This window comes from Draconibacterium halophilum, from assembly GCF_010448835.1.
Taxonomy (GTDB): Bacteria; Bacteroidota; Bacteroidia; order Bacteroidales; family Prolixibacteraceae; genus Draconibacterium; species Draconibacterium halophilum.
In genome coordinates, this window is record NZ_CP048409.1 from 3,097,819 (window position 1) to 3,328,504 (window position 230,686).

At 39.4% G+C, this 230,686-nt stretch carries 189 protein-coding genes and 4 pseudogenes (2 of these 193 running past the window's edge); 122 read left to right on the plus strand and 71 right to left on the minus strand.

Annotation, left to right across the window (positions count from 1 at the left end; translation table 11 throughout):
* The 14 genes from G0Q07_RS12435 to G0Q07_RS12495 form a co-directional block, all read right to left on the minus strand.
* Window positions 1–2,852, minus strand: the 5' portion of a protein-coding gene (locus tag G0Q07_RS12435) for a PKD domain-containing protein (protein ID WP_163346394.1). Its footprint begins 1,408 nt before the window's first position; the window shows 2,852 of its 4,260 coding nt (coding positions 1–2,852); it begins with the start codon at window positions 2,850–2,852; its stop codon lies beyond the left edge, outside the window.
* An 11-nt stretch (window positions 2,853–2,863) separates the two neighbouring features.
* Window positions 2,864–5,623 (minus strand): hypothetical protein, encoded by a 2,760-nt coding sequence (locus G0Q07_RS12440; protein WP_163346395.1) that lies wholly within the window; start codon window positions 5,621–5,623, stop codon window positions 2,864–2,866.
* Window positions 5,611–8,883 carry a baseplate J/gp47 family protein gene (locus G0Q07_RS12445; RefSeq protein ID WP_163346396.1) on the minus strand — a complete coding sequence of 1,091 codons (3,273 nt, stop codon included), beginning with the start codon at window positions 8,881–8,883 and terminating at the stop codon, window positions 5,611–5,613. The genes G0Q07_RS12440 and G0Q07_RS12445 overlap by 13 nt, the downstream gene beginning before the upstream one ends.
* A gap of 11 nt (window positions 8,884–8,894) precedes the next feature.
* Window positions 8,895–9,305: a GPW/gp25 family protein gene (locus G0Q07_RS12450; protein ID WP_163346397.1), complete on the minus strand. Its 411-nt coding sequence runs from the start codon at window positions 9,303–9,305 to the stop codon at window positions 8,895–8,897.
* A gap of 1 nt (window position 9,306) precedes the next feature.
* Window positions 9,307–9,600 (minus strand): PAAR domain-containing protein, encoded by a 294-nt coding sequence (locus G0Q07_RS12455; RefSeq protein ID WP_163346398.1) that lies wholly within the window; start codon window positions 9,598–9,600, stop codon window positions 9,307–9,309.
* Between the two features lies 1 nt (window position 9,601).
* Complete coding sequence (vgrG, locus tag G0Q07_RS12460) at window positions 9,602–11,347, minus strand: type VI secretion system tip protein VgrG (protein WP_163346399.1); 1,746 nt, start codon at window positions 11,345–11,347, stop codon at window positions 9,602–9,604.
* Window positions 11,348–11,352: 5 nt separating this feature from the next.
* Entirely contained in the window at window positions 11,353–12,069 is a 717-nt protein-coding gene (locus G0Q07_RS12465) for a CIS tube protein (protein WP_163346400.1), read from the minus strand.
* Window position 12,070: 1 nt separating this feature from the next.
* Window positions 12,071–12,235: a DUF5908 family protein gene (locus tag G0Q07_RS20340; protein ID WP_203532536.1), complete on the minus strand. Its 165-nt coding sequence runs from the start codon at window positions 12,233–12,235 to the stop codon at window positions 12,071–12,073.
* Between the two features lie 7 nt (window positions 12,236–12,242).
* Window positions 12,243–12,689, minus strand: a complete 447-nt coding sequence (locus tag G0Q07_RS12470) for a phage tail protein (RefSeq protein WP_163346401.1) — start codon at window positions 12,687–12,689, stop codon at window positions 12,243–12,245.
* Between the two features lie 4 nt (window positions 12,690–12,693).
* The gene (locus tag G0Q07_RS12475; protein ID WP_163346402.1) at window positions 12,694–13,140 is read right to left on the minus strand and encodes a phage tail protein; all 447 of its coding nucleotides are present in this window, start codon (window positions 13,138–13,140) and stop codon (window positions 12,694–12,696) included.
* A gap of 27 nt (window positions 13,141–13,167) precedes the next feature.
* Window positions 13,168–15,255: a phage tail sheath family protein gene (locus tag G0Q07_RS12480; protein ID WP_163346403.1), complete on the minus strand. Its 2,088-nt coding sequence runs from the start codon at window positions 15,253–15,255 to the stop codon at window positions 13,168–13,170.
* An 18-nt stretch (window positions 15,256–15,273) separates the two neighbouring features.
* Complete coding sequence (locus G0Q07_RS12485; RefSeq protein ID WP_163346404.1) at window positions 15,274–16,089, minus strand: hypothetical protein; 816 nt, start codon at window positions 16,087–16,089, stop codon at window positions 15,274–15,276.
* 56 nt (window positions 16,090–16,145) lie between these two features.
* Window positions 16,146–16,742: a DUF4255 domain-containing protein gene (locus G0Q07_RS12490; RefSeq protein ID WP_163346405.1), complete on the minus strand. Its 597-nt coding sequence runs from the start codon at window positions 16,740–16,742 to the stop codon at window positions 16,146–16,148.
* A gap of 376 nt (window positions 16,743–17,118) precedes the next feature.
* Window positions 17,119–17,595, minus strand: coding sequence for a GNAT family N-acetyltransferase (locus tag G0Q07_RS12495; RefSeq protein ID WP_163346406.1), 477 nt, complete (start codon window positions 17,593–17,595; stop codon window positions 17,119–17,121).
* 130 nt (window positions 17,596–17,725) lie between these two features.
* Between G0Q07_RS12495 and G0Q07_RS12500 the strand changes: the two genes are divergently transcribed.
* From G0Q07_RS12500 to G0Q07_RS12520, 6 genes and pseudogenes are all read left to right on the plus strand, one after another.
* Window positions 17,726–18,247, plus strand: a complete 522-nt coding sequence (locus G0Q07_RS12500; protein ID WP_163346407.1) for a phage tail protein — start codon at window positions 17,726–17,728, stop codon at window positions 18,245–18,247.
* An 18-nt stretch (window positions 18,248–18,265) separates the two neighbouring features.
* Window positions 18,266–18,787: a phage tail protein gene (locus tag G0Q07_RS12505; protein ID WP_163346408.1), complete on the plus strand. Its 522-nt coding sequence runs from the start codon at window positions 18,266–18,268 to the stop codon at window positions 18,785–18,787.
* 75 nt (window positions 18,788–18,862) lie between these two features.
* A pseudogene (locus G0Q07_RS21315) lies at window positions 18,863–18,976 on the plus strand (phage tail protein); the annotation flags it as partial.
* Between the two features lie 12 nt (window positions 18,977–18,988).
* Window positions 18,989–19,321 (plus strand): phage tail protein, encoded by a 333-nt coding sequence (locus G0Q07_RS12510; protein WP_394366539.1) that lies wholly within the window; start codon window positions 18,989–18,991, stop codon window positions 19,319–19,321.
* A 120-nt stretch (window positions 19,322–19,441) separates the two neighbouring features.
* Entirely contained in the window at window positions 19,442–20,581 is a 1,140-nt protein-coding gene (locus tag G0Q07_RS12515) for an ABC transporter substrate-binding protein (RefSeq protein ID WP_394366540.1), read from the plus strand.
* 10 nt (window positions 20,582–20,591) lie between these two features.
* The gene (locus tag G0Q07_RS12520; RefSeq protein ID WP_163346410.1) at window positions 20,592–25,082 is read left to right on the plus strand and encodes a T9SS type A sorting domain-containing protein; all 4,491 of its coding nucleotides are present in this window, start codon (window positions 20,592–20,594) and stop codon (window positions 25,080–25,082) included.
* A gap of 285 nt (window positions 25,083–25,367) precedes the next feature.
* On the opposite strand, the gene dacB is transcribed toward G0Q07_RS12520, so the two are convergent.
* On the minus strand, window positions 25,368–26,795 hold the full coding sequence (dacB, locus tag G0Q07_RS12525; RefSeq protein ID WP_163346413.1) for a D-alanyl-D-alanine carboxypeptidase/D-alanyl-D-alanine endopeptidase: 1,428 nt from the start codon (window positions 26,793–26,795) through the stop codon (window positions 25,368–25,370).
* A gap of 107 nt (window positions 26,796–26,902) precedes the next feature.
* On the opposite strand from dacB, the gene crcB reads away from it, so the two are divergent.
* Complete coding sequence (crcB, locus tag G0Q07_RS12530) at window positions 26,903–27,286, plus strand: fluoride efflux transporter CrcB (protein ID WP_163346420.1); 384 nt, start codon at window positions 26,903–26,905, stop codon at window positions 27,284–27,286.
* Window positions 27,287–27,349: 63 nt separating this feature from the next.
* Here crcB and G0Q07_RS12535 read toward each other — a convergent pair whose 3' ends face one another.
* Window positions 27,350–28,222 (minus strand): SDR family oxidoreductase, encoded by an 873-nt coding sequence (locus tag G0Q07_RS12535; protein ID WP_163346422.1) that lies wholly within the window; start codon window positions 28,220–28,222, stop codon window positions 27,350–27,352.
* 215 nt (window positions 28,223–28,437) lie between these two features.
* Between G0Q07_RS12535 and G0Q07_RS12540 the strand changes: the two genes are divergently transcribed.
* The 6 genes from G0Q07_RS12540 (at window position 28,438) to G0Q07_RS12565 (ending at window position 33,363) form a co-directional block, all read left to right on the plus strand.
* Complete coding sequence (locus tag G0Q07_RS12540; protein WP_163346424.1) at window positions 28,438–28,806, plus strand: DUF190 domain-containing protein; 369 nt, start codon at window positions 28,438–28,440, stop codon at window positions 28,804–28,806.
* Window positions 28,807–29,108: 302 nt separating this feature from the next.
* Entirely contained in the window at window positions 29,109–29,801 is a 693-nt protein-coding gene (locus tag G0Q07_RS12545) for an iron-sulfur cluster assembly scaffold protein (protein ID WP_163346426.1), read from the plus strand.
* A gap of 12 nt (window positions 29,802–29,813) precedes the next feature.
* Window positions 29,814–30,806: a GGGtGRT protein gene (locus G0Q07_RS12550; RefSeq protein WP_163346428.1), complete on the plus strand. Its 993-nt coding sequence runs from the start codon at window positions 29,814–29,816 to the stop codon at window positions 30,804–30,806.
* A 98-nt stretch (window positions 30,807–30,904) separates the two neighbouring features.
* Window positions 30,905–31,372 carry a C-GCAxxG-C-C family protein gene (locus G0Q07_RS12555; RefSeq protein WP_163346430.1) on the plus strand — a complete coding sequence of 156 codons (468 nt, stop codon included), beginning with the start codon at window positions 30,905–30,907 and terminating at the stop codon, window positions 31,370–31,372.
* Between the two features lie 338 nt (window positions 31,373–31,710).
* Entirely contained in the window at window positions 31,711–33,009 is a 1,299-nt protein-coding gene (eno, locus tag G0Q07_RS12560; RefSeq protein WP_163346432.1) for a phosphopyruvate hydratase, read from the plus strand.
* A gap of 159 nt (window positions 33,010–33,168) precedes the next feature.
* Window positions 33,169–33,363 (plus strand): adenylosuccinate synthetase, encoded by a 195-nt coding sequence (locus G0Q07_RS12565; protein WP_163346434.1) that lies wholly within the window; start codon window positions 33,169–33,171, stop codon window positions 33,361–33,363.
* A 560-nt stretch (window positions 33,364–33,923) separates the two neighbouring features.
* Here the strand turns inward: G0Q07_RS12565 and pckA are convergent.
* Together pckA and xerD are read right to left on the minus strand one after the other, a co-directional pair.
* A complete protein-coding gene (gene pckA / locus G0Q07_RS12570; protein WP_163346441.1) occupies window positions 33,924–35,528 on the minus strand; it encodes a phosphoenolpyruvate carboxykinase (ATP) in 1,605 nt (534 codons plus the stop codon).
* 242 nt (window positions 35,529–35,770) lie between these two features.
* On the minus strand, window positions 35,771–36,670 hold the full coding sequence (gene xerD / locus G0Q07_RS12575) for a site-specific tyrosine recombinase XerD (protein ID WP_163346443.1): 900 nt from the start codon (window positions 36,668–36,670) through the stop codon (window positions 35,771–35,773).
* A gap of 138 nt (window positions 36,671–36,808) precedes the next feature.
* Between xerD and aroQ the strand changes: the two genes are divergently transcribed.
* Window positions 36,809–37,225: a type II 3-dehydroquinate dehydratase gene (aroQ, locus tag G0Q07_RS12580; RefSeq protein ID WP_163346445.1), complete on the plus strand. Its 417-nt coding sequence runs from the start codon at window positions 36,809–36,811 to the stop codon at window positions 37,223–37,225.
* A 103-nt stretch (window positions 37,226–37,328) separates the two neighbouring features.
* Window positions 37,329–38,747: a pyruvate kinase gene (gene pyk / locus G0Q07_RS12585; RefSeq protein ID WP_163346448.1), complete on the plus strand. Its 1,419-nt coding sequence runs from the start codon at window positions 37,329–37,331 to the stop codon at window positions 38,745–38,747.
* A 70-nt stretch (window positions 38,748–38,817) separates the two neighbouring features.
* Here pyk and G0Q07_RS12590 read toward each other — a convergent pair whose 3' ends face one another.
* Together G0Q07_RS12590 and G0Q07_RS12595 are read right to left on the minus strand one after the other, a co-directional pair.
* Window positions 38,818–39,465 (minus strand): LolA family protein, encoded by a 648-nt coding sequence (locus G0Q07_RS12590; protein ID WP_163346450.1) that lies wholly within the window; start codon window positions 39,463–39,465, stop codon window positions 38,818–38,820.
* 103 nt (window positions 39,466–39,568) lie between these two features.
* On the minus strand, window positions 39,569–42,016 hold the full coding sequence (locus G0Q07_RS12595) for an FtsK/SpoIIIE family DNA translocase (protein ID WP_163346452.1): 2,448 nt from the start codon (window positions 42,014–42,016) through the stop codon (window positions 39,569–39,571).
* 622 nt (window positions 42,017–42,638) lie between these two features.
* On the opposite strand from G0Q07_RS12595, the gene G0Q07_RS12600 reads away from it, so the two are divergent.
* The 23 genes and pseudogenes from G0Q07_RS12600 (at window position 42,639) to G0Q07_RS12710 (ending at window position 70,531) form a co-directional block, all read left to right on the plus strand.
* Complete coding sequence (locus tag G0Q07_RS12600) at window positions 42,639–43,589, plus strand: carbamate kinase (protein WP_163346454.1); 951 nt, start codon at window positions 42,639–42,641, stop codon at window positions 43,587–43,589.
* Between the two features lie 186 nt (window positions 43,590–43,775).
* Complete coding sequence (gene argF / locus G0Q07_RS12605) at window positions 43,776–44,774, plus strand: ornithine carbamoyltransferase (RefSeq protein WP_163346457.1); 999 nt, start codon at window positions 43,776–43,778, stop codon at window positions 44,772–44,774.
* Window positions 44,775–45,866: 1,092 nt separating this feature from the next.
* Window positions 45,867–46,676, plus strand: coding sequence for a phosphatase PAP2 family protein (locus G0Q07_RS12610; protein WP_163346458.1), 810 nt, complete (start codon window positions 45,867–45,869; stop codon window positions 46,674–46,676).
* A 504-nt stretch (window positions 46,677–47,180) separates the two neighbouring features.
* Window positions 47,181–47,708 (plus strand): UpxY family transcription antiterminator, encoded by a 528-nt coding sequence (locus G0Q07_RS12615; RefSeq protein WP_163346460.1) that lies wholly within the window; start codon window positions 47,181–47,183, stop codon window positions 47,706–47,708.
* Window positions 47,709–48,512: 804 nt separating this feature from the next.
* Entirely contained in the window at window positions 48,513–49,040 is a 528-nt protein-coding gene (locus G0Q07_RS12620) for an ArsR family transcriptional regulator (RefSeq protein ID WP_163346463.1), read from the plus strand.
* A gap of 345 nt (window positions 49,041–49,385) precedes the next feature.
* Entirely contained in the window at window positions 49,386–51,722 is a 2,337-nt protein-coding gene (locus G0Q07_RS12625) for an SLBB domain-containing protein (RefSeq protein WP_163346465.1), read from the plus strand.
* Between the two features lie 1,103 nt (window positions 51,723–52,825).
* Window positions 52,826–53,092 (plus strand): Wzz/FepE/Etk N-terminal domain-containing protein, encoded by a 267-nt coding sequence (locus G0Q07_RS12630; RefSeq protein ID WP_163346467.1) that lies wholly within the window; start codon window positions 52,826–52,828, stop codon window positions 53,090–53,092.
* A gap of 25 nt (window positions 53,093–53,117) precedes the next feature.
* Window positions 53,118–53,948, plus strand: a complete 831-nt coding sequence (locus G0Q07_RS12635; RefSeq protein ID WP_163346469.1) for an exopolysaccharide biosynthesis protein — start codon at window positions 53,118–53,120, stop codon at window positions 53,946–53,948.
* A gap of 223 nt (window positions 53,949–54,171) precedes the next feature.
* Window positions 54,172–54,963, plus strand: coding sequence for a 3'(2'),5'-bisphosphate nucleotidase CysQ (gene cysQ, locus G0Q07_RS12640; protein WP_163346478.1), 792 nt, complete (start codon window positions 54,172–54,174; stop codon window positions 54,961–54,963).
* Between the two features lie 182 nt (window positions 54,964–55,145).
* On the plus strand, window positions 55,146–55,454 hold the full coding sequence (locus G0Q07_RS12645) for a DUF2061 domain-containing protein (RefSeq protein WP_163346480.1): 309 nt from the start codon (window positions 55,146–55,148) through the stop codon (window positions 55,452–55,454).
* A 176-nt stretch (window positions 55,455–55,630) separates the two neighbouring features.
* Window positions 55,631–56,245 (plus strand): adenylyl-sulfate kinase, encoded by a 615-nt coding sequence (cysC, locus tag G0Q07_RS12650; protein WP_163346483.1) that lies wholly within the window; start codon window positions 55,631–55,633, stop codon window positions 56,243–56,245.
* A 327-nt stretch (window positions 56,246–56,572) separates the two neighbouring features.
* A pseudogene (locus G0Q07_RS12655) lies at window positions 56,573–57,699 on the plus strand (DegT/DnrJ/EryC1/StrS family aminotransferase).
* 1 nt (window position 57,700) lies between these two features.
* Complete coding sequence (locus G0Q07_RS12660; RefSeq protein WP_163346485.1) at window positions 57,701–59,140, plus strand: lipopolysaccharide biosynthesis protein; 1,440 nt, start codon at window positions 57,701–57,703, stop codon at window positions 59,138–59,140.
* Window positions 59,137–59,616, plus strand: coding sequence for a sulfotransferase (locus tag G0Q07_RS12665; RefSeq protein WP_163346487.1), 480 nt, complete (start codon window positions 59,137–59,139; stop codon window positions 59,614–59,616). The genes G0Q07_RS12660 and G0Q07_RS12665 overlap by 4 nt, the downstream gene beginning before the upstream one ends.
* A gap of 441 nt (window positions 59,617–60,057) precedes the next feature.
* Complete coding sequence (locus G0Q07_RS12670) at window positions 60,058–61,257, plus strand: ATP-grasp domain-containing protein (protein ID WP_163346490.1); 1,200 nt, start codon at window positions 60,058–60,060, stop codon at window positions 61,255–61,257.
* A 64-nt stretch (window positions 61,258–61,321) separates the two neighbouring features.
* Window positions 61,322–62,323, plus strand: a complete 1,002-nt coding sequence (locus tag G0Q07_RS12675; RefSeq protein ID WP_163346492.1) for an NAD-dependent epimerase/dehydratase family protein — start codon at window positions 61,322–61,324, stop codon at window positions 62,321–62,323.
* A gap of 22 nt (window positions 62,324–62,345) precedes the next feature.
* Window positions 62,346–63,272, plus strand: a complete 927-nt coding sequence (locus tag G0Q07_RS12680; protein WP_163346495.1) for a sulfotransferase family protein — start codon at window positions 62,346–62,348, stop codon at window positions 63,270–63,272.
* A gap of 19 nt (window positions 63,273–63,291) precedes the next feature.
* Complete coding sequence (locus G0Q07_RS12685; RefSeq protein WP_163346498.1) at window positions 63,292–64,239, plus strand: glycosyltransferase family 2 protein; 948 nt, start codon at window positions 63,292–63,294, stop codon at window positions 64,237–64,239.
* A 38-nt stretch (window positions 64,240–64,277) separates the two neighbouring features.
* On the plus strand, window positions 64,278–65,525 hold the full coding sequence (locus G0Q07_RS12690; protein WP_163346500.1) for a glycosyltransferase family 4 protein: 1,248 nt from the start codon (window positions 64,278–64,280) through the stop codon (window positions 65,523–65,525).
* Between the two features lie 1,093 nt (window positions 65,526–66,618).
* Window positions 66,619–67,380 (plus strand): glycosyltransferase family 2 protein, encoded by a 762-nt coding sequence (locus G0Q07_RS12695; protein WP_163346502.1) that lies wholly within the window; start codon window positions 66,619–66,621, stop codon window positions 67,378–67,380.
* A complete protein-coding gene (locus G0Q07_RS12700) occupies window positions 67,377–68,468 on the plus strand; it encodes a glycosyltransferase family 4 protein (RefSeq protein WP_163346504.1) in 1,092 nt (363 codons plus the stop codon). The genes G0Q07_RS12695 and G0Q07_RS12700 overlap by 4 nt, the downstream gene beginning before the upstream one ends.
* Window positions 68,449–69,543 (plus strand): glycosyltransferase, encoded by a 1,095-nt coding sequence (locus G0Q07_RS12705; protein WP_163346506.1) that lies wholly within the window; start codon window positions 68,449–68,451, stop codon window positions 69,541–69,543. The genes G0Q07_RS12700 and G0Q07_RS12705 overlap by 20 nt, the downstream gene beginning before the upstream one ends.
* Window positions 69,530–70,531, plus strand: a complete 1,002-nt coding sequence (locus G0Q07_RS12710; protein ID WP_163346509.1) for an NAD-dependent epimerase/dehydratase family protein — start codon at window positions 69,530–69,532, stop codon at window positions 70,529–70,531. Before G0Q07_RS12705 ends, G0Q07_RS12710 begins: the two co-directional genes overlap by 14 nt.
* 873 nt (window positions 70,532–71,404) lie before the next feature.
* Here G0Q07_RS12710 and G0Q07_RS12715 read toward each other — a convergent pair.
* A complete protein-coding gene (locus tag G0Q07_RS12715) occupies window positions 71,405–72,091 on the minus strand; it encodes a hypothetical protein (RefSeq protein ID WP_163346511.1) in 687 nt (228 codons plus the stop codon).
* Between the two features lie 807 nt (window positions 72,092–72,898).
* Between G0Q07_RS12715 and G0Q07_RS12720 the strand changes: the two genes are divergently transcribed.
* The 33 genes from G0Q07_RS12720 to G0Q07_RS12875 all read left to right on the plus strand — a co-directional run bounded on the left by G0Q07_RS12720 (window position 72,899) and on the right by G0Q07_RS12875 (window position 111,522).
* Window positions 72,899–73,456 carry an REP-associated tyrosine transposase gene (locus G0Q07_RS12720; RefSeq protein ID WP_163346513.1) on the plus strand — a complete coding sequence of 186 codons (558 nt, stop codon included), beginning with the start codon at window positions 72,899–72,901 and terminating at the stop codon, window positions 73,454–73,456.
* 128 nt (window positions 73,457–73,584) lie between these two features.
* Window positions 73,585–73,872 (plus strand): nucleotidyltransferase domain-containing protein, encoded by a 288-nt coding sequence (locus G0Q07_RS12725; protein ID WP_163346515.1) that lies wholly within the window; start codon window positions 73,585–73,587, stop codon window positions 73,870–73,872.
* A gap of 2 nt (window positions 73,873–73,874) precedes the next feature.
* Entirely contained in the window at window positions 73,875–74,333 is a 459-nt protein-coding gene (locus G0Q07_RS12730; protein WP_163346517.1) for a hypothetical protein, read from the plus strand.
* Window positions 74,334–75,060: 727 nt separating this feature from the next.
* Entirely contained in the window at window positions 75,061–75,354 is a 294-nt protein-coding gene (locus tag G0Q07_RS12735) for a type II toxin-antitoxin system HigB family toxin (RefSeq protein WP_163346519.1), read from the plus strand.
* A gap of 5 nt (window positions 75,355–75,359) precedes the next feature.
* Window positions 75,360–75,716, plus strand: coding sequence for a helix-turn-helix domain-containing protein (locus G0Q07_RS12740; RefSeq protein ID WP_163346522.1), 357 nt, complete (start codon window positions 75,360–75,362; stop codon window positions 75,714–75,716).
* A 494-nt stretch (window positions 75,717–76,210) separates the two neighbouring features.
* Window positions 76,211–76,441: a hypothetical protein gene (locus G0Q07_RS12745; RefSeq protein ID WP_163346524.1), complete on the plus strand. Its 231-nt coding sequence runs from the start codon at window positions 76,211–76,213 to the stop codon at window positions 76,439–76,441.
* Window positions 76,431–76,697, plus strand: coding sequence for a type II toxin-antitoxin system RelE family toxin (locus G0Q07_RS12750; RefSeq protein WP_163346526.1), 267 nt, complete (start codon window positions 76,431–76,433; stop codon window positions 76,695–76,697). The genes G0Q07_RS12745 and G0Q07_RS12750 overlap by 11 nt, the downstream gene beginning before the upstream one ends.
* Window positions 76,698–77,499: 802 nt before the next feature.
* A complete protein-coding gene (locus tag G0Q07_RS12755) occupies window positions 77,500–77,721 on the plus strand; it encodes a hypothetical protein (RefSeq protein WP_163346528.1) in 222 nt (73 codons plus the stop codon).
* A 72-nt stretch (window positions 77,722–77,793) separates the two neighbouring features.
* Window positions 77,794–77,976 (plus strand): type II toxin-antitoxin system RelE family toxin, encoded by a 183-nt coding sequence (locus tag G0Q07_RS21320; RefSeq protein ID WP_394366541.1) that lies wholly within the window; start codon window positions 77,794–77,796, stop codon window positions 77,974–77,976.
* 489 nt (window positions 77,977–78,465) lie between these two features.
* Window positions 78,466–79,683: a GDP-mannose 4,6-dehydratase gene (gene gmd / locus G0Q07_RS12765; protein WP_163346535.1), complete on the plus strand. Its 1,218-nt coding sequence runs from the start codon at window positions 78,466–78,468 to the stop codon at window positions 79,681–79,683.
* Between the two features lie 116 nt (window positions 79,684–79,799).
* Window positions 79,800–80,189 carry a GxxExxY protein gene (locus G0Q07_RS12770; RefSeq protein WP_163346537.1) on the plus strand — a complete coding sequence of 130 codons (390 nt, stop codon included), beginning with the start codon at window positions 79,800–79,802 and terminating at the stop codon, window positions 80,187–80,189.
* A gap of 344 nt (window positions 80,190–80,533) precedes the next feature.
* Window positions 80,534–81,694: an adenylyltransferase/cytidyltransferase family protein gene (locus G0Q07_RS12775; protein ID WP_163346539.1), complete on the plus strand. Its 1,161-nt coding sequence runs from the start codon at window positions 80,534–80,536 to the stop codon at window positions 81,692–81,694.
* Between the two features lie 229 nt (window positions 81,695–81,923).
* Complete coding sequence (locus G0Q07_RS21220; protein WP_317165132.1) at window positions 81,924–82,895, plus strand: NAD-dependent epimerase/dehydratase family protein; 972 nt, start codon at window positions 81,924–81,926, stop codon at window positions 82,893–82,895.
* A complete protein-coding gene (locus G0Q07_RS12785; protein WP_246222898.1) occupies window positions 82,793–83,128 on the plus strand; it encodes a Rossmann-fold NAD(P)-binding domain-containing protein in 336 nt (111 codons plus the stop codon). The genes G0Q07_RS21220 and G0Q07_RS12785 overlap by 103 nt, the downstream gene beginning before the upstream one ends.
* Window positions 83,129–84,023: 895 nt before the next feature.
* Window positions 84,024–84,914: a glycosyltransferase family 2 protein gene (locus G0Q07_RS12790; protein WP_163346542.1), complete on the plus strand. Its 891-nt coding sequence runs from the start codon at window positions 84,024–84,026 to the stop codon at window positions 84,912–84,914.
* Between the two features lie 349 nt (window positions 84,915–85,263).
* The gene (locus G0Q07_RS12795) at window positions 85,264–85,533 is read left to right on the plus strand and encodes a hypothetical protein (protein ID WP_163346544.1); all 270 of its coding nucleotides are present in this window, start codon (window positions 85,264–85,266) and stop codon (window positions 85,531–85,533) included.
* Between the two features lie 304 nt (window positions 85,534–85,837).
* Window positions 85,838–87,313, plus strand: a complete 1,476-nt coding sequence (locus tag G0Q07_RS12800) for a flippase (RefSeq protein ID WP_163346546.1) — start codon at window positions 85,838–85,840, stop codon at window positions 87,311–87,313.
* 1,283 nt (window positions 87,314–88,596) lie between these two features.
* A complete protein-coding gene (locus tag G0Q07_RS12805; protein ID WP_163346548.1) occupies window positions 88,597–90,381 on the plus strand; it encodes a capsule assembly Wzi family protein in 1,785 nt (594 codons plus the stop codon).
* A gap of 986 nt (window positions 90,382–91,367) precedes the next feature.
* Complete coding sequence (locus G0Q07_RS12810; protein ID WP_163346550.1) at window positions 91,368–93,041, plus strand: capsule assembly Wzi family protein; 1,674 nt, start codon at window positions 91,368–91,370, stop codon at window positions 93,039–93,041.
* 646 nt (window positions 93,042–93,687) lie between these two features.
* Window positions 93,688–94,827: a glycosyltransferase gene (locus G0Q07_RS12815; protein WP_163346552.1), complete on the plus strand. Its 1,140-nt coding sequence runs from the start codon at window positions 93,688–93,690 to the stop codon at window positions 94,825–94,827.
* 232 nt (window positions 94,828–95,059) lie between these two features.
* Complete coding sequence (locus G0Q07_RS12820; RefSeq protein WP_163346554.1) at window positions 95,060–96,082, plus strand: hypothetical protein; 1,023 nt, start codon at window positions 95,060–95,062, stop codon at window positions 96,080–96,082.
* Complete coding sequence (locus G0Q07_RS12825) at window positions 96,079–96,906, plus strand: glycosyltransferase family 2 protein (RefSeq protein WP_163346556.1); 828 nt, start codon at window positions 96,079–96,081, stop codon at window positions 96,904–96,906. The genes G0Q07_RS12820 and G0Q07_RS12825 overlap by 4 nt, the downstream gene beginning before the upstream one ends.
* 7 nt (window positions 96,907–96,913) lie before the next feature.
* Entirely contained in the window at window positions 96,914–97,651 is a 738-nt protein-coding gene (locus G0Q07_RS12830) for a glycosyltransferase family 2 protein (protein WP_163346559.1), read from the plus strand.
* 2 nt (window positions 97,652–97,653) lie between these two features.
* Entirely contained in the window at window positions 97,654–98,550 is an 897-nt protein-coding gene (locus G0Q07_RS12835) for a glycosyltransferase (protein ID WP_163346561.1), read from the plus strand.
* An 87-nt stretch (window positions 98,551–98,637) separates the two neighbouring features.
* A complete protein-coding gene (locus G0Q07_RS12840) occupies window positions 98,638–101,070 on the plus strand; it encodes an SLBB domain-containing protein (RefSeq protein ID WP_163346564.1) in 2,433 nt (810 codons plus the stop codon).
* A 76-nt stretch (window positions 101,071–101,146) separates the two neighbouring features.
* Complete coding sequence (locus G0Q07_RS12845; protein ID WP_163346566.1) at window positions 101,147–102,274, plus strand: GNVR domain-containing protein; 1,128 nt, start codon at window positions 101,147–101,149, stop codon at window positions 102,272–102,274.
* A 107-nt stretch (window positions 102,275–102,381) separates the two neighbouring features.
* Entirely contained in the window at window positions 102,382–103,806 is a 1,425-nt protein-coding gene (locus G0Q07_RS12850; RefSeq protein ID WP_163346568.1) for a capsule assembly Wzi family protein, read from the plus strand.
* Window positions 103,807–104,048: 242 nt separating this feature from the next.
* Window positions 104,049–105,134 (plus strand): MraY family glycosyltransferase, encoded by a 1,086-nt coding sequence (locus tag G0Q07_RS12855; RefSeq protein ID WP_163346570.1) that lies wholly within the window; start codon window positions 104,049–104,051, stop codon window positions 105,132–105,134.
* Between the two features lie 371 nt (window positions 105,135–105,505).
* Entirely contained in the window at window positions 105,506–106,501 is a 996-nt protein-coding gene (locus G0Q07_RS20795) for a malic enzyme-like NAD(P)-binding protein (protein ID WP_246222899.1), read from the plus strand.
* 23 nt (window positions 106,502–106,524) lie between these two features.
* On the plus strand, window positions 106,525–107,787 hold the full coding sequence (locus G0Q07_RS20800; RefSeq protein ID WP_246222900.1) for a phosphate acyltransferase: 1,263 nt from the start codon (window positions 106,525–106,527) through the stop codon (window positions 107,785–107,787).
* Window positions 107,788–108,246: 459 nt separating this feature from the next.
* Window positions 108,247–108,873: a recombination mediator RecR gene (recR, locus tag G0Q07_RS12865; RefSeq protein ID WP_163346573.1), complete on the plus strand. Its 627-nt coding sequence runs from the start codon at window positions 108,247–108,249 to the stop codon at window positions 108,871–108,873.
* Between the two features lie 146 nt (window positions 108,874–109,019).
* Complete coding sequence (locus tag G0Q07_RS12870; RefSeq protein WP_163346575.1) at window positions 109,020–110,975, plus strand: glycosyltransferase family 2 protein; 1,956 nt, start codon at window positions 109,020–109,022, stop codon at window positions 110,973–110,975.
* 19 nt (window positions 110,976–110,994) lie between these two features.
* A complete protein-coding gene (locus tag G0Q07_RS12875; RefSeq protein ID WP_163346577.1) occupies window positions 110,995–111,522 on the plus strand; it encodes a GNAT family N-acetyltransferase in 528 nt (175 codons plus the stop codon).
* Window positions 111,523–111,672: 150 nt separating this feature from the next.
* Here the strand turns inward: G0Q07_RS12875 and G0Q07_RS12880 are convergent, their stop codons facing one another.
* The gene (locus G0Q07_RS12880) at window positions 111,673–112,113 is read right to left on the minus strand and encodes a type I restriction enzyme HsdR N-terminal domain-containing protein (protein WP_163346579.1); all 441 of its coding nucleotides are present in this window, start codon (window positions 112,111–112,113) and stop codon (window positions 111,673–111,675) included.
* 300 nt (window positions 112,114–112,413) lie between these two features.
* Here G0Q07_RS12880 and G0Q07_RS12885 point away from each other — a divergent pair, with 300 nt between their 5' ends.
* The 5 genes and pseudogenes from G0Q07_RS12885 (at window position 112,414) to G0Q07_RS12900 (ending at window position 115,637) form a co-directional block, all read left to right on the plus strand.
* On the plus strand, window positions 112,414–113,184 hold the full coding sequence (locus G0Q07_RS12885; protein WP_163346581.1) for an AMP nucleosidase: 771 nt from the start codon (window positions 112,414–112,416) through the stop codon (window positions 113,182–113,184).
* Window position 113,185: 1 nt separating this feature from the next.
* Window positions 113,186–114,187, plus strand: a complete 1,002-nt coding sequence (gene holA, locus G0Q07_RS12890; protein WP_163346583.1) for a DNA polymerase III subunit delta — start codon at window positions 113,186–113,188, stop codon at window positions 114,185–114,187.
* Window positions 114,187–114,357 (plus strand): annotated as a pseudogene (locus tag G0Q07_RS21080) (hypothetical protein); the annotation flags it as partial. The gene holA and the pseudogene G0Q07_RS21080, both read left to right, overlap by 1 nt.
* An 86-nt stretch (window positions 114,358–114,443) precedes the next feature.
* A complete protein-coding gene (locus G0Q07_RS21085) occupies window positions 114,444–114,797 on the plus strand; it encodes a rhomboid family intramembrane serine protease (protein WP_262887967.1) in 354 nt (117 codons plus the stop codon).
* 3 nt (window positions 114,798–114,800) lie between these two features.
* Complete coding sequence (locus G0Q07_RS12900; RefSeq protein WP_163346585.1) at window positions 114,801–115,637, plus strand: aminotransferase class IV; 837 nt, start codon at window positions 114,801–114,803, stop codon at window positions 115,635–115,637.
* A 6-nt stretch (window positions 115,638–115,643) separates the two neighbouring features.
* On the opposite strand, the gene G0Q07_RS12905 is transcribed toward G0Q07_RS12900, so the two are convergent.
* The 3 genes from G0Q07_RS12905 to pruA form a co-directional block, all read right to left on the minus strand.
* Complete coding sequence (locus G0Q07_RS12905; RefSeq protein WP_163346587.1) at window positions 115,644–116,234, minus strand: YqgE/AlgH family protein; 591 nt, start codon at window positions 116,232–116,234, stop codon at window positions 115,644–115,646.
* A 124-nt stretch (window positions 116,235–116,358) separates the two neighbouring features.
* Window positions 116,359–116,667 (minus strand): FtsB family cell division protein, encoded by a 309-nt coding sequence (locus tag G0Q07_RS12910; protein WP_163346589.1) that lies wholly within the window; start codon window positions 116,665–116,667, stop codon window positions 116,359–116,361.
* Between the two features lie 100 nt (window positions 116,668–116,767).
* Window positions 116,768–118,405: an L-glutamate gamma-semialdehyde dehydrogenase gene (gene pruA, locus G0Q07_RS12915; RefSeq protein WP_163346592.1), complete on the minus strand. Its 1,638-nt coding sequence runs from the start codon at window positions 118,403–118,405 to the stop codon at window positions 116,768–116,770.
* 257 nt (window positions 118,406–118,662) lie between these two features.
* Here pruA and G0Q07_RS12920 point away from each other — a divergent pair, with 257 nt between their 5' ends.
* Entirely contained in the window at window positions 118,663–120,744 is a 2,082-nt protein-coding gene (locus tag G0Q07_RS12920) for a sensor histidine kinase (protein ID WP_163346594.1), read from the plus strand.
* A 27-nt stretch (window positions 120,745–120,771) separates the two neighbouring features.
* Here the strand turns inward: G0Q07_RS12920 and G0Q07_RS12925 are convergent, their stop codons facing one another.
* Complete coding sequence (locus tag G0Q07_RS12925) at window positions 120,772–122,058, minus strand: type IX secretion system plug protein (protein ID WP_163346596.1); 1,287 nt, start codon at window positions 122,056–122,058, stop codon at window positions 120,772–120,774.
* 421 nt (window positions 122,059–122,479) lie between these two features.
* On the opposite strand from G0Q07_RS12925, the gene G0Q07_RS12930 reads away from it, so the two are divergent.
* The 6 genes from G0Q07_RS12930 to nqrF all read left to right on the plus strand — a co-directional run bounded on the left by G0Q07_RS12930 (window position 122,480) and on the right by nqrF (window position 128,440).
* Complete coding sequence (locus G0Q07_RS12930; protein WP_163346598.1) at window positions 122,480–123,826, plus strand: Na(+)-translocating NADH-quinone reductase subunit A; 1,347 nt, start codon at window positions 122,480–122,482, stop codon at window positions 123,824–123,826.
* Between the two features lie 132 nt (window positions 123,827–123,958).
* Complete coding sequence (locus G0Q07_RS12935) at window positions 123,959–125,140, plus strand: NADH:ubiquinone reductase (Na(+)-transporting) subunit B (RefSeq protein ID WP_163346600.1); 1,182 nt, start codon at window positions 123,959–123,961, stop codon at window positions 125,138–125,140.
* Between the two features lie 17 nt (window positions 125,141–125,157).
* Window positions 125,158–125,856 (plus strand): NADH:ubiquinone reductase (Na(+)-transporting) subunit C, encoded by a 699-nt coding sequence (gene nqrC, locus G0Q07_RS12940; RefSeq protein WP_163346603.1) that lies wholly within the window; start codon window positions 125,158–125,160, stop codon window positions 125,854–125,856.
* Between the two features lie 5 nt (window positions 125,857–125,861).
* On the plus strand, window positions 125,862–126,506 hold the full coding sequence (locus tag G0Q07_RS12945) for an NADH:ubiquinone reductase (Na(+)-transporting) subunit D (RefSeq protein ID WP_163346605.1): 645 nt from the start codon (window positions 125,862–125,864) through the stop codon (window positions 126,504–126,506).
* A gap of 24 nt (window positions 126,507–126,530) precedes the next feature.
* A complete protein-coding gene (nqrE, locus tag G0Q07_RS12950; RefSeq protein ID WP_163346607.1) occupies window positions 126,531–127,148 on the plus strand; it encodes an NADH:ubiquinone reductase (Na(+)-transporting) subunit E in 618 nt (205 codons plus the stop codon).
* Between the two features lie 20 nt (window positions 127,149–127,168).
* Window positions 127,169–128,440, plus strand: a complete 1,272-nt coding sequence (gene nqrF, locus G0Q07_RS12955; RefSeq protein WP_163346609.1) for an NADH:ubiquinone reductase (Na(+)-transporting) subunit F — start codon at window positions 127,169–127,171, stop codon at window positions 128,438–128,440.
* A gap of 316 nt (window positions 128,441–128,756) precedes the next feature.
* Here nqrF and G0Q07_RS12960 read toward each other — a convergent pair whose 3' ends face one another.
* Window positions 128,757–129,488 carry a toxin-antitoxin system YwqK family antitoxin gene (locus G0Q07_RS12960; RefSeq protein ID WP_163346611.1) on the minus strand — a complete coding sequence of 244 codons (732 nt, stop codon included), beginning with the start codon at window positions 129,486–129,488 and terminating at the stop codon, window positions 128,757–128,759.
* Window positions 129,489–129,680: 192 nt separating this feature from the next.
* Between G0Q07_RS12960 and G0Q07_RS12965 the strand changes: the two genes are divergently transcribed.
* The 3 genes from G0Q07_RS12965 to G0Q07_RS12975 all read left to right on the plus strand — a co-directional run bounded on the left by G0Q07_RS12965 (window position 129,681) and on the right by G0Q07_RS12975 (window position 132,723).
* Complete coding sequence (locus G0Q07_RS12965) at window positions 129,681–129,872, plus strand: cold-shock protein (RefSeq protein ID WP_163346613.1); 192 nt, start codon at window positions 129,681–129,683, stop codon at window positions 129,870–129,872.
* A gap of 233 nt (window positions 129,873–130,105) precedes the next feature.
* Window positions 130,106–131,281 carry a helix-turn-helix domain-containing protein gene (locus tag G0Q07_RS12970; protein WP_163346615.1) on the plus strand — a complete coding sequence of 392 codons (1,176 nt, stop codon included), beginning with the start codon at window positions 130,106–130,108 and terminating at the stop codon, window positions 131,279–131,281.
* A 380-nt stretch (window positions 131,282–131,661) separates the two neighbouring features.
* On the plus strand, window positions 131,662–132,723 hold the full coding sequence (locus G0Q07_RS12975) for a CNNM domain-containing protein (RefSeq protein ID WP_163346617.1): 1,062 nt from the start codon (window positions 131,662–131,664) through the stop codon (window positions 132,721–132,723).
* Window positions 132,724–132,734: 11 nt separating this feature from the next.
* On the opposite strand, the gene G0Q07_RS12980 is transcribed toward G0Q07_RS12975, so the two are convergent.
* The 6 genes from G0Q07_RS12980 to G0Q07_RS13005 all read right to left on the minus strand — a co-directional run bounded on the left by G0Q07_RS12980 (window position 132,735) and on the right by G0Q07_RS13005 (window position 139,407).
* Window positions 132,735–135,191 carry a DUF5686 and carboxypeptidase-like regulatory domain-containing protein gene (locus G0Q07_RS12980; protein ID WP_163346619.1) on the minus strand — a complete coding sequence of 819 codons (2,457 nt, stop codon included), beginning with the start codon at window positions 135,189–135,191 and terminating at the stop codon, window positions 132,735–132,737.
* 329 nt (window positions 135,192–135,520) lie between these two features.
* On the minus strand, window positions 135,521–137,173 hold the full coding sequence (locus G0Q07_RS12985) for a diphosphate--fructose-6-phosphate 1-phosphotransferase (protein ID WP_163346621.1): 1,653 nt from the start codon (window positions 137,171–137,173) through the stop codon (window positions 135,521–135,523).
* A gap of 295 nt (window positions 137,174–137,468) precedes the next feature.
* A complete protein-coding gene (locus tag G0Q07_RS12990; RefSeq protein ID WP_163346623.1) occupies window positions 137,469–137,681 on the minus strand; it encodes a zinc ribbon domain-containing protein in 213 nt (70 codons plus the stop codon).
* Window positions 137,682–137,860: 179 nt separating this feature from the next.
* Window positions 137,861–138,028: an Arc family DNA-binding protein gene (locus tag G0Q07_RS12995; protein ID WP_163346625.1), complete on the minus strand. Its 168-nt coding sequence runs from the start codon at window positions 138,026–138,028 to the stop codon at window positions 137,861–137,863.
* A gap of 1 nt (window position 138,029) precedes the next feature.
* Window positions 138,030–138,554 carry a hypothetical protein gene (locus G0Q07_RS13000; RefSeq protein ID WP_163346627.1) on the minus strand — a complete coding sequence of 175 codons (525 nt, stop codon included), beginning with the start codon at window positions 138,552–138,554 and terminating at the stop codon, window positions 138,030–138,032.
* 4 nt (window positions 138,555–138,558) lie between these two features.
* The gene (locus G0Q07_RS13005; protein ID WP_163346629.1) at window positions 138,559–139,407 is read right to left on the minus strand and encodes an SPFH domain-containing protein; all 849 of its coding nucleotides are present in this window, start codon (window positions 139,405–139,407) and stop codon (window positions 138,559–138,561) included.
* Window positions 139,408–139,843: 436 nt separating this feature from the next.
* Here G0Q07_RS13005 and nhaA point away from each other — a divergent pair, with 436 nt between their 5' ends.
* Window positions 139,844–141,157, plus strand: a complete 1,314-nt coding sequence (gene nhaA / locus G0Q07_RS13010; RefSeq protein ID WP_163346632.1) for a Na+/H+ antiporter NhaA — start codon at window positions 139,844–139,846, stop codon at window positions 141,155–141,157.
* A gap of 281 nt (window positions 141,158–141,438) precedes the next feature.
* Here the strand turns inward: nhaA and G0Q07_RS13015 are convergent, their stop codons facing one another.
* Window positions 141,439–142,032, minus strand: a complete 594-nt coding sequence (locus G0Q07_RS13015; protein WP_163346634.1) for an RNA polymerase sigma factor — start codon at window positions 142,030–142,032, stop codon at window positions 141,439–141,441.
* Between the two features lie 161 nt (window positions 142,033–142,193).
* Between G0Q07_RS13015 and uvrA the strand changes: the two genes are divergently transcribed.
* The gene (gene uvrA, locus G0Q07_RS13020) at window positions 142,194–144,992 is read left to right on the plus strand and encodes an excinuclease ABC subunit UvrA (RefSeq protein WP_163346636.1); all 2,799 of its coding nucleotides are present in this window, start codon (window positions 142,194–142,196) and stop codon (window positions 144,990–144,992) included.
* Window positions 144,993–145,148: 156 nt separating this feature from the next.
* Here the strand turns inward: uvrA and G0Q07_RS13025 are convergent, their stop codons facing one another.
* Together G0Q07_RS13025 and G0Q07_RS13030 are read right to left on the minus strand one after the other, a co-directional pair.
* Window positions 145,149–145,559 (minus strand): hypothetical protein, encoded by a 411-nt coding sequence (locus G0Q07_RS13025; RefSeq protein ID WP_163346638.1) that lies wholly within the window; start codon window positions 145,557–145,559, stop codon window positions 145,149–145,151.
* The gene (locus tag G0Q07_RS13030; RefSeq protein WP_163346640.1) at window positions 145,543–146,913 is read right to left on the minus strand and encodes an MATE family efflux transporter; all 1,371 of its coding nucleotides are present in this window, start codon (window positions 146,911–146,913) and stop codon (window positions 145,543–145,545) included. Before G0Q07_RS13030 ends, G0Q07_RS13025 begins: the two co-directional genes overlap by 17 nt.
* 98 nt (window positions 146,914–147,011) lie before the next feature.
* Here G0Q07_RS13030 and G0Q07_RS13035 point away from each other — a divergent pair, with 98 nt between their 5' ends.
* The 3 genes from G0Q07_RS13035 to G0Q07_RS13045 are packed head-to-tail and all read left to right on the plus strand — an operon-like array spanning window position 147,012 to window position 149,531.
* Window positions 147,012–147,518 carry a hypothetical protein gene (locus tag G0Q07_RS13035; RefSeq protein WP_163346643.1) on the plus strand — a complete coding sequence of 169 codons (507 nt, stop codon included), beginning with the start codon at window positions 147,012–147,014 and terminating at the stop codon, window positions 147,516–147,518.
* Window positions 147,519–147,530: 12 nt separating this feature from the next.
* Window positions 147,531–148,511: a type IX secretion system membrane protein PorP/SprF gene (locus G0Q07_RS13040; protein WP_163346651.1), complete on the plus strand. Its 981-nt coding sequence runs from the start codon at window positions 147,531–147,533 to the stop codon at window positions 148,509–148,511.
* A 45-nt stretch (window positions 148,512–148,556) separates the two neighbouring features.
* Entirely contained in the window at window positions 148,557–149,531 is a 975-nt protein-coding gene (locus tag G0Q07_RS13045; protein ID WP_163346653.1) for a PorP/SprF family type IX secretion system membrane protein, read from the plus strand.
* Here the strand turns inward: G0Q07_RS13045 and G0Q07_RS13050 are convergent.
* From G0Q07_RS13050 to G0Q07_RS13065, 4 genes are all read right to left on the minus strand, one after another.
* Complete coding sequence (locus G0Q07_RS13050) at window positions 149,520–149,696, minus strand: hypothetical protein (RefSeq protein WP_163346655.1); 177 nt, start codon at window positions 149,694–149,696, stop codon at window positions 149,520–149,522. The two genes, G0Q07_RS13045 and G0Q07_RS13050, sit on opposite strands and share 12 nt — an antisense overlap.
* Window positions 149,697–149,860: 164 nt before the next feature.
* Window positions 149,861–152,110 (minus strand): PKD domain-containing protein, encoded by a 2,250-nt coding sequence (locus tag G0Q07_RS13055; protein ID WP_163346664.1) that lies wholly within the window; start codon window positions 152,108–152,110, stop codon window positions 149,861–149,863.
* An 11-nt stretch (window positions 152,111–152,121) separates the two neighbouring features.
* The gene (locus G0Q07_RS13060; RefSeq protein ID WP_163346666.1) at window positions 152,122–153,111 is read right to left on the minus strand and encodes a dihydroorotate dehydrogenase-like protein; all 990 of its coding nucleotides are present in this window, start codon (window positions 153,109–153,111) and stop codon (window positions 152,122–152,124) included.
* 95 nt (window positions 153,112–153,206) lie between these two features.
* Window positions 153,207–153,875: a YggS family pyridoxal phosphate-dependent enzyme gene (locus tag G0Q07_RS13065; protein WP_163346674.1), complete on the minus strand. Its 669-nt coding sequence runs from the start codon at window positions 153,873–153,875 to the stop codon at window positions 153,207–153,209.
* A gap of 214 nt (window positions 153,876–154,089) precedes the next feature.
* Between G0Q07_RS13065 and G0Q07_RS13070 the strand changes: the two genes are divergently transcribed.
* The 3 genes from G0Q07_RS13070 (at window position 154,090) to G0Q07_RS13080 (ending at window position 156,221) form a co-directional block, all read left to right on the plus strand.
* Window positions 154,090–154,368, plus strand: a complete 279-nt coding sequence (locus G0Q07_RS13070; protein WP_163346676.1) for a hypothetical protein — start codon at window positions 154,090–154,092, stop codon at window positions 154,366–154,368.
* Window positions 154,369–154,525: 157 nt separating this feature from the next.
* Window positions 154,526–155,500, plus strand: a complete 975-nt coding sequence (locus G0Q07_RS13075) for an aminodeoxychorismate synthase component I (RefSeq protein ID WP_163346678.1) — start codon at window positions 154,526–154,528, stop codon at window positions 155,498–155,500.
* Window positions 155,501–155,621: 121 nt separating this feature from the next.
* Window positions 155,622–156,221: an aminotransferase class IV gene (locus G0Q07_RS13080; protein ID WP_163346681.1), complete on the plus strand. Its 600-nt coding sequence runs from the start codon at window positions 155,622–155,624 to the stop codon at window positions 156,219–156,221.
* 42 nt (window positions 156,222–156,263) lie between these two features.
* Here the strand turns inward: G0Q07_RS13080 and G0Q07_RS13085 are convergent, their stop codons facing one another.
* The 8 genes from G0Q07_RS13085 to G0Q07_RS13120 all read right to left on the minus strand — a co-directional run bounded on the left by G0Q07_RS13085 (window position 156,264) and on the right by G0Q07_RS13120 (window position 171,152).
* Entirely contained in the window at window positions 156,264–158,696 is a 2,433-nt protein-coding gene (locus G0Q07_RS13085) for a glycoside hydrolase family 95 protein (protein WP_163346683.1), read from the minus strand.
* Window positions 158,697–158,941: 245 nt separating this feature from the next.
* Window positions 158,942–161,122 (minus strand): GH92 family glycosyl hydrolase, encoded by a 2,181-nt coding sequence (locus tag G0Q07_RS13090; protein ID WP_163346685.1) that lies wholly within the window; start codon window positions 161,120–161,122, stop codon window positions 158,942–158,944.
* Window positions 161,123–161,338: 216 nt separating this feature from the next.
* Window positions 161,339–162,895, minus strand: a complete 1,557-nt coding sequence (locus tag G0Q07_RS13095; RefSeq protein WP_163346693.1) for a RagB/SusD family nutrient uptake outer membrane protein — start codon at window positions 162,893–162,895, stop codon at window positions 161,339–161,341.
* Window positions 162,896–162,916: 21 nt separating this feature from the next.
* Window positions 162,917–166,252 carry a TonB-dependent receptor gene (locus tag G0Q07_RS13100; RefSeq protein ID WP_203532537.1) on the minus strand — a complete coding sequence of 1,112 codons (3,336 nt, stop codon included), beginning with the start codon at window positions 166,250–166,252 and terminating at the stop codon, window positions 162,917–162,919.
* A 150-nt stretch (window positions 166,253–166,402) separates the two neighbouring features.
* Window positions 166,403–167,407 (minus strand): FecR family protein, encoded by a 1,005-nt coding sequence (locus tag G0Q07_RS13105; RefSeq protein WP_163346695.1) that lies wholly within the window; start codon window positions 167,405–167,407, stop codon window positions 166,403–166,405.
* Window positions 167,408–167,537: 130 nt separating this feature from the next.
* Complete coding sequence (locus G0Q07_RS13110; protein ID WP_163346698.1) at window positions 167,538–168,131, minus strand: RNA polymerase sigma factor; 594 nt, start codon at window positions 168,129–168,131, stop codon at window positions 167,538–167,540.
* A gap of 129 nt (window positions 168,132–168,260) precedes the next feature.
* Window positions 168,261–169,307 (minus strand): 2-oxoacid:ferredoxin oxidoreductase subunit beta, encoded by a 1,047-nt coding sequence (locus tag G0Q07_RS13115; RefSeq protein WP_163346700.1) that lies wholly within the window; start codon window positions 169,305–169,307, stop codon window positions 168,261–168,263.
* Window positions 169,308–169,310: 3 nt separating this feature from the next.
* Window positions 169,311–171,152 carry a 2-oxoacid:acceptor oxidoreductase subunit alpha gene (locus G0Q07_RS13120; RefSeq protein ID WP_163346702.1) on the minus strand — a complete coding sequence of 614 codons (1,842 nt, stop codon included), beginning with the start codon at window positions 171,150–171,152 and terminating at the stop codon, window positions 169,311–169,313.
* A 363-nt stretch (window positions 171,153–171,515) separates the two neighbouring features.
* Between G0Q07_RS13120 and G0Q07_RS13125 the strand changes: the two genes are divergently transcribed.
* The 3 genes from G0Q07_RS13125 (at window position 171,516) to G0Q07_RS13135 (ending at window position 174,177) form a co-directional block, all read left to right on the plus strand.
* Window positions 171,516–172,028 (plus strand): gamma carbonic anhydrase family protein, encoded by a 513-nt coding sequence (locus G0Q07_RS13125; protein WP_163346704.1) that lies wholly within the window; start codon window positions 171,516–171,518, stop codon window positions 172,026–172,028.
* A 62-nt stretch (window positions 172,029–172,090) separates the two neighbouring features.
* Window positions 172,091–172,993, plus strand: a complete 903-nt coding sequence (locus G0Q07_RS13130) for a nucleotidyltransferase family protein (RefSeq protein ID WP_163346706.1) — start codon at window positions 172,091–172,093, stop codon at window positions 172,991–172,993.
* 86 nt (window positions 172,994–173,079) lie between these two features.
* On the plus strand, window positions 173,080–174,177 hold the full coding sequence (locus tag G0Q07_RS13135; RefSeq protein ID WP_163346708.1) for a phosphotransferase enzyme family protein: 1,098 nt from the start codon (window positions 173,080–173,082) through the stop codon (window positions 174,175–174,177).
* A 12-nt stretch (window positions 174,178–174,189) separates the two neighbouring features.
* Here G0Q07_RS13135 and murI read toward each other — a convergent pair whose 3' ends face one another.
* From murI to G0Q07_RS13185, 10 genes and pseudogenes are all read right to left on the minus strand, one after another.
* A complete protein-coding gene (gene murI, locus G0Q07_RS13140; RefSeq protein ID WP_163348959.1) occupies window positions 174,190–175,017 on the minus strand; it encodes a glutamate racemase in 828 nt (275 codons plus the stop codon).
* A 20-nt stretch (window positions 175,018–175,037) separates the two neighbouring features.
* Window positions 175,038–176,875 (minus strand): annotated as a pseudogene (locus G0Q07_RS21325) (glycosyltransferase).
* A 523-nt stretch (window positions 176,876–177,398) separates the two neighbouring features.
* A complete protein-coding gene (locus G0Q07_RS13150; protein ID WP_163346710.1) occupies window positions 177,399–177,923 on the minus strand; it encodes an OmpH family outer membrane protein in 525 nt (174 codons plus the stop codon).
* Between the two features lie 113 nt (window positions 177,924–178,036).
* A complete protein-coding gene (locus G0Q07_RS13155) occupies window positions 178,037–178,549 on the minus strand; it encodes an OmpH family outer membrane protein (protein WP_163346712.1) in 513 nt (170 codons plus the stop codon).
* A gap of 65 nt (window positions 178,550–178,614) precedes the next feature.
* Window positions 178,615–181,329 (minus strand): outer membrane protein assembly factor BamA, encoded by a 2,715-nt coding sequence (gene bamA / locus G0Q07_RS13160; RefSeq protein ID WP_163346715.1) that lies wholly within the window; start codon window positions 181,327–181,329, stop codon window positions 178,615–178,617.
* A gap of 4 nt (window positions 181,330–181,333) precedes the next feature.
* A complete protein-coding gene (locus G0Q07_RS13165) occupies window positions 181,334–182,077 on the minus strand; it encodes an isoprenyl transferase (RefSeq protein ID WP_163346717.1) in 744 nt (247 codons plus the stop codon).
* Window positions 182,077–182,844, minus strand: coding sequence for a DUF6089 family protein (locus tag G0Q07_RS13170; protein ID WP_163346719.1), 768 nt, complete (start codon window positions 182,842–182,844; stop codon window positions 182,077–182,079). Before G0Q07_RS13170 ends, G0Q07_RS13165 begins: the two co-directional genes overlap by 1 nt.
* A gap of 314 nt (window positions 182,845–183,158) precedes the next feature.
* Complete coding sequence (locus tag G0Q07_RS13175; protein ID WP_246222901.1) at window positions 183,159–184,040, minus strand: NAD kinase; 882 nt, start codon at window positions 184,038–184,040, stop codon at window positions 183,159–183,161.
* A 13-nt stretch (window positions 184,041–184,053) separates the two neighbouring features.
* Window positions 184,054–184,209: a hypothetical protein gene (locus G0Q07_RS13180; RefSeq protein ID WP_163346721.1), complete on the minus strand. Its 156-nt coding sequence runs from the start codon at window positions 184,207–184,209 to the stop codon at window positions 184,054–184,056.
* Window positions 184,206–184,715, minus strand: coding sequence for a CBS domain-containing protein (locus tag G0Q07_RS13185; protein WP_163346723.1), 510 nt, complete (start codon window positions 184,713–184,715; stop codon window positions 184,206–184,208). The genes G0Q07_RS13180 and G0Q07_RS13185 overlap by 4 nt, the downstream gene beginning before the upstream one ends.
* Window positions 184,716–184,784: 69 nt before the next feature.
* Here G0Q07_RS13185 and G0Q07_RS13190 point away from each other — a divergent pair, with 69 nt between their 5' ends.
* Both G0Q07_RS13190 and G0Q07_RS13195 read left to right on the plus strand, forming a co-directional pair.
* On the plus strand, window positions 184,785–185,498 hold the full coding sequence (locus G0Q07_RS13190) for a pyridoxine 5'-phosphate synthase (RefSeq protein WP_163346725.1): 714 nt from the start codon (window positions 184,785–184,787) through the stop codon (window positions 185,496–185,498).
* Between the two features lie 26 nt (window positions 185,499–185,524).
* Window positions 185,525–186,328 (plus strand): alpha/beta fold hydrolase, encoded by an 804-nt coding sequence (locus G0Q07_RS13195; protein WP_163346727.1) that lies wholly within the window; start codon window positions 185,525–185,527, stop codon window positions 186,326–186,328.
* 739 nt (window positions 186,329–187,067) lie between these two features.
* Here G0Q07_RS13195 and malQ read toward each other — a convergent pair.
* The 5 genes from malQ to G0Q07_RS13220 all read right to left on the minus strand — a co-directional run bounded on the left by malQ (window position 187,068) and on the right by G0Q07_RS13220 (window position 193,634).
* On the minus strand, window positions 187,068–188,546 hold the full coding sequence (gene malQ / locus G0Q07_RS13200; protein ID WP_163346729.1) for a 4-alpha-glucanotransferase: 1,479 nt from the start codon (window positions 188,544–188,546) through the stop codon (window positions 187,068–187,070).
* Window positions 188,536–189,636: a Gfo/Idh/MocA family protein gene (locus tag G0Q07_RS13205; RefSeq protein WP_163346731.1), complete on the minus strand. Its 1,101-nt coding sequence runs from the start codon at window positions 189,634–189,636 to the stop codon at window positions 188,536–188,538. The genes malQ and G0Q07_RS13205 overlap by 11 nt, the downstream gene beginning before the upstream one ends.
* 157 nt (window positions 189,637–189,793) lie before the next feature.
* Window positions 189,794–191,878: a S9 family peptidase gene (locus G0Q07_RS13210; RefSeq protein ID WP_163346734.1), complete on the minus strand. Its 2,085-nt coding sequence runs from the start codon at window positions 191,876–191,878 to the stop codon at window positions 189,794–189,796.
* 235 nt (window positions 191,879–192,113) lie between these two features.
* A complete protein-coding gene (locus tag G0Q07_RS13215; RefSeq protein WP_163346736.1) occupies window positions 192,114–192,806 on the minus strand; it encodes a head GIN domain-containing protein in 693 nt (230 codons plus the stop codon).
* Window positions 192,807–193,052: 246 nt separating this feature from the next.
* On the minus strand, window positions 193,053–193,634 hold the full coding sequence (locus G0Q07_RS13220) for a hypothetical protein (RefSeq protein WP_163346738.1): 582 nt from the start codon (window positions 193,632–193,634) through the stop codon (window positions 193,053–193,055).
* A 71-nt stretch (window positions 193,635–193,705) separates the two neighbouring features.
* Between G0Q07_RS13220 and G0Q07_RS13225 the strand changes: the two genes are divergently transcribed.
* Entirely contained in the window at window positions 193,706–194,860 is a 1,155-nt protein-coding gene (locus G0Q07_RS13225) for an iron-containing alcohol dehydrogenase (protein ID WP_163346740.1), read from the plus strand.
* A gap of 40 nt (window positions 194,861–194,900) precedes the next feature.
* On the opposite strand, the gene G0Q07_RS13230 is transcribed toward G0Q07_RS13225, so the two are convergent.
* Window positions 194,901–195,728 (minus strand): aminotransferase class IV, encoded by an 828-nt coding sequence (locus G0Q07_RS13230; protein WP_163346743.1) that lies wholly within the window; start codon window positions 195,726–195,728, stop codon window positions 194,901–194,903.
* A 108-nt stretch (window positions 195,729–195,836) separates the two neighbouring features.
* Here G0Q07_RS13230 and G0Q07_RS13235 point away from each other — a divergent pair, with 108 nt between their 5' ends.
* Window positions 195,837–196,418: a hypothetical protein gene (locus G0Q07_RS13235; RefSeq protein WP_163346745.1), complete on the plus strand. Its 582-nt coding sequence runs from the start codon at window positions 195,837–195,839 to the stop codon at window positions 196,416–196,418.
* Here the strand turns inward: G0Q07_RS13235 and G0Q07_RS13240 are convergent.
* From G0Q07_RS13240 to G0Q07_RS13255, 4 genes are all read right to left on the minus strand, one after another.
* Window positions 196,409–197,131 carry a LytR/AlgR family response regulator transcription factor gene (locus G0Q07_RS13240; protein ID WP_163346747.1) on the minus strand — a complete coding sequence of 241 codons (723 nt, stop codon included), beginning with the start codon at window positions 197,129–197,131 and terminating at the stop codon, window positions 196,409–196,411. The two genes, G0Q07_RS13235 and G0Q07_RS13240, sit on opposite strands and share 10 nt — an antisense overlap.
* 106 nt (window positions 197,132–197,237) lie before the next feature.
* Window positions 197,238–198,275 carry a histidine kinase gene (locus G0Q07_RS13245; protein ID WP_163346749.1) on the minus strand — a complete coding sequence of 346 codons (1,038 nt, stop codon included), beginning with the start codon at window positions 198,273–198,275 and terminating at the stop codon, window positions 197,238–197,240.
* Window positions 198,247–199,386 (minus strand): sensor histidine kinase, encoded by a 1,140-nt coding sequence (locus G0Q07_RS13250; protein WP_163346751.1) that lies wholly within the window; start codon window positions 199,384–199,386, stop codon window positions 198,247–198,249. The genes G0Q07_RS13245 and G0Q07_RS13250 overlap by 29 nt, the downstream gene beginning before the upstream one ends.
* Before the next feature lie 243 nt (window positions 199,387–199,629).
* Window positions 199,630–200,127: a hypothetical protein gene (locus G0Q07_RS13255; protein WP_163346753.1), complete on the minus strand. Its 498-nt coding sequence runs from the start codon at window positions 200,125–200,127 to the stop codon at window positions 199,630–199,632.
* Window positions 200,128–200,487: 360 nt separating this feature from the next.
* On the opposite strand from G0Q07_RS13255, the gene G0Q07_RS13260 reads away from it, so the two are divergent.
* The 7 genes from G0Q07_RS13260 (at window position 200,488) to G0Q07_RS13290 (ending at window position 208,810) form a co-directional block, all read left to right on the plus strand.
* Window positions 200,488–200,958: a hypothetical protein gene (locus tag G0Q07_RS13260; RefSeq protein WP_163346756.1), complete on the plus strand. Its 471-nt coding sequence runs from the start codon at window positions 200,488–200,490 to the stop codon at window positions 200,956–200,958.
* Between the two features lie 107 nt (window positions 200,959–201,065).
* Window positions 201,066–202,484, plus strand: a complete 1,419-nt coding sequence (locus tag G0Q07_RS13265; protein ID WP_163346758.1) for an SDR family oxidoreductase — start codon at window positions 201,066–201,068, stop codon at window positions 202,482–202,484.
* A gap of 22 nt (window positions 202,485–202,506) precedes the next feature.
* Window positions 202,507–203,793, plus strand: a complete 1,287-nt coding sequence (locus G0Q07_RS13270; protein ID WP_163346760.1) for a cryptochrome/photolyase family protein — start codon at window positions 202,507–202,509, stop codon at window positions 203,791–203,793.
* 75 nt (window positions 203,794–203,868) lie between these two features.
* Window positions 203,869–204,795 (plus strand): TolB family protein, encoded by a 927-nt coding sequence (locus G0Q07_RS13275; protein WP_163346762.1) that lies wholly within the window; start codon window positions 203,869–203,871, stop codon window positions 204,793–204,795.
* A 113-nt stretch (window positions 204,796–204,908) separates the two neighbouring features.
* Window positions 204,909–205,424, plus strand: a complete 516-nt coding sequence (locus G0Q07_RS13280) for a hypothetical protein (protein WP_163346764.1) — start codon at window positions 204,909–204,911, stop codon at window positions 205,422–205,424.
* A 288-nt stretch (window positions 205,425–205,712) separates the two neighbouring features.
* Window positions 205,713–207,398, plus strand: a complete 1,686-nt coding sequence (gene ettA, locus G0Q07_RS13285) for an energy-dependent translational throttle protein EttA (RefSeq protein WP_163346773.1) — start codon at window positions 205,713–205,715, stop codon at window positions 207,396–207,398.
* Window positions 207,399–207,808: 410 nt separating this feature from the next.
* The gene (locus tag G0Q07_RS13290) at window positions 207,809–208,810 is read left to right on the plus strand and encodes an alpha/beta fold hydrolase (protein WP_163346786.1); all 1,002 of its coding nucleotides are present in this window, start codon (window positions 207,809–207,811) and stop codon (window positions 208,808–208,810) included.
* Between the two features lie 96 nt (window positions 208,811–208,906).
* Here G0Q07_RS13290 and G0Q07_RS13295 read toward each other — a convergent pair whose 3' ends face one another.
* Window positions 208,907–210,043: a cellulase family glycosylhydrolase gene (locus G0Q07_RS13295; RefSeq protein WP_163346788.1), complete on the minus strand. Its 1,137-nt coding sequence runs from the start codon at window positions 210,041–210,043 to the stop codon at window positions 208,907–208,909.
* A gap of 278 nt (window positions 210,044–210,321) precedes the next feature.
* On the opposite strand from G0Q07_RS13295, the gene G0Q07_RS13300 reads away from it, so the two are divergent.
* The 4 genes from G0Q07_RS13300 to G0Q07_RS13315 all read left to right on the plus strand — a co-directional run bounded on the left by G0Q07_RS13300 (window position 210,322) and on the right by G0Q07_RS13315 (window position 214,741).
* Window positions 210,322–211,725, plus strand: coding sequence for a glycoside hydrolase family 140 protein (locus G0Q07_RS13300; RefSeq protein ID WP_163346790.1), 1,404 nt, complete (start codon window positions 210,322–210,324; stop codon window positions 211,723–211,725).
* 91 nt (window positions 211,726–211,816) lie between these two features.
* Window positions 211,817–212,689: a PIG-L deacetylase family protein gene (locus tag G0Q07_RS13305; RefSeq protein ID WP_163346793.1), complete on the plus strand. Its 873-nt coding sequence runs from the start codon at window positions 211,817–211,819 to the stop codon at window positions 212,687–212,689.
* A gap of 129 nt (window positions 212,690–212,818) precedes the next feature.
* Window positions 212,819–213,196, plus strand: coding sequence for an iron chaperone (locus tag G0Q07_RS13310; RefSeq protein ID WP_163346795.1), 378 nt, complete (start codon window positions 212,819–212,821; stop codon window positions 213,194–213,196).
* 303 nt (window positions 213,197–213,499) lie between these two features.
* Window positions 213,500–214,741 carry a PQQ-binding-like beta-propeller repeat protein gene (locus tag G0Q07_RS13315; RefSeq protein WP_163346802.1) on the plus strand — a complete coding sequence of 414 codons (1,242 nt, stop codon included), beginning with the start codon at window positions 213,500–213,502 and terminating at the stop codon, window positions 214,739–214,741.
* Window positions 214,742–214,847: 106 nt separating this feature from the next.
* Here the strand turns inward: G0Q07_RS13315 and G0Q07_RS13320 are convergent, their stop codons facing one another.
* Window positions 214,848–215,039: a cold-shock protein gene (locus tag G0Q07_RS13320; RefSeq protein ID WP_163346804.1), complete on the minus strand. Its 192-nt coding sequence runs from the start codon at window positions 215,037–215,039 to the stop codon at window positions 214,848–214,850.
* Between the two features lie 48 nt (window positions 215,040–215,087).
* Window positions 215,088–216,251 carry a DEAD/DEAH box helicase gene (locus tag G0Q07_RS13325; protein ID WP_163346806.1) on the minus strand — a complete coding sequence of 388 codons (1,164 nt, stop codon included), beginning with the start codon at window positions 216,249–216,251 and terminating at the stop codon, window positions 215,088–215,090.
* Window positions 216,252–217,482: 1,231 nt separating this feature from the next.
* Between G0Q07_RS13325 and G0Q07_RS13330 the strand changes: the two genes are divergently transcribed.
* From G0Q07_RS13330 to G0Q07_RS13375, 10 genes are all read left to right on the plus strand, one after another.
* Window positions 217,483–218,442 carry an IS110 family RNA-guided transposase gene (locus G0Q07_RS13330; RefSeq protein ID WP_163346808.1) on the plus strand — a complete coding sequence of 320 codons (960 nt, stop codon included), beginning with the start codon at window positions 217,483–217,485 and terminating at the stop codon, window positions 218,440–218,442.
* Window positions 218,439–218,744, plus strand: a complete 306-nt coding sequence (locus G0Q07_RS13335) for a hypothetical protein (RefSeq protein WP_163346811.1) — start codon at window positions 218,439–218,441, stop codon at window positions 218,742–218,744. Before G0Q07_RS13330 ends, G0Q07_RS13335 begins: the two co-directional genes overlap by 4 nt.
* A 290-nt stretch (window positions 218,745–219,034) precedes the next feature.
* Complete coding sequence (locus G0Q07_RS13340; protein WP_163346813.1) at window positions 219,035–219,718, plus strand: hypothetical protein; 684 nt, start codon at window positions 219,035–219,037, stop codon at window positions 219,716–219,718.
* Window positions 219,719–219,943: 225 nt separating this feature from the next.
* Window positions 219,944–221,152, plus strand: coding sequence for a M23 family metallopeptidase (locus tag G0Q07_RS13345; RefSeq protein WP_163346815.1), 1,209 nt, complete (start codon window positions 219,944–219,946; stop codon window positions 221,150–221,152).
* A gap of 365 nt (window positions 221,153–221,517) precedes the next feature.
* Window positions 221,518–221,886, plus strand: a complete 369-nt coding sequence (locus tag G0Q07_RS13350) for a response regulator transcription factor (RefSeq protein WP_163346817.1) — start codon at window positions 221,518–221,520, stop codon at window positions 221,884–221,886.
* 32 nt (window positions 221,887–221,918) lie between these two features.
* A complete protein-coding gene (locus tag G0Q07_RS13355) occupies window positions 221,919–223,376 on the plus strand; it encodes a hypothetical protein (protein WP_163346819.1) in 1,458 nt (485 codons plus the stop codon).
* 3 nt (window positions 223,377–223,379) lie between these two features.
* Window positions 223,380–224,804, plus strand: a complete 1,425-nt coding sequence (locus tag G0Q07_RS13360; protein ID WP_163346822.1) for a glycosyltransferase family 2 protein — start codon at window positions 223,380–223,382, stop codon at window positions 224,802–224,804.
* Window positions 224,805–224,810: 6 nt separating this feature from the next.
* Window positions 224,811–226,049 carry a YaiO family outer membrane beta-barrel protein gene (locus G0Q07_RS13365; protein ID WP_163346824.1) on the plus strand — a complete coding sequence of 413 codons (1,239 nt, stop codon included), beginning with the start codon at window positions 224,811–224,813 and terminating at the stop codon, window positions 226,047–226,049.
* A 10-nt stretch (window positions 226,050–226,059) separates the two neighbouring features.
* Complete coding sequence (locus G0Q07_RS13370) at window positions 226,060–228,084, plus strand: LTA synthase family protein (protein ID WP_163346827.1); 2,025 nt, start codon at window positions 226,060–226,062, stop codon at window positions 228,082–228,084.
* 383 nt (window positions 228,085–228,467) lie between these two features.
* Window positions 228,468–230,686: the 5' portion of a glycosyl hydrolase family 28-related protein gene (locus tag G0Q07_RS13375; RefSeq protein WP_163346829.1), read on the plus strand. The gene runs 736 nt beyond the window's last position; only the first 2,219 of its 2,955 coding nucleotides appear in the window; it begins with the start codon at window positions 228,468–228,470; the stop codon falls past the right edge of the window.

Sequence of the window (230,686 nt, forward strand, 5' to 3'; positions counted from 1 at the left end):
ACTCCCGAAACTTCGGGATTCATTCCGATTTCACCGTCGGCAGGCGTAACTTCATAAAGTATGGGATCGGTATCGGTCAGCAGGCAATAGCTGTTACGCGATAATCGCAATGTTGCCGGCGGTTTTGAAATGATATAATTGATTGGTGCACAATCGGAGCAACACATGTAGGGCAGCGCAAAATCGGCCAACACTGTATTGTCCACAATTTGGGAGCTTGGTTTCAGCCGGTCGAGCACACTAATTTCTTTTAAACGCGAAGAATAATCTTCGTATTTAATCAGTTCTTTTGCACTTTTAAGTACTGTTGATCGTTCCGTAAACGAGAGTTTGTCCAGATTCATGATCTTATCCGACAGCATGGTCTTGGAAGCAGTAAGATAATCAGCAGAAATTGCGGATCTGGAAAGTACAGCATCAGATGGCACATTTGTAACATCGCGTTTTGTTTCACTGTTTTTGTAGACCAGCACAAATGTACCGCCCGGCTCTACACCGGCCTTGTGTTCCAATCCCGGATGTTGTTCAATAAATTTAGATAATTGTAAACGCAGTAAAATTTCTTCTTTTCGTGCATTTACTTCATCCAGTAATACTTCGAGTTTTTTACCCGAACAACAAACCGTTGATAGCTGGTTGATCAACAATCCTGTAAACGACTGTAAACCAACCGATAGTTTTGTTGACTGGTACTTTGCTTTAAGTTTTTTAACGAGACTACACAACTGCGTTAACGACAATTTATAGGCATTCACCCTACTTACATCTACCAGGTTAACAGCTACCGGCATGCGCTGCGTGAGCACATAAGTATGCGCCATCAGTTCCACCGATTTATCCACCACAAATTCTTTCAATTCGGGTTCGGCATTCCATTCTTGGGTATCAACCTTAGCTTCAAGTTTTTTGCTGGCGTTGGCAATAATGTCGTTTACCGATCCCCCTTTGGTTTCTTTAATTGCCTTAATCATTTCCACGCCAATAGTATCTTCCGCGATAGTAATATTTTCTTCCACGGCCTTGCCTTTGTCTATTTCCTCGTACAAGGCTTTTGAAGCAGTACCAATCGTAGATTTATAATAAACGGGTTGATAAGCCCTGACAGCGTTATAATCTACATCGAAATTGGTGTTGATCGAAGCAGCCTTTGTTAGATCCAGTTCGGCTTCCCGAATATTGGCACCGGGTATTTTAGTACTAAAAGCCGAAAAGAAACTGGCCACTTCAGCCAAAATACAATCCTGCTCTTTGGTCCAGGCTTTTAACATCACTTTCAAATCCTCGAATTCGCATTCATAATCGTCGATGTCGAGATCGTTCGAGTTGATGTTTACAGAAAGTGCTTTTACATCGAACGAAAGACCATATTTCTTTTTCTGGTCGTCAAGATCTTCCAGCACATCGCGGTAATCTTTTCCCTGGTGACCTTCAACCCTGTAAAATTCGGAAGTATCGGTATTGTAGCTTAGCGGATCCTGAACCTGTGGTGCCGAAGCCAGGTTTTCAATCCGATAACCAAGATTATAATTGTGGCGAAACAGTTTTGTTTTTGAATAATCCCAGAACTTCAAAAAGTTGGTATCGAGCTTGTAATAAAACGGAATGCTCCGTTGGCTCAGTTCCGGCAATTTATTCGACGGAGTGATTCTGATCTCACCCGATTTTATTTTGTAATTGTCAATCAATACAAACAATTTCAATAAGAGACTTTTTGCTTTTTCAATTTCTTTGCAATCGCAGCCCGAAGCCGGCGAAGGGTAGAAATCGTGACGAAGATCTTTGGGTTCGCTGTTGATTTCCGACAACATTCCCAACATCAGATGTTTTGGGAAAGCAGTGATATCGGGTAGGCAAAGCTGTTTTAGTTGAAGTATCAAATCTTTCAATTCGTTATAAGTATCCACCAAATCTTTCAGCAGATCGTAACGGTATTGAATATCGAAAGGCACGCCATACGGACTAAACGAATAATAACTGTTGAGTTTTGAGAGCGATGAATTCAGCGAAGTTTTGGACATATTGATCTGCAGCAACTTACCAAAGTTTTTTACGATTGAGCCAATTCCTTCCCCGAGTTGAGCTATCGTATTATTTTTATTTAGCGTACTACCTTTTATGGCATCGTAATAGGCCCGTTTCAACTCTTCGTATTTCGAGGTATTCATTTGATTTAGTACCACACGTTTTACCGCAAGTTCGGGCAGGTTGAAATACTGCTCGAATCGGTCGTGACCGGTATAAATTACATCGTTGGAAGCAATAAATTCAGCATCGGCTTTTGAAACCAGCAACACCCTCAATCGATTGATCTGTGCAATTCCTTGGTTGTCGCAATCGATGGCAGTACACAGGTCGCCTTCATCGGCAAACGATTCGAGGTAAAGCAAAACAACCATATTATTCAAATCCGGCAATTCGCTCAGTGCTTTGGCATCCTCCACTTCTTCGGTGTGTAGTTCATACAAATCGAGAACTTCAAGCGAAAGCTCATCGTTGCCGGCTAGTTTGCGGAAACGTGAATAGACAGCGGCATCGTCTTTAAATTTCTTGTACCAGGAATAGGTCAACGAACCGGTAACTAACTTTTTTAATGGCGACTTTTCAATGGCATTCTGCAATTGCACCAAATCTCCGTCGGTGGTTACACCAACTCCCTGTGAAATGGTAATTTTATTCCCGCTTTTGCTGACCTTGAATCCGCAAACCAGTCCAACTCCGTTCAGGAAAACACGTGTTAAACGGTCCTGATCGTCGAAGTAGTTTACAAACTCATTTAACTGGTCTTTGGTCAATACCTGGTTATCGACAAAAGTATGATACTTGGTTGTGATTTCTGTTAATTTCGATGCCATCACTTCTGTTATTAAAGGTTTCCAATATTCGTTCGGCCCAGAATAATCCGGCCTTCCAATGAGTCTTCTTCATCATCGCAATCGATTAACCTGCCTTCGGGATAAATCGAATTCAGTTGTTCGAGCGATTTTATTAGCTTTTTCAATTTTGTTTTCACTTGTTTCTGCCCCGATTTTGTTTTCGATAGCAGAAAATCCTTGTATTCTTTTTCAAACTGAACCATGTCGTTTTTGTCGTCATCCACCCAGCCTCTGGGTTCGCCAATCCAGCAAATACGCGCCAATACATGTGCCGGTAATTCCCTGCGGATTAAATCTTCCATAAAGTTCCTGAAATCCATGTTTCCAAAGCGATAAGTCCAGCCGGGCAGAACCACAGTAACACGATAAGAATACGGATCGATGGGTTGGCAGCTTTCGCAATTATCGGTACAAACCGACATGAACTGATCCTTCAAACCCTCTTCACTGGTCACATCGGGGCGAAGCAGGATGTGTTCAACAATGTACATCCCCTCTTCTTCGATCTCATTACGCAAAAACTGAATAAGTTCAAGAATTACCTGTTCCAATTCTTCCTGTGTATCGTAGTAAAGAAATTGCCGTGCAATAATGCGGTCGGTGCTGTCGGGATCAGCATTTAGGTTGATCACATCAAACGAATATTTGCCACTTTCTGCTTTTTGAATTTCAAAATTTCCAACCTCAGCCTCATCACTAATGGTAAGCTGAAAACCTTCTTCAATAACTTCAGGATCGGTTTCCACCACTTTTACAATCGACTGGTACATTTCTTCTCTGGCAAAACGTGGCGCATTGTAATTTACTGTTGCGGAAAGTACGGCCTCGCCTTCTTCGTTTCGGATCCGCCAGCGGTAAACCGTTTTTTCATCGGCATCTTCCAGTTCATAAATCTCGGCAAACGAACCGGAAAGATCACGCCGTCTAAAATCCTGAACGCCACACAAGCGAGCGATTCGTTTTTGTGCACCGGCAACGTTTTTGGTATCCCAAATATCAGCGGGGTTTTGTTCGAAATAATTAAATGCGCTGCCCCGCCAGTTGCTTATTCCTTTATTCTCTATTTCTTTAACTCCATTTTTAACCTTAACAATTTCGCCATATTCCGAAAGAAATGTTTGCTTCGCATCAACCACTGCTTGTCCGGCATAATTTCCATACAACTGTTTCATTAAAAATGAATATTGGCTGAATTTTTCGGCAAAGCGCGCCAGCAAATGATCGAGGAGTTGATTTTTTCGTTGAATATTATCGTCGAGATCAGCCAACAGCTTTTTGGTCAGGAGTTCGTCATTTGTTTTCGGATAGTCCTCTACCAAATCGGCAAATCCCTTAATATCTTTTACAGCCTGCGTAAAATAACTACTGGTCAGGCTGTTGTCGACCGAAAGCAAATCTTTTACATTATCGAGATGTGCAAAGTAAGTAGCAAAAATCTGATCAAAAAATAAGAGGTAAGCTTTTAACTGTTTTGCCTGCGCCTTACGTGCCACAGAAGCTCTTGAATTCAGTCCTACCGCCCCAATACCATAAGTTTCCGGAAAATCGTTTTGAATGGTTGTGTTTTCACCGGTTCCCAGATACTCGCCATCCGGAACGGGAATTTCCTTGTCGAGTGCTGAAAGTTCCTGCCGATCTTCTTCTTCAGCTTCCAATTGAGCAATGTTTTCTTTTACTTTTTTACTATTCACATTAATCGGCAACACATCTTTAAAGTAGCTGAAAGCACTCAGATCGCAGCGAACAGGTTTCTTTCCTTCCTCCACACAAACCAGCCAAACATCCTTTTCTTCCTCCAAATTACTGCAATCATTGATCGATATGTCTTTGATGAGTTTCACCCCATCAATTTTCATAATGATCTGAACAATATCAGACAGGCGAATTTCTTTTCGCAAACGGGCATTTTCCAATTCTTCGGGATCGATAAAACCATGTTCAAGTACCGGCCCTTCGAAAATTTGGTCGCTCGAATACCCTTTTTCAAACATCTGCTGTAACGAATAAAACCAGAGTTTAGGAGAGAAATAAGCATCGATGGTACGCAAAACCTGCGCATGTACTTTTTCTTCATCTACCTCGGGATTAAGTTCAATACTGGCGCACACCTGAATCGGGTGCGTTTTCACCTCCTCAACCTCAACCAGATCTTCGCAAAGATTACGGTTAGAATGGTAAGTCTTTATTATGGATTCATCTATCGCTACTTTTTTCTCGTCTTCATCTTCTGCTTTTTTAAGAACGCGTTCATCGTAATCCACAATTATTTTATGCAGTCCGTTAATTATGAACTGTTTCTTTTCCTGTTTATCCAGTTCATCAAATTCTATCGGATCGTAACTCAGCAAGTCATTCTTGCAATCTACATGAACTATTTTTTCATATTTCGCCAGCCAGCAATTTTTAACGCCTTCAATATCGATGAACAACTTCCTGTAGTCGGCTTCGGTTACCGGTTTTGAAGGCAAAATCTGTTTGGCATCAAAAAACTGGTCGTTAAGCGATCCCGACCCGGAAGGCGTTAAAATGTTTTCAAGCGGCATTGCAATCCGTGCTCCCAGATCGGTAATGGCATAGCTCAGCATTTCGAGGATGGTGATACCCGGATCGTGCTCGTTGTAATCGGTCCAGATATTTCTAGCCAGCTTTTCAATGTATTCCTGTCCTTTTTGGCGCAGGAAAGCATAATCCAGATCGTTGCCGCTTGCAACGTTTTTAGGAATGGTAATATGTTCGTTTAACTCTGACATGATTCTGCTGGTTCAATTGTGGTATTTGAGCAATTATTTTCAATATCGTTAACTCTGTGCAATTTCGATGATACCAGAATGGCCTCTGGACTGTTTGGACTGGCGATTTTTACTTCCACCTCTTTACCGGTTGCAGCATTGGTTTGAAATAGTTTTAAATCACTTACAAAGTCCACGTATTTTAATTTTTCAACATAGTCGATAACAATACTTTTGTGCAGCGAAAGGCCGAATTGAATAAGGGCTTTGCTGTCAAAAGCCCAGGGCGAAAGCAGGCGTATCAGATCCTCTTTTAGTACAGTTTTGTAATAAACCTCGTCGTATCCCTCATAAAATTGAACCTTTAAATCGACACGTACTTCTTCATATTCCGGATTGATCACTTTTGTACTGATCAAGGGAGCGTTCAGTTTCCGGATAAAATTCTCAATACGATTCAGGGTTGCCTTGCTTACCCTGGGTTTATAAATATCGAATACATTCCGGTTAACAATATCGGGAATCACCACCAGCACCACATTTCCGGGTGCCAAATAGCTTGTAATTCGTTTTTCTTTTTCAACTTTTGTTGAAGTGTGATTAAGGCATTTTACCTTATGAATTTCAGGGAATTCCTGAAGCACTAAATGCTCATAATCCCACAAGGTAATTGCCCTGTTCTTATGCCGAAGTCGTTCGCTTACACGGCGATAAAAAGCTGAATCACTTTCCGTTGGTTGACCTCCAAAAGAACTGTAAGGTTGCGAAAGCGACTTAATTCTTGGCGGCCTTACTACCATTTTTGAAATGGTATTGGAGCTCAATCCGTCGTTCAGATGATCAAGCTTATTATTGTTATTTTCAAATTTGGCTTCTACTGCCTGTGCATGAATTCCAATAACCTTTGAAACGGCGTTGTATTTTTTGTGAATCCGGGCTTTCAGCCACATCAAGCCACCCGGTAGTAATGTATTATTATCGGTAGCTTCTTTGGGAATTTTAAACTTTAAAATGCCCGATTTCAACAGATTATCGGTTTGATTGAAAATAATTGAAGAACGTTCGAGTCGTTTCCATTCGTTGCTGCACAACATCCACCACTCTACTTTTTGTTTGCCCACAAACGATTCCGTTTCCGGGTTTTCGCTTCCCTCCAGCACCTGTATCAAAAGTGACACATTTTGCTGCGCCTTTGCATTTTCAAGGCCAATATAAAGTTCTCCGCCGTTACAATAAGTTGGCACCGCATGTTGGATTTTTGCTTCGTCTTCCTGCAAAATCTTATTGGCGATTTTTTGCTCAATATCTTCCAAAGCCTGTCCAAACGGATGCTCGTGATACAGCGCAAAATCTTTAAACTCATACTCGTCATCCTTTAGTTTAATTTGAGCTGAAGCGGTATAGTCCAAAGTTAATTTCTCAATAAACGGTGTGTATGGTTCGTTTGGGATCAGAACATTTTCATCTTCACTGCTCATGGCCAAAGCGTATAAACGCGGATACATTTCGTGTAAAAACGTTTTGTTTAGCGATAAACGCAAAGGACCGGCTTTGTCTTTTTGTATTAGCGGATTACTGACATCGAGTGAAAGTGAAAATATGCCGTCATCGGGTCCCTCAAACAAAACCTTATTATTGAGCTCACTTTGTACAGTCCATTCTTCTTTTTCGTTAAGCTCCACTGCAGCGGTAAAATACGAATCGCCAGACACGATAAGATCGTTAAACTGAAGTATCTCAAAGTCAGGGGTAGTCCTTTTTATATTGCCAATATCGGTGACTGCCCTAAATTGCATCGACTGAGTGATGGAATCCAGATAATCAACGCTCAGAATTCCCTTTAAATAATCGCTTGCACTAATTTTGTTTTTAAACGCTCCGCGATATGCTGCATACCATGTTCTAAAATTTTCCGGTGTATTTTTCCACTCAACATTAATATTTAGTTTGTTCCATTTCTTTTTGTACAGCTCGGCATAATCCACGTAAAACTTCGATTTTTTGACGGGCTGCGTACCAAACGGGTAAAAAGGTTTTGCAGCATTTATGGTGCCAATATCGTTGTAAAGATTGTGGTTTTCAACACCAATTGCTGCAACATCAATTGCAAGTTCGTTGAGTTTCTTATCCACCAGATCGCGATAGAGTTCATGCCCCGTTTCACTCCCGGTATTTATAAGAACCCGGCAAACGGGGAACTGAGTATCGAAATTTTCGGCATGTATTTTTTTATCATACGCAACAATTGCTTTTTCGTCCTTTGGAATTTGAAAAAGGATGTGAAGCAAACTCAAATCGGAAGCATTGGAACCGGATGTAAAATTCACGCCAATAGCACTGTTTGCAAACGATTCAACGATTTCTCCGGATTCGAGCCAGCCCTTTTCCCCTGTTATTAAAATTTTTAGGTTGGCTTTTAAATCATCAAACGAATACGATTTTGAAAGCACCGTATCGAAATCGAGCGTAAGTTGCACATAGCGCTCACCTTCCTGCAATTCGAGGATTTCACCTGCAACCGCAAAACCTACTTTGGCATTGGGCAATTCAGGATATTCGCGCAGATCAGGTTCATCGCCTTCCGGTGGCAATTCGTAATAGGCAAAGGGCCACCATTTTACGTTTTTATCAGGGAAATCGGCACCTGCTCCATCGAATGAATTGGCTACTTCTGCCGATTTTATCTTCTGGTATTCGTGATCGTTGTAAATGCTTTTTAGTGCGGCTACTTTTGCACGGTTGGCAACCAGTTCTTCCGAAGTTTTATAAATAAGTTTTTTGCCGCCGCTGTCTTTCCCTGCATCCAAAGCTGTTGATTCAGCAATAAGTTCCGATTCGGCATTTTTTGCCAATTCAAACAAAACATGAACGGTATCGGGTGTTGCCGGTTGCTTTTCAAGTTGAAGTACTCGTTTGTAATAAAAGTCGAGGTGACGTTTTGATAAGTGGTTAAAATGCTTTTTAGTGGTGTCGAGTAGTTTGATGAAACTGACAAACAATGCCAGGTGAGGTGTTATTTCTGAACCCTTTTCAATATCTGCTAAAAAACTTGTTAGTTCATCTTTTGCGATAAAAAAATCCTGCCAGTTATCGGCCGGGACCTGTTCATTTTTTGTGTCGAAATAGTTAACGTGCTTTGCAAAATCCCAGGCAAACTTCATCCACTCTCCAAGGCCAAAATCGTTCAATTTTACCCATGCCGGATCGAGCGCTTCGATAAACCGCAGCTGTTGTTCGGTTCCCTCCCGGGATAGTAATATGTCTTTTCCGCAATTTGCCATTTAATAGTCGTTTAAGTTTCGCTGCCTTCGGTTTTGTAAAATGGGAATACCATATTTTTTCGCGAGTTAGTAGATCGGATGGTATAATCGATGTTGATCAGCAATTCGCCTTCCAGTTCATTAATCGGATCGATGGCAATTTTATTCACGTCAATTCGTGGTTCATGATACAGAATGGCTTTTTTAATCAGGTCGATAACATAGGTTTTCAGCGTCAGATTCAAGGGTTTAAAAAGCATTTCATCCAGGTTACACCCGTAATCCGGAACCATGATACGTTCCCCTAATCGGGTCGATAACAAAATTTCGAGACTACTTTTAATGTCCTCTTCACCCTCCAGAAGTTTTACACTTTTTGTTCCCTTTTTGAATTCCGGGGGGAAACTCCATCCGCGTCCTAAAAATGAATTGTATTCCTGCATATTAACCTCCAATTATTACTGTTCCACTCCCCATGACTATTGTTCCGCCATGCGCTGTAAGATCGCCAATGCGAGCGGCTGGCATTCCTCCGATAAACACCGTTCCCGAGCCCATTGCAATTGTGTCGGGCGGACCGGTACAAGTGGCCATATCTCCTACCCGGGCGGCCGGCAACCCTTCAATCATAACCGTTGGTTCGCCGGGTGGTAAAATCGGTCCTCCAACATGAGGGACAGGCCCCGGATTAACCATCGGACAGGTGTGCATATCATTTATTCTTGCTGCTGGTGGCATATCAATTTATTTGTACTAATGATCCTGTAACTTTTGTTATGGCCGACGATGCCAGTTCGGAACCGGCACTGCTTTCGGCTTTAAACTCTGCATTCGCTTTAACACTCACATTCATTCCTTCGATATTTACATCGCCCATAGCTTTTATCGAAATATCGCCCTGACTTTCCAACGAAATACCACTGGAATCGAAAGTGCTCACATTTCCTGATTCATCTTCGATTTTAATGATTCCGGCATCGTCATCAACAGTGATTATTTTGCCTCCGGGCGTTTCCAGAACAATCGATTTTTTCTCATCGTTAAAAAGGAATTTCAGCTCGCTTCGAGTTACAAATCCCTTTTCATTGTTGGGCTCTTCTGGCTCAAGCGGCGATGGCAATGCGCTACTGTGCAACATGCCCAAAATCACCGGATCGTTTGGATCGTCGTTCAGAAAACCAACAATTACTTCATCGTCCAGCTCGGGGCGGAAAAACGATCCCCGACTGTCGCCTGCATCAAGTGTAGCTACACGTGCCCAAACACCTTGTTCGTCGTTGTTAATTATGGGCATGCGCACCATTACACGGTACTCGCCGTTGGGATCGTCATGAATTTGCGTGACTTTTGCCACGTGTAATCCACTCACGGCTCCAAGCAGTCCGGCGGCCGGCATTTCATTTATATCAACCGTTTCGGAAAACCACTTTGGATTGATTCCGAATTGTGCATCAATTGTCCAGTTGCCTTCTGTAATTTGATGACGAACGGCGGAAACATAAACTTTCCCGTTAAATCGATCGCCCACTCCTGCCAATACAACAGTCGTGTTTGGCTTTACATCGGGAACACCCTGAAAACGGACACGGCCGCGTGTTTTAGACAGTTGATTAAACAACTTTTTAGCATTGGCCCAATCCTGTAATCCAATATCAGTACTGGCACTTCCGTCGCGTAATTCAAGCTTATCCAACTCGATTACCGAAGCCAGTTCATCAGGCGAAATATTTCCGTTAAGCTCAACATCGGCATTATTAGCTTCTTTTTCCACTATTTCCTGGTTAGCCACATCCCAGCCAAAACTGGTAACATTGGCAAACTGATTGCGGGCATCCATTTCGGCATCAAAATCAAGAATAGTTGCCCCGTAAACGAGGGTCATTTTTTCTTCCTGTAAATAGTCCGGAGCTTGCACCGAAAATTTACCATCATCAACCACGCACACTTTGCCGTTAGCCTGCGCACGTGTCACGCAAAAATCCCAGTCGCTTACCCGATATTGAACCATTTCAGGATAAGTTGCATCCGTAGCTTCAACATCGGTTTGCAAATCATGCGCACTAATAATTTCTTCGAGAATATCGCTGTCGTTACTGTCGTAGAAATATTTGCTTTTTCGTCCGATGCTCATTTTTACGGCCTTGTCTTTGCATTCAATTTCCAGCTGTGCTTTGTCGGACCGGATCTTCAGATTATGCCTGATTACAATCCCTTTAAAAATGGTTTCTTCCTCGGAATGGTAACCGGTCTTTATCTCGATCTCCTTTCCCGGAACAAAAAAACTTTCGTTGCTCAGCATAAAATCCTGCGCTGCAGGATCGCCGTCGAGCAACACAATTTTTGCCCAGGGAATCCGGTTGATCTCCTTTTGCACCGTGATGCTCAAAATCTGATTAGTAGAAGATAATTCTTCCCCTTCAACAAGAATTTTGTATGTAACCAGGTCGGCCGACCGTGCAGTTGGTATGACTCGCGTTTCAGGCATATTTACTATACTTTTTGAATAGGAGGAAAGAATATCTTCTGTCCTACCTTCAATTTTCTAAAATTGGTGATTCGGTTTGCTTTCGCCACTTCTAGGTAATATTTCGGGTCGCCATATATCCGGTGCGTCATCAAAGGCAAAGTATCACCTTCTTTCACTTCCCGAATGTGCGTAAGATCGGGCGAAGAGTTGTTCTCGGTTGCCACCCGCAAATTATCCTCAACAAAACCTTTAAATTTTGCGTTGGCTGTTGCACGTAGTGGCGTACCGTCGGATTTAAACAGCTTGAATGTGATATCAACCTCAGTTAAAACACCTTTAAACAGAAGTGTTCCCCACAAAATAACCAGATAATTGGGGCGGTGTTCGTCGCCGTTGTAATCGAAAACCACACGTTTAAACTGATCAATATCTTCCTTTATCCCATTTCCTTCATCGGCCGAAAGTTTATTGTCATCAGTTTTTGAAGGCTTGCCATAATTCATTAACACCCCAGTGCGGTCAAAAATAAACTCCAACTCCAGATCTTCGGGTGGCGTACGATTATAGCGCGGCGAAGATGAACTTGTTCCCGACGCCTGCTGGTTGTTCTGTTCAACTTTGTACTTAAAAACATACTTCTCCGGGTTCAATAAAGCCTGAAATTCGCCATTGGCAACTTCGTTATTGAACTGTTCATCGCTGTATGCTTTTATCTGCAGTTTTGTAAGTTCTCCCGACATATTAGCGTTCCTCCTTTTTCGATAAGATTTCCATCACCTGCTCCACACAGGCTTCAACGATCTTTTCTTTTGAACTTTCTTCGCCACCACCACTACCGCTTCGGGGCCGTTCCGAATCACCAGAAACATTGATCTTAATGTGTAATTCCTTAATTTCTATTGGCATAAGTATATTACGTTTTTATTACATTGAAATAGTTATAAGTAAGTTCCAGCGTTTCGATGGCCAGTTTGCTTTCTTCGGCATTAAAATCGCTCATGCTCCATTTTACCGGATAGGCATGAACAACATTCCAGCTCATCAGCGGATCATGTTCCTCATTCAGCAGTTTCACAATAAGGTTGGTGGGCTTGAAGTTGAAATTCTCAACCGCATCGCGGCACCACTTTATCACATCGGAATCCACCAGTAATCCGCGTTTCAACACCAGGTTGGGATACTTGGTACGAACAGGCACTTTGTGTTTAAACCGATTCTCTCCTCCTTCGGCAATTTCCTCGGTATCCACGTCAACCGTTAGTCCTGCAACCGACTGAAAACGCTGATCCTTGCTGTTGGAGGAAATATCCGGAAACTCAACGCTGAAATGAAATCCTATGGGTGGATGAAATTCACTCATTCGCTTATTCAATCATGGTCAGTTTTTCATGAACAAATTCTGCAGTCTCAATTGCTATTTCATTGCCATCGGCTTTAAAATCGGTGGCCTGAATTTTTGTGATGTAAGCATTAATTGCTTTCCAGCTTACAACGGGCTCGTGACTTTCGTTTAATAAGCTGATCACCAGGTCTCCACGATATTTTTCGCCTTCCTCCTGAAAATAAACCGTTTTCACCCATTTTTCGTAAATCTCCAGTCCTTTGTCGGCGAAGGTTCCGCGTTTCAATGTAATATTGCTGTATTTCGCCAAACCGGGTTGTTTGCCTTTGTGGTATTCGGCATCGGCACCGGCGCGGTACTCAATTACTTCGCGTTCGAAATCGAGTCCCGAAACTTCGGTGCAGTTAAATTCTGTGTCGCCAAAGCTCACTTTAAAATGAAACTTTGGTAATGGATATGTAGTTGCCATAATTTATTCTTTTAAAGTGTTGTTGATTTAAATCTCCTGCATTTTATGTGAAAATTTCAGCACAATGAATTCAGCCGGACGAACCGCTGCCATTCCAATTTCGATGATCATTTGGCCTTCAAGAATATCCTGCGCGGTCATTGTTTCTCCCAATCCAACTTTTACATAAAAAGCCTGTTCGGGAGTTGTACCTGCCAATGCACCGGCTTTCCACTGGTTCACCAAATAGTTGTCGATCATTGCTTTAACTTTCACCCAGGTATTGGCATCGTTGGGTTCGAAAACAAATACGCCGGTTGCTTTTTTTACCGACTCTTCAACCATATTAAAGAAACGACGAACAGAAATGTAGCGCCATTCGTTATCGTTTCCGGCCAGTGTTCGTGCACCCCAAACCAGAATACCCTTGCCGGTAAAAGCACGAATTGCATTGATTGATTTTCCGCCCTGAGTATGAACATTCAGGTCGTCCTGAATATCGTTAGTCACTTTTACTGTCAGTTCCGAAACATAATTCAAACTCACATTTGCAGGTGCTTTCCATACACCACGTTCGCTATCAACGCGCGCATAAACACCGGCCATAGCAGAACTCGGCGGTAACTCAAGCGGCAGATTTCCGATGGCAGTAAGAATTTTATTGTAGGTAGCATTATCTTCCTGCTCAACAGCAATTAGGCTGCGACCATTTAAGGCCCCGTTATTTTTGTCCTTGCCTTCAACTTTTCTTATTTCAATGATCAGCGCGGTCATGTTTGCAAGCACATTAGCAAATGCATCGGTGTTTGACGTGATGCCTGTTTGCGTATTCAGCGGTGTATAATCTTCCAGTTTTTTTAGCTCAGCATCAAAGTTTACAGCGTTTACATCCAAGAGGTTTTTGATTTTTGTAGAGGTATCAGCATTTTGCATTTTTACAAATAACTCCTGCAGGTTACTGTATACCTCATCGATTTTTCCTGCACCTTCAAAATCGGCATTAAACGTAACCAAAGCCGCATCAATTCCGTCGGCAATTGTCTGATCCTCATCAGAGATGGTATCTGAAGCCGCCTTGGCTTCGGTGTTCAGTTTTGTTTTAAAATCATTGAGTTCGCCGAGTGATCCGAGCAATGCTTCCACTGCATCGAGGAATGCCGTCTTTTTGGTACTGTCGCTCGAAAAAGTTCCTCCCAAATCGAAGCCGCTGGCACTGTACATTTGCAAAAGTACATCGCTAATTGCTCCCGATATATCTCCCGGTGTTGTTGTCAGATCGACCAGATCGGCCACTACAGCAGGAAGACCTGAAGACGGACTTTCAATAGCCGTTATATTTTCTTCGATGGTTTCGTAGGCACTGGCATCGTAGGAATAATGAGAAACAATAATCTTCTTTTCATCAAACTGATAGTTCAGAATGGTTTTCAGAAATGGATAATAAGCAGCTCCGTATTTTGCCCAAGCTTTGTCGGAACTGATGAACTTTCGCAGGTCTGCAATATTTGAATCGCCCGGACTGGCAGCATCGTAACTGTGCGTATCGATGATCGTGAAACGATCCTGCAGTTTGTCACATTGAGCCAGTGCATCGTTGTACAAGCTAAAGAATTCGGAAGGAGTTGAAAGCGCTGTAGCATCGGGAAAAACCAACAGCGTTACTTCATCCACTTTTGCCACTTCGGCTAATCCGTCGTTAAAATCGTCGGAATTATTTATGGAAGTGACCTGTGAATCGTCCTCATCCAAATCGGTTCCGTAGCGGCCAACCGATACAATGTAACATGGCCCGCCGCCATTGGCAAAATACAGTTGCAGCGAATAATACATCAGGAAAGGTTCCCGCGATGCCGGCTGTTTTACAACCAAATCGCGTTTTGTGACGCCATTCAGCAGTGTATCGTTAATGGTAATTTCAATGGTAGTTTCGGGCTTTGCAGTTCCGAAATAGGTTACATATTCCAGCATCGAAGTAATTCTTGTCGGAACACCTTTCAGGTCGCCCTTTATTTTATTGGTAGCTTTTTCAGTATAACCAATAAAAGCAGGGATAGCGGTTTCTACTTGCGCTACCGACGGAGGTAATTTCGATATTTCCTCCACGTAAACGCCGGGTGTTTTGTACGTTGTTGCCATAACTGTTTTGATTTAATGTTACATGTATATTTCTGAGTATATTTTATTGTCAGCCTCGCCGGGCTTTATAAGTTTTGCATCGGGATTAGGCAATTCCGTCCCATCGAGCTCGATTGTTACAAATCCTTTTTCGGTTAGCGGGTGCATATCTTTGGTAACCAATTGCCGTTTATTGTTATTTTCCTTCTCAACATCGTCGTTTGGTTTTATCTTTTGGTCGGAGTTAAAGAAATACCGCCAGTATGTTTTTCGGTTTTCAAAAACAATATTGAATTCGCGGTGCTGGTTACGCAACGAACCATTCTGTTTTGTAATATGATACGAGCCGTTTTCGCCTTTAATCCCAATGGAAATTATAGCGAACAGATTATGTTGTTCTTCACGACTCAGCTGCTGGATTTCATTTTTAATACTTTCATCGTTTAACCTATAAGCATCGTCAGTTGCAACGTTGCTGTTGGCCTTTTTTATTAGCGGGAAACCAGGATCTTCAGTGGATAAACGATTATTGGAAAAGAAAAAGAATTGACCGGCATTTAACAATCCGACTTGTGTAAAGTGATTGAATGTGCTGTTAGTTGTTTTCAGCAAAAAAGTGAGGTTAAGAGAGTTGTTTAATGGAACAAACGGGATGTTTGTGTCGCTCTCTGATACTTTTGTCCAAACCGTAAAACCACGGTCGGTGTTTTTACAAACTAATTTATGACCATTAAGTCTTTGGTTGGTTATTGCTGAAGGAACGATAGAAAAGAGTTCGGAAAGTGAATAGCCGGCCAATTGTTTTTCTTTTTCAACATCAGTCATGCTGAAATAATCGTCACTTCCTTTATTCAAGAAATATTTGTGTAAAATATTTACAGCGAATAAAGGCTTATATTTTGAGATAAAACTCATGAATTAATGTCCTTTAGGGTTCCTTTTATTGTTGTTATCAGTTCTGTGCTTGCTTGTTTTTTGCGTTGGCCTACTTGCAACAGTTGTACTTTGTAAATTACCGAGGGGAGCTGCCTTCCACCATGGGTTCCCCAAATGTGATTCCACACTTCGAATCCCGGCGTATAAAGATCAACTATGAATTTAAAATCCTCGAGTTCCTGCATCGATACATTTGAACGGTTGTAAACAGTGTTTTGCGCCGTAAAAACCTTCTTCCCCTGGAAATACTCAACTGTCTTGGAAATACTGATTAATGAGTTAGAGTAGAGATCGCAATTGGCACTAACCATAAAAAAGAGGTTCACATTTACTGCCGGGTTATAATATTCAGCTTTGTTGTTAACCACATGACTTGTTGGCATATTTTTTAACGTCGCTTCTTCCTGGATATTCAACAAGGAGATTACAACCTTATCATCAAGATTTGTGGCTTTGTCGTTTCCTGAATCCAGTAAGGCCAGATTTTCCAAAACGACAATTTTTCCCAATCCGGCATCATCCAGATATGTTTCCAATTGTTCTTTGAGAATTTGAAGAGCTTCGTAAATCATAATAACCTTTTCAGTTTCTACCAATACTAGTAAAACATAGTTTATTGCGTCCTTAAATAAGGAATCCTATACTAAAAAGGGCAATGGTTATTATCTTCTGTATTTGATGAAGTTTTTAGGAACTTCAATCGTTTAATGGTGAATACAAGTTACAACAATTGAAAACCAAAGTCAATGCCGAATCCAAATCTAAATAAGAACAAATCACGTAACAACTGATTATCAAACAATTAAAAGAGTGAGAATATTTAAACAACTGCTTATTCAGAATATATAAAAACTAATAAGTCTGTTTTAAAATCACAAACAGTTGCTCAATTTCCTTGATTAACGTACTGTGCGAACCGGTAAAATGATCAAACATAAATGAAGTAGTTTAAGGCTTTATCTGAGCGCTTCGTTCCATAAAATAATACACTCCGGTATCATCCGTTTTTCTAAATCCTAAGCGTTCGTATAAACGCATGGCCGGATTATAATACTCGACATGAATATTGAGTTTTTTAAGGGACTTCTCCGATTCTTCGATCAGCTGATTTAAAATAATTGTCCCAACTCCCTTACCTCTGTATTCAGGTAAAATTGCAATGTCCATTATTCGAATCTGGTGTTCCGTTCTCCAAAGGTAAAGGCGCCCAATATCAAGTTTGTTTTTCTGAATGATCAAAAATTCAGCGCCAACATATGCATTCTTGTAATGTGAATCCTGGGCATTAAATTGGAAATCAATGAATTTGTTTTTTTGTTCCTCATCCCATCCAGTGGTATCCAGTTCAGTCTCACGTGTGCTTCGATAAACCCTTTTTAGGAAAGAAATATCTGATTCTTTTATTTTGCGGAACTTCAGATTCATGAATTACATTTTTACAAAAACATTAAGGATAAATATATCTTTTTATAGAATTAATTAGTACCTTGTAAGATATTGATATAAAAAAACAAACTAAAATAATTTTTTCAATAAATCATTTAAATCCAAAATTATGTCTGAACCTTTCATTGCAGAAATAAGAATTTTTGCAGGAAATTTTGCACCTCGTGGCTGGTCATTTTGCAATGGACAGTTGTTGCCCATTTCGCAAAACACTGCGCTTTTTTCGCTTATTGGAACCACCTTTGGTGGCGATGGCAGAACAACCACGGCGTTACCCAACCTTCAAGGACGCGCTCCCATGCATCCGGGAAGAGGGCCCGGACTAACAGATAGAAGACTTGGGCAAATAGGTGGAACTGAAACCGTAACACTTAGTAGTGCACAAATTCCTTCACACAATCACTTAGCGAAAGTGAACAGTAACGGCACTGGAAACTCAAATTTGCCCGAAGGAAATGTATTTTCGAATTCCAATGTCCCCGATGCCAGTGTATTTAGTGGAAATACAGCAAACACAGCCGTGGCTGACCTTACAACTACAGGAGGAGGGCAAGCGCATAATAACATGCAACCCTTTATCGCTGTAAATTATATTATTGCACTAACAGGACTCTATCCTTCAAGAAGTTAAATCCTAAAGAAAAAAAATATGTCAGAACCATATATTGGCGAGATAAGAATGTTTGCAGGCAATTTTGCTCCACGAGGATGGTCATTTTGTGTTGGACAACTTTTAGCCATTTCTCAAAATGATGCACTGTTTTCGTTGCTGGGAACCATTTATGGAGGCGATGGAAGCACAACCTTTGGTCTGCCGGACCTTAGGGGAAGGGTTCCTGTACATGCAGGATCGGGGCCCGGTCTTTCACCAAGACAGCTCGGTTCGAAATTTGGAGCAGAACAAGTTACACTAAACGCAAATCAACTGCCTTCTCATAAGCACCAGGTTAGCGCTAACAATAGCGTCGGTAATAAAAAGAATGCCGGATCTCATGTTGCAGCAGGCAGTGTTGCACGTGTTTATTCAAACGAGTACGCTTCACCAACCGATTATTTAAGCAATACCACAATAAGCAACAGCGGAGGTGGTCAGTCGCATACCAATATGATGCCCTTCCAGTGTGTCAATTACATTATTGCATTAGTAGGGATTTACCCATCACGACACTAAATACCATAATATTATGTCAGAACCATTTTTAGCCGAAATAAAAATTGTAGGATTTAACTTCGCCCTAGAGGATGGGCATTTTGCGACGGTCAAATCTTACCGATCAACCAGAATCAATCGCTGTACTCGCTTTTGGGAACAACCTATGGCGGAGACGGCAGAACCTCGTTCGCGCTACCCGATTTCAGGGGAAGGACACCAATTCACGCAGGGCAGTCAACCGGGAGTGATTATCAGTTAGGACAAAAAAGCGGTGAAGAAACGCATACTTTAACTGCTGTCGAGATTCCTTCTCACAGTCATAATCTCCAAATCAATAATTCGGATGGAGTAAACACAAAAAGCATAAGTGACAATACTTTATCAAAATCGAAATATGAAACCCGTTTTTCCAATGCAGGACCGGCCAATAAAAGCATGAAAAGTGACAGCATTGAAAATTCAGGAGGCGGTCAGGCACACAATAACGAGCAACCCTCTTTAACGCTTAACTACTGTATTGCATTGCAAGGCTTATTCCCTTCACGTAATTAAAAAAATATGAATAGCAGACGTAATTTTTTAAAAATAGCCGGAGTTAGCATTACCGGTTCGCTTCTAAATTCGGTGAGTACAAAGGCTGCAAAGCTCAGTACAAACGGAAAAACACTTAAGGTGGGAATACTGTTGCCCCAATCCGTTGAACATCCGCAGTACCCTGGTTCATTTCTTAATGGATTTAGGTTGGGGGTAGATGAAAACAATGCTCTCAGAAAGAAAAAAATAGAACTTATTACCGAATCCGTAAATTTTGGCACTCCCGAAATTGTTAAGGAGAAAGTCCAAAAATTATTGGCCGAAAACGATGTAGACTTAATTACCGGAATTTTGAATCCTGAAGTGGTATCGCACGCTGGAAAAGTGTTTAAGAATGCCGAGGTGCCAACCATAATTGCCAGTTCGGGTGAAAGTTATTTGGTGAATGAATTAAAAGAAAATCCATTTGTTTTCTTTAATAGCTTGAACCTCTTTCAGGCAGCCTACGAATCGGGAAAATATGCCGTAAATAAATTTGGAAAGAGGATAGCTGTACTAACCTCGTTTTATGACAGCGGATATGATTCCCTGTTTACTTTCCGTCAGGGTGTTGAAGCTGCAGGTGGTGAAATTGTAGAAACATTCAACAGGGGGCAGAACGACACAAATTTTACTGAAAACACATTAAAAAGACTTGAAGAATTAAAGCCGGACGGATTGTATGTATTTATGCACGGTACAAATGCCGACGATTTGATCAGAACTATTCGTTTTAAGGGTATTTATACTCCACTAATAACAACCGCATTTTCGGCCGATGAAAACCGCCTGGTACATCTTGCCGATGCAGCTGATAATATATTTAGCATTAGCAGTTGGGACCGAAATTCGAAAAAAGAAGCAAACAAAACTTTTGCAGAAAAATACCGGAAATCGTATAACAAAACTACCGATATTTTTAGTGTTCTGGGATTCGAAACCGGACAGATAGTTTACGATTCGTTCGCACGTTGCAAAGGCGATTTTTCCGGAAATGAAATTGCGAAAGCACTTCTTTCATGTAACTTACAATCTCCACGCGGAGAAATTAAAATAAACCCTGATTCGGGATTGGTGAATAATAAATTGCATATACAACAGTGCAAGGTAAGTTCAACCGGTGTTCCTAAAAATCATGTTCTGGAAACCATGCAGCCCGTTAGCGAATTTGAAAAAGCGTTTGCTGTGTTGGATAATGATTACCGTTCGGGATGGTTAAACCCTTACTTATTCGTTTAAAATAAATTATATGAAAAATATTTACCTAACGGGTTTTACCTTCTTATTAAGCATTCTAATTTCATTTTCCGGATTTACTTCCGAAATTGGAACCAATGAAAAAGTAGGCCAAAGCTCAAATTCAGCTATTGATCAGCAAATAATTTATTGCAGCAATGAAGATACTTTTCTTGTTGTCTGGACAAATAACACGGCGGGAGTTGATCAGATTTACTACAATTTTATTGGAGATAGCGATCTGGATCCGACAGGAACTTTACTTTCGTCGACATCGACCGGCCCTTATCCCTACGCCGAAAAACCACAAGTTGCCTACGATGCTTCAACAAGTACCGCCGGAGTAGTTTACACCGAAAGTAATTCTCTTGGAAATGATTCAATTATGCTATCGTTTATTCAGGCTTCATCGGGCACAATACTAGGAACTCATAGCGTAGGAACGGTAGATTCATGGAACATGTCGGCCACTGTATCATCCGACAATGCAGGTAATTTTTTGGTTGCCTATTTCGATACAACCAGCCAGAATATCTCTGCCAAATTTTTCGACAATACCGGCACACAACAAGGAGCAACCTTAACGCTGGGTTCTGTTCCATCCGCTTACCTTTTGCCCTATTCAATCGACATTGCCTATAATTCAACAGAAGATAAGTTTCTTGTGGTTTGGACGGATGGGAGCGACAATCTGTACTCAAGAACCGTGGAGACAAACGGCACTTTATCTTTAAGCCTTAATTATGGCCTCATTAGCTCCGTTGCAAATCCTGCACTTGCGTATGGAGCCTCTACCAATGAATTTTTTATTGTTTACGATAACTTCAACGAAGCTGTAAACGGATTTGTAACCGATAGTATTGGAAATAAAAGCGGAACATCCTTTACCTTTGGGAACGTGGGTGAAGAAGCTTTTCCCGATGTTATTTATAACAGTATAGCAGAATCATTTGCAATTACATGGCAAGAATATGTAGGAAATGCCGGTATTTGGCTACAGGAATACATAAGCGGTAATTGCGCCGCCTTGGGCGATTCGATTAAATTGGATGCTATTTCGGCAACGTCTAATACTCCTGTCATCGCTTTTGATGAACAAACGGAAAATTACTGGGTAAGCTGGTCGGGCAGCGTATTGGGTGTAGATGAGATTTATCTGCAACGTTATAGCTCCGAACTGAGCACAACAAATGCAATTTGTAAAGACATTACTGTTTACCTGAATGATCAGGGGGAATATATTTTGCAGCCATCAGAAATTGATAATGGCTCGAATGGATTGTGCAATGAACCAGTACTTTCCACATCAATGGATACATTAACCTGCGCAAATATGCCTTTTGTCGATGTTGACTTAATTGCATCAGATATTGATGGCAACTCGGATACATGCTCTGCCAGAGTTACCGTGCTTGACACCATTCCGCCAACTGCTCTTTGTACTGATTTGGATGTTTATCTCGATGATTTGGGGCAAGCAACAATTGCAGTCGCGGAAATTGAAGCAGGATCATCGGATAACTGCGGCATTACAAGTCTGGCAATCGATACATCAAGTTTTACTTGCGACGATATTGGAGTCAATATCGTAACGCTGACTATAAGTGATGCGCACGGAAACAGCACACAATGTACCTCAACAGTAAGTGTGCATGACACCATTCCGCCAACTGTAGTTTGTACTGCTTTGGATGTGTACCTTGATGACTCGGGTCTGGCAAGCATTACTGCGGCTGATGTGGACGCCGGCTCAACAGATAATTGCAGTATTGCAAGTTTATCAATTGACAATTCCGGTTTTACGTGCAGCGATGTGGGTACAAATACAGTAACGTTAACCGTAACAGATGTAACCGGGAACACGGCAAAATGCACATCTACTGTCACCGTAAAAGACACAATATTACCTACAGCCCTTTGTTCTGATTTAGATGTGTACCTTAATAATTCAGGCGTGGCAACAATAACAGCGTTTGATGTGAATGCCGGATCAACAGATGATTGTGGTATTGCAAGTTTATCAATAGACAGTTCAACTTTTACCTGCAACTATATAGGGGCAAACAGCGTAATACTTACTGTAACCGACGTGAACGGAAACAATGCACAATGCACATCGGCCGTTAACATTCATGATACAATTTCGCCTACTGCCATCTGCCAGGACATCGAAATTTATCTGCTAGATGCCAGTGGTGTTGTAACAATCGATTCTTCGATGATTGACAACGGATCATCAGATAATTGCTCAGTGGTAAGTATGACACTGGACAAAACAAGTTTTAGCTGTGCCGATCAAGGGACAAATACAGTGACATTGACCGTTAGTGATGCAAGTGGAAATACCTCAGAGTGCATGGCTACGGTAACCGTTGTCGACAAAAAAACACAAACACCGATTTGTATTATTGGCTTTACGGCAGACTTGGATGCAACAGGAAATTTCACATTATATCCGTCAGATCTATTGGCATCGCCAGTTACCGATAATTGTAGTGCAGTAACATTAAGTTTGTCGAAGACAGATTTTAACTGTTCCGACGTTGGAATAAATATTATACAGCTGCATGCAACAGACACTAGTGGGAATGACGATTATTGTGAAACTTACATTATTATAAACGACGCAACACCACCAATAGCGGTGTGTAAAGATATTGACATTTATCTGGATGAAACCGGCCTGGCAAGCATCGATTCTTCACATGTCGACAATGGCTCATCAGATAACTGCCCTATCAATTCGCAATGGCTTAGCCAATATGATTTCACCTGTGCTAATCTTGGTGACAACGATGTCGTTCTTTATGCCAGCGATTTAGCCGGCAACCTTGATTCCTGCCTGACCACAGTTTCTGTGAAGGACACAATTACCCCCCAAGTGGTTTGTAAAAACATATCCGTTGATCTCAATCAGAATGGCAATGCGACCATAACAGCGAGTCAACTCGATGGTGGGTCTACTGACAATTGCAGTATCGACAGTATATACCTCGACCGGTATAATTTTAACACTGCGGATATTGGTACCAAACCGGTTACGCTCTATGTAAAAGATGCAAGTGGAAATGTTTCCAGTTGTGTAGCAATGGTCAATATTGGGGACAACATTGCGCCTAATGTAAAATGTAACCCGATTACAATTTACATGGATGAAAACGGCGAATATCCACTTTCTGATGAAGATGTTTCAGCACTGTCCAGCGGAACTACTGACAATATTACCGCAACCGAAGACCTGAATATTTATGCCATTGCAGGACCAAATGTGTTTAACTGTAACAGCAATGGTCACCAAGTTGTGGTGCAGGTATTTGCTATTGATGAAGCGGGAAATAGAGGTAGCTGTAACAGACTTATTAATGTTATTGATACATTCCCGCTCACTGTAAATCCAATCGAGGACATTGATGTTATGGTGGGTGCCACCAGCTGCGATACTACAGTCACAATCTCCTACCCTGAACTAACTACAAATAACAAATGCGCAGAATTCACCCAAATCTCGGGTCTTGGACCAAACGGAGATTACCCGTTAGGTACAACCGAAGAAAAATGGCTGCTAACAAATACACAGGGAGATTCACTGGAGTTCTCTTTCTTTGTTATGGTTACAGCAGATAATCTGCCTCCTACTCTTGATCCAATTGCCGATGTCGATACCACACGTTCTGTTTCTGAATTGATTATTCCGTTATCAGGAATTTCTTCAGGAGGCGACTGCTATAATTCGGATATCACAATAACTGCAACAGGAGTAAATACTCAGGTTGTAAACAGTATCTATGTAAACTATGCATCGCCAGATTCGGGAGGAGAATTAATGCTAACTCTTTCGTCGGGTGCCAGCGGTAGCGACACGATTACTGTTACCGTTGAAGAGAGCGAAGGCGGAATTGTAACACAAACTTTTGTAGTTACGATTGATTATAGCAACCAAACTCCGATTATAGTTACTCTTCTGGAGGATCAGGAAGTGATCGCAGACCAAATTCTTGAAATGTATCTCGGTGACAACTTTAATGACTTGGATAGCGACACGCTGAAATTTGATATTTCGATTGAAGACGGAAGTACTTTGCCCGATTGGATCAGCCTGGTAAATGACACGCTTTTTGCCATTCCAGGCATAGTTGACACAGGGTGCGTCTCGATCATAGTTACTGCCACCGATCCATTAATGGCAACGGCAAGCGATACCTTTACAGTTTGCGTGAAAGGAATTACGGTTGGTGTTGGCGATATCAGCACCAGCGAACTTGGTCTGACAATGTACCCGAACCCCTCGAAAGGTAAGGTTACGGTGGATTTTGATGCTGCTGTTAGCGAAGATATTGAATTGGTGGTGAGCAATATTTCCGGAAAGCAGGTTTTCCAAAAGACTTTCCTGGCTGGCCAACAAATCAACTTCGATCTATCGGATCAGGTTTCAGGAATGTATTTAGTGAATGTTTTGGTGGATGATAGAATGTATACACGAAAGCTAATTTTGAATAAAAACTAAACCACTATGCATTTGAAATACATAGGTTTAAGACTCGAATGAAATTCGATGAATATATATTGGACGGAAGACAGAAGTCCGAAGACGGAAGAAAAAGATTCAATTATTTAAGAACTTCGGTCTCCTGACTTCGGTCTTCGGTCAAAAACAAAAGTTTATAGAAACTAAAGTAGCTGCAATAAATTGCAGGGTTTTAACCATTAACTTGAAAATAAATTATTTCAACCTATCATTAAAACAGGAATCCGGTTCGGGTTCCTGTTTTTTTATGCCTCATTCATTTCACTAATATTCAGTTTTTAACAGTACAAACAACTGTTCAACTTCCTTAATCAAAGTGCTGTGCGAACCGGCAAAGTGGTTAAACATAAACGAGAATACCAGTTTGTTTCCTTTGTTGGTGGTGAGGTAACCGGAATAACAACGAACACGTGTCATCGAGCCACTTTTTGCTTGTAATGTTTTTCCCGGAAGTCGATCGGTATCGAAACGTTTAAAAGTCCCCTCACCGGCTACTGGCAACGATTGAACAAAAGCATTATTCGTCGCCATTATTGTAAGAAAGCGGGTGAAAAATGCTGGCGGAACAGCGTTGAAATGCGAGAGACCACTGCCGTCTTCCATAAAAATATTTTCCATGTCCAGCCCCCTGTTTTCCCAATATTCTTTTACCAGATCGATGGCATCGTTTCTATTCCCCAATCCATTTTTTTCTACAGCAATCTGCTTCAGAAAATGTTCGGCAAACAGGTTTACACTTTCATGGTTCAACACTTCTGCAATCTCGGCCAATGTAGGCGATTCCTGCATATAAATCAATTTTGTTTTTTTGTTTATATTTTTCTCAAGACGTATTTCGCCATCAACAAAAATACCTTCTCCCAAAAGGTTTTGCAGGAATGCTTGCGCCAAAATCTTCTCCGGTTCAGGAATAGAAGCTTTTATGGTAAAAGCACTGCGGTTTCGCGGAATGGTACCTCGAATTACTCGATGTTTATCAAACGGGCCACCAAAAACATAGGCGTTGTCGCTATTATTATCAGCCGAAAGTACTTCGTTAACGAGTTGCAAACCATCAATTTTAGGATAGGTTTGAATTACTTGAGTTAGCCGCCCAACTTTTTTAGGTGACGAAAAAGTTATTCGATACATGTTATCGTAAACGGTAAACGCATTGGGGCCGGCACCATAATAATTTCCAATATCGCCCCACACCCAGCTGTCAGGAATTCGTTCGGTGTCGTATATTCCGGCATCGAGAACCAAATCGCCTTTTACCTTATTTATTCCTGATGCTTTTACTTGTTTAGCCCAGTTTTTCAAAAACTCAAAATAATGATCCTGAAAATACTCCGATCCCAAAGCCGGATCTGCTCCGGCAATCAACACTAAATCGCCATCTAACACACCATATTTATCAATTTTACCGGTGTAGGATATTTGCGTTTTAAACCGGTAATCACCCCCCAATATTTCCAGTGTGGTTCCTGAAGTGATCATTTTCATCGTTGAAGCCGGCACTAACAATTTATCAGGATTCAAGCTAAAAATATTTTCTCCTGAATTCAGATCAATCACATTTATTCCCACCGAAGCATTTCTGTATTCTTCTTGTTGAAGGAGCTCTTCAACCGACGATTTAAAACTGGTTTGAGCAATGATTTGCCCACTAAAAACCAAAAGAAAAAGTAAAGAAAAATATCGTGCCTGCATTTTTATTATTTTTGAAAGGTTAAAAATAACAGATTGTTTGAGTAGACTCAGTAAATTGCAATTAATCTGTATGACAAATTCAATCAATTAATATCAAAATCATAAAAATGCTACGAACAATATTAATAGTTGGCGCCGGAGGTTTTTTAGGAAGTGTACTGCGTTACCTGGTTCAGCTATTTGTGGAGAAAGGAATGAGCACCACTTTTCCGTGGGGAACTTTTGTGGCCAACATGGCCGGAAGTTTTATTATTGGCATTGTCTTCGCCCTGGCTCAAAAAGGCAACCTGCTAAACGCCGAATGGCGCATGTTTATAGCCGTAGGCTTTTGTGGTGGATTTACAACTTTTTCGTCGTTTGCCTACAATAACCTCACGATGTTAAAAGAACAAACCTATGGACAATTTATACTAAACGTTGGAGGAAGTTTATTCTTTGGACTGCTGGCGGTGTACCTGGGAATGATTTTGGTGCGGGCAGTCATTCATTAAAAAATCAGATCCGAATCACTTTCATGCAATCCGGATCTTTTCTTTCTTTATTTATTTTCAAAACTATTGCTTTTTTACCCCATCCAAATCAGCAATTTCCATTGCTTCAAGTATCTCTTTTCTGATTGGTTCCACAACATCATTCAGTTTCTGTAATCCAAAATCCAACCCGCCAATGGTTCGCAAAGGCCTTGTTCCGGGTTCTGAATTAATCAGATCTTCAAAAATGCGTACAATAATCATCGGATCTGTTGGCGCATTTTCATCCGCAAATAAATTCATTACATTCTCTGCAAAACCATCGGCAAACTCTTTTACATGTTGATAGGCTTTGGCCACTTCTTCATTTTCTGCCTGAACAAGATTTCCAAAAAATTTCGTTTCAAAAGGTCCGGGTTCAACAATTGCTACATCAATTCCAAAGGGAGCCAACTCATAGCGCATGGCTTCGCTCAACCCTTCTACCCCCCATTTACTGGCATTATAAACGCCAAATGCTGGGAATGCACCGCGACCAGCTACCGAACTCAACTGAATAATAAGTCCCGATTTCTGTTTGCGCATGCCTGGTAAAACGGCCTGAGCCACCCGGATGTTTCCTACAATATTTAAATCAAGTTGCGCCAGTACTGCATCAGGAGAAAAGGCTTCCATAGCCCCACTATATCCGAACCCGGCATTGTTAATCAACACATCGATTGTGGGAAGTTGATCTGCTGCCTTCTTTACACTTTCATCCGAGGTAACATCCATTTCGAACACCTCCATTTTATAGTTGTTGGATTTGGCAAAATCAGTCAGTTCCGCAGCCGGTTTTGAGTTTTTAGTAGTAACATTTCGCATAGTGGCAAAAACATGATGCCCTTTTTCTGCCAAATATTTTGCAGATAAATAACCAAACCCCGAACTGCAACCAGTAATTAATACCTTTTTCATTTTGTTGTTTTTGGTAAATAAATAGAAATTATAAAAGTACCTGTAAGTATGATTTTAGAACATCCGCTGATAACCAATTGTTCAACAATCCAATTAATCGTAACAGAAAGTAATCACCACTAAATTAATATGAGTCATTAGTAGCCTCCATTTGAAACCAAATCTCTCTTTTTTCTGTAAAACCGTGTACTGTAAAACCTTAAAATCAAAGCATTATGAAAACAACAGAAAAAACAGGAATACTGAAGATCTATATCGGAGAATCGGATAAAATAAATGGCAGAGTGTTGTTCGAAGAAATTGTATTTGAAGCACGAAATTCCGGGTTGGCAGGTGCTACTGTTTATAAAGGAGTTATGTCGTTTGGCGCCAGCCACAGCATACATACCATGAAAATCTTTGCGCTGTCGAGCGATTTACCGGTTTCTATTGAGCTAATCGATAACATTGATAAGCTTGATAAATTTGTTGAAAAGTTGAACAAACTATTGGATAAAAGTCAACGGGGAGGATTAGTAACCTTTCAGGAATTAGATGTTGTCCGTTACGAAAAAGGATTAAAATACCGCGAAGAATATCATTAATCAACTACTCTTGCCCCCTACCCATTTTACCCATTCGTGGCGGCGAATTAAATCAATCATATCTCAGTTGTTCACCACAAAAGACTCAAACCACAAATAGCAATACAAGACCTTTTAATCCTTTACATTCAACACTTTAACTAAACGTTAATAAACAAAACATTGTATGCTCTAAACATTTTCAGCAGGTACTGTAGAACAATTATTTGATATTTTCACGCCGCAGTAAAACAGACCTAAAAGCTCTAAATAAAGAGTCTTTCTAACTGTTTCAGCAAAAAAACCAGAAAATAAATATTAATATGAGTTTTACACACGAAGTTGAAGGTATGATTTGCGTTGCCAAAGGAGCAAATCATGGCCCGGCTCCAATTCCTCAGGAAGGAAGTTGGACTAAAGCCAAAGAAGTTACAGACATTTCGGGTTTAACCCACGGTGTTGGTTGGTGTGCGCCACAGCAAGGAGCATGTAAATTAACATTGAATGTTAAAGAAGGTATTATTGAAGAAGCGTTGATTGAAACTATCGGTTGTACCGGTATGACTCATTCGGCTGCAATGGCTTCAGAAATCCTTCCCGGAAAAACAATCCTTGAGGCATTGAATACCGACCTTGTTTGTGATGCTATTAACACTGCAATGCGCGAGTTGTTCCTTCAGATCGTTTACGGTCGTTCGCAAACTGCTTTCTCTGAAGGTGGTCTGCCAATTGGTGCCGGTCTTGAAGACTTAGGTAAAGGGTTACGTGGTGTAACAGGTACACTATACGGAACTTCAGCAAAAGGTCCTCGTTACCTTGAAGTAGCTGAAGGTTATGTTTCTAAAATCGGTTTAGATGCCGACGAAGAAATTATCGGTTACGAGTTTGTTCAGCTTGGAAGAATGATGGACATGATTAAATCGGGTAAAGATGCAAACGAAGCTTTGAAAGAAGCGACCGGTACTTACGGACGTTTCGCTGATGCAGTTAAAACCATTGACCCACGTAAAGAATAGGAGGAAAGAATTATGCCATTATTTGAAAGTTACGATAGAAGAATTAAACAGATTGATGCTGTTTTAAATTCATACGGAATTGCTTCGGTAGAAGAAGCAAAACAAATTTGCGACGACAAAGGTGTTGACGTTTATAACGTTGTAAAAGATACTCAGCCTATCGCATTCGAGAACGCAATGTGGGCTTATATTGTAGGTGCTGCAATTGCTATTAAAAAAGGCCAGACTGAAGCTTCTGAAATTGCTGCAACTTTAGGCGAAGGTTTACAGGCTTTCTGTATTCCGGGATCGGTTGCCGACGACAGAAAAGTAGGTATCGGTCATGGTAACCTGGCTGCAATGTTGTTGCGCGAAGAAACTAAATGTTTCGCTCTTTTGGCCGGTCACGAATCATTCGCTGCTGCCGAAGGTGCAATTAAAATTGCCAACTTCGCCAACCGCGTTCGTAAAGAGCCTTTACGTGTAATCCTTAACGGATTAGGAAAAGATGCTGCAAAAATTATCTCGCGTATCAACGGTTTCACTTACGTTCAAACTAAATTCGACTACAAAACTGGTGAAGTAGCCGAAGTTAGCCGTAAGAAATACTCAGAAGGAACTCGTGGCGATGTAAATTGCTATGGTGCCGACGATGTACGTGAAGGTGTTGCTATTCTTCATAAAGAAGGTGTTGATGTATCTATTACAGGTAACTCAACTAATCCAACTCGTTTCCAGCACCCGGTTGCAGGTACGTACAAAAAAGAGTGTTTAGAGCAAGGTAAAAAATACTTCTCAGTTGCTTCTGGTGGTGGTACAGGTCGTACGTTACACCCGGACAACATGGCTGCCGGTCCTGCTTCATATGGTATGACAGACACGATGGGACGTATGCACTCTGATGCACAGTTCGCCGGTTCTTCTTCAGTTCCTGCTCACGTTGAGATGATGGGATTGATCGGAATGGGTAACAACCCGATGGTTGGTGCTTCTGTTGCTGTTGCTGTTGCCGTTTCGCAAGCTTAATTCAGATTCTATTCGCAACAATTTGTTGTGAAAAAATATATTAGAAGGCATAAAGTTTAGGAGAAATCCATAGCTTTGTGCCTTTCTTTTTTTAGCATATGTGCACGACAACAAATACCACAAAAGAATTTATCATTGAAGAGGCACTAAATCGTTTCGACGAAGGTTATGCCTGCTCGCAATCGGTATTGCTTGCTTTTGCCGATCATTTTAAACTGGATAAAACCATGGCCAAACGTATTTCTTCCACTTTTGGAGGCGGAATGGGACGTTTGCGCGAAACCTGTGGAGCAGTAACCGGCGGATTTATGGTGATGGGACTGGCATTTGGTAACGAGGACCCCAAAGACATGGACACCAAACTAAACAGCTACAAAAAAGTTCGCGAATTAAATAAACTGGTTGAGGATATTCACGGAACAACAAATTGCCGACAGCTATTAATCAAACACGCTACCGAAGCCCAGGTAAAAGACCGGAAACACCACAAAATTATTTGCCGCAAAGTAGTTGGAGATGCCACTACTCTTGTTTATGATATTCTGAAAGAAAATAACGAAATTTAATTAAGCCCCTCCCCTCATTTGCACGTCATGCTAAACTTGTATCAGCATCTTACTGCTGTTATGCGATAATATACTCAAAAAAACCTGAACTAAATTCAGGGTAACGTTCCGGCACATTCCCAAAAGGACATTCAAATTGATTTTAACACTTATAAAATAATAGTGCGCTAAACAAATTATATTGTAATCCAAATTGATGATCTTAATTTCACATAAAAAAGGAGTAAACTATTCGTTAATCTTCGTAATTTCGTGAAACAATTTAAGCGCCTCAGCGTTTACAAAGCAGTAATTGCACTAGCAATCTGGAAAAGTTAAATAAATAAAAACTACTTACAATGTTAATTAGCGACGTAAAAGCAAGAGAGATTATCGATTCTCGTGGTAACCCAACTGTTGAAGTTGATGTAACACTCGAAAGTGGTGCTTTTGGCCGTGCAGCTGTTCCTTCAGGAGCATCAACCGGCGAAAATGAAGCACTTGAATTACGTGATGGCGACAAAGGCCGTTACTTAGGAAAAGGCTGTTTAAAAGCAGTGGCAAACGTTAACGACGTTATTGCAAAAGAAATTATTGGTATGGATGCTACCGACCAGGTGGCTGTTGATAGCAAATTATTGGAACTCGACGGTACAAAAACAAAATCTAACTTAGGTGCAAACGCTATGTTGGGTGTTTCGCTGGCTGTGGCAAAAGCAGCTGCCGAGTACGCTGAGCTTCCTTTATACAAATACATTGGTGGAACAAACGCAAAAACATTGCCTGTTCCGATGATGAATATCATTAACGGTGGTTCACACTCCGATGCAACTATCGCTTTTCAGGAATTTATGATCCGCCCTATTGGTGCGCCTACTTTCCGCGAAGGTTTGCGTATGGGAGCTGAAGTTTTCCACGCTTTGAAAAAAGTATTGGGGGCAAAAAACCTATCAACCGCAGTTGGCGATGAAGGTGGTTTTGCTCCAGCCCTGGGAGGAACTGAAGAAGCTATCGAATCAATCCTTACAGCTATTAAAGACGCCGGTTACAAAGCAGGTCGTGCTGAAGATGGTGGCGATGTTTCTATTGCTATGGACTGTGCTTCATCAGAATTCTACAAAGATGGTGTTTACGATTACAGCATTTTCGAGCCAAACGGCGTAAAACGTAACTCGGAAGAACAAGCTGCTTATTTGGCTGAATTAATTGCAAAATACCCTATCGATTCAATCGAAGACGGTATGGACGAAGGAGACTGGGACGGATGGGTAAAACTGAACGCTGCCATTGGCGACAAATGCCAGTTGGTTGGCGACGACCTTTTTGTAACCAACGTTGAGTACCTGAAGAAAGGTATCGAGCTGGGAGCTGCGAACTCCATCCTTATTAAAGTAAACCAAATTGGTACCTTAACTGAAACGTTAGACGCCATTGAAATGGCACACCGTGCCGGTTACACTTCAGTAACTTCTCACCGCTCGGGTGAAACTGAAGACTCAACCATTGCCGACATTGCAGTGGCTACCAACTCGGGGCAGATTAAAACAGGTTCTATGAGCCGCTCCGACCGTATGGCAAAATACAACCAGCTGCTTCGTATTGAAGAAGAACTGGGTGCAAGCGCCATTTACGGGTACAAAAAGATCTACAAGATGTAAGCATATTCTTTAGGAAATATCACAAAACCGTCTTTCGTTTGAAGGACGGTTTTTTTGTGCCTAAAATATTGGTCTGAAATTTCAGAATTATTTGAATATTCTTGAACAAAGCACTGCCCCTACTTGCTTTAGTAGAAAGAATAATAAACTTTATAGCGCATGATAAAAAAAGCAAGCATATTCACATTTTTACTTTTTGTTGTAACGCTGGCAATAGCTCAGGCACCAAGTGGCATCCCGACAGGGAAAGCTGAGCCTTTGGAAATGAATTTACCAAACATCATTTTTTTCATTGTTTTACCTATTTTACTGTTGATTTTTTACATTATATGGAGACGAAAGAGACGAAAATAAATTTCGGTCTCATTGGTAATAAACACATACTCATCATAAAGGCGGATGAAACGAATAGCATGAAGTTAAGTCTTAAAGCTTTTATCAGTTTAACCCAAAGGCACCCCTTTGAATGTGTATATTCGATTATAAAATTGCGCCCTTGAAAGGGCGGCTAAATTGCGAATTCAGGGCGAATAATTGTTTTCTATTAATTTTTAGAGAGTTGCCCCAGACTGAAAAAATATAGGTTTCAGCCCATTCGCTCTTAGCGTACTGAAATTGGGTTTTAACACAACCTATTGCTAGTAGTAAATTGTTTTGCACCGTTCTTTAAGGTGGGAATACACTTATTATTGTACAAGATGCCATTAACCTTTAACTGCATGTTTAATGGCTAAAGCCAAAATGTATTTACAAACAAAAATATCCCAAACTAAAGCCTGATGAAAAAAACAAGCCTACCTGTTCGTTATTATTGGCAAGAAGCGAGTTACAGTAGCGTTGGTTTTCGGAAAATTAACCACAAAAAAACCTTCCACCCAAAGGCAGAAGGTTTTCTGTATATCAATTGATTTGTATTAGTCAATTTGAGGTCCGGCAGCAACCAATGCTTTACCTTCTTCGTTATCTGTATATTTAACAAAGTTTTTGATAAAACGACCACCAAGATCCTGAGCTTTGTCTTCCCATTCTTTAACATCAGCGTAAGTATCGCGTGGATCAAGAATGTTAGAATCAACTCCCGGTAATGCAGTTGGAACTTCAAGATTAAATACAGGAACATTTTTAGTTTCTGCTTTTTCGATAGAACCATCAAGAATTGCGTTGATGATACCACGAGTGTCTTTAATAGAGATACGTTTTCCTGAACCGTTCCATCCAGTGTTTACCAGGTAAGCCTCAGCTCCATGCTCTTCCATTTTTTTCACTAATTCTGCACCATACTGAGTTGGGTGAAGTGTTAAGAAAGCAGCACCAAAACAAGCAGAGAAAGTAGGCTGAGGAGCCGTTACTCCACGCTCAGTTCCGGCAAGTTTTGCAGTAAATCCTGACAAGAAGTGATATTTTGTTTGTTCCGGAGTTAATTTAGAAACCGGAGGCAATACACCAAATGCATCAGCTGAAAGGAAAATAACTTTTTTAGCGTGACCTGCTTTTGAAGGTACTGCAATATTTTCGATATGGTTGATTGGGTATGATACACGAGTGTTCTGAGTTACAGAACCATCAGTAAAATCAACTTTACCATTTTCGTCAACAGTTACGTTTTCTAACAATGCATTGCGTTTGATTGCTCCAAAAATTTCAGGCTCTGCTTCTTTATCTAAATTAATAGTTTTTGCATAACATCCACCTTCAAAGTTGAATACACCATCATTATCCCAACCGTGTTCATCGTCACCAATTAACTGACGAGAAGAATCAGTTGACAGAGTTGTTTTTCCGGTACCTGAAAGACCAAAGAAGATAGCAACATCACCTGCTTCTCCAACGTTTGCAGAACAGTGCATTGAAGCCATACCACGTAATGGCAAGTAGTAGTTCATCATCGCGAACATACCTTTTTTCATCTCACCACCATACCAGCTACCGCCGATAACCTGCATTTTCTCAGTCATGTTGAATACAGTGTAAACTTCAGAGTTCAGACCGTGTTCTTTATATTTTTCATTTGATGTTTTTGATCCGTTCATTACAACGAAATCAGGCTCACCATAAGTTTCCAATTCTTCAGCAGTTGGGCGCAAGAACATGTTTGTTACAAAGTGTGCCTGCCATGCAACTTCCATAATAAAACGAACTTTCAAACGAGAATCTTCGTTAGCACCACAGAAAGTATCAACTACGAACAATCTCTTTCCTGAAAGTTGATCAGTAGTCGTTTTTTTTAGGTCAGCCCAAACTTCAGGAGTAATTGGTTTATTATCATTTGGAGATTCAGGACTATTCCACCACATGGTATCTTTAGTTACATCATCCATTACGATGTACTTATCCTTTGGAGATCTGCCTGTAAATTCTCCGGTCATTACATTAACAGCGTCAAGTTCTGTTAACTGTCCTTTTTCGAATCCTTCCAATGCAGGATTCATTTCTTCTTCAAAAAGTTGTTCGTATGAAGGGTTGTGAACAATTTCCTGTACGTCTACAATTCCGTACTTACTTAAATCTAATTTTGCCATAACTACCTAATAATTAACTTAATAATACAATTTTTCGTCTACTTAAATCGGGACACAAAAATATCATTTTTTTCTAATCAGGAAGATGAAGGGGCAGCTTTTAGCGTTTTTTTGATACCGATTAAACATTAGCTTAACAATAGAAATCTTGAGTTTACTTAGGGACTTTTTGTTTTTTCGGACAATAAAAAAGAGCGTTACAAATAATAGGTAACGCTCCTGCTTATCTTATATAAAAAGAACTACGACCTTGGATGAAACTGATGTATAGTCGACTTCAAATAGTCTTTGTCAAGATGGGTATAAATTTCTGTCGTCAGTATCGATTCATGTCCTAACATTTCTTGTACGGCTCGTAAATCAGCTCCTCCGTTTATTAAATGTGTGGCAAATGAATGACGGAAGGTATGCGGACTAATTTTCTTATCAAATTTTACTTTAGCGGCCAGGTTTTTTATAATCGTGAAAATCATTACCCGACTTAGTTTTCGTCCCCGACGATTTAGGAACAATATATTTTCACTGTCCTTATTCACCCTTAAATTCTTCCTGTAATTGCCCAGGTACTTATTAATTTCTTCAATAGCTCTTCCGCTAACCGGCACCAGCCTTTCTTTATCCGCTTTCCCCTCAACTTTTATAAATCCTTGCTCAAAGAACAGGTTTGTCATTTTTAGATTTACAAGCTCCGAAACACGCAAGCCACAGCTATATAAAGTTTCAAGCATCGCTTTATTTCTTTGACCTTCTGATTTTTTCAGATCTATAGCATTTATCAGCGTATCAATTTCTTCCATCGATAAAATATCCGGAAGTTTTCGGCCAATTTTTGGCGACTCGAGTAAGGCTGTTGGATCACTGGTAATCTTTTCTTCAATCAAAAGGTATTTATAGAAAGATTTTATGCCCGAAATAGTTCGTGCCTGAGTTCTTGGACTCACTCCTTTATTATTTAACCATTCGACAAAACTTTTTAACTGGCTCAGGACTACCTTCTCCGGAGTAACCCCTTTATAGCTTTTTTCAAAAAAATCTTCGAGCTTATTAATATCGTTAATATAGGCCGCTATTGAATTCTGCGACAAAGATTTCTCTAACGTTAAGTAATTCTCATATCCCTTTTTACATTCCTCCCATTTCATAATCTTGCAAATTAAGGTTACTTTTATGTCTGTTTATTTGTGCAACGCATGCTCACCAAAAGTGTGAACTATTGATACAAAAAAATATTACGTTGCATTTTGAATAAAGTTACTATAAAATATATTAAAATTGAAATAATGAAGCTCTTGATTATCAATGGACCTAATTTAAACCTACTAGGAGTAAGGGAAAAATCGATTTATGGAACAAAAAGTTTTAAAAGTTATTATGAACAATTAAAACTGGATTTCCCGGATCTGGACCTTACTTATTTTCAATCGAACGTTGAGGGCGAATTAATAAATACATTGCACGAACATGGTTTTAGCTACGATGGCATAATTATAAATGCCGGAGCCTACACTCATACCTCGGTTGCCATTCGCGATGCCATTGCAGGAATAAAAACTCCGGTTGTTGAAGTGCATATTTCAAATACACTCACGCGCGAAGATTTCAGACATAAATCAATAATTGGTCCGGTATGTAAAGGATGTATTATGGGTTTTGGGCTTGAATCATATCGATTAGCTCTTCAAAGTTTCGTAAATTGAAACTGATTCTATACTCTCTATTAAATTTAATCCCAGATTAAATTTAATTTAACCGTTAAATCGGGTTTTATTGTACTTTTGCGGCCTTAAAAATTTAGAAGTAATGAGAAAGACCAAAATTGTTGCGACAATTTCAGATCAAAGATGTGATGTAGATTTCATTCAGTCGCTTTATGATGCGGGCTTGAACGTAGCCCGTATAAACACCGCCCATATTACACCCGAAAGTGGGAAAGTAATGGTTGACAATATTAAGGCGGTTTCAGATAAAATTGCCATTCTTGTTGACACGAAAGGACCAGAAATAAGAACATGCCAAACGCTTTCAGACACGGTAGTTGAAGAAGGAGAATTTGTTACACTTTCATACTCAGGCGGGGTATTGGATGATGTTAAAAACATTTGCGTTAACTATAAAGGTTTTGTAAACGACTTAACTGTTGGCAACAAAATTCTTGTAGACGATGGCGATATTGCTTTTGAAGTAGTTGAAAAACATATTAAGTATTTATTGTGTAAAGTAGGCAACTCGGGTGTTGTTAAAAAGCGTAAAAGTATTAACGTTCCGGGAGTAGAAATTAAATTACCATCGTTAACCGAACGCGATATCGAATTTATTCGCTTTGCCGTTGAAAACGATCTTGACTTTATCGCTCACTCTTTTGTCCGCCATAAAGAAGATGTTAGCGAAGTTCAAAAGATTTTGGATGAGTATAACAGCCCTATTAAAATAATTGCCAAGATTGAGAACGTGGAAGGCGTTGAGAATATTGACCAGATATTAGAAGACGCTTATGGTATTATGGTGGCTCGTGGCGACCTTGGAATTGAGCTTCCTGAGGAACGGATTCCTGCCGTACAACGAAACCTTGTTCGTCGCGCGATCCTTTTCCAAAAACCTGTTATTATTGCCACACAAATGTTGCATACCATGATTGAGCATCCAAGGCCAACACGCGCCGAGGTGAGCGACGTGGCCAGTGCCATTTACATGGGAACCGATGCAATTATGCTGAGTGGCGAAACAGCTTATGGGAAATACCCTGTTGAAGCCATAAAAGCAATGAATAGAATTGCACAAGAAGTAGAACCCGACCGCGACCGACGCGAGTTAACAGTACCCCTGAAGGCAGATATTCCGGCCTACCTGGCTCAATCGGCTATACGCGCAGCACGCGAGTTAAAACCCGATGCCATTATTACATCCACTACTACAGGAAAAACGGGTCGCTATTTAGCTTCGCATCGTTCATTCTTTCCGGTTTTTGTAAAATGCCATTCATCCCGCGTTGTGCGCGAACTAGCGCTTTCATTCGGAATTCATCCATCTTTCCTTGAAACAAAAAAGAATAAGATGAAGATTCAAAAAGCAGCTGTTCAGGAATTGGTTAACCAGGGAACGATAAAAATGGATGATCTGGTAATTTATGTTGGTGGACGATTTGGTGAGGATGCTGGTGCATCATTCATCGAAATCTCAACTGCTGACAGGTTATTCCTGAAACCAAAAGAAATACGTTAACAACAATTTACTCCATAAAAAAAGCCTTGCTTCTTCATTGAAACAAGGCTTTTTTATGCTAATAGTTAGCCTATCGGAAATCGATTACCTCTACATCATCGTGTTGTGATACATCGAAAACAAACTCCGAGTCGTCAAAACCGACATTCGTATCCATTTCTTTTACCAGTATTCCGTACAAATTTCCATCGGTACTGTGCAATGTTGCGGAATGGATCATCATCTCGGCCTTATCAATCACCACTTCTATTTTAGTTACATCATAGGTATCCGAATCGGGATAAAGATTGATGTAATACAGGGTTTTTCCATCTTCTGTTTTTTCGTCAACAAATTCAGACTTAAAACCACGTTCGTAAATACTAAACAAGGATGAAGGATCCATCAAGTCGCTGCCATCATCTATATTTGATACGGTCACCTGGTTTCCATCTTCCATATAATTCCAAATGGTCTCTCCATCCGAAAAAACTTCTGCTCCCAGGTTGGGCAGTTGCACACAATACTTCTGACCTTTAACTTTTATGGTACCCGAATTGGTTTCGTTGATATCCATTTCATCGTTCACCATGGAAAAAACAAAATTAGCCGACATTGAAGCAATATCTTTTGTTTTGGCGCTAAGTTCATCCAGAATTTTTTTTGCTTTCGCATCGTCTTGCGACCATCCTAATGTTGCCACCATAGCCAGTGCAACCATCAATACTATTCTCTTCATTCTTTTACTATTGTACTATTTCTTCTATCAGAAAATGAAAACGTAACGATTTTTCTCCCCAATGTATAAATCTCAGTCCCGTATCACCCTCAAAAAATTATCTCTACAAGCTATTCAATAACTGTTCCAAACTATATTCATCCTGCAATAACACCTGTCGTGCTTTGCTTCCCTCGCTTGGTCCTACAATTCCGGCAGCTTCCAGCTGATCCATTAAACGACCTGCACGGTTATAACCGATCGAGAATTTCCGTTGAATCATTGAAGTCGATCCCATTTGGTTCATTACCACTATGCGCGCAGCGTCATCAAACAATTCATCGCGGTTACGCAAGTCCACCTCTCCCGGCCCGGGCTCCTCGTCACCTGCATATTCGGGCAACAAAAATGCCGTTGGATATCCTCTTTGCTCACTAATAAATTCAACGATCTTTTCCACCTCTGGCGTGTCGACAAAAGCACATTGCACACGGGTCATTTCACTACCCTGAGAAATCAACATATCTCCGCGCCCGATTAGCTGGTTTGCTCCCGGCGAATCGAGAATAGTTCGCGAGTCGATCATTGAAGCAACTTTAAACGCAATTCGCGCCGGGAAGTTAGCCTTGATCACCCCCGTAATAATATTGGTTGAGGGGCGCTGTGTGGCAATAATCATATGAATTCCCACCGCCCTTGCCAGCTGTGCAATTCGTGCAATTGGCAATTCAATCTCTTTACCGGCAGTCATAATCAGGTCGGCAAACTCATCAATAATCACCACAATATAAGGCATAAAACGGTGTCCTTTTTCCGGATTCAGTCGGCGCGAGATGAATTTTTTATTGTACTCTTTAATGTTACGTGCCTGAGCAGCTTTCAACAGATCATAGCGGGCATCCATTTCCACATTAATCGAATTCAGCGTATTTTTTACTTTCTGAATATCGGTAATCACCGGTTCTTCGGCATCGGGCAGTTTTGCCAGGTAATGTTTTTCCAGCACCGAATAAATATTCAGCTCAACTTTTTTGGGATCGATAAAAACAAATTTCAGCTGCGACGGGTGTTTTTTATACAGCAACGAGGTAATGATCACATTTATACCTACCGATTTACCCTGTCCGGTAGCACCGGCAACAAGGATGTGCGGCATTTTTACCAGATCGAATATAAAAGTCTCGTTCGAAATGGTTTTTCCCAAGGCAACAGGCAATTCAGCTTTAGTCTCCTGAAACTTTTTCGAACGGATTATCGAGTGCATCGACACGGTTTCAGGATTCTGGTTCGGCACTTCAATACCGATGGTTCCGCGCCCCGGAATTGGTGCTATAATACGAATTCCCAAAGCTGCCAGACTTAATGCAATATCATCTTCCAGGTTTTTAATTTTTGAAATGCGTACTCCCGGTGCCGGTACAATTTCGTAAAGTGTAATTGTTGGGCCGATTGTTGCCCTGATCTTTGTGATCTCAATCTTATAATGACGCAGCGTTTCAACAATTTTATTTTTATTGGCTACCAGTTCTTCATTTCTCACTTCGGCATTGCCAAACTTATGATCTTCCAGTTGATCGAGTGTCGGGAACTTGTAACTGGCCAAATCCAGCGTTGGATCATAATCTTCCAGTTCCTCCGTCTTTTTGCCGTCCGACTCTTCTTCCTCATGCTTTGGTGCCACCGTTAAATCCAGGTCATCTTCTTTTTTTACCGGAATCACTTCAATATCGTCATCACTTTCCTCTTCCGGTTTAGCCACTTCAATATCGTCCGATTCTACCTCTGGTTTTTCCAGTGGCAGATCATCCTCATCGTCCGATTCAAAAATGGCTTTCACCACATCATCGTCATCGTCAATTACTTTTGTTATCGCCTCTTCGCCCTCTACGTTTTCGTTACTTGTGTCGTCCGCATCAATATCCGCATCATCCTGCCCCGACTCTTTAGGTTTTCTTTTCAACAGCGCTTTCAACATGGCAAAAACACCATCGAAACGCACAACCACAATCGCCAGTCCGGAGATAAACAACAGAAAAACAAGTCCGACAATACCAATTAACGATCGCAGCCAGTTGCTAAGAATAAATCCATAATGGCCGCCCCAGTAAATGGCCGATCCGGCATCGGTTTTATTAAAGAATAAACCCAGTGCTACTGAAAACCAAACGATGCAGATAATACTATATAAAACACTTTTTAGATAATTTCCGGTTTTTCTGCCCAATATTCGCAGACCGGTTATGGCCATCAAATAAACAAAGATGAACGAAGCGAGTCCAAATCCGCGATTCATAATAACTTCCGACAAATAAGCTCCCAGTTTCATGCCCTTATTTTGGGCTTTCACCTCGGTATTAAAAAGGAATTCCCGCCAGCCCGAATCCATAATACTTTGATCGGCTGCACCATAAAACAAAAACGATACAAAGGAAATAAGCAGATAGGCTGCCACCAAAAGCACGAACAACCCGAACAGGAAAAATACTTTCTCGCTCTTAAACGGGGATGTACGCTTTTTTTGGGTACGTTTATTTTTCGATTTTGCTGGCTTTTTCTTCGCTCTAAATGCCATGGAGATATTTTTAATCTGAATTTTTATTCACAACAAGTTTCCAATATAACGATTAAGTTTCATTTCAATTTTTGAGATCCTAAAAATCATTCAACAAAATCGACTTTAACGCAAAACAGGAACATTATCCTCTTAAAACAGAATAATGCCGGTTAAATTGCCCGCAAATTTAATTAAAAAAACTTAGCCTGATTAATTCATAAAAATGAATTAATTACCCGCAGGGCTGACGAAATAATTGAGATACAATTATTTGTCAGGGCTAACCTTGACATTGAAAATCATAAATATATTTTTTGAAAGCATGTATCGTGCAGATTTTCAATCGTCAACACTTCGTGTGAAAAATTTCTCGAATTTTTCAGGTTAGGTAGAAGTTATGCCTGCTTGCTAATTCCTGCAATCACTTCAAGAAAAAACTATTAGCAAATTAATGCCGTTTTCTTGCAGTTAGCAAGTAAACACTCCACCTGTTTTCTGAATTAATAAATCAATGCAAAAAAGCTGTTTTTAAATAGCATAATTAACACAAAACCAAGTCCTAACACATTTTTTTTATGCCTCGTTTTTCTATGTTTGTTACGCACTTGATCCTTTGTCAAGTCATTAACTAACTCTACTAATGAAGAAACGAGCTGTTGTTGCTTTGGGCGGAAACGCCATTCTGCGGGGTAACGAAGACGGAACCATCGTTCAGCAGGAAAAAAATGTAACCGACACACTTGAAAACCTGGTGCCTTTACTTCGCGATTGTTACGAACTGGTGCTGACACATGGCAACGGACCACAGGTTGGCAACATATTAATGCGTAACGACGCCGGCGAACAACTTTACGGAATTTCCCCCATGCCCTTGAATATTTGCGTGGCCGATTCGCAGGGCGGCATTGGTTTTATGATAGAGCGGATGATGCGCAACGTGCTTAACAAGCACGGCATCGATAAAAATGTCATTTCAATGGTCACACTTGTTGAGATCGATGCCAATGATCCCGCTTTTCAAAATCCATCGAAACGAATCGGGAAAGTTTACAGCAAAACAGAAGCTGATAAATTGGCGGAAAAAAAAGACTGGGTTTTTAAAACGACATCAAAAAGCAAAGATGGCTACCGCAGGGTTGTGCCCTCGCCCTCTCCCATTGATATTGTCAATAAAGAAATCATCAGCCAACTGCTTGAAAGCGGCAATATTGTAATTGCAGCAGGAGGCGGAGGCATTCCGGTTTATTTTGACGAGAACAACGACATGCGCACACTAGATGCCGTAATCGATAAAGACATGGCTTCGGGCATGTTGGCAACCAACATTCATGCAGATGAATTGTATATCCTTACCGATGTGCCTTTTATTTACAAAGACTTTGGCGAGGAAACGCAGGAGAAACTCGAATTTCTAAATTATTCCGACACCAAAAAACATCTTGAAAATGGTACATTTGCTGAAGGAAGTATGGAGCCCAAAATTAAAGCCTGCCTCAACTTTATAAAAAATGGCGGGAGCACAAGTATAATTACCGAAGCCACAAAACTGGCGGACAAAAGTTACGGATCGAAGATAACGATGGAGTATTGAGACGGAGAGAAATGAGCACCGAAACGAGGAGACGGTGAGCACTGAGATGGTGAGACTGTGAGACGAAGAGACGGTGAGAGGACGAGATTTGGAAAGTAAGAGACTTGGAGACTGTGAGAAAAAGATTGAGTGAAAGATTGATTTGAAATTGACTAATAACCAGTGACTAATTAAATACAAAATACGATGACCAACAATTTAAAAAATAAAAACTTCCTGAAACTTCTTGATTTTACTCCTGAAGAAATAAATCATCTGCTTGACCTTGCGGCGAGTTTAAAAAGAGCCAAAAATGAAGGCACAGAACAACCTTCACTTTCCGGAAAGAACATTGCATTGATTTTTGAAAAAGCTTCCACCCGCACCCGATGCGCTTTTGAAGTAGCAGCTTACGATCAGGGGGCAACAGTTACTTACCTGGGGCCATCCGGTTCGCAAATCGGACAGAAAGAAACCATGAAAGATACAGCCCGCGTACTGGGAAGAATGTATGATGGAATTGAATACCGCGGTTTCGCGCAGGACATTGTTGAAGAACTGGGAGAATTTGCCGGCGTTCCCGTTTGGAACGGATTAACCAATGAGTTTCATCCTACGCAAATTCTGGCCGACTTCTTAACCATGCAGGAACACAGCAACAAACCGCTATCGGAAATAAAATTCTGTTATCTGGGCGATGCCCGTAACAACATGGGAAATTCCTTAATGGTAGGTGCCGCCAAACTGGGAATGGATTTCAGGGCAGCTGCACCAAAGGCTTGTCAGCCGGCAGAGGAATTACAAGCAGAATGCCGTGAAATAGCTGCTCAAACCGGCGGCAAGATTACGGTTACCGAAGACGTAGCCACCGCAGTAATAGACTGCGATTTTCTGTATACCGACGTATGGGTATCGATGGGTGAGCCCGACGAAGTATGGCAGGAACGAATAAAACTCTTGCTTCCTTACCAGGTAAATAAGCAAGCGATGGAACTTACCGCAAACCCCGATGTTAAATTCCTGCATTGTTTGCCGGCCTTCCATAACCGCAACACCAAAATTGGTGAGCAGATCTATCAAAAATTTGGATTGGAAGCCATGGAAGTCACCGAAGAGGTATTCGAAAGCGAGGCATCACTGGTATTCGACGAAGCCGAGAACCGGATGCACACCATTAAAGCTGTAATGGTTGCCACACTGGCTTAAGCAAAATTACCATAGATTTTAAAAGCATTATCTTCAGTTTTTGGAGGTAGTGCTTTTTTTGTTTTCAAGCACTGTTGTCCGTTTAGAAATAATTACCGACAAACAGATTGCTTCACTGCGTTCGCAATGACTATATTTTCAATGAGTTAGCTTTGTGGGAAGGGGTTGGTTGGCGGCGATGCCGCCAACCAACCCCTTCCCTTCTAAAAACCGTGAATAGTGCATCATTGCGAGCATCGCGAAACAATCTTAAAGTTTTACCAGACACTAATGATTCTCAAGTAGCTACTAGCCGCGAGCCACTAGCATTAAGTCACCGGTGTAATACCAATTTAACTTTGGGATGCCGTATTGGATAGAAGATTATTTTTTGTTTATGCGAGGCGGAAAATTTTTGCATAGCCATAGCTACGGAACAATTTTTCAACGAAGCAGAAGCGAAAAAGAATCGATTTATATGCGGCATATCATGGTTAATTTGGTATAACTTCGTTACGTCATGCTGAATTTATTTCAGCATCTTTAAACCAATAGGCATTCCTAACAATTTGCCAATACCAGAAATTAGCCCCCACCGCTGCAAACGCGTTCCTCCCCTCCTTGCCCTACCCTTTATACACAAATATTAACTAAAAACACCTGTTGGAATTCGGCGCATAGTAGTTTTCTATATTAATTTACTGCAGCAGTTGCGCCGTTTTCTAATGGTCATAAACCCCGGGTGCCACTCTCCGCCAGCTGGCGGTTCGTTCTGCCCGGGGCTAAATTATTTCGGACTTTCAGCCCTACAATCCCCCTAAAAGATGCTTGAAAGTTTTCTTTATAAACAAAAATTAGCGCTGAAAGTGCTTCATATTTCAGCCCAGGGCAGGGTAATTCAGAGAATTACGTCGCCCTGGGTTTTATTAGTCTTTTTAATCTTGCATCAATGTCTGACAATCTCCTAGTCTCACCATCTCAGTGCTCAAGTCCCATCTTCTAACCATCTCTCTGCTCTCTTCTCATCTCAAAGTCTCACCGTCTCACCATCTCAGTGCTCAAAGTCTCACAGTCTCATTACCCATCACTCAATCTTTTTTCTATTTTTGCCCCGTGAAAAATCATTCAATATTCATTACAACTATTCTGGTGGCAGCAATGCTATTACTCTCAATACATGGGATGGCCTCCAACAAAAATTACCCGAAAGGGATTTCTCTGCTGACTACCGAGACAACTCCAAACTTCGCTTTCCACAACGATTCCATTCACCGCATCGATTTTAAATATGTCGACAAAAAACGAGGCATTAAACCCTTTGTCGCCCCGTCGCTTCTGATTGCCGGGGGAACGGTTCTCCACTTTTCCGACTGGAAATACGATATCAACGAGTGGCGCTGGAATCATTTTAATTATACAGGCGATGTGGATGATTATTTACGTTTTGCCCCCATTGTTGCGGTTTACTCCTTAAATGTATTGGGGATAAAAGGAAAAAATAATGTAGGTAACCAAACTGCCCTCCTGGGAAAAAGTATGCTATTAACCACCCTAATTACCAAAGGGCTAAAAAGCACCCTGGATGTAGAGCGTCCAACGGGCGATTCGGGCTCCATGCCATCGGGACATACCTCCATCGTGTTTGCTGCTGCACAATGGATGCACCGCGAATATGGAGAGCAAAGCCTCTGGTACAGCGTAGGCGCTTATGCATGTGCAACAACGACAGCAGTCATGCGTGTATCCAAAGGCGGGCACTGGGCTTCCGATGTGCTGGTTGGTGCGGGAATTGGAATGATCTCCACCGAACTTATCTACCTTACCCATCAATACAAATGGGATCGTGAACACCTGAAAAACCTCGATATCTTTCCCTTTAAAACAGGTCGACAGAAAGGACTTGCGCTGGTTTATACCTTTTGATAAGCAGAAAGCCACTGGTAACGAGCTTCGGGTTTTAAGACACACAACAGAACACAGAAAATCTCATCTCCTTCAATCCTTCAATCTAACAATCTCAGTGCTCACAATCTCAGTGCTCAAAGTCTCATCGTCTAACAATCTCAGTGCTCAAAGTCTCAACATCCCAACGCTCAATCCCAAATCTCTCGCAAAGACGCCACGACGCAAAGCCTTTCCCGCTTCTCAAATTCTCACATTCTCACCGTCTCAAAGTCCCACTGTCTCACAGTCTCAAGCTCCAGGTTCCGATCTTAATCAATCCCGTCTCACCATCTCACAATCTCAGTGCTCATCTTCTCAATCTCATTTCTCACCATCTCATCGTCTCAACTTCCCAGTGCTCACCGTCTCACCATCTCTTTCCCACTCACTCACACACTTTCAACTTTTCACCCCATCCTCTTCATTTTATCGAAGTAATTCCTATTTTTGTCCCCTACAAATCCAAATTACAGAAACAGACTAATGATTAGTTTACAAACTCAAAAACACTGGCACGTAGTATACACCAGGTCCCGCGCTGAAAAAAAAGTCGTTCAGGAACTTAACGCGAATGGCATTGAGTGTTTTCTTCCCCTGCAAAAAAAGTTGCGCCAATGGAAAGACCGCAAAAAATGGGTAGAAACACCGCTCATTTCCGGTTATTGTTTTGTAAACATCACGCGTAAGGAATACGACAAGGTTTTACAACTCGATAATGTGGTGTGTTACATCACTTTCGAACGCAAAGCCGCTATTGTCAGCCAGGCAGAAATCGATGCCTTACGCACCCTGCTTCTACAATTTGATTTTGATGTTCATGTTACGCGTGAAAACTTCGAACCCGGCAAGTTGGTGGAAATTATTGAAGGACCGATGGTCGGACTAAAAGGCGAACTGATCGAATCACGCGGAAAAAATAAAATTGCCCTGCGTATCGAACAAATTGAGACCTCGTTTTTGGTAGAAATTCCTGCCAGCTACCTGAGTGTCGTACCCGAAACAGTGATCTGAGCCAACAACATCCACAATCTCTCTCCGTATACAATGTCAACTAAACCACTATGCATTTGAAATACATAGGTTTAAGACTCGAATGAAATTCGATGAATATATATTGGACGGAAGACAGAAGTCCGAAGACGGTAGAAAAAAATTCAATTCTTTAAGAACTTCGGTCTTCGGTCAAAAACAAAAGTTTATAGAAACTAAAGTAGCTGCAATAAATTGCAGGGTTTTAACCATTAACTTGAAAATAAAACTCACATTACCTTAGAGCCTCTCTGAGCAGATATCAGTAGCACAGAGGACAAAGTCACAAGCCTTAAGCCCCAAATTTCAAGCTATCTGCCCCCCGCAAGTACACTTCCTTCAACTTCGGACTCCCATCTTCCAACCCTCATCAATCATCTCAGCGTCTTAGTGCTCACAGTCTCACAGTCTCAATCTCACCATCCCACCATCTCATCGTCTCACCATCTCACAGTCTCACCATCTCAGCGCTCACAGTCCCAATCTCACCATCTCACAGTCTCATCGCTCATCCTCTCAAAGCGCAGTGCTCACTACCCACAGTCCTTCACTCTTTCAATTCAACACATTCCAATAAATTTTACTTAACAAATGGTCATTTTCTCAAATTTGTGGTAAAAACTATTTGACATTTCTACAAAACGAGTACATTTGTTACTCAATTCTAATTTTAGCTACCTACTCATTCATTCTAAATGTAACTGAGGAGGCGAAGCAGTATCCAACTCCGAATAACAACCCAATCTTTTAGCACACACGACAACATTTAACTTATTAATAACCCGCATGTTAGAATCTTTAATTACTAACAAAACCAGGCTAAAACTTTTACTCAAGTTTTTTCTGAATAAGGAAACAACCAGTTACCTCAGAAACCTTGAGCATGAGTTTGGTGAATCATCAAATGCAATTCGTGTTGAGTTAAACCGGCTGGAAAAAGCAGATTTACTGGTATCCAATTTCAACGGGAACAGAAAATATTTCCGCGCCAACGGCAATCACCCGCTTTACACTGAGATCAACAGCATCTTGCAAAAAACGGTGGGGCTGGATACGGTTATCGATAAGATCCTGAAAAATGTCGGTGATTTGAACGAAGCCTATCTTGTCGGCGATCTGGCCATTGGCAAAGAATCAAGTATTATCGACCTGCTACTGGTGGGCGATGACATCGATACCCGCTTCGTTGTTGCACTGGTGTCGAAAGCTGAAAAACTGGTCAATAAAAAAATACGCTACCTTGTTCTTTCGGAAAAGGAAAAAACCGATTACCTCGAAAAACAAAATGCCTTACACATCTGGTCGAGGGAATAAGAAAAGAGGACAGAAGACCGGAGACAGAAGACCGAAGTAGAGATACAATCCTATGAATGTATTTCTTCCGACTCCCGACTCCCGACTTCGGACTTAGGGAACAATATATCACCCCCAACAGGAAAATATTCTAGATTCGTTCATATTAAACAGAACGATATTCGAATTGTACCATTTTAATGATAAATCAGAACGATAGGTATTAAACTCACCCTCACTCCCTCTCTTTTCAAAGAGAGGCCTGCCTGTCGTCAGGCAGGGACGATTTTAACAAAGTTTCAATCAGGGTGAGTAATTATAAACCAACAGCAAAGTATTCAGTATAAAATCTTTACTATTAAAAATATGAAGCACTTATTACAAACAATGTTAACGGTATTCTTTTGCCTGGCAATGCTGCTGGCTGCACAGGCACAGACGCAGGATGTAAAGAATGTTGACGTTAAATCATTGTCACAATCCGAAATCGACAAAGCCCAAAAAGCCATGAGTGATGCGGGTTTATCAGAAGAAGAAGCCATACAACTCGCCCGCCAGCGTGGTGCCACTGAGCAACAAATCAGTGATATGCGCAAACGACTACAGGAGCAAGACACGTCAAAACAAAACATGTACAACCTGTATGAAGAGCCGGAAACGCTGCCCGAAGAACAAGAAGACACTTACCTTTCTCAAAGAAAAGCTGAATTAAGGACGGATCTGGAAGTATTTGGAGCTTACCTGTTTAACAACGAAAACCTGACTTTTGAACCACAGGTAAACATACAAACACCAAAAAATTACGAGATTGGCTTTGGCGATCAGCTGCTTATTCAAATCTGGGGAAACTCGCAAAACACCTATCAGCTAAGGGTAAATAACAATGGGCAGATCGTAATCCCCGACCTGGGACCGGTTTATGTGGCCGGACTATCATTCGACGAGGCTGAAAAGAAAATTGTAAAAAACCTTACCGCAATCTATGCTGATATGGGAGCCGACAATCCCGGTACCTTTGCCCAGTTAGACATGGGACAGCTGCGTTCCATCCGTGTAAATATGCTGGGAGAAGTCGTTACTCCCGGAACCTATACCCTGCCTGTTACAGCCACCGTTTTTAATGGTCTGTACCTTTCCGGAGGGCCTAATGAAATTGGCTCGTTCCGAAACATAAAGGTCATCCGCAACAACAAAATCGAAAAGGTAATCGACATTTATAACTTACTGATAAATGCCGATCCGTCTGACAATATCACCTTAAAAGACGGCGATATCGTAATTGTCCCTCCGGCAGAAAAACAGGTAGTGGTAAACGGCGAATTTAAACGCAATGGCATTTTCGAAATAAAAGAAGGCGAAATGCTAAACGACCTGGTGCGCTTTGCCGGAGGATTTAACGCCGGAGCCTTTTTAGGAAATACACAGATTGTACGCAAAACACAACAGGGACAACAGATCATCGATGTTCCTTACGAACAACTTGGCACCACCCCCTTGGTAAAGGGCGATACCATTCAAAACACGCTGATAACCGACCGCTTCGAAAACAGGGTAAGCATAGAAGGCGCTGTTTATCATCCGGGAGAATACGAATGGACCGAAGGACTATCACTGGCTCAGCTAATTGAAAAAGCCGACAAACTGCTGCCCGAAGCATTTAAAGGCCGGGGATTGATAACCCGGTACAACAGCGACCGTACAACCTCTGCCATCGCTTTTGATGTGGAAGATATAAACAGCGGAAAACAAAACATCCTGCTGCAACCCGATGATGAAGTACTCATCAAAACACATTTCGATTTAAAAGAACAACCTTATATAACCGTTAACGGAGAAGTGCTTGAACCCGGGCCATTCAACTGGTCGAAAGGCATGACACTTGGCGACGCCATCTTTCTGGCAGGAGGATTGACCGAAGGCGCCGACAGTACTTTTATTGAAATTGCCCGCCGTTTGAGCTACAACGATGCTACTGTTCTTTCCGATACCATCGGACATGTGATTATTGCCAATATCTCACGCGGATTACAATTCGGGAAAAACGATGCTGAAATGAAATTACAGCCCTGGGATCAGGTATCAGTGCGTACTGCCCCCAACTTTAAGCAAAACGAAACCGTCTTTATCTCGGGCGAAGTGACCTACGCCGGAGCTTATGCCATTACCAACAAACAAATGCGCATTTCCGACCTGGTACAAATGGCCGGAGGAACAACCCCGAAAGCCTACCTCCAGGGGGCCACACTCGAACGGTTCTCGGAAGAACTGGGTGCCGAACAGGTAGCCATTAACCTGCAAAATATTCTTAACACTCCACGCAGCGACAAAGACCTGTTATTAAAAAACAGCGACCGGCTCAATATCCCGGAATTTATGCAAACCGTTAAAATTATTGGAAGCGTACAAAATCCCTTCTCCATTACTTTCGAATCCGGACGTAATGCCAGATATTACGTTGAACGCACCGGAGGATTCCAGGCACAGGCCAATAAGAAAAAAACCTACGTACAATACCCCAATGGCGAAACAGCCGTTACCAAAGGATTTATTTTCAGACGTTACCCAAAAGTAACACCGGGCAGTGTGGTAGTGGTACCCGAAAAACCGGAGAAAGAACGTCCGCAAGGCTTATGGCTGGCCATAGCCTCCACAATGTCGTCAATGGCTGTAGCCATTGCTACCGTTATAAATGTTTCGAAATAATGTAGGTGCAAGTGGGCAAAAGACCGCCACGGTCGTCCCTCCCTCGCGGAATCTTACACCATAGAATATTAAGTGCCCGGATATCGCTATTCCAAAACAAACTTTTTAATACGACTCTGCGATTCAGTGACTCTCGCCTTTTGGGAAACGAAGTGAACCAAAAGGCGAAAGAGGAACTAATCCCGAATCAAACTTCGGGAGGTACGAGCGACGAAGCAGCCTCATCACTTTTTTACAAAAAATACTTTACCATGTGGAATAAAATCAAAGATTTTAATGCAAAGCATTATTCCACATACTTTATCGCACGAGTCTGCGAGCCGCAGGCGTGGCAGCCTCACTCCTTGATTACGAAACAAGAAAATACCTAAAATAATGACCGAAGAAATATAAAATTCAATGACACTAAACTTTCAGGAGTTTACGAACTGAATGTTTTTAGTGGAATTAATCCCGATCCGTCAGCTGACGGACATCGGGACCCTATTAACTCAGAATAATAAATTATGACAGACGATACAAAAAACAACCAGGCTCCTATGCAAGACGATGAAATCGACCTCATAGCCAGCGCCACCCTTTAATTCCCTAAAGGGGTCACCGCACAGGAACTATCGATAAATGATTAATAATGGAATATAAAATATACATCATCTAAAAGACTCTTTCAGTTCAGCGACACTAAACTTTCAGAAGCGTAGCGCACTGAAAGGTTCAAGTGGAGCTAATCCCGATCTTGAAAAGCATCGGAAGACCGGCCTCTTTTGGTCGAGTGCTGAATCAAAACAAAACCTTAGAGAGATCGGGAAGCTGAGAACTTGTTCGAAGATCACCCGACCGAACTTAGGTTTTGTAAAGATGAAGTGCAAAGAGCAAAAGGAGCCTTGAACTTTCTGTTTCGTCTTTGTTTCAAGACAAAGATGAAAGCCCGTCCGGCAGGACATACAGATTTGATATACTAAACAAAATACAATGACCGAAGAAATATAAAATTCAATGACACTAAACATTCAGGAGTTTACGAACTGAATGTTTTTAGTGGAATTAATCCCGATCCGTCAGCTGACGGACATCGGGACCCTATTAACTCAGAATAATAAATTATGACAAACGATACAAAAAACAACCAGGCTCCTATGCAAGACGATGAAATCGATCTGATCGCCTTAGCCAAAACCCTCTGGGAAAGCCGGAAATTCATACTAATAACGGTAGTCGTATTTATGGCACTGGGAGTAGCCGTAGCCCTTCTAACCCCAAAAGAATACACCGCCTCCACCACCCTGGTACCCCAGGTTTCCGATGGCTCATCAAAAATGGGGGACTCTCCTCGCTGGCGGCAATGGCAGGTTTTAACCTCGGCGACATGACAAACAACAGCGGGCAACTCTCCCCATGGTTTACCCGCAAATCGTAAAAAGTGTGCCTTTTCAGCTCGAATTGATGAACACCCCGTTTCAATTCCCGGAGCAAGACCAGCCACTTACTTTTTACACCTATTTTAACGAGGTAAAAAAGCCCGGAGCGCTTGGACTACTAAAAAAATACACCATCGGACTACCCGGTGTGATAGCTGAATCCGGAAACGACGATAATCAACAATTAGCCAGTGACCAGTCAAGCAACGACTATATCTCCCTCACCAAAGAGCAGGAAAAAATCCGTAAACAACTCGATAACACCGTAAACCTCGAAGTGAACGATAAAGACGGCTACCTCACCCTTTCGGCTACTACACTCGACCCAGAACTGGCAGCACAGCTCACCAAAAAAGCACAGGCTTTGCTGCAAAATACCATCACCGAGTTTAAAATAGAAAAAGCAAAAAACCAACTCGAATTTATTGAGGAGCGTTATAACGAAAAAAAGAAAGCTTTTGAAGAAGCACAGGCCACACTCGCCCGCTTCCGCGACCGCAATAAAAACGTTACCTCCGCCCTGGCACGTACCCAGGAAGAACAGCTGCAAAACGAATACCAGCTGGCTTTTGAAGTCTACTCGCAACTGGCACAACAACTCGAGCAGGCACAAATACAGGTAAAAGAAGATACGCCTGTGTTTTCAGTGCTGAAGCCGGTTACCGTGCCGCTGGAGGATGATACAAGTGGGGCAATGACGTTAATTATCTTTACTTTTCTTGGAGTGGTAACGGCCATCGGTTGGATATTTGGTAAGGAGTTTTTGGGAACTGTTAAAAAACAATGGAACGAACATCATCCAGAATAGTCAACCTAAGCGAACCTGTCCCGACAACAACGACGGGAGTCGAAGAGCGAACAAATACCTAAACAACTACTAAAAAAGCGAATACAATAAACAACAAGTTACAAGGCACTAGCTAACAGCTACGCGTTCCAAATTACGAGTCATTGTTCTCAGTGCTCAAAGTCTCACAGTCTCAGCGCACGTAGCTTACTATTTTTCAATTTTACAAATTATCAATTTTTGAATGACAATCATAGATACAGCAATACAAGCCGCAATAAAAGCCGGCGAAGAAATACTAAAGATTTACAACAATCCGAATACTGATCTTTCAGTGGAGAAAAAAGTCGACAATTCACCTTTGACCATTGCCGATAAAGCCAGTCATAATGTAATTGAAGCCACTTTAAAAGATACCGGTATGCCAATTCTTTCAGAAGAAGGAAAAACCATAGCTTACAGCGAGCGAAAACAATGGGACACCTTCTGGCTAATCGATCCGCTGGATGGCACCAAAGAGTTTATTAAAAAGAATGGCGAATTCACTGTAAACATTGCGTTAGTAAAAAACAATAAACCGGTTATGGGAGTCATCTTTGTTCCGGTTAGCGGCACCCTTTATTTTGGTTCATTGGAAGAAGGTGTTTGGAAACTGGAGGATGCAAAAGAACATTCAGATTTGGTACAGCTAAAATCTGAAGGACAACAACTCCCCGCACCACTAATCACCGAAGTATTAAAAGTGGTAGGCAGCCGCTCACACATGAGCACTGAGACAGAAGATTATATCAATAAACTTAAAAAAGAACATTCGCAGATTGAGATCATATCCAAAGGAAGCTCACTAAAGATCTGTCTGGTAGCCGAAGGCTCTGCTCATCAATACCCGCGCTTTGGCCCGACGATGGAATGGGACACTGCAGCAGGGCATGCCATTGCTAATGCAGCCGGGAAGAAACTCTGGTTGACAGACCTAAGTGGAGAACTGAAGTATAATAAGAAGAATCTGTTGAATCCTTATTTTATTGTGAAGTAAGCAGGGCAGTCATAAGATCGCCACGTCACTAAATACCACGAATCCGTGTACTTATTAATGAATTGGGAAAAAAACCTTCTCCACCATTAGGAGGAGTACTCTGGCGGAGAGACTCAGACTAAGGGGTAACATCTCCCCGGCAGAAAATTGATTTCCAACTTTTAACTTATACTTTATAAACCATGTCTGTACTACCTAGAAGACACCTGGCCAAAGCCATAACCTGGCGGATTATGGCCTCTATCACAACATTCATAATTGGATGGATCGTAACCGGAAGCCTTGATTTTGGAATGGCTATTGGAGCTGCCGACGTACTGATCAAGATAGTCCTGTACTACTTACATGAAAGAGCATGGTATCACTCCAACTTTGGTGTTATTAAGGATGGTAAACACATTTACAAACCTATATTTAGCTTTAGAAAAAAGAAAAAGGATTTACAGGAAGCTCCTTTCCCAGTAGAAACTGACGACAATTGTAATCAATAAATTCTTTTTATGAATGATGATTAGTGATTGTAGAAAGCGGCACAAATCCAAAATGTAGCAGTTTACTGGGCATTACCTCTAAACTTTGAGTCACGAGTTGCAAGTATCTTGCATCCTGCACCATACATCTGGCACCAAAACAAAAAGCGAACATACATAAACGAAAAAACACAACAATGACAAACCATATCTACACAACATTTGAACAGATAAAAGGAAGAGACGCCAAAGAGGTCTACCTAAAACAAAAAGGCAAGGTGATTTGGATGACAGGGCTCTCTGGCTCTGGAAAAACCACCTTGGCCAGTGCCCTTGAAAAACGACTCTTTGAACTTAACTACTTCTGCCAAATCCTTGATGGCGACAACGTGCGCTCCGGTATTAATCGTAACCTGCGTTTTACCGAGGAAGACCGTATCGAGAACATCAGGCGAATTGCTGAAGTAAGCAAACTTTTTATGAACTGCGGCATTATCCTTATTTGCGCCTTTATCTCCCCCACCAACGAAATGCGTGCTTTGGCCCGCGAGATCATCGGCGAAGACGACTTCTTGGAAGTATTTATCGACACCCCGTTGGAAGTCTGTGAGCAACGCGATCCCAAAGGATTATACAAAAAAGCCCGCACCGGCGAAATCAAGAACTTTACCGGTATTTCCGCTCCTTTCGAGATACCGAATCAGCCCTTTATGGTAGTAGACAACACCAATGCTGATATTAAAGCAACAGTTCGGGAAATGTTGAAGAAAATAATACCTCAGGTGAGGTGGGATCCATCTGAGATATTATAATATCAACCTTCATGAAATGCAAATACTCAATAAGCTTTACACCTCGGAATATTGGAAAAATTCTTTGATCAATTTTATTGGGTGTCTGTCCAGTAGAGTTTTTAAAAATATAATTTAGGATTTGTCAAAGATTTACCATAAGGATTTGAGGTACTTCAAAAATAACTACAGTAATTAAATTCGTTCAGGCCATCCAAAAACTGAATCAGCTTTTAAATTGCTTATTTGGAAGAAATAGCTGATAACGTTGAATGGATAAAAAATATTATTCAGATACAAAAGGCTTAAAGGAAGATACTTTGAATGCGTGCAAAGAATTATTAAGATATGAAAAAGAAAGTAAACCCTATCTACGTTACGCAACCTGCATTGCCATCCTTAGATGATTTCATCCCATATTTAGAAGAAATATGGGAAAATAAGATACTCACCAACAATGGCCCGTTTCACAAGCAACTAGAAAACGAAATGGCAAAATATTTGGGTGTGAAGCATGTTGCACTTTTTGCTAACGGAACTTTAGCTTTGGTTACCGCATTGCAAGTCTTGCGAATTACGGGCGAAGTAATAACCACTCCTTACAGCTTTGTGGCTACAACACACAGCCTCTGGTGGAATGGTATTAAACCCGTTTTTGTGGATATAGAACCAGAATATGGCAATATTGACCCGGAAAGTATAGAAGAAGCCATTACTCCACAAACTACCGCCATAATGCCTGTGCATGTGTATGGCAACCCTTGCAATGTGGAGCGTATACAGGAAATTGCTGATATTTACGGACTAAAAGTAATTTACGATGCTGCGCATGCTTTTGGGAATAGATATAAAGGTCAGAGCATTCTAAACTGGGGAGATTTATCCACCCTGAGTTTTCATGCAACTAAACCTTTCAATACCATGGAAGGGGAGCTATTATTTGCCATGATGATAAGACTAAACAACGTATCGATTACTTGAAAAACTTTGGCTTTGCAGGCGAAACAAAGGTCATGGCACCTGGCATTAACTCAAAAATGAATGAGATGCAGGCTGCTTTAGGACTATTACAACTCAAAAAACATCAGTTCAACATCGAACAACGGCAATTAATAGCCCATACGTACCGAAAAAACCTAGAAGATGTGAACGGTATAGATTTAATTAAAGAACCTAATGAAATAAAATATAACAGTATATCCTATTTCCCAATTTTTGTTGATGCAGAAAAATATGGCAAAACCAGAGATGACCTTTACAACCATTTAAAAGAAAATTACATTTTTGGACGGCGCTATTTCTATCCGCTCATTAGTCAATTTCCTACCTACCGAGGATTAGAATCTGCCAAGCCCGAAAACCTTCCGGTTGCAGAAGAAATGACCAAAAAAGTGATATGCCTGCCCGTTTATCCAGGTTTGGATAATGATCTGGTAAAAAAAATAACTACCATAATCCGGGATTTTAAAAATTAACATGAATTCAGGACTTAAACAAAAAGCCTTAACGGGTATCTTCTGGTCATTAGTTGAGAAATTTGGCAATCAAATTTCCCAAGTAATTATCGGAATTATACTCGCGAGACTATTAACCCCTGATGATTTTGGATTGATTGGAATGATAACCGTTTTTTTTGCAGTTGGCGAAATATTTATTGAAGGTGGTTTCAGACAAGCATACGTCCAAAAGAAGGAGGCAACAGACATAGATGCAAGTACTATGTTTTATTTTAACTTTTTTTCATCCTTAATTTTTTATTTGTTATTGTACACAACCGCTCCTCTGATTGCTTCATTCTATAATGAACCCCAATTAATTTTGATAATTAAGGTAATGGGGCTTTTTATTATCATACGTTCATTAAGCATAGTTCAGGAAGCCAAACTTGCCAAAAATGTTGACTTTAAGAAAAGAACAAAAATATTTACATCCGCATTTATTGTTTCAGGTATTAGTGCCGTAATTGCTGCGTATTCAAATATGGGTGTTTGGAGCTTGGTTATTCAAAGAATTATTAACGCCTCTTTTGTGGCAATAGCTCTATGGATTTTTACTGATAAAATAAAATTAAACAGTTTTAGTCTTACTTCCTTGAAATCCATGTTTTCATTTGGTTCTTGGATTTTGTTTCAGACAGTATTAGGTAGGTTTTTTGACAATTTATACCAAATAATAATTGGCAAATTTTATCCTGCGGCTCAAGTAGGGTTTTACACTAATGCAAAAAGATTTGAAAATGCCTCATCAGAAAATATAACATCTGCAATTGGTTCTGTGGCTTTTCCGGTATTTAGTAGATTCCAGAATGATACTAAAAAGTTAAAAAAAGCTACAAAGCAATATATGGAAAATTTGCTTTTTATAATTCTTCCAGTTATGATTATTTTAATGATAGTTTCAAAGCCTTTTATTATTATTTTTTTAACGGAGAAATGGCTACCAATGTTGCCTTATTTGAGATTGCTTTGTATCGTTGGAATACTTTATCCTATTAATGCCGTTTCTTCCAATGCGCTCTGGGGACTAGGTAAGTCAAAACTAAACTTCTACTATTCGTTAGTCACATTTACTCTTCGAATAATAAATGTCTTTTTAATGTATCCCTTAGGCGTTTCATATATAATTATTGGAGAGATTGTGCTTCGAATTGTAATATTTATTCTTAAAGGAATTGCAATGGGAAATTTGATATCTTTTGGCATAAAAGAACAGTTCCTTCTTATATTAAAATATATAGTTTTTGGTTTAGTTCTTATTATAGTAGGTGGATTATTAGCTATACAAATTGAGACACAAGAAATTGAATTTGTGGTTAATATTTTTCTTCTATCGGGAATATATTTATTATTAAATTATTTTTTAAATAAAGAACATCTAATGAGTTTTCTTTTGAATTTTAAATCTCTATACAAATGAATAATTTTATTAAAACAATAGGGGGAAAAATATTTATGAAATTTCCTTTTTCATTAAATATTTACAAATATCTCTCAAAATCGTATTATCGTATTAAAGTTAAGAATAAACAGAAAATATTTTGCATTGGTTTAAATAAAACAGGTACGACTTCAGTAAAAGAGGCCCTTGAAGAATTAGGTTACATAGTTGGTAATGAAACAGAAGCTAAAAAACTATTGAATGATTGGTTAAAACGAGACTTTAGACCTATTATCAAATATTGTAAATTTGCGCAGGCTTTTCAAGATTCCCCATTTTCATTTCCGTATACTTATATTATTTTAAATCATGTTTTTCCCAATAGTAAATTCATTTTAACAATTCGGGATGATGCGGAAGAATGGTACCGATCAATAACAAGATTCCATTCTAAACTTTGGGGAAGAGACGGGAAAATTCCAACAAAAGAAGATTTAAAAAGCGCTATAAATTAGACAAAAGGCCGACAATGGGTTGTGAACCAACAGCTTTTTAATATACCAGAAGATAATCCCTATGATAAAAAGCTATTGATGGAATTTTATAGTAAAAATCACACCTTCGAAGAAGGTGGCTTTGAAAAACCCCCAAAGGGGGTAGTGAAGAATATTATCTTTTCAAAATTATAAGCAAAATAGAACATTAATAATGCATAGATTATTAAAACAGAATTCAGGCATAGCCAACAGTACATTACCACCAGCAAAGCAGGTGGTTTTTTAAGTTGAAATAAATATAATAATGATGTAAAAGAATATTTTAAAAATAAACCTCAAAAGCTATTAATAATAAACCTTAAAAAGCATAATAGTTATATGGAATTCTGTAAATTCTTGGAAAAGCAACCTATTAGAAAAGAATTTCCATGGGAAAACAAAACATGATCAAATAAATATATGAAGAAATTACTCTTACTCGGGGGCTTAAGATATTTGATACCAGTTATTAATATCGCACAAGAAATGGGACTATATGTCATAACATGTGATAATGTACCTGGAAATATAGCTCACAAATATTCTAATGAATACCAAAATGTAAGTATTATTGATAAAGACGAGGTATTAAAGCTTGCTAAAGAATTAGACGTCGATGGTATTATGTCTTTTGCAGTTGACCCTGGGGTTGTGACAGCTGCTTATGTTGCTGAAAAATTAAACCTTCCTAAGCCTGGCCCTTATGAGTCGGTTAAAATTCTACAAGACAAAGCACTTTTTAGAGATTTCCTAGAGAAAAACAATTTTAATGTGCCAAAGGCAAAAGGCTATATACATTTAGATGAAGCTATAGTTGATATAGAAAAGTTTTCCTGGCCTGTTATTGTCAAACCAGTAGATTCGGCGGGAAGTAAAGGAGTAGGTAAAGTTGAGAATTATTCCGAACTGAGGGAAAAGATTCAAAATGCAATATCTCATTCACAATCAAAACAATTTATTATTGAAGAATATATTGAACAAAAGGGTTTTGCTTCCGATTCAGAAAGTTTTTCAATAAATGGTGAGCTAACGTTCTTTACTCTATCCAATCAGTATTTTGATAAAAACTCTGCTAACCCATATACTCCTGCTGGATTTACATGGCCATCTAATATGGCTGATAGACATAAAAAGAACCTCTCATCTGAAATTCAACGATTACTCAAATTGCTGAAAATGAGGACTTCAATTTATAATATTGAAGCAAGAGTTGGGAAAGATGATAAACCATATATTATGGAGGTTTCTCCCAGAGGGGGAGGTAATCGTCTAGCTGAGATGATAAAATACATAACGAATGTTGATTTAATTGAGAATTCTGTTAAAGCTGCCATAGGTGAGAAAGTTGATTTTATGCAATTACCTTCCGTAAATGAATATTGGGGTGAGATTATTTTACACAGTAATAAAGAAGGTATATTTCGTAAAATTGAAATTAGTCCTAATTTGGAAAAGTATGTTATAGAAGTTGATGTTTGGGTTAAGAATGGAGAATACATTAAACAATTTTTAGGTGCAAATGAAACAATTGGAACAATTGTTATTAGGACTGACAATAAAAATACTGTTGAGAAGTTTGTTTCAAATATTTGGAAATATATTGATATTATTGTTGATTAAACCTCCAGCTGATACTTTATCAAAGTTCGGTAAAATTTCAGATTAAATTTTAAAATAGGATATTATGAAAACGGTAATGGTAATAGGTGCAACAGGCACTTTAGGGACTTATTTTGTAGACCATCTTCATGAAAAAGGATATAATGTATGGGCAGTTGGTCGTAGAAATGTAAATGAAAGATATTATTCAGAGAGAGGTATTAAATCAGTAAAAGTAGACATAACAAATAAGGAAGACTTTAAACAATTACCTGATTCAGGTATTGACTCTGTAGTATTAATTGCAGGAGCTATGCCTTCTCGGATGATAGGGTATGATCCACAAAAGTATATAGATGTTAATGTAAAAGGGACATTGAATGTGCTGGAATATTGTAGAAATTCCAATGTACAGCAATTATTATTCACACAATCACATTCAGACGTTGCGGGTTATTGGAATACCGGTGAATATATAAAACCTGATGCTCCACGAAAACTTGTTTTAAAAGGGGATCACGCTGTTTATATAATAACAAAAAACGCAGCGGTTGATTTAATTGAACATTATCATCGGGATCACGGTCTTCGAACATTTATTTTCAGGTTGCCTACAATATACAATTATCGTCCTATTTTTGATATGTATGTCAATGGTAAAAGCGTTCCTATGGGTTACCGATTTTTTATACAAAAAGCAATAAACTCTGAGCCTATTGAAATTTGGGGAGATCCCAACAGAGCTAAAGACATCGTATATGTGAAAGATTTTAATCAGATGCTTAATAGAGCTATTGACTCTGATTTAGATAAAGGTTTTTATAATGTAGCTACAGGTAAACCAATTACACTTGAAGATCAAATAAGAGGTGTAGTGGATGTTTTTTCACCTGAAGATAAACAATCAGAAATTATTTATCGGCCAAATAAGCCAAGTCAAAACTCATATTTATATGATATCACCAACGCAAAAAAAGAATTAGGGTATCAACCAGAGTATAGCTACAGAGAAATGTTATGGAATATGAAAGAAGAAATGAAAGGCAGTAGATTTGACCACTTAAAAGACCTTGATGTAACTATTTAAATCTATAAATCAAAAATCTATTATGGATACTACTACTACTTTCATTTTTATAATAGGAGCACCACGCTCAGGAACTACTTGGCTTCATAAAATGATATCAGAACACCCAGAAGTATCAACATTTAATGGTTCTAATACTTTTTTACAAGGTTATATTTTCCCATTAATAGAAAAATATAAACATGAAAAAAAGGAATTTACAGAAAGAGGTTTTACAAGAGGTCTTCCATCTAAAATAACTCAAAAACAATTAAATTCACTAATAATTGAATATATACGAATTTTTTATCAGTTTATTCCAGAAAATAAGCAGTACTACGTAGAAAAGGCTACAGATCTAACCTCTGAACTTAACTCAATTAAATATTTTATTCCGAATTCAAAGTTTATTCATATTGTCAGAGATGGTAGAAATGCAGTCTTGTCAGAGGTGAAGATTCATAAGAAATATGAGATTGGAATTGATAATATTTTATTGGGTGCAAAGAAATGGGTTAGTCAAATATTGGATGTTAGAGAATATCAATCGAAACACAACCAAGATATAATTGAAATTAAATATGAAGATTTGTTCCAAAACACTAATCTTTATTTGACAAGAATATTTGATTTCCTTGGAGTGTCAAATGAAACAGGTTTGGTTACCAAAATAAGTGAAAAATACAATTACAAACGTAATATGGTAAGTATGCCAACAAATAATCGTTTGAGCTTTTCAGATGGTCTTTTTAACACGTATAAAAAAGAAATGAATTATTTTGAACTAACATTGTTTGAGTATTTAGCTTCTGATATATTGAAGGACTTTGGTTATGAGGTAGACAATAAGAGAATTAGTTTTATTTCAAATAGACTCATAAAATATGTTGTAATTCCTTACTTTAATACTAAATACTTTTTAAAAATATTAGCAAAGAAAATCAAAATAAAGCTGTCTAACATATCGTGATAATAATATAGTTGCTTTTATGAAAAGATATTCTACTCCAATACTCATTACTGTTTATAACCGAGAAAAACATTTTAAAAAGTGTATAGAATCATTAAAAAAATGCGAAGGAGCCGACAAGTCTCCTTTATACATTGCAGTGGATGCCCCATCGAAAGAAATCGATGTTGAGCCTAATAGGCAAATCAAAGAATATGCTAAGGCTTTAAAAGGTTTTAAGAAAATAGAAATATTTGAAAGAACTGAAAACAAAGGTCCAAGAAATAATGCAGAAACAGCGCGACAAGATATTTTTTCGATCTATGATAATTTAATAGTTTCTGAAGACGACAATGTTTTCGCTCCTGGTTTCCTATCATTCATTAATAAAGGACTTGATGTTTATAAGGACAGGCATGATATTTTTTCTATCAATGGCTATAGTCTACCTATTAATATACCAAAGAATTACTATAACGACATTTATATTTGGAAAGGATTTTCGGGCTGGGGTTATGGTATATGGAAAGATAAATACAATGCTGTTAGTTTCGAAATAGCTGATATAAGAAAATTTATTAAGAATTGCTCCAACATAAAAAATGCGAATAAAATAGCGGCTCATTATGTTCCCAACATGATTAATGCGGTTAATAAACAACAAATTCATGGAGATACATTTATTGTCAAGCATCTAATTGAGAATAATATGTACTCTGTATTTCCTTCCTATTCATTAGTGAGAAATATTGGCAATGATGGCTCTGGCGTTAATTGCGGTATTGACGTTGTATATAAAAATCAAAGGGTAAACAACAACTTTAAGTTGTTACCATTAAAAAAAGATATTAAACCGAATCAAAAGATATTAGATAGTATATCTAAGTTTTATAAGGGATCTTTTAAAAATATTCTTAAACGAAAAATCCAAATTTATCTTTTTTTGTTATTATCAAAGAAGCATTTGAGTTTTCTCAAAAGATTTTAAAATCATAAGTATAAAAAAAATACCCAAACAATTTAAATATGAAGGTACTTATAGTAAATACATCCGACATACATGGTGGAGCAGCAAGAGCAGCATATAGACTCCATCGAGGATTAATTAATGCTAATGTTGATTCAAAGATGTTAGTACAAGTAAAAGCATCAGACGATTATACCGTTCTAGGACCAAATTCAAGATTAAAACAAGGGATAAATCTTTTAAGACCTCACATTGATAACCTTCCGCTTATAAGATATAAATCAACCAATGAGGGTCCATTTACAATCTTGTGGCTCCCTTTCTCAAATATTGTAAAGAGAATAAATAGAATGTCTCCTGATATTGTTCATCTACATTGGATATCAGGCGGGATGCTCAAGTTAGAAGAATTAAGACAAATAAAAGCTCCAATAGTTTGGACAATGCACGATAATTGGTTATTTACAGGAGGATGCCACGTAAAGTGGGACTGCTTGAGTTATTTGGAAGAATGTGGAAAATGCCCAAAACTTAAAAGCTATAGCAAAAAAGATTTAAGCCACACAAATTGGAAACGTAAACAAAAAACACTTGATAAACTCAAAAACATTACAATAGTAGGTCTAAGCAAATGGATATCTGTTGAAGCTCGTAATAGTAAATTATTGAAGAATAAAAAAATAATAACTCTTCCTAATCCAATAAACTTAAATGTTTATAAACCCATTAAAAAGGAAGTAGCACGAAACTTATGGAATCTACCTATTGATAAAAAAATATTATTATTCGGAGCACTTAATCCAACAAGTGATCCTAATAAAGGATATTATTACATTACTGAAGCTTTAACGAAACTCGATTCTGAAGAGATAGAAATAGTAATCATGGGCAGCAGCAAGCCTTCATCCTCTTCCAATTTTGGTTTTAAGATTCATTATTCCGGTATATTATCTGATGATGTTTCATTAGCCACAATTTATTCAGCAGCAGATTTAATGATTATTCCAAGTCTTCAAGAAAATTTATCGAATGCCATAATGGAATCATTAGCTTGTGGCACCCCTGTAGTTGCTTTTAACACTGGTGGAAATTCCGATCTTATTAGCCATAAAGAAAATGGATATCTATCAAAACTCAAATCGGTTGAAAGTCTTGTAAAAGGAATAAAATGGATATTGTATGATAGTGATTATAAGAAGATCGCGAAAAATGCAAGAGACCATATAAGTGAAAAATTTGACTCTCAAAAAGTAGTCAATACCTATATAAATCAATACTCATCTATAATTAATAAATCTGAGAAATAAGCATGGCTTATTATCAAAATTTCAATCACCAAAGATCTCAAAGTTTTATCTATACATTATTTTTTTGTATGCTATACTTTCTGTTTATATTATTCCTTATGCCGAAGTTTCTTATGCTATTTTCGGTTATGGTTTTATGCTTCTAATTTCATTAGTATATTTAAACATTAGCCGTAAAAATTTAGCTATCTTATTATCGACATTTGCGTTCCATTTGTTATTAGCATTTTTTACAAAAAATTCTTTTATCTTCTCTCAGTCAATTATTATATTTATTCTGGTATATATATCAACCTTTAGAAATCGAAATATTAACAGATATATATTGTTCGGTTTAATATATTTGGCTCTCTTTTTCTCATTAATTTATATTGAATCTAGCAAGGATGGCAGATATCATACAAATATTCCTGACTCGAATTTCACTGGCTTATCATTGCTGCTTTTATTTTTTCTATTGCAAAAGCTAAATATTAAGTTTAAGACAATACTAACCTTAGGCATTCTGATTTTTGGAATCTTCTTTCTTGAAAGTAGAAATCTTGTTTTTGCCATAATACTTTTTATTTCATAAAAATAATAAAAACCAGATTTTCATTATTTGCTCAGATAATGAATAAATTAAACTTTACAAGAATTGCATTTCTGAGTCTTATTTTTACAATACTTTTAAGTGCTGCATATTTGCGAAATTTCACCGATAGAACGGTTGCATATTCGGGGCCTGTGAGAATATTTAAAATTTACGATGGATCAAATTCAGTGCGCTTTACAGCAAATATTGCTCTTTTCAAACATTTCACAGAAGAAACTGATGATCTTTTTTTCGGTATAGATGACTATGAAGATTATTTATTTAAAAACTTTGAAATCGAAGTTCATAATAGTTTTTTAAATTTCTTGTCTAAAGGAGGGGTAATTTTTTTTATTACATATTTCTCACTTTTGTCTTATGCTTTTAGAAATAAGTTCAACTGGTATAATTATGAATATTTGATATCATATTTTTTCTTTTCGTTATTTCTTATGTCTTGTTTTGAATCATACTTTTTAATTATTTTCTATTATATACTTGACTTTGAAAATAAAACTCATGAAAAAAAAGCAACACCCCTTAATTTCAATTATAACTATAGTTAAAAATGGAGAAAATTCTATTGAAAAAACAATAAAAAGTGTTCTTAACCAAAGCTATAAAAATATCGAGTACATTATTATTGATGGTTTGTCAACCGATAATACAGTAAAAAAAATAGAAAAATATTCAAGCATTTTAGCTTATTGGGAAAGCTCAGCAGACAAAGGAATTAGTGAGGCATTTAACAAAGGAATAAACCATGCTAGTGGTGAATATCTTCTTTTTTTAAATTCTGGCGATACCTTTTTTTCTAAAAATTCACTTGAAACATTTATAATAAACATAGGCATAAATAAAATTATAACCGGATTTTCAAAATTTGGTAAATCCAAAATACCAAAACGAGTTTTAAGAAATAATGAACCATTATATAAAAAAGCCCTTGTTTCTCATCAATCTTCACTTGTCCATAAGGATGTTTTTAAAACAATTGGTAATTTTAACACCAATCTCGAAATAAGAATGGATTATGAGTTTTGGTTGCGTGCAATGAAATATTTTAACTTTACATTTATTGATCATCCTTTAATAAATTATGAATGTAACGGGATTAGTGGAAAGAATCTTCGAAAGTATTATCTGGAAGAATTAACAATTAATAGAGTTCATCTTCCTAAGTCTGAATATTTAAAAAGATTGTCAATTCTTTTACCTGCGCTATTTCTTAGTATAATTAAAATCAAAGGAATAATAGATTTAATTCGAAAACATCTATGAAAATATTATTTGATTATCGCATGCAAAGTTGGTCAGGAATAGGAACATATTCCAGAGAACTAATAAAACATATGAATACAGGCCCTAACAGTATAACGTTATTAACAAATAAAAATATAGATTTTGAATCAAAAGTTAAAATAATAGAGACAGATTCCAAAATATTTAGCATTACAAATCAGCTAACTGTTAGGAAACACTTGAGAAAATTTGACATCTACCATTGCCCTCATTTTGTTTTTCCCATACTGTCAAGATTTAAAAACACCTTTGTAACCATCCATGATTTAATTCCCTTAAAATTTCCAGAATTCTTCTCGAAAAGTTCTAGATTTTATATGTCTTTTTTTTTAACTATGTTAAAACAAGATAACAGTAAAAACATAATAACCGTTTCAAATCATACAAAACAAGATTTGATTAATGATTATGGCCTTGATGAGAATAGAATATCAGTAATACCTAATGGAGTTAGTGATTTTTATAACACAAACATATCTGAAGATCAAAAAATATTTATAAGAAATAAATATTCTGAGGGTAAGAAATATATTCTATGTGTTGGAAATGTTAAGCCGCACAAAAACATAATCACACTGTTAAAAGCATTTCGAAATTTTAAAAAAGAATATAATTTAATAATAGTAGGCAACATATACAGTAATAGAGAGGAGGTCTTTTATTATATCAGAAAGAATAATCTTGAAAAAAACATTAAGTTTACAGGCTTTATTTCTGAGCTTGATAAAAAATTATTATATGTCGCTGCACATGTTTTTGTGTTTCCATCTCTTTATGAAGGTTTTGGTCTTCCCGCATTAGAATCAATGGCATGTGGCACACCTGTCATTGTATCCAAGACCTCATCACTTCCAGAAGTTGTGGGAGATTCTGGTTTGTATTTTTCTCCAAAAGATGTAGATGAATTAGTTTATCGATTGACTGAATTACTTGATGATGACAATTTATACAAACAACTCGTAGGCAATGGCTTGCAAAATGTTAAAAAATTTTCTTGGGAACATAGTGCAGAGCAAACAATTGAACTTTATAAAAATAGAATCAAGTATGAAGATACTCCAAATTAATAAGTTCTATTTCCCTGATTTAGGAGGAATTGAAACTATTGTCCAACAATACGCAGAGTATTTAAATAAATGGGACAATGTAACTGTATTATGCATTAATAAAAATTTTACTTTTAAAACTAAAATAGAGATAATAAATGATGTGAATATTATAAGGTGCTCTTCATTTGGCACTTTTCTTTCTATGCCGATTTCAATATCATTTTTTATCTATTTTATTAAAGAATATTTGAAAGCTGATATAACACATTTTCACGAACCATTTCCAATTGCATCATTACTTTCGCCTTTTCTTTCAAAAAATAAAAAACATATTATCACCTGGCATAGTGATATTATTAAGCAAAAATCATTAAAAAAGATCATCGAATTTTTCCAATCAAAACTTTGTGAAAAATCTTCAATCATATTAACGACATCTCCCCAACTATTAGAATTTTCTTCAGTAATATCAAAATTTAAAGAAAAAGTAAAAATTCTTCCCCTATCAATTGATGAGCAAAAATATATTCCTCAAAACCTGTCAATTAATCAAGAAGAATATATTCTTTATCTGGGCCGTTTATCATATTACAAAGGAATTCATATATTATTAGAGGCATATGCAAAGTGCCAATCTAGCATAAAGTTAAAAATTATTGGTGATGGAGACTCAGAAATTATCAAATTGATTAATAACTATAAATTAAAAGAAAATAAAAAAATAGAGTTCATAAACGATTTTGTATCAGAAGAAAATAAAAAATACATTCTTCAACACTGCCTCTTTTTTGTTTTTCCATCAAATGCACCAAGTGAAGCATTTGGTATTATTCAGTTAGAAGCAATGATTTTTAATAAGCCTGTAATAAATACCAATCTTGATACTGGTGTGCCATTCGTTAGTGTTCATGACAAAACTGGAATCACAGTCGAACAAAACAATTCAGAAAGTCTAGCTAACGCAATAGATAAATTGTCTTTTGATGCTAATTATAGGCAACTACTAGGTAATAATGCAAAAAAAAGAGTCTTGAAATATTTTTCAAATTCTTTAGTGCTCCCCAAACTACATAAGATCTATGAAAAACTATAAAAATATGCTATTCATCGGTGCTTCGGGCTTTGTAGGGACCCGCTTAACCGATCTAGTTAAAGAAGAATTTCATCTCAAAATATTTGACAAGCAACAAAGCCCATTTTTCCCGAAGCTCACTACTCTTGGCGATGTGAGGGATCAGGAACAGTTAGATCAATCTTTAGCTGGCCAGGAAGCTGTGGTCCTATTGGCCGCAGAACACCGGGATGATGTCTCCCCCACTTCGCTATATTACGATGTGAATGTGCAGGGTACTCGCAACGTACTGGATGCGATGGACAAAAACGGGGTGAAGAAAATCATCTTTACCAGTTCCGTTGCCGTTTATGGACTGAATAAAACCAATCCCAACGAAAGCCACCCCGCCGATCCCTTTAACCACTATGGTAAAAGCAAATGGCAAGCAGAAGAAGTTTTGCGCGAATGGTACAATAAAGATCCGGAGAAACGGTCGTTAACAATTATTCGCCCAACAGTAATCTTTGGCGAACGCAACCGGGGCAACGTGTATAATTTGCTCAAACAAATTGCCTCTGGCAAATTTTTAATGGTTGGCAAGGGGACCAATTACAAATCGATGGCCTATGTAGGTAATATTGCCGCTTTTATCAAATACCATCTAAAAAACTCATCTCCAGGATACAGAGTATTCAACTACATCGACAAGCCCGATTTGAATATGAACGATTTGGTAGCTCAGGTGGAAGAAAGTCTGAACAAAAAAATTCCGGCAACACATTTCCCCTATTGGTTGGGTATGTTAGGAGGATTTGGTTTTGATGTGCTCAGTAAAATCACCGGCAAAAAATTTGCAGTAAGCTCTGTTCGTGTTAAAAAGTTTTGTGCCACCACCCAGTTTGATGCATCAAGAGCGCATAGTTGCGGGTTTAAAGCGCCCTACACATTATCGCAAGGCCTCCACAACACCCTGCACTACGAGTTCATCAAAAAACAAAAAGATGGGATTACGTTTGAGTCGGAATAAAGCCGATGGCCGGGATTTAACCCCGCTACCGCGCGAATTGCTTCGCGTGGTGATTAAACAAGGCCCCACTGCCCCTAGTTTGCCACAAAGGATTAATATCCTGGCGTTTATAACGACATTAGAAATTTAGCCTTGAACAACGAATGGTTAATTGCGGCGCAAACCGCCGCTGCCGCGCGAATCCCTTCGCGTGGTTTAGCGAAAGGCTAAGATCTTCTTAGAGTTATTGTACTATTACAATCCTGAAATAAAAAACGACATGAGTCGTAACTATAAGTTCCATAATCCCGATGGTGTTTACCCTGTGAAATAACGCTGTGCGTTAAATCTATGATTTATTTCACAGGGTAAATTTTGTCTCATTTGCAGTTGAAGGTTGGGTAGATGTTTTTACACGCAATGAATACAAAAGTATTCTTATAGATAACCTGAAATATTGCCAGGAACAAAACACCACCAAACCTCCGGTGAAGCAAAGAAATAACCCGGGGAACGGCAAAAGCCCCCTGTGGAGCAAGAGAAATTGCCGGGGAGAGCTCACCACCACCCGGGGAACAACAAAAATTGCCCGGGGAACCCTTAATTTCGCCAGTGAGCGCAAAAAAGTGTTCGGGGAAGACATATCGGCATCGGTGAGCAGAAAAATAACGTCGGGGAAAGCTCAACCGCTTTGGTGAGCACAGAAAATTGGCCGGGGAAAGGGCTGAAAAGCCGGTGGGCATAAAAAAGCCCCGGGGAAGGGTCAAACCTACCTCGGGACTAGTCGTACCAATTGTTATACAAAATGCAGCTTCAGCAAATTTTGTATTTACAATGGTTGATACCGATAGAAATACTTTCTCATCGGTATAAAATCAAGGGTTTCAAAATATACTATAATTTATACCTGTCCCTTTTGTCGTCGTCTTTCCAGAATACGTACCGGCCATATTCACGGATGGTACTGTCTACCTGGTTTAATAAGGTAAAAGCTTTGTCGCGTAACACTTTGGTTTCACTGCTTTCATCGCCGGAACCATTAACAGCCGCCAGTAGTTCCGACATACGATGCGAAACCGTGCGCGCCTGAGGAAGTAAATCCATTTCAAAATTAATGGCAACCAGTGGTTCAGGATTTTTTTCGCCCAAGATGGCTGCTTCTACTAAGTCCTGTACCATATCGGCATTACTGCCACCTTCGCGAATACGCGTAACCTTATTTAAAAGGTCTTCGCGATTCCGGTAGGCAAAAGAATAATGATGCAACAATTCATCACGCAATGCAAAAGCCTGTGGCGATTCTTCGTTCCATTGAATCCTGGCCTCTTTACGTGCCCGGTATTCACTCATCCATTCGGCCTGGCAGTAACGCAAAGCCCCGCTCAATGTCGTCAGTTTTGGAATCAAAGTAACATCGAGTCCGCCACCGGCCAGTGCTTCACTGTCTTCGGCAGCATCAACGGCCAGTGTTTCGGTTCGTTCAACAATTTCGTCCACCGGACGATTAGGAGTCTTTACATTTTCCATCGGAACATTTTGAATTTCATCGCTCAACTGTTCAAAATCTTCTTGATAACTCATTGTAATAATAAATTATATGATATATTGTCAATGCTCCGTCGGCCTCTTCTGGCCTTTCCGGGATTCGAAAACTTTTGGATGGGTAGATGACGAGCCGGCGGTTTACATTTAGAATATTTTCCACAAGTTAAGAAACATAGGTTTATTACACCAAATTTATGTTTGGAAAAAATCACAATTTAGAATAGTTTTTAATAATATCTCGTTTGTTAAACAGTTATATCCACCGCTACCGCGCGAATCCTTTCGCGTGGTCTTAAACTACCACTACCACTACTCCCCCTCGTTTGCAACGAGGGGTTCGTATTCCGTCGTTTATAACGGCAATGAAAGGCAATTCTAAAATTGTAAACAAAAACAGATTGCGTCGTCTCCGTCAGCTGACGGATCCTCGCAAAGACCATACGAAATACGAATAACGGCGGCGCAAAACAAGCAGTATTAAGGCACAATACACACCGCGCCGCCATACGTTAACCGGATATTCGTCATTGGCAGAGTTTACCATTTTTTTGAATGGCATAATGAAAGAATGACAGAGATGCTGAATCCGTCAGCTGACGGACAGCATGACGTACCTGGTTATGTTTGCAATACGTGTTAAGAACGTCACCCTGAACTCGTTTCAGGGTCTTACATAGCTACCGCGAATCCCTTCGCGTGGTGATAAAACCAGGGTCGTATTATTGCGGCGCAAACAACAGGCAAGCTCCGGCGCTGCCGCGCGAATCCCTTCGCGTGGTTTAGCGAAAGGCTAAGATCTTCTTAGAGTTATTGTACTATTACAATCCTGAAATAAAAAACGACATGAGTCGTAACTATAAGTTCCATAATCCCGATGGTGTATATTTTGTCAGCTTTGCAGTTGTCAACTGGTTGGATGTTTTTATCAGGAATGAATACAAGAATATTATACTCGATAGTTTAAGCTTTTGTCAGAAAAACAAAGGCATGGAAATATTTGCATGGTGTATAATGACTAGTCATGTGCATTTAGTTTTCAGGAGTGATAAAGATGAAGTTAAGCCAGAACAGTTATTAGGAGACTTCAAGCAGTTTACAAGTAATGCTATAGTAAAAGCAATAAAAGAAAACCCACAAGAAAGCCGAAAAGATATTTTACTTGAACACTTTCAAAAAGCTGGGGCAATGGCATCAAATGTAAGTAAGAATCAATTCTGGAGACATGACAATAAACCAATTGAATTATGGAGCAATAAAGTGATCGATGAAAAAATTAACTACATTCACCAAAATCCAGTAGAAGAAGGATTAGTTTTTCGAGCAGAAGATTATAGGTATAGTAGCGCAATAGATTATTCCGGAGAAAAAGGATTATTAAAGAATATAATTGTAGTTAAATAACTACAAACCACGCGAAAGGATTCGCGCGGCAGCGAAGGATGTTCCGGTTCCAAAAATAGAATTGCTTTCAGCAAGCAATAATGTAAAGCAAAAACACAAAAAACACAAAAAATACTTATTTTTGACTTATGCGATTAAAGCCTGAAATACGAGAATTCCTAAAAGATACAGCAAATACATTGTTCCCGGGAACAGATGTATATCTTTTTGGATCAAGGCTTAACGACAATCTAAAAGGTGGAGACATCGACATCTTGCTTTTATCCAATTCGAAAATCGATTCACGAAAATTACGAAAATTCCGAATAGCCTTTTTTAAAAAATTTGGTTGGCAAAAGATTGATTTGGTCAACTTTACCAAAAAAGAAGACTCGAGCTTTAAACGATTGATTTTAAAAGATGCTCAAACTATTTAAGCATGACAGAAAAAGACAAAATTTCTTTAACCCTGTTAAATGAAGAGCTGGTATATCTGGATAAATCGCTATACTCGCTAAAACTATCGTTAGAAAAAAGCCAGGGAATTGGCACAAAAAAAGAATATAGCTTTGAAGAAATGGAAACATTCGACTCCTTTACTTCAAAATTTGGCCGCACCTCTGATTTATATACACAGAAAGTATTACGAACGATATGGATGCTGCTACACGAAGCCTTTCTTCCTTTTATTGACATGTTAAACAAAGCGGAAAAACTCAGCATTATTCACTCCGCGGATTCTTTGCTTGAAATTCGAGATTTAAGAAACCAGATTACACACGAATATATACCCGAGGCGATAACAGATCTTATTCCTGAGGTAATGGAGAAATGCCAGGATCTGTTCAAGAATATCGAAACAACAAAAAATTTTATTCAACAAAGAAACTGGAATTAAAACCCTGCTACCTGGCATGACCCTACTCCCCCTCGTTTGCAACGAGGGGTTCGTATTCCGTCGTTTATAACGACAATGAAAGGCAATTATAAAATTGCAAACAACAACAGATTGCTTCACTAATCAGTATGCGCTAAGCGGTTCAAAACCGCTAAGCGCGTTATACGAACTTGCATCGCCTGATGAACAAACAACGCCATACCATTGCGGCGCAAACAACAGGCAAGCTTTACTGAACATTTTAATTGCGCCGCTTTAAATGCTATCGCATTTATACCCGGAGCTTCGCACCGGGCTACCAATATTTCGCCCCTATGGGGCTTTTGAAAATGCTAACGACAAAATAGGTAGTCCAATAAAAATTAGTGTAATCGGTGTAATTCGTGGACCATTAAAAGATTTGATAACAAGCACAGGGGCAACGCCCCGGCACGTCACAGCGTAGTCCGTAGGGGCTACGATAACCGAGTGCGATATTATTGGTGTAACCCGTGTAATTCGTGGATAAAAACAAACAGCTCATAGTCAAAAAAAATAACACATAGTATATCCCTAAAACAATACACGCTTAAGTCGTTCCCCCTTGGCGGGTCAGGGGTAAAAACCTTGAAGCGCTTAAACACAAATAAACCCAGCAAGGGATCATCCGGCATTTTAAAATGCAGAAGACAATATTACCAATTTGGTAACTTTTTATATCTTTGCCACAAGTTTGATAAAGAATAACATGCGGGTAATAGCAAAAAAAATACTTCGGGATTTCTGGGAAAAACATGCTGATTCGAAAAACCAACTGAAAACGTGGCACAAAGAAGCAAGTAAAGCGAAATGGATAAGTCCGGCCACGATTAAGAATCAATATCCCAAAGCAAGTATTTTAAAAGCCGGACGTGTTGTTTTTGATATATGTGGAAACAAATATCGATTGATTACGCATATAAACTATGAACGACAATGGGTTTTTATACGATTTATTGGCACACATAGTGAATATGATACAATTGATGCAGAAAAAATTTGACGGATATGAATATTAAAGTGATTAAAACAGAAATTGATTACCAACAAGCATTAAAAAGACTTGAGGTAATTTTTGATGCTCCGATTGACTCCCCTGAAGGAGATGAAGCAGAAATTCTATGTATCCTGATAGAAAAATATGAAGATGAGCATTACCCCATTGCTCCTCCTGATCCGATTGAAGCGATCAGTTTTCGTATGGAGCAAATGGATATGAAAAATAGTGATTTGGTAAAAATAATTGGATATAAAAGTAGAGTTTCAGAGATTTTTAGCAGGAAGCGTAAATTGAGTTTACAGATGATAAGAAAACTACATGAAAAATTAAAAATCCCTTACGAATCTTTAATGTCAGATTATTAATATGACTCCCACTGCCCCTCGCCGCTGGTTCGGATTTGTAATCCGGACCGTATTGAACAACAACAGATTGCTTCACTAATCAGTATGCGCTAAGCGGTTCAAAACCGCTAAGCGCGTTATACGAACTTGCATCGCCTGATGAACAAACAACGCCATACCATTGCGGCGCAAACAACAGGCAAGCTTTACTGAACATTTTAATTGCGCCGCTTTAAATGCTATCGCATTTATACCCGGAGCTTCGCACCGGGCTACCAATATTTCGCCCCTATGGGGCTGTTGAAAATGCTAACGACAAAATAGGTAGTCCAATAAAAATTAGTGTAATCGGTGTAATTCGTGGATAAAACCCGCCCTGAAAGGGCAGTTCAATTCAGCCCCTGCGTTCGCGAGCTCAGTAGGCACAAGCCCGGAGGCTACGCCCCGGGAATAAAGGCAACATAGAAAACTATTCCAGTTTTAAACCGTATATTTATACCGTATAAAATAATAGCATGGAAACAATAATTATACTGCCAAAAGATAAAGCAGAATTAAAATTTTTCGTCGAACTAGCTGAACGTCTGGGGACAAAATTTAAAACTCTTGATGAGTTTCAGGATGAACAATTACTCGATCGTATGTTAGAAAATCTAAATACACCGCTTGTTGAGAAAGAAAATATTATGGATCAACTTCACACCATTTTAAACGAAGACCAACCTCCTTATACGAATGAAGATTAGATTTTTGCATGGATTTGAAAACGATCTGAAGAAAATCAGTGATAAAAAGCTTGCTCAGATGATCTTACAGAGTATTGCTGTTTTTGAGTCTGCAAATTCACTAAAAGAAATTTCAGGTATTAAGAAACTAAAAGGTCACCCGAACGCATTTCGATACCGAAAAAGGAAGTATCGCATCGGGTTCTTTTTTGAAGAGGATACGGTAATATTTGCAGCTTTTGCTCCAAGAGGAAAAATTTACAAGAAATTCCCATAATCACTAAAGTTATGGCATAAATGCTCGCGATTTAACTGTTTTTTTTTTGGAATAAAGATGATCTTCAATTATAACATTATTGACTACTAAGGTTGGAAGGAATAAATAAGATTGTCAGTAGCACGAAAAACCTTCAAGGGTTTAACAGTTAATAAGAAACGTTTAATCCTCACTCTCGCAAACGAATTGGGGTAATCCGTGCAATTCGTGGACAAATGAAAAGTCCTGGCACAAAACTCGTTCAGGGAGCTTTCCACCCTTGGGGAAACTTGCCTGACGACAGGCAGGTGTCGTCAGACAAAGGGGGTCAGGCGGAGAAACTTATCAGGCAATAAATTAAAGAAATCGGTGTAATTTGTGGACCAAACAAAATCTAAACTAAATTATTCGTTCCATGGGTTCCCCCTTGGGGGTCAGGGGTGGTAATAACAGTGGCAAAGCCCCGGCACATAACAGCGCAGTCAGTTAGGGATAGAATTAAAAACAAGCTTAATAAGGTTGATCATTCATTATAACATTAATAACTACTACGGTTGAAAGAATTAAATAAGGTTGTCAGTAGCACGAAAAACCTTCAAGCGTTTTCAAAACCTTCAAGCGTTTAACAGTTAATAAGAAACGTTTAATCCTCACTCTCGCAAACGAATTGGGGTAATCCGTGCAATTCGTGGACAAATGAAAAGTTCTGGCACAAAACTCGTTCAGGGAGCTTTCCCCCCAAGGGTGGAAAGCTCGTCAATTCGTGGACTTAAGAAAACCATCACTTATTTTAATCTCGTATATTTGTATAAAATAGTACCAAATGGAAACAATAATTCTTAAAGGAGATTCTGAATCAAATGCCCGGCTGATTCTTGAATTAGCAAAAAAATTAAATTTTAAAGCGAAAAAGCTTAGCGACAAGGATGCAGAAGAAATGGGGATATATTATTCAGTAAAAGAAGGGATAGAATCCGGGCTTCTGGAGGAGGAAGAAAAAACAAAATTTTTGTCGTCACTGGATACTGATAACGATGAAGATTGAGCTGACAAAAAAATTTCGCAAACAGGTTAGCAAATCAGCTGACAGCTTAACTAAAAAAAGCTTGGCGATATTATTCGGCAAACACAAAATGCCAATAAACTAAGTAATATTCCCAAACTCAAAAAACTTAAAGGCTATAAGCATACCTACCGGATACGTCTGGGCGAATACCGAATAGGAATCCATATAGAAGACAATGTCGTTATTTTTGCAGCCTTTGATCACCGAGCCGATATTTATAAGTACTTTCCATAGCCACCGCTCCCGGGCGAATCTCACCTGGTGATTCCTTCCGAGCTTTCGCGTAGTGTTTGAACAGAGCAATATTTTTACATGCTATCAATGCATAAACTAACGAGTCCAAGCCAAATAAGCTAAATAAGGTTTCCCTACAATTATAACATTAATAACTACTACGGTTGAAAGAATTAAATAAGGTTGCCAACTGCCCGAAAAACCTTCAAGTGTTTTTTAAACCTTGAAACGATTAACAGTTAATAAGAAACGTTTAATCCTCACTCTCGCAAACGAATTGGGGTAATCCGTGCAATTCGTGGACAAATGAAAAGTCCTGGAACAAAACTCGTTCAGAACGCTTTCCACCCTTGGGGAAAACTTGCCTGACGACAGGCAGGTGTCGTCAGACAAAGGGGGTCAGGCGCAGAAACGTAAAAGGCAATATTTCGAGAAATAGGTGTAATTCGTGGATAACAATAAATAACAGATCTAATTGAAAATACAATCATGACACAAAAAACAGCACTGATAACAGGTATCACCGGACAAGACGGTGGTTATTTAGCAGAATATCTGCTTAAAAAAGGATATATCGTTCACGGTATCAAGCGCCGTGCATCAATGTTTAACACCGACCGCATCGATCACCTCTACCAGGATCCGCATGTGGAAAACCGCAACCTGATCCTGCATTACGGCGACCTCACCGACAGTATGAACCTCACCAAAATCATTCAGGAAGTACAACCCGATGAGATCTATAACCTGGCAGCCATGAGCCACGTCAAAGTGAGCTTCGATACGCCGGAATATGTGGCCAATGCCGATGGCTTAGGAACCCTACGTATTCTGGAAGCTGTTCGTTTACTTGGCCTTACCGAAAAAACACGCATTTACCAGGCATCTACTTCTGAATTGTATGGTCTGGTGCAGGAAGTACCCCAAAGCGAAAAAACGCCTTTCTATCCGCGCTCGCCCTATGCTGTTGCAAAAATGTACGCCTACTGGATTACGGTCAACTACCGCGAAGCGTATAAGATGCATGCCAGTAACGGAATTTTGTTTAACCATGAGAGTCCGCAACGCGGCGAAACTTTTGTTACCCGTAAAGTAACCCGTGCCCTGTCAAAAATAGCATTGGGCCTTCAGGAAAAGGTATTTATGGGTAACCTTAGCAGTAAACGCGACTGGGGACATGCCAAAGATTATATCCGCGCTATGTATCTCATCCTGCAACAAGAGCAACCCGACGATTATGTAATTGCCACCGGCATAACCACCACCATCCGCGACTTTATAAAAATGGCTGCAGCCGAAATTGGTATGGAGATCACTTTCACAGGAGAAGGCGTTGATGAAAAAGGAATACTAACCGCTATTGACGAAAAACTCTTTACCGAAAAAGTAGGCCAAAAATACTTGCCGGCATTAAAAGAACGCCTCTCACAATCTCAAAGTCTCAGCGCCCAGGGCTCACCGTCTCACAGTCTCAGTGCTCACAGTCTCAGTGCACAACTGGTCGGTGTCGACCCCATGTATTTCCGCCCAACGGAGGTAGATCTACTAATTGGTGATCCAACAAAATCGAATACCGTATTAGGCTGGAAACCAAAGTACGATCTGCAAGGCCTTGTGGCAGATATGATGCAAAGCGATGTAAAACTGATGAAAAAAGAAAGCTACCTAAAAGAAGGCGGCTACCAGATTATGAATTACTTTGAATAGTTTGTAGGGTCCACGAATTACACTAATTTCACTAAGGCTTTTATTTAACCGAATTCTTATAAAAACTATTTTCGTGTAATTTGTGAAATTAGCTGATCACCTAATTTTCTATCGATATGAATTTACTGGAAAACCAACCACTGCTATATAAGGAAGAAAGCTACAAAATTATTGGCGCCTGTATGGAAGTGCATAAAACTTTAGGGTGTGGTTTTTTGGAAGCTGTATACCAAGAAGCTTTGGCAATTGAGTTTGCAAAACAAAATATTCCTTTCGAGAAGGAAGTCAGGCTTAATATTCAATATAAAGGGACCCCGCTAAGCAAAGAATACATTGCCGATTTTATCTGCCATGAGTCTATAATTATTGAGTTAAAAGCACTAAGTAAACCATCGGGAGAACATACTGCTCAGGTATTGAACTATTTAAAAGCAACAGGTTTTCAGTTAGGCTTATTGGTCAACTTTGGAAGTTCCAGCCTACAATACAAAAGAGTAGTGCTTTAATTCGCGAAATACGATCAAAAGAATTAGTGATCTTCGTGTAATTCTAGGACAAACAATTTTCTCTGTGTGATATGAATAAAACTAAAACGTAATCATATTAAGAAGTTTATCCGGGTCACGAATTACTCTAATTCCGCTAATATATCATAATGAAAGTTTTAATTTAAAGGCTATTGGTCAACTTTGGAAATTCTAATCTTCAATACGAATAATTCAATGCATTTCAATTCGTATAAATAGTGCATTAATTAGTGTAATATTATCAAAAAACAAATTAGTGATATTCGTGCAATTCGTGGACAAACACCCTTGTCTTCAGGATATCATAAAACGCATTTTCAGCAATGAATACCAACAAAAAAGTCTTCGTCTCCGGCTGCTACGATATGCTGCACAGTGGTCATGTGGCCTTTTTTAAAGAAGCAGCGCAATACGGTGAGCTATATGTAGGCCTCGGGTCTGATAAAACAGTTGCCGATCTAAAAGGACGACGAACCATCAATAGTGAACAGGAACGCCTGTACATGGTAAAATCCATCAAGCACGTCACCGATGCTTTTGTAAACAGTGGCGGCGGAATCATGGATTTTCAGAATGAACTAAAGACATTAAAACCCGACTATTTTGTGGTAAATGAAGATGGTTATTCGCCGGCAAAAAAAGAGTTATGTGAATCAATGGGAATTGAGTTAAAAGTATTGGAGCGTATTCCCGATGCAGGATTACCCCCGCGATCCACCACCGCTATCCGTTCAGGCGATAACTGCACCCTGCCCTATCGTATTGATTTGGCAGGTACCTGGATAGACCAGCCTTACGTTTCAAAATACCACCCGGGCTGGGCAATTACCTTATCATTGGAGCCGGTAATCGAATACAATGAACGCTGTGGCATGAGCACCTCTACGCGTAATGCCGCCAAAAAGATATGGCCCTACTTTCTTCCACTGGAGAAACCGGAAAGGCTGGCGGAGATCCTTTTTAAGTTTGAAAATACCCCCGGATCAACACTAATCTCAGGTGCACAGGACGCCATTGGTATTTGTATGCCCGGCCTGGTACGTCATTATTACGATAACGACTACTGGCCCAAACAATTTGAGTCGATACATGATGAAACCATTCTTAACTGGCTTGAAAAGCACCTTTTTATGGTGTTGCTATGGCCCCGTCCTGCCGGTACCGACCTGTTGAAAGAAACATATATCAATCAGGAAAACGTTAAAGTATTGACCGATGCTGCTGACGGAGCATGGCAAGCGATCCTCGATCAGAATCTAGAGGAATTTGCCCGCTATTTCAAAAAATCTTTTGAAGCGCAAACAACGATGTTTCCTGCCATGTTAAATAAAGAGATTGAAAAGGTGATCGACAGTTATAACGAACAGGCATTAGCATGGAAATTGGCAGGTGCCGGAGGTGGTGGCTACTTAATATTGGTGTCAGACAAACAACCAAAAGGAAGTATGAAAATAAAAATCAGACGAAAAGAATCAGGACTATAGAGAGAAGACGAGGAGAGTGTGAGAAGGTGAGAACACGAGACTAGGAGAGAGAGAAGAAAGACTGTGAGAGCATGAGACTGTGAGAGCATGAGACTGTGAGAAGATGTAAAACATCATATCTAAAATCTCAAAGTCTCAGTGCTCAGTGCTCAGCGCTCAAAGTCCCACAGTCTCAGTGCTCAAAGTCTCTTTCTCGACATATAATTAGTGGACCATAAAACAAACAACTATGAATAAAGAAGCAAAAATATACATAGCCGGACACCGCGGTCTCGTGGGCTCAGCTATCTGGAAAAATTTTCAAAGTAAAGGATATACAAATCTAATCGGTCGCACATTTGAAGAGTTGGATCTAATGAACCAGCAAGCTGTTGCCGATTTTTTTGAACAAGAAAAACCCGATTATGTGGTTTTAGCCGCTGCAAAAGTTGGCGGTATTATTGCCAACAGTACCTATCGCGGACAATTTATTTACGAAAATCTGCAAATTCAGAATAATGTCATCCATCAGGCGTATGTGCATGGGGTAAAAAAATTGCTATTTCTGGGATCGACCTGTATTTATCCCAAACAGGCTCCACAGCCCATGCCCGAAAACTGCCTGTTAACCGATACATTGGAATATACTAACGAGCCTTATGCAATTGCCAAGATTGCCGGCTTAAAAATGTGCGAGTCATATAACCTGCAATACGGCACCAACTTTATTTCGGTGATGCCGACCAACCTGTATGGGCCCAATGACAATTTCGATCTCGAAAAATCGCACGTACTGCCGGCGATGGTTCGAAAGATTCACCTGGCGAAATGTTTGGAGGATAATAACTGGGAAGCTATCTGCGAAGACCTGAACCGCCGACCGGTTGAAGGAATCAACGGTGATGCTGAGAAAAAAGAGATTCTCGCAATGCTATCTAAATATGGACTGAAGATGAACGACAAGTTGGCCGATATACCCCCCCAGTCTCACCATCTCAAAGTCCCACAGTCCCAAAATCTCACCGTCTCACCGTCTCAAAGTCTCAGCGTTCAAAGTCTCAAAGTCTCAGCGCTCACCATCACGATGTCACTCTCGAACTCTGGGGAACCGGCAAGCCCATGCGCGAGTTCCTGTGGTCGGAAGACATGGCCGATGCCTGTGTTTTTCTTATGGAAAACCGTAATTTTGAAGATGTTAAGACAGCATGTAAAGAAGAAGTAGTAAATACACATATCAACATTGGAACCGGAAAAGAAATAGCAATCAAACAACTTTCTGAAGTCATTCAAAAAGAAATCGGCTTTAAGGGAAGTATTGATTTTGATTCAACAAAACCCGATGGAACCATGCGCAAACTCACCGATCCTTCGAAATTACACCATTTAGGATGGAAACATAAAATTGAATTGGAGGATGGTATAAAGTTAATGTATGAGCATTATCTGAAAGGCTGAAAAACAACGTCTGCACCGAGGGGCTAAAATCCTGTCGTTTGGAATTTATCTGCAGTAGGTATGACGACAACAGGATATGAGATAAACAACGCTACAATTGCGCCGCAAATAACAGACAAGCTTTAATGAACGATTTGATTGCGCCGCTTTTATTCGCTGCATTCATTACCCCCGGGTTACCCGCCTACCGGCAGGCAGGAAACCCGGAGCTACAGATATTCCGCCCCGCTAGGGCTAATACAAAACAATTCCGCAAAAGAAGAAATAGAGTAAAATGAGTGTAATCCGTGCAATTCGCGGACTAGAAAAGTCCCGTTAGGGACGCAATATTGGTAAAACAACAGATATATATTAATAGAAGTCCCGTAGGGACGACACAAACGAAAACTATATTGGGAACTACAAATTCCTGCGGCGCATAGAGCGTTCATGATTACTCCAACGGGTTGATTGCGCCGATTTAAATGCTATCGCATTTATACCCGGCGCTTCGCACCGGCTACCAATATTTCGCCCCTATGGGGCTGTTGAAAATGCTAATGGCAATACATTAGGTCCACTAAAAGTGTAATATAATTCGTGAACCATTAAAAGATTTGATAACAAGCAGAGGGGCAAGGCCCCGTCACATAACAGCGTAGTCCGCAAGGGCTACGATAAATTTCCTTTTAATTGCGTCAATAAATAGTATTTTAAAGTTTTCAACAGGCATTTTAGTTCAGCAAATACCGAATAAGTAGCTGAACAGAAAATTATTGGCAATAAGAGTTCGAAAAACCTACAGTTTTAGCATTCCCATAAAGTCAATAACTAGTAGGAGGTGCAACTTCTATTATTCAAATCATACCATTATTTTTAATCATTTTGATATTTTTACAAAAATTTAATGTTTAACATGAAGGATGCACAAGATATAAAGCCATGCAAAAAAGCAAACGTTACGGCTAGTATCGTACTTTATAAAACCTCTCCGGCTGAATTGGAAAAAGTGTGTAATTCACTTTTTCAAAATGATATTTTTACAAAAATTATTATTGTAGATAATTCTCCCGACGATAGGCTGAAAAATACAATCCCCGGCAAAAAGGTGGAATATATTTTTAACGATAGAAATATAGGGTATGGCGCTGCACACAATATTGCCATTCGAAAAATAATCGATCAATCCGACTACCACCTGGCATTAAACACCGACATCTTTTTTTCGGCCAATGTTATACCCAAAATAGTTGACTACTTAAACAAACATCCCAAAGTAGGTCTGGTACTCCCCAAAGTACTTAATTTAATGGGAGAAACTCAATACTTGGCAAAACTCCTTCCAACTCCTTCCAACCTATTGATTCGTTTATTTTTGCCGGAGAATATTTTTAAAAATAAACGCACCAAGTATCAGCTGGCTTTTAACGGCTATAATACCACTATGGAAGCCCCTTGCCTTTCGGGCTGTTTTATGTTTTTCCGGGTAGAAGCCTTAAAGGAAGTGGGGATGTTCGACGAACGCTATTTTCTATATGCCGAAGACTTTGATTTATCGCGAAGAATTCACGAGAAATACCAGACGATATATTACCCCAAGGTTGAAATCACACACTATCATCACCGGCACTCGTACAAAAGCAGCCGCATGATGCTGGTGCACATGATAAATACCATTCGTTATTTTAACAAGTGGGGATGGTTTTATGATCCCAAACGCTGGAAAACCAATAACCGGGCATTAAAAGAGTTGGAATATAAACTGGCGAAGAAGGAAATGAATAAATCTAAGGCACCTAAGAAGTAGGCTTTCTTTCTGGCATCAATTCCTCCTCCTGTCAAAGAGCTACCCTTTATACACATCTTTCACTGAATGGTTCGTTGAATTTCGTCCGGAATAACCAACTAGCTTCGTTCATTGTACATCGCCGGACGAATACAATTGTTCTTAAGCTCTCCCAGAGCGACGTAATTCGTTGAATTACGTCGCTCTGCGCTAAAATAACACGCACTTTCAGCGCTCTTTCTTTTTCTAACAAAAAGAGATAAAATATTAAAGGGCTGAAAGTCCGTAATAATTTAGCCCCGGGCAAACGAACCGCTGGATGGCGGAAAGTGTCTCCCGGGGTTAATGTAAAGCATTAGAAAAGGCGCAAATGCAAAAACAAATTGAAAATGAAACGTGTCATGCGCCTCAAATAGAAACCTTTTTTCAGAAATTGAGCGTAAAATATTTGTGCATAAAGGGTAGTTTTGCCAGGGGAGCAAGCGCTGATGAAACGCCTAAATCTTTCATCAAAGCCACTGGCCTGTCTGTCCAAATGTTTCCCTTTATAAGGGGAAACCTTGCCTACCGGCAGGCAGGTGGCTACAGCCAAAGGGGTAAAAAATCAGATATATGGAGGGATTGGTTGGCGAAATGGTAATCTTAACCATCAAACAGTCACCAGTGTATAAGACTAAACCACTATGCATTTGAAATACATAGGTTTAAGACTCGAATGAAATTCGATGAATATATATTGGACGGAAGACAGAAGTCCGAAGACGGAAGAAAAAGATTCAATTATTTAAGAACTTCGGTCTCCTGACTTCGGTCTTCGGTCAAAAACAAAAGTTTATAGAAACTAAAGTAGCTGCAATAAATTGCAGGGTTTTAACCATTAACTTGAAAATAAATTGTCGATATTTCTCCACAAGATAAACCAGTCTGTCCACCCAATATAAGCTTTGAAAAAAACCGCATCCATAAAAAAGAATTTATTTCACAATAGTTTGCTCCTGCTGAGCAACTTATTGTTCCCGTTTATTAGTTTTTCCTACGCTTCGCGTGTATTGGGTCCCGAGGCTTTTGGAAAGATTCAGTTTATTCTAGTATTTGCCCAGTATTTTGTTTTACTGGCAGCCATTGGAATACCCATTTACGGCGTACGTGAGATTGCAAAAATTCGCCATGACAAAACACAAATCAGCAAAACAGTTTCCGAGCTGTTGTTTCTCAACGGCATTAGTTCGCTGCTTTTGCTTTTCGTATACTTGGGTATCCTGTTTTTGATTCCCTGGTTTCAGGAAGATCTTCAGCTTTACCTACTGGGAGGTTTAATTGTTATCAGCGCCTTTTCCAACCTCGACTGGTATTATAATGGCATGGAGCAATTTCGCTTTTTAGCCATGCGCTCCATAAGCATAAAAGTGCTTTCCTTACTGGCGCTGTTCATTTTTGTAAAAACAAAGAATGACTTGATAATCTATTTTGGCGTGGTCATTTTTTCAATTTTAGCCAATCATTTATGGAATTTGTGGGGAATCCGGAAAATTATCTCTTTTCATTTCAAAGCCTTACAACTCAAACGACACCTTCCGGCTTTGCTTACCCTACTGGGCACTTCGGTTTCCATCAGCATTTATTCCGTCGTCGATACCTTGCTGTTGGGATTTCTCTCCGATGATACCGCAGTAGGATTGTATACCGCAGCAGTAAAAATTAATAAAATTACCATTCCGGTACTGATTGCATTGGGGACTGTATTAATACCTCGAATCACACAAAGCCTCGAAAGCAGGGACCAGATTCAGGTCAATAAGCTGATTAATCAATCCTTTGCTTTTACCTGCTTATTGGGTGTGCCTATTAGTTTTGGGCTCTTCCTTTTTGCCGAAGAGTTTATACTTTCCATTTCAGGGTTGGAATTTACCAACGCCGTATTGACCATGAAAATAAGTGCACCTTTAGCACTAATAATAGGGATAGCCCATATTTTTGGGTTTCAACTGTTAATTCCGGCAGGTTATGAACGGAAATACCTCTGGGCAACTCTTGTGGGTATGGTTGTGAGCATTGGACTAAACCTATTGCTGATTAGCAGTTTTAAAGATAAAGGAGCGGCCATTGCTACCATTTCAAGCGAAATTGTGGTCACGCTGATTGCGGGCTATTTTGCGTATAAATTCATAAAACTAAAATTAAATTGGAGGCTGCTGATCAAAGCTTGTGTGGCAAGTATACTTTTTATTCCCATCGCCTATGGGGTGCGTTCGATTTCGGAGAATGAAATCATCCGCCTTTTACTAGCTATTCCCACAGCAGCATTGGTATATTTTAGCATTCAAAGCTGGGTATTTAAAAACCCTTTAATCAACGAAGCTTTTGTTTATGCTGAAACCAAAGGATGGATACCGGCATTTTTAATGAAGAGGAAAAAGTAAAATTAGGAACAATAGCACGCTTAATAAATTTGGGTGATCCCTGCCAATTAAAGATGTATATTATTAATTGATTTATTGATTCGAGGCTTTATTTACCCCTCCCCCTGCCGGGAGTTCCCCTTTATACACAAATATAAATTTTGAAAAAGCAAGAAAAATAATGAATGTTCAATGATGAATAACCAATGCAGAATTAAGAAAAAGGCATCAAATTCGAGCTAATTTGGATATTGATAATTCAATATTGGATATTTTACATTTATGAATATCCGTTCTACGTCATAATTAGTATTTAGCACGTCATGCTGAACTCGTCTCAGCATTTTTCGCATCTAATAATCAGCTACTTGAGAGAAAGACACTGAAACAAGTACAGGGTGACGTCTTGGTTGTGACTAATTGCGGACATTCAAATTTTACATTTAAAATGTTGGTGAAAGAACTCGTTATTTCAAAGAAAAAAGATGTATAAAGGGGAGCCAGTCCGGAACCGAATTATCAGCTAAACCACAAACTACCATTGCCCCGTTTTTCCATTTGTAATGGAAAATGCCGACAGGCAAAAGGGTAATGAAATACCAAATTACAACACACTATTGCGGCGCATGCAGCCAACAAGCCGTTTGGAATTTTCCATTTGCGCCGAGCTAAATGCTAACGCATTGTCTCATTATGCCCATTTGAAAATTGGCTGCCAACTCGGAAGGACAAGCATTTTTTATTGGATACCAATCAATAGAAATGTCTTTAGTGCACGGTTAACCTGTGAGATTGCTTCGCTATACTGCCAATGACAGATTTTAATAAGTCGTTAAATAGGAGTAAAATACCACTTTATGCATTATTGTCATTTCGACGAAGAATGAGGAGAAATCTTTCACAAAAGGAACAGATTTAGCTCCGCTGATTTTCAATTCTCATTCGTTTCCCTCATTCGAAATGACACCCCTGCATAATCTGTCATTACCTCATTATGGCAAAAACAAAATTTTGGTGGACTCTCGCAATGACGAACAATTCAAATAAATTTTTAAAGTGTAGGAGTTGAATGGCATAATGAAAGAATGACAGAGATGCTGAATCCGTCAGCTGACGGACAGCATGACGTATTGGTTATGTTTGCACTACATATTAAGAACGTCACCCTGAACTCGTTTCAGGGTCTTACGGAAAATCTGTCATTGGCAACGTAGTGAAGCAATCTATTTATTTATAATTATTTTACACCACACACCATTCTCTGGAACCTTTACCCCCCAGTTAAAAACAAGAATTAATATAAAATGACCTGGAAAAATTATATACTACTGGCTTTTATCCTTCTTATTACAGAACAAGTTGGTGGACAAGCGCTTTCAAGCAACTTTGATCAGCTGGAAGATTATTACCGCAGAGCGCAATTACTTGGTAATATTACCCCGGACTATTCCTTTGTGGCCTATCCCCTCTTTCCTGTCGAGGCTTTTGGTGTGGCAGATCCACACAAGCCCGATAGCACAATGAAAAGATTTTTTATTCGCGATGATAAAAACCTTTTTGAAAATCAATTGCCATCAGGTCTGTCACTCGAACTGCTTCCTTTGGTTTGGAATAATCAGTACAACACCCACCATCCTGAAGACTGGAACGATGGAGCAATGATTCCGTCCAAAGGTTATCAAACCTTTGTTAGCGGTGGTCTCTTTTTTAAATTTACCTTACAAGATGATCTTCCATCTCTTTCTGTAAAGCTGCAACCCGAATATGTTTATGCGGCTAACCAAGAATACGATGGTTTTCCATTAACCCGTGAAAACCCTGAGCTGGCCACGCTTAGGTGGGCGCAATATTATTTTCATACCTTAAATTACATTGATCAACCGGAACGTTTTGGCGAAGATGCCTACAGTCGGTTTTACTGGGGACAAAGCAGTATTCGTGTAAACTACAAATCCATCTCACTCGGCTTTTCAAACGAAAATCTGTGGTGGGGACCAGGTAGGCGAAATAGCCTTTTAATGACCAACACAGCACCGGGATTTCGCCATTTTACCTTAAATACTACCAGCCCCATTCGAACGCCAGTTGGTTCTTTCGAAGGGCAAATAGTACTTGGAAAACTAATAGCTTCGGGATACCCTCCACCCAACACGGGAGTAAAAGATCACAATGGTATGCTCTTTTATTCGCCCAAACGACAAGACGACCGTTATTTTAATGGAATGCTACTGAATTACAGCCCCCTTTGGGTTGAGGGGCTACACCTGGGCTTAATACGAAGTTTCCAGATGTATAAAATCGATATGGACAATTCTTTTAATGCTTACCTGCCCATTTTTAGTCCGTTCAGCCAAAAAAGAATAGAAAAACAAGCCGGAGAAACCGAGGAAGGCGAACTGAATAACTACCAGAAAAGAGACGCGTACTACTCATTTTTTATGCGTTATGTCTGGCCAAAAGCACATGTTGAGATTTATGCGGAATATGGCTTTGCTGACAATCATTGGGACAGAAGAGATTTTACTGTAGAAATGGAACATTCAAGGGCGTACAATTTTGGATTCCGAAAACTAATAGAACTCCGTTCAACAGAGGATGAAGTCATTCAGGTGGGAATGGAAATCACCCATTTAGCCAAAAACCCGGTTTCAGTAATAAGGGGAGCCCAGAATGTTTATCAGCAAGGGAGCAAAACCTGGTACACCGGTGTTGGTGTAAGGCAAGGCTATACACACAGGGGGCAACTATTAGGTGCAGGAATCGGACCGGGCAGCAACTTACTAAGCTTAAATGCAGGGTGGAACAAAGGATTAAAAGCCATAGGAATTCAACTGGAACGATATGCACACAACGAAGATTTTCACAATGAAACGGTAAAGGATGTGCGCATGCATTGGGTGGACCTGGCAGCTGCATTAAATGGGAGTTGGGACTATAAAAATCTGCTGTTTTCGCTGAACTTAAAATTTGTTGGAGCAAAGAACTACCAGTGGATCTACGACTTTAACCCGGATGAATACTGGGATAACAGCCGTGGCACAGATGTTTTTAATTTCCATGGAAAACTGGGAATAATGTACCGTTTTTGAAACTACCCTTTAAAAACAATACCAAACTTTAACAAAAAAATATTGAATTCTCAATAATAAATAACCAATGTAGAAGTAAGAAAAATACATCAAATTCAAGTTAACTTGGATATTGATTATTCATTATTGAATATTTTACATTTAGAAATTGTTAAAAACTCGCACGAATCGCTGAATCATTTAACCAGAAACTCGCGACCAGCCGAATATCCAGTTCAGCGAAGCGAATTAGAAATCGGCCAAAGCCAAATCCCGACCGAAGCGTCGGGAGCAGAAGGTACTGTCATCTCGACGAGGTACGAGGAGAGATCTCTTGCAGTTATATACAGTAAGTATTTTGCAATACAACAATTAAACAATATATTCTACCACAGAGGACCACTGAGAAGTCACAGAGTTACACAAAGAATCGAGTTGTGAGTTATTAGCTGCGAGCCATTAGCTTCCAGCCTCAAGCTTCAAGTATCAAATTTAGCGTAGCGAATTGAAAATCGGCCAAAGCCAAATCCCGACCGAAGCGTCGGGGGCAGAAAGTACTGTCATCTCGACGAGGTACGAGGAGAGATCTCTTGCAGTTATATACAGTAAGTATTTTGCAATACAACAATTAAACAATATATTCTACCACAGAGGACCACTGAGAAGTCACAGAGTTACACAAAGAATCGAGTTATGAGTTATTAGCTGCAAGCCATTAGCTTCCAGCCTCAAGCTTCAAGTATCAAATTTAGCGTAACGAATTGAAAATCGGCCAAAGCTAAATCCCGCCCGAAGCGTCGGGGACAGAATGTGCTGTCATCTCGACAAGGTACGAGGAGAGATCTCTTGCAGTTATATACAGTAAGTATTTTGCAATACAACAATTAAACAGTTAAACAATTTTTCACCATCCCAGCGCTCAACGCTCACAGTCTAACCGTCTCAGTGCTCAAGGTCTCAGCGGCCACTGTCTAACATCTCAAAATCAAGTATCCAGTATCAGCATCATGATCACAAAATATAAAAAACTCATTTTTTTCTTCCTGCTTTTCATTGCAGCAGAAAGTAGTTTCGCTCAATCCATCTCCTTAAACCATCCTTACCTGAACGACTATTACCGTCGTCAGCAGTTACTGGGGATTGTGGACTCTACCATTTCTTTTACTTCCCGGCCTATCTATTCTGAAGCACTGGAATATGATGATATTTTTGACCCTGAAAATAGCTTAGACGATTCAAACCTCAATAACTTTAACGGCACCTTTAGCTTTCTCCAACAAAGGGGAAAAATTACTTTACTTCCGGTAAGCCTGCTTAATCAATACAACAGCCATCATCCGGAAGGGATTAACGATGGTTCAATGATTCCGGCACGGGGAGCACAAATGCGCGCCGATCTTGGATTTTATTTTAAATACAGTTTGCTAAGCATCACCTTTAATCCGGAATTGGTGTATGCACACAATAAGGTATTCGATGGTTTTCCTTCCGGCTACAAAACCATTTTAAACATGCAGTTTCCTAATTCAAAAGGGACAATTGATTTGCCGGAACGTATAGGTGGCTTTCATTACTCTAAATTCTTTCTAGGGCAGAGCAGTATACGCTTAACTTATAAACCCATCTCCATTGGGCTGTCGAATGAAAACCTTTGGTGGGGACCAGGCTATAAAAACTCCTTGTTAATGACCAATTCGGCATCCGGTTTTTTACACCTTACTTTAAATACTGTAAGGCCCATAAAAACACCAATCGGTTCTTTTGAAGGACAGGTTATTAGTGGAAGGCTGGAAGAATCGGGATATACCGATGGATTACCGGATGACTGGCGCTATTTAAATGCCATGGTATTGAGCTACCAACCCCGTTGGGTACCGGGTTTGTTTTTGGGTTTTACACGTAGTTTTATGACCTACTCTGAAGATATGGGCTCCGGATTTTCCGACTGGTTGCCGGTATTTAGTTTTTTGACCAAAAACAAAGGAGGTACTAGTGATATCGAGGTATATAATCAGCGTCAGGATCAGCGTATCTCAATCTTTTCAAGATGGCTTTTCCCCGAATCACATGCCGAAATCTATTTTGAATATGGACGCGAAGACCATTCCTGGGATCTACGTGATTTATTAATGGAGCCATCGCATTCTGCAGCCTTTATTCTTGGAGGACACAAATTGCTGGGATTTAAAGGGAAACGCTACTTTCAGGTTCGGGGGGAAATTACTCAAACGGCTGCAAGTCAGACAAACGTAAACAGAAGACGTACCTATAAAGAGCCAGCGGGGACCTGGTATTACCACTCTCAACTAAAACAAGGCTACACCCACAGAGGGCAGTTACTGGGTGCTGGGATTGATCCCGGAAGCAACACCCAAACCATAGAAATTAGCTGGAACAGAGAGTTAAAACAAGTGGGAGTAGAATTTGAACGTTATGTGCACAATAATAATTTCTGGTATAATTACATTCAGGATTTCCGGGCAAACTGGGTAGATCTAAGCACATCGTTTTTTGCCAACTGGGATTACAAAAACTTTTTGGTGTATGGAAAAATAAAGGTAGTACGAAGTAAAAACTACCAGTGGCTCTACGAGCCAAAAGGTGGTTTTTCAGACTACTGGCTACCTGCAGACGATACCTTTAACTCGCATTTGCAGATTGGTATAACTTATCGTTTTTAAGGGCGACATATTTAATACAAATCCAAAACCAGAGGTCAGGCTGAGCGTAGTCCCTTGCCGACAGGCAGGGAAGCCTGAGAATCGGTTAATAGTATTGGTTATCATTGGTGTGCGACAAAATAAGAGATTACTTCTCCGCCAGGAGGCGGATCGTAATGACGAATATTTGACGTGTTTTTGTTGGGAGAAGGCTAGATTGGCAGCTTTGCAGCCAATCTAGCCTTCTCCCAACTTAATCTCCCTTTAATTCAAGTCATTGCGAACGAAGTGAAGCAATCTATTTCAATTATAACAAGTTTCGCTTTACTGCCAATAACAGATTTATTTTTGAGACCCTGAAACGAGTTCAGGGTGACGTTATTAACACGTATTGCAAACATAACCAAGTACATCATGCTGAACTTGTTTCTGCATCTTTGTCATTATCTCATTGTGTCTATTAAAAATGGGTGAACTCTCGCAATGACAAGGTTTATGAGGACTCTGTTCACAAAATTATTTTTAGTGGACAATAATAATTGAAACTCCTCGCAGCAGAGCTGACGAGGAATCCGATTCCGTTAAGGACTTTTTTATTGTTTTGTTCGCTTACCCCGAGGCAAAGCCATCGGGGAATGCGCTCACCGGAATTCAACCCTAAAGAAAAATGCAAAAAAGAATACTTTACATAGCCAACGATCACCATTTGTACGGAGCCAATCAATCCTTACTGGACTTGCTCGGTGTGCTTCAGGATAAGAAGGATATTGATTTATATGTCGTATTTCCGAAAAAAAACGAAGAAATATGCCGGCTCCTGGACATGTTAAATTGCAAATACTTTATTCTCAACTACCGATCGGAAATACTGGGACGCTCAAACAGCTTGCGCTATATTTTTATTACGCTGCTGAAATGGGTATACAAGCTCCTGATTAACCAATTGACAGTATGCCAACTATCGAAAATTGTTAAGCGGGAAAACATTAACATTATTCACTCAAACTCCAGTGTTATCGCCATCGGTGAAGAATTGGCAAAACGAAATAAAATCAGACATATCTGGCACTTGCGGGAATATATTGGAGAAGCCTGTGGTATACATTTATTTGGAGGCCCGGAGAAGTACAAGCGGCGCATTCAAAATTCCGATCAGCTAATTGCCATATCCAAAGGAGTGGCAGCAGACTTTGGTGTTACCGACAAAGCATATATTCTACACGATGCCGTTGCCTTACGCAACAGTCCCATAGAGGACAACAAGCACAATAACTATTTTTTAGTTTGTGGGACCTTACGCCCCTTAAAGGGGATTGAAAGTGCGATACAGGCCTTTCAGCAGTTTGTTTCGGAACACAAGAACTACAAATTATTAATTGCAGGAACAGGAGAACCCGACTATGAATTGCATTTAAAGCAACTGGTTAACGACCTGGATTTGGATGAATCCGTTGAATTTTTAGGCTACAGAAATAACATTCAGCAGTTAATGGCCGGAGCAACAGCATTTCTGATGTGTTCAGAAAAAGAAGGTTTGGGACGCGTAAGCATTGAAGCGATGCTGAACAAGTGCCCCGTTATTGGTTTTGATAATGCAGGTACATCAGAAATCGTTACCGATGGGCAAACAGGATTGCTTTACAAAACCCTCAATCAATTGGTGGAGCAAATGAATTATGTCGTGAATCATACGAAGGCGATGGACCTGATTACAAAAACGGCTTGCCAATACGCAAAAAAAACGTTTTCTTCAAAGACATATGGAGAAAAGATATACCGGTATTACGAGGAGATTTTAGCCAATTAACATTCACTTAACGCATAGGCTCTTGATAAGCAACAAATTAAGCAAATCCATACGAAATTATTATCCACAACTATTACACTTCAGTGTGGCATTATTGTTTGTGAATCTGATATTGGATCCCAGCAATAAAATATTTCACGCTAAATATATTTTATTTGTGGGTGTTTTTTTGCTTTGGTTACCACTGTATTATAAAAAAACAGTAAGCCTTTCGAAACAATTACTTTTCATCATGGCATTCATTGGCTTTTTTATGCCTTTTTATGCCTTGTCGGTTGGGCTTATTAAAAACTTTGCCAACAACAGCTCCATGGTCGAGCTGGTTTACCTTAACTCTTTTTTCTTTTTTTTCTTGCTGGTAATTATCGTTACTGAAAACATTCAGCTTCGTCCCGTTCTGAATATATCGGCACTGCTGCTGGTTGCAATAACCGCATTTTCCTACATTATACCGCTGATCAATCCCGGTCTTTTTGCAAAACTCTATACGTTTTTTGTAACGGAAAAAGAAGCAGCCGTATACGCACTTCGTAATTACGGTAGTTTTACCCTTTTAATGGTGTTTTATAAAACCTCGCCAATATTGGTATTTCCGCTAGCCTGGTACTTGCATCGGATATTGATTTTAAAAGTTGAAAAGAACAGAATCCGTCAAATTGTATTTATACTGGCTATTTCTACTACACTATTTTTATCGGGTACCCGGGCCAATATTTTATCCATGGGGCTTATTCTGCTTTTTTATATCTTTTTTTATGCCTATAAAAAATCAAAGCCCGTTGCTTTATTGGTTGCATTTATTTATCTAGTCGGTTTCTTTTACGGGGCAAACCTACTGGCAGACGTTTTTTTAAACCGCTCCGAAGTTTCCAATCAGGTAAAACTGGGTCACTTGTTTTCTTATATCGAACACTTTTCAGATCATGTCGGTATTTTGCTCTTTGGCCAGGGAATTGGCAGCACCATGTACACATCGGGCATAAACAGTGTGGTAAGCGTTACGGAATTAACCTATTTCGAACTCATACGCGTTTGGGGTTTACCCGTTTCAATCGTCTTTGGACTGATCCTGCTTATTCCCATTTATCAGGAACTAAAAAGCGGAACGATAAGTCATCTGTTTATTGCCTATATCGCCTATCTGTTTATTGCAGGCACCAACCCGCTCCTGTTAAGTTCTACAGGAATGTTGGTGTTGGTTTATGTTTTCTCGCAGACTTTTTCCACAACCTCCCAAAAAGATGAAATCCAATGAAGGTTCAGATATTATTAGCGACTTATAACAGCGAAAAATACCTTTGGGAGCTCCTGGATTCTCTTGTGGCACAATCATATAAAAACTGGGAGTTGTTGGTTCACGATGATGGATCGGACGACCGGACCATCCCCATTTTAAAAGAGTTTGAAAGGAAACATGACAGAAGCGTTAAAATATATAACAGCAAGAACCAACTGGGGCCTAAGCAAAGTTTTGAATACTTATTAAAAAACAGCTCTGCCGACTATTTAATGTTTTGCGATCATGACGATGTTTGGTTGCCTCATAAAATTGAAGAATCATTAGCTTGCATTCAGAAACGGGAACAGGAAAAACCCAACAAACCGGCATTGGTATTTTCGGATTTGGTGGTAGCAGACGAACAACTGAACACCATCAATCCGTCATTCTGGAACTATTCGAAAGTAAACCCAAATAATGTTTACAACTGCTACAAACTTTTGATTAATAATCCGGCACCGGGTTGCACTTTTATCCTAAATAAAAAGGTAAAAGAACTGGTTCTGCCCTTTCCCGCTCAAGCCAGAATGCACGATTGGTGGATTGTGTTAAAAGTAGCAGAGTCGGGTGTAATTGACTATCTAAAAAGACCTGGCTTATTATACCGCCAACACCAAAAAAATAAAGTAGGTGCCGAGGATATTAAAACTGATTATCTGTTATCGCGTATCGCCAATTTATCACTCACGATGAAAAGGAATAGGGAAAGTTTTGAGATGATGAAATGTTTGTCACGAGATTATTCCTTGATTAAACTGTTCTATTACAAACTACGTATATCGTTTTCAAAATTGCTGTAAACTAACAATGTCTATTTCAGTTTGTATACCCACATATAACGGCGAGGCCTACATAAAGGAACAGCTCGATTCCATTCTCAATCAGACCAGGACTGTTGATGAAATTATTATTTCAGATGATTCATCGACAGATCATACGGTTGAAATTATTCAGTCGTACAACAATCCAAGAATAAAATTATTCGAAAAGCAAAAGTTCTCCAACCCTATATTTAATCTCGAATTTGCACTTAAACAGGCCAAAGGCGACTATATTTTTTTAGCAGATCAGGACGATGTATGGATGCACAATAAAGTGGAAGTGCTGGTAAAAGAATTAGCAAACAGCAAACTGGTGATTTCGGACGGAGTACTCATAAATCAGGAAGGAGAATTAATTGCTCCTTCTATTTTTGAAATCTTTAACTCGCGAAGGGGCTTTTTTAAAAACCTTACAAAAAGTTCCTATATGGGATGTTGTATGGCCTTTCATAAAGAATTATTACCGATTGTGTTACCATTCCCTCAATCAATTGCCATGCACGATTTATGGATTGGATTGAATGCAGAACTTTATACAAGCCCTGTTTTCTGCCCGGGCAAACTGGTAAAATACAGAAGGCACGGTTTAAACAAAACACCACTGGATGCAAAAACTAACCGGAATTCATTATTTTATAAGATAGCCTTTCGGCTTACAATGCTGATACTTCTGGCTTCACGGTTTACCAGTAAAAAAATGGAATTACTATTCGCTAACAGATAGATATGGAAACTCCTCAGGTAGTTGTATTAATTCTGAATTATAATTCGTGGAAGGCCACCGATGCCTACATTCATCAATTAAAACTGCAGCAAGGCATTCAGCTTTCCGTTTTAGTCGTTGACAACTGTTCTACGGATGGTTCCTATAAATCGCTATGTCAACATTTCCAAAGCGACAAGCAAGTAGAAATCATTCAATCAGATTACAATGGAGGATATGCTTACGGGAATAATTTTGGATTAAAACACCTCCAGAAAAAGCTACTTGAAAAAACATTTATTGTTATCAGTAATAACGATATTTCTATTGAAAATCCCGAATTGTTACAAGAACTGGTTACCAGTTACAACCAATGCGACGATATTGCTTTTATTTCGCCACTCATGCACATGGATGGCAAACCCGTTCGTAATACTGCATGGAAAATCCCGGAATTTTCTTACGATATAAAAACAGTGCTTAGTTGTAATGTAGCAAAAGCCGGCGAGGCTGTTTATTACGACCTTCCCATGCAACAAAAACTAATGCCTGTAGATTGCCTCACCGGTTCTTTTTTTATGGGAAAACTGGACACATTTGCACAGTTGGATTTTTTCGACGAACGTACCTTTTTGTATGAAGAGGAGCGCATTCTGGGACAAAAAGTAAAAAAAGCCGGGCTCAGGAATTACCTGGCTTTGAAGCTTAATTTTTTTCATGAAGACTCTGCCGTTATCAGCAAGGAAATGAATCACCTGTCGCAAATTCAGCATTTATTACATAGCCGGCTGGTTTTTCATAAGTACTATGCAGAAACAAATATTGTTTTGCTTGCTTTCTTAAAAACATTCTATTCGCTCTTTCTTTTCGCAAAAAAGGTACAACTGAAATTCAGAAAGAGCAACGGATCGGTTTATTGATCAAAGTTAATTATTACTTTTATTGCCCAACATTTGAACGTTTTATATTAATTTATTTACCAATACCTGAAAACATTATCAAATTTTATGAGAATTAATATCCTTAAATATTCCTGGTTTATTCTGATGTTTTTATTGCTGCTGCAAGGTAAAACAATGGCCCAGGGCGTAGACCCAATGGACCAAAATGTTTCCGAAATAAAATCAAGCCAGATATCGGATGCACAAATGCGTGTAATTATGCAACGTGCTATTGAGGCCGGTATGACACCCGAGCAGATTGAATCCTTAGCCCGGTCGAGAGGAATGGCAGAAAGCGAAGTTGAAAAATTTAAGGAACGTGTAGAACGGCTGTACGATAACAAGTTAATGGATGAAGACAGCAAGGGAATAAAAGTGAACACACGCCCCAAAGTGGAGTATCCTGAAAACCTGGAAGAACGACTCCCCAACTCCGCTCATTCGCAAACAAACCCAAATTTTGGTTTTAGCTTGTTTAAAAATACCGACCTCACCTTCGAACCCAGCTTTAATGTTTTAACTCCACGCGATTATATAATTGGTCCGGGCGACCTGCTAAACATTGATGTTTGGGGAGCGTCGCAACACAGTTATCAAGAAGTTGTTTCAAACGAAGGAAGTATAATTATTTCAAATATTGGCCCCGTATTCTTAAGTGGAATGAGCAAAGAAGAGGCCGGTAAAAAATTGAAAACAATCTTAAGCCGAATCTACTCCGGACTCAAAGATGGAAAAACTTCAATGAAAGTTACACTTGGCGCTGTACGAAGTATTCAAATAAATATAGTTGGCGAAGTGGTTTTACCCGGAACCTACAATATTTCAGCAATGGCAACGGCTTTTAATGCCATGTACATAGCCGGAGGTCCTGCCGAAAATGGTTCAATTCGGGATGTACAGATAATTCGTAATAATAAAATAGTTGCACACATCGACTTTTATGAATACTTACTAAATGCGCAGCAATCCAACAACATACGCTTACAAGATCAGGATATCATTTTTATCCCAGCGTATGAAAATCGCGTATCGATAAACGGTGAAGTAAAACGCCCGATGTCCTTCGACATTAAACCGGACGAATCATTGGACGACTTAATTGGTTTTGCAGGTGGATTTACAGGAAATGCCTATACTGAACGTATTAAAATTATCAGAAATACGAGCAAGGAAAAGCGAATATTAGACATTGCTGCTGAGTACTTAGATGCCATACGTCTGGAAAACGGCGACGAAGTTTATATAGATGCCGTTTTACATCGTTTTGAAAACCGGGTATATATTTCCGGAGCGGTTTTTCGCCCGGGAATCTATGCCATCGACGAATCAACGAGTTTAAAGGAACTGATAAAAAAAGCAGATGGTTTACGCGAAGATGTATTTAAAGACCGTATTTCAGTATTCCGCTTACAAGACGATCTCACAAGAGAGCATATTGCTGTTGATTTAAATAACTTGTTAGCTTCCAATCTTGATTTCACCTTGCAACGTGAAGACTCCATACATATCCCGTCTATCCACGATTTACGCGAAACACGCACCATACAGATTGAAGGAGAAGTGATGCATCCAGGAATTTATCCTTATTCCGAAAACACAAAAGTTGAAGATTTAATTATCCAGGCCGGAGGGTTATTGGAAACCGCCTCTACGGCAAATATTGAAATTGCCAGAAGATTGTCAGACAATACCTCAACGGTTACTTCCGTTAAGTTGGCTGATATTATAAAATTCCCTATAGATAAATCATTGGCAATTAGTGATGCTGCCTCCAATTTTATACTAAAACCTTTCGATCAGGTGTTTGTTCGTAAATCTCCGGCTTACATTCCACAAATGCTGGTAAGCATTAACGGAGAAGTAAACTTCCCTGGTAAATACTCAATAACTTCCCGCACTGAACGAGTCTCCGATTTAATAAAAAGGTCAGGAGGCATTACTACCGAAGCCTATATTAACGGTGCCAGCCTAATTCGAAAAAAAACACAGGACAAAACCCTGACAGACAAGGCTATTGACAATATTACAATGGAAAAAGAATCATCGAACAATATAAATATCATCCGAAATGAGTTTGATATAATTGCACTTGATCTGGCAAGTATTCTTTCCAATCCGGGAGGAAACAGCGATTTGATTTTACAGGAAGGAGATTCCATTCGCATATTAAAATCTTTGCAAACCATTAAAGTAAGTGGATCTGTATACAATCCGAATGTAGTTCCTTTCGACGAAACACAAAGTGTGAAGGAATATCTCTCTAATGCCGGAGGTTTAACAAAAAGGTCAAAACCTGGTCATATTTATGTGGTTTATGCAAATGGTTCAGTTAAAAAAACCCAAAAAACATTGTTTGGGCGTAAATACCCCGAATTACAAGCAGGGGCAGAAATAATTGTTCCAAGTAAAGGAGAACGAAGAAAGATGTCGCCGACAGGTGCCATTTCATTAGTCGCTTCTATTTCACTTATTATTGTTTCTCTAATCAATGCCAGGTGACGATGAAAGCAGGCAAAACACATCTAACACATCGTTTTAAAGGATAAATTCACCCGAAATTGTTATCAAATCTAAAATGACTGAAAATACAAATACAATTCACAAAAAAGATTATCTGGAACTCGCCGATTTATATACAAGACTAAAACAAAACCGGGGAGTTATTATTAAATCAGCTGCTATCGCCTTTTTCATAGGTGTGTTTTTTGTGGTTTTCACTCCCAGGGTTTATAAAACACAAGTTAGTTTATTAGCCGAATCTAATTCTAATAGTCCTGCAAACGGATTAATGGGACAGCTGGGAAACCTTGCAGGATTAGATGTGGGAGGTTTAATGGGTTTAGATATGGGCGGTAACAGCAAAAGTGCCTTAACACCCGATTTATATCCGCAAGTGGTAAAAAGCACAACCTTTCTTATCGACATTTTACAGCAAGAAGTGTATCTGCCAAAAGAAGATCTTACGTTGTCGGTTAGTGAATACCTGCAGGAACATACAAAACCATCCATTTCGGGCTGGGTAGGTTATGCAATGAGTTTATTGAAATCAAAGGGCGAGAATAGAATTATTCCTCAGAAAAAAGAAGGAGAACCTTTAGATCTTACTCAGGGAGATCTGGATTTAATAGAAGGACTCGCTAACACCATAGAAGTAAATATTATTAAATCGGAGAGTGGACTTACCGGTGGCGACAGTAAAGTAATTCAGGTTAGTGTAGAACAACAAGATCCTTATGTATCGGCGCTGTTAACCGAAAAGGTGATTGCCAGTTTAAAACAATATATTATCGACTACCACACCAGCAAAGAAAAGAATGACCTTGCTTTTATAGAAGCACGTTACCAGGAAGCGAAAGCAAAGTATTTTGAAAAACAGGAGGCTTTGGCCGAGTACGATGACAGCAATGTAAATGTAATTCTTGCATCGGCAAAATCGCGTCGCGACAGGCTGGTTACCGAAACCACTTTGGCCTCGAACTTATACAAAGGTTTAGCTCAAAAACGAGAACAAGCACAAATATTGGTTCAGGATAAAACACCGGTTTTTACAGTAATAGAACCGGCAAAAGTCCCTCAACGAAAAAGTAAACCCAAAACAATGTTTACCATCATTAGCCTTACAATAATTGGTTTGTTTGCAGGAACTTGTATTGTTATCTGGAAGGAGTTTATCGTTTCAAACGATACAAATAAAATAAATTAGTTTCCGAAAAACGAATCAATCGAGCCACATTAAAAACACACTTATTAATACATTGTTGATCTGGGAAAGAGCATAAAATAACCCCGCAAAAACAACGTTAAATTCCTATGCATAAACAAACCCAAAAAATATTATCGATACTATTATTCTTGGGGCTTTGTCCATTATCGAACCTCTTTGCACAGTCCGTAAGTCTGGAGTATAACACCCTGGCTGGCACAAAAAACCAGCTTCCTTTTTGGCTGTGGGCCAACCAATTGGGACAATTTGAGAAAAATAGCAGCACCATTCAAAACCTGAGTTTGAATGCTTTTCACGAACAGCGCCTCGGAGAGTCAGATTTCAATATTGAGGCCGGACTTGATCTGGACCTACTGCTGGCCGACCAAAACGACATGCGCTTTACCCAACTTTTTGGCAGCATCAGCTGGAAATTTCTCCAGCTGCAAATCGGTGCTTTCCCCGAAAAAGAAGTCCATGCCGGATTGTCAACCACCAACGGTAACCTGGCGGCATCGCGCAATGCTCGCCCTCATCCACGAATCAGATTCGGGTTTAACCGCTTTATTCCTGTTTTTTTCGACTGGTTCTCCTTAAATGGTTTTTATGAAGAAGGTTTACTCAACGACAACCGCTACGTAGAAGACACTCATTTACACCGAAAAGCATTTTATTTTCGTTTTGGGAATCCAAGATCCATTGAAATCACAGGTGGTGTAGAACACTTTATAATGTGGGGTGGTACCCATCCTGTTTATGGAGAATTTAAGGGCTGGGATTCGTATTTTGATTATATGTTTGGTAGCGATGGTGATGAAAATACATTGTTAGAAAATCAAAATAATCTGGTCGGGAATGGATATGGTGTTTACCAACTTCAGATAAGAAAAGACTGGAACAAATTGCATGCGACATTTTACCTCAGCCATCCTTTTGAAGACCGGTCAGGAATGGAGCTGGAAAATTATGCCGACAACTTATTAGGATTACACTTCGCATTTCAGAAAGAACACCCTTTTCTTGAAAATCTCGTCCTTGAATTCTTTAATACCAAAAACCAAAGTGGCCCCTACCACCTCGTTGTTGGTGACGATGGAAAAGGACATGGGCGGGGCCGCGACGATTATTACAATCATGGTATTTATTTCTCCGGGGTTACCTTCCATCAAATGTCCATGGCCAGTCCTGTATTTGCCACTGTAATTGTTGAAGACGGAATAAGTAAAGGTTTTGAAAGTACCCGTCTCTCCGGATTTCATTTAGGTTTCGACGGATCAATTTCACAGACATTTCACTGGAAAGCCAAGTATACCTACTCCAATAACTATGGGCAGCACAATGGTCTTGACGGGTCAACTTACAACCCATCACGAAAACAAGCTTCAGCGATGGGTGAATTGAGTTGGAATCCGCAAGAGAAAAAGATAGAAATTTCCGCAACTATTGCAGCCGACCATGGAACTCTGTATGATAATGGAATTTCTACCACCCGATTGGGAGCAATGGTATCATTCAAGTATCATTTTAACTAAATTTAAACACACCTTATAATAGTATGAAGTAAGTTTTTAGAGCAGAGCTTTAACGCCAACGAAAGCAAAACTTATGCTTTAAAACAAATTGTTAAAACTTAAATCTTTTACAAAAAATATTCTTATTCTAATCAAAAATATGTAATTTTAGCACCTATGGACACATGAAAAACAAATTAACACGCAGCTAATCAGCATTTTGGCACCTATAAAACACAAATACAACATCATAATAATTTGCAATGGAAATAATCTTAATCCTTTCCGCACTTATTCTTGGCTTTCTGATCGTTTTAGTAGCAGTACCTCCAATAATACGCACAGCAAAGGCTAAGCATCTTTTTGAACCTTTTGAAGAAAGAAAAGTACACACAAAAGTTGTTCCTCCACTTGGTGGAGTGGCCATTTTTATTGGCTTTACCATAAGCGCCATATTTGCAACCGACGGATTAGAATTTGATGCGTTAAAATATATCATAGCAGGCATAATTTTTATGTTTTTTATTGGGCTGAAAGACGACCTAATGATTATCTCTGCCCGAAAAAAACTGATCGTGCAAATAATAGCCGCCATTTTATTCATCTCTTTTGCAAATATTCATTTCACAAATCTTCATGGGGTATTTGGCCAACATAAAATTGGTCATCTCCCAGGTATTTCACTCTCTTTGTTTGCAATGATAGTGATCATAAATGCCTTTAATCTGATTGACGGGGTTGATGGTCTGGCATCAGGACTGGGAATGTTGGTCTCATTTGTATTTGGAACCTGGTTTTATTTGAGTGAAAACTATCCGCTTGCAATACTTGCATTTGCACTGGTTGGAAGTTTGGCAGCATTTTTTCTCTTTAATGTTTTTGGTAACCGAAACAAGCTATTTATGGGAGATACCGGCTCCCTCATAATCGGATTTATCATTTCTGTAATGGTTGTTTATTTCAACGAAATGAATTTAACCGCACCGGAACCCTATAGAATTGGAGGAGCACCGGCAGTTTCTTTTGCTATAATTATAGTGCCTCTTATTGATACCCTAAGGGTAATGACAATAAGAATAGGACAACGACGCTCTCCGTTTTCGCCCGACAAAAACCATGTCCATCACCGGTTATTAGAGTTGCTGGATTCGCACCTGAAAGTTACCTTAACAATTATAAGTGCTAATATTCTAATAATAGCAACTGCAATTGGTTTAAATCACTGGGGTGTAAATGTAAACATACAGTTTATACTGATTTTCTTTATTGGTTTGTTTGGCTCATTCTTGCCGTCATTTGCATTGCGCTTTAAAAAAGTAAAAAAGGCCAGAAAAGTGTATTCCTCATAGAGAAGCTGTAACCGAAGAACATCTTTTAATCAAAGTAGAAGTTGCTTTGAGTTTTATAAATCTGATTTTTTTATCCTCATTTCACCAGAAATTTAGATTTTCCCACAACCTGTCCAAATTCTAAATTCTCACCATCTCAAAGTCTCAATTCTCAACCTCTCACCATCTCAAAGTCCCACAGTATCTAATTCTCAGCACCAAAACCTCATCTATCAGCAGTTTATCTGCATCAACCTTCATTCAATCCTTCCCGCATTCCATCCCTCCATTTGTCCAAACATTTGCTGCATAACACTTTTATTTCTGATTAATAACATTTTATAGGCTGTGCATTTTCTTTAAATTTATAAGAAATCATAAAACATACTGCCATGCCTAAAATCCGTAGAATTGATGCCCTGAATTACCATAAAAAAAATCGCCCGGGAAAAATAGAAGTTGTACCAACCAAACCACACAACACACAATACGACCTTTCGCTGGCTTACACACCGGGAGTTGCGCAACCTTGCCTGGAAATTAAAAAAAACAAAGACAACGCCTACCTCTATACTTCTAAGGGTAATCTGGTAGCAGTAGTCTCCAACGGAACTGCCGTTTTAGGTCTGGGAGATATCGGACCTGAAGCCGGAAAACCAGTAATGGAAGGAAAAGGGCTCTTATTTAAAATATTCGCCGATATTGATGTTTTTGATATCGAAGTAGATGAAAAAGATCCGGATAAATTAATAGCGGTTGTAAAAGCCATTGCACCAACTTTTGGCGGAATAAACCTGGAAGACATAAAAGCCCCCGAATGTTTTAAAATAGAAGAAACGCTTCGCAAAGAGCTGGATATTCCTGTTTTTCACGACGACCAGCATGGCACAGCTATAATTTCAGCAGCGGCGCTGCTGAATGCTCTGGAACTCAATAAAAAACTAATTGAAGACATTCAGGTAGTGGTAAACGGAGCGGGTGCTGCTGCAATTTCGTGTGCGAAATTGTACATCAGTATGGGGGTTGAACCAGAAAATATTGTAATGGTTGACAGCAAAAGCGTGATAAACCGCGAACGTACCGACCTGAATGAAATTAAACAACAATTTATTACCAACCGGAAAATAAATACACTCGAAGAAGCCATGAAAGGGGCGGATGTTTTTCTGGGATTATCAGTGGCCGATGTGGTATCAAAAAAAATGATAAAATCGATGGCCAAAAACCCCATTGTTTTTGCCATGGCCAATCCCAATCCGGAAATCTCGTATGAAGATGCTACGGCAGCACGTAAGGACATTATTATGGCCACCGGGCGCAGCGATTACCCGAACCAGATCAACAATGTGTTGGGTTTTCCTTTCATTTTCAGGGGGCACTGGATGTAAGGGCAACAACAATTAACGAAGAAATGAAAATTGCCGCTGCCAAGGCACTGGCAAAACTGGCCAAGGAATATGTTCCTGAGATAGTGGCCAAAGCATATAACATGGATAACATTGTTTTTGGCAAAGACTATATTATTCCTAAACCACTCGATCCGAGATTGATCACTACCATTTCTTCTGCAGTAGCACATGCCGCTATGGAAACCGGAGTAGCCCGTAAGCCAATTAAAAGCTGGACAGCTTATGAGCAGGAACTAATTGAACGCCTGGGAATCGATAACCGCCTGATAATGGGCATACGCACCAAAGCCAAACAGGATCCAAAGCGTATTGTATTTGCCGAAGCCAACAGTTTCCGCATCTTAAAAGCCGTTCAGTTTGTTATCCGCGAGGGAATTGCAAAACCAATACTGCTGGGTAACAAAGCAAAAATTCAGACGCTGATAAAAGAAAACCAACTGGACATTGCCAATATCCCCATCATCGATCTCTATGAATCGGTTAGCGATGAAAAACGCCATCACTTTGCAAAAATACTTTACGAAAAACGCCAGCGTAAAGGAATGACTTATAATGAAGCGGTGGAAAAAATGTATAACCGTGATTATTATGGATCGATGATGGTGGAAACAGGTGAAGCAGATGCTTTTATTTCCGGATTCTCCAGAAAGTATTCCTCTACCATTCGCCCCGCACTCCAGGTAATTGGCGTAAAGGAGGAATTTAATCACATTGCCGGAATGTATATGCTGCTAACCAAACGTGGTCCATTATTCCTGGCCGACACAACAGTAAACATGAATCCTTCGGCGCAAACACTGGCGCATACCACCCAGCTTACCGCTGCCGAAGTACGTAAATTTAATATCGAACCTCGCATTGCCCTGCTCTCCTATTCCAACTTCGGAGCCTATAAAGGTGAAGGGAGCCCGCTTAGAGTAAAAGAAGCCGTTAAAACCCTGCATGAGCAAAACCCGGATATGATTGTTGATGGCGAAATGCAGGCCAATTATGCCTTAAACGGCAAGTTGCGTTATTCGCGTTATCCGTTTAATAAATTGGGCGATCAGGATGCCAATACACTTATTTTTCCGAACCTGAGTTCCGGAAATATTACTTACAAAATTTTACAGGGACTGGGACCGTCAGAAGCCATCGGGCCAATTCTTATGGGCATGAAAAAACCCATCCATATCCTGCAGCGCGATAGTACGGTAAGGGAAATTATTAACATGACAGCCATTGCTGTTATCGATGCTCAGGCGAGCGGTTCTGGTGAAGATTAGACATCTAGGCGATAAAAAAAGAATGCCGGGATTATAGTTTATTCCGGCATTCTTTTTTAAAGGTAAGTTCTCGCAATTTTTAGGTTTTCTAGCAACATATTCATCGAGGAAAGTACGATAAACAAATATCTCTTTATGAAAATTTGTTTTCTGGTGTCGTATTTTAAAATTCAACACTATTTTTGTTATTAACCTGAGTTCGACTTTAAAATAACTCACAGCTTTCGCTATTTTTAGTCAGAAACTTTCACCGGTTTTCGAAGAACTATCGGGATAATTCGAGAAAATTGGAGTAAGTTTATGGCAAAAAGAGCAAAGCATGAAATGAAAGTCCTTCTCACGCCATCTTCGCATTTAAAATTTATTGAAATAACCCGTTATTCCTGCAGCATTTTAAATGCAAACCTGACGTAATTATGTCTTTCTGTGAAAATATTTTAAAATCGAACTCAGGTTTTTATGAACATCGATAAATATCCATCGCGCTTACTGGAAAATGCGGTTAACGAATTCTCGAAACTGCCCGGCATTGGGCGAAAAAGTGCATTACGACTGGTTCTACATCTTCTACGACAAGATAAGGAAGAGGTAAATTCATTCGGGAACAGCCTGATTCAATTAAGAAACGAAATAAAACACTGCAAGGTGTGCCATAATATTTCGGATAGCGAAACTTGCCAGATCTGTTCAAATCCTTCGCGAAACGACAGTGTAATTTGTGTAGTTGAAAATATCCGCGATGTAATGTCGGTTGAAAATACCCACCAGTTTAATGGGCTTTACCACGTGCTGGGAGGAATAATTTCGCCGATGGATGGCATTGGCCCTGCTGAACTGGAAATTGACTCACTGATAGAACGAATTAACTCAGGACAGGTTATTGAAATTATCCTTGCACTGTCAACAACAATGGAAGGCGATACTACCAATTTCTATATTTACCGAAAACTAAAAGGCAAAGAAGTAAAAATCTCCACACTGGCACGGGGTGTTTCCATTGGCGACGAGCTGGAATACACCGATGAAATTACGCTTGGCCGCTCGTTAATGAATCGTGTTCCTTTCGAAAGTTCGCTTGGAAAATAAATCACACATCAGAATGCCGGATTTTTTTCGTTATGAAAAGGAAACCTTACATTTGAGAAACGATATTTAGCAACTATAAAAGTCGTTTTCCCGGGCTGGCAACATTTTATTAAAGCCAGTCTATTCGAAAACGCCCGCTCTGAAAGATGGATATTTCAATTGTTATTGTCAACTATAACGTAAAGCATTTTGTGGAACAATGCCTCCACTCCGTCGAGAAGGCGCTAAAGAATGTACAAGCCGAAGTTTTTGTTGTTGATAACAACTCGGTTGACGGCTCCGCACAACTTATCAATGAAAAATTCCCGGATGTTACATTCATCCAAAACACCGAAAATGTAGGTTTTTCGCGCGCCAATAACCAGGCTATTCAGCAGGCTAAAGGGAAATACGTATTGTTGCTGAATCCGGATACCGTTGTTGAGGAAGATACTTTTGAAAAAGTGCTTTCCTTTATGGAAGCACACCCTGAAGCTGGTGGACTAGGCGTAAAAATGATTGATGGAAAAGGTGTTTTCCTGCCGGAATCAAAACGAGGATTGCCAACACCCTGGGTGGCGTTTTACAAAATGTTTGGGCTTTCGAGGCTATTTCCCATGTCTCATAAATTTGGAAAATACCACCTCTCCTACCTCGACAAAAACGAGGTTCATGAAATTGATGTACTGGCTGGTGCTTTTATGTTGCTGCGCAAATCGGCACTTGACGAAGTTGGTTTGCTCGACGAAACCTTTTTTATGTATGGCGAAGACATCGATCTCTCCTATCGTATTCAAAAGGGAGGATATAAAAATTATTATTACCCCAAAACGACCATCATTCATTACAAAGGAGAAAGCACAAAAAAGGGCTCGCTGAATTACGTAAAGGTATTTTACAATGCCATGGTAATTTTTGCCCGCAAACATTTTTCGGGAAGAAAAGCAAGTGTCTTTGCGCTTTTAATTCACCTGGCCATTTATTTTCGGGCACTACTTTCGGCCACAAAACGTATTATGCAGAAGATTTATCTGCCGCTAGCAGATGCGTTGCTGATTTTTGCCGGATTTTGGCTGATCACGCCCTTTTGGGAACAATTTCAGTTTCATCAACCCGATTACTATCCGCCGCAATTTATGCAGTTTGTAGTACCGGTTTATAGTATGTTTTTCCTTTTTGGTATTTTATTTTCAGGAGGATACAAAAAACCCGTGAGCATTTACAAAGTAGGCCGGGGCATTTTGTGGGGACTCATATCCCTGCTGTTAGCCTATTCGCTGGTTGATGAAAAATTCCGGTTTTCGCGTGCATTGATTTTATTGGGAACCGCATGGTCAGCGATAGTGCTGATTGCTTACCGTTTACTGGGGCACGCACTCAAACTAAGCGATTTCAGAATCTACTCGCAGCGCACCCGAAAGATTGCAATTGTAGGGCATTCGAAAGAAGCACGCCGTGTTCAGAAAATTCTGGAAGAAACACGGATAAGATCGCAAATGGCGGGTTTTATTGCACTCGACAATAGCGATAAAGGCCAAAATTATATGGGCGAGTTAAGCCAGCTGGAAGAAATCATCCGTATTAACCGTATTGATGAAATTGTTTTTTGTGCGGAAAACATCAGCTCTGCCGATATCATTAAAGCAATGCTTGATTTAAGCCGTTTGGATATCGATTACAAAATTGCCCCCCCGGAAAGCGCCAGTATCATTGGGAGTAACTCTATACATACTGCTGGCGACCTTTATGTTGTTAACCTCAACGCCATTTCAAAATCAGCCAATAAACGTAAAAAACGATTGCTCGATCTGGTTACAGCATTTTTGATTTTATGCCTGAGCCCGGTTTTAATCTGGTTTATCACAAAAAAAAGAAATTTCATAAAAAACATTTTCCGGGTGATTATAGGAAAAAGATCCTGGATCGGCTATATTCCGGGAGTAGTTGCAGAGAGTAAACTTCCATCAATAAAAGATGGGATTTTAAATCCCGGAGATAGGTTTCCCGGAATGCAGTTCGATAAAGAAAAGTCTGTTCAGCTAAACAGGTTGTATGCTAAAGACTACAACTTATTGTCAGACATTGAACTTTTGTTGAAAGCCTGGAAAAAAATGGACAGGTAATTATTAAAAGACAAAGAATATGAAGGAAAAGCTAAGCTTTGGGAAAGTTATACTTCGGCCCCTGGAACCGGAAGATATTGACCTGTTATATCAATGGGAAAACAACACCGAGATTTGGGAAGTCAGCAATACAAAAACACCCTTTTCAAAACATATTCTTGCCCAATACCTGTTAGAATCAGCCAAGGATATTTACGAAACAAAACAGCTACGTCTGGTTATTGAAACGGCAGACAAAAAACCTGTTGGCGCAGTTGACCTGTTTGATTTTGAACCTTTTCACATGCGCGCCGGAGTTGGTATACTCATACACAAAAACGAAGACCGAAAAAAAGGATATGCCAGCGATGCTCTCAACGCTTTATCAGGTTACTCCTTTGAAATTCTTGGATTGAAACAATTGTATGCCAACATTAGTTCCGACAACTGGGGAAGCATTCAGTTGTTCGAGAAATCGGGATTTACGCGCAGTGGCACAAAAAAAGACTGGATAAAAACCTTTTCCGGTTGGAAAGATGAGTTGTTTTATCAAAAGTTTTTGGGGTAAGGTTCTTCGATTAGTCTACCTCATCTTTTAAAATAATACTTTAGGGTTCAGGCACGTCATTCCGAACTTGTTTCGGAATCTATTTTAACGAAGAGATGCTGAAATGAATTCAGTAGGACAGAACGAATTGATATAATTGACTTTAGACTACTAAAAAGCTGGAATTTCCTTTAAAAACGAATAGCTGTTCTTTTCATAATCAATCTCGCAGGCAAAATGCTGCATTCCATTCGACACCACTACCCTTTCAACACGCAAAGCCATGTTGTAGCGCACCACCTGATCAAAAGCATCCTGGGTAATTTTTACATTCGGGGCTTTTAATTCAGCAATCAAATGCGGAGTACCGTTTCGCTGGTAGATAAGTAAATCGAAACGACGTTGTAGCCTGTTTACTTTTACCTGCTTTTCCACGGCCATAAAATTCTGTGGATAGTTCTTTTCCTTAATCAAATATTGAATAAAATTCTGGCGGACCCATTCTTCCGGCGTCAGCACAACGAACTTTTTCCGTATCGAATCAAATATCAATGTTTTTGTATTTTCTGTTTTTGTTCGAAAAGTATATTCCGGCAAATTCAGTTTGTACATAATCTTCTCAATAACTTATTAACCTAAAAAATTTATAAAATTTTCAACACATTGTGTTGACGATTGAAAATCTGCAAGATATGTGTTTTAATTACATCAAGCTAAAGATTTTTAATATCAAGGTTAACCCTGACAAATAATTATTTTTTAATTATTTCGTCAGCCCTATGGGTGTTTAATTCATTTTTATGAATTAATCAGGCTAACTCAACTTGGCTGGCGAGCACTAAAAATGTACATTTGTGTTCGCCTTAAAACCAAAAGTATTCCTATTTGTTCAAAGGTAGAATAATTCAGCGTATGAAGACTAAAAAAGATATTGTTGAAAACTGGCTTCCGAGGTATACCGGCAAAAAGCTTGATGAATTGGGTAAGTATATTTTACTCACCAACTTTCAGGATTATATTGAACGATTTGCACGCAAGTTTGAGGTTCCGGTTGAAGGCGCCGACAAGAACATGCCCAGTGCAACTGCCGAAGGCATAACAATGATTAACTTTGGAATGGGCAGCCCAAATGCTGCGACAATAATGGATCTTTTGGGAGCCATACATCCAAAGGCAGTTCTTTTCCTGGGAAAATGTGGAGGATTAAAAAAGAAAAACCAGCTGGGCGATCTTATCCTTCCAATTGCCGCCATCCGTAGTGATGGTACATCAGACGATTACCTGCCGCCTGAAGTTCCGGCACTTCCGGCGTTTAACCTGCAACGTGCCGTTTCACATATTCTTAGGAATTCGGAGCAGGATTACTGGACCGGCGTTGTTTTTACTACCAACCGCCGCGTGTGGGAATACGACACTCGTTTTAAAAAATACCTCAAAAGAACACGGGCAATGGCCGTAGATATGGAAACAGCAACCCTGTTCACCGTCGGTTTTGCCAATCAAATACCAACCGGAGTTTTGTTATTGGTTTCCGATCAGCCCATGATATCGACCGGCGTAAAAACCGACAAAAGCGATAAATATGTTTCTTCTTCGTATGTAGAAAGACATATACAGGCCGGTATTGATGCGTTGCTGGAAATAAAAAACAACGGTCTTTCTGTAAAACACTTACGATTCTAGAATGGAGTATATCGACATACTACACAACCTAAAAAAAGGCATCTACCACCCCATTTATTTACTACAGGGTGAAGAAGCTTATTTCATTGATCAAATCTCGGATTACATTGAAGACAAAGTACTTAGCGATGCAGAGAAAGGATTTAACCAAACTATTTTTTATGGAAAAGATTCTGATCCGATAACAATTGCTGAAGCATCAATGCGATTCCCGATGATGTCAGACAAACAGGTAATTATTGTGAAAGAAGCACAAAGCCTGAGCAAAATAGACACCTTGCTATCGTACGCAGAAAAACCACTGGCTTCAACAATATTGGTATTGGCCTATAAGTATAAAAACCTCGATTCGAGAACTAAACTCGCCAAGGCAATAAAAAAGAATGGTGTGCTGTTCACATCAAAAAAACTTTACGAAAACAAAATACCGGGCTGGATTGACAGCTACCTGAAAAGCCACAATTACACCATTACTCCCCAGGCAGCGTTATTGCTCACCTCGTATTTGGGAACAGATTTAAGCAAAATTGCCAACGAACTAAACAAACTGGTAATTGCCGTTAAAGATACCAACAAAATTACACCCGATCATATCGAGAAAAATATTGGATTAAGCAAAGAGTTTAATATCCTCGAGCTTCAGAATGCACTGGGCGAAAAGAATGTGTTAAAAGCCAACCGAATCATCAATTATTTTGGTGCAAATTCAACGTTAAACCCAATTCAGAAAACCGTTGCCGGGTTGTATTTCTATTTTTCAAAACTGTTTACTTATCATTTCATTAAAAATAAATCGGAACGAAATGTTGCCGCCGAGCTTCGAGTTCATCCGTTCTTTGTGAAAGATTATGTTTCGGCAGCTAAGCGCTACTCCCCCACCAAGCTTTACGAAATTATGGGTATTTTGCGCGATTACGACATGAAAAGCAAGGGTTTTAACGTTTCTACAATGGTTGAAACCGGAGAGTTACAAAAAGAAATGATCTATAAAATTTTACACTAATGATAGTTTGGTTTATCATCGGTATTACTGCCGTAATATCATACATTGCCTTTCAAAACCGCGAGTTGTCGGCAAAGCTACAGTTTAACGCTGCACAAATTATTCACCGGAAAGAATACTACCGTTTGGTGAGCCACGCCTTTGTTCATGCCAGCTGGGCGCATCTTGGCGTAAATATGTTGGTCCTCTATTTTTTTGGAAGAAACACAGTCGTTTATTTTGGATACTACTTTGGGAGTAAAGCAACGGCTTATTTTTGCTTCTTTATTTTGGTGGCATTTTTGCCTCCAATATCTGGAGCCTTATCAAACATAAAGACAACTACTATTACAATGCTGTTGGTGCTTCCGGAGCTGTTTCTGCGGTGCTGTTTGCAACCATATTTTTTCAGCCCTGGGAGCCATTATATTTATTTGCAATTCTTCCCATACCCGGCATTCTGTTTGCTGCCGGCTACCTTTTTTACTCCTACCAAATGAGTAAACGACAATCCGACAATGTGGCGCACGACGCACACTTTTTAGGCGCAGTTTTTGGATTCGTTTTTCCTATCCTGCTAAAACCGGAATTATTCAGCCGTTTTATCGATCAGTTATTTTCGTTTCTGTAGTCTATGGCCTACATTCTGGCAAATAATCATATTCTTAAGGAAGCAGAAGCCAATCTTACCCCCTTCCTGTCAAACACTCCCGATGTGCATAAACACAGCATCTGGTTTGGATTTGGAGGCATTCCGATGCTTTACGAAAATATGGAAATAGTTGAACAAGAGCTAAAAATGCTCGGGCACAAAGTTCCTGATTTGTTTAAAAACCATCGCGAATTATTCAGACTGACAAAGCGGATGTTGAATAAAAATCGTTTTTACAGAACCGGGCAGATCACTTTTCAGTTTTTTATTACTCAAGAAAAAATCGACTACCTGATAACCAGCAGAGCGTTTGAACGTTTCGATTTCCAAATAAATAAGAAGGGATTTCTAATCAATATTTCCGATTTGAAACTGTTAAGCCATTCTCTTAACAACAACTCGCGGTTTGCCAAAGCAACATTATGGGAACAAATAAGTGCAGAATTTAAGGATGACACAAAGCCGGCTGCAGTTATTTTAAATGAAAACGACGTAGCCTGTGAAGGTATTGCTGCAAACCTTTTTATGGTAAAAGCGGATGTACTTTTTACGCCATCAACAGAAACAGGTTGTTACACCGACGTTATTCGACCGTTAATAATTCGACTGGCCAAAGAAATGAATATGAAAGTGGTAGAAACAGATGATATTGAAATAAAACAATTACGGCAGATGGATGAAGTATTCTTTGCTTCCGAGGTGCAAGGAATTCAATGGGCTTTAGGCTTTGAAAACCGACGATATGTTCATGAATTCACGGATCAGGTTTATACTGCTTTGAATAACTTTTTAGAAAAGAAAGTTGAAAAACAGAAATGAAAACAATTAGTTAAGTGCCGGGTTTTCAGGGAAATTCTCCCACACTGAATAGCGATTACCAGCCTTTTTCACAAAATCGAACCACGAAGCTTCACTCAAATCTTTCATTACTTCGTTCTGTTCCACATCAGTTACCAGCCACGAATCTTCTTTTAATTCCTCCTTTAACTGGCCACTGTCCCAACCTGAATACCCCAGAAAAAAACGGATATCTGATGAATTTATCGTTCCGTTTCGAATGTCTCTCTTCAACACCTCAAAATCGCCACCCCAGTAAAGGTCACCCATCACATGAATGCTACCCGGAAGTTTATCGCCCAGTCTATGAATAAAATACACCGAATCCGTAGAAACAGGCCCCCCTAAATAAACGTCGGCATTAAAATCAGGAAAATCGGGAAAAATATCCTGCACCGGAAAATCCACCTTCTTATTCAAGATAAAACCCACTGCTCCTTTTTTGCTGTAGGCAACCAAAAATACCACAGAACGATTGAAATAATTACCAGCCAAAAATGGTTCGGCAATCAAAATACGCCCCTTTTGTGGTGCAATATTGTTTGACTTTATTTTGAATATGTCTAGATTTTCGTTCATTCTAAAAGCAATATAAGAAAATTATACTGGCTATCAAATAGCCCTGAATCTCACACTACTTTGTAACGCATTTATTAACAGATTGTTCTATTTGGAGAAAAGTATTGTTTACAAAAGATCTTACCTACTCTTCTTCAATAACAATAAAAACATCTTCATCAGGTTTCGACATGTGGTACTGTTCGCGAGCAAATTTTTCCAATTCCTTTTTGCCTTTATTCAGGTCCTCAAGTTTTTGCCTGTCAGATACAATCCGTTCCTGATAATACTCTTTTTGCTGCTTCAATTCGTTTAGTTGACGTTTGCTTTTTACATGAGCAACAATGCTATTCTCATCAAAAAATATAATCCAGACTGCAAAAAGAATAAATGCAATAACAAACTTATTCCCTATACTTTTAAAAAATCCGGATTGGAATATTTCTTTCTTCATGTTTTCCTAATGTTGTTACAAAAGTAGAATCTTTCGCCATCAAAAAAAAGAGGAATCGAATAATTCCGATCCCTCTTTTTCAACAGCATAACCTTAATATTTATTCATTATCCGGTTGAAAGTTCGGATAGGTATAATTTACTGGTGGTACAAAAGTTTCTTTAATGGTACGAATCGCTGTCCAGCGAAGCATGTTAAAAATAGAACCTGCTTTATCGTCGGTACCCGAACCACGAGCGCCGCCAAATGGTTGTTGCCCAACAACGGCTCCGGTAGGCTTGTCGTTAATGTAGAAGTTACCGGCACAGTTTTCCAAACGTTTGGCAATCTTCTCAATATTGTAACGGTTTTGCGACCAAACAGCACCGGTAAGTGCATATATCGATGTTTTATCCAACAGATCTAATGTTGCATCCATGTCTTCGTCTTCGTAAACATAAACGGTAAGAACCGGACCAAACAACTCTTCCTGCATGGTAATGTAATCTGGTTTTTTAGCCAGAATAACTGTTGGTTCAACAAAATAACCAACTGATTTATCGCAGTTTCCGCCAAAAATTACTTCAGCATCTTCATCGTCTTTTGCACGGTCGATGAATCCTTTCAGTTTATCAAACGATGATTCGTCGATAACGGCATTTACAAAGTTGGTAAAATCTTCTGGTGGTCCCATTTTTACGGTAGCCAGCTCAGCACCAAAAATCTCTTTTACTTCAGGCCAGATACTTGCCGGAACATAGCATCTTGACGCTGCCGAACATTTTTGTCCTTGATATTCGAACGCACCACGCAACATGGCAATCGCCAATTCGCGTTTTTTTGCTGTGTTATCGGCAAAAATAAAGTCTTTACCACCAGTCTCACCAACGATACGTGGATATGATTTGTATTTATAAATATTCTCACCAATCGTTTTCCAAATGCTTTGGAATACGGCAGTTGAACCGGTGAAATGAATACCCGCAAACTCAGGGTGAGTAAGTACAGTTTCAGCAGCAACAGGACCAGAAGCGTAAACCAGGTTAATAACACCATCTGGCAAACCGGCTTCTTTAAAGATCTCCATTATTACCCCGGCCGAATAAACTGCCGTTTTCGATGGTTTCCAAACAGCCACGTTACCCATCATAGCAGGAGCTGCAGGAAGATTACCGGCGATAGATGTAAAATTGAACGGAGTCAATGCGAATACAAAACCTTCAAGTGGACGGTACTCGTTGTAATTCCAGATACCTTTTGCCGACTCGGGTTGGATTTTGTAAATCTCGGTCATCACCTGAACTCCAAAACGCAAAAAATCGGCGAACTCACAAGCAGCGTCAATTTCTGCCTGGAAAGCATTTTTTGATTGTCCCAGCATCGATGCAGCATTGATTTTTGCACGATATGGCCCTGCCAAAAGATCGGCAGCTTTCAGGAAAATGGACGCCCGGTGTTGCCACGACATATTTGCCCAGCATTCTCTGGCTTCTAAAGCTGCATCAATAGCCATTTCAACATGACTAGCATCGCCCTGGTTGAAATAGCCTAAAGTATGCGCAATTTCATGTGGAGGGAACATCCTTACTTTTCTGTCGGTATAAACCTCTTTTCCACCAATCACCATCGGCTGATCGAGTTCTTCCGAACGTAACTCCTGCAATTTAGCTTGCAGTTCTGCTCTTTCCGGAGTTCCCGGAGCATGACTCAAAACCGGTTCGTTTTTAGCAACCGGCACGTTGTAATTTCCTTTTGGCATAATTCTGTACTATTTATCGTTTGTAATTCTTCAGTTCTGTTTTATGCAAAACTAAATAATCGCATTTTTTAAAAGCATAACAAAAATCATGAACAGAAAATTCGACTAAAACCAACCTACTTATAGCCAAACTATTAGAAGGAATAAAACGGAAAACAAAACAAAAATCAGGTTTACAAATTCCCATTTTGACAATATTTTCTTGAAAAATCGTTTGTTTTGGCGAGACATAACTGTTTTTTAATATTTTTACATTATTGTTAAAGAGAATAAATAAAATATTAGCAGAAAGGTTTTGGGCTGCTAAAACTGATAATGAAAAAAAGCAGCTTTTTCAGCTTCTGTTGTTTTGGGGAGTTGTAGGCGTACTGTCTTTAATTTTATCATTAATAGATATTATCACATCAGCTATTCAAAGCGACCTGGTAGGTTATATTCTTCTTCTGTCAATTACAATTTTAGCCATTGTTTGCACTTTTAATGCACGAAAAAATTGTGCTATAAATGTTATCTTTTCGTTACCTGTTTTTATTTATGCCTTCTACATCTCCGACTTAACACAACATGCACCATTAATAGAGACAGTCCATCTAACGGTTTGGTGGCTAATGGCCGGCCTCGTTTTTCTGTATTATTTCTCGATGATGGAAATACGAATTGTTAGCTACTTTTTTGTGTCGTTGGCACTAATTTGTTTCCAGTTGTTTAAAGCCGGTCATTTGAGTGATGCGTTTAGTTATTTTGATCCGTTTGTTAGCAATCCTATTTTAATTTTTACGGCCTTTTTCCTCGTAACTTTCTACCTGAGAAAAAAACTGATTACTAACATTGAAGTTCTGGCAGAGGAAATTGACTCCAAGAACGAAGCAATTAACCGTGTTTTGCAAAATTCATCGTTTCTTATTTCGCGATTACGTGCCGTAAGAGACGAAGACGGGAACATTACGAATCTTGTGGTTGAAAAAATAAATAACGCATTTGAATCGGCTTTTAAGCGAAATTTGTATGAATTACAAGAGCAGGAAGCTGATTATGTGTTTAACCTCATTTTTAAAGGTACGTTTGATGTGAACAAAACCGTTCTCTTCACAAAAAAAAGAGTTACTGAATTTCATGCCAAAAACCTCGACAAGTGGTTCAAAATACGGGTAATAAACGCAATGTATAATTCCTACTATCTCGTTTTTGAAGACATAACTAAAAGCAAAAAACAACTTGCAGATCTTGAAGCCAGCAAACGACGCTACAAAGTACTACTTGAAGCCATTCCTGATATTTTCTTTGTAATTGACAAAGACGGAATTTACGAAGACTTTGTAATTAAAGAAAGTGACCTGTTTAAAATTGAAGATTCTAATATTATTGGCAGCTCCATTTTTAATGCCGGTTTCCCCGATAAAATGGCAAATAAAATCTACTCATGTATTCAGCATTGTATTAAAAACGATTCGATTGAAAGCATAGAGTACTCGTTAAATACTCCCAACGGAACTTTTATGTTTGAAATGCGCCTGGCCAAACTAAATGCTAACACTGTAATTTCTGTGGCACGAGATATTTCTAAACGTAAAACAGCTGAATTTGGGTTGGAAAAAGCGCTCGTAAAAGCAGAGGAATCAGATCGCTTAAAATCAGCATTCCTGGCCAACCTGTCGCACGAGATACGCACCCCAATGAACATTATTTCCAACTTTACACGCATGTTGGCCGATGACTCGCTCGATGGCCTGGAACGCCTGCAACTTACTGAAGCCATTACCCAGAATGGTCAGCAGTTGCTAAATATGATTGATAATACGGTTCACCTCGCAAAAATTGAAACCGAGAATATTCCTGTAAATACAACGTTCAGCAAAATAAATCCGTTGCTACGAGACATTTACAATGCCTATTTTGCCGAACTTCCCGATAGTAAAGACATTCGTATCAGCTTAAATACTGATGTTGCCACTCCTGAGTTTGGTTTTTCAACCGATCCGGGATTGCTGAAAGAAATAATGAAAATTCTGGTTGACAATGCCGTTAAATTCACCTTAACCGGACAAGTAACCTTTGGCTTCGAAATGATTAGGAATGATTTTATCAAATTCTATGTTGCAGATACCGGCGTTGGAATTCCAAAAGAAGACCATGAACATATTTTCAGTCGTTTTTACCGCGTACAGAATTCCATAAACCAGTCTACTTCAGGTTCCGGAATTGGATTGCCAATCGCTCAGCACTATGTAACGTTGTTGGGTGGCGAACTGGAATTCGAATCGAAAGTTGATAAAGGAAGTAATTTCTGGTTTACACTACCTTTTAACGAAGGCAGCGGCTATATGAAAATCGTTGGCTAATTTGAAGAGTCGATATTTTCAACCTTATTAAAACCTGTTAATAACCGAGTTTAATTGCCTGAAACCGACTAATCTGTCGTAACGTCCGGCTAAATCCCGATAATAAACCAGTATTTGATAATCGTTGTTGGTCTCCCAAAAGCTTCCTTCGATATTTGTATGATCGGCAACTTTTGCTCCTTGCGGAACATACACGTATATATAGTTGTAATATCCCTGTTTAAGCAACAAGGCGAGTTCATATTCTCCGCGCTCGAAATTATAAGTCATTTCATTAGTTTTATTGGCATTCCAGTTGGTTAACGCCCCAAAAACATTTACCGACCCGCCAAGTAGCGGTGCTTCCAGCGGTAAAGTAAAATGCACAAAAGTATAATCACATTCCGAATCAAAATCGCGCACCTCCTGATCCTGGCTTTCAATTACATACATCCCGTTCATTTCTTCGTACGAGAAAAACCGTTTATTGGCACGCACTTCATCAATTTTCAGTGTTTTATGAAAATACGGCCGGTGAAAATCAGTGGCAATAACATTCTCGCCGTTCATCCTGTTGGTTCGGTTATCGAAATACCGAAACTCGTTGCCTGCCGGAAAAACATTCTCGCGGTTATAATCGTAATCCAAAACCTGATCGCGAATGTACAAGGGTTTCAAATCGCGGATAGCATTATCCCAACGGTTGTTCTGCATAATTACCACTTTAACTTCTTCGCGGGGGTTTAAAATGGGTAAATTGGGATGATAAATTTTAAAATCAACTTCATGGTTGGTTCCTTTAAAAGCATCAATGCTGGCACGCCGTACTGTTCCTTCAATACGTACTGCATTTTCGTATATATGAAATCGTTTCGATAAAACGATCTTTTCTTTGTCCTGATCCTCGTATACGATCAAAACATAATTACCCGAAAGTTTAAACTGCATCTGGTCATTGGGTAGTTCTATCCGATAGTTTACATAGCTAAAAGTGGTGTTAAAGGAAAGCGCATAATCCTTCACCGGATTTTCAAGAAAGCCATCCAAATATTCGTCTTGCGAAATATAACTTTCATTCCAGTCGGCATCACAGTGAATAACTGTATAATAATAATCTTTCACGCCTTCCGAGATGTCATCAAATTTAAAAACCAATGTCACATCCTCGTTTAAAGCCTTTATCGGGTGCGAGAGTTCGAATCCACTCCTAAAAGCCTGAACCGTTTTTATATTTTCCCGGTAAATGGCATTTTCGTAATAAAAATTCTCTTCCTGCCCCATCACCTCGATAAAGAAAATCAGAAAAAATATGGTGGTAAAAAAGACGGTTTTCATATGCTAAATTTCTTTGTTGTTGTCGGTATATCTCTCAAGTTCTTTTTTTATCTTCACTCGATTTTATAAAACGAATCGTGTTTTTTTGTTATTGCACAGCAAATGAATGATCTACCTGATTAAAACGTAAAAATCCGTAATTCGTATCTCATATCAAAACTGAAAACACAAATTTCGTTGAAATGAGCCTATTTATTTAGTTAAATCGCAAAAATTCATAACAAAATGTTAATTTAATCTGAAGATAAATAACGCTAAAATCGTTTTTTTATTCTACTCAATCCCTGCGACTTACACAACTTATATTTACATCAACATATCTTCATATTTGAAACCGTTGAACTTTTGCTATAAACCATTGCGAAAAGACAATTAAATTAATACTTTTGCCCACCTAAAAATAATACATTCTTAATTCGATATGTCAGAAGTAATTAAGTTAAGGAAAGGGCTTAATATAAAGCTAAAAGGAAGTGCAGAAAAGGCACTTGACAAATTGCCGGTTCCGGCAACAGTAGCTCTGAAACCCACCGACTTTACGGGACTTACTCCAAAACTTAGTGTAAAAGTTGACGCCGAAGTTAAAGCCGGCGAAGCTTTATTCTACGACAAATATCATCCGGAAATTCTTTTTACTGCTCCTCTTGGAGGAAAAGTAGTATCGATTAACCGTGGTGAGCGTCGTAAAATTTTGGAAGTAGTTATTTCAACCGACGAGAAAATTGGTTCAGCAGAATTTAAAAAAGCTGACCCAACGGGCTTATCGGCGGAAGTGGTGAAGGAACAAATTTTGAAAAGTGGTTTATGGCCGTTCATAAAAAAACGCCCATACGGTATTATCGCCAATCCGGAGGAGAAACCAAAAGCCATTTACATTTCAACATTCGATTCGGCTCCATTGGCACCCGATTACAGTTTTGTTCTCGACGGCCAAATGGATACATTCCAAACCGGAATAAATGCCCTGGCACAGCTTACCGAAGGGAAAGTCAACCTGGGGGTTTCAAATGGTTCAGCTTTTTCATCGGTGAAAAATGTTGAGGTGAATGCCTTTGAGGGACCTCACCCAGCCGGTAACGTAGGTATACAAATTGCCAACACCTCCCCGCTCAACAAAGGAGAAGTGGTTTGGACAATAAATGTACAGGATGTGTTATTTATTGGGCGCCTGTTTGAAACCGGTAAAGTTGATTTTACAAAAACAGTAGCTTTAACCGGCTCGGAAGTTAAAACACCAAAATATTACCAAACGACTTTGGGTGCACCTGTTGCTACATTAGTTGAAGGCAAACTGATTGATGCCGACTACAACCAGCGCATTATAAGCGGTAATGTACTTACCGGAAGCAAAGTTTCGGCAAAGGGATTTCTTGGTTATTACGACGCACACATGAGTGTTATTCCGGAAGGCGATGAATATGAATTTTTAGGATGGGCTGATCCCGGTTTTAATAAATTCAGTGCCACCAAAGCTTATTTCGGCAAGTTATTCCCGAAAAAAGAATACACCATGAATGCTAACATTCACGGTGGCGAACGCGCATTTGTTTTGTCGAATCAATACGAAAAACTGGTCCCGATGGATATTTTTCCGGTTTTCTTACTAAAAGCAATTCTGGTAAACGATATCGACAAAATGGAAAATCTTGGTATTTATGAAGTAATAGAAGAAGACTTCGCCTTGTGCGAATACGCTTGTACTTCCAAAATCGAGGTTCAGAAAATTTTACGCGAAGGTATTAACACCATGATTAAAGAGCTTGGTTAATTATAACACGTAACTTAATTAGTCTTTTAAGATGAAACGAGCATAAAATTTAAACATCGATATTACAATAAGTGGTGTTTAAAATTTTTGCGAGATACATGAGTCACTATAGAAAGTTATAAATTTAGACGAATGAAATTCATAAAAAACTTTTTTGAAAGAACAGAACCGCTGGTTCAGAAAGGAGGCAAATACCATTGGCTCCAATCGGTGCACGACGGATTCTTTACATTTTTATACACGCCTAAAACCACATCGAAAACGGGTACACACATCCACGACTACATCGATTTGAAACGTACCATGTCGATTGTTGTTTTGTCGGTGGTTCCGGCCTTGTTATTTGGGATGTACAATGTAGGTGTACAACATTTTAAAGCCATTGGCGAATTGGCCGCAACCGGATTTTTTGAAATCTTCCTGTTTGGTCTGATCAAAGTACTTCCTATCGTTATTGTATCATACGGAGTAGGTTTGGGAATCGAATTTGTTTTCGCCCAGATTCGCGGCCACGAAATTCAGGAAGGTTTTCTGGTATCAGGAATTCTAATTCCGTTAATTATGCCGGTAAACACTCCTCTTTGGATGATTGCCGTAGCAACAGCTTTTGCAGTTGTTATTGGCAAAGAGGTATTTGGCGGAACCGGAATGAACATTTGGAACCCGGCTCTTGTAGCACGTGCTTTCCTGTTCTTCGCTTATCCGGCACAAATGTCGGGCGAATCGGTTTGGGTAGCATTAAAAGATACCGACAAAGTTGTTGACAGTTTTTCGGGTGCAACACCTATGGCAGATGCAGCTGTCGGTCAATTAAACTATAGCGTAGCCGATGCATTTTTTGGTTTTATACCAGGATCAATCGGTGAGACATCAACTTTAGCAATTCTTATTGGAGCAGTTTTATTAATTGTTACTGGAATTGGCAGTTGGAAAATCATGATCTCTACAATTGCCGGTGGAGCAGTTATGGGACTTATTCTTAACGCTTTTTCAGGTAGTGCAGGATTATCACCCGAAGTTGCTACCTATTTCTCAATGCCTTTCTGGCATCACTTAATTTTAGGTGGTTTTATGTTTGGCGCAATTTTTATGGCAACCGACCCTGTTTCAGCATCGCGAACCGAGAGAGGAAAGTGGATCTACGGATTCCTGATCGGTATTCTGGCTATCATTTTCCGTGTTATCAACCCGGCTTTCCCTGAAGGAATGATGTTGGCTATTCTGCTGATGAATACATTTGCTCCGCTTATCGACCACTACGTTGTGGAGAGTCATGTTAAGAAGAGAATAAAACGAGCCAAAGTTTCTGCATAATTAAAAACGAAGAAAAGATGGACAGAAATAGTAATACTTACACATTTTTATACGCAGCCATTATGGTAATTATTGTGGCTGCCGTTCTTGCTTCGGTTTCAATGGCATTAAAGCCTGCGCAGAAAAAGAACGTAGAGATAGAGAAAAAACAAAATATCCTGGCATCGGTAAATATTGAAAGTACAGCAGAAACAGCAGAAGCTATTTACGCTGACAAAATTGTTGACGAATACCTGGTGAATACAAATGGTGAAAAAGTTGACGGAAATGCTTTCACTACCGATCTGAAAAAGGAACGTGCTAAAAGTTTTGAAGAAATGGCACTTCCGGTATTTGAAGTACAAACAGAGGAAGGAATGAAATATGTACTTCCGGTATACGGAGCTGGTCTTTGGGGACCAATTTGGGGATATGTTTCGGTAGGCGACGATATGAACACTATTTTCGGAGCTAATTTCGATCACGAAGGTGAAACTCCCGGATTAGGTGCTGAGATTTCAACTTCAGCTTTTGAAGATCAATTTAAAGGAAAAGAGATTTTTAACGATGCAGGCGAAATGGTTTCTATTTTGGTTGCAAAAACAGGGCAGGTTGCTCCTGAAGAGCATAAGGTTGATGGAATCTCTGGAGGGACAATTACAAGTAAAGGTCTGCAAGAAATGCTAAAAGACGACTTTACAGGATATGAAGCATTCTTAAACAAGAATAAAAATTAAGAGAGATGAGCGAACCATTATTTTCAAAGAAAAATTTAAAATTACTGTCGGATCCGATAAACGATAGTAACCCGATTACCGTGCAGGTTTTGGGTATTTGCTCAGCGCTGGCTGTTACTGCACAATTAAAGCCTTCAATTGTAATGGCAATTTCGGTAACTGCTGTATTAGCATTTGCAAACGTTATTGTTTCATTATTACGAAATACAATTCCTAACCGAATCCGGATTATCGTTCAGCTGGTAGTTATTGCTGCCCTGGTAATTTTGGTCGACCAAATTCTTAGAGCCTACGTTTACGATGTAAGTAAGCAGCTTTCGGTATTTGTTGGCTTAATTATTACCAACTGCATTATTATGGGACGTTTAGAGGCATTTGCACTGGGTAACCGCCCATGGCAATCGTTCCTCGATGGAATAGGAAATGCTGCCGGTTACGGATGGATACTCATCGTAGTTGGAGCTATACGTGAACTGTTTGGGTCTGGCTCTTTACTAGGCTTTCAAATAATCCCCGATAGTTGGTACATTGCCAACGGTGGATTTTACGAAAACAACGGTTTGATGGTACTTTCGCCAATGGCGCTTATTGTTGTTGGAGTAATTATCTGGGTTCAGCGTAGCCGTAACCGTAAACTAATTGAAGATTAATTGTAACGCAAAAACAACATTCAAATGGAAAATCTGATTAATATATTTGTTAAGTCAATTTTTATTGAAAACATGGTATTTGCGTACTTCTTCGGAATGTGCTCTTATCTGGCTGTTTCGAAAAAAGTAAGTACTGCAACTGGTTTAGGAATTGCTGTAGTTTTTGTGTTAGGAATTACTGTACCGGTTAACTACCTGTTAGAGAAATTTGTATTAAATGAAGGTGCTTTGGTTTGGTTAGGCGAAGGATTTGCCAATGTCGATCTCAGCTTCTTACGCTTTATCATGTTTATTGCCATTATTGCATCAATGGTTCAGTTGGTGGAAATGATTGTGGAGAAATTTGCCCCGGTGCTGTACAACCAGCTTGGAATTTTCCTTCCACTTATTGCAGTAAACTGTGCTATTCTTGGAGGATCGTTATTCCTTCAGCAAAAAGCTTTTATTAACGTTGGCGAAGCTACCGTTTACGGTGTTGGCTCGGGCGTTGGCTGGTTGCTGGCAATCGTTGGTATTGCTGCTATCAGAGAAAAGATCGAATACTCAAGCATTCCCGGCCCGTTACGTGGCCTAGGTATTACATTTATTGTAACCGGCTTAATGGGATTGGCATTTATGGGATTCGGCGGAATTAAATTGTAGAATAAAAAACAATTAGCAAGATGATATTATTGTCAGCACAAACAACCGTAATTATTACCAGTGTTGTTCTCTTTCTGGGCGTAATTATTCTTTTGGTAGCTATTTTGCTATTCGCCAAAAAGAAACTTACTCCGTCAGGAATTGTAAAAATTAACATTAACGAAGGTGACCTTGAAGTTGAAACACAACCGGGAAGTACACTGTTATCAACACTTGGTGAAAATAAAATTCTTCTTCCATCGGCATGTGGTGGTGGTGGAACCTGTGCCATGTGCCGTTGCCAGGTTGAAGACGGTGGTGGTTCAATACTGCCAACCGAAACCGGTTATTTTACCCGTAAAGAGCAAAACGACAATTGGCGTTTGGCTTGTCAGGTGAAAGTTAAAGAAGATATGGAAATTTCAATTCCACAAGAAGTACTTGGTGTTAAAAAGTGGGAATGCGAAGTGGTATCGAATCACAACGTGGCTACCTTCATCAAAGAATTTGTGGTTAAACTACCTGAAGGCGAAACCCTTGATTTCAAATCAGGCGGATATATTCAGATTGATGTACCTAAAGTTGAAGTAGACTTTAAGGACATGGATATTGAAGAAGAATACCGCGAAGAGTGGGAGAAATTCGGCATGTTCGACCTAAAGATGAAAAATCCGGAGCCTACATTCCGTGCTTATTCAATGGCCAACCACCCTGCCGAAGGTAATATCGTAATGTTAAACATTCGTATTGCAACTCCACCCTGGGATCGCGCAAATAACGGCTTTAAGAAAGTAAATCCGGGTATCTGTTCATCATACATATTCAACCTGAAACCAGGCGACAAAGTAACGGTATCGGGTCCTTATGGAGAATTTTTCCTGAAAGACAACGACAGCGAAATGATGTTTGTTGGTGGTGGAGCAGGAATGGCACCAATGCGCTCGCACTTGTTCCACTTATTCCATACTTTAAAAGAATCGGAAAAGAAAATTACATTCTGGTACGGAGCACGTTCGTGGAAAGAAGTTTTTTATTACGAACAGTTTAGAGACATCGAGAAAAACTTTCCTAATTTTGAGTTCCATCTGGCACTCGACCGTGAAGATCCGGAAGCTGATAAAGCAGGTGTTACCTACAAAACAGGATTTGTTCACCAGGTTATTCACGATAACTACCTGAGTGATCATGAAGAACCTGAAGAAATCGATTTCTACATGTGTGGACCACCAATGATGAACGACGCCGTTCAGAAAATGCTTTACGATTTAGGAGTACCTGACGAAAACGTAGCATTCGACGATTTTGGATCGTAACTAATATTGAAGTTTTAAAAACTCAGATATTTCAAAGCCACTTCTCTTTTTTTGAGGAGTGGCTTTTTTTAAGTTTCAGTCAGGGAACGATTATTCTTTAGTTTTTAGTCACACTTATCCGTTTACAGCAGTTATTTCTTGATTAGAAGTGGTCATTTCCTGACTTGGAGCGATCATTTACTCTATTAAAGGAATCGTTTCTCCACTTACAGTGGTCATTTCGCAACTTGAAGTAGTCGTTTCTTGACTTACAACGTTGATTGCACGACTTAAAGTGGTTATTGTTTGAGTTAAAGCAGCCGTTGTTTGAAATCTTCTATAGATTTATCGACTTTGACACCACTCCCTTATTCCGGTAACGGGTAGAATATTCAGCGGTTATAGTAACAGTTCCGCTTGTTTGCGATACAACAATTTCACCAACTTCATTTCTTGTCTGAAGAGTTTTCATTTTTTTTGGAAGATATTTCTCTTCTACCAGGTCACCGATAAAATAATCGACATTGTTGTAATCATCACTTAAGCGGGCTTGAATAAGGTAGCCAGCAGGAACCCGGTGTTTCGAAAGCAGCAACTTCGGCTGTTCAATATCTTTGCCTGATTCCGTTAATTCTTTTAATCCTACAGCGCGTAAGCCGTTTTTGTAATCGTACTCGGCTTGCAGTGCCCCATCGCGATGATAACGCTTACAAGTTCCGTTAAGCTCGTTATTCTCGTAAGGTTGTTCTTTCCAAATCTGAGGTTCGTTGCCTAAAGCAGCCTGGTAATAGGTATAAGCAATACCTTGTTTTTCGCCTGCAATGTACGGAATGGCAGAATATAAACTTCCGTGAAGGTAGTACCTTTTCTGTATTCCATGTTTTATAGTTGTTCCCTTTACAACCGATATCTCATATTCAACCTGATCCGAATTACGAAAAGGTTGTTGCCTAACCTCCAATCCATTATCTTGTTCTTCTTCACTGTTAGCAGTATTTTTTGAAGTTTTGAAATTACAGGCTGCCATAAATAATAACACAACAAACAGGCAGTAAACCATTCTTTTCATATCAGTAGTTTTAGAATATCCGTTTTAAAGGTAGCATTTCGTTGCTGGATTTTTTCAGTAAACAATGAATAATAGCCTCCGTTTTTTAAATTTTTAGTGTTAAATCATACATTTTTTTTGATTATGCATTCAACCACTTCATATTTAAAAAAAAATGTATTAGCTTGCACCCAATAAATTTTTAATAACAAGATGAATAAAGGAACAGTAAAATTCTTTAACGACACCAAGGGATTTGGTTTTATTAAAGACGCAGAATCAACAAAAGAGTATTTCGTTCATGTAAGTGGATGTAAAGATGAAATTCAAGAAAATGACGAAGTAACCTATGACCTTGAAGAAGGAAAAAAAGGTTTGAATGCAGTAAATGTAAAACTAGTATAGTTATTATATTGCTTTGATGAAAAGTTCGGTTTTTAACCGGACTTTTTTTTTGTCTTTTTTAATGTAATGGCTCTTAAACTCCTCCTTCTTTATTAATCAATTTTACCCCAATATTAACATTTATAGACAATTGCTTTATGTGACATGAAAAAAGTATAAATAACTTTTATCTTTCAATTACATTAAAGTAAAATCTATTTTGGTAACTTTATAACGTTAATAAAATCGATTGAATGCCCAACATTACAATATGGAATCTCATACAACTTGTTGAGATTAGTTTTGGTTTTGTGCTATTGGTATTTTTACTAAAAGTAAGCACGAAACTTAAATGGTATTTTCCTTTAGCTATTTATGTTCTGGTAGTAATGATAGACTGCTACGCGGAACTTTTGCTACAGACCGGACTAATTCTTCAAACACCACACTTTCTGTATGTAAATGAACCACTCAATTTATTGGTTGGCCCAGCAATCTATCTTTATGCAAGAAGCCAGGAATACCAACGTTTTAAAATAGCAAAATCCGATATTTTCTTTCTTGCACCATTTATAATAAGTTTACTTACCTACTTACCCACATACACCTTAAGTGCCGATGATAAAATTGTGGAGTATCAAAATTTTGGTAATCTCGAAGCTGACGTTGAGAATTTCGTATGGGAATGGATATTTCTGGTGGGTATAACTTTCACCTTTCTGGCGCTAGCTTTAAAACGATTCAGGAACTATACGGAGAAAATCAAAACATTATATTCTGATATTCAGAAAAAGGATTTTCAGTTAACCCAGTTATTGATAAAACTTTGTATGGCCATTTATGCCATGGAACTGATATCAGTCTTTCTCTCTTATTACAAATTGCCGCTAAGTTTAGAATTGTATAATGCATATGATATTGTTCAGCTAATTATTTTGTTGCTAATAGGTTATGATGCAAGAACATCATTAAAAAACTCAAAAGAAATACGAAAAGGTTGGCAAAAGATTCTACTGGAGGAGGGCCAAAGCCTTATCCATCCTATAAAATATGCCAATTCAAATCTTACTCCAGAGCAGTCCTCAACTCTTAAAGTTAAAATTCAGGAATACATGGAAACGCACGAGCCCTATTTGGAATCCCAGATACGTATTAAAGACCTGGCCAAACAAACAAAGATTAGTACTCATCAAATATCACAGGTACTTAACGAATCGTTTCATCAGAACTTTTATGAATTTATAAATAGTTATCGGGTAAAAAAAGCAATCGCATTGATCGAAGATCCGGCAAATGAATCGCTAACGTTTTCTGCAATTGGTTTTGAAGCAGGTTTTAACTCAAAAACTACTTTTTACCAAGCCTTCAAAAAAGCAACCGGCACCACCCCTGCCCAATTTCGGAGAAACATCAATAGATCAAAACATTAACAATACCCAAATTATAAGTTCGTACTTTAAATTCACAATTATTTGTCCATCTTTATAATCCCGAACTATTAATAAAATCATTGTAATTACATTTACGGCATGAAAGCGAATTTACTCTGTTCACACAGTGTATTCTCCTTCCTAAAAGTTTCCCTCGAAATCCGTTTTTTTTAATAAAGAACGGATTTCTTATTTAATATCGCTCGCTAATATTAGTTATCTCAATATCTATCCGGCATATTTAAAACATCCACATAATAGTTAAATACTATTCATATATTTTCTTTTTTTTAATATACAATGCAAGAGATTTCACCCCAAGAAGAATTTTCAGGATTATTTATTTATTTTCGTATAAACATAGTTTGTATATGCAGGATATGACGATATTATTAATATTCTTTTTCATTTCAATTATCTTTTCGTTTTTATGTTCGGTTTGGGAGGCTGTTATTCTCAGTGTAACGCCATCGTATGTCAGCCGCATGCAAATGGAGAGTCCAAGATTGGGTAAAAGGCTAGGGCGATTAAAAGAGGATATCGACCGTCCTTTATCAGCAATTTTAACCCTAAATACTATCGCCCATACGGTTGGAGCCATAGGAGTTGGGATTCAGGCCGGCAAACTCTTCGGAAGTGCAAATATCAACCTGTTTCTTTTTGAAGCTACTTACGAATCGGTCATAGCGGGATTAATGACTCTGGCCATACTAATACTATCAGAGATTATACCCAAAACCATTGGAGCAACGTACTGGAAACAATTAACACCGTTTACTGTTCGCTGGTTAAAAGGGCTGATGATTGTACTTGCTCCGTTTGTATGGTTAAGCAAATGGGTTACGCATCTCATAAAAAAAGAAGGTGAAAAAAGTGTATTAAACAGAGCCGATGTTGCTGCCATGGCTGATGCGGGTCTAAGAAGCGGCGCAATTGACAAGGAGGAGAAATCTATAATACAAAACCTGTTACGCCTGGAGAACATGGAGGTAAAAGATATAATGACGCCTCGCAGCGTTGTGTTCACCCTTGATGAAAACCAAAAGCTGGGAGAGATATTCACCACTTACAATCCCTTCCAATTCTCGCGTATACCTGTTTACAGCGAAAACTCTGATAACATTACGGGGTTTATTTTAAAAGATGCTATTTTGGAAAATATTGCAGCCGATAAACATAGTCGACAAGCAGTAGAAATCCGTAGAAAAATAATCTTTGTTGACGATAATCTTTCGGTTGCCGGATTACTCGATAAACTTATCCTGGAAAAACAACATATGACTATGGTGGCCGACAATTTCGGTACCATTGTGGGCCTTGTTACCATGGAAGATGTGATTGAAACGCTATTCGGACTTGAAATTGTTGATGAATCGGACAAAGTAGCTGACTTGCAAAAACTGGCGCGCGAACGATGGAAAAGAGCAAAAGGTCCGAAGTAGAATATTTTCCTTTAAAAACTCATTTCTGCCCTGAATCGTATTCCGCTGTTATCAGTAAAACTTCTGTTTCTATATGTGCTGCCTAACTGATGAATATACTCAACACGCAATACTTTAAAAATATTTGTTATTCCCACACCAAGTTCGGCATAAGGTGCCGTTAAATCTTGCGAATATGCTGTTGGAAGGTCAAATATTGGTTTGTACGAGCTTGTTCTGTCTCCGTAATGTGCTTTTAACGATACCATTTCCCGCAGTTTCAACCTTCTTATCAGTGGAAATTTATTCAGAATAATTCCTCCACCTACCCAATCGACGTGTACATTGGTGTATACGTTGTGTGCAAAAGATGCCTGATGGAGCAAATTAAAGCGGTACTTGGCAAATCCGAGCGATTGCGAACCTACAGGCATATCCAATAAGTCGTAAGGCGCATCGCCAAACAAGTAGCCTCCGTTAACCATGTAGCGCATAAATGTGGGTCCCCAGTTTACTTTACCAACCACAGAACCATGAAAATGCGAATACATACCAAAATCGGGCGTATTATCACCCGGCACAGAAGCCTGACCAATATCCCAACTTAGATTAATAACAGGGGTTTGATCGATATAATAAACACGCATAAAATAATACTGGTCGTAATACTGCCCAAATGCCAATCTTGCATTAAACAGCGCCCCATAAGCCGAATAATGTTTATAATCTACCCCATCGTTCACATAATGAATTGATGGCGTACTATAATTGGACGAGAAATAAGCTCCTCCTTCCAGAATAACATTATCGGTATTATATTCTATGTTTACACGCCCCTTTTTCTCTTGTTGTAAATATGGATTCTCCTCACGCGAAGTAAGTGCAGCAATAAAGTTTCCATTTCCCCTGGTGTTTGGGTTTTTCTTAATAAATCTCAGGTATTTATCCTGCGAGACCAGGTTATAATCATCGGAATAATTACCATATAGAATAAACTTATCATCCGGCGTTAATTGCCAGCCAAAATTCAGACCATATTTTAATTCTTTGTTACGAGTTCCATAACCTAAAAATCCTCCAACAGTAAACCGTTGCCACATTTTTTCACCGGTACGGAAAGGTAAAGAAAATCGCTGCCCCTCAATAGCGTTAGTACTGTATATATCGAATACCGGCCCCAGCTCAATTTTTCCCATGTCGATGTAACTGGTGAGCACCATTCCTCCAATGGCATCAATTCCTCTCACAAACTGGTTTTCCTTTAACTTATCAACACGCTCGTAGGTACCGTCCGACATCAGGCTGGCCGAAAACTCGGGTTGCGACCTCCAGTTGTATCCTCTTATTTCATCCAGATGATTTGAAGTAGAATACTGTGTAATTTTATTCACCATCCAGTTTCCGCTCGAAATCTGATCGATTCGCTGTGAGCCATATCTCGACACCGTATCTTTATTCAGCATCAGGGATAAATTCAAACTAATCTGTTGATTATCGTAAAACCATGTTCCATCTTCGTCTTTTCGGTATTGTACGTTGGAACGGTAACCATTTACAAAGTTAATATTGGCTTCTTCCTGCACATAGGCGTAAATACTTGTAAGTGCAAAATTTTTGCCCTCTACGGTAAATCGTCCGGTAAACAATGGATTGAATTTATTTTTTGGTGTAAACGAGAAGTTATAATGCCAAACGCTATCAATAAAAGTGCTGTCGTTTAAATAAAGATCGTAGTGTAAACGCGCTGAATTACTTAAGGGAGAGATTATTCCTCGTCCTAAAATATTAATCTGGTCTTTATAAAAATCAAGATCGATAACCACATTTAGCAAAATCAAACTTTCAATGGTTTGGTTCAGCTTGGGGAAAATACCGTCCTTCTTGTTGTAAACGATACTATCTTTTGTATTTCTGGTTAACGTACCCAATTCTGCCATGTAAATTGGCGAAAACCGAATGTCCCGATCATCCAATTTCATGGTAACTTCGTTCATATTCGGAATAATTCGATTCACCTTCGATGTAGAATCGATGGCCATGTAAACTGATGTCCGATCGAAGGTTTTGTAATCATTATAATTTTCAACCTTATCGCGGTTTTCCTTTTTATGTTCCAGTATTTTACGGAACAGAACTTTTGCACGCGATTCCTCGGGTTTTACTTTTATCTCACCAATCTGCTGAACATCGGGTATTAAATAAATCTCAAGCGGAATTGACAATTGAGGCGTTAGTTTAATTTCTTGTTTTTTATATCCTACAGATGAGAAACTGATATCGGCGTCGATCGTTGCCGACAAAATAAAATGTCCTTCTATATCGGTTATCGTTCCTAGCGTGGTACCTTTTACCCAAACATTTACAAAGGGAATGGGCTCATTAGTTTCCTTATCGTATACCGTTCCCGATATTTCGGTGGCTTTATCCGCTGCATGCGATACAAATACGGAGAGTAAAAGAAGTATTGTTAATCTGATATTGTTTCCCATAATAAATAAGCAATTGCCTCATCTATCATACTTTCATATTACTGAACAGCTAATGCGATGAGAATCAATTCACTATGTTTTCTTTTCTTAAATAAATATTCCTACTTATTCAAGCTAATTGTTTTCGTGGCGATTTTACATATTTAAATACTAAACGAAAGTAATTAAGATCACTATTCTAAAATTTATTATTGCAAAAAATCGTACCACATTTTAACTTTTATTAAGAACCGCTCTAAAACCCTTTTGTTGATTAAAGTTACGTATTAAAAAAACCTCCCTGAACAATTCAGAGAGGTTTTTAAGATATCGTACTTTAAAGCAGCTATTTACGCTTGCTCTAATTTTAATGTTTCTGTTGTTTGGTCGCAAACTTCGGTTGGGCCGAAATACTGGATCGGACCAGGATAAACAAATTCAGTTCCGGTTGCCCACTCACCACGTTTTGAAACGAAGAATTTGAAAGGAGCGCCATCCAATTCAACCAATGCCTTTTGAATTACCGGTTTCATATGACCGTGACGTTTTTCCATGTTCATCATCATGGTTACAGGTACACCACCGGCAATCCACTGGTCGGCAGCAGAAGTTGTGTTACGAACCGATGCCATATAACCGGTTTTGCCTTCTGAAATAAGTACAGAAGCAGTGTAACCTAATGAATAACAATAGTCGGCATCAAAGTTTGATGGAGCTGCACAACGTCCTTCGTAACCAAAGAAGTGATACTGTGTTCCGAATTTTCCGGTAAACTCACCTACTTCTTTCATTTCATCCAAACGAGTTTTTACCATTTCACCAAGTAGCTTTTCTGTTTCGATTAAGGATACCTGAACGTTTCCGTGTGGATCGCGATCTAAAGTAAGCTGAGTTGCAATACCTGATGGCAATAAACTGAATACACCGGAAGAAGTTTCACTCAACTGACCAGCTACCCACTCGTTACGGTGACTTTTCTTCAGCATTTTGAATTCTTTCTCCGTATCCGTTCCTTCAGCAAGCAGGTCGTTCAATTCCGTGATCAGTACTTTCATTTCAGGAATAAACTCAATCAAACCTTCAGGAATTAGGGCAACACCGAAGTTATTTCCATCGTTTGCACGGTTAGCAACAATACAGGCCATATAATCTACTACTTCGCCCAAAGTTTGTTTCTTCTCCGCAACTTCTTCCGAAATTAAAGTGATGTTCGGTTGAGTTTTCAACGCACACTCTAAGCCAATGTGCGACGCCGAACGTCCCATCAGTTTAATAAAGTGCCAGTATTTTTTGGCTGAATTGGCGTCACGCTGGATATTACCAATTAGCTCTGAATATACTTTTGTAGCCGTGTCGAAACCAAAAGAAGTTTCAATCATTTCGTTTTTCAGGTCACCATCAATTGTTTTCGGACAACCAATTACCTGAACACCTGCATTAATTTCAGCATAATATTCGGCTAATACACAGGCGTTTGTGTTTGAGTCGTCGCCACCAATAATCACAAGCGCATTCAATCCAAGGTCTTTTGCAATTTCCAAACCTTTATCAAATTGAGCTTCTTCTTCCAGTTTTGTACGCCCTGAACCAATGATATCGAAACCACCTGTATTACGGTACTCATCAATAATATCAGAAGTAAGTTCAATGTATTTATGATCAACCAATCCGCCAGGACCACCTAAAAATCCGTACAATTTGCTCTCAGTATGGATATTTTTAATACCATCAAAAATTCCGGAGATCACATTGTGTCCGCCCGGAGCCTGACCACCTGAAAGAATTACACCAACATTTACAGGCTGTCTTTCGGCAGCTGTATCGGTTGCTTCGAAACTTACTAACGGCATTCCGTAGGTATTTGGAAACAATTCGGCAATTTCTTTTTGGTCGGCAACCGATTCGGTTTTTTCACCTTCAACCAATTTTACGTCGCCTCTCAACGATTTAGGTAGTTTAGGCTGATATTTAGCCCTTTCTTTTTGTAATGCGCTAATACTCATGTCTGTTTATTTTTTAGTTGGAAGATAAAATGATCCTCCAAAACAAAACGTTAACCAGGTTTAACCGGTTTCAGTAATTATTAATTATTGATTTCTAACTTTTTAAGGAGACCAAAAATAAGGGAATTTGTGATGAAATCCTATGTTGAAAAAACAGGATGAAGTGATTTAAAGTAAAGTTAAAAGGCAATAGCCACTTACTACTCGTTTTTGGGAATAAAAGCTCCAAATACAAAAAAACCTGCTCCTTATTATTAAGGAACAGGTTTCTTCATTGAAATAAAAAAATGGTTGTTTACGACGATGTAAGGAAATCGAGAATACTACCGGCAGTGCTACCTCTTCCCGCCTTATACAATTCGGTATAGCCACATCGTTTACATGAAATAGTTATGAACTTGCGATTTTGGATATCGAAAAACCGTGTAAATCCTGATCCGGTGGTTCTGATTGAATCTTCTTCGTACTCCCAGCTACTGCATTTAGGACAACTAAAATGTTTTTTCATTGTATTCTGTTTTTTGCTTTAAATAATTTTCAGATAATAAGTATCATTATTTTGATTGCATTACGACTTGTAGAATAAAACCGGCAATAGCCATCGCAATAAGAAATACAACTATAATTTTCTGTACTTTTTTCAGCTTACTGCTTTTCTTTTCCTTTTTTATCTTTAAATGATCGTACCTACCCATTTTCTGAATTTTTCTTTAAACGTTTTGCATCTTTTAAAGCCTTATGTAGTATCCATTCAATCTGCCCGTTCATACTCCTGAAATCATCGGCTGCCCATTTTTCAATGGATTCCATCATTTCCGGACTCACGCGCAATACAAACGATTTCTTCTTCGCCATTCTAATTCTCCTTTTCCATCAATTTTTGCATGGCATATTCCAGGGCCTGCTGTTTTTGAGTTCCAATTAAAAACCTTTTCCCGTTCTTCATATACAATTGAAGCCCGATTCGCCCACTCACAGTCCATGCACTACCTTTTCTTAAACGGCGTTTTATACCGCGCCCTCCGTATTCTCTATTCGGATGATATTTCCGTAATTCATACTTTTTAATTTCTCCCGGTTTAATAGCTCTCCATTTTCGAATAAGTGGAGGAAAACAAACCGAAAGTTTATCTGCTGTAATTTTTACCTTCAGTTTTGCCCGAAATAGCAGTATAAAAATGACCGTCATTATAAAAACCGTTACACCTGATATAATCAATCCTGCGGTGCTTGTTGGATTATCATCAGGTGCATTTCCCACCGACAGGAAATATACTCCCCGAATAAATGGAATCGCAGCGGCCGATACCGTTACAATCGCCAAAACCCATAACCACCTTTTATCAAACTCTTGCTCTTCTTTAAAAAGAAGTTTTTTCATTGCTTTATTGATAAAGTGTTCCGGTATTTACCACAGGTGTTGCGTCTTTATCGCCACACAATACAACCAATAAATTGCTTACCATGGTTGCCTTTTTATCCTCATCCAGTTCAACAATACCTTTCTGGTTAAGCTCGTCCAGAGCCATTTCCACCATACTTACGGCTCCCTCAACAATTTTGAAACGGGCTGCAACAATAGCGGTAGCTTGCTGGCGCTTCAACATGGCCTGCGCAATTTCCTGCGCATAGGCAATGTGGTTAATCCTTGCTTCAATTACATGAATACCTGCAATCTCGAGACGTTCAATAATTTCGGCTTCAAGCTTTTCGTTTACTTCCTCAGTACCATCTCTGAGTGTAACCTTTGCATTTTCGTCCTCAATGTTATCATACGGATACATACCGGCAAGTTTACGCAAGGCGGCCTCACTTTGTACCACCACAAAATGTTCGAATTCATCTACGCCAAAAGCTGCTCTGAAGGTTTCTTCAACCTTCCAAACCAGCACCAGACCAATCATTATCGGGTTACCGAGTTTATCGTTCACCTTAATGGGCTCGCTGTCGAAGTTACGTGCACGAAGCGAGATCTTCTTCCGAACATAAAATGGATTAACCCAATAAAACCCGTTAGTCTTAATTGTACCTTTATAGGCACCAAATAAAACCATTACACAACTTTGGTTTGGATCCACCACAGTAAAACCTACGGCAACAAGTATAAACACAGGAATTAATACAATTGCCGGAACAGTCATACCCCGCATAAAACCGAAAATGATAAGTACAAGAACAATGAGTTCCAAAAACAGGAACATGTAACCCGATAAAGCTGAATGTTGTTTTTCCATGACATTAATTATTTAGTTTTATTGATATTATTTTGATATCACAAAGATATTGCATTGATTTATATAAATCAATACTAAAATTGTGTTTTAAATCATATCATTGAAGAAATTTGAGGTTACTTTTATATTCTCTGATGCTTTCAATTATAAAAGCAGGAATTTCATCGTAATCACCCCTATTGATTCAAGAGTTATTCCTGTCTCGCGTCTGCGCCTATGATTCAGGTAATTTTCCTTCGAAAGATTACCTTCACCGCCAGTGTCAGGCAGGCTAACCTTATTCGTATTATTAATATTTTGTGAATAGTTCAGGCTAAAAACTACAGAAACATCACTTTTTCTTATTTTGCTGTCGACTGAAATATTATATTTAAAATTTCCGGATAGGAATTAAACAAACAAATGGGCTTTACGTTCCATTAAAAAAATCATCAAGATGAATTTTATAAAAGAACCAATTAACCGTTTTATAAAGCTTGAAACATCAAGTAGTATAATTTTATTTGCGGCTTCCATTGCGGCTTTAATTCTTGCAAACTCAGGTTTAAGCGAAACATTTTTGGGATTCTGGAAAAATTACGTAACCATTAGCGTTCCGGGATTTGAACTTTCAAAACCAATATTGAAATGGATAAACGATGGGTTAATGGCTATTTTCTTTTTTCTAATTGGGCTCGAAATAAAACGCGAGATTTTAATCGGAGAATTAAGCGATATTAAAAAAGCTTCGTTGCCCATTATAGCAGCCTTTGGAGGTATGGTTTTTCCAGCTCTCCTGTTTGCAACCTTAAATAAAGGAAATGCAGGAATGGAAGGATGGGGGATTCCCATGGCTACCGATATCGCATTTTCACTTGGTATTTTAACCTTGCTGGGCAAGCGCGTACCGGTGGGTTTAAAAGTGTTTTTAATGGCTTTTGCAATTATCGATGATTTGGGAGCTGTGTTAGTGATTGCTTTCTTTTACAGCTCGAAATTAATTTGGGCCAACATAGCAATTGGATTAGCCATTGTTCTCTTTCTACTGATTCTCACACGTTTTAAACTTTATTCTAAATATTTCTTTTTTATTGCCGGTCTTGTAGTTTGGGTACTGTTCCTGAAATCCGGAATTCACTCCACAATTGCCGGAGTATTAATGGCTCTTACAATTCCTCTTCGTCGACATATTAAAACCAGTACGTTTTACGACAAAGCAAAAGAGATCTTAAACGACTTCCGAAAGGAATGTGAGAAGCCAGAGGAAGACAAAACAATTCTGAACCACAATCAATTAGATGCCATCGACGAGATGGAAGAGCTTACCGAAAAAACAGCTTCCCCCATACAGTTTCTTGAACACCGTTTGCACGGCTGGGTAGCTTTTATTATTCTACCATTATTTGCTTTTGCAAATGCCGGAGTAGTGTTTAGTTTTTCGGGCGATACCAATACTGCTCTGGCAAGTAACATTGGACTTAGCCTGATAATTGGAAAATTTGTGGGAATATTTCTGGTTTCCTTCCTGGCAATAAAGTTTAAAATTTCAGAACTCCCGAAGAATGTAAATTTCACAAGTCTGGCCGGAGTATCCTTTCTTGGTGGACTAGGTTTTACAATGTCTTTATTTATTAATAACCTGGCATTTACTGACGAAATTCTTATCAATTCAGCCAAAATGGGAATTTTACTCGGATCATTTGTAGCGGGATTATTAGGCTATATACTGCTACGAGTTTCATCCAACAAAAAAAATCCTTCAGCTAGCTAGCCGAAGGATTTTTTTTAATCTGATACTTTTTCTTGTTTTAATTCAGATTCATTTCTACATATCCTGTACTTTCTGTTTCCACTGTGTCGTACGACCGTGCAAAATCCAGGATGTTCTTGATGGTCTGTCCCGAAGGTCCGTAATCCATCTTTGATGTTTCTTTTTCAAAATTGTTTTGAATTTTATTCACACAATAAAATAAAGTAGAGTAGTTCACCATAGGCATATTTAATATTTCTTTAAAAACGCCTCTACCTCCCCTATTATTGTGTTAACAATAGTTAAAAAGATGTAAGATTTAATTTTTTCTCATCAACCAGTTTTCTCAGGTTAATTAAAGCGTATCGCATTCTGCCTAAAGCGGTATTAATACTAACATCAGTTTGCTCTGCAATTTCCTTAAAACTAAGCCCCATGTAGTGCCGCATATAAATTACCTGCTGCTGGTCTTCGGGCAACTCTTTTACAAGATGCTTTACTTCATTCAGAATTTGCGAATAAACCATTTGGTCTTCGATGGTTTCTTCCGAAAATTTTTGAGAATTGAAAATATCGACATCCGAACTGTCGTTGGAAATCGTACCCTGCAACTTCTCTTTTCTGAAGTGGTCAATGATGAGATTATGCGCTATACGAAGTACCCAGGAAACAAATTTTCCATTTTCGACATACTTGCCCCGTTTTAAAGAGCGTATGACTTTAATGAAAGTATCCTGAAAGATATCTTCCGCTAAGTCCTGATTCTTGACAATCAACAAAATATACGAATATATCCTGCTTTTATGTCTAACTATTAATATCTCAAGAGATTCGTGATCGCCTTGAATAAATCGTTGAACGAGTTCATTATCGTTCAGTTTATCGAGTCTGAACATTACCTTCTATTTTATGTGTAAACAAAAAGTAAAGTTTATCTATAGGCGTTCATTTTTTAGTGAAGTAAAACTATTATTCTAATTTTGTACCGTTCAAAAATGAAACATTTTACCGACAAAAGCAAGTTTTTCTAACATTTTATCGAATTTCATACAAAATTATGTCGAATAGAAAAAATGCTAAATACATTGAGATTCAGAACGCTAGAGTTCATAATCTGAAAAATATTAGCTTAAAAATAACTCGAAATAAATTCATCGTAGTAACCGGTGTTTCCGGTTCCGGGAAGTCGTCGCTGGCTTTCGACACACTTTTTGCAGAAGGCCAGCGCCGCTATGTTGAAAGCCTGTCGTCGTATGCGCGACAGTTTCTTGGACGTATAAATAAACCCGAAGTTGATTTTATTAACGGGATTCCGCCAGCAATTGCTATCGAACAAAAGGTAAACACACGAAATCCACGTTCAACAGTTGGAACATCAACCGAAATTTACGATTACCTAAAACTGCTTTACGCACGTATCGGTCAAACCATTTCTCCGGTTTCCGGACATGCAGTTTCGAGAAACAGTGTAACCGATGTTGTTGACTACATCAACAGTTTTGATGAAGGAACCCGCCTGATTATTGTAGCGCCGTTGCAAACAAAAAACGGACGGACGATTCTGCAAGAGGTTGAGTTGCTGATGCAACAAGGATTTTCGCGTATCGAGACCAACGACGAGATTAAACGTATTGACGAATTAGTAAAGTCGGAAACAGAAGACTTTTGTAATGGCAGTTGCAACCTGGTTATCGATCGTGCTGCAGTGAAACACGACGAAGACACGCAAAGCAGACTGGCCGATTCGGTTCAAACCGCTTTTTACGAAGGACACGGAGAATGTTTGGTTAAGATATATCAAAAAGGAGGTACGGAGTCAAAAAACTTCTCGAACCGTTTTGAGGCCGACGGAATTGAATTTGAAGAGCCAACGGTTCATATGTTTAGTTTTAACAACCCGGTTGGAGCCTGCCCTACTTGCGAAGGATACGGGAAAGTTATTGGTATTGATGAAGACCTTGTTATTCCGAATAAGTCGCTATCGATTTACCAGGATGCCATTGCCTGTTGGAAAGGCGAAAAAATGAGCCAATGGAAAAACGAGTTGATCTATTCTGCCGATAAATTCAACTTCCCAATTCACAAGCCATTTTATGAGCTTAGCGAAGAACAGAAATTCCTGATATGGACCGGAAATAAATACTTCGAAGGTTTAAACCAGTTTTTCAAACACCTTGAAGAAGGAAGTTACAAGATACAATACCGTGTAATGTTATCGCGTTACCGCGGAAAAACGGTATGCCCCGAGTGTAAAGGTAGCCGCTTGAAAAAAGAAGCTGGCTACGTAAAAGTTTCAGGAAAATCGCTTCAGGAAATTGTTTTAATGCCTGTTTCCGAACTTAAGGAATTCTTTCTTCAAATAAATTTAAGCGATTATGAAAGAGATGTTGCAAAACGTATCCTTATCGAGATTAATAACCGCCTTGAGTTTTTAAACGATGTCGGTTTGGGCTACCTCAGACTTAACCGATTGTCGTCCACCTTATCAGGTGGTGAATCGCAGCGAATAAACCTGGCAACCTCGCTGGGAAGCAGCTTGGTGGGCTCGCTTTATATTTTGGATGAACCCAGTATCGGACTTCATTCGAGAGACACTGAAAAACTCTTAAAAGTATTACGTCGACTGCAAAAAATTGGCAACACAGTGCTTGTGGTTGAGCACGACGAAGAAATCATTCGTGCGGCCGACGAAGTAATTGATATTGGTCCGATGGCCGGACAACACGGTGGAGAAGTCGTTTTTCAGGGAACGCATACGGATCTGGTAAAAAACCCGAAAAGTCTGACCACAAAATACCTAACAGGAATTGAAAATATACCGGTTCCTAAACAGCGAAGAAAGTGGACCAATGCTATTGAGGTTGTTGGGGCACGCGAAAATAACCTGAAAAATATTTCGGTTAAATTTCCGCTGAATACATTAACTGTTATTACCGGAGTTAGTGGTTCCGGAAAATCATCGTTAATATCGAAAATCCTCACCCCTGCACTCACAAAAATATTGGGCGAATATGGTGAAAAAACCGGTCATCACGATGCGATTTTAGGTGATTACAAAATGATTAAAGCAATAGAATTTATTGATCAAAATCCGATTGGAAAATCATCACGATCAAACCCTGTCACCTACCTGAAAGCCTATGATGAGATCAGAAGATTATTCTCGGATCAACAGGCATCAAAAATACAGGGTTTAAAGCCATCGCACTTTTCATTTAATGTTGATGGTGGCCGTTGCGACGAATGCCAGGGTGAAGGAACGATTAAAGTTGAAATGCAGTTTTTGGCCGATGTGTATCTGATTTGTGAAAGCTGTGGTGGGAAACGTTTTAAAGAGGATATTTTAGATGTAAAATATAACGACCTGAATATTGACGACATTCTGAACCTCACAGTAAATGCAGCCATTGAGCTGTTTAAACAAGGAAAAACTTCGACTGAAAAGAAAATTACCAAACGTCTGCAACCATTGCAGGATGTTGGGTTGGGCTATATAAAACTGGGACAGGCATCGAGCACACTTTCGGGAGGTGAAAGTCAGCGTGTAAAACTGGCCTCTTTCCTCGCCAAAGAAAAAGATTCGCCTACCCTGTTTATTTTCGACGAACCTACCACGGGACTGCATTTCCACGATATCCGCAAACTGCTCGATTCGTTTAATGCGCTGATTTCGCGTGGTCATTCCATTCTTATCATCGAGCACAACATGGATGTAATTAAATCAGCCGACTGGGTTATCGATCTCGGGCCGGAAGGTGGCGACAAAGGAGGAACCCTTGTTTTTGAGGGTACACCGGAAGAATTGGTAAAAATTGAAGGTTCGTATACAGGGGAAGCTTTAAAAGAGAAGTTATAAAAAAGAGCCGCCTCAACAGGCGGCTTCCAGCTATTAAAATCACTCACTATTTAAATAGTTACACAACAAACAATTACCCATTTACAGATCAATTTATCAACACCACCGGCAATACGTAGAAAAATAGACAACAGGCCAATAAATCATCAGGTTTTGTTAGTTTACTTTCTTGCCAAAAAGTTTTAGAATAAACAGAACCAATGGAAGTACCAGAATAACCAGCGTATAAATAACCCAAAATTTAAAGGCATGCGGTGCATTCTGAAAAGTAAAAGCCATATTGCCCGATAAAGCCAAAGATACCGGCAACCAAAGCAATGCAAGCGTGAATTGACTGCTTCTTATAACTTTTTCAATTCTAAATAAATCTGATTTTGATAGTGGTACCATAATTAACTGAAAGAATATTACATAAGCAACAATCCCAAGCCATGCAATTAAGCTTCCCAATGGAAAATTCAGGGATTTCGAGATATTAATTCCTAATAATTCGGGCTGCACAAAAAGGCAATAAAAAGCAAGCCCCAGAATGCTCAGCAGTATAATCAGTTTAGCTTTTTTCTTCATCGCTGTTTTCAACAATTAAAGGTAGTCGTTTCCACTCGCGGTAAAGAATAAATCCCACCACAAGGGCCGACATTATATCTGCCACCGGGTAGCTAATCCAAATCCCGTCAATATCAAGAAACTGAGGTAATATATAAATAAGCGGTATTAACATGATCACCTGTCGGAAAATTGTTGCAAAGATAGACAGCCCGGCTTTACCAATTGCCTGAAAGAAATTGGAAGCCACCACTTGAAACCCAACCACAGGCAAGGCAAGAACAACCAAACGTAATCCGCGGGTAGCAATATTGTACAGCACTTCGCTATCGTTATTAAAAACCTTAATAATATAACCGGGAAAAGCCTCGATTAAAGCATAAGAAACAACAGCAATAAGTGTAGCTGCAATAAGCGTAATTTTCAGGGTATCTTTTATTCGCTGAACCGATTTTGCCCCGTAATTAAAACCAATAATCGGTTGCGAAGCCATATTTAAGGCAACAATAGCCATAATTACCAGTGTTAGAACCGAATTAATAATTCCCATTGCACCAACAGCCAGATCGCCACCAAAATCAATCAGCTTTTTATTTAATAAGCCCTGCACAAAGCTTCCGGCAATTTGCATTGAAAAAGGCGCCATGCCAATTGCCAAAATTTCAAGCGTAATTCCCCAGTTAACTTTTAAATGTTTTACCCGAAGTCTTATCACTGCCCGCTTACTTTTAATAAAATGATGCAGCACCCACAGCATTAAAACAAACATTGAAATAACAGTTGCGTAAGCCGCACCTTTTACCCCCATGTCGAGACCAAAAATAAAAATAGGATCGAGAATTATATTGGTTACCGAACTTATTAGCATTGAAATCATTGCTACACGGGCATTTCCTTCGGAGCGAATTACGTTGTTCAATGAAAAACCAATGACCATAAAAACAACTCCGCCCAAAATTATATCAAGGTAATCGTTCGCATATTGAAAAGTTTCTTCAGTAGAACCAAAAGAACGTAAAATTGGCACTTTCAGCGAATAGGTAACAACCATAATCAGCACCGAGGCCAAGATCATGAGAATAAAACTAGTCCCAAGTGTTTGTTCAGCTCTCTCCATGTCTTTTTTCCCGAGATTTATGGATACATAAACACTGCTGCCAATCCCAATGAGCATACCAAAACCCATCATAATTAGCATTACCGGAAAAATTACCGAAATACCCGACAATGCTTCTGCTCCAACGCCTTGTCCAATAAAGATCCTATCGACAATATTGTACAAGGCATTTACAAAAACGCCAATAAATGCCGGGATAAAATATTTGAGCATCAGACGCCCAACATGGGCCTCACGTAATTCGTCAATGTTCTTCATGAAGAGCGCAAAGGTAAATAATATGCGAAAACATTTACACCACTACTTTGTTTTGGCGTATTTTATACCTTAAATTTGCAGGCTCTGAAAGATTAAATATGAACAAGACAAAAATTAACCAGACAATTAGAACCCAGCTTTTTTCGGCTGATAAAACCAAGGTGCTTGACGCACTTAACAAATTAAAAGAAAGTGGAAATAAAGATTATTTGCCCATTTTATTTGAATTAATGGTTGCCGGCTGTGAAACTGAAGTTGAACAAGAGATTCAGAAATTGCTGGGAACAATAAAAGATAAAGAGACGATTCCGGTATTTATTAATGCTCTGCAAGAAGATCGCTATCAGCCAATACGCAAAAACATAACTACTGTTTGCTGGCAAAACGGACTTGATTTTTCGGCTAACATTGAAGTCTTTGTTGACATCGTGATAAATGAAAACTGGGAAACCGCTTTTGAAGCATTCACTGTAATCGATAACATGGAGCATTTTCCTTCGCCAGAGGTGATGAAGCCAATAAAGTTAAAAATGGCTGCCGCGTTAAAAGTTGCCGACGAAAAACGAGCCTACATGTTGGAAGAGTTATTAAAATCATCCACCTGACCGTCACCGACATTGCGCATTGCACCCAAAATATTACTTTGTTTTATCCTGTTATTTTCAGGATTGTATAGTGGTGCGCAATCAGAAACTTACCTTCTGCCATTTGGCAACCGGGTAGAAATAAATCCTTCGCTGGCCGGACTAAACAAGAATAATTCGTATCACACCGGTAATCAATATTATTTTGTAAACAGCGAACAAACCTACAACCGTTTTTATGCGTCGTGGGACTCCTGGTCCGATAAGTTAAAAGGAGGTGTAGCCCTGAATTTTAGCCAGGGAATGATAAGCGAACGAAACATAAATACCACATCGTTTGGTTTTTCGTATTCCGGATTCCCTATAAAAACAAACAATGGGAAGATACTTTTCTCAGTGGGTACAAATATTGTTGCGGCAACAAAACAATGGACAGTTGCCTTTCTCGACCAGGTAATTACCGATGAGAATGATGTTTCGAGTCTTCCGGGAAAGACATTTCTCAGGTACTCGATTTTAAAACCTCAAATAGGTTTTTTATGGACAAACAACAACATGCAACTTGGGTTAACCGCAGCCATGCCATATCGGGTAGAAATTGCCACCGATGCCATTGAGCCGCAGGAATCGGCAACTCCTGCAAGCCTTACGCTTTACATCTCAAAAAAAATTGATCAACGAATTCGAGACCTCTATTCGCGGCCCTTCCGCTTGTCGCCGGAACTTGTGGTTTTCTATCACGAAGAATATGTTTTTAGCCGGTTGCAGTTACTCTCGGAACACACCGATAAAACATGGGGATTTTTTGTTCAGAACGACTATACAAACAATATCCACACCTTGGGTGGAACAATTGGATACCAACATAATTTTATGCGCTTTAACCTCAATGCCGGAATGGGAATACCGGGTATTTCTGACCATCCCGGCTTTCTGTGCGAACTATCATTAAACATTGTTGTTCCGCCTACCAATAATTCAAAAAATAACCCCTGGGCACCCCGCAAAAACTAATTTGATTTTGTAAATTGGCGCCTCATTTAAACCGGGATAAACTTAATGAACTTCAAAAGGCTCTTACTTGCTCTCCTACTATTTCCGTGTGCCGTTTTTGCTCAGGATCCCGGATACTCACAATTTTTTGCTAATCCGCTTCACCTGAACCCTGCTTTTGCAGGCACTACAGAATTGCCAAGAATGGTGGTTAATTACAGGAACCAGTGGCCGCAAAAAGGTAATTCGTTTACCACTTACGCCCTTTCTTATGATTTCCTTTTGACAAAGCGAAATGCAGGTATTGGATTTCAAGCTTATCACGACCGTGAACCCAATAATATAATTACAACAAGTTCAGCAACATTCGCTTATTCTTACCATCTGCAACTGGGATTAGAAAGTTTTTTGACACTGGGCTTAAATGCAGGATTTGTAAGAAAACAATTCGATACAAACGGGTTAATCTTCCCTTCAGAGATTGATCAGCTATCAGGAGTTATTTCCGGCTCGGACCTTGCCAACCTTTATGAAGGTAACAAAACCTACCCCGACTTTGCAATTGGGGCAGTTGGGCAACATCGCGAAGTGTTTTGGGGAGCCAGTCTCTATCATTTAACCACACCAGACGAATCGATCCAAGAGGGCGACAATAAAGGAAAAGTACCTATGAAAATAACAGTGCATGCCGGTACACGCTTACACCGATTTCACCACGCTTTACTTTCGAGGCGCTTTACGCTATCGCCAAATATACTTTACCAGCAACAGGGTTCTTTCAAACAGCTTAATCTTGGAATTTATATGATCGAAAAATCTTTTTTGTTTGGAGCTTGGTTCAGGAATAACATCGATACACGCCCGGATGCAATAATTGCTTTAGTTGGCTTTGCACGAGAGAAATTTCAGTTCGGATATAGTTTCGACTACACCCTGTCAAAGCTTTCCAATTACAGCTACGGGTCGCATGAATTATCACTTACCTTTTTATTGGCGCTAAAGGTGAAGATAAAATCAGGAACAAGCTTCTTATTCCCATGATTTAGCTTTACCACTGTATTTTTCCATGTCGTGGTCTAACTCCCACGGAACAACAAAATGCTCTTCTGTATGAAAATTGTTTTTCTTTTTCATTACCGGATAATTCTTGTATACCCGATATTCTTCCTTGGAATAGGAACTGAATTTAAAATCTCGGATCATCATTTCTTAGTTTTTACAGATCAATTTACATTTTCAAATCGAACCCAAAAAGATTAAAAACTATTTTTTGGATCAACAGTTTGTTATACGATTTGATGAAGATAAAAGATACTAATAAACCGTTTAGAAATCAATTATTTTAACACATTTTAGTGCAATCGATTGTATCAGAACAACAAGGTTACATTTCCTTTTTGTTTATGTAGTTCGCCCCTGAAATCATTGTATTCCAGTACCCAGGTATACACTCCGGAAGGAGCAAATTTTCCATTTCCCATTTTGCCGTCCCAGCCATTTTCCTGACTGTTCGACTCGAAAACAACTTCACCCCAACGATTAAAAATCATTAAGTTGTATCCTTCATTTAATACGCCTTCTGCGTACAACCTGAATTCCTGATCTTCAGTGTTAGGAGCATTGGGCGAGAAAACAGTTGGCGGATTCAATTTATCAAAAGCAATACTCAGCTGTTTTACAATCGTATCGGTACAATCAAAATTGTTACCAACTTCGAGTGACACATTATAAATCCCCATTGCACTGTAGCGGTGTATCGGGTCTTTTTCATCCGTAAAAGTGCTGTCGCCAAAATCCCAGAAATACAAGGAGGCGGCATGAGAGGTATTTGTAAAATTTACCTGTGGATTGGTAATTAATACTTCTTCCGGATAAAAATCAAACCCAGCAGCAGGAACAGGATACACTTTTACCAAAGTATCATAAACAGCGGTATTTTCGCATCCATTCAAATCGATAACGGTAAGGCTTATATCGAATGTTTTTCGTACATCATCCGGATTAAGAAATGTATGTATTGGACTTTGATCGGTAGTCGTATTTCCATCATTAAAATCCCAGAGGTACGTCTCCGCAGGTTTATTTGTTGTGGCAGTAAATTCAGCTGTTATGGGGGAACATCCCTCCGGATTCTCAACCGAAACAATGATATTAGGTTTCACTTTAACTTCCTGCGGCGAAGATGTATCGATACAGCCTTGCTCGTTTACTTTTAATGCCACGGAACGATCAATATTTTCAAATCCCAACGGAAGGGTAATACTGTCTAAACCAATTCCCGAATCGAATTCTGCATCATTATAGTACCAGGTAAATTCGGTCTCTTCAACGATTTCGCCAATATACGACAGCTGAAGATTGTAGCCATAACACTCGTTGGAATCGAGGTCAAAAATTGCTTCCGGCTGGTTGTGAAACTCAAACATCACTGTATCGGAATATGGACAACTTGCCTGATCAATGGTATTTAATTGAAAATAATATTTGCCATAATCGGGTACAGAAATTGTTGGTTTTAAAGTTAAACCATCGTCGACTGTTGCATCGGCATCCAGTGGTGTTAGTTCAACTAACGGGTTAGAATCCAGAAAAATAAGATCAACAGTAGCCGACATTGTACCGCAAAAAAGTGTTTGAATTTTTGTGTAATCGAGCTCCGGACGCTTGCTTTCACGCACTTCTATATATGCTGTAGCCGACAATTGTAACTCAAGGTTTTCCAGGCCACCAAACTCAACAACATAACCCTGCGGATAATAATAGCCATCGGGATCATTTCTATCGCCTTCATCCGAAAGATCGTTCCATGATTTTGCCTTACTTCCCGGAGCTACCACCATGTGCGCATAGTTTTCATAGTCTCCCCACGATTTTCTTAAATTGTTGGGTTCTCCGGTATTCCAGTTCGCATAATTTCCACCAATAGTGGTTCCACCACTTGTGCCCTGCCAGAACTGTGTTCCTGCTTCGGGGCCTGTAGCCCATATCCACTCTCCCTGTGTTTTTGCATCATTGGCACCAATCCAGCCAACACCATCAATTTTAGAATAAATAAAATCATTCTCTACACCGTAAAGGATTGTAGCCAAATAGCCCTGCAAGCCATAATAAGTTCGATTTTCAGCTGCTGTTTTGGCCTCTGTCCACCGGATACCACGGTCAGATATAAATTGGTAAAAATGTTTTGTGTGCGGCAAATAGTCGGCATCAAGCAAACTAATTGCGAACTCTCTAAAGCCAACGCTGCGTGTTCCGCTCTCATTGTAATAATATACTTTTGAAATGGCTTCCTGATATTGCTCGTCGGTTGCAGTACCACTAATTTCCAGCGTTCCTTTCGAATTATTCCAATTGTAATTTAACGATGCAACCGGTTCGTAACCCAACTTGTCTTCATCTCGTTCATAATTTACAATCGATACCTTCATTCCTTTATCTGCGGCATCAATCTGAATATTCTGCAAAGAAATATTACGGGCTACATAAACCGAGTCGGAGCAATAAACAATCGGTTCAGTGTCGGTATTCTCAATTACCGGAACATTTTGCCCCAAAACAAAACCGGTACATCCCAGAAACCATAAAAGCAAACAAAGAAATACCGGTTTTATATCTATCATCAGAATCGTGATTATTTTCTATTAGAGAAATATTTCATGAATTGCGAGCGCTCATAAACCATTGGATCCGGGATATTTTTATAAGAAAGTCGGCCTCTGAAATCGTCGATCGACTTAAAATTCCACTTCTTCATAAAAGCTGTTAAATCGTCCAACATACCATTTACAACCTGTGCGCCGTTTACATACAATGTAGAACAAAGTTGAGCAACCTGAGCACCTGCCAGCAATTGTTTAATTACCGCATCGCCATCATGAATTCCGGTTGACGCCGCAATATCTAAACGGGTAACCGACGATGAAACAATACCCACCCAGCGTAACGAACGACGAAGATCAGACGGAGAACTAAAGATCTCTGAAGCCACTAACTCCAGTTTATCAAGGTTGATATCAGGCTCGTAAAAACGGTTAAACATAACAACTCCGGCAGCACCATTTGCTTTTAGCTTGTCGGCCATGCCAATAATATTGCTGTGATTCAATCCAAACTTAACCGACACCGGAATACTTACCTCTTTTTTTACTTTTTCAAGCACATCGAGATAAAGTTGTTCGATCATTCCCGGCTTTTCATGTCTATCGGTTGGCAAATAAAAAATATTCAGTTCGATGGCATCGGCACCTGCTTCTTCAAAATCTTTAGCAAAAGTGGTCCATTCTTTCGACGACACACAATTTACGCTGGCAATAATTGGTACATCAACAGCTTCTTTTGCTTTTTTTACCAGTTCCAGATGTTTGGTAACCGTATTATCGCGCAGGTAATTTTTAATATAATCTTCTGCTTCAGGATAATCCACATTATGCTGGTCTTTAGCAAGCATACTGGTTACTTCGTTATTTATTTGTTCTTCGAAAATCGATTTCAGCACAATAGCACCAATACCGGCATCGGCAAGTTCTTTAATTTTTTCGACCGAACTGGTTAGTCCCGAACTGGCTGCAACCAAAGGGTTTTTAAGTTTCAGCCCGAGGTATGTAGTCTCTAAATTTGCCATAATAAAAGTTTATAGTTTGCAGTACAGCGTTCAAGTTAGAAAATAATTCCGTGGCTTTATACGCTGTTCTTATTTCAATAAATCTGTCTGTTTTTCTAATAATTTCGTGCTCCAAAAATTTTACTTCCCACACGAATAAGTGTGCTTCCCTCTTCAATAGCAAGCGGATAATCGCCCGACATACCCATCGAAATCTCGGTAAAAAATTCGGAATCGGAAAAGTATTTATTTTTCAGCGAATTAAAAATACCTTTTAACACGCGAAATTCATTCCGTACCTGATCTTTATCATCGGTGTAAGTGGCCATTCCCATCACCCCGATAATCCGTACATTTTTTAGCTGCGTAAAAGCTTCTGAAGTTAGCAATTCATCAGCCTCATCGGGCGACAAGCCAAATTTTGTACTTTCTTCCGCAATATGAAACTGCAACAACACATCGATTACCCGATCGTTTTTAATCGCCTCTTTATTAATGGTTTTTAACAGCTTAACGGAATCAACACCATGAATCAGCGAAATAAACGGCGCAATATATTTTACCTTGTTGCTTTGCGGATGGCCGATAAAATGCCACTCAATATCGTTCGGAAGTTCTTCGTATTTTTTGGTTAAATCCTGTACTTTATTTTCGCCAAAAATTCGTTGACCGGCATTATAAGCTTCCAAAATATCCTCATTGGGTTTTGTTTTTGAAACAGCTACCAAGCGCACATTTTTAGGTAATTTTTCAGTAATTTCTCTGATATTTTTCGCTATATCCATCCCTTGCACGAATTTGACGTAAAAATAGAAATAAAGTTGGAAACCCTTCAATGATCGGGGTTCAAAGTTGGAAGTAAAATACCAGGGAAACAGCTTTATTTTTTGAAAGTCAGAAGCTTTCATTGTAAGCCATCGGATTTTATTGACAACGCATTTTAAGCATGAATTTCAGTTTGAAGCTGTTGCGCAAAATATCCCACAAGTAACTGATTAAATGATTAATGCATTGCCATCGGAGTTCAATGCAGAGCTTGTGGAGTTGTTCGAACCACTTCCCGAGTCCTCTGAAGAGGTCGCTGAGTTCTATGCAAAGGTTGTTGAGTCGTCCGAAGTGGTCGCTGAGTTCTATGCAAAGGTTATGGAGTCCGCTGAACGACCATTTGAGCTCTGTGCAGTGATCGCTGAGTCCGCTGAACAACCTTGCGGGTTATGTGCAGTAACCAACGAGTCCTCCGAACTTACTCGCGGGTTCTCTGAAACGTATGCAGAGTAATTCGAATCAACTTTCGGGTTCTTCGAACAAACCCCGAAGTTAACTGAATAAATCTGTGGGTACTTGAAAAAGACATTAGAGTTCCGGTGAAAATAAATTACGAGTTCCGGTGAAAATATTTTAATATTGAACTGAGGTTAATACTTTTGCAGGCGAAATGAGGGGAAAGAAAACGATAGCAGCAATGAACGAACTGGGGCGAAAAAAAGAAGCCTTTGTTTTTGTAATTGATTTCAACACAACCAACTTTCAACTTTTTAAACCCCATGAAAACGACAAAATTTTGTGGCAGGCGAACAAGCAATCGAATTTCACACCCATTGCAGCCACCAATAAAAAAATTGATTGGGAAACAGAGCCGGTTTCGTTTAATCAATATCAAAAGGGTTATGAGCTCGTGCAACAGCATATTCACAACGGCGATACGTATTTACTGAATTACACCCAGCCGACAACCGTTAAAACAAACCTTTCACCGGAGGAGATTTTTCACCTCAGCGAAGCACGTTACAAAGTGTTGCTTAAAGATCAGTTTGTATGTTTTTCGCCCGAGATTTTCGTGCAGATCGATGGTGGTAAAATTTCGTCGTACCCCATGAAAGGGACGATGGATGCTTCGTTACCAAATGCAAAAGAACGAATACTAAATGACTCAAAAGAGCTGGCAGAACACAATACGATTGTTGACCTGATTCGAAACGATCTGAGCCTGGTGGCTGATAATGTTACGGTGGACAAATTTCGTTACCTCGAAAGGCTAAAAACCAATCAGCGCGATTTATGGCAGGTGAGCTCGAAAATCAGCGGCGATTTGCCGAAAAATTATACGGAACAAATTGGCGACATCATTTTTAAAATGCTGCCGGCCGGCTCGATTTGCGGTGCACCAAAAAAGAAAACGGTTGAAATTATTAAAGCTGCCGAAAATTACGATCGTGGTTTTTACACCGGTATTTTTGGCTATTTCGACGGGCAAAACCTCGACAGCTGTGTACTGATTCGCTATCTTGAGAAACAGAATGACCAGCTGGTTTACAAAAGTGGTGGTGGTATAACCTTTTTAAGCGATGCTGAAAGCGAGTACGAGGAGTTGGTGAAGAAAGTTTATATTCCGGTTTTTAGGAAAGATTGAAGGAGAGTAAGTTGAGCTCTGAGACTGTGTGACATTGTGAAACTGAGAAATTGTTAGCGATATTGTTATTTAATAAAAGACTAAAACTTGTAACTCGCAGCTATAAGCTCGTGGCTAAAAAATGCAACTACTTGAAACCATAAAATGTAAAGACGGGAAACTGTATAACCTGGAATATCACCAGGCACGTTTCCATTTGGCCCGAATGAAATATTTCCCAAATGCGCCACAGCTAACGCTCGAAGAGTTGATTAAAATTCCTGAAGAATGTGCAAAGGGGCTTTTCCGCTGCCGGGTGGTTTATACCGAGCGTATCCAAAATATTGAATTTGTACCTCATGAATACCGACCCGTTAAAAACCTGAAATTGATTGGAGATAATACCATTAAATACCAAAATAAATACACCAACCGTAAACAGCTTCAGCAACTATTTGATCGGCGTGGAGATTGCGACGATATACTAATTGTACAAAACAATTGTATAACAGATAGTTTTACTGCCAATCCCATTTTTTTTGATGGTGAAAAATGGTGGACACCCGACACTCCCCTGCTACCCGGTACACAACGTGCACGATTGTTAGCCGAAAACAAAATAGCAGTTTGCCACATCACTGTTAACGATTTACACAACTACCAAAAAGTTGGTTTGATTAACGCCCTGCAGGATATGGAGGATATGCCTGTTTTGCCGGTACAGCGAATTAGAAATAACTAAACTATTTTTTCTTTTGTAATAAAAATAATAGAAGGAAAGCAGTTACCATTCCATCGTAACTGTCTCGCCTTTTTCCAAGTCAATTTCTTGTTCTTTTCCTTGGCACACCAGTTTTGTACTTCCGCCGGCTTTGGCCAAAACAGTAACATTGTTCAATTCGCCTTCACTCCAGTCCATTGATATTTCATAACCGCCTCGGGCACAAATACCGCTCACCGAACCTTCGGGCCAGGCATCGGGTAAAGCAGGCAATAAATCAATACGATTTTGGTGCGATTGCAGCAACATTTCAATTACACCGGCCGAGCCACCAAAATTACCGTCAATTTGAAACGGAGGATGTGCATCGAACAAATTCGGGTATGTTCCCCCACCCTGGCTGTATTGTGTATCGGTACCCGAAGGATCGACATAACTCAATAATTCGCGGTACATTTTGTAAGCACGATTACCGTCGAGCAAACGCGCCCACAAATTTGTACGCCAGCCTTTCGACCAGCCTGTTGTTTCATCTCCCTTAATTTCGAGTGTTGTTCTGCAGGCTTCTGCCAGTTTGGGAGTTTTGCCGGGAGTAATATGATTGCCCGGGTGCAAACCAAACAAATGCGACTGGTGACGGTGTTTCGGATCAGCATCTTCCCAATCGTAATACCACTCCTGCAGGTTACCTTTTTCACCAATCTGGTACGGATACATTTTTGCCAAAGCATTTTCCATCTCTTTTCTGAAATCTGCATCCACATCCAGTACCTTGGTTGCTTGTATTGTTTGTAAAAAACACTCTCTTATCATCGCCAGATCAGCTGTTCCGCCATAAAGTGTAGCGCCGCGGTAACCTTCATCGGTTATATAAAGATTCTCGGGCGAAGTAGATGGCGAGGTAATCAAATTCCCATGTTTATCTTCCACCATCCAATTCAAACAAAATTCAGCGGCACCTTTCATCAGCGGATATCCTTGGTTTTTCAGGAAATCGACATCCTGAGTAAACTGGTAGTGTTCCCATAAATGAGTCGACAACCATGGGCCGCTCATGTTCCAGCACGCCCACACGGGGTCGCCTTCGCCAAAACCACCAACAGGATTGCTCATTGCCCAGATATCGGAATTATGACACGATGCCCACCCCTTATCAACGCCGTAAAATGTTTTGGCGGTTACGGCTCCCGTTTTTGCCACATTACCAATAAACGACAAGAGCGGACGATGCATTTCACTCAGGTTGCCTGTTTCGGCCATCCAGTAATTTTCTTCCACGTTAATGTTCATGGTATAATTACTACTCCATGGCGGTTGAAGATGAGGGTTCCAAAGCCCTTGCAGGTTGGCCGGAACGCCTTCGGTTCGCGAGCTGGCGACCAGTAAATATCGTCCATACTGAAAATACAGCACTTCCAGGTTTTTATCTTCGGCTCCACTGAAATATCTTTTCAAACGCTCATCAGTGGGTAATTCCGGGGCCGTTGTTTCGCCCAAATCAAGATGAACTCGCTTCATTAACGAGCTATAATCATTAATATGTGCTTCTTCGATTTCGGCAAACTCTTTCTTGCCAGCCTCCATTAACTGTCTCTGTGCAATGGCTTTATTATCCAAGCCTTCTTTTGCGGGGTCTTTATCAAAGCCATTAAAACTTGTTGCTATCGATACATAAAGTACCGCCTCGGTTGCCCCTGAAACCGTTAATACACTATCCGTATACAAGGAATTACCACCATTGCTCTCCACTTTCATATAGGTTGAAAAGTGGGTTCCACGGTTTTCATCAAATTTAATGGGCTCCTCATCTCCCGCGTGGTAATTAGGCATTGCCTGATATGGCGCATAACCTTCTACCTTCAATACATTTTCGTCTGCTGATGTACTGAAACGCAACTGGCTGTCGAATTTTACAGAAAAATTCAGCGCATCTTTTGTATCGGCACTTAATTTTACTACCATGATTTGATCCGGATAGGAAACAAAATACTCACGTTTGTAATTTACCCCATCCAAAACATAAGAAGTTGATGAAACGGCCTTATTAATATCCAACTCGCGATGGTAATTTTCTACATTCTCACTGTGCTGAAATTCTAAAAATAAGGTACCGAGCGGGGCATACGATTGTGAATATTTCCCCATTAAATGATGGTTTAATTTATCTGCCAGCTCGTAATCTTCATTGGCCAGCGCTTCCCGTATTTCAGGCACATATTTGTAGGCCTCCGGATTCATATAAGGATCAACCGGCTCGCCCGACCAAAGCGTTATATCGTTCAGATAAATTTTATCCGATTCCACCCCACCAAAAACAGAGGCGCCCATTTTCCCGTTGCCGAGCACGAGGCTTTCTTCAAAATAAGTGGCCGGTTTATCGTACCACAAAACATGAGCTGAGCTTTTATCATCGTCAACAGGTTTTGTACTGCACGACTGGAATACTACGAGAATAATTACGATTAAAAGATGGAGTAAATGGTTGAATCGTTTCATCGGTTTATTTATTTAAGAATAGTTGATATATGTTTTGCGATTAGCTGCAAGATATAAAATTATTGAGATCGGTAAAATAATAAAAAAAGGCCCTACAAATTTGCAGAGCCTCTTAACCTATCCTTATATATGAATTAAAAGAAATCTAGAAAAAAGGGAGCAGGCCGGTTTATTGCCCGCCCCGGTAATTAGGTTTTAGTTGGTTTGGGTACTCCCTTTAATCAGGGAGAACATTAACATATATCTTAATTCCATAGCTTTTTATTAGGCAGGCGCCCCATTTCCAGTTCAAGCACTCCTCCACTCATTAAATCCTCGTGAGTAAACCATGGTTTTTCCATTGTTTTGCCATTTAGGCGGGCACTTTGAATGTATTTCTTCTCAACCGATAATCCGGCCGCACAAACCTTAAATTTGTTACCATTTTCCAAATTGATTGTAACTTCTTCAAATAAAGGGCTCGTTATCGTATACTCAGGAATTCCCGGCGTTACAGGATAAAATCCCATAGCGGAGAAAACCACAAAAGCCGACATTCCTCCACCATCCTCATCTCCGGGTATTCCAAATACATTGTCCTTAAACCAGGTATCCAATAAAAAGCGTGTCCATTTTTGAGTTTTCCAGGGTGAATTGGTGAAGTTAAACAAGTATGGTATATGAAAACTGGGTTCGTTCCCCATTGAAAACTGTCCTACTAATCCCGTTGCATCCGGCAACTTAGACCAAAACTCGTATTTACTTCTACCTAAACTTTCACGAAAATGCTGATCAAGACCAGACTCAAATGGTTCAATACCTCCAAACAATTCAATGAGACCGTTTATATCTTGTTGCGTTTGCCACCTGTACGTCCAACCGTTGTTTTCATCGTAGTAGGCACGTGCTCCCATGCCCCCATCAAATTTTGGATCAATATCAATCCAATTTCCATTTTCATCTTTCGGCAGGAACATTTTTTGTTCCGGGTGCCATAATTTCTTATAGTTTGAAGCACGCTGTGCAAATGTCTTCTGCACTTTTTCCTCACCTAATTCTCCTGCCATTTGCGAGAGTGCCCAATCGTCATAACTGTGGCCTAATGTAATGGCTACCGACTGACGATTCTCAAAAGGATGAACTCGTTGCACCGTTTCTTTCTCTCCCGGAGCTAATGCCGGATAAAATCCTTTCTCATGATAGAAATCGTCCAATCCACACTTTTCACCATTTCGCCAGGGCAACATAGTCGCTTCTTCGGCATTTTTCAGCATTCCTTCAAAAGCCGTCGCAACATCAAAATTACGTATTCCTTTGCGGTAGGCGTCGAGAAATGAAATAGTTGAGTGAAATCCATTCATACAAGTGTGATCACCATATATCACCGGAAATGTTGGCAGCCAGCCACTTTGCTCGTACATATTTACATACGACTGTAACATGTCTGCTTCCACATCGGGTTGAAGAATGGAACGAAGCGGATGATGAGCCAGGTATGTGTCCCACACCCAATCATCGACATAAAATGGACGTGTACTTTGGTGGATCTGGTTATCAAATCCACTAAAATACCTACCATCTTCAGTAATGTCTACCATTCGTTCGTAACAACGGTAAAGAGCGGTATAAAAGCTCCTCTTATGGGCTTCTGTGCCACCTTTAACTTCTATTTGGTTAATTACCTTATCCCAGGCTAACTTCCCCTGGTTTTTCAGCTCATCAAAAGTTGTTCCTTCCAATTCAGCCTTAAAGTTTTTCTGAGCCTGTTCTTTACTAATAAATGAAGTCGCATATTTGAATTCCAGTGCCTGCGTATTATCGGCTACTGAACTAACTACAAGCCTATTATCTTCGTCTTTCTTTATATCATACTTATTCGCCACCTCTGCATAAACGTAGATTTTTACATTTCGAAAAAATTCAACACCAGATATAGCATTATTTTCAGAAAAAGAATATTGACCTTCTTTATAGTAATGACCGAGCAATAAATTCGCCTTTTGGTTGGCAGGAAATTGGAATCGAAAAATTCCTGATTTTTTACCCGCAGTATATTCCACTGTAACTTCCTCTTCAATCAACTCAGTCATATAATACCACGGTAGGTTTACTTCAAGATCATGATCCCAGGTTAACCTTTTACTCCAGCAATTTTCAGAAAGCTCTCCGGCAATAGGTTTAATAAAAAATGCCTGAGCTACACGATGCGAGATTACATTTAGCGGAAAAGATGATATCTGATCATCCATATAATCAGCTCGATCAGGCGTCATTCGTGTCATTTGATTGGGCAATTGAACCGTTGGCCGTGTTGGCTGTAAAATGTGTCCAACATTACCAATTGTTGGATCAACATATTCAGTAAAGTCCTTAACCGGTTTTTCCTGCTGTTTTTGACTACAGGAGAAACTTATAAGTATGAACAAAAATAATAGTAGGTTCTTCATTGTTATCCAATAATTTGAATGATTTTTTTTGCGTAATGAATGCCAGATTCGGTTAAAAAAGAGGCTGCCAAAAAATAACAGCCTCTCTATTTTTCAAACCAAATCTATATTGTGTTATCAGCAAATTGTGTCATTTTAAATAAGTTGCTTTTTTACAAGTTCATCTTATTTCCAGAGCACAAAATTCTGATGTTATACCCTACTAATCAAACTCAATTAATAGTCTGTGTTTTGAGTCAGGTTAGGATTACGTTGCAATTCGCTTAACGAAATCGGGAATACCAAATCTGTTTCTTTAAAGGTAGCACCGGCAGCATTTTGGGCACCAATTAAATCAACATAAGTAACACTTCCTTTTTCTGTTTCTGAAATAACAGGGAATTTTTTTGTACGCACACAGTCATCCCATATTTTAAATTCTAAAGCGAATTCGCGTAGTCTTTCTGTCCAGCAAGTTTCAATAAATTCCTGATTCGACATGCTCAATAATTCAGTTTTTATTTCAGCTTCCGTTTTTCCTTCGGTGTTAGCACGTGCCTGAATTTTTGCCAAATAGGTAGCCGCTTCATCTGTTACTCCATCGGTTTGAGCAATTGATTCAGCATAATCTAAATACGCTTCTGCCAAACGATAAAAGTTCCAGTCTTTTGTTCCGATACCTGTATTCAACAAAGCGTCTTCATCAAAATAATACCAGCAACCGGCTTGTCCTTCCGGAGCGGTCCACGTTTTACCATTATTTGGATTGGTATATTCCCAGTGAAAAAACTGGTTGGGTTGTATACGAAGATCGTTTTCGTCATAAACATTTAAATACCGGTCAATCGGGCCGTAGGTTCTTTCAAAGATTGAATACGTACCAAATACAGCTGTGGCCGACGATGTAAATGCATAAGTTGGTCTCCAGGAACTACTGCTGATTCCGGCATTGTATTCCAAACTATAAATTACCTCACCCAGATCATCGGTTGTACGCAACTGATTGAAAGCACTGTTTTCTGCCAAATCACTATTTTCTGCCAGCGAATGAGGAGAATCAATAACCATTTTTGAATAGGTTTTTGCATTGCCATAATCTCCCTGATAGAAATAAACATCAGCCAAAGCCATTGCCGCCACATATTTTGAAATACGGTGGCCGTTTGATGCAAATGTTTGTGCAGGCAAATCCTCCACTGCGTCGATTAAATCCCTCTCGATTTGCTCGAAAACAGTTGCAGCTGCAGTTCTTTCGGGATATAAACTCTCTAAAGTTGCAGGCTCCAGTAATAAAGGAACGTCGCCAAATGTTTTCACCAAATAAAAATAGTTAAATGCTCTGAAGAATTTGGCTTCAGCAGTCAATGTGCTGGCAACGCCTTCATTCATTTCAATACCGGGGATACTGGCAATTGCATTGTTAGCAACATTAATTGTACGGTAACAGTTATCCCAAATATCATCAGATGTTCCTGAGATCTCATTTGTATGTCCCTGACGAGTAAGTAAACGAGAATATTTACATACCACTTCCTGGCCTTCGTAGCTATTTACAAAATAGCCTGTAAGCATTCCCAAAATTGATGACTTGGAACCAATATATGCACTTGATGCATGTGCAATTCGTATTGTTGCTCCATTGCGGTACAAATAATTTACGTTTTCAGTAGCCTGAGTTTCTGTTTTGTAATAATCCACATCAGTTAATGATGATTTTGGACTCTCCTCCAGAAATTCGTCGCATGAGGTCATTACGAAGACCCCTATTAATAAGAATAATATTATCTTTTTCATGATCGTTCTAATTATAATTCATTAAAATGTTACATTAACTCCAAACGTCCATGTTCTGGCTCTTGGATAGGAGAAGAATGTCATGTTTTGTCCAAACTGGTCGCCACCTCGCGATGTAGATTCAGGATCGTATCCATTAAAATCGTCTGAACACAACAAAAATGCATTATTTACATTGGTATAAACTCTTATTGCCGCAATACCCATTGACTGACAATAGCTTTGTGGAACAGTGTAACCAAACTGAATCAAGTTAGCTCTTAAATAAGAACCGTCTGCAATCCAACTTGAATCTACGGTTGTATTTTGCCCTGCATGGCCTGAGTTCGTTAAATAAATAGCTTGTTGCATTGTATTTGGGTTCGTTCCATCGTAAGCATCGTATAAAATATTTGACAAACCATTAGTTATACCAAAGCGGTCGTAGGTTGAGTGGTAAAACTGTTGCATTGTTTCAACACCCCAAACAAACTGTAAATCAACAGTTAAATCAAAGTTCCGGTACGAGAAGGTATTGATAAAACTACCAGTCCAGTCAGGCATACCTTTACCAATGATCTCTTTTTCGTTGGTACGTTTAGCACGGCCAATCTGACTGCGCTCAATATCTCCTGCTTCAAAATCTTCAACAGTATAAACACCAAGTCGTTTATAACCAAAGAAACTGCTCAGGTTCTCGCCAACACGCAAGATACTCTCAGAACCTCCAACCCAATAATTCATTTCAATATCTTCGTCGTTGTCGCCAAGACTAAGAATTTCATTTTTATTATAGTTTAGGTTTATTGTTGAATTCCACGTAAAATCGGCTGTTCTTACTGGTGTGGCATCCACCATAATATCAAGTCCCTGGTTTTTTACAGAACCAATGTTTTTGAAGATTGAACTAAAACCGGAAGATGTTGGCAGCGGAGTATTCAGCAACAAGTCAGTTGTCTTTTTGTAATAATATGAAACATCAAAGTTTAAACTATTATCCAATAACCCAACGTTAAAGCCCAAATCCCATTGTGCTGTTTTTTCCCATTTCAAATCAGGGTTAGCAAAAGAGTTTATATATGAATAGGGCGAACGCGAACCATCCATTAATAACGTTCCGGAACTAACTGATGCCAACGAATTGTACGGGCTAATTTCAGAGTTACCTGTTATACCATAGCTGGTATGAATTTTAAGCATATCGATCAATTCGCTGTCTTTTAGGAAATCTTCCTGCGACATATTCCAGGCCAAACCAGCCGATGGGAAAAACGCATATTTGTTATTGGCACCAAACTTGGAAGAACCATCGTAACGACCAGTAACGGTTGCCGAGTATTTATCTTTAAGGGTGTAAGCAACTCTTAAAAAGTATGAATTCATTGCCCAATCGTTGTAGCTTGACGATGGAGCTGAAGGATTTGTTCCTGCACCCATATTATACCATTCGTAAAAATCGTCGCTAAATCCTTCGGTACGTGAGCCATCGTAATTATAGGTACGTTTCTGCCACGAAAGACCGGCCATAGCATTTAAACGGTGGTCGCCAACTACCTTTTTATAAGTCAGGTAAGTTTCTTCCTGCCAATAAAAAGTATTTCGGTGTTGAATCTCGGCCCAACCATTTGGCATTGAAATGTTGTTCAATAAAATGGATGAATAACCTTTATAAGTCCTGTTATGCTTGTCGACACCAAACTGTGTTTTCAAATCCAATCCTTCCATTAAATGAAAGGTTAAAGCAGCATTTCCAAAGATTTGAGTATTGTAGTTCATCCGTTTCTGCAAATCCAGTATCATTGCCGGATTAGACATTCCTTCAAATCCAAATGTATCAGACAGTGAAGAAGTTGAAGAAGTGGTATAATTACCATCAGCATCTCTAACAGGCAGCCATGGCAACATTTCTATCATTGTGCGTCGTGCATCTTGTCCACCACCAGTTTCAGGCGTGTAACGTCCCCACGAGTGATTAACCATTAAATTTATACCTGTTGACAACCATTTAGTTGGTTCGCCATCGTATGTAAGTTTGGCATTTACCCTTTTGCTGAAGGTGTTATTAACGACTCCCTGCTGGTCGGTATAATTCAGGAAAGCACCTGTTGAAGACTTTTTACCCGACTGCTGAATATTTAACTGATGATTGTGCGAAATAGCCGTTCGTGTTGCTTCTTTTTGCCAATCAGTATCATATAAAGGATTTCCCTGTCCATCAAAATAGCTTCCGTCGGTAAACCAATCGGTGCGGTTAAGCGACCAATCGTACCCCATGTAGTTGTTTTCATTTTCAAGACCAATCATAAATGCATCTGTCCACTCCTGGGCATTCAGTACATCCATAAACCGAGCAACGGTGCTAACACCAACCGATCCCTGGTAGCTTACAACCGTTCCTTCGCTACCTGTTTTTCCTCGCTTGGTAGTTACTAAAATAACACCATTTGCACCTCGTGCACCATAAATGGCGGTGGCAGAAGCATCTTTCAGTACTTCAATACTTTCAATATCATTTGGGTTCATTAAACCAAAATTCTCCATAACAACACCATCAACAACATACAATGGATCTGTAGAAGAATTAATAGTAGACATCCCGCGGATAACAACACGACTTTGATAGGCTCCCGGCTGTGATGAGTTTGAATAAATATTTACACCAGAGGCCTTACCTCTGAGGTTGTCTAACGGACTAAAATTCTGAGATTTTACCAACTCCTCGCCTTCGGTTTTTGAAATTGAGCCTGTTACATCACGTTTTCGCATGGTACCGTAACCTATGGCAACAACCTCTTCAATACCAATAGTTTCGTCTTCCATTGATATATTAATTACAGATTTACCTGCTACACTTACTTCCTGCGTTTTCATTCCCACAAAAGAAAACTGTAACACATCATTGTCGGATACACCGGTAATTGAGTATTCACCATTGTTATTTGTAACGGTACCATTTGATGTTCCTTTTACAATTACCGTTACTCCCGGTAAAGGTTGTTCTCCAACGTCGGTAACAATACCAGACACACTTTGTTGGGTGCCACGCATATTAATATTACCGGCATTTTGGCCATCCATTTCAGCAGGATAGAGCATAATATGTCGGTCGTATGTAACGTAGCTTACATCGGTTCCATCAAAAACAACATCCAGAATTTCATCAATTTTTTGATCGTTCAACTCCACCGATACTTTCCGGTTCATATCGATCAATTCAGAACTATAGGCAAAATGAAATTCCGACTTTTTTTCGATCTCGTCAAGCACTTCCACAACTTTTTTGTTGTGCATTGCCAATGTCAGTTTGGTTGATTGACTATATACATTTGCCGAAACTTGCATCAGCCCAACCATTAAAAACAAAAATGTTAGTTTCATAAGCTTTAAGCTTTTACTCCAAAAGGAAGGCAAACCTCTTCCCTGGATTAGGATTTTTTTCATAGTTTTACATTGATTTAATTTATAATTTAATTTACCGTTTGCCGATGGTAAATACTAACCGGAAGTGTTACCGCACTTTCGGTTTTTTTATCTCGACAATTCTCTTATTTTTTTCTGATCTAGTTTAAACACAATCACATTCTTTTCTTGTTTCGTTTTTATTGGTGCAATCTTCTCCATAATTTGGATTATCTCGTCAAGCGGCTCGTTCTTAATTGTGAAGGTAAAATGAAAGTCTTTTAACTCTTCCGCAAACTCAAACTCTTGATTGTATCTTTTCTCCAATCGTTTCAACACCTCAACAAGTGGTTGGTTATAAATATTCAGCATGCCGTCTTTCCACGACGTATACTTTATTGTATTTACTTTACTGATATTTAATTGATTGTTTGCCTTTACAAATGATGCTCTTTCTCCGGGGCTCAGAAAACACTGGAATGAGGATACTTCAGAACTTAAAAGCTGAACTTTTCCTGATTCTAAAACTACATCAATATTCTCCGATTCAGGATAAGCAGAAACATTAAACCGTGTTCCGTGTACTTTTACCTGAATGTCTCCGCTGCTTACCACAAAAGAAAGCTGTTCATCTTTCGTGACTTGAAAATAGGCTTCACCATCAAGCCTCACTTCGCGGTTATTGTCAGCAAACCCATTATTGTAAGCTATCTTCGATCCTGAATTAAGCCATACAAGTGAACCATCAGGCAATTTTACTTTTGATATTTGCCCGTTTTCTGCTTCAACCTGCGTGTACCAATTGGGTTCCTGTTTATCTTGGTTCGAAATAAAATAGGCGCCTCCTCCTAAACTAAGTACAAAAAAGAAGATGGCTGCAATCCGAACCAACTGGTTCACCTTATCTGAATACTGCCATCTTTTGAAACTTTTTTGTAACATCTGATCTTGAATAGTAAGCCAGCTTTGTTCACTTCCTTTCGGAAGTGCATTTTCATTCTGACTCTTTTTCCAAACTAACCTAGAACTATTATAAACTATGCGATTTTCTTTTTTTCGAAGCCACTTCAACAATTGCATCTGCTCTGTTGCCGATGCTCTTCCTTCCAAATATTTAACTATTATCTCTTTCATGTTGTATTCTGATAGGAGTACACATAAAGTGAAAAAACCCTACCCCTTTTATTAAAATTTATTTTGAAATTATTTATTGGCCAGTAGAATTACTGACTTTTAACAACTTACCACATCATTACCATATCTGTCAATCCAGCAATAGGGTTATAATAATGATAAGCATTGGATATTGGTTCATCAATTTTTTCCGAATCTGCTCCTTGGCCTTCGCAATATGTTTTTCAACCATCTTTAAGCTGATTCCAATTTCTTCCGCCACCTCTTTTTGTTTTCGGCCTTCAATCTTACAAAGTGTAAATACCTGTTTCATTTTATCAGGTAGTTCATCCACTGCTTCCTGAAATGACTCAATGAGTTGCTCCTCCAGGCTTTTTTCTTCCTTTCCTAAAAAATCAATCTGGTACAAATACTGAAGTTCACTCACCTCTTCCACATCAATAGAAAAAGTAGTTTTTTCCATTTTTTCATTTCTAAGGAAATTAAGGCAGTTATTTCTAAGAATTACAAAAAGGAAACTTTCAATAGAATGTTCAGTTTTTATGGAATTGCGTTTTTCCCATAGCGTAATAAATGTTTCCTGAATTAAATCTTCTACTTTATTATCGTCGGACACAAACAGTTTACAATATCCTTTAAGACGTGGATAAAGCATGCGGAACACGTCTTTGAAGGCTGCCGGATTCCCTTTCTTAATTTGTACGTTAGTTTGAATGTCGAACATCTATTTTAGTTGGTTAGTTGTCGCAAAATAAGTAAAATTAATTAACACATAAAATCAGTTTTATCAGGTTGTAATAACAAAAGGCCCTGCTAAACAGCAGAGCCTTCATCTATATTTTCAAGTTTGTTATTACAAACACTTCTTACTTGAGCCATTCTTATTTCCGGTAACTTCCCAAGTATTTCCGGAGTTGAGCAACTCATCAACACAAGTTACTTTGCGTGTTTTTTGTACCTCTTTAATTTGCGCTTCCATTTCAATATCGTAAACAGGAGCCGGTACTGCACGAATTACTCCAAATGCAACAGGGAAATCAGGCAAAGCCATATTTATTAAAGCCAAATGCAGAGTCGGATCAACTTCCTGTGCATCATGTACAAGAATATCAGCCTCAGTTACACCGTTTTCGCCAACCTTAACTACTTTCAATTTTCCTTTATCGAATACCAATCCTTTTTCATTTTCGGCACCAAACAGCATTGGTTTTCCGTGTTCAAGAACAAGCTGACGGTCGGCACGGTGATTTGGATCGGTAATCGCATTGTGGATACCGTTGTTGAAGATCACACAGTTTTGAAGTACCTCAACAATAGAAGTGCCTTTATGCTTGGCAGCTGTTTCAAAAATCGCCTGGCTCAACTTCAGGTTACTGTCAATTGAACGGGCATAAAACGAACCACGAGCACCTACAACAAGCTGTCCCGGCACAAATGGATCTTCAACTGTTCCGAATGGCGAAGTTTTACTCACAAACCCACGGTCGGAAGTTGGAGAATACTGACCTTTTGTTAAACCATAAATGCGGTTGTTAAACAACACTACGTTTACATCAATATTTCTTCTTATCAGGTGTATAAAGTGGTTACCGCCAATGGCCATTGAGTCACCGTCACCAGTCATTACCCAAACACTTAAATCGGGGTTAGCGGCTTTTACTCCGGAAGCGACAGCAGTTGCGCGCCCGTGAATGGTATGAAAACCAAAAGTATTCATATAATAAGGGAAACGCGAAGAACAGCCGATACCCGAGATTACTGCAAATTTCTCTTTAGGAATTCCCATTCCGGCCATTGTTCGTTGAACGGCATTAATAATGGCAAAGTCGCCACAACCGGCACACCAACGTACTTCGTTCTCGCTTTTAAAATCTTTTATAGTATATTTTACATCAGTCATTGTTTAGTCCTCCAAAAGTTTAGTAATACTTTCTTTTAATTCGCTAACAGTAAATGGCAAACCTTTTACCTTATTGGCCTGGTAATAGCTGAATTCAGGCAACTCATTACGCAAATAGGCTGCAAACTGACCAAGATTCAGCTCGCAAACAATAATCTTCTTGAATTTACTGAATACTTCTTTTGTATTTTTTGGAAGCGGCTTGATGTAGTTGAAATGAGCCAGACTCACACTTTTACCGGCAAGACGCATTTCGCGAACAGAGCTGGCAGTATGTCCAAAAGTTCCTCCCCAGCTCACAACCAAAATATCTCCTCCGTCTTCGTCGCCACAAATTTCCAAATCAGGAATCATGTCAACTACACGCTGTACTTTTTCTTCTCTGATTTCACTGTTTTTCTGGTGATTCTCCGGATCGTGACTAACCGTTCCGGTAACATTCTTTTCAAGGCCACCAATTCGATGCTCAAATCCTGCCATTCCCGGATGAGCCCACTCGCGTGCCAGTGTTGCCACATCGCGTTTATAAGCCAAAAATTCGTCGCTGTCTTTAGCAATTCGCGGAGTAATAGATGGCATATCGGCCATTGTAGGAATTTTCCATGGCTCGCTACCGTTTCCTAAGAATCCATCGGTGAGCAAAATAACCGGCACCATTCTTTCCAATGCAATTTTTGATGCCAGAAAAGCATAATAGAAACAGTCTGATGGCGTACTGGCTGCCAATACCACAACCGGACTTTCACCGTTACGTCCGTATAAAGCCTGCATTAAATCTGATTGCTCGGTTTTTGTTGGTAAACCAGTTGATGGGCCACCACGTTGTACGTTTACAATAACAAGCGGTAGTTCAGCCATAACAGCCAAACCAATTGCTTCTCCTTTTAATGCTAACCCGGGACCCGAAGTAGTTGTTATGGCCAGGTCGCCTGCAAACGAAGCGCCAATAGCCGAACAAATACCTGCAATCTCATCCTCTGCCTGGAATGTTTTTACGCCAAGATCTTTTCGTTCTGTTAATGCCGATAAAATATCGGTGGCAGGAGTAATTGGGTACGATCCCAAGAACAATTCCAACCCTGATTTTTCAGCAGCAGCTAAAAATCCCCAGGCGGTGGCATGGTTACCATTTATATTTCGGTATGTACCGTTTTCAATGTCTGCCGGATTCACCAGGTAGCTTGGTGTCATGTGTTGCATGGTTAATCCATAGTTGTAACCATCGTGCAATACTTTAATATTAGAATCAACAACAACCGGCTTCTTTTTAAATTTATTTTTTACAAATTCTTCTACATATTCAAGCGGGCGGTTAAACATCCAGCATACCAAACCTAAAGCAAACATATTTTTGCTTCGTAGTACACTTTTATTATCCAGGCCAAAATCCTTTAACCCTTCTTTTGTAAGGCTCGAGATCGGAACCGAAATCTTGAAATAATCTTCCAGGTTACATTCTGCAAAAGGATCATCCGTTTCAAAATTAGCCTTTTTCAGGTTTTTTTCTGTAAACGAATCCGAATCGTATATTATAGTACCCCCGGGCTCTAAAAAACGCGCATTAGCTTTAATTGCCGCAGGATTCATGGCAACCAATACATTCGCATTATCTCCCGGGGTATTCACTTGTTTTTGTCCAAATTGTACCTGAAACCCCGATACACCACCTACTGTCCCTTGTGGTGCACGTATTTCGGACGGGTAATCCGGAAAGGTAGAAATATCATTTCCAAGAAGCGCTGTAGTATCGGAAAACAAGGTTCCGGTAAGCTGCATTCCATCGCCGGAATCGCCAGAAAACCTAATGGTTACTTCGTCCAGTTCGATAACTTTAGTTTCTTTCATCTCATTAAAATTTATAGCTTTTAGCTGTATTCGATGTAACTCGCTTTAAATCTCTCTTTCTAGTGCGAAAAATTATACCTGCTCGTTTCATCTCTAAAAATATTTGAATTCATTTTTGAAAAAGAACGGTTTATTTTAACACAACCCAATTTTCAAATTTTAGTTATTTTCTTTTAAGTCTGTATAATTCATAAAAAAAACGCCTCCAAAACTACTAAATCATAATTTTAGAACCGGTTTTCATCAAGGTCGATCGAAATAATCTAAAGCAAATGTAACCATTATTTAACAAGATTTGAATGACTTATGCGATAGTTTTTTGGTTTTCTTATTTTTGTAATCAATTTAAACTCTATTCAGATAATGGCAATAATAAAAGAGCTAAACGATAAGAAACCAAAAATAGGAAAAGACTGTTTTTTGGCTGAAACTGCAACACTAATCGGCGATGTGGAAATTGGTGATAACTGCAGCATTTGGTATAGTGCTGTTCTTCGCGGCGATGTGCATTATATTAAAATTGGTAATAATACGAATGTGCAGGACAATGCCACCATTCATGCTACTTACCAAAAAAGCCCCACTCATATTGGCAATAACGTTACCATTGCACACGGAGCTATCGTTCATGGTTGTACATTAAAAGATAATGTAATGATTGGTATGAACGCCGTAATTCTCGACAACGCAATTGTTGAAAGCAACTCGATTGTTGCAGCAGGCTCGGTAGTTACAAAAGGTACACGTGTTGAATCGGGCAGTGTTTACGCAGGCGTCCCGGCACGGAAGGTAAAGGATATAAGTCCCGAATTGCTGCACGGCGAAGTGGAACGAATTGCAAATGCCTACCACATGTATTCAAGCTGGTATAAGTAAATAAAGAAGCACGAAGACAAAAGTCCGAAGTAATAATAAATAAGAACCAAAAAATTAAAAGAATGAAACCAACCTTACTCATATTGGCTGCCGGAATGGGAAGTCGTTTTGGAGGATTGAAACAAATTGAACCTGTTGGCCCAAACGGAGAAGCAATTATTGACTACACCATATTCGACGCTATTCGTGCCGGTTTTGGCAAAGTAGTTTTTGTTATTCGCGAAAGTTTTGCCGATGCTTTTAAGGAAAAGTTTGATGCTAAATTAAGGGACAAAATTGATGTGGAATACGTTTTCCAGGAACTGGATAACTTGCCCGAAGGATTTACATTGCCCGAAGGGCGCGAAAAACCATGGGGAACAGCACATGCAATTCTGGTTGCCAAAAATGTAATTAACGAGCCGTTTTGCGCCATCAACGCCGACGACTTCTACGGAGATGGAGCCTACCAGATTATGGCCGACTTCCTGAACAACTCGGTGCAGGAACAAACTTACTCAATGATCGGCTACCAACTTAAAAACACGCTGTCGGAACACGGATCGGTCTCGCGGGGTATGTGCACGGTGAATGAAAACGACAACCTGGTAAAGATTGTTGAAACACACAACATTTTCAAAAAAGAAAATGCTGCCGTAACCATCGCGGAAGATGGTTCGGAAACTCCTTTAACAGGAAACGAAAGAGTATCGATGAATTTCTGGGGTTTTCATCCATCTATTTTCGAAGCGCTGGAAAGAAAATTCGTAAAGTTTCTCGAAACCGAAATCGATAAACCAAAATCGGAAATGTACATCCCGTCGGTGGTTTTTGAAATGATTGGGGACAACGATGTGGAAGTGAAAGTGTTGGAAGCCAATTCGCCGTGGTTTGGCGTAACCTACCAGGAGGATAAACCGATTGTGGTAAATAAAATTAAAACACTTATTAACGAAGGCGTATATCCCGAAAAACTCTGGAAATAATTATACGATTTTAAAGCACGAAGCTGGGACCAAATTCTTCCGACTTCGTGCTTCTGCCTACTAATTTTTACAATATCTGAACTAACATGACTGATTTAAAAAACATTGCACAAAACTTTCAACTTGATGCTGAAATTGAAAATGTAAAACCACTGGGCGAGGGTTTTATCAACGATACTTTTATTATTGAATCGAAAGACGGCGGGCCAAAATATATTCTACAGCGTAAGAACAAAAACATCTTCTCGCCTATTCCATCCATGATGGAGAACATTCAAAAAGTTTGTACACACATTAAAAAGAAAGTTGTTGACGCCGGGGGTGATCCAATGCGCGAAGCAATGACCATCATTCCCACAAAAGACGAAAAGCTTTATTTTCTTGATCACGAGGATGAATACTGGGCAGTTTGTCTGTTTATAAAAGACACCATTGCATACGAAGCAGCAGAAACCCCGGAACTGGCTTATGCCGGCGGAAAAGGAATTGGGAAGTTCCAATCGCTGGTAGCCGATTTGCAAGAACCTCTTGTTAATATTCTACCCGGTTTTCATGATATCCGCTATCGTTTTAAACAATGGGAAGAGGTGCTGGAGAAAGATACAGCGGGCAGGAAAGAAAAGGTGAGCGAAGAAATTTCATGGATAGAAAGCAGAAAAGATGAAATGCTTAATTTCTGGGAGTTAGTGGAAAATGGTACAATTCCAACACGTATCAGCCATAACGACACAAAAATAAACAACATTCTTTTTGATAAAAATGGGGATGTGCTTTGCGTTATCGATTTAGATACCGTACTCAGCAGCACCGTTTTAAACGACTTTGGCGATGCGATGCGCTTTTATACCAACACCGGCAAAGAAGACGATGAGAACCTCGACAATGTTTCGATGGACATGGCAATTTTTAAAGCTTTTGCTAAAGGATACCTGGAAGAAACAGCATCGTTCCTAAGCGCCAAAGAAATCGAATACCTGGCTTTTTCGGCACGTTATATTACCTACGAACAAGTACTGCGATTCCTAATGGATTATATTGACGGAGATAATTATTACAAAACAAAATCACCCGATCATAATTTGATTCGCACACGTGCACAATACAGATTATTGCAAAGTATGGAGGATCAGTTTGAAACGATGGATGATTTTGTAAAATCGTATGTTGCTGAACTCAAGAATTAGAAAGTACACCTGCTAAAGGTGTACTGTTTTAGCTTTTACTTCACTCCCCATAAATAAAGCTGCTTTGCTTTCAAAAGTTGCGGCCGATTCTGTGGTTTGATATTCCAGACTTACGCCTTTACTGAGCCGTTTTTCCATTTCAGGATGACGCTTAAGGTAATCAACCAGTTTTTCAGCAACAATTGCTCCCTGAGTTAATATATTTATATTCTCAGGTACATATTTTTTAATCACATCAATGAGCAGAGGATAATGCGTACAACCCAATATAAGTGTATCTATTGATTTATCTTTCTGAAAAACAGATTCAATGTTTTTCTGCACGAAATAATCGGCACCTGAATTTTCAATTTCATTATTTTCAACCAAAGGCACCCACATCGGGCAAGCTTCCTGAATTGTTGACCTTACTCTTCCTTCCGACCATTTTTTCAACTCAATCGGATACGATTCTGATACAACTGTTCCAACAGTTCCCAATACGCCAACATGTCCGTTCTTTGTTATTTCTGAGACTTTCTCAACACTTGGTCGAATCACTCCAAGTACACGGTTTTCGGGAGCCAGATGCGGCAAATCCAACATTTGAATATTGCGCAAAGCCTTTGCCGAAGCCGTGTTACAGGCAAGAATTACCAGCGGGCATCCCTGTGCAAACAAGTACTTTACCGCCTGCAAAGTGTAATCGTAAACCACATCAAACGAACGGGTTCCGTATGGTGTACGGGCATTGTCGCCAAGGTATAAAAAGTCGTATTCGGGCATCCATTTTATCAGTTCTTTTAAAACGGTTAGCCCGCCATACCCGGAATCAAAAACTCCAATTGGAGAGGATTTCATAGTATTCAAATCGTTTGTTTTTAACGCTCGGAAACCAATTTATAGGCTTCATTATAAAATTTCCCCAGATTCGACCAATCGAAATGCATGGCTGCTTCCTCGGAACGATATCGCAATGCAATCCTGTCGCGACGCGATAAGTTTACAAACTCGAATAACATATTTGCCAGTTCTTCGGCTGCCCGGTTAAAATTCCCATCGGTGCGGTCGATTATAAACAACCCTTTGTCATCATGATCAGGTATGTTATTTACCACATAATCTCCAAATCCGGCAAGATTACTGGTTACCGATGGCAAACCACTGGCCAGACATTCCAGCGGCGTGTATCCCCATGGTTCGTACATACTTGGGAAAATCCCCAAATGACATCCACGCACAAATTGCGTATAATCCATTTTAAACAAAGGGTTCGTTGTTGATATAAAGTCGGGGTGATATACTATTTTAACTTTATCATGTTGGTTATTCACCATGTTCGATGTACGGAGGAAATTCAGAATTTCGTCTTTGGCATCGTCAACCAAAGTATGTGTAACAATTTTTGGCAGGTTTTTCGTTTTCCAACTTTGTACATTCCTTCGCAATTTTAATCGCAGATAATCATCAACCAAAGCTCTCAAGTCAGGGAACTCATAAGCACCTGTAATACTTGTAATTTTATTGTATAAACGGTCGCCTACCTGCGCTTGAATCTCTCCAACAACACGGCCAACATCTTCAATCTGAGCTTTTGATTGCAGTACCTCCGGATTAAAAGAATAAAACGGACGTTTTGTTATAAAGAAGGAAACCACCGTCATGTCGGTTCCCGCTTGCTGCATTTTCCAGTTTAATCGAGCCAAAGCCTCAAGTGTTAAATCGTAACCTTTATTTTGATACTCGTAACGACCGGAGGTGAAGAAATATAAAGTCTTATCCAGATCGAATGAATAGCTCTGAAAAAAGTGCCCCATTACAAACTCATGAATCTTTTTCTTCACCTGAACATGCTGGTTTTGCATCTCGTGGGTGGCTTCAAAGCGCTCAATATTTAGGCCGTTCGGCAGGATCATATCCGGCGTGCGGCCCAACAAGTAGGTACACTCCTGAGCGGTTACCTCACTAACCGTTGTAAATACATGAGCCCGTGTGCCGATGCCCGCTCTATATTTGCAATTGGCCCTACATTAAATCTATTGGCTTCTTCTTCCCAGTTATAAAATGGTAGGTGACTGTAAAAATCCTGATCATTCATTGCCAGATAACGCCCCAGCAAAGTTGCATGTGTTGTAAATACTGTTTTTATATTCAGGTTTGATTTTCGTATTCCGGGAATCGGCAGACCCGCCATCCATTCATGAAAGTGGGCGATAATAGTGTCGTTACAAAAATCGGTTCCACATAAATAATGGAAAAACTCTTTTACCTGAAACCCAAATGCTACTACTTTATCCAACAACTCATCGCCGTCGGGGATAGCAATATTGTAATCCTTAAAGAGGTAATATTTTATTTCACCGAGTTTGTCGTAGATAGAATAAGGGTTAAAAAGAATCACATTGGGACGACCCGAGACTATCCATTGGCCATAATACACTTCAAAGCCGCGCGATTGCATTTCCAATACCGCTTTCCCAATGGGTGTGGAGAAATCGGTTGCCGGATCGAAGTGTGCTGCTGCCTGATCGGCAAAATAAGGCCCGATAAGAAAATAATTCTCGTTCCCCCATTTGTCAATTACCGACGGCACTTTTGAGCGGATTACGGTGTAAATCCCGCCTACCTGGTTACAAACTTCCCAGGCTACTTCAAACAATTTAGCCTTTTCAACTAGCTCTTCTTTTTCATCCTCCTTTTTTATCTTCGCTGCTTTCATAAGTCTATTTTAGTTAGATCTCTGGTTATTATCATTTTCTAGTAATACCGGAACAACCGGATGTCTGGAATTTTAGAGATCAATAAATATAGTTTTAATCTATAATCATTGCAATATGTTTTAGAATAAAAAAAAGTAAATCCTGAATGAAAGCAGAATACGCTCACCCGGTTTTTAACAGATCGTATGATGATTAGAGTTTATCACTCAGTATATAGCTCCTATCACTGCTCTGCTGATAGTTATCACTCATAAAAAGCTGTTATCACTCATTGGCAGATAGTTATCACTCGTCTGAAATGAGTTATCACTCAAAAAAACCAGTTATCACTTACATTCTTCCTGTTATCACTGGAGATGACTTACATTTCGCCGGTGATAAAAGCATTATCTGACGCTTTTGTTATTTTTTCAATAAAAATAAAGAAGAACAGACCGGCATGTGAATAGATTTCTACGGGGGCACAAAAAAGCCGCTTATCTTTCGACAAGCGGCTCTTAAATATCTTAGCAATTAAGTTTCTTACTGAATACCTAATTTCGTTTTTACCAACGGTAAAACATCAACACTTTGGTTTGATTTGTAAAGGATAGTTCTGTTTCCCTGACCTGCATCGAAAACATAAATCAGACCTTGCTCTTTTGCTACCTCTTCAATTGCTTTTTCAGCTTTATCAAAAACAGGAGATAAAAGCTCTGCTTGTTTTTGCTGTACTTGCTGTTGCGCAGTTGCCTGGTAATTCTGAATGCGTTGCTGTACGTCCTGAATTTCTGCAATTTTTGCATTTCTTTTTATATCAGATACGGCTTCGCCCATCGCTTCAAATTCAGCTAATTTCGCCTGGTAATCTTGTTGCATTTCACCAAGAATTTCTTCCAATTCACCTTGAAACGTATTAAACTCAGCTTCAGCAGCGGTTCTCTCTGGCATTACTTGTACCAGGGCCTGCAGGTCGATGTGGCCGAATTTTAAAGCTTGTGCATTGGCAGCAGTATATGATGCTACAGTGATCATTAGCACTGCCATTAATTTCATTAAATTTCTCATAATCAATGTGGTCTTAATTTTTGCTTGCAAATATAGTATTTAATACCAAAAAATAATTAAAATGAACAACTGAATTAGGTTGAATCATTCTATATAAAAAGCCTAACTCCTTTCTATTTGTACCCCAGCTTTCTCAGCACTTCATCGCTAAGATCGTAACGTGGGTTGGTATAGAATAAAGTAGCATCGCCGGCCTTATCAAAAATCACGGCATAGCTTCCGTCGGTAGCTATTTCCTGAACTGCATTAAAGATATCATCCTGAATAGGTTTAATCAATCCCTGACGCTTTTTGAAGAGGTCGCCGCTTGGCCCAAAATACTTACGTTGCAAAGTTTTATAATCTTTTTCTTTTGTAATAATCACATCTTCGCGTTTGCGTTTCATATCTTCGGAAAGCAAAACACTTTCTGCCTGAAAATCCTGATACATTTGTTCAATCTCGGCATGCATCGATTCCAATTCTTTTTGGTATTGCGATGACAATTGATTCAGTTGCTCCTGTGCGGCAGTAAACGACGGAATGTTTTCCATAATGTATTCCGAATCGATAAATGCATATTTCTGAGCACTTGCAAATAATGTTACTGAAAATATTACTGCAATCGTTAAAATAATTTTCTTCATGGCAAATTCTTTTTTAGTTAAACTGGTTTTTGTCTATCATATTTTATGCCAAACCTTATTTCTTATTAGAACTGTTGACCGATTACGAAGTGAAACTGGCTTCCTGCAGCATCTGCTACACCCGGTACTTCGTCGAATCCGTATCCCCAGTCAATCCCCATTAAACCAAACATTGGCAGGAAGATACGCACTCCAACACCGGCAGAGCGGTGCAATTTAAATGGTACGTAGTTCTGGAAACTTAGTCCGGCGTTACCTGCCTCAAGAAAAGCAAGTGCGTAAATTGTAGCACTCGGTTTCAATGTAATCGGGAAACGCACCTCGGTAGTAAATTTCGAATACATGTTCGAGCCGTTTCTCGGACTCAAACTATAATCTTTATAACCACGCAACGCAATATAATCAGTACCATAAATATTGTATCCCGACATACCCGAACCACCAACAATAAATCCTTCGAACGGTGATTTACGACCTGAATCGAAATAGCCAAGGAAACCCATTTCCAATGCTGTTTTCAACACCAATGTATGTTCTCCTCCCGGATTAGTCAGCGGTGTAAACCACTGTCCTTTAAATAACCATTTGTGGTATTCTATCCATTTGTAGCGCTCTTCATTTGTAGTACTCGCGGCCGAATAATCCTTATCGCTAAACCACGAATATGGTGGTGTTACCTTTAATGCCAGCGAAAGATTCGAACCTCTTCGTGAATACAACGGGTTATCAACCGAACTACGACCAAAAACAGTTTTAAAACTCAGGTTATTAAAAGTACCATTAACCTGACCGTTTTCGTCAGCCATGAAGTAAAACATACTTCCCATGTTTCTAAGGTTGTAGTGCTCTAACGACAGTTCGTGATAAACAGTAAAGTAATCATCAGGCCACGACAGACGATATCCATAACCCAAGGCCAGCGCGGTAGTTTCCCAAATCTGATCTTCATCTTCGTTTTCATTTTCAGAATCGTAGTTATAGTTGTATTGTGGATAACCGCCGCCATAGCCATAACCATAAGGAGAATAACCGCCGCCGTAAGGAGAATATCCATAACTGCTGCCGCCATAGCCACCGCCGTAGCCATATGGAGAATAACCATAACTATTTCCATACGGGCTATAACTTTGAGTATATCTATTGGCACTGTAATTAATACGTGAATGAGATAACGATACAGAGAAAGAATTAGGTTTTTTACCACCTAACCACGGCTCAATAAACGACAAACTAACAGTACGATAGTACTTACCACTGGTTTGATAACGCACACTCAACGTTTGGCCATCTCCTGTTGGTAATGGTCTCCATGCTTCTTTGTTAAAAATATTTCGCACCGAGAAGTTGGCGAATTTGAGACCTACCGATCCAACAAACATACCGGCTCCCCAACCACCAGACAGTTCAATCTGGTCGTTAGCTTTTTCCTGAAGCTGGTATTCAATGTCTACTGTACCTTCTTCCGGGTGTGGTTGAACATCTGGATTAATAGCTTCAGGATCGAAATGCCCCAACTGGGCTAATTCCCTGTACGAACGCATCAGCAATGTTTTACTGAAAAGATCGCCGGGATATGTGCGTAACTCCCTTCGGGCAACGTGTTCGTGTGTTTTTGTATTACCTACAATACGAACTTCGTTAATGGTTGCCTGTTTACCCTCGAAAATACGCATCTCGTAATTAATGGTATCTCCATCAATATTTACCTCCACAGGTTCGAGGTTAAAAAACAAGTAACCTCTGTCAAGATAAACATTGTTCAAACCTTCTTCATTATCGAAAAGGCGTTTATCCAATATCTTTTGGTTAAAAACATCTCCTTTTTTAATACCTAAACGTAAATCGAGGTAATCGGAAGGAAATACGGTGTTACCTACCCATCGAATATCACCGAAGTAGTATTTATCGCCTTCTTCAAGATCGATATCGATATTTACCCGTGGTTTATTTTTTCGCCCTACCTCTACCTGGTAAACCGAATCATCTACGATAATCGCATCACGATAACCTTTTTCGTTATACTTGTCAATAAGGTTAGCCTGATCTTTTTCGTATTCTTCTTCAAGAAATTTTTTGGTTTTAAAGAAATTACGCAACGATTTTTCGTTTGTCTTTTTCATTGCGCGTTCAAGCGTAACATCCGAAAGTGCTTCGTTACCAATAATCTCAATATTGTTAACTTTTACTTTTTCTTTTTTATCCACATAAATATCCAGTATTACACTATTGTTTTGCGTGGTATCATCACGCTGAACAATATTAACCTCTGTATTCAGATATCCCTTCCCATGAAAAAGATTCTTTATGACACGTTCGGAACTGTTCACCTGGTGGTCGGTAATCTGGCTTCCCCGCAAGAGTAGCACCTTTTCGGTTATATCATCTTTCTCTGATTTTGATACACCATAAAAATTCACATCTCCCAAACGTGGTCGTTCCTGCAAATAAATATCTAACCAAATTTGATTTCCAACAATTTTGGTTGCCTGTATTTTCACGTCGGAAAACAGGCCTTGCTGCCATAGTTTCTTAATCGCCAGCGTTATAGCATCTCCCGGCACCATTATTTCGTCACCTACTTTTAAACCCGATAACTGAATAAGTACATTCTTATCCAGATAGCGAATTCCCGAAACCTGCACATCTGCTATTGTATAATTGCGTGCGCTTGAATAATAGATCGAAAAGTTTGTACTGTCTGCTTCTTGTGCAAAAAGCTGTGGCACAAACACTACAAAAAGGAATAAAAAGGCGACTAATGGTCTTTTGATTCTAGTCATAAAATTAGCTCGTTAACTGTTCACTTGTTTTTCCAAATCTTCTTTCTCTGTTCTGATAATCAATAATGGCTTCAAATAAATCGTCTTTTCTAAAATCGGGCCATAATGTGCTCGTAAAATACAATTCAGAGTAAGCTATCTGCCACAACAAAAAATTACTAATCCGATATTCGCCACTGGTTCTTATCAGCAGCTCCGGATCAGGTAATTCTGAGGTTGACAAATAATTTTGGAACAGTTCGTTATTTATTTTTTCTTGTGTAATCTTGTTTTTGGCCATATCGTTGGCCAGTTGTTTTACTGCATTAAGAACATCCCACCTTCCGCTGTAGCTTAAGGCGAGCACCAGGTTTAAACCTGTATTTTCTTTTAATACCTCGACACAACTATTGAGTTTTGCCTGTACGTTTTCGGGCATCACATCAAGGCTACCGATAACACTTAGTCTTACATTCTTTTTATTTAGCTCCTGTGTTTCGGCTTCAATAGCATGAACCAAAAGCCCCATAAGTGCCTCAACTTCTTCTTTTGGCCGATCCCAGTTTTCAGTAGAAAATGCATAAAGAGTAAGGTATTTTACGCCAATTTCACCGGCTCCCTGAACTACGGAACGAACAGATTCAACACCGTTTTCGTGTCCCATAACGCGGGGTTTGCCATGTTTCGCGGCCCACCTTCCATTACCATCCATTATAATGGCAATATGCTTTGGTATATTATTTCTATCTAATCTGTTAACTGTTTTCATCACCAATTTTTAGCATCGTAGGCCGGACAAGCCTTTTTGCCCATAAAAATCATATACGTAAGATGTACTCCCAAATATCCTGCCCAGTCGTTATTATGCGAACCATCATTGTAAGTGATCGTTTCGCCTAACCCATTTTCATGTGCCAACGGATCATCCAAATCGTCTAATTGATCGCTTAAATATTTGCGCATCTGGTATTCTACTCCTACTCCCAAACGATCGCCAATGGTATATTTAAAACCCATGCCAAACGGAATGGTAGGTGTCATTACCGATTCTTCGTAGTCCGTAACAATGAGCTGTCCTGTTGCTGCATTGAATTCCAGTTCCGGGTGATCAGGATTAAATGTTGCTATTTCCAATGCTTTAAAAGTGTACGGAAAATAAGCTACCCCAATCCCAAATGTAACGTACGGACTAAACCGAATTTTCTTTTTACCTAAAATATACCTCAGGTAATTTACTTCTGCCTGCAAGGATAAATCCTGAACCGATTTATCAAATTCCCATGGTGCACTTTCTACTGTTCCTTCGCTGGCAAATTTACCGGTAAGAAACATGGCACGCATGCCAACTCTGGCATTAAAATTATACCTGAAATAAGCTCCAAAATTTAAATTGAACGATTGAAACGGGGCATCATCATCCATGTCGCCATGAACCGATGTTAATGTACCTCCCCAGATTCCGATGTCAGCTGTTTTTTGTGCATGTACTGAAACAGTTAGTAAAACTGTAACAAACACCAATAATAATTTCTTCATCTTGGTATTCAATTTCGTTTATTTAACAATGGTTTCAGACATGTTATTTTTATCATTTTCTTCATTTTGAAACGAAACGATATTTTGTTTTCACACGCTTGTTTTTTCAGCTAAACAAAGCTGTAAAATGTACTTACCTGTGAACAAAAATCATCCTCATAACAAACTGAATATCAATGAACTTAAACGTATAAAAACGTTTCATCTTTTGCTTTCAAAAGCTACAAAAGTAATATAATTCTAAAAATAACATGCTCCTTTGTTATTATAAAACCGAAACAAAGATTAAAAATTGTTAAGTAGCCTCAGGAAATTCAGTTTCTACGGTCGATTCCCCACATTAGCTTACTTCGTAAAGTATAAAAAAATGGCTGTTCGGGCAGTTGTAGCGTTTTAAGTTTAAAACCTGCTTTTTTTACTTTTATTTTTGTTGAAAACTCTACCGCAAACGAACGCGAATCAAGCGAAGTAAGATAGTTGGTTCCCCGCCCTTCCACTTCCAGCTCAATTTCGCAGGTATCAGGGACTACTATCGGGCGTATTGTTAAATTATGTGGAGCAAGTGGTGTTATTACAAAATTGGCAGAATTTGGCGTTAGAATTGGGCCTCCAACACTTAACGAATAGGCTGTTGATCCTGTTGGCGTAGAAATTATCAAACCATCTGCCCAGTAATTATTAAGAAACTCACCATTAATTCGTGCGGTAACATTTAACATCGATGAGTTATCGGTTTTCAGAACCGTCATTTCATTCAGCGCATAATTAAAGTCGATGTTTTCCTGGTTCGAAAATTCAATTTCCAGCATCGAACGCTCAACAACTTTAAAATTGTTGCTAAAAATATTTTCTAGAGCGCAGTTCACCTGATCTTCCGAAATATCAGCCAAAAATCCCAAACGACCTCCGTTCAGTCCTATTATTGGTATATCAAAATTCCGAATACTTAACACCGACTGTAAAAATGTACCATCGCCACCAACACTGAAGATGAATGCATTATCCGAATCAAAATCGGAATAAGAATGAAAGAAGGAGGTATAATAGGTTGTGCTATTCAATTCTTCAACCAGATGAGAATAGAAAGGTTTATACAATTGAACTTCAATATTTTTTGAGCGCAGAAAACTAAAAAATTCCTGCAGAACAGGAACAAAATCATCGGAAACCATTGTGCCAAATACTGCAACTTTCACTATACTAATGGGTTTAAATATTCATAAATTTCATAAACAGGTCGAAGCGATCCTGGTAAAGATCATTCAACATCGACCTATCCTGATAAATGGCTTTAACATTATAATCGTAGCGCATCAGTGCCTGAATCACTCCGGACAATTCTTCGGAATCCAATTTTAATATCACATCCAAAACATTCGATCCGGGTTTACGATCAATAAAAAACTAAGTATTTTCACATCGTTACTTTCCACAATCTGGCTGATCTGCGAAACAGAGTAATCGCTAACATTCATCTCAATAACCAAAACACCCCCAATTTCCTGTAACGAAAACAGGTTTGCGAACCGCCGTGCTAAATCGTACAAAGTAATTGCTCCCAGGTAATAATGATCTTCGCTAAGCACCGGCAAAACACTAATTTTTAGCTTATACATTACAATTGCCAGTTCGAAAATATGCTGATCGCGATGGGCATGTGTGGTGTTTAGTTTGTCTAATGCAGATGAAATCGGGGCGTCTACCAAATTCAGATCGTAAATCAATTTATCAGAAACAAGCCCCATGTACTTGGTATCGTCAACCACCGGAATATGCGAAACCCGATAAACGTCCATATGACTCAGTGCCTTACGGCCGGTTTCCGAACTGCTTACCGATGGAATTACCTCTGATATTAGTTTTTCTGCCAACAAATCTTTACTGTTTAATGTTAATCGTTCAGCCTGAAAATAGTAACTTGCGTTTTTAAATTTTTAGTTATGACCAGACTTAGTGTAAATATAAATAAAATTGCAACACTGCGAAACTCACGCGGAGGGAAAGAGCCTAGTGTTAAAGAGGCAACAATTAAATGTCAAGAATTTGGAGCTCAAGGAATTACTATCCATCCACGCCCCGACGAACGACATATTACACGTAAAGACGTTTATGAAATCAAGCCGCTGATAACCACCGAATTTAACATTGAAGGTTACCCCAGCGAAGATTTCTTAAAAATGGTTATTGAAGTGCAGGCCGATCAGGTTACTTTGGTTCCCGATACGGAAGCTCAGTTAACCAGCGATCATGGCTGGGACACCTGGAAACATCTTGGTTTTCTGAAAGATGTGATTGCCCGTTTGCAGGAAGCCGGTATTCGTACCTCTATTTTTGTTGATCCGGATGAAAAAGCGGTTGAAGGCGCAGCCGAAATCAAAACCGACAGAATTGAATTATATACCGAGCCTTATGCTTCTTTCTACTCCATCGACCGGGCAAATGCAATTGAACCATTTGTTACGGCTGCTAAGATTGCCGAAAAGCTGGGCATTGGTGTTAATGCCGGGCACGATTTAAGTCTCGACAACCTGAATTACATGTATCATAGAATTCCAAACCTGGAAGAAGTCTCCATTGGGCATGCATTGATTGCTGATGCGCTATATATGGGGCTTGAAACCACCATAAAAAAATACCTCGACTGCCTGAAATAAACCAGAAGCACAGCAATTAACACACTATGGATTTATATTACAGAAAAACAGGCAGCGGAGCACCACTGGTAATAATACACGGACTTTACGGATCGTCGGATAACTGGATGAATATCTCCAAGCGACTTGCCGAAAAATATACCGTTTACCTAATCGATCAAAGAAACCACGGGCGATCGGGGTTTGCAGAATCGCATACCTACAACGATATGCGCGATGATTTAGCAGCCTTCTTTGAAAGGCACAACATTGAAAAAGCAACGATTCTTGGGCACAGTATGGGGGGAAAAGTGGCCATGTGGTTTGCCGCCGATTTCCCGGAGAAAGTAGAGAAACTCGTTATTGCTGATATCGCACCAAAAGACTACCTGCAATTAAAAGATGACAGCCAGTTTTACCTGCACCAAAATATTTTGCTGGCGATGCAGGATGTTGATTTTTCGATGGTAAAATCACGCTCCGATGTGGATGATTTTCTGGCAGAGAAGATCGACAATGAACGCATCAGAATGTTTTTGCTAAAAAACGTCGGGAAGAATAAGAAAACAAAACAGTTTCAATGGCAGTTAAATGCCGGAGTGCTTTATGATCATCTGGAAGAAATCGTTAGTGGCGTAAATATAAAATGGCTCGACGATCGAATTCCGATAACAGCCTACCCCGTAATTTTTATTCGTGGATTACTGTCAAAATACATTCAGGACGAAGACAAAGACCTGATTAAAGAGATTTATCCGGAAGCCCGAATTGTTGACATTCCGGAAGCCGGACACTGGCTGCACGCTGAACAACCACAAAAATTTATGGAAGCAGTGATGCTGTGTTGTTGACACACAAGATTGAATAAGATTGAATTTAAGATTGAATGAGATTGAGAAATTATTGAATTGAGAAATTGTTAAGTTGTTTACTGTTTTAACCTACTGAAAACTTCAATTCCAGATGCTCGCCAGATAACCACAAGGTAATTCTAGCTACTATTTCACCAATGTTGCACCAAATGCGGCACACAGATACAAGACAAAACAACACAAAATCATTAACTCGCTGATTTTAAGATTACCACAGGTGCCAAAAGTTGGTTTAAAACGCGTTTTTTTTCGTCTCCAGCAGCTAGGGAAGCTTTCAAACGTATTTTTTACTTCTCCAGCTAACAGAAGTCGGTTTCGAACGTATTTTTTTGCATGCTCAGGAGCTGGGGAACCTTTCAAACACGTTTTTTATCGCCACCAGATGACACAAATTGGTTTCAAACATATTTTCCTTCATCCCCACAATTTAGTTGATGGTATCAAAGGTATTTTTGTATGGGCTTTGATCACGTGGGCCTGGTATTCAAAGCATTTTGAGCGGATATCTTTCCCGTAAGGCACAAAATTGTTGAACTGATAAATGGTAATTCAAATCCCGGCACTTACGCACCGGGCTAATGATTTCGCCCCTATGGAGCTTATTGCCTATTGCTATTCGCCAACTCATTCCCTCAATTACTCATTCACTTCTGCTCCCGACGCTACGGTCGGGATTTCGTCAGGCAAAGCCCTCCTCAACTTTCTACTTTTGCCTTAATTACCGATTATACTTCTCAGTCGTTTCCTTCAAAAACTTCTTCTGCCCCGCTTTCAATTGTTTCCACTGAAAACGCCACTCCCAATTTCCGGTTGGCGTTCCCGGTGTATTCATTCGCGATTTTTCATCCAATTCCAACACATCCTGCATGGTTAAAATGACTGTATCGGCTACCGAGGCAGAAGCCATTTCCATAAGTTGCCGGGTCGGATTCTCGCTTGATATGTACTTCCCCAGCTGTTTCTTTTCCTCCTTGGCAGCAGTTTTTAACCAACCTAAAGTTGTATTGTTATCATGTGTGCCTGCGTAAACCACATAATTCCGTTCGTAATGGTGTGGCAGATCTTTATTGGCAGCATCAGTAGCAAATGCAAACTGCAGTACTTTCATTCCCGGCAGATTAAAGCGTTCGCGCAAATGATCAACTTCAGTGGTGATAATTCCCAAATCTTCGGCAATAAATGGCAAAATACCAATCTGGCTTTTTATCAAACTCAGCATTTCATAACCGTGTGCGGGCACCCATTTGCCGTTAATAGCTGTTTCCTCATCAGCCGGAACTGCCCAAAACGATTCCAGTCCACGAAAATGATCTATTCGTACCAGATCAAACATGTTCAGGTTAAAATGCAGACGCGCCATCCACCAGTCGTAGTTACGTTCTTTCAATCGCTGCCAATCGAAGACCGGATTACCCCACAACTGTCCTGTTTCTGAAAAATAGTCAGGTGGCACCCCTCCCACTTCTGTTGGATTTAAATCATTGTCCAAAAGAAATATATCAGAATTCGTCCAAACATCACAACTGTCGCCCGACACGTAAAGCGGCACATCGCCAACAATATCAATTCCTTTGTCGTTGGCATAACTCTTTAACCGATGCCACTGTCTGAAAAACAGAAACTGAACAAATTTCTCAAAAGCAATCTGCTGTTCCAGTCTTTCGGAAATAGCTCTCATCGTAGTTGGTTCACGAAACTTTATTCCACGATCCCACTCACTCCAGTGTAATCCACCAAAATATTCGCGTACGGAAATAAACAAAGCATAGTCATTTAGCCACCAATCATGTTCACCTAAAAAATGGGAATATTCAGCGCGAAATTGATCGAATTTATTCTCATGAAACTGCGCAAAAGCTTTTTGTAACAACGAATTTTTCCACGTTGAAACTTTACCAAATTCCACTTTCGTTTTTTTGAAGCGTGGCATAGCGTTTAAGTCATCTCGTTTTAGCAGGTCTTCTTCCAGAAGCAGCTCGAGATCGATCAACATTGGGTTTCCGGCAAAAGCCGAGTAACACTGGTAAGGCGAATTTCCTGCACCAACGGGGCCCAACGGAAGAATCTGCCAGAGTTTCTGACCATTCTCCTCAAGAAAATCAACAAAATCATACGCCTCTTTTCCCAATGTTCCAACACCTTCCTGCCCCGGCAGCGAAGTTATATGTAGTAAAATTCCACTTTTTCTATTTGTCATTCTTAAAATTTTCTCTGAATTGTTTTAAATGATCCGCCGTTTCACGAACAATACGTTGCACCGCCAAACCGTGTTTCAAATCAGCAATCACCGCTTCCGAATCATCGCCGGTAAAAAACTGGTAATGCGCATGTACCATAGAGCGCAACCAACCCGGCGGCACATGCCCCGATGGAAAACTGGTAACAGGTTTATAGTTGCTGCCAACCACCTGTTTTACCCACTGATCTGATCCCTCCATGTAATATTCAAAAAACTCCGGGTTTTCTGAAGAATAACGAAAAGCACCATTTTCGGCATAAATTTCCAACGAAACCAAATCACCGGAACCTGAACTAATTCTACTGGCCGACATGTTTCCAACTGCACCGGTTTTTGGCTCAATCAACGACAGCGAACTAAACAAGTCTGATCCGGCCGGAACACCCTCAAAATCTCCGGCCTGTAATCCGCTGGTAATTTTCAAATCCTCTCCCATAAAGGCCATCAAAAGGCTGATTCCATGCGATCCTAAATCGGCCATTGCTCCACCATCAGGTGCAGGCGTTAAACGAGTAACACGTTTTTTACGGTAACTTTCCTGTAGGTAGTCGCCGTGGTAATATTTCAGATCAAAATGAATAGGCTTCCCTATTTTTCCTGAGCGCCAAAATTTTAATCCTTCGCGAACCGATGAAGTTTGCAAGTATTGAAAACCAACCTGAATGCGAACTTTATTTCCGGCAGATTGCAATAGTTCCCTCATTTTTTCTTCCTCCACCAGCGAGGAACAAACCGGTTTTTCAAGGTAAATGTATTTTACATTGGGCATTTGCAGTGCCAGTTTAAAATGCTTGAAATGCACTTTGTTCGGACCTAAAATAAATACCGCTTCAATAGTTGAGTTCTTTGCTAAATCCTCAACAGACTGCGCCTTCTCAAAACCCATTTTTTGCGCAAACGCTTCCCTGCTTTCCTTTCGTGCCGAAGCCACCGACTCCAAAACAATCTCCGGAACTTCGTTATAGTAAAACTTCAGGGCCTGAATGGCATAAACATGCGAGCGGGCAATTCCGCCTGCTCCAATAAAACCTACGTGTATTTTTTGCATGGTTTGTTTCTTATGTTTCGTCAAAAATAATGTTTTGAAATAAAAAGAGCGCAATTCTCTATTTCATGTTATGGGGAATCAGCATAATAAAAAGATGTCATCCTTTTGAGTTCTGACAAATGGATGACATCTTTTTCAATCTAAGCACTAATAACGCTTATTTCAACCACTTATCCAACCAATTGAAAAATACACGCTGCCATAATATTCCGTTTTGTGGATGCAGTACCCAGTGATTTTCTTCCGGAAAATACAACATTTGAGCCGGCACGCCACGCAAAACAGCTGCATTAAAAGCTGCTATTCCCTGCTCTGGTGGCACACGGTAGTCTTTTTCGCCTTGTACAATCAAAATAGGAGTATCCCAGTTTTGCACATATTTATGAGGTGAAAAAGAATACGAACGTTGCGCTGCAGCATTGTCTTTATCCCAGTAAGCACCTCCGTAATCGAAATTCACAAACCACATTTCTTCGGTGGTGGTGTACATGTGCTCGAAGTTAAAAATACCATCGTGGGCGATGAAAGCACTAAATCGACCGTCGTGATTTCCAGCCAGATACATTACTGAATAACCTCCATAACTGGCACCAACGGCGCCCAATTTTGTCTCGTCAACAAAAGGTTCTTTGGCCATTTCGTCAATGGCAGTCAGTAAGTCTTTAATATTTTGTCCGCCATAATCTTTCGATATCTGCTCATTCCATTCCTGTCCGAAACCGGGTAATCCTCTACGGTTTGGAGCCACAACAATATAATCGTTGGCTGCCATCATTTGGAAATTCCAGCGGTACGACCAAAACTGGCTAACCGTTCCCTGCGGTCCGCCCTGGTTGTAAAGTAGTGTTGGATATTTTTTATTCGGATCGAAATGTGGTGGGTAGATCACCCAAACAGCCATTTGTTTTCCGTCGGTGGTTTCCATCCAGCGTTTTTCTACTTTTCCCATGGTCAGCTGATCCAAGATACCTTTGTTTACGGTGGTTAAAGCTTTGTCTTTTCCGGTAGCGGGATCAACTAAATAAAGCTCAGCGGGTTGCGACATCGATACTTTTTGCGCTAATAACTGCTCTCCAACCGGAACAGCACTTTGGTAATTGTGAACTCCGTCAGTCAAACGGGCAATCGAATTGTCTGTTAAATCCAATTTATAAATCTCATCGGTTGCATGAATATCGCTGATAAAATAAATAGATTTTGAATCGTTACTCCAACTTAATGCCTGTGCATTTTGATCGAAATCAGCAGTGTAATCTTTCTTTTCTCCCGTTTCGAGATCAGCAACAAACAAACGGTTTTTATCCGATTCGTAACCATCGCGCTCCATACTTTCCCAGGCCAGGAATTTTCCATCGGGTGAATACACAGGATTCTGGTCGTAGCCCATCATTCCTTTTGTAAAATTGCCGGTTTTGCCACTTTCAAGATCGTACAAATAAATATCAGAATTAGTGGAAACAGAATATTCCTTACCCACCTTTTTCTTACTAACATAAGCCAGTGTTTTTGAATCAGGGCTCCAAATTATTTGCTCTGTACCGCCAAACGGTTTCATGGGCGAATCAAAACGCTCACCTTCCATAATGTCCTTCCCCGCTCCTACTTTTCCATCCGAATAATCGGCAACAAAAATATGGTTGTAGGTGTAATCGTGCCAGGTATCCCAGTGGCGATACATCAAATCTGTTTCCAATCGTGCATTCGCTTTTGGCAGATCAGGGAACATATCCTGAATATTATCGTCGAGTTTTACTGTTTTCAGGTAAAATACTTTTGACTGATCCGGTGCATATTTAAAGCCCGAAATTCCTCCATCAATTTCAGAAACCTGTTGCATATCACTTCCATCCGGATTCATTTCCCATAACTGAACACTGCCGGAAGCCGATGATAAGTAACCGATCTTCTTTCCATCGGGGCGCCAAATAACATTGTATTCGTTGGCAGCAGAATTGGTAATATTTTTTGCTTCACCGCCGGCAACCGGAATTGTATAAATATCGCGGTATGATTTATCTTCTTCAATGTTGTAATACGTAACCGTGTATAAAACCGTTGATCCATCGGGCGAAACCTGTGCCCCACCCAGACGGCCAAACGACCACAATACTTCGGGAGTCATCACATCTGAATTTAATTCCGGAGTTTCCGGTACATAGTTTTTGGCAACTTGTCCGGACTCTTTTTGCGTACAGCTAACTATTGTCATGACAATAAAAATAAAAAGTGCAATTTTCTTCATTTTACTATTTTGAAAAATTAGTAACCCAAATTAAACATATTTAAAGCGCTCGGGCAATGATTTTTATACAAAAACCGCAAATATCGTTTCAAAAACAAAAGAACAGGAAATTGGCTTGATGTCTCAATTCCCTCAAAAGAAAAAGGCTACCCAACGATAGCCTTTTATAAACCTAAACCAAACCTAAGAAAATATGTACCTTTTGTATTAGCAAGGTACGAGTAGTATATTTTTTCTAATCTCGTTTTACACTTCCCAGCCCTTCAATATCGCGGGTAACTTTTGGATTTCCACTGTAACGCACTTTACCAACACCTTCAATTTTTGCATATAAGGTTTTAACTGCATGTACCGATCCGGTTCCAACTCCTTCAATCGCAAAACGGGCATCATTTACACGAAGTTCTTCGGCATCAACATGTCCTGCACCCGAAAGTTTTACATCCAGTTTTTCAGCTACTCCATCCAATTTAATGAGCACTCCACCTTCTCCAATAATTTCAATGTCTTCAGCTTTCACCTCTAAATCGATTTTTGCTCCTCCTTCCACATGTACGAAGAGATCATTCAAATCGAGGTAACCATCGGTTCGCAAATTCAAACCACCCTGTGCTTTAATCTCCTCCAAATTTTTGAAAGTGATGTACAAACGAATACGCTCGTAATTAATAAAATCACGTTCCATAACCATTCTCAATTCATCGCCCCAATTTTCCACTGTCAGATTGTCCAGCACATCGTCGTCGGTTGTTTTTACGGTTAATGCACAGGCATCACCTTGCGATAAAAACACTTTGTAGCCGCCTTCCATATAAATGGACGAAAAATTGTCGACATCGTATTGCCGCGAATCCCAGTCATCATCGTCTTGTGCCAACAGATTAACTGCGATTAAAATTGATAAAGTAAACAGAAGTGCTGTTTTCATCTGTATAGATTTTAATTTTTTGATAATTTAAAAATTTAAATTTGACAGATGGAACCGCTCCGTCTGTCGCTCTCACATAAAATTTATTCATTCTTTTTGTGTAATTTTTGAATGAAAAATTTCATGTTCATTTCATGGCTTTTCTTTTTATAATTGCTCAAATGTAGGATTTCGCCTGATGCAAATCGTACTTATTTCGATGAATGTTTGTTTTTTCTAGATAAGCGGAGGAATTGCGGAATGTAATTACTTATTCTTTGCAAGAAATACCAGACCATAAAAGATTAATCCGGCAAGAACAAATACCAGGAAAAAATCCATAAAAATCAATGTGCCGAATGACACCAGTCGGAAGACAATGTACAAAACAGCCAGAGCAGTTCCTATCATTAAACACCGTACAAATATTATATGAAAAGCCTTAACAAGCTGTGCAGAACAGAATAACCACAACAGGCCAAAAAGTAATATTGCAGCACCTTCCCAACTGTTTCGAAATTTCAATTCAACTAAACCATAAACTACCGGAAGCATTGAGCAAATTACCAGGCTGCGCGCAATACTCACTCTTATTTTTATTCGGTTACGATCTTTTTTAATTTTTGGGAACAAGGAAAATTGAATCGCTTCGCTCCTGAATTCGTCAGAAAAAAGATCCTGTTCAGAATGAATGATGCCACGCTTTAAGGCTTGTTGAATAGCCAGTTTAGCCGCTTCCTGCTGATAATGATCGCGCAACTTCAACACCTCTTTCAGTTGCTCGTCTGAATAATTCGGAATATCTTCCCTGAAATCAACCTCTCTTTTCGAATATCTTTTCTGCCACATTTTATATCTTTGAAGAACAAACAGGCACGCCCTGTTTCTGATGACAGTTGAAATAACCAAAAATAAATTTCATGTACAATTTTGAATTTAAAAATCCGGTTAAAATTCTTTTTGGAAAAGAATCAATTTCGAAACTATCCGGTGAAATTCCGGGAGATGCAAACATCCTAATGATATACGGTGGTGGCAGTATAAAACGCACAGGTGTTTATGATCAGGTAATGGCTGCTGTAAAAGGTAGTACTATCTCTGAGTTTGGCGGCATAGAAGCTAACCCACATTACGAAACCTGTATGAAAGCAGTTGATGTGGTAAAAGAAAATAATATCGACTTTTTGCTGGCAGTAGGCGGAGGTTCGGTGCTTGATGCAAGCAAATTTATTGCTGCTGCTGCGCTTTACGAAAACGGCGATCCATGGGATATTCTGGCCGCTGGAGCACCAGTTGAAAAAGCGATACCGTTTGGTGCCGTTTTAACCTTGCCCGCAACTGGCTCGGAAATGAACGGAAATTCAGTGATCACACGTGTTGAGAGGCAGGAGAAGAAAGCTTTTGGCTCGCCGCTGGTAATGCCTCAGTTTTCGGTGCTTGATCCGGAGTGTGTATTTACCTTGCCAGACAGACAAGTGGCAAATGGTGTTGTTGATGCCTTTATACACGTAATGGAGCAATACCTGACTTTTAAAGTGAATTCACCACTACAGGACAGACTGGCAGAAAGTATTCTGACTACTCTTATTGAAGAGGGACCAAAAGTTTTGGCCGATCGGAAAAACTATGAAGCTGCCGCTAACTTTATGTGGTGCGCTACAATGGCATTAAACGGAATGATCGGGGTTGGTGTTCCGCAAGACTGGTCGACACACATTATCGGTCATGAATTGACCGCTTTTCACGGCATTGACCATGGTCGCACACTTGCAATTGTATTGCCAGGAGTGATGCACATTAAACGCGACAATAAAAAGGATAAAATTTTACAATATGGCGAACGCATTTGGGGCATTACAACTGATAACGAAAATGAAAGAATCGATGCTATTATTGCCCGCACTGTTCAGTTCTTCGAATCGTTAGGCGTACCATGTCGCTTGCCGGATTATGATGTGCCGGAAACTACCATTGGTAAAATTGTAGAGCGCTTTAAACAAAGCGAAGCTAAAATTGGCGAAAAGCAGGATATGGACTACCAGGAAATTGAAAAGATATTAAGAGACAGATTATAAGAATTTTGTAAATAAAACAAGAGGTTGTCGGGCACGGGATTTAATTATCTGCTTTCCCTGACAACCTTTTTTTTATGTCTTTCTCAAACATTTTATCGTATTCATTCATCACCCTTCGCAATACCTTATTCTGTGCATCGAAGCAATGCTCATCTACCTCTTTTATGGGAAGTATTTTTGGCGAAGTACCGGTTATAAAGGCAGCATCAAAATCAGTAAGTCCATCCAGATGAACTTCCGACTCCTTCACTTTTAAGTTGAGGCGATGTGTACACGCAATTATTTTTTGCCTTGTAATTCCAAGCAAAACGTGCTTGCCCGGAGGTGTAATTATTTCATCGCCTTTTATAAAAAACACATTGCTTCGACTTCCTTCTGTTACCCGTTGTTCATGATCAACAAGCAGCACTTCATAAAATCCTTTGCTTTCTATCAATCGGTTAGCTTGTTTACGTACTTCGGTTTGAAAAACCTTGGCATTTGGGTTCATTCGCTCGGCGTGTAATAGTCCGCAACAAATTCCACGTTTGTACTGCTCGTCCGAAGGATAATTATGCGTGATAAAAAAAGCTTTCAGGTTGGTTTTGCAGGAAATAAGAATGTTCCCCTCTTTCACCTCGTTTTTTAGGATCAGTTGCTGTAAAAATGCCTCTATCTGCGTACAACTGTAACTGATCTCTTTTTCTGCCAGTGCTGCCGAGTGTTGAAAACGTTGCAGGTGTTCATCTAAAAACAGTGGAATTCCGTTTACTACGCGCAGTACTTCGTAGATACCACCTTCATTCTCGGACGGTACAAAAGTGGAAACCGGCTGAAGCCGATCGTTAAAAACAAAATATTTATGTATGGGAAAAAGTGTCCTATTCATCTTATTAAAATTGTTCATTGAGAAATAAGATGCTACTCTTCCCCATTTTTTCGGGACTCGTTTCATCTTTTGTGGTAAATTTATTGAAATGTTTCAAAAGCAATTCAAATGCCGATTGAAATTCCGATACCAATCCAATATAATCCCTATAAACATCATTTTCGTTTTCTGTTAACCGAACTTGTTACCTGGCAAAAAACCGATTGGATGGAAACCAAAAAAGCAATGCTTTCAATAGGAAATAACTTATTTGATTTTTACCTCGGCCATTTAACGCCCGAACAAGTTTGTCAGGCCAGTATCAATTACTTGAAATCAATTAATATTTTCACCGAAACGGATTTCAGCAAATGGTTTAATAATTCGGGATGGAAAAAGATAACATTACCCGACGAGTCGGAATGGCTCGTAAAAAAAGGAAATAACGCGAACCGTTATATTCATATTCATCCGGCTAAATTTTCGAAGCACACCATTCGGGTGCGAGCTACAACTCTAAAAACGGTATTGACTTTATGCGTGCACAAAATTGATATTAAGAATAATGCAAAACTCGATCTGCAAGCAGTTAATCAACAGCGTGTTACTTTCCTTAAATTATCGCCAATAAAATCGTTCGATGAAGAAGAATCGGCCATACTACAACTATGGCAACTTTTTGCAAATGCAGGAACTCTATCTTACCCCTGAAGCTGCAAAACCTGAAGCACAGCATTTTTGTAACTGCGTCCAATTGGTAATTCTTTTCCCGGCACTTCAATACTGCTCGATGTAAATGCTTCTATTTTTGATAACGCAACAATAAATGATTTATGAATGCGCATAAAATCATTATCGGGCAGTTTCTCCGACATGTGCGTCATACTGGTTTTTGTAATAATTTTTTTGTCGGGAGTGTAAATTTGCACGTATTCGCTCAGCCCTTCAACATAAAGAATTTCGTTTAAATGAACCTTTAAAACCTTTTTATTCTCCTTCACATAAATAAAAGCCTCTTCGCTTTTTCCATTTGTTGGAGCAAGTGGTTGTGCGGCCGGCACATCATCCTGCACCGACTGGTAATATTTATTCACCGACTTAAGAAAACGTTCGAAGGTTATCGGTTTCAGCAAAAAATCGACCACATCCAGCTCGAAACCTTCAAGGGCGTATTCACGATAGGCAGTGGTAATGATAACTTTGGGTGGGTTCTTTAATGTTCTCAGAAATTCAACACCTGTGATCTGGGGCATCTGGATGTCCATAAACATCAGATCAACTTTGTGGTTGTGAAGTTCCTGAAGTGCTTTCATGGCATCGCCACATTCAGCACAAATTTCAAAATTATCAAGTTTTTCAATATGAGAGCGCATCAAGTCACGTGCAAGAGGCTCATCATCAATAACGAGGCACTTAGTTTTCATGGCAATACGGATTAGCTTTCGTTTTCTGTTAAATCCAAAGCATAAGCTTCGGTCTGTTTTCAATCTGTTATTAAACTAGTACGAGAAATAGAAATAGCGTTACACTTTACGGATAAATTTCTATACTAAATTCTCTAAAATTGTCATCAATGTTTTCCACCAACCTGTGTTTACCCGGATAATTATAGTGCAAACGCCGGATGGTAATTTTATTATTTTCATTGTCGGTTATATTAAAACTGTTTTCGCTCCAAAATGTAAATGAAAACAGCAAATACTTTCGCTCGGCTTTTATAAGGACGGTACTTTCATAGCTTTCGTTACACTCGTAAGCCATTTTTATTGCAGAATTTATAATTGGAAGAAGTAAAAGTGGCGGAACCACATACGATTTTAGGCTTCCGCTAACAATAAAATTGCTTGACAGCCGCTCGCCCAAAGCATGATTATGAATGGTCATAAACTCTTCAAGTAACTTTACTTCTAATTCCAACGGTATCAGTTCTTCTTTACCTTCATTAAGAAAACGATTCAGGAAATTCGAAATATTAATAATCATTTCCGGGGCGGTATCAACTTTTTTTAACGACTGCACTTCCAACTCTTTTATCAGTTCCAGTACAATTCGCGGCTGTAACTGATACTGATAAATCTCCAGCTCAGTTTCCATATTTGAACGCAGTAATACTTCTTTCTGATATTCGGTTCGGTACCAGGAGCTACCGGCTTTTATGGCAAGAAATACCAATATAATGTAATGATTTCCAATTCCGCTGATGATTATATTCTTAAGATTCAAAAATCCGGGATTAAACATTCTGCTTTTATCGAAAGGCATAAACACCAGGTAATTGCTAATCAGTAACTCAACCACTGAAAATACCATGAGTAAAACAACAAAACCTACTGCAAACAACAAGTAATACCCTTTAAAGAAAGTTTTGGGCAAAAGCCAATAAGCAATTATATAGGTGTGCGCTACAAAAACAGGCAGTGTAATAAGATAGTATATCAGCCAAACCAGCATGGAGTCGATTCCGTCATTCAAAGTTTGAATAAATGTGAATGCTATTACCCATGCCAACCAAAAGATGACATGCAAAATATACTCTCGTTTAGCGATATGTAATATGCCTGTCTTCATTTGTATTTTTTAATTCCAAACGCACTTTAAACCGGTCGCCAAGGTCTTTCACTTTCAAGTCGTACCCCAGTTCGTCGTACATAATATTTAAACGCCGTTTTAATCCGGAATAGCCACTGCCTTTTTCAATTTCTTTTGTTTTTTTCTGAATACCTTCAGGCTTGCTGTTTTCTGTCTCAATAATTATTTTTTCATCTGCAACACGCACAAAAATATTAATCCACGGTGCGCCGGCATCCAAACTGCTGCCATGTTTAAAACTGTTTTCCACCAATAAAAACAATATCATCGGCGGAATTTGTGCTACACTTAAGTTCCCCTCTGTTTTGTAACTCACGTGTAAACGCTTGCCATAACGTAATTTTTCAAGCTGCAGATAGTTCTCAACCAGTTCTACTTCATCTTTTAGCTTTACAAATTCTTTCAGACTTTCGTTAATAATATAGGTAAGCACAATTTTCATCCGGCTGATTACCTCGTTGGTTTTTTCAGGATTAAGCAACGACAGTGCATACAAATTATTAATGGTATTAAACATGAAATGCGGATCGAACTGCGATTGCAGAAGCGTTGTTTGTGCTTTTCGGTGTTGCTGCTCCAGTTTTTTTCTCAGGTTTTCGGCCAGAATATAATCTTTTACATACTTGGCGATGCAAAACAAAGCCACAATAAAAGTCATGTCTTTGGTATTTAAAACAATAGACCGTAAACTAAACACATTGTTTCCCGAAGCATTCTCGGGTGATATGGAGGCATAAAAAATATAATCAGAAAAAACCAGTTTTAATGCCGACAAACCAATTCCTACAAGTAAAAACACAACGATAAACCAAAACGGTTTGGCTTTTAACAAGAACTCGGGAATAAGAAGAAAAATGGTAATGTAAACATAGCCAAAAAAGAAAAAAGCATTACCCAATGTAATACCAAGAACCTGCAGAAGACTTACGTTTTCGTTTTGAACGAATAAAATACCCGTAAACAGTACCACGGTTACAACAAAGAATAAAATATGCCTTGTTCCACGGTACAGCAAACTGTTATTGTACAACAATTTGTTCATTCTGTTAACTTCCTTATCATAAAGGTAACAAGATTTGGAAAAGCTCATTCAGTTTCAGTTAAAAGAGAGAGCCTGAAATCGGTCGTTGACATACTGCCGCGTTAATTTCGTAGTTCATAAACTTCCGTTCATTGAAAAACCCTGTGCTTTTCAACACAGGGTTTGGGGTGAGATCCCCACTCTTTATTCGTAATTACCCATTCATTGTTAATTTGAAAAAACCCCCGCCCTCTGGCGGGGATTCACTTTTCATACTTCTATGAAAAAAAATTGCGCTGTACTAATTTCTTCTTAAAAACTGGCTTGATACTCTTCTTTTACCAAGTCGGGGAAATAACATGCAATCAAACCAAGTAAATCATCTTGCGATTTTTTGTTCTGGCAAATTACCCGCTGAGCGTAGTAAGCAACTTTATCCAACTTCAATTCCATCTCTTCTTTCGGAAGCTGCTGAAAACGAGGTTCCATCTTCTTTACTCCAAACACATTGTTTTGGCAGGCATATTCAATTTCAAACTCCGCTGTGCGAACAATATAGGTTTTGCATTTCTTTTCATCTTCGCATAAAACACCAATTCGTACAGGTGCATTGGTGTTTTCGTAAGTTAGTTCGAAAGTTTCCAACACCTGGTCTTCATAAACCATTGGTGCCTGTGAAATTGCTATAGTGTACTTTCCAAACTCGGTAAGTGAGTTTCCGGTCATCGCCTTTCCGTCTTTTATTTTTGCGGTGGCGCCCATGCTTAATAGTGCGATGCAAATGCTAAATAGAACTAGTTTTGTTTTCATCTCATTATAGTTTTAAATTGTTTTGGCAATTGATGTAACTCGCTTGTAGGCTTGTTCTTTTGTGGCAAGAAGTATACTTGCTCGTTTCATCCTGATACTGTTTTAATTGTTTTACTCCTCAAATTTATGTAACTATCTGATGTAATGTTCCTTAATTCAGTATTCAGTAAGTAACACCCAACAAACGTGTAGTTTTATTCTGCAAGACTCGTTAATGGTTATAGATCCACATTATTATGCATTTACCCTGCTAATTGTGTTGTTGGCTGATTGAAGAAATCAAATGCAATAAAATTGGGCTGTAAAACTTTTCGTTGTGTGTTGGGCTGAAAAAGAAAGTTTTATTTTAATTTGCAGGCTATGGAAATTGCTTCGCTGAGCAACATAAAAAAGGAATTAAAGAATCTTCCGCCGGAGGTTTTACAAGATTTGATAACCAAGCTGGCCAAGTATAAAAAAGACAATAAAGAATTGCTTAGCTATCTTCTGTTTGAAGCTTATAACGAAAATGAGTATATCCGCCAGGTAAAGGAAGAGATCGATCTGGAATTTATGAGCCTGAACAGAAGTAGTTTTTACCTGGCAAAAAAAACCTTGCGAAAAGTTTTAAAAACCACAAAAAAGCACATTCGTTTTTCGGGCAAAAAAGAAACAGAAATTGAACTGTTGCTATATTTCTGTAAAAAGTTAAAAAACTCGCGCCTAGATTACAAAAGAAGCCGGGTTGTTTTTAATATGTATCTGAACCAAGTAAAACGTATACAGAAAGTAATATCCATGCTTCACGAAGATTTGCAATACGATTACAATCAGGAATTGGAAGCATTGTAAAAACGAAGTGGCGGCATACAAATCTTCAGTTCATTCACGAACAACCAACCTAAAAAAGTGTTACTCTGTTAACGTTTAATTTTATATCTTTCATAGAAATAATGCACATGCGAATTCTTTTAACCGGAGCTACCGGATACATAGGAAAAAGACTGTTGCCTGTATTAATAAATAAGGGACACCATGTAACTTGTGTTGTACGAGACAAACAACGCTGTGCATTTGGCGAAAGCATTGAAAAATCGGTTGAAATTATTGAGGCCGACTTACTGGACAAGGATAGTCTGAACAAAATTTCAAAAGATATAGATATTGCCTATTACCTGGTGCATAGCATGTCCGACTCGCGCGATTATGAAGAACAGGAAAAAGTATCGGCCATTAATTTCAGAGAGCGAATAAATGAAACCAATGCCAAACAGCTTATCTATTTGAGTGGAATTGTTAATGATCAGTCGCTTTCAAAACACCTGAAATCGCGGTTAACCGTTGAAACAGAACTGGCTAAAGGAAATTATGCACTTACCACATTACGCGCCGGAATAATTATCGGATCAGGTAGTGCATCTTTCGAAATTATTCGCGACCTGGTGGAAAAGTTACCGGTAATGGTAGCTCCCCGTTGGTTAAAAACCCGTTGCCAGCCCATTGCTATTTCCGATGTTATCCGCTTTCTGGAACTATCGATTAACAACCCGCAAGTATTTAATAAAAGTTTCGATATTGGAGGCAAAGAAATACTTACCTACAAACAAATGCTGTTGCGCTTTGCAAAAGTACGGGGATTAAAACGCGGGATTATCACGGTGCCGGTAATGACTCCAAGACTTTCGTCATATTGGTTATATTTTGTTACATCAACCTCTTACAAACTGGCTTCTTCGCTGGTTGATAGTATGCGGGTTGAAGTGATTGCCCGCGATGATGAGCTCACCAAACTCTTTAACCTGCAATTGTTAAGCTACGAAGAGAGCCTTCAACGAGCTTTTAAAAAGATCGAACAAAATGAAATTATTTCGAGTTGGAAAGATTCGTTTGTTAGTGGCCAATTGCACGGACAGCTCTCCGATTTTATAAACGTACCCAAATATGGCTGTTTCACCGATGTTCGCATAATGGAAACTCCCTCGGTAGAAAATGCCATTGCAAAAATATGGCGACTGGGTGGAAAAACAGGTTGGTACTACGGAAGCTGGTTATGGCAAATACGTGGTTTTATGGATAAACTGGCCGGGGGCGTGGGACTTCGCCGTGGCAGAACAAACGAAGACAGCATTAGCGAGGGCGATGCCATTGACTTTTGGCGCGTTATTTATGCCAACAAAACAGAAGGGCGCTTATTGCTTTATGCAGAAATGAAACTCCCGGGCGAGGCCTGGCTCGAATTCAAATTTCGCGGAAATCAGCTGATTCAAACTGCAACTTTCCGGCCAAAAGGACTTTGGGGAAGACTTTACTGGTATATGGTAATGCCACTTCACGAATTTGTTTTTAGAGGAATGATTTCGAATATTGTCAAATTCTGAACACCTACATTTGTAGAAAGATATGAATACATTTAACATCGTTTGGTTACGAAGAGATTTACGACTTACCGATAATACTGCACTCATCCATTCGCTAAAAAGTGACAACAAAACAGTTGTACTTTTTATTTTCGATTTCAATATTCTGGATGAGCTGGATAAAAATGATGCGCGTGTAACTTTTATTCATCAGCAACTTACTAAACTTCATAAAGAACTGGACAAAATAAATTCGGGGCTTTTGGTAAAAACCGGCGAGCCTTTAAAAATCTGGCAAGAACTTATTTCTGATTTCGAAGTTGGGGAGGTGCATTTTAACCGCGATTACGAACCTTATGCCACGCAACGTGACGAACAAATTCAGCAACTTCTGCAGAAAAATGGCATCGCTGTTTTCTCACATAAAGACCAGGTAATTTTCGAGCCCCACGAAGTATTAAAAGGTGACGGAACACCATACATCGTTTTTACGCCTTACAAAAATAAATGGCTCGAACATTTTGATCCACAACAAATAAAAGTTGAAAAAAAACTAGAGACGGATTCGTTCGTTTCCATTGATTCCTCTCTTCCAACATTAGAGGAGATTGGTTTTCAGAAATCAGAAATAAAGGTTCAAGAATACGATTTATCAGAGGTTGATAACTATAGTGAAACGCGAAACTTCCCGGCACTGAATGGAACCAGTAAACTCAGTGTTCACCTGCGATTTGGTACGGTAAGTATCCGGCAAATTGTAAAGCAGGTGTATAACCAATCACCCGATTTTTTGAGCGAACTGGTTTGGCGCGAGTTTTTTATGCAAATTCTCTTTCATTTTCCACGGGTGGTAAACGAGAATTTCAGAGCCAAATACAACGGCATACAGTGGCGCAATAACGAAAAAGAATTTGGTCGCTGGTGTAAGGGAGAAACAGGCTACCCAATTGTTGATGCCGGAATGCGCGAACTAAACCAAACAGGATATATGCATAACCGCGTGCGTATGATTACCGCCAGCTTTTTATGTAAACATCTGCTTATCGACTGGCATTGGGGAGAGGCATACTTTGCTAAAAAACTGCTCGATTTTGAACTCTCGTCAAACAATGGCAATTGGCAATGGGCGGCAGGAACCGGTTGCGATGCAGCCCCCTATTTTCGTGTTTTTAATCCTACTGAGCAGGTAAAAAAGTTTGATAAAGAAATGCATTACATAAAAAAATGGGTACCCGAATTTCAGAACCTTAACTATCCTGCTCCTATGGTCGATCATAAAATGGCCCGCAACCGTGCGCTGGAAACCTACAAAAAAGGCATCTCCGGTTAAATGTTTTAGTTGTTGCGGTAAACCAAACAACCGGAACATTTTATTATCTTTAACCTACCAACTAAAAAATCTGATATGAACAAAAAAAGCTATTTGCTCGCCTTCCTTTTGCTTCCCCTAATGACTTTTGCTCAACTGGAAAATGTACAATCAACACTTGAGATTTTTAATATTGTGACCAACGAACGTGAAATAATCCTTAGTGAAGAAGCCCATTTTGAAGCTCCAAACTGGAGTGGCGACGGAACTTTTCTGCTTATCAACCAGGGAGGAAAATTGTATAAAGTTGATCTGAAATCGAATAAAAAGACACTTATAAATACGGGCTTTGCCGACAGATGCAACAACGACCACGGCATTTCATTCGATGGCAAGTGGCTGGCAATAAGTCATCAAGCGGAATCAGAACCGGTGCCCGGAGAACCCACAAAAAAAGGATCACGAATTTATATTTTACCCATTGAAGGAGGAACACCCAAAGCGGTTACCCCAAAAGTACCGTCGTACTGGCATGGCTGGTCGCCCGATGGACAACGACTTGCTTATTGTGCCGAGCGAAATGGCGAATATGATGTTTATACCATTTCTGTTGATGGAGGAGAAGAAACTCGTTTAACCACCGAAACCGGTTTGGATGACGGCCCAGAATATTCACCCGACGGAAAATATCTTTATTACAATTCAATGGCGTCCGGCAAAATGGAGATCTGGCGAATGAATGTTGATGGCTCAAATAAAAAACAGTTAACCAATGATGCTTATTCCAACTGGTTTGCACATCCTTCTCCCGATGGAAAATATTTTGTATTCATTAGCTATCATGAAGATCAGGGAAGTGGCCATCCGGCAATGAAAGAAGTTTCGCTACGTTTAATGAATCTTTCGGACGGATCGATAAGAACACTGTGCTCTTTCACCGGCGGACAGGGAACCATTAACGTTCCTTCGTGGGCACCAGATGGAAAACGTTTTGCTTTTGTAAGCTACAAATACATCAAATAATATTTACAGTACCAACTCCATGACTGAAGTTTAAAATCCCTTGTATACAAGCATTAAGTCATGGGCAATTGCTTATATTTTAACGACGAACAAAATTACCAAACAATAATAACATGAATACTGAAAACACCTTCAACGAAGAAAATTTACCATCAGAAAAACAAACGGAAGTAAAACCTGAAACATTGGAACTTACCGAAGAAATAAACCACAACCTACACAGCGCCGGAAAATGGAGCCAGTTTTTGGCTATCCTCGGATTTATAGGTGTCGGTTTTTTGGTACTGAGCGGTATTACGATGAGTGTTGTGATGGCTTTTCTTCCCAATAACACTGCTGATTTCTTTCCCTTCCCGATGTTTTTAGTCGGTTTTCTATACATCATTTTTGCCGGAGTTTATTTCTTACCTGTTCTGTATTTATACCGTTTTTCGAGCAGTATAAAACAAGCCGTTGCATTAAAAAAACAAGATCAGCTGTCCAGCGCATTCAACAATTTACGTGCACACTATAAGACTTTTGGCATTATTATGATCGTTTTCATGTGCCTCTATCCAATACTAATCATTGGCATGGTACTGTTCGGATTTTTCTCAGGTTTTGGTGGCGCAGAAGGTATTCCGATGTAAAAAAGATTTCAAGATTGTTTTTTAAATCGATGTAGATTGAATAAGATTGTTTTCACGAACAAAGCTCCCGGCGAGGTATTCGAAACCTCTTACTTTTGCCTTGCTTTTGTAAAACTTTGTGGTATAAAAGGAGCGCTGAGTTTGAAAATATGGACAACTTGAAACTTACAACCAGTAACTTCATTGTTGCAGATCTCTCACTTTGTTCGAGATGACACTAAACTCAAAACTTTGCCCCCTGAACTCCCAACAATTTCTTACTTTTGCGGCAGAACAAAAACAAACAAAATGAGCGACGACAAAAAGATAATTTTTTCGATGTATAAGGTGAGTAAAACCTACCCACCCAACAAAACAGTAATTAAAGATATTTCACTTTCGTTTTTCCTGGGAGCCAAAATTGGTATCATCGGGTTAAACGGATCGGGAAAATCTACCCTGCTGAAAATTATTGCAGGTCAAGACGAGGCTTACAACGGCGAATTGGTATTTGCTCCGGGATATTCAGTAGGATTACTCGATCAGGAGCCTCAACTTGATGAAAGCAAATCCGTTATCGATTTGGTGAAAGAAGGCACACAGGAGACAGTAGATGTGTTAGCGCGTTACGAAGAAATTAACAATGAATTTGGCTTGCCCGAGGTTTATGAGAACCCTGATAAAATGGACGAGTTGATGAAGGAGCAGGCCGAGTTACAGGAAAAAATGGATGCATTGGACGCCTGGAACCTCGACAGCAAACTGGAACGTGCCATGGATGCGCTGCAATGCCCGCCTAACGACCAGCCCATAAGCGAATTATCGGGTGGTGAACGCCGGCGTGTTGCGCTGTGTCGTTTGTTATTACAGGAGCCCGATGTGCTGCTGCTTGACGAGCCTACCAACCACCTTGATGCTGAGAGTATTTTGTGGCTGGAAGCGCACCTCGATCAATATAAGGGAACGGTTATCTGCATCACGCACGACCGTTATTTCCTTGACAATGTGGCCGGATGGATTCTGGAGCTCGACCGCGGACAAGGTATTCCGTGGAAAGGGAACTACACCTCGTGGCTGGAGCAAAAATCGAAACGATTGGAACAGGAAGAAAAAGGCAGCCAGAAACGCAAAAAGACACTGGAACGCGAATTGGAATGGGTGCGTATGGCGCCGAAAGCACGTCATGCAAAAAGTAAGGCCCGTTTGAGTGCTTACGATAAAATGCTGAATGAAGACGCCAAACAAAAAGAAGATAAGCTGGAGATCTTTATTCCGAATGGACCACGCCTTGGCGATAAAGTAGTTGAAATGGAAGGTGTGAAAAAAGGTTTTGGCGACAAACTGTTATTTGAAGACCTGAGCTTTAAATTGCCGCCCGCCGGAATTATCGGGGTTATTGGCCCCAACGGTGCCGGAAAAACCACGCTGTTTAAGCTGATAATGAAACAACTGGAAGCCGATAAGGGAAGTATTGATATTGGCGATACCGTAGAAGTGAGTTATGTAGACCAAACCCACGATGCCATTGATCCGGAAAAAACAGTTTACGAAGTTATTTCGGGTGGAACAGAGACCATAATGCTGGGCAACAAACAAGCCAATGCCCGCGCTTATGTTGGCCGTTTTAATTTTAACGGAGCCGATCAGGAGAAGAAATGCGGCGTACTTTCGGGTGGCGAGCGCAACCGTCTGCACCTGGCAATGGCACTAAAATCGGAGGGCAACTTGCTGCTGCTTGATGAGCCAACCAACGATATTGATGTAAATACGCTGCGTGCGCTGGAAGAAGGTCTGGATAATTTTGCCGGTTGTGCGGTGGTAATTTCGCACGACCGCTGGTTCCTCGACCGTATTGCCACACATATCCTGGCATTTGAAGGCGACGGTCATGTTCATTTCTTTGAAGGTTCGTTCTCGGAATACGAAGAGAACCGTAAAAAACGTATGGGTAACGAAACACCAAAACGTTTTAAGTATAAAAAACTGATGGCGTAAGAAGCTCAGTGATTCTCCATTTTTCTGAGCTTAGCGAAGCAAAAATGCGAAGGATCACTATATCGGAAACCAAATACGCAAGCAAAGCCCCGTTCTGTAGTTGTTTCAGCATACAGAACGGGGCTTTTCACACTACGTCAAACCCCAATAATCTAATCGCAAAAAGGGAATTGGACTTCCTACTCCTGATTCGTTTTCCGCACACAGCAAAAAGTCCGAATACGTGGTACTGGATTTAAATTTTCACAGGTAAATAAACAGCTGTAACTGCCCAAATTATTCTTTTCAAGTATAAACAATTGCAGCCAAAATGCGTTTATAAAACATAATCCCAAGCTATAAAACCGAAACATGAAATCAATAAAAAGCAACTTTTATTTTTTTAACAGAAACAATTGAAATACCGAAACATGAAATTAATTGCATTATCCATTTTATTATTCCTTAATATTCTTCAACCCAGTAAAGCCCAAAATATTCAGGCTCCCTGGTTAGATATCGAACTTACAAATTATCAATATCCATATCCGGTTTCTACCTTACATCTGCATATTCAGGAGCAAGATTTAAAAATGGCTTATATGGATGTTAAACCAGATAATTATAACGGAAAAAACATTGTTCTGCTGCATGGGAAAAATTTCAATGGAGCCTATTGGGAAACAACTATTACTGCATTGACCAACGAAGGATTTCGTGTAATTGCTCCAGATCAGATTGGTTTTGGAAAATCATCAAAACCCGATCACTTTCAGTATACATTTCAACAACTGGCGCAGAATACAAAAACACTGCTTGATTCGCTTCAAATAACAAAAACAGCCATATTAGGTCACTCTATGGGAGGTATGTTGGCCAGTCGCTTTGCTCTAATGTATCCGGAAACAACTGAAAAGCTGATACTTGAGAACCCCATCGGGCTGGAAGACTGGAAACTGAAAGTACCTTATAAACCAATTGAGTGGTGGTATAAAAATGAACTTCAGAAAGATTTTGAAAGTATTAAAGCATACCAGTTAAAAAGTTACTACGATAACAAATGGAAACCGGAATATGATAAATGGGTTAATCTGCTTGCCGGATGGACGCTAAATGCCGATTACAAAACTATTGCCTGGAATGCAGCACTAACCTACGACATGATATTTACTCAGCCGGTGGTTTATGAATTTAAAAATATTCAGGCACCTACACTTTTAATCATTGGCACAAGAGACAGAACAGCATTGGGAAAACCGCTTGTATCTGCCGAAACCAGAAAAACGATGGGGCTATATAACGAGCTGGGGAAAAAAACACAGAAAGTAATCCCAAATGCTCAATTAGTTGAATTAGAAGACATAGGCCACTTACCGCACATTGAAAAATTTGATGCCTTTATAACCCCGTTGTCAGATTTTTTAACCAAATAACCTGCTACATATTTCATTAATATTTGGTGTCGCTCGTAAGTGTTTATAATAATTACGGGCGACACAACTTTAAGGCAAAATCTTATCATTGGCAAACTAATACTTCTGCAGCAACGCCAGCAACTTCCGGTCAAGTTTATGGCCATGCCAGTCTTCGTATTCAATGTCCTTTCTTCCGGAATCAAGAATTCCAAAATCGCCTCTAAAATTCCACAAAGCAAAGCCGATGTTGTGATCGGCCAATACACTGATCACATCCTCAAACCAGCTCAGAAAAACCTCGTGTGGTGTTTCGCGCCAGCAACCGCATTCGCCGCAGTGCACACCTACCCCATTTTTTACGGCTTCAATCCAGGGCTTGTAAAATTCCACAATTGTTTCCCGGCTAAATTTCTGTCCGTCAATTTCGCCCGGCCAAACCGGCATTGGCGCATCATCAGGATTTTCCCACACCCACGGTGCGCGGTAATGCGACACATAATGCGGATAATATCCACGACAGCTCTGACCGATTTCCAAATCGAAAATCTCAGGAATTACATCGGCACCAACATTGTTTCCATCGGCCACCACCAAATGATTTGGATTATGACTGCGAATGGTTTCCAACGCCGTTTTTGCCACTTTACGGTACAATGATCCGGGTATTGGTCCACGTTGCGAAAACTGGTCGTTCATGTCTTCGCGGGTGCAAGGTTCGTTCACTAAATCAAAACTGATCTGCTTGTTGGAATACGAAGCAAAACGTTTGGCCCACATTCCCCAATGTGCATAAAACGCTTCCTGTGCCTCGTTATCCTGCCACAGGTTGTATGGCTCGTTAAAACCGGCATTTACGCAAAATCCCGGTGCGCGGTGCAGGTTCAAACTTACATGCAGTCCGTGTTTATTGGCCTTATCCACCAACTGCTGAATATTGTCGACTTCTTTCTCATCAAAATTCAATACATCATCGGGCGTAATATCCTTCGATGTATCGTATTTAATGTATCGCGGATACGCCATAGGGAATCGGACAAAGTTAAATCCCCAATCGGCCATCCACTTAAAATCTTCTTCAGTCGAGCCATTGGAATTACTCCCCTTTCCGGGATTAAAATAATCGAGCAGGTTAAATCCGCGCCAGTGCGGTAAGGCATTAGAAGTTCCTGCCTGCGTTGCCGATAGAGTCCCTGCCATACTTACTCCGGCAGTTACCAGTCCGGTTGCTTTAATAAAATTTCGTCGTTGCATAGTTGGTTTAAATTGGTAAGGTTCTCAAAGGTATCAATTCTTTCTTATTTTCTGAAAGGTCTGCTGCTTCCCCGGAATACAAAGGTCATCGTTTTGTTTTTACGAAACGGGGTACATATAATTTACCCTTGACAAAGCCAACAAGAAATATGCTTCCCTGAATTTAAATTTATTCACCAGGTATTTTAGTGCCACAGTATAGTTATCCAATCCGTACTATTTTATATATTAACCGTACTAAACAATTATTTCTACTAAAAATATCATCTTAAAAAATTATGGTAAAAACTATCATTATTATTGCATTTTTTCTTTTTACAGTTGTTGCGGGTTCAAATGCCCAGCGGTTAATGGTTAGTCAAAATGGTCGGTATTTGGTAACCGAAAAAGGTGATCCATTCTTTTGGTTAGGTGATACTGCCTGGGAACTATTGCACAGGTGCGACCGCAATGAGATAAATATGTATCTGGGAAAAAGAGCATCTCAGGGATTCAATGTTGTGCAAACAGTTGTTCTGGCTGAGTTGGATGGACTCAATACTCCAAACCCTTATGGAGACACACCTCTTAAAGACAACGACCCCCGTTATCCAAATGATCAATATTTTCAACATGTTGACTATGCAATCGAAAAAGCTTCTGAATTGGGGATGTATATTGCATTGCTACCCACATGGGGAGATAAACTCAATACAAAGAGCTGGGGAGAAGGGCCAGAGGTGTTTAATGTAGATAATGCCAGATCGTTTGGTGAATATATTGGAGCTCGATATGCGGATTGCGACAACGTTGTTTGGATTATTGGTGGAGACCGAAATCCCCGGGAAAATTCACAGGATGTAAAAATATGGAATGCAATGGCTGAGGGAATCGCCTCTATGGCAGGCGGATATAAAAATACTTTGATGAGCTATCATCCTCAGCCAAAAGAAGGCGGGGGTTCTTCCACCTGGTTTCATAATGAAAAATGGCTCGATTTTAACATGCATCAAACAGGACATTGCGCCAATCAAGGTACATACAATCACATTACACATGACTACAATCTTCGGCCAATAAAACCGGTATTAGATGGCGAACCGCTTTACGAAGATCATCCCAATTGTTTCAACGCAAAAGAATTAGGCTACAGTATACCTGACGACATCAGGCGAATAATGTATTGGAATGTATTTGCAGGTGCCTTTGGCCAAACATACGGATGTCATGATGTTTGGCAAATGTACAAATTAGATAAAACTCCGGTAAACCAACCTTTACGCCCCTGGCCCGAAGCACTTGATTTACCAATGGCCAATCAAATGAAACATTTAAAAAATTTAATGCTTTCCCGGCCTGTCTTAACCAGAATACCAGATCAATCCATGGTTATGGATCCACAGCCCGAGGATAACAACTATGTTATTGCCACGCGAGATAATAATGGTACTTATGCAATGATTTATTTCCCGACTGGAAAAACAACATTCCTTGATTTCTCGGAGCTTAAAGGAACTACTTTTAACAGTTGGTGGTTCGATCCCCGCACGGGGAATGTCTTCATGGGGCCATCATTGGATAAATCAATTAAAACCAAAATAGAACCACCTACTTTCGGTAAAGGGCAGGATTGGGTATTGGTTGTCGACAATTCACGGGAGGCTTATAATAAACCTGGAAAAACTGTTTACTACAAAAAATAATCATCCTGTATACGAGTGCATCGTGTGATTTATTTCCTTCAGATTAGCCAAAAATAATTTAACTTAGTCAGCTAAACTAAACAACCTAATTATGAAAATTCTAATCTTATTCCTTTTAAGCTTGTTTTTTGCTTTTACCACCCATGCCCAGAATTCAAAAATTAATGTAGTTGTAATTGGCGCTCACCCCGACGATGCTGATGTTGATGTTGCTGGTACGGCTTACCAGTTTGCACAAATGGGGCACAATGTATTGTTTGTTTCGCTAACAAACGGCGATGCCGGACACTATAACAAGGGTGGCGGCGCACTAGCCAAAATAAGAATTAAGGAGGCTGAAGAAGCAGGCAAACGAATTGGAGTTACTTATAAAGTTCTCGATAATCATGATGCAGAACTGATGCCAACGCTTAAGTTGCGGCACGACATTATCCGGATCATCCGAAACTGGAATGCCGATGTGGTTATTACGCACCGTCCGTACGATTATCACCCCGACCACAGGAATACAGCCATTGCCGTTCAGGATGCGGCTTTCCTGGTAACCGTACCCAATGTGGCTCCCGATGTTTCGGCTCTAAAAGTAAACCCGGTATTTTTGTTTTCGCACGATAATTTTCAGAAACCCAATCCTTTTCAACCCGATATTGCTGTTGATATTTCGGCAGTATACGATAAAAAAGTTTATGGCATGGCAGCCCACGAGTCTCAGTTCTTTGAGTGGCTTCCTTGGCTTAACGGAAAGCTAGAAGAAGTTCCGGACAACGAGCAAGATCGTTTGGAATGGTTGGGAAAAATGCGTTTAAACACACCAACTCCTGCCATGCGTAAATCGCTGGAAAAATGGTACGATGCCGAAACTGCCGAAAAAGCTCAGGCAGTAGAAGCTTTCGAAATTTGCGAATTCGGCCGACATCCTTCAGATGAAGACATTAAAATGCTATTTCCGATGTTAGGTAAATAACAGCTATTGCTTTTAAGTTTTAAAAAGATAAGTGTTAATAGACAAGAATAGTCGGCCATTGATAGTGCAAATAATATATTTACTTTTATACACGAAAAACCAATTAAGAATTTAATCTTCAAAAATAAAATGGGTAAAAAGGGATCAATGCCAATCTTCCGGACTGTGGACGATTATATTGCCAGTCAATCAAAGGAAGCACAACTAATTTTACAGGAGTTAAGAAGTATCATCAAAGAAGCTGTTCCTGAAGTTGTTGAGATTCCGAATTATAAAGTTCCGTCTTTTACGCTAATTCCGGGAACAAGACCCCAGCAGCAAATAATGATAGTTGCTTATGAAAAATATGTAAGTTTTTACCCGTTTCAAGCTACTATAGACCATTTTGCTGACGAGTTAAAAAGCTTTGAATTGGGAAAGGGAACGGTTAAGTTTCCCTTTAACAAACCGTTGCCGCAAGAACTCATTAAGCGAATGGTTAAGTACAGAAAAAGAAATTTTATGTAAAAAAAATTGGACAAATTCTGCCTGAGCACAATAAGTGTGAATTGGAAAATACGTGCTACCACAAAATCCATCCAACCTGGTAATCAACTTCGGGCTTCAAACTTCCGTGATTAAATGAAATTTACAGGAACCAGAGCAGCTGCAATAAAATTGCAGAAGTTTAACCATTAACCAGAAAATAAAACAATCATGATTAATAAAAACCACTTTAAAAAAAAATTAGTTTATTCACTGTTTCTTTTACTCCTTTTCTATTCTTGCAGTAACAAGGAGAATAACCAATCGGACCAGAGTAGTATGTTTATGGGTAATAGTCAACATACAGGTTATTATAATTCACCATCAGTAAAAACGGAGCCAGATATTCTTTGGAAAGTAAAAACAGAGGGACAGGTTATTTCGTCTCCCACACTGGCTAATAATATTATTTATGTAGGTAGTGAGGACCATAAACTCTATGCAATTGATGCAACTACAGGAACGGTAAAATGGACGTACAAAACTAACGGCCCTGTTCATTCTACACCATTGGTAGCCAAAGGGAAAGTTATGTTCTTAAGCTATGATGGTTTCTTCTACGCATTAAGTCAGAATAATGGAAAACTTGTATGGAAATTTAAAACCCGGGGCGAATCAATATTTAAGGTGAAAGACTACTATAATGGTTCCTTTCAACCCGACTTTTGGGATTTCTATCTGTCATCAGCCATTTTTCACAACGACCGGGTATATTTTGGTTCGAGTGATTCGAATGTTTATTCACTTAATGCTGAATCAGGAGAAATGATATGGACTTATAAAACAGGAGGAAGTATCCATTCGTCGCCTGCTATCTACGAAAACTCACTTGTGATAGGTTCCTGGGATAGCAAAATATACTGTCTGGATGCCGAAAGCGGCAAGCAAAACTGGTCGTACTCCACCGGAAGAGATACGGCACAATATATCTGGCTCGGAATTCAAGCCTCTCCTTCCGTTGAAAATGGCATTGCATACATTGGCTCACGCGATGCAAAGTTCTATGCATTTAGTATTGAAACCGGCGATACCTTGTGGTCGAATAATAATTTTGACAGGTCGTGGATGCCGAGTTCGGCTGCAATTGGTAAAGAAAATATATACACTGGTTCTTCTGATTCTTTTAGCTTTTTCTCAATTAGCAAAGACAAAGGAGACATCAATTATGCAACGAAAACCAATTCCTATACCTTTTCAAGTCCGGCAATCGATGATGAAATGGTGTATATTGGTTCTGCCAATGGCAGATTGTACGGGATTAACCTTGATAACGGGGAAATAAAATGGGAGTTTGAAACGATTGGTTGCAAAACAGATACAACAAATGTATTTAACACAGAAGGGAAAATGGACATGGAAAAGATTAAACCATTAGTGGCCGATATTAAAGACATGCCAACGCTTTCTTCTTTATATGAGGAAATTTTTACCAATACCGGTGCCATTTTATCTTCACCCGTAGTATCCAAACAAGTCATTTATTTTGGCAGTTCAGATGGCTTTGTATATGCAATAACCAACAAGTAATACTGTAGTTATACAAAAAAATACAACCTTAAACGTCCCCTGTTTTTAATAAAAAAAAGGATTCCGACTTTGCCGGAATCCTTTCAAAAAGTATCGTATTTCTATATTAAACAAGCTCAACATTCACGGCATTCATGCCTTTTTGGCCCATTTCTTTGTTATAGTTTACTTTGTCGTTCTCGGTAATTTCATCTACCAAACCAGTGTGGTGAACAAAAATATCTTCACCTGTTTCGTTTGATGTGATAAAACCATAACCTTTGTCGTTGTTAAAAAACTTTACTGTTCCTTCATTCATAATCGTAATCTTTAAAATTGTATTTATATCTATTTGCTTGTTTGTTAATTAATTAACAAACGTATAAGCCATTCCTTTTTTTCCGGCTCTACCGGTTCTTCCAATACGATGAATATAACTATCCATTGTTTGCGGAAGTTGATAATTGATCACATGCGTTACTCCATCCACATCGATGCCTCGTGCTGCCACATCGGTAGCTACTAAAACCCGCGTTTTACCCGACTTAAACAATCGAATAGCTTTTGTGCGGTAGTTTTGTGATTTATTACCGTGTATTACATCTGAATTGATGCCCGATTGGGAAAGCTGTTTGCATATTTTGTCTACATTCCGTTTTGTTTCGGCAAAAAGAATCACCTTATCAAAACCTTCGCCGCTTAATAAATTACGAAGAATCTGAAATTTATTCTCGTTTGCCCCAACGCGCAGAATGTCTTGCTCAACCGTATTGGCGGCATTATTAACATTGCTCACATTTATTCTAACCGGGTTTTGTACGAATTCACTAATCAGCTTTTGCTGCGTTTTTTCGTAGGTAGCCGAGAACAACATGGTTTGCTTTCGGTTCTTCATCAAGGCAATAATTTTCTTAATGTCGTTAATGAATCCCATATCAAGCATCCGGTCGAATTCGTCGAGTACCAATATCGGTGTGTTTCCCAGGCGGAGTGCGCCTCTCGAGGTTAAATCGTTTAGTCGTCCCGGAGTACCAACAATCAGGTGGTTCTTTTTCCGCGCTTTGGCAACGTCGTTGTTAACACTGGTTCCGCCAATAAAGCAGGCCGAAAACAGTCGATGTCCCTGAGTTAACGATTTAAATTCATCTTCAACCTGCATGGCTAGCTCCCTGGTTGGAACAACAACCAAACATGTGGTAGTGTCGTTTGCCAACATCTTCTCAATAACCGGAATTAAAAAAGCTCCTGTTTTCCCCGTTCCTGTAGCTGCAATGCCAATGAGGTTACGGCCCGAAATCAAATCGTTTATCGACTTTTGTTGAATTTCGGTTGGTTCAACGTAGCCCTTCCGTTCAATAGTGTTTTTTAAACTTTGGCTAAGTGGCATTTCGCTGAAGTTTTGCTCAGCTATAAAAGGAGTTTCTTCAACGCGAACAGCCTGTTTTACCAGTAATGCAGGATTTATTGTAGAAACGTTTTTGTTTCTTGTATTGCGTTTCTTTGTCGTGTTTCTATATCGTTTGTTATTCATGTATTCTTTTATTTATTATCCGGCATACCCGGGTATTCGTTTGTTTATTCAATATATTTTTTGTGGAAAATGCTGTGGTAAGTATTCTTTACACTATATCGCTTTGTGCTGCCGGACTGAACGATGTCAGCGATTTTTTAATTCCCTGACATTGCAATGTCAGTAAGGGATTTACTGATGCATTCCGGCCAAATAAACTTATTCGACTATAATACGGCCAGTAATTCAACAATACATCGGATTTATAAATCCAACAATTGTTTTTAAATCTGTTAACCTGCTTTAATACGATGAAATAAAGGGAAACTTGTAATGGTAAGAATGATAATTTTTTAATAGTTCTAATAATTAATTAAGACAAATTTTCTTTCAAAGAAATAAGTAAAATGGATTCGTCTTCAGAAAATTATTAGGAACAATTAAACTTGCAACGGATACTCTGTTGTGCCTTTTTAGCGGCAAACTTTTTACTAAACAATGAACTGCTGAATAAAAATCAGCGCTGCAAAACTACTCAAATAATTCCAACCACCAAATTAATCCGAATTATTCACCACAACCATTGGAAAACCATACCGCCAAGAGTTAGTGATATGTGTTCCTGCTTCTTTCGTAACCTATATTTCAATCTTGTAAAGTGCTTGCCATTATCTTCACGCATCTGCGTCGTTGCTAACCCCTTGAAATAGGGAACTATATCGGCGGGTTCAGACGCCTTGCATCTGCATAAAGCTAATGGCATGAATAATCCGGATTAAAAGCATTTAGTCCGAAAATCGCTGTCAAAATGCATCATTATTGGCAATTAATTGATAAAACAACTACCAATGTTAATTATTTCTGCCCCACCGAATATTGGGTTTACGCTATTATGTTTACATTTATTGCGCTAAAACTTTAAACCGTTGAATACGCGCCCTGAAATAACAGTTATAAAACGAAACATAACAAGTGTTGTTATCACTCCGTTTTGGGGGTATAACATTACTTTTAGTAATGAGATAAAGAAAATAACAACACCGGGTGATGATATATACAAATTAGCAGTAAGTGTGACGCAACCACATGACAAGACAATGCATCTTCCGTGAAATTAGTTGATATGAAACCTACATGACAATTAACTGACGCCCGAGAGAATGAAAATCGGGAAGGATGCGTGGGGTACCAATTCTATCAATGATTTGTAATTTAGTTTAGGCATAAGCCGAATAACTAAAAGCTGATAGAAATGGGAACTTCACAAGTATTATTCGATCAAGTAGTATCCCGGGGATGCGGACTTGATGTTCACAAAAAAGTGGTAACAGCCACAATTGATGGAGAAGGGGTAAAAAAGCAAACACGCGATTATCCCACCATTACGAGTTCTTTGAAAGAATTGAGAGATTGGTTATTGGGAAACGGTATTACGCACGTGGCAATGGAAAGTACGGGTGTGTTCTGGAAGCCTGTTTACAACGTACTGGAACCTGCCGGGTTGACAGTTTGGATAGTCAATGCAGCGCACATCAAGTATGTTCCGGGCCACAAGACGGATAAAAAAGACAGTGCCTGGATATGCAAATTATTGCTGGCGGGTCTGTTAAAGCCCAGTTATATTCCGCCCAAAGAGCAACGGGAGTTACGGGATTTGACACGTTACCGTACCAAATTGATACAGGGCAATGCATCGAACAAAAACCGTATAATGCGGCAATTGGAAGATGCCAATATCAAATTGTCCAGTATGCTGAGTTCTACCAGTGGTGTTGTAGCCACCAAATTGATAAATAAGCTTTGTGATGGAAAAGAGGTAACGATGCAGGATGTGGAAGAAGTTTATCACAAAAAAATCGGGGCAAGCAAAGAAGATATTTACGAGGCTTGCCAGGGTTTTATCACTGAACATCATATTTATATGATAGGCATCCATCGCCAGGAGATTGCACACAGCGAACAAACCATAGCGAATTTGAATGGGCGCATCAGAGAAATCCTGCAGCCTTACGATAATGTGCTGGAGTTGCTGAAAAAAGTTCCGGGCATCAGTTCAAAGAGTGTAGAAGACCTTGTTGCAGAAATAGGTTTGGACATGAGTGTATTCCCAAGCGAAAAGAACCTTGCATCCTGGGCGGGCATGTGCCCGGGTAACAACGAAAGTGCGGGCAAAAAAAAAGCGGAAGAACCACCCAGGGAAATAAACAGGTGAAAAATGTTTTAACAGAAATAGCCTGGGCAGCAACAAGAACAAAAGGTACATTTTACAAGGCAAGGTATCATCGGTTGGCAGCGCGTAGGGGCAAAAAACGGGCCTTAATAGCAGTAGGACATTCGATCCTGAAGTCTGTTTATCATATCTTAAAAGATACTTGTGAATACAAAGAGCTCGGAGCAGATTACCTGATTGAAAGGACGAAAGCAAAACGCAAAACATATCTAAAGAGCGAATTGGGCAAATTGGGATATACCGTTGAACTAAAGGAAGTGCCACTTGCGAAAGAAGCAGTTTAGTATAAACCATACAAAATTAGAAGGTCGATTTTTTCTGGCACCCGTTATTTGCGAATAATATCGAAGCCGAGTATGAAACTGACCTCAACGGCTAAGCACCCAAGAGAGTGCAAGAAGCACGAGTATGAAATTTTAATTTTCTTAGCTGTTGTTTCAATACTGTTAATCGTCAATAACCACATTTATCGTACCGATGAGTGCTCTCATTTCTTGTAATATATAGATAAGAAATTACAAATTTTAAACAAAAAATAGGGTGAATTAGCCCTTTATAAACAAAATATTTACGTATGAAAAAACTCAGAATAATATTTCATGGTGCAAGTACTTTTAGAATAATTTGCATTAGTATAATTCTATTTATTTCATCATGCGATAAAAGTGACAATGATAATTTAAACGATTATGAATCAGGTAAATTGAGAAATTTAACAGGGCTTGATGGTTGTGGTTGGATTATTGAGTTAGATGATAATTCGAAGTTAGAACCTATAAATTTAGAAGCCTTTGATTTGGAATTAGTAGAGAATAAAGAAATCAAATTTAAATATCAGCAAAGGGATGATTTAGGAAGTTATTGCATGGTCGGTATACTGATTGAGATTGATGAAATAATGGATGTGGCAAAATTATCATGTGACCAAAGAGTTATAATAAGTCCTGAAGAATATGAGAATGCACCTAATGACCCGTTTTCAATAACGGAAATAACAATTACGGCAGATTGTTTGAATATCAGATATTCAGCAAGTGGTTGTGATGGTAATACTTGGAAAATAAAATTGATTGATTCAGGAAATATTGCAGAATCCTATCCGTTTCAAAGAACACTGAGATTGTCACTTGATAACAATGAAGCATGTAGGGCAGTTATAGGAAAAGATATTTCGTTTGATATTAAGGACTTACAGATAGTTGGTGATGATAAAGTGATTCTCCATGTATCAGGAGAAGAAATACTATATGAATATTAGAGTAAACACCAGCTACCAACAAGAAATATAAGTCATAGCGGGGGTTCGAGAGTTTTTTGAAAGTTTATTACATTTACTCAGCAAATGGTGACCCGTGATAGTGAAGTAGCGCTGAATTTTCGCTACGAACTCATACACAAAACCGTTGGCAATAATTATCCACATCTGTATAACATAGAATAAACTAAATCGTCAAATAATAAACAATTTAAAATATATTTTATAATGAAATACACTATTCTGGTCATTATGTTTTTAATTTTTGTCAGTTGTAACACTGAAACAAAATCCAAGCAAGAAAATTCAGAAACTCCAACAAAAACTCAGAAAAGACTAAAAAAAATTGATCTTCCCATTGAAATAATACAAGCAGAAGTGTCATATTTAAGTAGCCCTATACATGCGAATAATACTACGCAGTTAAACTACGAATTGAATATTCTGAATAATTATAGAATACCCTTAAGTTTAAAAAAGGTGGAGATTTTTGATTTGCAAAACAATGATTTTCCAATAGCTGTATTTGATTCACTTTACATTGAAGAACATTTTGATAGACCTGGGGCTAACGATTTGGATGATTTGAAATTGATTTCGGGTAATGAATATGGAATTTTACATATTAACCTGGTATTTGACACGAACAAATCAACTCCAGACCAAATATTTCACAAGCTCTATTTTGAAAGGTTAAATAAGAAAAATGAACGCATAGTCCATCCGATGGAAGTTGCAATTGTTAATGTTCCTAAACCCACCGAACTTTCACTCGGATTACCTTTTAATAAAAAAGGAAAATGGCTGTACGGAGCCGAAAGTCATGAAGGAGCTAGATTTATAACCGAAGGAAAGGCCACCTACCCTCAGCGGTTTGGTATGGACTGGGTATTTATTGATAATGATGGATTATTGGCAAAAGACGATATTAAAGAGAATAAAAATTGGAATACCTATGGAATTGAATTAATATCGGTTGCAGATGGAAAAGTTATTGATATAAAAGATGGAATAATAGAAAATGAGCCATTATCTGAAGAGATGGCTGTACGCATAACGAAAGAAACTATTGGTGGCAATTATATTATCATCGACATAGGTAACAATATCCATGCTTTTTATGGACATTTAATTCCTAACAGCCTCAAATTAAGTATTGGCGATAACGTTAAAAAAGGACAGACTATAGGCTTACTAGGTAATAGCGGAAACTCTGATGCTCCGCATTTACACTTTCATTTAGAATCTAAATCCAATGACTTTTTAGGTGGAGAAGGAATACCCTATTTAATTACTGAATTTACTCAGTTAAAAAAATACTCAGTTGAAGAATTTGATCAATTATTTAATGAAAATAATGTTTCTTTAGACGCTTTAAAACCAATAGAAAAAAGTAATGAACTCCCGAGTGGATATGGATTAATTGAAGTTAAATAAATACTGCCAACACGCGGCATATAATATTGGGGTCTAGTTGGTGTAAGCATCCCCTTTTTTAAGACGATCTAAAAATCGATTTGTAAACGAATTTCCCCTTCATAATTGCCTAGCTCCATTAGGGAAAATGCTGAAAATGTCGTTTTCGTCAGCATAAAAGTGTAAAAAGCTGATTAGAAGTGTAAAAGCAATTGATAATAGTTTATATTTGTTTTTAGGACGCAATACAATAGTTTATAAAAAAGTTAAAAAAGAACAGGGTTTTTTACACTTATTACTGTGTTTTATCAGAACGCTGGTAGGTGTGGTAAAGTCTCTTCAAGTTGCAGTCTGTATAAGTATTGTTAAACTAAAATGAATGTATAATGAAACGAATTTTAGTGGCAGAAGACAACAGATTAATTCTGGAGACCGTTGCGCATAGTTTATCCAGAGAAGGCTATCAAATTATTAAAGCCGAGGATGGAAAAGACTGCTTAACAAAGCTCGAAAGCAATGAGGTTGATTTGCTTATTACCGATCTGTATATGCCAAATATAAATGGTCTCGAAGTAATTTCGAGGTTACACGAGTTTTATAAAAAGTTAATTCCGGTAATGGTTTTATCGGCAGCAGGAGCTGAAGAAAATGTGATGAAAGCTTTTGATCTTGGTGCCGATGATTACATGGTAAAACCTTTTAGCCTGATTGAACTAAATATGAGGGTAAAAAGACTATTATCTGCCAGGAAATAGTATATTTAGTTTCAATTAGAAACTCATAATCAATGCGACATATCAGCTTTGCGATTAATCTGTTGATTGTAAATTGTTTTGCTTTTTTATGTTTCGTTGCCGTTCCTCAAGTCGTTCAGGCGAAGCACTTGTTAATTGTACAAGCCGGCGTTTCAATTCAACAACCCGATACCGTTGAAAGTCCGGAGGATGAAAATGCTGTTATTGCTATTACTCAGGAAGCAACGGCTGAAAATCAGGAATTAAAATCTGCTGATACCATTCCCATAAAAAAAATTGATTCTTCAGAAAAACAGAAGCATCCTGATTATTCGGTACTCAGTATTTTTGTTTCAAATAAAAAAATTGAGCAATTAAAAACCAAACTGATTGAATACGGCGAACAACATTTGCCGTGGAAAGCCAGAAAGGTTTACCTCGAAGTAATCGAAAAAGTTTTTGATTATTCCATTTTGCTGCTTTTAGCTGCACTGATTTTATTCTTTATCAGCAACATTGCAATTGTGCTGCTAACTTTAAATTTTACCATCAAAAGAAAAAATCAAAAAGAAAAGTTCAAACGGATTTATGGGAAGATGTACGAAGAGGTAATTATGGATTACATTTTCGGAAACATCGACTGGGAAAAAGCACTGATTAAACTCAAAAAAATTAAGAATAAACCAAACCGCCGAATTCTAATCTCGGTTCTTATGAATTACAAAGTCAACTTTAAAGGCGAACTTGAACGATTTATTCCTGAAATATATTTGAAATTAAACCTGCAAAAAGATTCGCTTAAGCTGGCCAAATCGCGACACAGCCATAAAAAGGTTATGGGGATTATGGAGCTCACACACCTTTATCCGCAGGGGGCAAAAGGAATGATTCGTGCCTTAACTAATGACCCGAACGATTATGTTCGCACAGAAGCGCAAATTGCATATGTTACGCTAAACGCTGAAAATCCGTTTAGCTTTTTTGATAACTTAAAACAACCATTTGCCAAATGGGCGCAATTGTCGGTGTTTTACCTCATTCGGCTCAACCAAATACCGGTACCCGCGTTTGCCCGTTTTCTATCTTTTAAACACTACAATATCCGGAATTTCAGCCTAAAGATGATTACCTTTTTTCAGCAGCTTGAAGATGTTTCGGAAGTAATAAAAATGGTGGATAGCAAAATGGAAGAGACCCGTTTTCTGGCCTACCAAGCCATTAACGACCTTCGCTTATACGACAGCCGCGAATTGATAAAAAATAAATTTGATGGCGAAACAAAAAGGAACAAACTCGAAATTCTGAAAGCATTTAAAAATATTGGAGACCTGGATGATTTTACTTTTCTTGAGGAGGTGATGAAAACCGGTTCAACATCGTTAAAACTGGAAGCATGTCGCTCGGTGTATTACATGAGCGAGGAAAGCAGAGACAAAATTAGTAAGCATACAAAAAAAGAAATACCGGAACTTGAACTTTTAATAGCTCATGTAAAGGATCCGCGAAATTAGTTTATGGGAATTGTAAGAACAATAATAGAATCGCTATTTCTGATTTATACCATTGGTATTTTCAGTTTTTATTTTTGGCTTGCCGTTGTTTCGGCCAGAGAATTGACACGAAATGTTCGCGAAGCCAAAACAACCAACTTCGATGCGCTTCTGTCTTCTCCCTTTGCTCCCAAAATTTCGCTTTTGGCACCGGCATACAACGAATCACTTACCATTGTCGACAACATTAAAGCGCTGCTTGGGCTGTATTACCAGAATTTCGAGATAATTGTTATTAACGACGGCAGCAAAGACGATTCGCTGGAGAAAACAATTGCTGCATTCGATCTCGAGAAAGTACCGTTTGCGATTGATTATCAGATTCAGTGCCAGGAGATTCTTGGCGTGTATAAATCACGGGCAAAGGCTTACTCTAACCTTACCGTGGTTGATAAACGCAACGGAGGAAAAGCCGATGCACTAAACGCAGGAATTAACATTGCCAAAGGCGATTATTTTATTTCAATTGATGTGGATTCCATTATCGATCCGCACGCGCTGAAAAAGCTGATAAAACCTTTCCTTGAAGCAAGCGATAAAAAGGTAATTGCCGCGGGTGGTGTAATTCAAATTGCCAATTCGTGTGTAATTGAAAACGGGCACTTGGTGGAAGTAAATGTTCCAAGCAAACTTATTCCGCGTTTTCAGGTCATCGAATACAGCCGATCGTTTCTGATGGGAAGACTGGCCTGGAGCCGCCTCGATGGTTTATTGCTGATATCGGGGGCACTGGGTCTTTTCGACAAGGAGGTGGTTATAAACTGCGGCGGCTACTACACCAAAACCGTTGGCGAAGATATGGAGTTGGTAGTACGCATGCGTAAATACATGGCCAATCAGGGGATAAAATACAAGGTGGTTTATATTTCCGACCCCTTGTGCTGGACCGAAGCACCTTCAACTCTAAAAGTACTCGGATCGCAGCGAAACCGGTGGACACGCGGCACAATTGATACCATCATGCTGCACCGCGATATTTTTATGAATCCGAAATATGGTTTTATGGGAATGGTTTCGCACCCCTACTGGGTGTTTTTCGAATGGCTAGCCCCGATTGTTGAGTTTTTAGGCATAGCCTATTTTATTACCATAGCCTTGCTTGGGCTCGCCGACTGGTCGTTTTTTTACGTGATGTTTGGTTTTATATTCTTTTTTGCAATTATGATTTCGACCTATGCCATCCTTTTCGACCATCTTTCTTACAACCGCTACAAGAAAAAACGAATGATAATAAAGTTACTAATGACAACCTGGCTCGAGCCGTTTATTTACCATCCTTTAATTGTGTATTGGGGACTCCGGGGGAACTACGACTATTTTATTAAAAAGAAAAAATCGTGGGGTAAAATGACGCGCGCCGGCTTTGACATTTCGAAACAAAAAAAATAAAATACTGTGAAGAAGAATCGATTATATATCCAAATAGTAAGTGTACTTTTTATTTTACTGGTTACAGGAACATCGGGTATTCTGCAGGCTCAAACCTTTGATGAGGCCCGAAATTATGCCTTTAACGGCGAACGGGAAAAAGCCCGCAGCATTTGCCGTCAGATTCTTTCCGAAAGTTTTAATTCGGATGTAGCTTTGTTGATGGGCCGTACTTATGCCTGGGATGGAATGTACGATTCGGCAAGGGTGGTATTGCAGGACGTTTTAATACAGCGCCCCGAAAACATGGAAGCCTATGATGCGCTTTCGGATGTTGAGTTTTGGGCTGATAACAATGCTAAAGCCATTGAATATTGCAACGCAGCCTTAAAGCTGGAACCTGAATCGCCGAAGTTTACCCTGAAAAAAGCAAGGATACTTTACAGCAATGAGCAATACGAAGAAGCAGTTAACGTGTTGGAAAACTACCTACATGAAAACCCGGGCGAACCAGAATTCCTGCTCAAGTTAAAAGATTACAGGCTTGACTTGATGAAAAACAAAATCAGGCTGGTATACACCTACGATCATTTTAACAGCGATTTTAACCGCGATCCCTGGCATTTTCTCGCCCTGTCGTATGGGCGAAAAACCAAACTGGGATCGGTTATTGCACGTTTGAATTATGCCAATCGTTTCGATTCAAACGGGCTGCAGCTTGAAATGGATGCCTACCCGAAGATCAGCGAAAACAATTATGCCTACGTGAATTACGGATTCTCGTCGTATTCACTTTTCCCGGGAAACCGTTTTGGTTTTGAGCTGTACCACAACTTTCCAAAAGCCTGGGAAGGTTCGCTAGGAATGCGCTACCTCGATTTCAGCTCTTCGGGGGTTGACATTTATACCGCTACTCTTGGAAAATATGTAGGGAATTATTGGATCTCGCTGCGATCGTACGTCACCCCCGATTCTGACGGAACATCGGTGTCAGGCGCGTTGTCGGTTCGCCGCTATTTCGCCGATGCCGAAAATTATTTGGGACTTAAACTAAGCTATGGTGTTTCGCCCGACGACAACAGAAGACCAATAGATACGGAAAAGAACCTGACTTTAAAAACCAGGTCGGCAAGAGTGGAATACAACCGGCTAATTAAAAAATTATGGATTGTAAGTGCCGGTTTTAATATAGGTAGCGAACAACTGGAGCCCGGCAATTATTCGGGCTACTATTCATTCGATATAGGATTTTCGAGGTTGTTTTAATAGAGAATAAATGGGGAAAATTACCGATACATTAGGTTTGCTTGTGCGCACATTAAGGCGTTTTATCAGCCTGAGTTTTATTCTGGCCGGAATTATTCTGTTTGTGCGTTTATACGAGATGGTTATCACCTCCAATTACTACAGTTATCCGCCGGGTAGTTTTAGCTCGTTGCTTCTCGGAATAAAATACGACATCATTCTGTACCTAAGGGTTTCTGCAGTGTTGATGATTCCATTTTTACTGCTGGGTTTGTTCAGCCAAAAAGCCGCGCGTGTATTTTTTATTTCCGCTTCGGTATTTCTGGTGTTGGGCGATATGCTGCTGCTCAAATACTTCTCAACCGCAGGTGTTCCGCTGGGCGCCGATTTGTTTGCCTATTCCATCGAAGAAATCAACCAAACCGTACAAAGTTCGGGCGAGATGAATGTGTGGCCTTTTATTTTTATGGCCCTCTTTTTGGTTTACATTGTGCGGGTTTTTATCAAACACGTTTACTACAAGCTAAAACCGTGGACGCTCCTTATTATTTCGGCAGTAATGTTTACCTCATTGGCTCCGCTCGGGTTTTTAAAACCTCAACCTTCTGATTTTGAGAACGAATTTTCGCTTTATGCAGCCACCAATAAACTCAACTTTTTTAGCGAAAGTGTACTTAAGCGTTATGTTTTTAACGAGCAGTTAGACAATCAAACCTACACTTTTAAAACTAAAGTGGCCACTGCCGATGGTTCTTTTACTTACCTCGATGAAGATTACCCTTTCCTCCACAACGAAACAACACCCGATGTTTTGGGTAAATACTTTGAACCACTGGAAACCAAGCCGAACATTGTTTTTATTATTGTTGAAAGTCTTGGTCGGGCCTACAGTGGTGAAAGCGCTTACCTGGGCAGTTTTACGCCCTTTCTGGATTCGCTGATGGATAAGAGTTTATACTGGGAAAACAACTTAAGTACTTCTGGCCGAACCTTCGAGGTGCTTCCGTCAACCCTGGCATCGGTTCCGTTTGGCGACCGCGGTTTTACAGAACTTGGCGAAGATATGCCCGATCATTTAAGCCTGATCAGCATTTTAAAAACCCAGGCCAACTACACCAGTTCGTTTATCTACGGCGGTGAAGCGCATTTCGACAATATGGATATTTTTCTGAAACGGCAAGGGATTGATAAAATTATCGACAATACCAATTTTGGCACAGGCTATAAAAAAATGCCGCCCTCTGCTACCAGCGGTTTCTCATGGGGATTTGGCGATAATGAAATTTTCAGACGTTATATCGATGAAATAAAAGCCGATACAGCAAGTCCGCGAATGGATATTATCCTTACGTTGGCAATACACAGCCCTTTTGTGGTTGCCAACCAGGAATATTACATTTCGAAATTTAACGAGCGATTGGAAGAATTAGAACTTTCGGAGAAAACAAAAAACTTCAATCGGAATTATCAGCAACAGTTTTCAACGGTTCTTTATTTTGATGATGCCCTCAGGTATTTCTTTAGCGAATTCAGGAAACTACCTTCGTTTAACAACACCATTTTTGTTATTACGGGCGACCATCGTATGCCGGAAGTTCCGATAAGTACGCAGCTCGACAGGTTTCATGTGCCGCTGGTAATTTATTCACCAATGATAAAAAAGCCAGCTAAATTCTCATCGGTCGTCACGCATTTTGACATTACGCCTTCGTTACTTGCCATGCTGGATGCCGATAGTATAATTTCGCGTCCGAAAGCAGCAGCCTGGATCGGACATGGCCTCGACGACACAGAAGATTTCAGGGTTGCGAATGCTTATCCCCTGATGCGAAACAAAAACGAAATCCTCGATTTTATCGATGGAGAACGGATGTTGGCCAACAAAGTAATTTACCAGGTTTACGAGAACATGAACATTGAAACAGTTGATGAGCCTGACCGGGAAAAAGAACTTGAAACTAAACTCAACAATTTCCTGTTAAAGAATAATCATGCTATTAAAAACAATAAACTTATTCCCGACTCGCTGAAAGTGTATACTTATCGCGGGCAATAAATCAGGCTGAAACCGCGACAAGTGACTACCCAAATAAATTTTTTATATAATTTGACCACGAAATGGTTAACTCTGCCCCTTTGGTTGAAGCCATTTTCGCTCATGAGGGAAACATATGCAAAGTTTATTCATAGGTTCTGAAGTAAAATAAAACACGATGCATTGAAAATACATAGTTTTAAATCCATTCAACTTCGCGATTAAGTTCAGCTCTCGCATCACAGTTAAATCAGTCGGTTGGCGGATATGGACGCTCTTCGAAATCGGCAACGACAACTTGCAAGTGACCGTTGTCGGAAATATCAAATCAAAAATTTAGAAAAGTTGAAAAACATGGTTTTCTTTATGTGAATTTAGCACAATAAATACCAAAACTAGTTAATATGAAACTGATCCTACTATTCCTTACAGTCCTTCTTTATTTCCCATTAACCTTAAAAGCTCAATCTGTTTACACACAGATGCCTGATGACCCGGAAGCCCTTTATTTCACTTCTGAAAACTATGACATAGCGTCGGATGGAAAACACGATGTTTCTGATGCGCTTCAAAAGGCTATAAATAAGCTTAAAAAGGAAAAGAATTTTGGCATTTTATTCATTCCTGAAGGAAAATATTTGATTAGTAAAACCATTTATGTTCCAAAAGCAATACGCCTAATTGGATATGGAAAAAATCGTCCGGAATTTATTTTAGGTAAAAACACACCAGCTTATCAGGATGAAAATAACTACATGTTCTGGTTCACCGACAATTTGGTTGAGGAAGGCCGGCAGCCAAGGGATGCCGGTGCAGGGACATTTTATAGTGCCATCTCAAATATCAATTTCCGGATTGAAAAAGGGAATCCAAAAGCGATAGCGCTTCGCACCCATTTTGCACAACACAGTTTTGTAAGCCACTGCAACTTTTATACAGGCGATGGTTATGCCGGAATTTATGATCTTGGAAATGAAATCGAAGATCTGAAATTCTACGGCGGTGAATATGGGATTTCCACGGCCAGAACATCTCCGGGTTGGCCCATGATGATGATTGATCTGTATTTTGAAGGTCAGCGAAGTGCTGCCATAATAAGCCGAAATACCGGGATGACCATTGTATCCATGCATGTGAAGGATGCACCTGTAGCTGTTGAGCTTCAACAAGGTGTTTCGGATAGATTATTTATGGAAGACTGCCTTTTTGAAAAGGTAAAGAAAGGAGTAGTTATTGGGGTTGAAAACGAAACCAACAACCAGATAAACCTGCTGAATATTGCGTGTAACAATGTAGATATTGCTGTGTACTTCTCTCCCAGTGAAACAAGTATTGTTGGAAAAGGGAATAAATACCTGATCAACAATTTTGTATATGGTTTGGTCATGGATGATATGTCTGATGATTCCGAATATAAAACGGTCATCGATATGGAAGTCCTTGACCTTGTGCCCGAAAAGTTGGATAAGCTTATACCGGATCTGCCTCCAATGGATACATGGGTTAATGTCAAAGATTTTGGAGCTGTGGGCGATGGCAAAACAGATGATACACAGGCCATAAAAGAAGCGATTGCCAAACACAAAAATGTTTATCTGCCATCAGGTTGGTATCGGGTTACTGAGCCACTTAAATTGAATAAAGGAAATGCATTAATTGGTCTGCACCCTTTTGCCACTCAATTAGTGCTTGCTGAAAGTGAGGCCAATTTTAGCGGGTTTGGATCACCCGTTCCTGTGCTGGAGTCATCAGAAAGAGGAGACGATATTATCAATGGAATTGGAATAAAAACCGGCGGCTATAATAACCGTGCAGTTGGACTCAAGTGGATGGCCAGTGAGCATTCCATGATCAACGATGTGAAATTTGTAGGAGGACATGGCACCATGGCAAAACCAGGACAGCCTTCCCACGATAGAAGACGAGACCAAAATATCAGCAGCCCGTCGGAGCCGGTTTATTCGCAGGGAATGGATCTGGCCTGGGACAATCAGTACTGGAGCCTCTGGGTGACCAACAATGGCGGGGGAACACTCAAAGATATATGGACGGCTAACACTTATGCTAGTGCAGGTTTATACATCAGCAATACCGCTACCCCGGGAAAAATTTATGCCATGTCGTTGGAACATCATGTGCGACAAGAGGCTCGCTTTAATAATGTTGCCAACTGGGATTTCTATGCTTTTCAGTTTGAGGAAGAAGGCAGGGAGGGTAAAAACGCCCAAACGCTTAATTTCGCGAACTGCAATGACCTGATGTTCGCTAATTTCTGGATGTACCGCACCATTCGTGTGAATACGCCCCGGCCGTGGGGAGTGAAAGTATCCAACAGCCAGCATATTGATTTTCGTAATATGCGCAGCTGGACGCAGGTTTTGCATCTACCGGAACGTACGATTTTCGATATGGACAAAAACCTGATTGTATATCCGGGAGATTTTGCACGGGTGACCATAAGCGGAAAGGAAAAACAGAACAGAAATGAAAACCCCAATAGTATAGCCGAGAAATTAGGCTTTGGCTATGAGTTTGCTACCGGGGCTGTTTCTGACAGTAAGGGAAATGTATACTTCTGCGAAAACCAGCAGAAGCGTGTATACCGTTGGTCGGCTGAAACCAA

What these genes read in the sequence shown, in the direction of transcription:
- G0Q07_RS12775 (WP_163346539.1), top strand. Translation starts at nt 80,534, where the DNA reads ATGAATACCAACAAAAAAGTCTTCGTCTCCGGCTGCTACGATATGCTG.
- G0Q07_RS13085 (WP_163346683.1), bottom strand. Translation starts at nt 158,696, where the DNA reads ATGAAACGATTCAACCATTTACTCCATCTTTTAATCGTAATTATTCTC.
- G0Q07_RS13325 (WP_163346806.1), bottom strand. Translation starts at nt 216,251, where the DNA reads ATGAATAACAAACGATATAGAAACACGACAAAGAAACGCAATACAAGA.
- G0Q07_RS12595 (WP_163346452.1), bottom strand. Translation starts at nt 42,016, where the DNA reads ATGGCATTTAGAGCGAAGAAAAAGCCAGCAAAATCGAAAAATAAACGT.
- G0Q07_RS12635 (WP_163346469.1), top strand. Translation starts at nt 53,118, where the DNA reads ATGGTTTACCCGCAAATCGTAAAAAGTGTGCCTTTTCAGCTCGAATTG.
- G0Q07_RS12700 (WP_163346504.1), top strand. Translation starts at nt 67,377, where the DNA reads ATGAAAATATTATTTGATTATCGCATGCAAAGTTGGTCAGGAATAGGA.
- G0Q07_RS12625 (WP_163346465.1), top strand. Translation starts at nt 49,386, where the DNA reads ATGAAGCACTTATTACAAACAATGTTAACGGTATTCTTTTGCCTGGCA.
- G0Q07_RS13330 (WP_163346808.1), top strand. Translation starts at nt 217,483, where the DNA reads ATGGGAACTTCACAAGTATTATTCGATCAAGTAGTATCCCGGGGATGC.
- ettA (WP_163346773.1), top strand. Translation starts at nt 205,713, where the DNA reads ATGAGCGACGACAAAAAGATAATTTTTTCGATGTATAAGGTGAGTAAA.
- G0Q07_RS13215 (WP_163346736.1), bottom strand. Translation starts at nt 192,806, where the DNA reads ATGAAAACAGCACTTCTGTTTACTTTATCAATTTTAATCGCAGTTAAT.
- G0Q07_RS12910 (WP_163346589.1), bottom strand. Translation starts at nt 116,667, where the DNA reads ATGAAGAAAGAAATATTCCAATCCGGATTTTTTAAAAGTATAGGGAAT.
- G0Q07_RS13005 (WP_163346629.1), bottom strand. Translation starts at nt 139,407, where the DNA reads ATGGAAAAACAACATTCAGCTTTATCGGGTTACATGTTCCTGTTTTTG.
- vgrG (WP_163346399.1), bottom strand. Translation starts at nt 11,347, where the DNA reads ATGCCTGAAACGCGAGTCATACCAACTGCACGGTCGGCCGACCTGGTT.
- G0Q07_RS13240 (WP_163346747.1), bottom strand. Translation starts at nt 197,131, where the DNA reads ATGAAAACTAAGTGCCTCGTTATTGATGATGAGCCTCTTGCACGTGAC.
- G0Q07_RS13370 (WP_163346827.1), top strand. Translation starts at nt 226,060, where the DNA reads ATGGGGAAAATTACCGATACATTAGGTTTGCTTGTGCGCACATTAAGG.
- G0Q07_RS12905 (WP_163346587.1), bottom strand. Translation starts at nt 116,234, where the DNA reads ATGAACGAAAATCTAGACATATTCAAAATAAAGTCAAACAATATTGCA.
- G0Q07_RS13315 (WP_163346802.1), top strand. Translation starts at nt 213,500, where the DNA reads ATGGGTAATAGTCAACATACAGGTTATTATAATTCACCATCAGTAAAA.
- G0Q07_RS12535 (WP_163346422.1), bottom strand. Translation starts at nt 28,222, where the DNA reads ATGAAAAAGGTATTAATTACTGGTTGCAGTTCGGGGTTTGGTTATTTA.
- G0Q07_RS13090 (WP_163346685.1), bottom strand. Translation starts at nt 161,122, where the DNA reads ATGAAGAACCTACTATTATTTTTGTTCATACTTATAAGTTTCTCCTGT.
- bamA (WP_163346715.1), bottom strand. Translation starts at nt 181,329, where the DNA reads ATGACTAGAATCAAAAGACCATTAGTCGCCTTTTTATTCCTTTTTGTA.
- malQ (WP_163346729.1), bottom strand. Translation starts at nt 188,546, where the DNA reads ATGACAAATAGAAAAAGTGGAATTTTACTACATATAACTTCGCTGCCG.
- aroQ (WP_163346445.1), top strand. Translation starts at nt 36,809, where the DNA reads ATGAAGCTCTTGATTATCAATGGACCTAATTTAAACCTACTAGGAGTA.
- G0Q07_RS13035 (WP_163346643.1), top strand. Translation starts at nt 147,012, where the DNA reads ATGAACAAGACAAAAATTAACCAGACAATTAGAACCCAGCTTTTTTCG.
- pckA (WP_163346441.1), bottom strand. Translation starts at nt 35,528, where the DNA reads ATGGCAAAATTAGATTTAAGTAAGTACGGAATTGTAGACGTACAGGAA.
- G0Q07_RS13120 (WP_163346702.1), bottom strand. Translation starts at nt 171,152, where the DNA reads ATGAAAGAAACTAAAGTTATCGAACTGGACGAAGTAACCATTAGGTTT.
- G0Q07_RS13205 (WP_163346731.1), bottom strand. Translation starts at nt 189,636, where the DNA reads ATGCAAAAAATACACGTAGGTTTTATTGGAGCAGGCGGAATTGCCCGC.
- G0Q07_RS12470 (WP_163346401.1), bottom strand. Translation starts at nt 12,689, where the DNA reads ATGAGTGAATTTCATCCACCCATAGGATTTCATTTCAGCGTTGAGTTT.
- G0Q07_RS12450 (WP_163346397.1), bottom strand. Translation starts at nt 9,305, where the DNA reads ATGCAGGAATACAATTCATTTTTAGGACGCGGATGGAGTTTCCCCCCG.
- dacB (WP_163346413.1), bottom strand. Translation starts at nt 26,795, where the DNA reads ATGCAGGCACGATATTTTTCTTTACTTTTTCTTTTGGTTTTTAGTGGG.
- G0Q07_RS13355 (WP_163346819.1), top strand. Translation starts at nt 221,919, where the DNA reads ATGCGACATATCAGCTTTGCGATTAATCTGTTGATTGTAAATTGTTTT.
- G0Q07_RS13135 (WP_163346708.1), top strand. Translation starts at nt 173,080, where the DNA reads ATGACTGATTTAAAAAACATTGCACAAAACTTTCAACTTGATGCTGAA.
- G0Q07_RS12975 (WP_163346617.1), top strand. Translation starts at nt 131,662, where the DNA reads ATGACGATATTATTAATATTCTTTTTCATTTCAATTATCTTTTCGTTT.
- G0Q07_RS12960 (WP_163346611.1), bottom strand. Translation starts at nt 129,488, where the DNA reads ATGAAAAGAATGGTTTACTGCCTGTTTGTTGTGTTATTATTTATGGCA.
- G0Q07_RS12740 (WP_163346522.1), top strand. Translation starts at nt 75,360, where the DNA reads ATGAATATTAAAGTGATTAAAACAGAAATTGATTACCAACAAGCATTA.
- G0Q07_RS12930 (WP_163346598.1), top strand. Translation starts at nt 122,480, where the DNA reads ATGTCAGAAGTAATTAAGTTAAGGAAAGGGCTTAATATAAAGCTAAAA.
- G0Q07_RS13280 (WP_163346764.1), top strand. Translation starts at nt 204,909, where the DNA reads ATGAATACTGAAAACACCTTCAACGAAGAAAATTTACCATCAGAAAAA.
- G0Q07_RS12630 (WP_163346467.1), top strand. Translation starts at nt 52,826, where the DNA reads ATGACAAACGATACAAAAAACAACCAGGCTCCTATGCAAGACGATGAA.
- G0Q07_RS12985 (WP_163346621.1), bottom strand. Translation starts at nt 137,173, where the DNA reads ATGAGTATTAGCGCATTACAAAAAGAAAGGGCTAAATATCAGCCTAAA.
- eno (WP_163346432.1), top strand. Translation starts at nt 31,711, where the DNA reads ATGTTAATTAGCGACGTAAAAGCAAGAGAGATTATCGATTCTCGTGGT.
- G0Q07_RS13070 (WP_163346676.1), top strand. Translation starts at nt 154,090, where the DNA reads ATGATTAATGCATTGCCATCGGAGTTCAATGCAGAGCTTGTGGAGTTG.
- G0Q07_RS13320 (WP_163346804.1), bottom strand. Translation starts at nt 215,039, where the DNA reads ATGAATGAAGGAACAGTAAAGTTTTTTAACAACGACAAAGGTTATGGT.
- G0Q07_RS12820 (WP_163346554.1), top strand. Translation starts at nt 95,060, where the DNA reads ATGGCATTCATTGGCTTTTTTATGCCTTTTTATGCCTTGTCGGTTGGG.
- G0Q07_RS13300 (WP_163346790.1), top strand. Translation starts at nt 210,322, where the DNA reads ATGGTAAAAACTATCATTATTATTGCATTTTTTCTTTTTACAGTTGTT.
- G0Q07_RS12550 (WP_163346428.1), top strand. Translation starts at nt 29,814, where the DNA reads ATGCCATTATTTGAAAGTTACGATAGAAGAATTAAACAGATTGATGCT.
- G0Q07_RS13220 (WP_163346738.1), bottom strand. Translation starts at nt 193,634, where the DNA reads ATGTGGCAGAAAAGATATTCGAAAAGAGAGGTTGATTTCAGGGAAGAT.
- G0Q07_RS12695 (WP_163346502.1), top strand. Translation starts at nt 66,619, where the DNA reads ATGAAAAAAAAGCAACACCCCTTAATTTCAATTATAACTATAGTTAAA.
- G0Q07_RS13170 (WP_163346719.1), bottom strand. Translation starts at nt 182,844, where the DNA reads ATGAAGAAATTATTATTGGTGTTTGTTACAGTTTTACTAACTGTTTCA.
- murI (WP_163348959.1), bottom strand. Translation starts at nt 175,017, where the DNA reads ATGAAATCCTCTCCAATTGGAGTTTTTGATTCCGGGTATGGCGGGCTA.
- G0Q07_RS13065 (WP_163346674.1), bottom strand. Translation starts at nt 153,875, where the DNA reads ATGGATATAGCGAAAAATATCAGAGAAATTACTGAAAAATTACCTAAA.
- nqrC (WP_163346603.1), top strand. Translation starts at nt 125,158, where the DNA reads ATGGACAGAAATAGTAATACTTACACATTTTTATACGCAGCCATTATG.
- G0Q07_RS12900 (WP_163346585.1), top strand. Translation starts at nt 114,801, where the DNA reads ATGGCCTACATTCTGGCAAATAATCATATTCTTAAGGAAGCAGAAGCC.
- G0Q07_RS12490 (WP_163346405.1), bottom strand. Translation starts at nt 16,742, where the DNA reads ATGATTTACGAAGCTCTTCAAATTCTCAAAGAACAATTGGAAACATAT.
- G0Q07_RS12730 (WP_163346517.1), top strand. Translation starts at nt 73,875, where the DNA reads ATGACAGAAAAAGACAAAATTTCTTTAACCCTGTTAAATGAAGAGCTG.
- G0Q07_RS13275 (WP_163346762.1), top strand. Translation starts at nt 203,869, where the DNA reads ATGAACAAAAAAAGCTATTTGCTCGCCTTCCTTTTGCTTCCCCTAATG.
- G0Q07_RS13195 (WP_163346727.1), top strand. Translation starts at nt 185,525, where the DNA reads ATGGATTTATATTACAGAAAAACAGGCAGCGGAGCACCACTGGTAATA.
- G0Q07_RS12555 (WP_163346430.1), top strand. Translation starts at nt 30,905, where the DNA reads ATGTGCACGACAACAAATACCACAAAAGAATTTATCATTGAAGAGGCA.
- nhaA (WP_163346632.1), top strand. Translation starts at nt 139,844, where the DNA reads ATGAATTTTATAAAAGAACCAATTAACCGTTTTATAAAGCTTGAAACA.
- G0Q07_RS12825 (WP_163346556.1), top strand. Translation starts at nt 96,079, where the DNA reads ATGAAGGTTCAGATATTATTAGCGACTTATAACAGCGAAAAATACCTT.
- G0Q07_RS13055 (WP_163346664.1), bottom strand. Translation starts at nt 152,110, where the DNA reads ATGATAGATATAAAACCGGTATTTCTTTGTTTGCTTTTATGGTTTCTG.
- G0Q07_RS13115 (WP_163346700.1), bottom strand. Translation starts at nt 169,307, where the DNA reads ATGACTGATGTAAAATATACTATAAAAGATTTTAAAAGCGAGAACGAA.
- G0Q07_RS21220 (WP_317165132.1), top strand. Translation starts at nt 81,924, where the DNA reads ATGAATAAAGAAGCAAAAATATACATAGCCGGACACCGCGGTCTCGTG.
- G0Q07_RS12965 (WP_163346613.1), top strand. Translation starts at nt 129,681, where the DNA reads ATGAATAAAGGAACAGTAAAATTCTTTAACGACACCAAGGGATTTGGT.
- cysQ (WP_163346478.1), top strand. Translation starts at nt 54,172, where the DNA reads ATGACAATCATAGATACAGCAATACAAGCCGCAATAAAAGCCGGCGAA.
- G0Q07_RS12830 (WP_163346559.1), top strand. Translation starts at nt 96,914, where the DNA reads ATGTCTATTTCAGTTTGTATACCCACATATAACGGCGAGGCCTACATA.
- G0Q07_RS12545 (WP_163346426.1), top strand. Translation starts at nt 29,109, where the DNA reads ATGAGTTTTACACACGAAGTTGAAGGTATGATTTGCGTTGCCAAAGGA.
- G0Q07_RS12565 (WP_163346434.1), top strand. Translation starts at nt 33,169, where the DNA reads ATGATAAAAAAAGCAAGCATATTCACATTTTTACTTTTTGTTGTAACG.
- G0Q07_RS13260 (WP_163346756.1), top strand. Translation starts at nt 200,488, where the DNA reads ATGGAAATTGCTTCGCTGAGCAACATAAAAAAGGAATTAAAGAATCTT.
- G0Q07_RS13030 (WP_163346640.1), bottom strand. Translation starts at nt 146,913, where the DNA reads ATGAAGAACATTGACGAATTACGTGAGGCCCATGTTGGGCGTCTGATG.
- G0Q07_RS12935 (WP_163346600.1), top strand. Translation starts at nt 123,959, where the DNA reads ATGAAATTCATAAAAAACTTTTTTGAAAGAACAGAACCGCTGGTTCAG.
- G0Q07_RS12440 (WP_163346395.1), bottom strand. Translation starts at nt 5,623, where the DNA reads ATGTCAGAGTTAAACGAACATATTACCATTCCTAAAAACGTTGCAAGC.
- pruA (WP_163346592.1), bottom strand. Translation starts at nt 118,405, where the DNA reads ATGCCAAAAGGAAATTACAACGTGCCGGTTGCTAAAAACGAACCGGTT.
- G0Q07_RS12735 (WP_163346519.1), top strand. Translation starts at nt 75,061, where the DNA reads ATGCGGGTAATAGCAAAAAAAATACTTCGGGATTTCTGGGAAAAACAT.
- G0Q07_RS12725 (WP_163346515.1), top strand. Translation starts at nt 73,585, where the DNA reads ATGCGATTAAAGCCTGAAATACGAGAATTCCTAAAAGATACAGCAAAT.
- gmd (WP_163346535.1), top strand. Translation starts at nt 78,466, where the DNA reads ATGACACAAAAAACAGCACTGATAACAGGTATCACCGGACAAGACGGT.
- G0Q07_RS12845 (WP_163346566.1), top strand. Translation starts at nt 101,147, where the DNA reads ATGACTGAAAATACAAATACAATTCACAAAAAAGATTATCTGGAACTC.
- G0Q07_RS12710 (WP_163346509.1), top strand. Translation starts at nt 69,530, where the DNA reads ATGAAAAACTATAAAAATATGCTATTCATCGGTGCTTCGGGCTTTGTA.
- G0Q07_RS12660 (WP_163346485.1), top strand. Translation starts at nt 57,701, where the DNA reads ATGAATTCAGGACTTAAACAAAAAGCCTTAACGGGTATCTTCTGGTCA.
- G0Q07_RS13190 (WP_163346725.1), top strand. Translation starts at nt 184,785, where the DNA reads ATGACCAGACTTAGTGTAAATATAAATAAAATTGCAACACTGCGAAAC.
- G0Q07_RS13105 (WP_163346695.1), bottom strand. Translation starts at nt 167,407, where the DNA reads ATGAAAGAGATAATAGTTAAATATTTGGAAGGAAGAGCATCGGCAACA.
- G0Q07_RS13015 (WP_163346634.1), bottom strand. Translation starts at nt 142,032, where the DNA reads ATGTTCAGACTCGATAAACTGAACGATAATGAACTCGTTCAACGATTT.
- G0Q07_RS12805 (WP_163346548.1), top strand. Translation starts at nt 88,597, where the DNA reads ATGACCTGGAAAAATTATATACTACTGGCTTTTATCCTTCTTATTACA.
- G0Q07_RS12615 (WP_163346460.1), top strand. Translation starts at nt 47,181, where the DNA reads ATGATTAGTTTACAAACTCAAAAACACTGGCACGTAGTATACACCAGG.
- G0Q07_RS13270 (WP_163346760.1), top strand. Translation starts at nt 202,507, where the DNA reads ATGAATACATTTAACATCGTTTGGTTACGAAGAGATTTACGACTTACC.
- G0Q07_RS12540 (WP_163346424.1), top strand. Translation starts at nt 28,438, where the DNA reads ATGAAAACAACAGAAAAAACAGGAATACTGAAGATCTATATCGGAGAA.
- G0Q07_RS13290 (WP_163346786.1), top strand. Translation starts at nt 207,809, where the DNA reads ATGAAATTAATTGCATTATCCATTTTATTATTCCTTAATATTCTTCAA.
- G0Q07_RS12505 (WP_163346408.1), top strand. Translation starts at nt 18,266, where the DNA reads ATGTCAGAACCATATATTGGCGAGATAAGAATGTTTGCAGGCAATTTT.
- G0Q07_RS12590 (WP_163346450.1), bottom strand. Translation starts at nt 39,465, where the DNA reads ATGAAGAGAATAGTATTGATGGTTGCACTGGCTATGGTGGCAACATTA.
- G0Q07_RS12925 (WP_163346596.1), bottom strand. Translation starts at nt 122,058, where the DNA reads ATGAAAACCGTCTTTTTTACCACCATATTTTTTCTGATTTTCTTTATC.
- G0Q07_RS13125 (WP_163346704.1), top strand. Translation starts at nt 171,516, where the DNA reads ATGGCAATAATAAAAGAGCTAAACGATAAGAAACCAAAAATAGGAAAA.
- G0Q07_RS12795 (WP_163346544.1), top strand. Translation starts at nt 85,264, where the DNA reads ATGCAAAAACAAATTGAAAATGAAACGTGTCATGCGCCTCAAATAGAA.
- G0Q07_RS12455 (WP_163346398.1), bottom strand. Translation starts at nt 9,600, where the DNA reads ATGCCACCAGCAGCAAGAATAAATGATATGCACACCTGTCCGATGGTT.
- cysC (WP_163346483.1), top strand. Translation starts at nt 55,631, where the DNA reads ATGACAAACCATATCTACACAACATTTGAACAGATAAAAGGAAGAGAC.
- G0Q07_RS12945 (WP_163346605.1), top strand. Translation starts at nt 125,862, where the DNA reads ATGAGCGAACCATTATTTTCAAAGAAAAATTTAAAATTACTGTCGGAT.
- G0Q07_RS12500 (WP_163346407.1), top strand. Translation starts at nt 17,726, where the DNA reads ATGTCTGAACCTTTCATTGCAGAAATAAGAATTTTTGCAGGAAATTTT.
- G0Q07_RS13155 (WP_163346712.1), bottom strand. Translation starts at nt 178,549, where the DNA reads ATGAAGAAAATTATTTTAACGATTGCAGTAATATTTTCAGTAACATTA.
- G0Q07_RS12875 (WP_163346577.1), top strand. Translation starts at nt 110,995, where the DNA reads ATGAAGGAAAAGCTAAGCTTTGGGAAAGTTATACTTCGGCCCCTGGAA.
- G0Q07_RS13165 (WP_163346717.1), bottom strand. Translation starts at nt 182,077, where the DNA reads ATGAAAACAGTTAACAGATTAGATAGAAATAATATACCAAAGCATATT.
- G0Q07_RS12785 (WP_246222898.1), top strand. Translation starts at nt 82,793, where the DNA reads ATGCGCGAGTTCCTGTGGTCGGAAGACATGGCCGATGCCTGTGTTTTT.
- holA (WP_163346583.1), top strand. Translation starts at nt 113,186, where the DNA reads ATGGAGTATATCGACATACTACACAACCTAAAAAAAGGCATCTACCAC.
- G0Q07_RS20795 (WP_246222899.1), top strand. Translation starts at nt 105,506, where the DNA reads ATGCCTAAAATCCGTAGAATTGATGCCCTGAATTACCATAAAAAAAAT.
- G0Q07_RS12715 (WP_163346511.1), bottom strand. Translation starts at nt 72,091, where the DNA reads ATGAGTTATCAAGAAGATTTTGAACAGTTGAGCGATGAAATTCAAAAT.
- G0Q07_RS13060 (WP_163346666.1), bottom strand. Translation starts at nt 153,111, where the DNA reads ATGGCAAATTTAGAGACTACATACCTCGGGCTGAAACTTAAAAACCCT.
- G0Q07_RS12675 (WP_163346492.1), top strand. Translation starts at nt 61,322, where the DNA reads ATGAAAACGGTAATGGTAATAGGTGCAACAGGCACTTTAGGGACTTAT.
- argF (WP_163346457.1), top strand. Translation starts at nt 43,776, where the DNA reads ATGACCAACAATTTAAAAAATAAAAACTTCCTGAAACTTCTTGATTTT.
- G0Q07_RS12870 (WP_163346575.1), top strand. Translation starts at nt 109,020, where the DNA reads ATGGATATTTCAATTGTTATTGTCAACTATAACGTAAAGCATTTTGTG.
- G0Q07_RS13000 (WP_163346627.1), bottom strand. Translation starts at nt 138,554, where the DNA reads ATGAAAAAACTTCTTTTTAAAGAAGAGCAAGAGTTTGATAAAAGGTGG.
- G0Q07_RS13235 (WP_163346745.1), top strand. Translation starts at nt 195,837, where the DNA reads ATGCCGATTGAAATTCCGATACCAATCCAATATAATCCCTATAAACAT.
- G0Q07_RS13050 (WP_163346655.1), bottom strand. Translation starts at nt 149,696, where the DNA reads ATGATGATCCGAGATTTTAAATTCAGTTCCTATTCCAAGGAAGAATAT.
- G0Q07_RS12835 (WP_163346561.1), top strand. Translation starts at nt 97,654, where the DNA reads ATGGAAACTCCTCAGGTAGTTGTATTAATTCTGAATTATAATTCGTGG.
- G0Q07_RS12990 (WP_163346623.1), bottom strand. Translation starts at nt 137,681, where the DNA reads ATGAAAAAACATTTTAGTTGTCCTAAATGCAGTAGCTGGGAGTACGAA.
- pyk (WP_163346448.1), top strand. Translation starts at nt 37,329, where the DNA reads ATGAGAAAGACCAAAATTGTTGCGACAATTTCAGATCAAAGATGTGAT.
- G0Q07_RS13310 (WP_163346795.1), top strand. Translation starts at nt 212,819, where the DNA reads ATGGGTAAAAAGGGATCAATGCCAATCTTCCGGACTGTGGACGATTAT.
- G0Q07_RS12705 (WP_163346506.1), top strand. Translation starts at nt 68,449, where the DNA reads ATGAAGATACTCCAAATTAATAAGTTCTATTTCCCTGATTTAGGAGGA.
- G0Q07_RS12810 (WP_163346550.1), top strand. Translation starts at nt 91,368, where the DNA reads ATGATCACAAAATATAAAAAACTCATTTTTTTCTTCCTGCTTTTCATT.
- G0Q07_RS12520 (WP_163346410.1), top strand. Translation starts at nt 20,592, where the DNA reads ATGAAAAATATTTACCTAACGGGTTTTACCTTCTTATTAAGCATTCTA.
- G0Q07_RS13080 (WP_163346681.1), top strand. Translation starts at nt 155,622, where the DNA reads ATGCAACTACTTGAAACCATAAAATGTAAAGACGGGAAACTGTATAAC.
- G0Q07_RS12465 (WP_163346400.1), bottom strand. Translation starts at nt 12,069, where the DNA reads ATGTCGGGAGAACTTACAAAACTGCAGATAAAAGCATACAGCGATGAA.
- G0Q07_RS12745 (WP_163346524.1), top strand. Translation starts at nt 76,211, where the DNA reads ATGGAAACAATAATTATACTGCCAAAAGATAAAGCAGAATTAAAATTT.
- G0Q07_RS12475 (WP_163346402.1), bottom strand. Translation starts at nt 13,140, where the DNA reads ATGGCAACTACATATCCATTACCAAAGTTTCATTTTAAAGTGAGCTTT.
- G0Q07_RS12980 (WP_163346619.1), bottom strand. Translation starts at nt 135,191, where the DNA reads ATGGGAAACAATATCAGATTAACAATACTTCTTTTACTCTCCGTATTT.
- G0Q07_RS20800 (WP_246222900.1), top strand. Translation starts at nt 106,525, where the DNA reads ATGAAAATTGCCGCTGCCAAGGCACTGGCAAAACTGGCCAAGGAATAT.
- G0Q07_RS13225 (WP_163346740.1), top strand. Translation starts at nt 193,706, where the DNA reads ATGTACAATTTTGAATTTAAAAATCCGGTTAAAATTCTTTTTGGAAAA.
- G0Q07_RS12790 (WP_163346542.1), top strand. Translation starts at nt 84,024, where the DNA reads ATGAAGGATGCACAAGATATAAAGCCATGCAAAAAAGCAAACGTTACG.
- G0Q07_RS13255 (WP_163346753.1), bottom strand. Translation starts at nt 200,127, where the DNA reads ATGAAAACAAAACTAGTTCTATTTAGCATTTGCATCGCACTATTAAGC.
- G0Q07_RS13130 (WP_163346706.1), top strand. Translation starts at nt 172,091, where the DNA reads ATGAAACCAACCTTACTCATATTGGCTGCCGGAATGGGAAGTCGTTTT.
- G0Q07_RS12840 (WP_163346564.1), top strand. Translation starts at nt 98,638, where the DNA reads ATGAGAATTAATATCCTTAAATATTCCTGGTTTATTCTGATGTTTTTA.
- G0Q07_RS12445 (WP_163346396.1), bottom strand. Translation starts at nt 8,883, where the DNA reads ATGGCAAATTGCGGAAAAGACATATTACTATCCCGGGAGGGAACCGAA.
- G0Q07_RS13025 (WP_163346638.1), bottom strand. Translation starts at nt 145,559, where the DNA reads ATGAAGAAAAAAGCTAAACTGATTATACTGCTGAGCATTCTGGGGCTT.
- G0Q07_RS12970 (WP_163346615.1), top strand. Translation starts at nt 130,106, where the DNA reads ATGCCCAACATTACAATATGGAATCTCATACAACTTGTTGAGATTAGT.
- G0Q07_RS13045 (WP_163346653.1), top strand. Translation starts at nt 148,557, where the DNA reads ATGAACTTCAAAAGGCTCTTACTTGCTCTCCTACTATTTCCGTGTGCC.
- G0Q07_RS13340 (WP_163346813.1), top strand. Translation starts at nt 219,035, where the DNA reads ATGAAAAAACTCAGAATAATATTTCATGGTGCAAGTACTTTTAGAATA.
- nqrE (WP_163346607.1), top strand. Translation starts at nt 126,531, where the DNA reads ATGGAAAATCTGATTAATATATTTGTTAAGTCAATTTTTATTGAAAAC.
- G0Q07_RS13095 (WP_163346693.1), bottom strand. Translation starts at nt 162,895, where the DNA reads ATGAAAAAGATAATATTATTCTTATTAATAGGGGTCTTCGTAATGACC.
- G0Q07_RS12770 (WP_163346537.1), top strand. Translation starts at nt 79,800, where the DNA reads ATGAATTTACTGGAAAACCAACCACTGCTATATAAGGAAGAAAGCTAC.
- G0Q07_RS13100 (WP_203532537.1), bottom strand. Translation starts at nt 166,252, where the DNA reads ATGAAACTAACATTTTTGTTTTTAATGGTTGGGCTGATGCAAGTTTCG.
- G0Q07_RS12750 (WP_163346526.1), top strand. Translation starts at nt 76,431, where the DNA reads ATGAAGATTAGATTTTTGCATGGATTTGAAAACGATCTGAAGAAAATC.
- G0Q07_RS12600 (WP_163346454.1), top strand. Translation starts at nt 42,639, where the DNA reads ATGAAGAAACGAGCTGTTGTTGCTTTGGGCGGAAACGCCATTCTGCGG.
- G0Q07_RS12620 (WP_163346463.1), top strand. Translation starts at nt 48,513, where the DNA reads ATGTTAGAATCTTTAATTACTAACAAAACCAGGCTAAAACTTTTACTC.
- nqrF (WP_163346609.1), top strand. Translation starts at nt 127,169, where the DNA reads ATGATATTATTGTCAGCACAAACAACCGTAATTATTACCAGTGTTGTT.
- G0Q07_RS13360 (WP_163346822.1), top strand. Translation starts at nt 223,380, where the DNA reads ATGGGAATTGTAAGAACAATAATAGAATCGCTATTTCTGATTTATACC.
- recR (WP_163346573.1), top strand. Translation starts at nt 108,247, where the DNA reads ATGAACATCGATAAATATCCATCGCGCTTACTGGAAAATGCGGTTAAC.
- G0Q07_RS12670 (WP_163346490.1), top strand. Translation starts at nt 60,058, where the DNA reads ATGAAGAAATTACTCTTACTCGGGGGCTTAAGATATTTGATACCAGTT.
- G0Q07_RS12855 (WP_163346570.1), top strand. Translation starts at nt 104,049, where the DNA reads ATGGAAATAATCTTAATCCTTTCCGCACTTATTCTTGGCTTTCTGATC.
- G0Q07_RS12720 (WP_163346513.1), top strand. Translation starts at nt 72,899, where the DNA reads ATGAGTCGTAACTATAAGTTCCATAATCCCGATGGTGTATATTTTGTC.
- G0Q07_RS13150 (WP_163346710.1), bottom strand. Translation starts at nt 177,923, where the DNA reads ATGAGAAATTTAATGAAATTAATGGCAGTGCTAATGATCACTGTAGCA.
- G0Q07_RS13245 (WP_163346749.1), bottom strand. Translation starts at nt 198,275, where the DNA reads ATGAAGACAGGCATATTACATATCGCTAAACGAGAGTATATTTTGCAT.
- G0Q07_RS13350 (WP_163346817.1), top strand. Translation starts at nt 221,518, where the DNA reads ATGAAACGAATTTTAGTGGCAGAAGACAACAGATTAATTCTGGAGACC.
- G0Q07_RS13305 (WP_163346793.1), top strand. Translation starts at nt 211,817, where the DNA reads ATGAAAATTCTAATCTTATTCCTTTTAAGCTTGTTTTTTGCTTTTACC.
- G0Q07_RS13110 (WP_163346698.1), bottom strand. Translation starts at nt 168,131, where the DNA reads ATGTTCGACATTCAAACTAACGTACAAATTAAGAAAGGGAATCCGGCA.
- G0Q07_RS12685 (WP_163346498.1), top strand. Translation starts at nt 63,292, where the DNA reads ATGAAAAGATATTCTACTCCAATACTCATTACTGTTTATAACCGAGAA.
- G0Q07_RS20340 (WP_203532536.1), bottom strand. Translation starts at nt 12,235, where the DNA reads ATGCCAATAGAAATTAAGGAATTACACATTAAGATCAATGTTTCTGGT.
- G0Q07_RS13210 (WP_163346734.1), bottom strand. Translation starts at nt 191,878, where the DNA reads ATGAAGAAAATTGCACTTTTTATTTTTATTGTCATGACAATAGTTAGC.
- G0Q07_RS12665 (WP_163346487.1), top strand. Translation starts at nt 59,137, where the DNA reads ATGAATAATTTTATTAAAACAATAGGGGGAAAAATATTTATGAAATTT.
- G0Q07_RS12880 (WP_163346579.1), bottom strand. Translation starts at nt 112,113, where the DNA reads ATGTACAAACTGAATTTGCCGGAATATACTTTTCGAACAAAAACAGAA.
- xerD (WP_163346443.1), bottom strand. Translation starts at nt 36,670, where the DNA reads ATGAAATGGGAGGAATGTAAAAAGGGATATGAGAATTACTTAACGTTA.
- G0Q07_RS12645 (WP_163346480.1), top strand. Translation starts at nt 55,146, where the DNA reads ATGTCTGTACTACCTAGAAGACACCTGGCCAAAGCCATAACCTGGCGG.
- G0Q07_RS12850 (WP_163346568.1), top strand. Translation starts at nt 102,382, where the DNA reads ATGCATAAACAAACCCAAAAAATATTATCGATACTATTATTCTTGGGG.
- G0Q07_RS12885 (WP_163346581.1), top strand. Translation starts at nt 112,414, where the DNA reads ATGAAGACTAAAAAAGATATTGTTGAAAACTGGCTTCCGAGGTATACC.
- G0Q07_RS12815 (WP_163346552.1), top strand. Translation starts at nt 93,688, where the DNA reads ATGCAAAAAAGAATACTTTACATAGCCAACGATCACCATTTGTACGGA.
- G0Q07_RS13345 (WP_163346815.1), top strand. Translation starts at nt 219,944, where the DNA reads ATGAAATACACTATTCTGGTCATTATGTTTTTAATTTTTGTCAGTTGT.
- G0Q07_RS12690 (WP_163346500.1), top strand. Translation starts at nt 64,278, where the DNA reads ATGAAGGTACTTATAGTAAATACATCCGACATACATGGTGGAGCAGCA.
- G0Q07_RS13265 (WP_163346758.1), top strand. Translation starts at nt 201,066, where the DNA reads ATGCGAATTCTTTTAACCGGAGCTACCGGATACATAGGAAAAAGACTG.
- G0Q07_RS12480 (WP_163346403.1), bottom strand. Translation starts at nt 15,255, where the DNA reads ATGGCAACAACGTACAAAACACCCGGCGTTTACGTGGAGGAAATATCG.
- G0Q07_RS13075 (WP_163346678.1), top strand. Translation starts at nt 154,526, where the DNA reads ATGAGGGGAAAGAAAACGATAGCAGCAATGAACGAACTGGGGCGAAAA.
- G0Q07_RS12755 (WP_163346528.1), top strand. Translation starts at nt 77,500, where the DNA reads ATGGAAACAATAATTCTTAAAGGAGATTCTGAATCAAATGCCCGGCTG.
- G0Q07_RS12680 (WP_163346495.1), top strand. Translation starts at nt 62,346, where the DNA reads ATGGATACTACTACTACTTTCATTTTTATAATAGGAGCACCACGCTCA.
- G0Q07_RS12495 (WP_163346406.1), bottom strand. Translation starts at nt 17,595, where the DNA reads ATGAATCTGAAGTTCCGCAAAATAAAAGAATCAGATATTTCTTTCCTA.
- G0Q07_RS13295 (WP_163346788.1), bottom strand. Translation starts at nt 210,043, where the DNA reads ATGCAACGACGAAATTTTATTAAAGCAACCGGACTGGTAACTGCCGGA.
- G0Q07_RS13250 (WP_163346751.1), bottom strand. Translation starts at nt 199,386, where the DNA reads ATGAGCTTTTCCAAATCTTGTTACCTTTATGATAAGGAAGTTAACAGA.
- G0Q07_RS12995 (WP_163346625.1), bottom strand. Translation starts at nt 138,028, where the DNA reads ATGGCGAAGAAGAAATCGTTTGTATTGCGCGTGAGTCCGGAAATGATG.
- crcB (WP_163346420.1), top strand. Translation starts at nt 26,903, where the DNA reads ATGCTACGAACAATATTAATAGTTGGCGCCGGAGGTTTTTTAGGAAGT.
- uvrA (WP_163346636.1), top strand. Translation starts at nt 142,194, where the DNA reads ATGTCGAATAGAAAAAATGCTAAATACATTGAGATTCAGAACGCTAGA.
- G0Q07_RS13230 (WP_163346743.1), bottom strand. Translation starts at nt 195,728, where the DNA reads ATGAATAGGACACTTTTTCCCATACATAAATATTTTGTTTTTAACGAT.